The sequence below is a fragment of the Mucilaginibacter sp. RCC_168 genome (genome assembly GCF_041355315.1).
Lineage (GTDB): Bacteria > Bacteroidota > Bacteroidia > Sphingobacteriales > Sphingobacteriaceae > Mucilaginibacter.
Genome location: NZ_JBFUPN010000019.1, coordinates 1 through 167,169, shown reverse-complemented (window position 1 = coordinate 167,169; position 167,169 = coordinate 1). Strand labels below are relative to the sequence as shown.

Annotated in this window: 160 protein-coding genes, 1 tRNA gene and 1 riboswitch; of the genes, 54 read left to right on the top strand and 107 right to left on the bottom strand. The window is 43.5% G+C overall.

The genetic code is table 11. The features are described 5' to 3' along the window. The first annotated feature begins 481 nt into the window (after positions 1-481). Genes AB6735_RS19065 through AB6735_RS19055 form a run of 3 tightly spaced genes read left to right on the top strand, consistent with a single transcriptional unit; the run spans position 482 to position 6,460 of the window. Positions 482-3,928 (top strand): SusC/RagA family TonB-linked outer membrane protein, encoded by a 3,447-nt coding sequence (locus AB6735_RS19065; RefSeq protein ID WP_370997522.1) that lies wholly within the window; start codon positions 482-484, stop codon positions 3,926-3,928. A gap of 11 nt (positions 3,929-3,939) precedes the next feature. Continuing rightward, entirely contained in the window at positions 3,940-5,511 is a 1,572-nt protein-coding gene (locus tag AB6735_RS19060) for a SusD/RagB family nutrient-binding outer membrane lipoprotein (RefSeq protein ID WP_370997520.1), read from the top strand. Positions 5,512-5,563: 52 nt separating this feature from the next. Next, positions 5,564-6,460 (top strand): glycerophosphodiester phosphodiesterase family protein, encoded by an 897-nt coding sequence (locus AB6735_RS19055; RefSeq protein ID WP_370997519.1) that lies wholly within the window; start codon positions 5,564-5,566, stop codon positions 6,458-6,460. A gap of 69 nt (positions 6,461-6,529) precedes the next feature. Here AB6735_RS19055 and AB6735_RS19050 read toward each other — a convergent pair whose 3' ends face one another. The 5 genes from AB6735_RS19050 to AB6735_RS19030 all read right to left on the bottom strand — a co-directional run bounded on the left by AB6735_RS19050 (position 6,530) and on the right by AB6735_RS19030 (position 14,500). Further along, complete coding sequence (locus AB6735_RS19050; protein ID WP_370997517.1) at positions 6,530-8,398, bottom strand: RagB/SusD family nutrient uptake outer membrane protein; 1,869 nt, start codon at positions 8,396-8,398, stop codon at positions 6,530-6,532. Positions 8,399-8,416: 18 nt separating this feature from the next. After that, entirely contained in the window at positions 8,417-11,578 is a 3,162-nt protein-coding gene (locus AB6735_RS19045) for a SusC/RagA family TonB-linked outer membrane protein (protein WP_370997516.1), read from the bottom strand. Between the two features lie 870 nt (positions 11,579-12,448). Beyond that, positions 12,449-12,976 carry a DUF2062 domain-containing protein gene (locus AB6735_RS19040; RefSeq protein ID WP_370997515.1) on the bottom strand — a complete coding sequence of 176 codons (528 nt, stop codon included), beginning with the start codon at positions 12,974-12,976 and terminating at the stop codon, positions 12,449-12,451. A gap of 440 nt (positions 12,977-13,416) precedes the next feature. Next, positions 13,417-14,142, bottom strand: a complete 726-nt coding sequence (gene recO / locus AB6735_RS19035; protein ID WP_370997514.1) for a DNA repair protein RecO — start codon at positions 14,140-14,142, stop codon at positions 13,417-13,419. A 1-nt stretch (position 14,143) separates the two neighbouring features. Then, positions 14,144-14,500: a diacylglycerol kinase family protein gene (locus AB6735_RS19030; protein ID WP_370997513.1), complete on the bottom strand. Its 357-nt coding sequence runs from the start codon at positions 14,498-14,500 to the stop codon at positions 14,144-14,146. Positions 14,501-14,875: 375 nt separating this feature from the next. On the opposite strand from AB6735_RS19030, the gene AB6735_RS19025 reads away from it, so the two are divergent. From AB6735_RS19025 to AB6735_RS18965, 13 genes are all read left to right on the top strand, one after another. After that, on the top strand, positions 14,876-15,919 hold the full coding sequence (locus AB6735_RS19025; RefSeq protein WP_370997512.1) for an SDR family oxidoreductase: 1,044 nt from the start codon (positions 14,876-14,878) through the stop codon (positions 15,917-15,919). 124 nt (positions 15,920-16,043) lie between these two features. Continuing rightward, entirely contained in the window at positions 16,044-16,853 is an 810-nt protein-coding gene (locus AB6735_RS19020) for a helix-turn-helix domain-containing protein (RefSeq protein ID WP_370997511.1), read from the top strand. A gap of 7 nt (positions 16,854-16,860) precedes the next feature. After that, the gene (locus AB6735_RS19015) at positions 16,861-16,998 is read left to right on the top strand and encodes a hypothetical protein (protein ID WP_370997510.1); all 138 of its coding nucleotides are present in this window, start codon (positions 16,861-16,863) and stop codon (positions 16,996-16,998) included. A gap of 434 nt (positions 16,999-17,432) precedes the next feature. Further along, positions 17,433-18,437 (top strand): phosphotransferase, encoded by a 1,005-nt coding sequence (locus tag AB6735_RS19010; protein WP_370997509.1) that lies wholly within the window; start codon positions 17,433-17,435, stop codon positions 18,435-18,437. A gap of 355 nt (positions 18,438-18,792) precedes the next feature. Continuing rightward, on the top strand, positions 18,793-21,639 hold the full coding sequence (gene uvrA / locus AB6735_RS19005) for an excinuclease ABC subunit UvrA (protein WP_370997508.1): 2,847 nt from the start codon (positions 18,793-18,795) through the stop codon (positions 21,637-21,639). A 101-nt stretch (positions 21,640-21,740) separates the two neighbouring features. Further along, positions 21,741-21,992: a type II toxin-antitoxin system Phd/YefM family antitoxin gene (locus tag AB6735_RS19000; protein ID WP_370997507.1), complete on the top strand. Its 252-nt coding sequence runs from the start codon at positions 21,741-21,743 to the stop codon at positions 21,990-21,992. Further along, positions 21,992-22,246 carry a Txe/YoeB family addiction module toxin gene (locus AB6735_RS18995; protein WP_370997506.1) on the top strand — a complete coding sequence of 85 codons (255 nt, stop codon included), beginning with the start codon at positions 21,992-21,994 and terminating at the stop codon, positions 22,244-22,246. The genes AB6735_RS19000 and AB6735_RS18995 overlap by 1 nt, the downstream gene beginning before the upstream one ends. A gap of 97 nt (positions 22,247-22,343) precedes the next feature. Then, positions 22,344-24,125: a DUF885 family protein gene (locus AB6735_RS18990; protein WP_370997505.1), complete on the top strand. Its 1,782-nt coding sequence runs from the start codon at positions 22,344-22,346 to the stop codon at positions 24,123-24,125. 201 nt (positions 24,126-24,326) lie between these two features. Further along, complete coding sequence (locus tag AB6735_RS18985; RefSeq protein ID WP_370997504.1) at positions 24,327-24,722, top strand: hypothetical protein; 396 nt, start codon at positions 24,327-24,329, stop codon at positions 24,720-24,722. 168 nt (positions 24,723-24,890) lie between these two features. Then, complete coding sequence (locus AB6735_RS18980) at positions 24,891-26,282, top strand: TolC family protein (protein ID WP_370997503.1); 1,392 nt, start codon at positions 24,891-24,893, stop codon at positions 26,280-26,282. A gap of 7 nt (positions 26,283-26,289) precedes the next feature. After that, the gene (locus tag AB6735_RS18975; RefSeq protein WP_370997502.1) at positions 26,290-29,550 is read left to right on the top strand and encodes an efflux RND transporter permease subunit; all 3,261 of its coding nucleotides are present in this window, start codon (positions 26,290-26,292) and stop codon (positions 29,548-29,550) included. A gap of 4 nt (positions 29,551-29,554) precedes the next feature. Then, a complete protein-coding gene (locus AB6735_RS18970; protein ID WP_370997500.1) occupies positions 29,555-30,640 on the top strand; it encodes an efflux RND transporter periplasmic adaptor subunit in 1,086 nt (361 codons plus the stop codon). A gap of 480 nt (positions 30,641-31,120) precedes the next feature. After that, positions 31,121-31,540 carry a VOC family protein gene (locus AB6735_RS18965; RefSeq protein ID WP_370997498.1) on the top strand — a complete coding sequence of 140 codons (420 nt, stop codon included), beginning with the start codon at positions 31,121-31,123 and terminating at the stop codon, positions 31,538-31,540. 36 nt (positions 31,541-31,576) lie between these two features. On the opposite strand, the gene AB6735_RS18960 is transcribed toward AB6735_RS18965, so the two are convergent. The 4 genes from AB6735_RS18960 to AB6735_RS18945 all read right to left on the bottom strand — a co-directional run bounded on the left by AB6735_RS18960 (position 31,577) and on the right by AB6735_RS18945 (position 34,207). Next, positions 31,577-32,599, bottom strand: a complete 1,023-nt coding sequence (locus tag AB6735_RS18960) for an EamA family transporter (protein WP_370997497.1) — start codon at positions 32,597-32,599, stop codon at positions 31,577-31,579. Between the two features lies 1 nt (position 32,600). Continuing rightward, positions 32,601-33,029 (bottom strand): cupin domain-containing protein, encoded by a 429-nt coding sequence (locus AB6735_RS18955; protein WP_370997495.1) that lies wholly within the window; start codon positions 33,027-33,029, stop codon positions 32,601-32,603. A 19-nt stretch (positions 33,030-33,048) separates the two neighbouring features. Next, positions 33,049-33,549: a TQO small subunit DoxD gene (locus tag AB6735_RS18950; protein ID WP_370997494.1), complete on the bottom strand. Its 501-nt coding sequence runs from the start codon at positions 33,547-33,549 to the stop codon at positions 33,049-33,051. 91 nt (positions 33,550-33,640) lie between these two features. Continuing rightward, entirely contained in the window at positions 33,641-34,207 is a 567-nt protein-coding gene (locus AB6735_RS18945; protein ID WP_370997493.1) for a Crp/Fnr family transcriptional regulator, read from the bottom strand. A gap of 98 nt (positions 34,208-34,305) precedes the next feature. Between AB6735_RS18945 and AB6735_RS18940 the strand changes: the two genes are divergently transcribed. Further along, positions 34,306-35,790, top strand: a complete 1,485-nt coding sequence (locus AB6735_RS18940) for a PLP-dependent aminotransferase family protein (RefSeq protein ID WP_370997491.1) — start codon at positions 34,306-34,308, stop codon at positions 35,788-35,790. Here AB6735_RS18940 and AB6735_RS18935 read toward each other — a convergent pair. Beyond that, positions 35,787-36,689, bottom strand: a complete 903-nt coding sequence (locus tag AB6735_RS18935; protein WP_370997489.1) for a metallophosphoesterase — start codon at positions 36,687-36,689, stop codon at positions 35,787-35,789. The two genes, AB6735_RS18940 and AB6735_RS18935, sit on opposite strands and share 4 nt — an antisense overlap. Positions 36,690-36,830: 141 nt before the next feature. Here AB6735_RS18935 and AB6735_RS18930 point away from each other — a divergent pair, with 141 nt between their 5' ends. After that, positions 36,831-37,127 (top strand): Dabb family protein, encoded by a 297-nt coding sequence (locus AB6735_RS18930; protein WP_370997487.1) that lies wholly within the window; start codon positions 36,831-36,833, stop codon positions 37,125-37,127. A 132-nt stretch (positions 37,128-37,259) separates the two neighbouring features. Here AB6735_RS18930 and AB6735_RS18925 read toward each other — a convergent pair whose 3' ends face one another. Genes AB6735_RS18925 through AB6735_RS18915 form a run of 3 tightly spaced genes read right to left on the bottom strand, consistent with a single transcriptional unit; the run spans position 37,260 to position 38,885 of the window. Next, positions 37,260-37,844, bottom strand: coding sequence for a dihydrofolate reductase family protein (locus tag AB6735_RS18925; RefSeq protein ID WP_370997486.1), 585 nt, complete (start codon positions 37,842-37,844; stop codon positions 37,260-37,262). A gap of 22 nt (positions 37,845-37,866) precedes the next feature. Then, positions 37,867-38,424 carry a 5'(3')-deoxyribonucleotidase gene (locus AB6735_RS18920; protein ID WP_370997484.1) on the bottom strand — a complete coding sequence of 186 codons (558 nt, stop codon included), beginning with the start codon at positions 38,422-38,424 and terminating at the stop codon, positions 37,867-37,869. 11 nt (positions 38,425-38,435) lie between these two features. After that, positions 38,436-38,885, bottom strand: coding sequence for a DUF1569 domain-containing protein (locus AB6735_RS18915; RefSeq protein ID WP_370997482.1), 450 nt, complete (start codon positions 38,883-38,885; stop codon positions 38,436-38,438). 78 nt (positions 38,886-38,963) lie between these two features. Between AB6735_RS18915 and AB6735_RS18910 the strand changes: the two genes are divergently transcribed. Further along, on the top strand, positions 38,964-39,731 hold the full coding sequence (locus tag AB6735_RS18910; protein WP_370997480.1) for a DeoR/GlpR family DNA-binding transcription regulator: 768 nt from the start codon (positions 38,964-38,966) through the stop codon (positions 39,729-39,731). A gap of 430 nt (positions 39,732-40,161) precedes the next feature. Here AB6735_RS18910 and msrB read toward each other — a convergent pair whose 3' ends face one another. The 21 genes from msrB to AB6735_RS18805 all read right to left on the bottom strand — a co-directional run bounded on the left by msrB (position 40,162) and on the right by AB6735_RS18805 (position 63,692). Further along, on the bottom strand, positions 40,162-40,683 hold the full coding sequence (gene msrB / locus AB6735_RS18905; protein WP_370997477.1) for a peptide-methionine (R)-S-oxide reductase MsrB: 522 nt from the start codon (positions 40,681-40,683) through the stop codon (positions 40,162-40,164). Positions 40,684-40,762: 79 nt separating this feature from the next. Continuing rightward, positions 40,763-41,413, bottom strand: a complete 651-nt coding sequence (msrA, locus tag AB6735_RS18900; protein WP_370997475.1) for a peptide-methionine (S)-S-oxide reductase MsrA — start codon at positions 41,411-41,413, stop codon at positions 40,763-40,765. 307 nt (positions 41,414-41,720) lie between these two features. Next, the gene (locus AB6735_RS18895) at positions 41,721-42,485 is read right to left on the bottom strand and encodes an SDR family NAD(P)-dependent oxidoreductase (RefSeq protein WP_370997473.1); all 765 of its coding nucleotides are present in this window, start codon (positions 42,483-42,485) and stop codon (positions 41,721-41,723) included. 98 nt (positions 42,486-42,583) lie between these two features. After that, complete coding sequence (locus tag AB6735_RS18890) at positions 42,584-43,516, bottom strand: helix-turn-helix domain-containing protein (RefSeq protein ID WP_370997472.1); 933 nt, start codon at positions 43,514-43,516, stop codon at positions 42,584-42,586. A 104-nt stretch (positions 43,517-43,620) separates the two neighbouring features. Further along, positions 43,621-45,702, bottom strand: a complete 2,082-nt coding sequence (locus AB6735_RS18885) for a sulfatase-like hydrolase/transferase (protein WP_370997470.1) — start codon at positions 45,700-45,702, stop codon at positions 43,621-43,623. A 9-nt stretch (positions 45,703-45,711) separates the two neighbouring features. After that, positions 45,712-47,253: an arylsulfatase gene (locus AB6735_RS18880; protein ID WP_370997469.1), complete on the bottom strand. Its 1,542-nt coding sequence runs from the start codon at positions 47,251-47,253 to the stop codon at positions 45,712-45,714. A gap of 524 nt (positions 47,254-47,777) precedes the next feature. Further along, a complete protein-coding gene (locus AB6735_RS18875) occupies positions 47,778-47,942 on the bottom strand; it encodes a hypothetical protein (protein ID WP_370997468.1) in 165 nt (54 codons plus the stop codon). Next, entirely contained in the window at positions 47,939-48,259 is a 321-nt protein-coding gene (locus AB6735_RS18870; RefSeq protein ID WP_370997466.1) for a hypothetical protein, read from the bottom strand. The genes AB6735_RS18875 and AB6735_RS18870 overlap by 4 nt, the downstream gene beginning before the upstream one ends. A gap of 10 nt (positions 48,260-48,269) precedes the next feature. Next, positions 48,270-50,420 (bottom strand): hypothetical protein, encoded by a 2,151-nt coding sequence (locus AB6735_RS18865; protein ID WP_370997465.1) that lies wholly within the window; start codon positions 50,418-50,420, stop codon positions 48,270-48,272. Next, a complete protein-coding gene (locus AB6735_RS18860) occupies positions 50,421-53,171 on the bottom strand; it encodes an SGNH/GDSL hydrolase family protein (RefSeq protein WP_370997464.1) in 2,751 nt (916 codons plus the stop codon). A gap of 1 nt (position 53,172) precedes the next feature. Beyond that, positions 53,173-53,688, bottom strand: a complete 516-nt coding sequence (locus AB6735_RS18855; protein WP_370997463.1) for a hypothetical protein — start codon at positions 53,686-53,688, stop codon at positions 53,173-53,175. Next, entirely contained in the window at positions 53,685-57,935 is a 4,251-nt protein-coding gene (locus tag AB6735_RS18850; RefSeq protein ID WP_370997462.1) for a tape measure protein, read from the bottom strand. Before AB6735_RS18850 ends, AB6735_RS18855 begins: the two co-directional genes overlap by 4 nt. A gap of 5 nt (positions 57,936-57,940) precedes the next feature. Next, positions 57,941-58,135 (bottom strand): hypothetical protein, encoded by a 195-nt coding sequence (locus AB6735_RS18845; RefSeq protein WP_370997461.1) that lies wholly within the window; start codon positions 58,133-58,135, stop codon positions 57,941-57,943. 11 nt (positions 58,136-58,146) lie between these two features. Then, entirely contained in the window at positions 58,147-58,620 is a 474-nt protein-coding gene (locus tag AB6735_RS18840; protein WP_370997460.1) for a hypothetical protein, read from the bottom strand. A 1-nt stretch (position 58,621) separates the two neighbouring features. Continuing rightward, complete coding sequence (locus AB6735_RS18835) at positions 58,622-59,389, bottom strand: hypothetical protein (RefSeq protein ID WP_370997458.1); 768 nt, start codon at positions 59,387-59,389, stop codon at positions 58,622-58,624. A gap of 79 nt (positions 59,390-59,468) precedes the next feature. Then, a complete protein-coding gene (locus tag AB6735_RS18830; RefSeq protein ID WP_370997455.1) occupies positions 59,469-59,948 on the bottom strand; it encodes a hypothetical protein in 480 nt (159 codons plus the stop codon). 115 nt (positions 59,949-60,063) lie between these two features. Then, positions 60,064-60,546, bottom strand: coding sequence for a hypothetical protein (locus tag AB6735_RS18825; protein WP_370997454.1), 483 nt, complete (start codon positions 60,544-60,546; stop codon positions 60,064-60,066). Positions 60,547-60,595: 49 nt separating this feature from the next. Continuing rightward, positions 60,596-61,105 (bottom strand): lysozyme, encoded by a 510-nt coding sequence (locus AB6735_RS18820; protein WP_370997453.1) that lies wholly within the window; start codon positions 61,103-61,105, stop codon positions 60,596-60,598. Between the two features lie 3 nt (positions 61,106-61,108). Continuing rightward, on the bottom strand, positions 61,109-61,618 hold the full coding sequence (locus tag AB6735_RS18815) for a phage holin family protein (protein ID WP_370997451.1): 510 nt from the start codon (positions 61,616-61,618) through the stop codon (positions 61,109-61,111). Between the two features lie 77 nt (positions 61,619-61,695). Then, the gene (locus AB6735_RS18810) at positions 61,696-62,658 is read right to left on the bottom strand and encodes a hypothetical protein (RefSeq protein WP_370997450.1); all 963 of its coding nucleotides are present in this window, start codon (positions 62,656-62,658) and stop codon (positions 61,696-61,698) included. Between the two features lie 50 nt (positions 62,659-62,708). Then, positions 62,709-63,692 carry a hypothetical protein gene (locus tag AB6735_RS18805; RefSeq protein WP_370997448.1) on the bottom strand — a complete coding sequence of 328 codons (984 nt, stop codon included), beginning with the start codon at positions 63,690-63,692 and terminating at the stop codon, positions 62,709-62,711. Positions 63,693-63,828: 136 nt separating this feature from the next. Between AB6735_RS18805 and AB6735_RS18800 the strand changes: the two genes are divergently transcribed. The 8 genes from AB6735_RS18800 (at position 63,829) to AB6735_RS18765 (ending at position 70,475) form a co-directional block, all read left to right on the top strand. Then, complete coding sequence (locus AB6735_RS18800) at positions 63,829-64,266, top strand: hypothetical protein (protein WP_370997446.1); 438 nt, start codon at positions 63,829-63,831, stop codon at positions 64,264-64,266. Next, the gene (locus AB6735_RS18795) at positions 64,266-65,798 is read left to right on the top strand and encodes a hypothetical protein (protein WP_370997445.1); all 1,533 of its coding nucleotides are present in this window, start codon (positions 64,266-64,268) and stop codon (positions 65,796-65,798) included. Before AB6735_RS18800 ends, AB6735_RS18795 begins: the two co-directional genes overlap by 1 nt. Before the next feature lie 2 nt (positions 65,799-65,800). Beyond that, positions 65,801-66,259, top strand: coding sequence for a hypothetical protein (locus AB6735_RS18790; RefSeq protein WP_370997443.1), 459 nt, complete (start codon positions 65,801-65,803; stop codon positions 66,257-66,259). A 17-nt stretch (positions 66,260-66,276) separates the two neighbouring features. Beyond that, positions 66,277-67,569, top strand: a complete 1,293-nt coding sequence (locus AB6735_RS18785) for a DUF935 family protein (protein ID WP_370997441.1) — start codon at positions 66,277-66,279, stop codon at positions 67,567-67,569. A gap of 41 nt (positions 67,570-67,610) precedes the next feature. Then, the gene (locus tag AB6735_RS18780) at positions 67,611-68,906 is read left to right on the top strand and encodes a hypothetical protein (protein ID WP_370997440.1); all 1,296 of its coding nucleotides are present in this window, start codon (positions 67,611-67,613) and stop codon (positions 68,904-68,906) included. An 87-nt stretch (positions 68,907-68,993) separates the two neighbouring features. Next, entirely contained in the window at positions 68,994-69,518 is a 525-nt protein-coding gene (locus AB6735_RS18775; RefSeq protein ID WP_370997439.1) for a phage virion morphogenesis protein, read from the top strand. Between the two features lie 4 nt (positions 69,519-69,522). After that, positions 69,523-69,966: a hypothetical protein gene (locus tag AB6735_RS18770; RefSeq protein WP_370997438.1), complete on the top strand. Its 444-nt coding sequence runs from the start codon at positions 69,523-69,525 to the stop codon at positions 69,964-69,966. A gap of 47 nt (positions 69,967-70,013) precedes the next feature. Next, a complete protein-coding gene (locus AB6735_RS18765; RefSeq protein WP_370997437.1) occupies positions 70,014-70,475 on the top strand; it encodes a hypothetical protein in 462 nt (153 codons plus the stop codon). Between the two features lie 5 nt (positions 70,476-70,480). Here AB6735_RS18765 and AB6735_RS18760 read toward each other — a convergent pair whose 3' ends face one another. Both AB6735_RS18760 and AB6735_RS18755 read right to left on the bottom strand, forming a co-directional pair. Next, positions 70,481-70,672 (bottom strand): hypothetical protein, encoded by a 192-nt coding sequence (locus tag AB6735_RS18760; protein ID WP_370997436.1) that lies wholly within the window; start codon positions 70,670-70,672, stop codon positions 70,481-70,483. A 51-nt stretch (positions 70,673-70,723) separates the two neighbouring features. After that, positions 70,724-70,903 carry a hypothetical protein gene (locus AB6735_RS18755; RefSeq protein WP_370997434.1) on the bottom strand — a complete coding sequence of 60 codons (180 nt, stop codon included), beginning with the start codon at positions 70,901-70,903 and terminating at the stop codon, positions 70,724-70,726. 54 nt (positions 70,904-70,957) lie between these two features. Between AB6735_RS18755 and AB6735_RS18750 the strand changes: the two genes are divergently transcribed. Continuing rightward, positions 70,958-71,335: a hypothetical protein gene (locus AB6735_RS18750; protein WP_370997432.1), complete on the top strand. Its 378-nt coding sequence runs from the start codon at positions 70,958-70,960 to the stop codon at positions 71,333-71,335. Here the strand turns inward: AB6735_RS18750 and AB6735_RS18745 are convergent. The 23 genes from AB6735_RS18745 to AB6735_RS18635 all read right to left on the bottom strand — a co-directional run bounded on the left by AB6735_RS18745 (position 71,310) and on the right by AB6735_RS18635 (position 84,321). Beyond that, positions 71,310-71,525 carry a hypothetical protein gene (locus tag AB6735_RS18745; RefSeq protein ID WP_370997431.1) on the bottom strand — a complete coding sequence of 72 codons (216 nt, stop codon included), beginning with the start codon at positions 71,523-71,525 and terminating at the stop codon, positions 71,310-71,312. The genes AB6735_RS18750 and AB6735_RS18745 overlap by 26 nt on opposite strands. 588 nt (positions 71,526-72,113) lie before the next feature. Beyond that, entirely contained in the window at positions 72,114-72,491 is a 378-nt protein-coding gene (locus tag AB6735_RS18740) for a hypothetical protein (protein WP_370997429.1), read from the bottom strand. 4 nt (positions 72,492-72,495) lie between these two features. Further along, on the bottom strand, positions 72,496-72,837 hold the full coding sequence (locus AB6735_RS18735) for a hypothetical protein (RefSeq protein WP_370997427.1): 342 nt from the start codon (positions 72,835-72,837) through the stop codon (positions 72,496-72,498). A gap of 21 nt (positions 72,838-72,858) precedes the next feature. Next, a complete protein-coding gene (locus AB6735_RS18730) occupies positions 72,859-73,392 on the bottom strand; it encodes a hypothetical protein (RefSeq protein WP_370997425.1) in 534 nt (177 codons plus the stop codon). Positions 73,393-73,395: 3 nt separating this feature from the next. Continuing rightward, positions 73,396-73,992 carry a hypothetical protein gene (locus tag AB6735_RS18725; protein WP_370997424.1) on the bottom strand — a complete coding sequence of 199 codons (597 nt, stop codon included), beginning with the start codon at positions 73,990-73,992 and terminating at the stop codon, positions 73,396-73,398. Beyond that, a complete protein-coding gene (locus tag AB6735_RS18720; protein WP_370997422.1) occupies positions 73,989-74,150 on the bottom strand; it encodes a hypothetical protein in 162 nt (53 codons plus the stop codon). The genes AB6735_RS18725 and AB6735_RS18720 overlap by 4 nt, the downstream gene beginning before the upstream one ends. A gap of 5 nt (positions 74,151-74,155) precedes the next feature. After that, on the bottom strand, positions 74,156-74,314 hold the full coding sequence (locus AB6735_RS18715; RefSeq protein WP_370997421.1) for a hypothetical protein: 159 nt from the start codon (positions 74,312-74,314) through the stop codon (positions 74,156-74,158). Further along, on the bottom strand, positions 74,311-74,697 hold the full coding sequence (locus AB6735_RS18710; RefSeq protein ID WP_370997420.1) for a hypothetical protein: 387 nt from the start codon (positions 74,695-74,697) through the stop codon (positions 74,311-74,313). Before AB6735_RS18710 ends, AB6735_RS18715 begins: the two co-directional genes overlap by 4 nt. Positions 74,698-74,699: 2 nt before the next feature. Continuing rightward, positions 74,700-74,900, bottom strand: a complete 201-nt coding sequence (locus AB6735_RS18705) for a hypothetical protein (RefSeq protein ID WP_370997418.1) — start codon at positions 74,898-74,900, stop codon at positions 74,700-74,702. A gap of 3 nt (positions 74,901-74,903) precedes the next feature. Beyond that, complete coding sequence (locus AB6735_RS18700) at positions 74,904-75,308, bottom strand: hypothetical protein (protein WP_370997416.1); 405 nt, start codon at positions 75,306-75,308, stop codon at positions 74,904-74,906. A 4-nt stretch (positions 75,309-75,312) separates the two neighbouring features. Then, entirely contained in the window at positions 75,313-75,660 is a 348-nt protein-coding gene (locus AB6735_RS18695) for a DUF4406 domain-containing protein (protein WP_370997414.1), read from the bottom strand. Positions 75,661-75,665: 5 nt separating this feature from the next. Continuing rightward, positions 75,666-77,420: a DNA cytosine methyltransferase gene (locus AB6735_RS18690; RefSeq protein WP_370997413.1), complete on the bottom strand. Its 1,755-nt coding sequence runs from the start codon at positions 77,418-77,420 to the stop codon at positions 75,666-75,668. Beyond that, entirely contained in the window at positions 77,417-77,566 is a 150-nt protein-coding gene (locus tag AB6735_RS18685) for a hypothetical protein (protein ID WP_370997411.1), read from the bottom strand. Before AB6735_RS18685 ends, AB6735_RS18690 begins: the two co-directional genes overlap by 4 nt. 206 nt (positions 77,567-77,772) lie before the next feature. Next, the gene (locus tag AB6735_RS18680; protein ID WP_370997409.1) at positions 77,773-78,033 is read right to left on the bottom strand and encodes a hypothetical protein; all 261 of its coding nucleotides are present in this window, start codon (positions 78,031-78,033) and stop codon (positions 77,773-77,775) included. A gap of 522 nt (positions 78,034-78,555) precedes the next feature. Continuing rightward, positions 78,556-78,762, bottom strand: a complete 207-nt coding sequence (locus AB6735_RS18675; RefSeq protein ID WP_370997406.1) for a hypothetical protein — start codon at positions 78,760-78,762, stop codon at positions 78,556-78,558. Further along, positions 78,762-79,400: a DUF3164 family protein gene (locus tag AB6735_RS18670; protein ID WP_370997405.1), complete on the bottom strand. Its 639-nt coding sequence runs from the start codon at positions 79,398-79,400 to the stop codon at positions 78,762-78,764. Before AB6735_RS18670 ends, AB6735_RS18675 begins: the two co-directional genes overlap by 1 nt. Before the next feature lie 13 nt (positions 79,401-79,413). Next, the gene (locus tag AB6735_RS18665) at positions 79,414-79,683 is read right to left on the bottom strand and encodes a hypothetical protein (protein WP_370997404.1); all 270 of its coding nucleotides are present in this window, start codon (positions 79,681-79,683) and stop codon (positions 79,414-79,416) included. Beyond that, a complete protein-coding gene (locus tag AB6735_RS18660; protein WP_370997402.1) occupies positions 79,670-80,038 on the bottom strand; it encodes a hypothetical protein in 369 nt (122 codons plus the stop codon). Before AB6735_RS18660 ends, AB6735_RS18665 begins: the two co-directional genes overlap by 14 nt. Next, positions 80,035-80,328, bottom strand: a complete 294-nt coding sequence (locus AB6735_RS18655; protein ID WP_370997399.1) for a hypothetical protein — start codon at positions 80,326-80,328, stop codon at positions 80,035-80,037. Before AB6735_RS18655 ends, AB6735_RS18660 begins: the two co-directional genes overlap by 4 nt. Next, positions 80,328-80,720 carry a hypothetical protein gene (locus AB6735_RS18650; RefSeq protein WP_370997397.1) on the bottom strand — a complete coding sequence of 131 codons (393 nt, stop codon included), beginning with the start codon at positions 80,718-80,720 and terminating at the stop codon, positions 80,328-80,330. The genes AB6735_RS18655 and AB6735_RS18650 overlap by 1 nt, the downstream gene beginning before the upstream one ends. After that, entirely contained in the window at positions 80,720-81,349 is a 630-nt protein-coding gene (locus tag AB6735_RS18645) for a hypothetical protein (RefSeq protein WP_370997396.1), read from the bottom strand. The genes AB6735_RS18650 and AB6735_RS18645 overlap by 1 nt, the downstream gene beginning before the upstream one ends. Positions 81,350-81,354: 5 nt before the next feature. After that, positions 81,355-82,281: an AAA family ATPase gene (locus AB6735_RS18640; RefSeq protein WP_370997395.1), complete on the bottom strand. Its 927-nt coding sequence runs from the start codon at positions 82,279-82,281 to the stop codon at positions 81,355-81,357. A 12-nt stretch (positions 82,282-82,293) separates the two neighbouring features. Next, entirely contained in the window at positions 82,294-84,321 is a 2,028-nt protein-coding gene (locus tag AB6735_RS18635; protein ID WP_370997393.1) for a hypothetical protein, read from the bottom strand. 289 nt (positions 84,322-84,610) lie between these two features. On the opposite strand from AB6735_RS18635, the gene AB6735_RS18630 reads away from it, so the two are divergent. Further along, positions 84,611-85,288, top strand: a complete 678-nt coding sequence (locus tag AB6735_RS18630; protein WP_370997391.1) for a S24 family peptidase — start codon at positions 84,611-84,613, stop codon at positions 85,286-85,288. Positions 85,289-85,313: 25 nt separating this feature from the next. After that, positions 85,314-85,859: a hypothetical protein gene (locus tag AB6735_RS18625; RefSeq protein WP_370997390.1), complete on the top strand. Its 546-nt coding sequence runs from the start codon at positions 85,314-85,316 to the stop codon at positions 85,857-85,859. 379 nt (positions 85,860-86,238) lie between these two features. Here the strand turns inward: AB6735_RS18625 and AB6735_RS18620 are convergent, their stop codons facing one another. Then, complete coding sequence (locus tag AB6735_RS18620; protein ID WP_370997389.1) at positions 86,239-86,388, bottom strand: hypothetical protein; 150 nt, start codon at positions 86,386-86,388, stop codon at positions 86,239-86,241. 159 nt (positions 86,389-86,547) lie between these two features. After that, on the bottom strand, positions 86,548-90,528 hold the full coding sequence (locus tag AB6735_RS18615) for a Pls/PosA family non-ribosomal peptide synthetase (protein WP_370997388.1): 3,981 nt from the start codon (positions 90,526-90,528) through the stop codon (positions 86,548-86,550). A gap of 454 nt (positions 90,529-90,982) precedes the next feature. Between AB6735_RS18615 and AB6735_RS18610 the strand changes: the two genes are divergently transcribed. Further along, positions 90,983-91,645 carry an MgtC/SapB family protein gene (locus AB6735_RS18610; RefSeq protein WP_370997386.1) on the top strand — a complete coding sequence of 221 codons (663 nt, stop codon included), beginning with the start codon at positions 90,983-90,985 and terminating at the stop codon, positions 91,643-91,645. Between the two features lie 50 nt (positions 91,646-91,695). Then, positions 91,696-91,902 (top strand): DUF2252 family protein, encoded by a 207-nt coding sequence (locus AB6735_RS18605; RefSeq protein WP_370997385.1) that lies wholly within the window; start codon positions 91,696-91,698, stop codon positions 91,900-91,902. Between the two features lie 219 nt (positions 91,903-92,121). Here the strand turns inward: AB6735_RS18605 and AB6735_RS18600 are convergent, their stop codons facing one another. The 17 genes from AB6735_RS18600 to AB6735_RS18520 all read right to left on the bottom strand — a co-directional run bounded on the left by AB6735_RS18600 (position 92,122) and on the right by AB6735_RS18520 (position 111,305). Then, positions 92,122-92,580: an SRPBCC domain-containing protein gene (locus AB6735_RS18600; protein ID WP_370997383.1), complete on the bottom strand. Its 459-nt coding sequence runs from the start codon at positions 92,578-92,580 to the stop codon at positions 92,122-92,124. 22 nt (positions 92,581-92,602) lie between these two features. Further along, positions 92,603-93,088 (bottom strand): SRPBCC domain-containing protein, encoded by a 486-nt coding sequence (locus AB6735_RS18595; RefSeq protein ID WP_370997381.1) that lies wholly within the window; start codon positions 93,086-93,088, stop codon positions 92,603-92,605. 13 nt (positions 93,089-93,101) lie between these two features. Then, entirely contained in the window at positions 93,102-93,428 is a 327-nt protein-coding gene (locus AB6735_RS18590) for an ArsR/SmtB family transcription factor (protein WP_370997379.1), read from the bottom strand. Next, positions 93,409-93,861, bottom strand: coding sequence for an SRPBCC domain-containing protein (locus tag AB6735_RS18585; RefSeq protein ID WP_370997378.1), 453 nt, complete (start codon positions 93,859-93,861; stop codon positions 93,409-93,411). The genes AB6735_RS18590 and AB6735_RS18585 overlap by 20 nt, the downstream gene beginning before the upstream one ends. Positions 93,862-94,290: 429 nt before the next feature. After that, on the bottom strand, positions 94,291-95,085 hold the full coding sequence (locus AB6735_RS18580) for a hypothetical protein (protein WP_370997376.1): 795 nt from the start codon (positions 95,083-95,085) through the stop codon (positions 94,291-94,293). Between the two features lie 84 nt (positions 95,086-95,169). Next, the gene (locus AB6735_RS18575; protein ID WP_370997374.1) at positions 95,170-96,510 is read right to left on the bottom strand and encodes a hypothetical protein; all 1,341 of its coding nucleotides are present in this window, start codon (positions 96,508-96,510) and stop codon (positions 95,170-95,172) included. A gap of 412 nt (positions 96,511-96,922) precedes the next feature. Continuing rightward, positions 96,923-100,171 (bottom strand): TonB-dependent receptor domain-containing protein, encoded by a 3,249-nt coding sequence (locus AB6735_RS18570; RefSeq protein WP_370997372.1) that lies wholly within the window; start codon positions 100,169-100,171, stop codon positions 96,923-96,925. 140 nt (positions 100,172-100,311) lie between these two features. Further along, positions 100,312-101,340, bottom strand: a complete 1,029-nt coding sequence (locus AB6735_RS18565) for a FecR family protein (RefSeq protein ID WP_370997370.1) — start codon at positions 101,338-101,340, stop codon at positions 100,312-100,314. Between the two features lie 245 nt (positions 101,341-101,585). Beyond that, positions 101,586-102,191 carry an RNA polymerase sigma-70 factor gene (locus tag AB6735_RS18560; protein ID WP_370997369.1) on the bottom strand — a complete coding sequence of 202 codons (606 nt, stop codon included), beginning with the start codon at positions 102,189-102,191 and terminating at the stop codon, positions 101,586-101,588. Positions 102,192-102,267: 76 nt separating this feature from the next. Next, positions 102,268-103,617, bottom strand: a complete 1,350-nt coding sequence (locus tag AB6735_RS18555; protein ID WP_370997368.1) for a S41 family peptidase — start codon at positions 103,615-103,617, stop codon at positions 102,268-102,270. Between the two features lie 370 nt (positions 103,618-103,987). Continuing rightward, positions 103,988-104,569, bottom strand: coding sequence for a cupin domain-containing protein (locus AB6735_RS18550; RefSeq protein WP_370997366.1), 582 nt, complete (start codon positions 104,567-104,569; stop codon positions 103,988-103,990). A 20-nt stretch (positions 104,570-104,589) separates the two neighbouring features. Continuing rightward, positions 104,590-105,207: a DUF1579 family protein gene (locus AB6735_RS18545; RefSeq protein ID WP_370997365.1), complete on the bottom strand. Its 618-nt coding sequence runs from the start codon at positions 105,205-105,207 to the stop codon at positions 104,590-104,592. Between the two features lie 83 nt (positions 105,208-105,290). Next, the gene (locus tag AB6735_RS18540) at positions 105,291-106,565 is read right to left on the bottom strand and encodes a serine hydrolase domain-containing protein (protein WP_370997364.1); all 1,275 of its coding nucleotides are present in this window, start codon (positions 106,563-106,565) and stop codon (positions 105,291-105,293) included. A 261-nt stretch (positions 106,566-106,826) separates the two neighbouring features. After that, the gene (locus AB6735_RS18535) at positions 106,827-107,402 is read right to left on the bottom strand and encodes a hypothetical protein (RefSeq protein ID WP_370997362.1); all 576 of its coding nucleotides are present in this window, start codon (positions 107,400-107,402) and stop codon (positions 106,827-106,829) included. An 18-nt stretch (positions 107,403-107,420) separates the two neighbouring features. Next, the gene (locus AB6735_RS18530) at positions 107,421-107,645 is read right to left on the bottom strand and encodes a hypothetical protein (RefSeq protein WP_370997360.1); all 225 of its coding nucleotides are present in this window, start codon (positions 107,643-107,645) and stop codon (positions 107,421-107,423) included. Positions 107,646-107,689: 44 nt separating this feature from the next. Then, positions 107,690-108,190, bottom strand: coding sequence for a hypothetical protein (locus AB6735_RS18525; protein ID WP_370997358.1), 501 nt, complete (start codon positions 108,188-108,190; stop codon positions 107,690-107,692). Between the two features lie 202 nt (positions 108,191-108,392). After that, positions 108,393-111,305 carry an ATP-binding protein gene (locus tag AB6735_RS18520; protein WP_370997355.1) on the bottom strand — a complete coding sequence of 971 codons (2,913 nt, stop codon included), beginning with the start codon at positions 111,303-111,305 and terminating at the stop codon, positions 108,393-108,395. A gap of 303 nt (positions 111,306-111,608) precedes the next feature. On the opposite strand from AB6735_RS18520, the gene AB6735_RS18515 reads away from it, so the two are divergent. After that, on the top strand, positions 111,609-112,529 hold the full coding sequence (locus AB6735_RS18515) for a hypothetical protein (protein WP_370997353.1): 921 nt from the start codon (positions 111,609-111,611) through the stop codon (positions 112,527-112,529). Positions 112,530-112,925: 396 nt separating this feature from the next. Here AB6735_RS18515 and AB6735_RS18510 read toward each other — a convergent pair whose 3' ends face one another. Continuing rightward, positions 112,926-114,134, bottom strand: coding sequence for a hypothetical protein (locus tag AB6735_RS18510; protein WP_370997352.1), 1,209 nt, complete (start codon positions 114,132-114,134; stop codon positions 112,926-112,928). Positions 114,135-114,331: 197 nt separating this feature from the next. Between AB6735_RS18510 and AB6735_RS18505 the strand changes: the two genes are divergently transcribed. The 8 genes from AB6735_RS18505 to AB6735_RS18470 all read left to right on the top strand — a co-directional run bounded on the left by AB6735_RS18505 (position 114,332) and on the right by AB6735_RS18470 (position 122,909). Next, positions 114,332-115,900 (top strand): carboxylesterase/lipase family protein, encoded by a 1,569-nt coding sequence (locus tag AB6735_RS18505; RefSeq protein WP_370997350.1) that lies wholly within the window; start codon positions 114,332-114,334, stop codon positions 115,898-115,900. 13 nt (positions 115,901-115,913) lie between these two features. Beyond that, entirely contained in the window at positions 115,914-116,777 is an 864-nt protein-coding gene (locus tag AB6735_RS18500) for an alpha/beta hydrolase (protein ID WP_370997349.1), read from the top strand. Positions 116,778-116,780: 3 nt separating this feature from the next. Next, positions 116,781-118,076: a CitMHS family transporter gene (locus tag AB6735_RS18495; RefSeq protein WP_370997348.1), complete on the top strand. Its 1,296-nt coding sequence runs from the start codon at positions 116,781-116,783 to the stop codon at positions 118,074-118,076. Next, positions 118,077-119,411 carry an acyclic terpene utilization AtuA family protein gene (locus AB6735_RS18490; protein WP_370997347.1) on the top strand — a complete coding sequence of 445 codons (1,335 nt, stop codon included), beginning with the start codon at positions 118,077-118,079 and terminating at the stop codon, positions 119,409-119,411. It begins immediately after the preceding gene. Then, on the top strand, positions 119,401-119,724 hold the full coding sequence (locus tag AB6735_RS18485; protein ID WP_370997346.1) for a hypothetical protein: 324 nt from the start codon (positions 119,401-119,403) through the stop codon (positions 119,722-119,724). Before AB6735_RS18490 ends, AB6735_RS18485 begins: the two co-directional genes overlap by 11 nt. A gap of 797 nt (positions 119,725-120,521) precedes the next feature. Then, positions 120,522-120,749, top strand: a complete 228-nt coding sequence (locus AB6735_RS18480; protein ID WP_370997344.1) for a c-type cytochrome — start codon at positions 120,522-120,524, stop codon at positions 120,747-120,749. A 154-nt stretch (positions 120,750-120,903) separates the two neighbouring features. Further along, positions 120,904-121,797 carry a cation diffusion facilitator family transporter gene (locus tag AB6735_RS18475; RefSeq protein WP_370997342.1) on the top strand — a complete coding sequence of 298 codons (894 nt, stop codon included), beginning with the start codon at positions 120,904-120,906 and terminating at the stop codon, positions 121,795-121,797. Positions 121,798-121,808: 11 nt separating this feature from the next. Then, on the top strand, positions 121,809-122,909 hold the full coding sequence (locus AB6735_RS18470) for an AI-2E family transporter (protein ID WP_370997341.1): 1,101 nt from the start codon (positions 121,809-121,811) through the stop codon (positions 122,907-122,909). A 21-nt stretch (positions 122,910-122,930) separates the two neighbouring features. Here the strand turns inward: AB6735_RS18470 and AB6735_RS18465 are convergent, their stop codons facing one another. Next, positions 122,931-123,398, bottom strand: coding sequence for a DUF2147 domain-containing protein (locus AB6735_RS18465; RefSeq protein ID WP_370997339.1), 468 nt, complete (start codon positions 123,396-123,398; stop codon positions 122,931-122,933). Positions 123,399-123,883: 485 nt separating this feature from the next. Here AB6735_RS18465 and AB6735_RS18460 point away from each other — a divergent pair, with 485 nt between their 5' ends. Further along, a complete protein-coding gene (locus tag AB6735_RS18460; protein WP_370997338.1) occupies positions 123,884-124,129 on the top strand; it encodes a hypothetical protein in 246 nt (81 codons plus the stop codon). A gap of 440 nt (positions 124,130-124,569) precedes the next feature. Here AB6735_RS18460 and AB6735_RS18455 read toward each other — a convergent pair whose 3' ends face one another. The 3 genes from AB6735_RS18455 to AB6735_RS18445 all read right to left on the bottom strand — a co-directional run bounded on the left by AB6735_RS18455 (position 124,570) and on the right by AB6735_RS18445 (position 126,027). Beyond that, positions 124,570-125,046, bottom strand: coding sequence for an HAD domain-containing protein (locus tag AB6735_RS18455; protein ID WP_370997336.1), 477 nt, complete (start codon positions 125,044-125,046; stop codon positions 124,570-124,572). Positions 125,047-125,065: 19 nt separating this feature from the next. Continuing rightward, positions 125,066-125,455 (bottom strand): hypothetical protein, encoded by a 390-nt coding sequence (locus AB6735_RS18450; RefSeq protein WP_370997334.1) that lies wholly within the window; start codon positions 125,453-125,455, stop codon positions 125,066-125,068. A gap of 500 nt (positions 125,456-125,955) precedes the next feature. Then, a tRNA-Glu gene (locus AB6735_RS18445) sits at positions 125,956-126,027 on the bottom strand. A gap of 193 nt (positions 126,028-126,220) precedes the next feature. Between AB6735_RS18445 and AB6735_RS18440 the strand changes: the two genes are divergently transcribed. The 6 genes from AB6735_RS18440 to AB6735_RS18415 are packed head-to-tail and all read left to right on the top strand — an operon-like array spanning position 126,221 to position 132,593. Continuing rightward, positions 126,221-126,502 (top strand): DUF427 domain-containing protein, encoded by a 282-nt coding sequence (locus AB6735_RS18440; protein ID WP_370997333.1) that lies wholly within the window; start codon positions 126,221-126,223, stop codon positions 126,500-126,502. A 1-nt stretch (position 126,503) separates the two neighbouring features. Further along, positions 126,504-127,889, top strand: a complete 1,386-nt coding sequence (locus tag AB6735_RS18435; RefSeq protein ID WP_370997332.1) for a mercuric reductase — start codon at positions 126,504-126,506, stop codon at positions 127,887-127,889. Between the two features lie 10 nt (positions 127,890-127,899). Continuing rightward, a complete protein-coding gene (locus tag AB6735_RS18430; RefSeq protein WP_370997331.1) occupies positions 127,900-128,862 on the top strand; it encodes an ABC transporter ATP-binding protein in 963 nt (320 codons plus the stop codon). Further along, positions 128,855-130,429 (top strand): ABC transporter permease/substrate-binding protein, encoded by a 1,575-nt coding sequence (locus tag AB6735_RS18425; protein WP_370997330.1) that lies wholly within the window; start codon positions 128,855-128,857, stop codon positions 130,427-130,429. Before AB6735_RS18430 ends, AB6735_RS18425 begins: the two co-directional genes overlap by 8 nt. Positions 130,430-130,433: 4 nt before the next feature. Next, positions 130,434-131,582: an ergothioneine biosynthesis protein EgtB gene (egtB, locus tag AB6735_RS18420; protein ID WP_370997329.1), complete on the top strand. Its 1,149-nt coding sequence runs from the start codon at positions 130,434-130,436 to the stop codon at positions 131,580-131,582. 18 nt (positions 131,583-131,600) lie between these two features. Continuing rightward, entirely contained in the window at positions 131,601-132,593 is a 993-nt protein-coding gene (locus AB6735_RS18415) for an L-histidine N(alpha)-methyltransferase (RefSeq protein WP_370997328.1), read from the top strand. Positions 132,594-132,757: 164 nt separating this feature from the next. Here the strand turns inward: AB6735_RS18415 and AB6735_RS18410 are convergent, their stop codons facing one another. Continuing rightward, positions 132,758-133,579 carry a phytanoyl-CoA dioxygenase family protein gene (locus AB6735_RS18410; RefSeq protein ID WP_370997326.1) on the bottom strand — a complete coding sequence of 274 codons (822 nt, stop codon included), beginning with the start codon at positions 133,577-133,579 and terminating at the stop codon, positions 132,758-132,760. Positions 133,580-133,705: 126 nt separating this feature from the next. Between AB6735_RS18410 and AB6735_RS18405 the strand changes: the two genes are divergently transcribed. Continuing rightward, positions 133,706-134,602, top strand: coding sequence for an AraC family transcriptional regulator (locus tag AB6735_RS18405; protein WP_370997325.1), 897 nt, complete (start codon positions 133,706-133,708; stop codon positions 134,600-134,602). Between the two features lie 11 nt (positions 134,603-134,613). Here AB6735_RS18405 and AB6735_RS18400 read toward each other — a convergent pair whose 3' ends face one another. From AB6735_RS18400 to AB6735_RS18325, 16 genes are all read right to left on the bottom strand, one after another. After that, complete coding sequence (locus tag AB6735_RS18400; RefSeq protein ID WP_370997324.1) at positions 134,614-135,267, bottom strand: response regulator; 654 nt, start codon at positions 135,265-135,267, stop codon at positions 134,614-134,616. A gap of 199 nt (positions 135,268-135,466) precedes the next feature. Beyond that, entirely contained in the window at positions 135,467-136,249 is a 783-nt protein-coding gene (locus tag AB6735_RS18395) for a sensor histidine kinase (protein ID WP_370997323.1), read from the bottom strand. Beyond that, positions 136,225-136,857: a hypothetical protein gene (locus AB6735_RS18390; protein WP_370997322.1), complete on the bottom strand. Its 633-nt coding sequence runs from the start codon at positions 136,855-136,857 to the stop codon at positions 136,225-136,227. The genes AB6735_RS18395 and AB6735_RS18390 overlap by 25 nt, the downstream gene beginning before the upstream one ends. Positions 136,858-136,895: 38 nt before the next feature. After that, entirely contained in the window at positions 136,896-137,417 is a 522-nt protein-coding gene (locus tag AB6735_RS18385) for a hypothetical protein (RefSeq protein ID WP_370997321.1), read from the bottom strand. 409 nt (positions 137,418-137,826) lie between these two features. Then, the gene (metF, locus tag AB6735_RS18380) at positions 137,827-138,783 is read right to left on the bottom strand and encodes a methylenetetrahydrofolate reductase [NAD(P)H] (RefSeq protein WP_370997319.1); all 957 of its coding nucleotides are present in this window, start codon (positions 138,781-138,783) and stop codon (positions 137,827-137,829) included. 41 nt (positions 138,784-138,824) lie between these two features. After that, positions 138,825-139,202 (bottom strand): four helix bundle protein, encoded by a 378-nt coding sequence (locus AB6735_RS18375; protein WP_370997317.1) that lies wholly within the window; start codon positions 139,200-139,202, stop codon positions 138,825-138,827. A 30-nt stretch (positions 139,203-139,232) separates the two neighbouring features. Continuing rightward, positions 139,233-142,922, bottom strand: coding sequence for a methionine synthase (gene metH / locus AB6735_RS18370; protein ID WP_370997315.1), 3,690 nt, complete (start codon positions 142,920-142,922; stop codon positions 139,233-139,235). A gap of 195 nt (positions 142,923-143,117) precedes the next feature. Continuing rightward, a riboswitch (SAM riboswitch) is annotated at positions 143,118-143,229 on the bottom strand. Positions 143,230-143,642: 413 nt separating this feature from the next. Then, complete coding sequence (locus tag AB6735_RS18365) at positions 143,643-144,374, bottom strand: Bax inhibitor-1/YccA family protein (protein ID WP_370997314.1); 732 nt, start codon at positions 144,372-144,374, stop codon at positions 143,643-143,645. Positions 144,375-144,795: 421 nt separating this feature from the next. Continuing rightward, a complete protein-coding gene (locus AB6735_RS18360) occupies positions 144,796-145,785 on the bottom strand; it encodes a YihY/virulence factor BrkB family protein (protein WP_370997313.1) in 990 nt (329 codons plus the stop codon). A gap of 296 nt (positions 145,786-146,081) precedes the next feature. Further along, positions 146,082-146,762 carry a M15 family metallopeptidase gene (locus tag AB6735_RS18355; RefSeq protein ID WP_370997311.1) on the bottom strand — a complete coding sequence of 227 codons (681 nt, stop codon included), beginning with the start codon at positions 146,760-146,762 and terminating at the stop codon, positions 146,082-146,084. Between the two features lie 10 nt (positions 146,763-146,772). Further along, positions 146,773-147,699: a KilA-N domain-containing protein gene (locus AB6735_RS18350; protein WP_370997309.1), complete on the bottom strand. Its 927-nt coding sequence runs from the start codon at positions 147,697-147,699 to the stop codon at positions 146,773-146,775. A gap of 57 nt (positions 147,700-147,756) precedes the next feature. Further along, entirely contained in the window at positions 147,757-148,986 is a 1,230-nt protein-coding gene (locus tag AB6735_RS18345) for an alanine dehydrogenase (RefSeq protein ID WP_370997307.1), read from the bottom strand. Positions 148,987-149,140: 154 nt separating this feature from the next. Next, positions 149,141-149,557 (bottom strand): tRNA (adenosine(37)-N6)-threonylcarbamoyltransferase complex ATPase subunit type 1 TsaE, encoded by a 417-nt coding sequence (tsaE, locus tag AB6735_RS18340; RefSeq protein WP_370997305.1) that lies wholly within the window; start codon positions 149,555-149,557, stop codon positions 149,141-149,143. 125 nt (positions 149,558-149,682) lie between these two features. Next, positions 149,683-150,663, bottom strand: a complete 981-nt coding sequence (locus AB6735_RS18335; RefSeq protein WP_370997304.1) for an alpha/beta fold hydrolase — start codon at positions 150,661-150,663, stop codon at positions 149,683-149,685. 389 nt (positions 150,664-151,052) lie between these two features. Beyond that, on the bottom strand, positions 151,053-153,569 hold the full coding sequence (locus tag AB6735_RS18330) for a TonB-dependent receptor (RefSeq protein WP_370997302.1): 2,517 nt from the start codon (positions 153,567-153,569) through the stop codon (positions 151,053-151,055). Positions 153,570-153,638: 69 nt separating this feature from the next. Further along, positions 153,639-153,968: a hypothetical protein gene (locus tag AB6735_RS18325; RefSeq protein WP_370997300.1), complete on the bottom strand. Its 330-nt coding sequence runs from the start codon at positions 153,966-153,968 to the stop codon at positions 153,639-153,641. 212 nt (positions 153,969-154,180) lie between these two features. On the opposite strand from AB6735_RS18325, the gene AB6735_RS18320 reads away from it, so the two are divergent. The 3 genes from AB6735_RS18320 to AB6735_RS18310 all read left to right on the top strand — a co-directional run bounded on the left by AB6735_RS18320 (position 154,181) and on the right by AB6735_RS18310 (position 156,292). Next, positions 154,181-154,528 carry a hypothetical protein gene (locus AB6735_RS18320; RefSeq protein ID WP_166092174.1) on the top strand — a complete coding sequence of 116 codons (348 nt, stop codon included), beginning with the start codon at positions 154,181-154,183 and terminating at the stop codon, positions 154,526-154,528. A gap of 153 nt (positions 154,529-154,681) precedes the next feature. Then, positions 154,682-155,368: a peptidylprolyl isomerase gene (locus AB6735_RS18315; RefSeq protein ID WP_370997299.1), complete on the top strand. Its 687-nt coding sequence runs from the start codon at positions 154,682-154,684 to the stop codon at positions 155,366-155,368. A gap of 156 nt (positions 155,369-155,524) precedes the next feature. Continuing rightward, a complete protein-coding gene (locus tag AB6735_RS18310) occupies positions 155,525-156,292 on the top strand; it encodes an exodeoxyribonuclease III (protein WP_370997298.1) in 768 nt (255 codons plus the stop codon). 266 nt (positions 156,293-156,558) lie between these two features. On the opposite strand, the gene efp is transcribed toward AB6735_RS18310, so the two are convergent. The 6 genes from efp to AB6735_RS18280 all read right to left on the bottom strand — a co-directional run bounded on the left by efp (position 156,559) and on the right by AB6735_RS18280 (position 162,779). Next, positions 156,559-157,122: an elongation factor P gene (efp, locus tag AB6735_RS18305; protein ID WP_370997296.1), complete on the bottom strand. Its 564-nt coding sequence runs from the start codon at positions 157,120-157,122 to the stop codon at positions 156,559-156,561. Positions 157,123-157,258: 136 nt separating this feature from the next. Continuing rightward, positions 157,259-157,879 (bottom strand): ATP-binding cassette domain-containing protein, encoded by a 621-nt coding sequence (locus AB6735_RS18300; RefSeq protein WP_370997293.1) that lies wholly within the window; start codon positions 157,877-157,879, stop codon positions 157,259-157,261. A 116-nt stretch (positions 157,880-157,995) separates the two neighbouring features. Then, positions 157,996-158,781 carry an acyl-ACP--UDP-N-acetylglucosamine O-acyltransferase gene (lpxA, locus tag AB6735_RS18295; protein WP_076371333.1) on the bottom strand — a complete coding sequence of 262 codons (786 nt, stop codon included), beginning with the start codon at positions 158,779-158,781 and terminating at the stop codon, positions 157,996-157,998. Then, positions 158,778-160,187 carry a bifunctional UDP-3-O-[3-hydroxymyristoyl] N-acetylglucosamine deacetylase/3-hydroxyacyl-ACP dehydratase gene (locus AB6735_RS18290; protein ID WP_370997291.1) on the bottom strand — a complete coding sequence of 470 codons (1,410 nt, stop codon included), beginning with the start codon at positions 160,185-160,187 and terminating at the stop codon, positions 158,778-158,780. The genes lpxA and AB6735_RS18290 overlap by 4 nt, the downstream gene beginning before the upstream one ends. 137 nt (positions 160,188-160,324) lie before the next feature. Further along, positions 160,325-161,368, bottom strand: coding sequence for a UDP-3-O-(3-hydroxymyristoyl)glucosamine N-acyltransferase (lpxD, locus tag AB6735_RS18285; protein WP_370997290.1), 1,044 nt, complete (start codon positions 161,366-161,368; stop codon positions 160,325-160,327). A gap of 184 nt (positions 161,369-161,552) precedes the next feature. Beyond that, positions 161,553-162,779: an HD domain-containing protein gene (locus AB6735_RS18280; protein WP_370997289.1), complete on the bottom strand. Its 1,227-nt coding sequence runs from the start codon at positions 162,777-162,779 to the stop codon at positions 161,553-161,555. 263 nt (positions 162,780-163,042) lie between these two features. On the opposite strand from AB6735_RS18280, the gene AB6735_RS18275 reads away from it, so the two are divergent. Further along, positions 163,043-164,596 (top strand): PglZ domain-containing protein, encoded by a 1,554-nt coding sequence (locus AB6735_RS18275; protein ID WP_370997287.1) that lies wholly within the window; start codon positions 163,043-163,045, stop codon positions 164,594-164,596. Positions 164,597-164,876: 280 nt separating this feature from the next. Here the strand turns inward: AB6735_RS18275 and hisS are convergent, their stop codons facing one another. Continuing rightward, positions 164,877-166,250 (bottom strand): histidine--tRNA ligase, encoded by a 1,374-nt coding sequence (hisS, locus tag AB6735_RS18270; protein ID WP_370997284.1) that lies wholly within the window; start codon positions 166,248-166,250, stop codon positions 164,877-164,879. A gap of 241 nt (positions 166,251-166,491) precedes the next feature. On the opposite strand from hisS, the gene AB6735_RS18265 reads away from it, so the two are divergent. Next, complete coding sequence (locus AB6735_RS18265; protein ID WP_370997283.1) at positions 166,492-167,001, top strand: GNAT family N-acetyltransferase; 510 nt, start codon at positions 166,492-166,494, stop codon at positions 166,999-167,001. Positions 167,002-167,169: the final 168 nt, after the last annotated feature.

Sequence of the window (167,169 nt, the reverse complement as noted above, 5' to 3'; positions counted from 1 at the left end):
CTAAACTTACTCCTTCTTTATTAACATTTTGTTGATAACACCACGCATTTTTATCCTTTCTTATGCGTCAGCCCTGACATATTGGGCTTTTAACAACCTGCTCTTTAGAAGTACCGCCAACGGTTTCCAGGTAAAGCCTGTTTTTGAATTATCAGAAAACCTTAATACATCCTTAACCTATAGACAACGTACGGGCTATTATTTTAGCGACGGAAAAAAATCTACCGGGCTTTACACTATAAATTAACAAAAAGCGCTCATACCGCAACTGTTTCTCTTCCAAAAAGCGATCAACCGCCCTGATAAAAATAATTTTTCCAATTAGTTCAAAAATTTATTTATGAAAAACTTACCCAGGGAGGATACAATTTGAAGATATAAGCCGCATCCGATGCAAAAAGAGCGGGCTGTTCCACCAACCCACTCCATTTAAGCCATCAATAATTCATGATTATGCAAACCGACAAACTATTAAAAAGCTATGCACAATTCTACAAAAAGAAATGTATTAAAACTCCTATCAACGTTCTCTCATCTTATTTTTACAATCATTATCCTGCTGGGCTACAATACCCAAACCCTTTGGGCTAAGAGCCTCCTGGTACATCATTCTGGCTCTATAAAAGGTATCAATCATTTAATGGAAGATAATGGCCACCTGGACGGGAAGGTGTTGGATGAAAAGGACCTGCCGCTTATTGGAGTTACCATACAGGTACGGGAAAGCGGCTCCAATGAGCTAAAAAAAACAGGCACCACCAATATCGACGGATCTTTTAGTATCAAAAATCTGGTAGCTGGTAAATCCTATGATCTTACCTTTAGCTATATGGGCTTTGATAAGCAAACCATTACCGGTGTGCAAGCCAGCAGCGGTAATATGCTGCATGTAAAAATGCTCCCGTCGCCAACCAGTTTAAACGAGGTGGTGGTAACCGCCCTGGGGGTAAAAAAAGGTGCCAACAAAATTGGGTATGCCGTGCAGGAAGTAAAAGGTGATGAGCTGGTAAAAGCCCGTGACTCGAATCCTATTACGGGGCTTACCGGTAAAGTGGCCGGTTTATCGGTATCTATGAATGCCGAACTGTTAGGTACACCATCATTATTGCTGCGTGGTAATCAGATCACGCTGTTTGTGATAGATGGTATCCCGATCAATTCAGATACCTATAATCTTAATCCGGATGATATAGAATCATTTACCGTGCTTAAAGGTCCTGCCGGCGCTGCTTTATATGGTAGCCGTGCACAGTATGGCGCTATCCTTATCACTACAAAAAAGGCCGGAAAAGATAAAGGATTTACGGTAGAATTGAACTCCACCACCTCTATCGATAAAGGCTTTATTGCCGAACCTAAAACCCAGCACGATTATGGCGGCGGTATGTACGGCCAGTATGCTTATGCCGATGGTTTTGGCGGTGGCTTGCAGGATGCACAGTACCAGTTATGGGGACCAAAATTTCGCGGACAGCTTATTCCGCAGTATGATGGCGAATACACGCCTAATCAAACTTACACCACTAAGTTTGGCGATTTAACTTATACCGGGCACATCAAACCAGAGCCTTATTTAAACCGCGGCTATGTAGATGGTAAAAACAACCTCGATCGTTTTATCAGGGCTGGTTTCCAAACTACCAATAATGTGGCCTTATCTGCCAGTGGCGATAAATATGCCATGCGTTTTTCGGCATCAGAATCAAACCAGCAAGGTATAGTGCCTAATACGGGGCTTAACATTTTTAACTTTAATACCACCGCAAGTTACCAGATCTCTAAAAGATTAACCTTTAATGCCGATCTGAACTTCAACAAGACCTACTCAGATAATGTACCCGATGTTACGTACGGTCCGAACAGCTTAATTTATAACCTTTCTGTATGGACCGGCGGTGAATGGAATGTAGATTCACCGGATATCAGGAACGTATGGGCACCCGGTAAAGTAAACCAGGTAGCCATATTTCCAGAACACGTACACTATAATAACCCCTGGTTAATGGTGGAGGACTGGACACGCAGCCATAATAAAACAGACATTAACGGCTACATGTCATTAAACTTTAAGCTGGATGAGCACCTGAACATTACCGGCCGTTCGCAAATTACCACCTATTCATTGGTACGCGACGAAAAAATGCCATGGGGAGCCTTTACCTATGCCCGTACACTGGGCCAGGGCGATTTCCGCGAAGACAGAAGAAACCTGTTTGAAAATAATTCAGACGTGTTGCTGAACTATAACTACAATGTAGGTAACCTCATCAACCTGTCGGGTTTGGTAGGCAGTAGTCTGCGTAATTTTAATTACAACTCCAACTTTACCTCTACCGATTACCTGGTTACGCCAAATGTTTATAACTTCAATAATTCGCTGAATACGCTGATGACCAATAATTTCACCTCTAAAATGCGGGTGATCAGTGCCTACGCTTCATTAGATGCATCCTTTGGTAAGTATGCTACCCTATCTGCCACCGGAAGGATTGATAAGTCATCGGCATTGCCCGAAGGCCATAATTCTTATTTTTACCCAAGTGTATCAGGAACCACTGTGGTATCTGATTATATAAGACTGCCACAGGTAATATCTTTATTTAAACTAAGAGGCTCGTTTGCCACGGTACACGGCGATGCTACTTCCACAACTATTGGAGCAACACCATTTAACACTTATACTACACTAAATGGTTCAACAGCATATAGCCTTTTCTCCAACTTTTCACAATACGGTAATAACTATTTAAGCCCATATGGTGGTCCTGACTATTCTTTACAGGTTCCATACAACCTTAATAAACCTTATAATAATACCCCTGCAGCCAATTCATCAGGTAGTATTGTCGATCCGAATATCAAAACCTTTACCCGTACAAGTTATGAAGAAGGGTTTGATATAAAAGTACTGAAAAACAGATTGGGCTTAAGCACCACCTTTTTCCAATACATTGACGGGCCGCAGATTTTGGCTAACGCCATTTCGCCAACATCAGGTTATAACACTTATTACATCAATGCCTTAAAAACCCGTAAAACAGGTTTGGAACTTACACTTACTGCCACACCAATAAAGCTGCATGATTTTTCATGGGATGCAATGGCCAATTGGTCAACCTTTAAGGATGTTTACCTGGAACTGCCCCCGGGCCAAACCTATTACAACACCTTCTATAAAAAAGGCGACAGAACAGATGTGCTGTATGGATCGGCCTTTGTAAGGGCACCCGACGGGCAAATTGTATACGATGCAGGTGGTAAACCATTAAAAAACCCTATTAACCAAAACCTGGGTTTCATGAATCCCGATTTTATATGGTCTGTAAGTAACAGGTTCAGGTATAAAAACTTCTCCTTCAGTTTTCAATTTGATGGCAGCGTAGGCGGCAAAATTTCAGACCGCTTGTACTCCTTAACCATGCAGGGTGGGGCTAACATCGCTACAGTTGAAGGCGCCCTTGGCAAATCAAGGCTTGATGATGATACGAATGCAGGGGTGGCAGCTTACAAAGGTACTTATGTGGGCGATGGTGTACAGGTAACTAACGGCACGGCTATCAAGTATGATAACTTTGGCCATATCACCAACTATAACCAACTGCAGTTTACCAAAAATACTTCAACCAGTACGGTGCAAAGCTGGGCCACGCAGTATTATGGCCAGGTAGCTGAAGGATCGTTAGTAAGTAAAACCTATGCTAAGCTAAGGGAAGTGCAAATAGGGTACGATTTTCCGAAAGAGTGGTTGAGTGGCATGCTTATCAAAAAAGCATCCATATCACTGGTTGGTCGTAACCTGCTTTATTTCTACAAAGATAATAAGTACAAGGGTATTGATATAGAGCAGTTCAACACGGCCACGCCTACGTCAACACTGCAAACGCCAACAACCCGCCGCTATGGTGTAAACCTAAATGTTGTTTTTTAATATTCATAACCATGAAGATATATATTCAAAAAGTACTGCTGTTGTTGATAATGGCAGTTATACTATCCAGCTGTAAAAAAAGTTTTCAGGATTTATATCAAAATCCTAATAAACCTACCAGTGTACAAGCATCTTTATTGCTAAACGGCATATTGAACAATATGCTGGAGGCACCAGGCGGCCAGCTTGACCGTACCAATCAATACCAACTGCAAAACAACTCCTATTTTGGTAACAATCAATACAATTTTGGTCCGGGCAGTAACCTGTACCCCGTACTTACCGATGTTACCAATATGGAAAAACAAAGTATCACCACAACTGCGGGCACTTTGAACCCTTATACTGCTTTGGGCAAATTTTTCAGGGCATACTTTTTTACCAAAATGAGTTTGCAAATGGGCGATATACCTATGTCGCAGGCCTTACAGGGTGCGGCTCAGACAAGCCCGGTTTATGATGCGCAAAAAACGGTTTTCATGAACAGCCTGGACTTGCTGGAACAAGCCAATGCAGATATGACCACCCTGCTAAAAGGTACAGCCACCTTTACCGGCGATATTTATTTTAACAATAGCTTGCAAGCCTGGCAAAAGGTGGTAAACACTTACCGTTTACGTTTGCTGATACACCTGAGCAAGAAAACCGCCGATCCTGACCTGAAAGTAGCCCAGCAGTTTGCACAGATTATTGCCGATCCGGTAAAATATCCGCTGATGCGTAGTACCGGCGATGATTTAAAATATACCTGGTTAAATCCAACTAACCGTTATCCTTTAAATAAAGAAACATTTGCCAACGGCGCGTTGAATAATAGTGCCGATACCTATGTAGGTCTGCTTACTGCTGATAAAGATCCGCGGGTATTTATCACTACCGATCCTGCACCTGGTTTGGTAAGCTCAGGCTTAAGTCCCACCGATTTTGCCGCTTTTCAGGGTGGTAATATTGGTTTGGATATGGGTGTATTGGCCAGCCAGAATGGTGGTGGTAAAATAAGTTACATTAATAGGTATCGCTATTATTCGGGTTACACCGGCGAAACTACCGCCCTTGTTGGTTATACCGAAATGTGCTTTAACATTGCGGAAGCCATTAACCGTGGATGGATAAATGGCGGGCCTCTGGGCGATGCCGAGGCTTACTATAACGCGGGCATCAAAGCTTCAATGGCCTTTTATGGCGTGCCGGATAAAGGTGCGATGACTGTTTACTCGTTACCATTGGGTGTACCGGTTGCCGGTCCTTATGTAAGCAATATCGTTAACGTAGATTACAGCACTTATTACGCGCAGCCGGCAATTAAATACGCAGGCAATAATGAAACCGGCATCAGGCAGATCAATGAGCAAAAGTACATTGCTTTTTTCCTGAACAGCGGGCTCGAGCCTTATTTTAACTGGCGGCGTACCGGCTATCCGGTATTTAAAACGGGCGTGGGCACAGGCAACAATGGTAAAATTGCCTTGCGCTACAAATACCCTGCTGCCGAGCAATCAGCTAATACTGCCAATTATAATGCCGCTATTGCCCAGTATGGCAATGTTGATGACGTTAATGGAGTGATGTGGATACTGAAATAATTCCATGATCCTAAATATTGGGAACTATGAAAAAAGAACTAAATTGACAACAATGAAAAAAATAGGATTAACACTTACTACTATTATTTGTGGATTAAGCACTGTTTTTGCCCAGCAAAAGCTTGATGTGGAAGGTCATCGTGGTGGCATGGGGCTGATGCCTGAAAATACCATAGCTTCGATGCTCAATGGCGTTAAGCTGGGGGTAAGAACCTTAGAGCTTGATATGGTTATATCTGCCGATGGCAAGGTGGTAGTATCTCATGACCCATATATGTCTGCCCGTATCATGCGCAAACCCGATGGCTCTGATATTGATGTATCAGAAGAAAAAAGCCTGGCCATGTACAAAATGCCTTATGACAGTATCCGCAAATACGATGCCGGCAGCAAACCTAATCCACAGTTTCCGAATCAGCCTAAGTTTAAAACCTATAAGCCACTGCTGGCCGATCTGATTGACAGTGTAGAAACTTATGTAAAAAAGAACAAGCTAAAACCTGTTTATTACAACATCGAAACCAAAAGCACTCCAGCCGGCGATGGTATTTATAATCCAAAGCCAGATGTATTTGTAGAAACCGTAATGGCGGTGATCAACCAAAAAAAGATCGCCAAAAGGATAATTGTACAATCATTTGATATTCGGACCTTACAAGTACTGCACAAAACTTATCCAAGAATCAAACTTTCATTGCTGGTTGGTAAAATCAACGTAGATGAAGATCTGAAAACTTTAGGCTTTACACCTGATATTTACAGCCCTTACTACACCTTTGTCACCAAAGAAATTGTACAAAAAGCGCACGACAACAAAATGCTGATACTGCCATGGACAGTTGATCAGGAAAAAGACATGACCGCACTGGCCGATATGGGGGTTGACGGAATTATCAGCAACTACCCTGATAAATTGGTACAGCTATTTGGCAGCTATCAGTCAAAATAACTTACTGATAGTGTTTTAATAAAAAAGGGATAAAGCACTGCTTTATCCCTTTTTTATTAAAGGCAAATGTTACGGGATCTTGTCAAGTGCCGGAACATTGCTTGCCGAGCCGGCATACCCTTTATTTTGATTAATGTGTCCGTTAATATTTAACAGAATATCGCTATTGGGTATAGGCCACAACACATGATATGGTGATATGGTAAAAGTGTTACCGGAATTGGTTACTACACCTTTATTATAAAAATCATTCTTTTCAATGATGCGGTCAAAAAAGAAATTTGATTCGGAGAAATTATTCACATTATAGGTTTTGCCGGTGTAAGAAGGCTTGCCAGTCAATGCAAAAATGTAAGCAATACGGGTAAGTTCGGTTTTACGGGGTTCTTCCCAGTAAAGCTCCCGGGCGCGCTCATCAAGAACGGTACCTATATTAACTTTGCTGGCATCAGTTAAAGGCGCGGCCTGAGCTCTTGCTCTTACCACATTTATATCGGCCATCGCGCTGTTTAAGTCGCCTTTCCATACGTAGGCTTCGGCTCTTAACAAATAGGTTTCGGCTAAACGGAACACATACCAGTCGCTATCCGTACCGCGTGGAGGGCTCCAGAATTTATCAACAGCGATATTGGTGGAGCTGATAAATACCTTGTAATGTGGCCAGCCAAACCAGCAGCGGATGGTATCTCTCGGGCCATTTAAAAAACGGGTAGCTACATTGGCAGCGGTCCATTGCTCCAGGTGTTTTCCATACCAATCAGGATCAGATGTTTTTAAAGCCGGATTATTATACACCAGGTCGGTCATATTCATCCAATTTCCCGGAGCATGTCTTAAATCGGTACTGTCTGTCCAGATGTATTTGGTACTATATGGCGTTCCGCGATAACGGCCTATTCCCCTGCCATAATAAAGCGTAAGCGGAATCTCGGCAGTCACCGCATCAATAATACCGGCTTTGTTTTTACCGGGGGTAAGTATGGTATTAGCCTGTGAATAAAAAGGCGTAGTGTTACGCATTAATTGTGAACCGTTTGCCGTATTGCCTTCCAGGTTATCCCGGTCAATTACCAGGTATAAAGCCTCTGTATTTGAGGCAAGAGCTTTATTGTCGGGGCGGTGCAGATCCCAGATCACATTTTTGGTGGCATCAGCCCCGGTGCTTCCAAAGCGCGCGGTCATTAAATGATAAGGGCCGCCATTGATCACTGAGTTGGCTGCAGCAAGGGCGTCATCAAACTTACCAAGCGAAAGGTCTACCTTGGTTAGCAAATGACTGACCGCACCTTTAGTAACATCTCCCTTATTGCCGCCGTCAGTTACCCATTTTTGTGCAAATTCCAGGTCGGTTTTCATTTGCTGTAATATTACTTCGCGTTTAACCGTAGTGTAGGCAACATTCGTCACGCTTTCCTCCTTAAAAGGGCAAGGTACATCACCAAACTCATGTACAAGCCGGTAATAGCAATAAGCCCTGTGAAAATATGCCCTGCCTAAAATGTCGTTTCTTTGAGCGTCAGAAGTATATTTAACATTATCTATGCGCGTAATGATGGTATTGGCGTAGCGTACCCCTTGGTACCATTGTTTCCAATACCAGCCAATTTTGTTGTAGTCATCACTGTTTAAATTGGCAGTTGGAGTAATACGCACGTTCAGATCCTGTGCGGGTGTGGTTTTATCGGTAGTACCTTCAACCGCCACATCCGAAAATATAGATTCGGTAAGCATCGGTGCCGAATCTCCAAAAAATTCTGCTCTTAAATTTTTATTCAGGTAGTTAAGTGCAGCCTGCATAGCAGGTACCGAGGTTAGCGTAAGGTCTGGCGTAAAATCAGAAAGATCCTTAGGTTTAAGGAAATCCTTTTTACAGCTACCCGAAATCAGCACTGTAGCTAAAGTAATGGTTGCTATTATTTTTTTATTTATTGTTTTCATGTTGATCAGTTCAATTTTTTAAAATACTACGTTTACACCTACTGATATATATCTTGGAGTTGGGCCATCGTTTTGCGGATCCCAGAAATCCCAATTCGGAGCATATACGGCGGCATTGCTTACGTTAGCATATAGTTTCGCGCTTTGTATTTTTAAGGGAGTAAGCCATGATTTTGGGAAATTGTATCCCAACGAAACAGTATTTAGCCTGATGAATGAAGCCTTGCGCCATACGTTAACAGTTGTACCGCTGGAGCCTGAATTTAAGCGGGCATAATCGTTAATCGGGTTATTGGGTGTCCAGTAAGGTTGTACGTATGATGAAGTTCTGGAAATACTCACACCTCCCTGGTTATTAATAGCCTGGTTATATTTTCTAAGCTGCCCCCAGTTGGAGATGAGCAAAAATCCGAAATCAAAGTTTTTATAGATGTTAAAGTCGTTGCGTAATGACCAGGTAAATCTGGGCGATTCGTAACCAATAAATTGCTTATCATCGTCGGTATATTTATATTGATTGGGGCCGCTGTTTACCCGTTTCTGCAATTTAAAATCGCCGGGAACCGCACCGTATTTGGCAGCCTCATCTTTTTCATTGGTTTGCCAAACGCCTAATACTTTATAATCCCACACCACATCAATATCCTTACCTATAAACCAGCCGTTGGCCTTGTCGCTGTTTTCAACATGGCTTACTGTTCCATCGGCATTGATAACATCAGCAGCGCCATATAAATGCACAATCTTATTTCGATTTAAGAAAAAGTTGAATGAACTGTTCCAGTTAAAATTACTGCTAACTATGTTTTTACTGGTAAGATTAAATTCGAAACCTTTGTTGTTTACCTGGCCTATATTGGAGATTACGCTGGTAAAGCCCGAAACTTGTGGTAAGGTTCTTTGAACAAGCAAATTGGTGGTTTTCTTGCTGTAAACGTCAATGGAGCCGTTTAAGCGACTGTTGAACAATGCAAAATCAATACCTGCATTTAGAGATGTGGTACGTTCCCATCTCAGATCAGCGTTAGCCATTCTGCTGATGTAAAGAGCAGAGTTTGCTGTAGCTGTGCCACCAGGAGTAACAGTTGGATACTTTTCGGCTGTAATTACGGCAAGAGCCCTGTTGGGATCAACCGTACCATTACCATCCCTGATATCACGGTTGCCATTAACGCCGTATGATAAACGTAGTTTACCATAGCTCAACCATTTGTTTGATTTCATAAAATCTTCGTCGGTAAATATCCAGCCGCCGGCTACAGATGGAAAATTGTCGCTCGGGTGTTTTTGCCCAAATAAAGAATATCCGTCACGTCGAACAGATACGGTGAGTAAATAGCGTTGCATTAAGGTATAATTGATACGTCCAAGATAAGCGTTAGCAGTTGAGTAACGGTCGTCGCTGCTTACCGTGGGTTTGTTACCTGCACCAATGTTATGAAAACTCAGGTCGTCATTCGGGCTAAAGCCTTCGTTGTATTCATAAGTATACCACGATTGATATTTTTCGGTATTAGCCAGAAAGGTAACATCAATGTTATGGATGTTGTTAAAGGTGTGGTTCCATTTCAATAAGTTATCTATCTGGTAATTGTAACGGTTTTCCATGGAACGCTGCGCCTGCCCGCCGGGTACAGTTACATTGGGGTTGTGCGATGAGTTATGATAAAAAGTTCGGTATGAATCGTAACTCGGCGTAAAGTTGGTTTGAAAGGTAATACCCAGGGGTAAGGTTACCCTACCGTAAATATTTGCAAATAACGTGTTTTGAACGTTCATGCTTTCATCATACTGCATATTTAAAAATGGATTCCGGGCATTTAATCCGGCATCGTCTGTAGGTATCCTTCTTAAAGTGCCATCAGCGTTATAAAAGTCGCCGTAAGGGGAGTTATTGGTAATTTGATTCCAATCCGCTTCTAAGGTATGGGGCCTGTCTGTACTGCCATCGCTGTTTCTTGCCGGCAAATTACTTTCATCCCTTACAGCATATTGGGCATTAATACCAACGGTTAAAAAGCTGGTAGCTCGTCCTTCAAGGTTTAACCGGGCGCGTATGTTACTATAATCACCGCCGGCAATCAGGTTTTGATTTTTGGTATAGTTTAAAGACATATAATAGTTAACATCCTCGCGTTTGCCTGCCATGCTAATGGTGTGATCCTGCCGGAAACCATTGCGGAAAACCTTATCAAACCAGTCAACGGTTTTGCCTGCCATATAATTGGCTCTTTCATTAGCTACCAAACCCAGCCGGCTTAACCATTGGTCAACCGGATCGCCCGTGGCCTTTGTTAATGCCATCCATTGATCAACAGTTATGCCTGATGGCAGTTTTCTGGGGTCAGTATATTCATAATCAGGATTATTAACATTGATGCTTCGCATTACATCGGCGCGCCAATCTAAAAAACCTTGCGGGCCATACACTTTCTGCTCTTTTTCTAATTGAGCAATACCAAAGTTTGAATTAAGGGTGATAATAGGCGGACCTGTTTTCCCCTTTTTGGTGGTGATAGCAACTACACCAGCTGCCGACCGTGATCCATAAACGGCAAGGGCGCTCGCATCTTTTAATACGTCTACCGACTCCACATCGTTAGGGTTAATATCAGCGAGTTGCCCGTTATAAATCACACCATCTAACACAATTAGTGGTGAGGTGTTACCGGTTAGCGTAGATTTTCCGCGAAGTAACAAGTCTCCACCACCCTTGGCCGAAGTATTCATGCTAACGGTAAGTCCGGGAATGTTGCCTTTAAGCACGTCGCCAATACTCGTAGGATTTTCGTTTTCAAGCTGGGTAGCTTTTACGCTGGTTACGGCCCCCGTAACATCCTTTTTCTGACGGGTACCGTAACCTACCACCACGACCTCATTCAGCTGCTTATTATCTTCTGTAAGGGTAATATTGATTTGATTACGTCCGTTCACCGGTTGTTCCTGACTGGCATAACCGACTATGCTAAACACCAGCGTGGCAGTTGATGGCGCATTGAGGACATAATGGCCCTTTAAATCCGTGGCAACGCCTTTTCCTGTTCCTTTTACTTTAACAGTTACCCCAGGTACCGGGCCTCTATCATCCTTAACAGTACCCGTAACAGATAACTCCTGGGCCAGGGCAAGGGTGCTGCTGGCCAGCAAAAATAAAATAAGGAGAGTAATTTGTTTTCTCATAATTTTAATAGTATTAATTGGTTTAAGTGGTTTGCGTTAATTGTAGCGGAGCCGATACCTATCGCTATACAAAAAGGCACACAGATCTGTCCCATCAGATCTGTGTTGCCTGGCCAAAAAATTTATTGATGCAATACAGGAATAGTCAATCCCCGGATGTTGGATTACGCCTGTTTTATTATTGTTATAATGCAGATACTATCAGGCATGAATGCCCGTTAAATAGCAAAATGTGAGGATTTTTTCTTCATATTTGTATTGCTTAGTAAAAATTTCGGTTGAATTAGGCAAAAAAATCCCCGCAACATTCAATGTTGTTGTTTGGCTAAAAGGGATAGTATTGATTTCGGTAGTGCTGAACCCACTGCCGATTTCTTTTTGTCAGGTAAGGCCTGGTTTTATTTTTTCATGATCTAAGGTTTTTTAGGGTAATCAATACTGCATTTATTCCGCTTGTATGGTAATTCCAAACAGTATTCACGTTCACGCAGGGACAATGAAATTTGCGGATATAAAGCAGCTTTATGGTTAATAATTAAGCTGTTTATATAAGTAATTAAAGCGCTTCTTATTATTTGTAATTGGCAAAATACTAAACTGTATTTACCAAAAATATCCCGGGAGATCAGGTTTTCATAAACTTTAACTGTTTTTATTTACGATAACGTTTTCGTTAAAAACGATTACTCGTATGTTATTAAATAAGTGTGAAATGCACAGATAAAGAAATAGTTAGCCTATTTTTTTTATAAAAAGTTCTTTTTGAATCCTCTTTGTTAAAAGGTTTTACTATTTAAGATAGCTTTATGAGTATATTTTGCTAATGATATATAAGTAAATAGAATCATTAATCCACTCTCATATTATCGGCTAAGTAGCCATAGCGATTTTCCGGCCGACAAGTTTCAGCAAGGCAAAGGCTATCAAACCCGTTATTACGCCCGCTACTATGGCGAGTGAGATACTGCCGTAAAGATATTGTTCCAGGTGAAGGCTGATTGATTTTAAGGAAATGTTTCCGTTAAAGGGAATGTCGATATTTTTTTCGCCCATCCAGTAGCCACCGGCTTTGTAGCTTAAAAAAATTACTGCCGGTATCAGCGGGGCAAAACTGATGTGTGTGGCTAAAAGAACGAGCGCCTTATTCAACTTTAATAATATAGCCAGTGAAAACGCTATGATCAGTTGAAAGCCCCATATAGGTATTATGCCCATGAATACACCAAAACCAATGGAAAACGCTTTAATCTGTGTCGATTGATCAGGATTAAATAAATGGGTTTTTATAAACTGTTTGCCTCGTTCTTTACTGAAAAGAGATTTGAAAAAATAGCCAGGATTAACACACACCGCCCAAAGCTTTTGAATCCCTGCTTTCATTTTTTCTGAACTACTCATAGTTTTGATCCATATTTAGCAACCGTCCGGGTAAAGTTTTGAAATGGTCAGTATAAACCTTATTACAAATTTACCCTTAGCAACATTAACAAACTTTTAAGTTTTGAATAACTATCCACTTATATTACAAAACGGCAAAGGTAAATATCTTTACGATAAATAATAGCAGCGGTTTATTCGATGCTTATGTTGACAAGGTGCTTTATAAAATAAGCCAAATAGCTATAATGCACATTATAAGCCCAATGCATGTTAAATTTTTATTAAAAAATTAGTCTACTTATTCTATAGTGCATATATTTGTAATAATTGTTATTATCGATCTAACCAATTAGTTCTTTATGGTAAATAATGAGGTCAGTCAACAAAAAGAGGCAGCCTTTGGCTTTCTCTTTTTTTATTTCCGGCCCTTTAGCGTTATAGAATAACACCTCCCTATTTCAGGATAATACCTCCTCCAGCACATCCACAGAGCGTATATTGCCAAATCCTTCTATGTGCAGCGCGTAATATTCCAATAGTTTTTGAATCAGGTACCTGCGTTCGTCATTACTCCATTTTAATTGCTGCATATTTTCAAAACTGCACTGCAAAAGCAGATGAAAGTTTTGCGTGTGAGGCGGCGACAGGTACAGCAAGCTATCAGGTTTGTAGTTGCTGAAGGTACCGTTCTTCATATCGAAATAATCGGCCTGGCCAGCCTGGTACCTATCCGGGTAAAAACCCAGATAACGGGTTAGCTGAACCAAAAACAACAGATGAAAGTTAGCCACGTTCCCGGTTTGATGATCGAGCCATTCTATGGCGCTAAATACAAAATCAAACAAACGCTCATCGGCCGATTGTTGCCTTACGGCTTTGTACAACACTTCGTTCAGAAAGATAGCGATACAACTTTTGATCACATCATATGGGATGCTTTGCAGTACCGGCGAATTTTTAAGTTCGGCAATTCGCTGCACGCTGCCTGTATTTTTATGATAAACCACCAGATCGAGCAGATGCAAGGGCTGCAGCATATTGCGCCCTATTTTTGCTTTGGGCTTTTTTGCACCGTTGATGATGTATGATTGCAGACCGAACTTTTCGGTGAAAAGCTGCACAATAACACTGCTATCTCCATAATCGGTCGCTTTAAATACAATACCACGGGTTTTATGCAGCATATTATACCAGTGAAATAAGTTTAGGTATAAAAATGATACAGCCCATAACCAGGGCAAATACCGCGGCAATTACCACCGCACCGGCGCTAACATCCTTAACATGACCGGCTTTGATATTGTAGGTAGGCGAAACCAGGTCGGTCAGGGTTTCAATGGCGGTGTTGATGAGCTCGGTTACCAGTACCAGGGCAATGCTTATGGCTATCCATTGCCATTCGGCAGCGGAAAGATGCAGCACAATCCCCAGCCCAATGGCAATAATGGCGGTCACCAAGTGTATCCGGAAGTTGGGCTGGGTAGCGGTGGCATATTGCAGGCCTTTAAAGGCAAAACCAAAACTGCGGATCAGTCTTCTCATGTACAAAAATACATTGTTATTGGCACTTATGAATTTGATAGCTTAAAAACTTTTTAAATCTTAAATTTTAACACTTTTTTAGTCAAAAAGAGGGCGAAATTGTGTCAAAAACTGCCGAAAACGAATTCAAAAACATCGGTTTTAACACTTTTTAACAAATTTTAGATGGGTTTTGAAAAGTTTAAAAAGTATTCAATGGTTGATGGATTAAAAATGATCTTTTTACCTCTTTAACACAACAACCCGGTTTTTCTTTTTACAAACAGTTTGCAGGCGAAGATTTGCCTGGCCCTTTAAACAAAGCAACTTCGACCTTTTAAACAAACCGCTGCTTTATCATTAGATCGATCTTTGTTGTATCAAATTATTTATCAAATGACAACAAATTCAAATAATGAAAAAACAGTGCTTGTAACCGGTGGTTCGGGTTTTATTGCGGTACATTGTATATTACAATTGCTGAACGCGGGTTTCCGGGTAAGAGCAACCGTAAGATCGCTGACGCGCGAACCCGAGGTACGGGCCATGCTGAAAGAAGGCGGCGTAGAAGCCGGTAACCGCTTATCATTTATAACCGCAGAGTTAAGCTCCGATGTCAATTGGAACGAAGCTGTGAGCGGCTGCACCTATGTTATACACGTTGCATCCCCAACGCCTTTAAATGTTTATAAACATGAGGATGAAATGATCATCCCAGCGCGTGATGGTGTATTGCGCGTATTGCGGGCCGCGCGTGATGCCGGAGTAAAGCGGGTTGTGCTTACCTCTGCTATTGGTGCTGTGGTTTACGGGCACAAACCTCAAACCGCCCCGTTTACAGAAAAAGACTGGACAGTGATCTCCGATAACACACCTGCTTACCAAAAATCAAAAACACTGGCAGAGCGGGCTGCCTGGGATTTTATCGAAAGGGAAGGTGATCAGCTGGAACTTTCGGTGGTTAACCCTGTTGCTGTTTTAGGCCCTGTATTAGGCGCCGATTATTCCCACTCCATCCACTTTCTGCAGAATTTGATGGAGGGAAAAATGGCTGGCTGCCCAAAAGTCAATTCTTCCTATGTGGATGTGCGCGATGTAGCCAATCTGCATTTACGGGCGATGACCGATCCTGCAGCTAAAGGGCAACGATTTATCGCTACCGCAGGCGAAAGTATCTGGATGGTGGAAGTGGCCAGAATGCTCAAACAAAATATGGGCGCATTGGCAGAAAAGGTAAATGTTAAGGAATTACCGAATACCCTGGTGCGCATCGCGGCATTGAAAAACCCGGCAGCGAAGGCCATTATTCCGTTTTTGGGTTTGATAATGAATACTACCAATGAAAAGGCAGTAAATTTATTAGGTTGGTCGCCCCGCTCTACCGAAGAGGCTATAGTGGCTACTGCCGAAAGCCTCATCCGTTTAGGCATCGTGAAGTAGTACTGCCCCTTGAGGATGAAAAATTGATCGGCTGTGAAACAGTTAACCAACAATAATGATGAGAGACTAATGGCCGCATTGGCCATTAGTTATTATCAGGGTAACTTTCATTAATTTTATTTTTATGGAACCATTAACGCCCGCCAGTGTACCGGAAATATTTATATCATGCAAAAAGGAAGTTCATTATAGCCGCGAATTGGTGTTGCCGCAGCCCGCGCTTGTAAGGGTAATATCCGGTGAGGTAAGGATTGCCGCCGCCGATAGGCATTACAGTTTTTTTGCAGGTGATACGGTGCTGTTCCCGCGCAATCAACTGGGCCGGATGAGCAAATTACCCTTGAACGGTGAACCTTGTATTGCGGTATCTATTGTTTTCAGACACGAGATATTAAGTCAATATTATGCGGCTAATCCTATCGATCCGCAGCCACATCAAACCATCGGCTTAATACAACTGGCCGATCACCCTTTGCTTGAAAGTTTGTTTAATTCGCTCACGCCTTATTTTAAATTGGCGGATGCTTTACCGGCCGATCTGGCCGCTTTTAAAATAGAGGAAGCGATAAGGGTGTTGCGCACCATTGATAAAAACGTAGATCAGCTGCTGGGGCAGCTTGATAAACCTGGAAAGATAGATCTGATGGATTTTATGGAACGGAATTATATGTTTAACCTCACCGCTGCCAAATTCGGCTACCTCACAGGTAGAAGTCTTACCACATTTAAGCGCGATTTTAAAAAAATATTTAACAATACCCCTGAGAAATGGTTGACCAAAAAGCGCCTGGAATTGGCGCATTACCTGATATCCGAACAAAAAAGAAAACCATCTGATGTTTATTTCGACGTAGGTTTTGAAAACTTGTCGCACTTTTCCTTTGCGTTTAAAAAGCAATTCGGTTATAATCCCACAGCTGTTTTCGCTGCATAGTTAATATATGAGGCGTATTAAAACAGGCGTGGCGGGCGGTAGAAGCCCATGGCAATTGAGTAAAAATATTGTGTCATTGGCTAATATTGCCTTGCCTCAAAAAACAGAGCAGCCTAAAGATGGCAAGAATTATAGCATCAGCTAACGACTTACTATCCTGGCTTTACAAATAAAGAAAATTTGAATTCCAGGTCCTTATCATAGTAATAGCCCGTGAAAAAGGCAGTGTTGAAACCTACAAGCCGCAGAGCCGACTCACCTGGTCTACGCTTCGCTGGACCACCCTCTCTGCGGCTTTGCCGCAAAGAGGGTAAAGAAAAAAAGAATTAAAAATCCCCTCTATGCGCGAAGCGGAGAGAGGGGTGACGAGCGCAGCGATGTCGGGGTGAGTCGATCGATAGATGCCTAATTTTCGCTTTATGCCTTTTCATGCTATTACCCTTATCATGGGGCTCATATACAGGGTTAACGCAAATATTACTCAAAAAGTACGGCGCAAAAAATATACTTTCAAAAGCGGCTGAAAGTAAAAAGCCATAAATATATTTGACTCATCATCAGCACTTTAAAGCCTGTATTATGATTCCTGAAACCAAAAAGCCCGCTATTAATCATGCCCTGCAAGTAACTTTTGGCACCACCGATCTGGAAGAGACCCGTGAACTCACCGCCGGACTATCATCGGCTCTCGTTTTCCGGATCATCGTTCGCGGAAAGCCTTACCTGCTCCGGATTATCACCCGTACAGATGCCATGGCCGACCCTACCCTGGAGTATAATTGCATGAAAGCTGCCGCCGAAGCTGGGATAGCACCGAAAGTTTGGTATGCTAATGTGGAGGACAGGATAGCCATTATTGATTTTATAGATGCCAAACCTTTCCCGATGGAAGAGGCCAAAACAAAGCTGCCGTATCTGCTTAAACGATTGCACGCCTTACCACCTTTTCCTTTCCGGATCAACTACCTGGATAAAATTGCTGAGTTTATTGAAAAATTCCGGGCCGGCAACCTCATACCTGATGAGTTAACTGCCGGGCTGTTCAACTTTTATACCCGGGTTAAAAACATCTATCCCCGCAATGCCGAAGATCTGGTTGGATGCCATAATGACCTTAAACCCGAAAACACCTTGTTTGACGGAGAACGGGTTTGGCTGGTTGACTGGGAAGCCGCCTTTTTGAACGACCGCTACCTGGACCTGGCTATTATGGCGAATTTTTTAGTAAAGAACGAGGAAGATAAAAAGATTTATCTGGAAGCTTACTTTGGCCAGGAAGCTGCCGAATATCAACATGCCCGCTTTTTTTTGATGCGGCAGATCCTTCATCTGTTTTATTTTGTTGTTTTTACGATGGCAGGCAAAACACCAAATAAGCCTGTTGACTCTAATATGGCCATGCCCGGCTTCAGAGAATTTCATGACCTCATTTGGACCGGCAAGCTCAGTTTGGCTAATATGGACAACCGCCTGCAATATGCCCAGATTCACCGGGAACAGCTTCAGCATAATTTGGGTTTGAAAAGACTGGATGAAGCGTTGCTTATTGTGGCGAATTATCAATCACTTAGTCGCAACCGCTAACTGCGCTATCCGAAGTCTCTGACTTCGGATCACTATGCCTGTAGTTTGCAACTACAGCGCCGGTAGTCTGAAGACTACCTACATATAAGTCCGAAGTCAGAGACTTCGGACAGCGCAGGAAAAAGCAACAAAACTCGCGTCATTGCGAGGTACGAAGCAATGACGCGCTTATTATAAACACTAAGTAAGCCTGTAAATATTAACCTTATGCTGACACGCTTAGCATAAAATCCACACCAATTTTCTGTATCTTTGCTTAATTTTTTAGCAATTTCTTTTAAAGGTATTATCTTACATACACTTTTAAAGTAAACCCGTTTACCTGGGTTTAATAAATTTGGTACCAATAACATATATGAACGAAATAACCGTTGACCTGGGCGAACAAAGCGAAGTTGAAGTTTATGGCGCCAGGGTACATAATTTAAAAAATATTGATGTTTCTTTTCCGCGCAATAAGTTGGTGGTGATCACTGGTTTGAGCGGCAGCGGCAAATCATCCCTGGCTTTTGATACCATTTATGCCGAAGGGCAGCGCCGTTATATGGAAACATTTTCGGCCTACTCGCGCCAGTTCATGGGTGGTATGGAACGCCCAGATGTGGATAAGGTGTCTGGCTTGAGCCCGGTTATTGCCATTGAGCAAAAAACCACCAGTAAAAATCCGCGCTCCACCGTGGGTACCATTACCGAGATCTACGATTTTATGCGTTTGCTTTTTGCCCGTACCGGCGAGGCTTACTCATACACCACCGGCGAGAAGATGGAGCGCATGAGCGAAGACCAGATCCTGAAAACCATTACCGAAAAGTTTGATGGGCAGCCGGTAAACATTCTGGCCCCGGTGGTAAAGGCCCGTAAAGGTCATTACCGCGAGCTTTTTGAATCGATACGCAAACAGGGTTACCTGAAAGTATGGATAGACGGCGCCATGGCCGATGTGGAACCAAAAATGCAGGTGGATCGCTACAAGATCCATGATATTGATATTGTGGTTGACCGTTTGGTGGTATCCGAAAAAGACAGCAAGCGTTTATACACTTCGGTACAAACCGCCCTTAAAATTGCCAAGGGCATCATCCGCGTTGGCGATAAGGATAATAACGTTGCATACTACAGCAAGTATCTGATGGACCCGGTATCGGGCATCTCTTATGATGAACCTCAGCCCAATACTTTCTCCTTTAACTCGCCTTATGGCGCCTGCGAAAAATGTAATGGTTTGGGTTATATTTTTGAGGTTGATGAAGCTTCAGTTATCCCCAACCCCAAACTAAGCATCATGAATGGCGGATTGGCACCTATCGGCGAGTACCGTGAAACCTGGATCTTCCAGGTGTTAAAGTCGTTGGCCAAGAAATATGAGTTTTCACTCTCGACCCCGATCGAAAAGCTGACGCCCGAGCAAAAGGATATCATCTTGAACGGATCGCCGGATATGATCACCGTTGCCGTAGAGTACAACAAATGGAACGTACAAAGCTACCAGATCACCTTTGACGGTATTGTACGCATGCTGGAAGAGCAGCAGGAACGCCGAGGCGACGAAGGCATGGACGATATGGAAAACTATCGCGTGCTGAAAACCTGCCCGGTTTGTGAAGGCGCAAGATTGAAAAAAGAGTCGCTGCATTTTAAAGTCGACAATAAAAACATATTTGAACTGGCTTGTATGGATATCCGTACCCTGCAGGAATGGTTCACCAACCTGGAAGACCGGCTAACCGAGCGCCAGAATGTGATAGCCAAGGAGATCCTGAAAGAGATCCGGGCGCGTATCGTGTTTTTGCTGGATGTGGGTCTGAGCTATTTAACGCTCGACCGTACAGCCAAAACCTTATCAGGGGGCGAGGCACAGCGGATCCGTTTGGCTACCCAGATAGGGTCACAACTCATGAATGTGATGTACATTCTGGATGAACCCAGCATTGGCTTGCATCAGCGTGATAACGAACGCCTCATTAACGCGCTCAAAAACCTGCGCGACCTGGGTAACACCGTTTTGGTGGTAGAGCATGATAAGGATATGATACTGGAAGCCGACCACGTAATTGATATGGGACCGGCAGCGGGTGTACATGGCGGACAGGTAGTAGCCGAAGGCACACCGGCCGAGCTAATGGCCAAACATACCCTCACCACATCCTACATCAACGGCGAACGCTCCATTGCCATCCCAGCAAAACGCAGGGAGGGTAACGGCAAAACACTGAGCCTGAAAAAAGCCACCGGCCATAACCTGAAAAAGGTATCGGTTGATTTTCCGCTGGGTAAGCTTATTGGCATTACCGGGGTATCGGGCAGTGGTAAATCAAGCTTAATTACCGAAACTTTATATCCAATACTCAACCATCACTTTTTCAGGGCCAAGAAACAACCTTTGCCTTATGAAAAAATTGAGGGGCTTGAAAATATCGATAAGGTGATCGAGATCGATCAAACACCTATTGGTCGTACACCACGCTCTAATCCAGCTACCTATACCGGCGTATTTTCGGATATCCGCAACCTGTACGTGGCCCTGCCCGAATCAAGGATCAGGGGATACAAGCCCGGTCGTTTCTCGTTCAACGTAAAAGGCGGTCGTTGCGAAACCTGCCAGGGTGCCGGTATGAAGGTGATCGAAATGAACTTTTTACCCGATGTACAGGTGCCTTGTGAAGAATGCGGAGGCCGTCGTTATAACCGCGAAACACTGGAAGTACGCTATCGTGGTAAATCCATCAGCGATGTATTGGACATGAGCATTGAGGATGCTACACCGTTTTTTGAGCACATTCCATCTATCTACCGTAAGGTTAAAACTTTGTATGATGTTGGTTTGGGATACATTACGCTTGGCCAGGCGTCAACCACCTTATCAGGCGGTGAAGCACAGCGTGTTAAACTGGCTACCGAACTATCTAAGAAAGATACCGGCAATACTTTTTATATACTGGATGAGCCTACAACAGGTTTACATTTTGAGGATATCAATGTACTGTTGGGCGTACTGTACCAACTGGTAGATAAAGGCAATACCGTACTGGTGATCGAGCATAATCTGGATGTGATCAAAGTAGTCGACCATGTGATTGATCTTGGCCCCGAAGGTGGATCAGGCGGGGGTAATATCCTGTTCTCCGGCACGCCCGAAGGTTTGTGCAAGGTGAAAAACAGCTTTACCGGTCAGTTTTTGAAAAAGGAGATGGGGATAAAATAGAATTTGAATTTAATGTTCTTCAAAACAACATGTACAATATATTGTACATGTTGTTTTGTTTTTATATCTTTATATCAAGATACATTGATATAAAGATACAAATGGAAATTACCACATATACTGCCTTCAGACAGCAGCTAAAATCCTTTTTGGATAAGGTACGTAATGATCATAGACCATTGTTGGTAACCAGTACCACCGGCGATGATGTAGTTGTAATTTCAAAAGCCGATTATGAAAGCATGGAAGAAACTTTTTATCTGCTCAAAAGTCCCAACAATGCTACACGGCTTCTAAAAGGCATTGAAGAATATGAAAAGGGTTTAGGTCAGGAAAAAAAGCTTATTGATTAGTGAAGATCGTTTTTCTGAGCCCCGCATGGGATGATTATTTATATTGGCAAAGCACAGATAAATCTATTTTAAAAAAAATCAATACCTTAATTAAAGAAATAGAACGTATTCCTTATGATGGCAGTGGAAAACCAGAGCCACTAAAACATAATTTGTCTGGTTGGTGGTCCCGCAGAATTAATTTGGAACACCGCCTGGTGTATAAGGTAGAGTATGAATCTATTTTTATACTTCAGTGCCGTTATCATTATTAAACAACGTAGTTCAAATAAGTCTTTCTACAAAAGGTGATTCGCGCACAGTCTCCTTTATTTTCATTTTGTTAGCTTTACTCATTAACTACTAACTGAAATGAAAAAAACCATTCTATACATTTTCGCCGTAGCTCTATTAGCTGCCTGCAACCAATCTAAAACAACCAGCTTATCCAAAACCGACAATCCGGAGCTGGCCAAAGTATTTGATAATTACTTTGAAGAATCATTAAAGCTGTATCCGCTTAATGCCACCTATATTGGCGATAACCGCTATAATGATCAGTTGCCTAATGATGGTTCCGCAGCGTTTTTGGCCAAAGCGCAGGCCTTTTATACCAATTACCTGGCCCAGGTAAAACACTTTAACCGCGAAGACCTGAGTGAAGCCGATCGGCTTTCGTACGATATTTTTACCTATGAGGCGCAGCTTGCCCTTGATGGCTTTAAGCAGCATTTTGAATACATGCCCTTTAACCAGTTTTATGCCCTGCCGCTTACCATGGGTCAACTGGGTTCGGGCTCCGGTGCACAACCCTTTAAGACAGTTAAGGATTATAATGATTGGCTAAAACGTGTATCTGCGTTTTCCGTATGGGCTGATACCGCTATCGGCAATTTTAACAAGGGCATTAAAGCGGGTGTGGTTTTACCCCGGGCGCTGGTGGTAAAAGCTATCCCTGAACTACAGGATCTGGTAGTTGCCGACCCTACAAAAAGCCTATTTTATGGGCCGATCACTAATCTGCCTAAAAATTTTTCAGACGCGGATAAAAAACAACTCACCGAAGCTTATAAAAAAGCCATCACCACCGTTATTTCGCCTACTTATAAAAAACTGGCCGATTATTTAAAAACGGAATATCTGCCGCATGCCCGTGCAACATCGGGCTTTTCGGCATTGCCGGATGGTACGGCCAAATATGCTTACCTGGTAAAACAACAAACCACTACCGATAAAACACCAGAAGAAATTTACCAGACCGGCCTGAAAGAGGTAAGCCGGATCCGCGGTATTATGGATAGCATCAAAACCAGCGTGGGTTTTAAAGGCGACTTGCAAGCGTTTTTTGAATACATGAAAACCGACCCTAAGTTTACCCCTTACAAAACCCCAAAAGAGGTTTTGGCCGCGTTTGAAAACATCCACAAGCGGATGGAGCCCAACCTAAAAAAAATGTTTAACCATGTGCCTAAAACGCCTTTCGAGATCAGGCAAACGGAGGCTTTCCGGGCAGCATCGGCCAGCGCCGAATACAACCAGGGTTCGGCAGACGGCAGCAGACCAGGTATATTTTATGTGCCGATATTGGATGCTACCAAATTTAACATTACTTCGGGTATGGAATCCTTATTTCTGCATGAGGCTATTCCGGGTCATCATTACCAGATCTCCTTAACGCAAGAAAACACCTCACTACCCAAATTCCGCAGGTTTGATGGCGGCGAAAATGCTTATGTAGAAGGATGGGCACTATACTGCGAATCCTTAGGTAAGGAGTTGGGGCTGTATACCGATCCTTATCAATATATGGGCGCCCTTGGCGATGAGATACACCGCGCCATCCGCTTAGTGGTTGATGTGGCCATACATACCAAAAACATGAGCCGTGAGCAAGCCATCAAATACATGATGGATAATGAAGCTATCAGCGAACAAGGCGCTACCGCCGAAATTGAACGCTATATGGCCATTCCGGGTCAGGCATTGGGTTATAAAATAGGGGCGCTTAAAATACGCGAGCTTCGTAATAAATACGAAAAACAGATGGGCAGCAAATTTAACCTGGCCGAATTCCATAACCAGGTACTGAAAGACGGCGCCATGCCGCTTGCTGTATTTGAAGCCAAAATGGACGCCTGGGCTGCCAAACAATAATACACAAACTATTTCCCGTTGCCCATGTCCTCACGGGCAACTTTCATATTCACGCCGTTGCCCGTGTCCCCACGGGCAACTTTTATATCTGCCTATCGCAACTATTTTGCATTACGTTCATCTATACTTCATATTGCAACAATATTTTTGCATAAATACAATTTGATTTTTTTGACCTTTGTTGTATAAATGGTTACCTGCGTGAAACAAAGCCGTACAGATATCTTTAAAAAACTGCAAGTGCTATTTATAGCTGCCTGCTATATTTTTATTGCTGTATCGCACATCTTTTTTTTACCCCGTTTAACCGGGCCGGTGGCTGAGGCAGCTGTAAGCCACAATTCTATCTTTAAAAGGAAGACCGAAACCACAGTGGCCAGTCTTTCCCATACCAATTTTTTCCAGCGTACCGATAAGTTTATCATGAATGATAAAAAATCGGCTATTGATCTGTTAAATATGGTTGTTGGCAGCTTTATCCTGTTGTTGTTTGCACAACGCCTCTGGAAACTCAATCCACAGCGTTTGCTTACCATTAATTGGTCAGTTACCGATTCACAATACTCCTACTTGTCCTTCTGCACTTTTAAAATTTGAGTTGATGCGGCCTGCTCAGGCCTGGGGCTTATGCTCTATCACGTATTCAAATTAGTTTATCTATCATTTACCGGTATTTACTGTATACTTTGCCTTTAGGGTTATGCTTTAATGCGTCCTTATCTGCTGAAATTAAACAGCCGCCGGTATAAGTTCATTTAGAAACTCATGCAAAGTTTAAAAATAACCGTATTGATTGCTGCGGGCCTGCTCATAGCGGTAAATACCTATGCACAGCAAAACAATGATCCGGCGGTCAGCTTAAAAACGCTGCTCAACCGGGTTGATCAAAATGCACCTACACTGCTCACCGACTCCGCGGCTATTAAGATCCGTCGTACACAGGCTGCCGAAACACATAGCAACTGGCTGCCCAACCTGCGGCTTAACTACCAGGCCGATATAGGTACCAACAATAACGTGGCCGGCCCGTATTTTGGGTTTGGCATTATCCCGGCCGATTCCAAAGTACGCGCAGAAAGTAATAACTCTGCCGTATCGGCAACCGTGGGCGTAGCCGCGCTCGACTGGGAGATCTACAATTTTGGCTCCTATGGCGCCCAAAACAAAGTAGCCAATTCTGATATCCAGGTAGAGCAAAATCAATTTGCAAGTTCCCGCTACCAGTTACGGGCCTATACCATCAGCAATTATTTGCAACTGCTGCGCCTGCATGATCTGCTGGCTATACAGTCGCTCAATATACAGCGCAATACCGAGATTCTTCGTTCCATACAATCATTGGCTAAAAGTGGCGTACGGGCAGGGGTGGATACCAGTATTTCGGAAGCTGAGCTGTCAAAAGCCAGACTAAATTATATCGAGCTGGTGAACCAGCAAAAGCAGGTACAATTACAACTGTCGTCCGTTAGTGGTTTGCCGTATCAGTCCATCATCCCTGATACTACCGCCGAGATGACACTGATAGGCCAATTAGCAGTGGTACAATCCTTAAATCCCGATACGGTTAATCACCCCCTGATCAACTATTACAAATCGGTATATCAAAACAGTTTACAGCGCGAGACTATGGTGAAAAAAAGCTATAACCCCAAGATCATGCTGGAAGCCGCAGCCTGGGGGCGGGGATCGAGCATCGACGCTAACGACCATTTCAACAGCCTGTCGAGCGGCTTAGGTGTCGATCGCAGCAATTACCTGGTGGGTATTGGTGTATCCTATAATTTGTTTGACATCCGCCGGCGCCAGCTCAAGCTGCGTACCCAAAAAGCTACTACAGAGTACAGTTTGCAAAAGCTGTCTGAGCAAAAACAACGGCTATCCATTAGCGCCAACCAGGCCGATGTAGAGCTGGAAACAGCCAGGCAGCGCCTGCAGGAAATTCCGCGCCAGTTAAAGGCGGCCAACGATGGTTATCGACAGAAACTGTCGCTATATAAAAGCGGCTTAACCGATATTATTGAGCTCAACGCCGCGCTCAATATTCTTTACCGTGCCGAAACAGACCTGGCACAGGCCAAGTTCGCCTACTCCGGTGCGCTGTTCCAGAAAGCCGTTACCGAAAACCAGGTCAATACCGTTTTAAACCTTTTAAAATAATTTAGCTATGTCAATGGTCACCTCCGCGCTCAAAAGGCCCATCACTACAATAGTGATCACCATGAGCCTGCTGATATTTTCAGTGCTCAGCGCAGTAAAAATACCGATAGATATATTCCCGCAGCTCAACTTGCCCACCATATATGTAATCGAAGCCTACGGCGGTATGTCGCCGCAGCAAATGGAAGGCTTTTTCTCTACTAAGTTTCAGGATCAGTTCCTGTACATCAATGGTATCAAAAGCATCACCAGTAAAAACATACAGGGCCTAACCCTCATTAAATTGTCGTTTTATGAAAGCACCAACATGGCCGAAGCTTCGGCGCAGGTAGCGCTGCAGGTAAACCGGGCATCCAGCTTTTTTCCTCCCGGTGCATTACCGCCGCAGGTAGTTAGGTTTGATGCCTCATCGCTGCCCGTTGGCCAACTGGTGTTCTCGAGTCCTACACGTAGTTTAAAAGATATTTATGATATGGCGGCCACCAAGATCCGCCCCATGTTTGCTACCGTTCCGGGTTTGTCGCCATCGCCTCCGTTTGGGGCCAACGCGCGTTCCATCACGATAAATCTTGATCCGGATAAACTGCGCAGTTACAATTTAACACCCGATGAGGTGGTCGACGCGCTGGCTAAGTTCAATGTAACATCGCCCTCGGGTAACCTCCGGCTGGATAATACCATGTTCCTGACCACCATGAACACGCTCATTAAAAACCCGGATAACTTTGGCGATATCCCCGTAAAAACCCAGAATGGCGTACCCATTTTTGTAAAGGACGTAGCCCGCGTGGCCGATGCTGCCGATATCACGGTAGATTATGCGCTCATCAACGGCAAACGCTCGGTATACATTCCCGTAGTTAAAACCGCCGATGCCTCTACCTGGGCCGTGGTGCAAAACCTCAAAAGCAAACTACCCGAAATGCAGAACCTGCTGCCCGATGATGTTAAACTGAGTTACGAGTTTGACCAGTCGGTTTTTGTGGTAAACGCCGTGAAAAGTTTAATGACCGAAGGCGGATTGGGCGCCCTGTTGACCGGTTTAATGGTACTCTTGTTTCTGCGCGACTGGCGTAGCAGTCTCATCGTGGTGATCACCATCCCGGTATCTATCCTGATAGGGGTATTGCTGCTGAGCATGTTCGGGCAAACCATCAATATCATGACACTGAGCGGGCTGGCATTAGCCATAGGGATTCTCGTCGATCAGGCCACTGTAACCATCGAAAATATCCACCAGCACCTGGAAATGGGCAAATCCAAACGCCTGGCCATTTATGATGCCTGCGAAGAGATCTCGTTCCCGCTTTTGCTGATATTGCTTTGTATTCTGGCTGTATTTGCGCCATCGTTTATGATGAGCGGCGTGCCTAAGGCCATGTTTTTACCGCTTTCCTTATCCATCGGGCTAACCATGATCGTGTCATACATCCTGGCGCAAACCGTGGTACCCATCCTGAGTAACTGGCTTATTAAAGCCGAACGTTATCAGCATTATCATCATGAAGATATCCATGCTCACGCGGGCGAAGCGCTGAATGAACAGGAAGAAAAACAGGTGCAAAAACACCTGAATAATGAACAGCATCACCCTGAAAAGAACGATCTGTTTGAGCACATCAAACTATGGCTTATCCGGGTGCTTAACAGAAGCATGCCCCATAAAAAAGGTATTGTATTGGTGTATCTTTTTAGTGTGATCATCCTGGCTGGTTTTTGCTTTGTGTTTATTGGTAAGGACATGATGCCGAAGATCAATAATGGCCAGTTCCAGATCCGTATCAAAGAACCTGATGGTACCCGGTTAGAGCGTACCGAGGATGCCTTTAAACAGGTGTTGCAGATCATTAACCAAACGGTGAATAACCACGTGGAGATTACATCGGGCTACATCGGCCTGGTGCCTACCGCTTATGGAACCAGTAACCTGTATGTGTTTAACACCGGTACCCAGGAAGCCGTATTACAGGTAAACCTTGACGAAAAATATAAGGTGAACATGGATGAGCTGAAAGATGCCCTGCGCAAAAACATCCATTATAAACTGCCGGAGCTCCGGATAAGCTTTGAACCCATTGACATGACCGAGAAGATCATGAGCCAGGGTGCGTCATCACCCATTGAGGTACAGGTGGCCGGTAAGGATATGGCCCAGATTGAGGGCTATGCTAATAAAGTGGTAGATAAGCTCAAAGGCATCAGTTACCTGCGCGATGTGCAGATTGCCCAACCCTTGAAATTTCCGGTGATCAGGATTACGCTCGACAGGCTGAAGGCCGCGCAGCTTGGACTCAATATCAAGGATATTGCCCGCTCGGTTACGGCCAGTACGTCTTCAAGTCGCTTTACCGATAAAAACCTTTGGCTGGATGAAAAAGGGGCCTACACTTACCAGGTACAGGTACAAATTCCGGAGTATGTGATGAACACCATGGACCAGCTCAAAGAAATACCGCTGGTAAAAGGCCAAAGCAGCCCGGTGTTGAGCGATATCGCCACTTTTACTACCAGCTACGTGCCAGGTGAGTATGACCGCGCCGGGCCACGCCGCTTTGTCACCATCAGCGCCAATATTTATAAAAAGGATTTGGGTACCGCTACTAACGATGTGCAAAAGGCTATCAACTCCCTGGGTACAGCACCTAAAGGCCTGGTGGCATCCCAAAACGGCATGGCCAATCTGCTTACCGAAACACTGAGCAGTTTGCAAAATGGCTTAGGCTTGGCTATCCTGGTGATATTCCTGTTATTGGCGGCCAATTATCAGTCGTTCAAGGTATCCTTAACAGTATTATCCACCGTACCCGCGGTAATATTGGGCTCCTTATTGATGCTGCTGGCTACGGGCTCAACGCTTAACCTGCAGTCATACATGGGTATGATCATGTCGACCGGAGTATCCGTGGCCAACGCCATCCTGATCGTGACCAATGCCGAAAAGCTGCGGTTAGATTATCGCGATGCTACCAAAGCGGCCATCACCAGCGCATCCATCCGTTTGCGCCCCATCCTGATGACCAGCTTAGCTATGATTGCGGGTATGATTCCCATGGCTTCAGGCATGGGTGAGGCTGGCGAGCAGTCGGCACCATTGGGTAGGGCAGTAATAGGCGGTTTGTTTGCCTCAACGCTGGCCGCCCTGTTTATTTTACCGCAGGTATTTGCCTGGGTACAAAACAAAACCACCTACGATTCGCCATCATTAATGCCCGATGAACCTGCCGAACACGCAGCCGAAATAACAGAGATAGAAACCTTAACAGTATAAGATCATGAAATTTAAATCAATCATATTATTAACAGCTGCCGCCAGTGTGCTGGCAGCCTGCTCCAGTAACCAAACGCCGGTAAATATGGCCGCCGCCGCTACCAGCAAAAAATCGGCTTATGAAATAGGTATTATAACCGAAAAAGCACTCTCGAGCACAGCCCGCTTACCTGGACAGTTAAAGCCTTTTAACGAGGTAAACATTTTTCCGAAAGTGAACGGCTTTGTAAAACAACTATATGTTGACCGGGGTACCATCGTCAAAAAAGGACAGTTGTTGATGACGCTGGAGGCTCCGGAAATGGAATCGCAATTACAAGCGGCCAATTCGCGCTTTTTGCAGGCCCAGGAAAACGCCATCGCCAGTAAAGAAAAATATCAGCGATTGAAAGAGGCTGCCAAAGAACCCGGCTCAGTATCCCCGCTCGATCTGGATAATGCCTCAGCCAAAATGAAAGCCGATGACGCCATGGCCCGGTCAGAGCAATCCAACGTGGCTTCGGTACGCACCATACAAGATTATCTGAATATCCGCGCACCATTTGATGGCATGATCGTACAACGTAACGTATCGCCTGGAGCATTGGTATCGCCGGGAAAAGGCACCGATCAGCCGATGCTGATTCTGCAGGATATCAGCAAAATGCGTCTGGAGGTATTTATTCCGGAAGATTATGTAGATAAGGTCGATCTGCAGCAGCCCGTTACCTTTGTATTTAATGCCATGCCCGGTAGCGAGCAAACCGCCAAAATAAGTCGTTCGGCCAATTCATTGGGTAGTATGCGTTCAGAAGCGATTGAGATTGATGTGCAAAATAAAAACGGACAACTAAAGCCGGGTATGTATGCCGAAGTAAGGATCCCTATGCTTTCGGGCGCCAAATCATTACTGGTTCCTAACAATGCCATCGTACGGTCCACAGAGCGCGAATACGTGGTTACCGTTAAACAGGGCAAAGCCGTATTGGTTGATATCAAAGAAGGTTTAGCCCGGAATGATTCCACCGAAGTATTTGGCAATCTAAAAGCCGGCGACCAGGTCATTAACCATCCGGGCGATGAGCTGAAACAGGGAGCTGTTATTAATTAGAGTCAGGAGATAAGAGTCAAGAATTAAGAGAGCCCCCTCTAAACGGCGAAGCCTTCATGTAATAATCTCAGAAAAAGGAGAGACTTCAGAAAAAGCACTTTAAAGCCCTCTCCTTTGGAGAGTAATAGCCCAAAAAAGGCGGAGTTTAAACTTACAAGGTTAAAAACAAATCGCATAGCCGACCCGATCTACGCTTCGCTGGACCACCCTCTCTGCGGCTTTGCCGCAAAGAGGGTAAAGAAAAAAAGAATTAAAAATCCCCTCTATGCGCGAAGCGGAGAGAGGGGTGACGAGCGCAGCGACGTCGGGGTGAGTCGATAGCACGCGTTTGATTTAGAGGAGGCTCTCTTACCTCTTGATTCTCTCCTCACTTTGTCGTTATCTCCCCGCTCAATTGTCGTATTAGGCCCTCATTAAATTGCGTTGCAACACGCATTTTTGTATAGTCAAATAATCTGTACAAATTAAAGGCATATCGGCATGGCAAATATCAATTCATACCTCACTTTTAATGGTAATTGTCTGGAGGCAATGACCTTTTATAAAGAATGCCTGGGCGGTGAGCTTACTTTTCAAACCTTGGGTGAATTACCCTTGCCACACAATGAGCCTATGCCACCCTGCATGGAAAACTGTATTGTACATGCCCTGTTGGTTAATGACGCGTTGATACTTGCCGCATCAGATATGGTACCCGAAAATGGGTTGATCAAAGGTAATTCGGTATCCTTATTGTTAAATTGTAACAGCGAAGAAGAAGCGAGGGAGTATTACAACAGGCTATCCGACGGCGGCGAGGCTACCCATCCCCTGGAGAACACTTTCTGGGGCTCTATATTTGGTGACCTTACTGATAGGTTCGGCAATCAATGGCTCATTAGTTATGAGAGCATGTACTAAGTTGTACATGCCCTCAAAGCAAAGCATCAAACAAAATTAGTCAAGACAAACTTTAGTACGCTGGCCGGAGCTCAAATGCTCAGCTAATTGTTGATCACGTGTACCTGATCGGAACCAGGAATTCATAAAGGTGATCTTGCCATATTTAGCCATGTTCACCAGCAACACGCTGATCAGTATCACTATCAGGCCAAATATTTGCAAACCTGAAATGTTTTCGTGGGCAAACAAGGTGCCTAATAATACCGCTATAACCGGGTTTACATAGGAATGTGTACTTACTTCTGTTGCCGGGCGAACTTTTAACAACCATACGTAAGCGCTGAATGCGGCAATAGAACCAAAGAAGATCAGGTACACTATAGCCAGCCATGATTGTAATGGCACACTGGCCAAATGAAAGGCACTAAACTCATGGTTAAACAAACTTGCAGGTATAAATGCCAGGCCCGATATGATCATTTGCCATGAAGTGTTTACCCTCGCCGAAGCATCACTACCCCGTTTTTTGGAAACAAGCGAGCCTGCTGACCAGGCGATCGGGCCGGCCAGTAACAGGATCAGTCCGGTTAATTGTTCCTTGCTTATCGCGCCGGACAGCGACTTGCTGATGGCTTCGCCAAATAGCAGGATTACTCCGGCAAAGCCCAGCACAAGCCCGGCTATAGTGGTACGGCTTTTGAAATTCACCTTCCAGTTTACCTTGTCCAGGATCACAAACCAGATGGGGTTGGCTGATACCAGGATGGCAACCATAGCGCTTGGCAGAGTACGTTCAGCCCAGAACACGATACCGGTACCCACAAAAAGCATCAGCAAACCGCTGATGGCCGAGGTGATGATGTCTCTTTTAATCCAAAGCTTGTCGCCTTTCAACCGGCACCAGGCTAATAATAATACCCCGGCTGTAAAGAAGCGTACGGCCCCCATCAGCATGGGTGGAAAACCGTGTACCGCCATTTGTATAAAAAAGTAGGTGGAACCCCATACCACGTAAACAATGGCAAAGGCTATTACCACTAAAAGGGTTGATGGTTTATTTGATGTTGCAGTTTTCATGTTATTTAGTTTTTACAGGTACAGTAGTAGGTTTATTCTTTTCGGCGATAAAAAACACCAGCAGTTTGGCCGGTTTGCTCTTGCTGCTGTTGCGGGTTACCGCATGTAGTCCATTGGGTTTTTCATAAAATGAATCGCCGGGTTTGTAATGATAGGTTTTGCCCTCAAAGGTTGATTCCAGCTCACCTTCCAGCAAATAGCCAAAGGTTGGACAAGGATGTCTGTGCGCGGCAGATACACTTGCCGGCGGAAAGGTAACTACCAGCATCTGCACTTCCTTATTGCTGATGCCGGGCTGGTTAAGCAATGTTTTAATCAGGTAGGTTTCGGTAATGTTGCCCTGCATTTTTTGATGTGCATGTTTAGGTGCATTTAACTTGCCGAAACATGGTGGTAACAGAGCCAGTATGACAATAAATAATGCTTTCATTTTTATAAAATTGATAGGATCAAACGGTTTTCACGCCGTTTTTATCCTGGTAAATACTCAATTGTTTATTAATTTTTTGATGCGATAACACGCTATCTATACTCCAGGCATAGGATGGTAATGTAGCCAGCAAAATGCTCGCAGCACTCAGCGTAAACACCGAATAACCCAGCGGCGATTCGATACCAAATGAGATAGCCATAGCTATGGCAAAACAAAAGCCTAACACTCCCGAGCCAATTGCTGCCAGGCGGGTAAATAAACCTATCAGGATCAGGAAGCCAAAAACGGCTTCGCCTATAGTAGCAATGGTACCAAAAGCCGGGATCACCGATGCGGGTAAAAAACTCATTACCTGACGGGCATAGGCGATGAAATGCTGCCAGTCGCCCCAACCTACATGCGGCTTGCCGTTGGCACCCAACATACCCAAACGATCGGCAACTTCCCACAAATAAGCCGAACCAATGGCTAAGCGCAGGTACAGGGATGGAAGTTTGAAGTTTTGAATCAGCTGCATAATCTTTGTGTTTTTAAATAACACTTAAAGTTACGCCACTTGTGGACCATTTAGATAGTCCACTAAGAATAACAAAGGTAGTCCACTTTAATTAGCGGATGTTCTTTCTTATTCTACTCAGGGAGGTTGGGGTAACGCCGATGAACGAGGCGAGATATTTTTGAGGGATCTTTTGTAAAAATGCAGGCTTGGTCAGCAGATCAAGATAACGCTGTTCGGCCGAATCCCGTTGCAGGGCTGTAAAGCGTTCCAACAGGTTAAGGATCACATCCTCCCAAAAATTGCGCATCATTTCCTGCATTTCAGGGTATTGTTTATATAAATTGGTCAGCTCGCTTTTGGGCAGATACCATATTACGGTATCCTCAATAGCCTGTAAAAAATATTTGGAGGGCTTTTCGCTAATAAAACTATAGATCTCAATAGCCGATGAATGTTCAAAGGCAAACCATACCGATATTTCTACTTCATCCTGCAAATAATATAACCTCAGGCAGCCTTCCTGCACAAAAACAAGATCGGCGCATATCAGACCTTCCTCCAGTAGGAAATCATTTTTTTTGAGGCTGCGCTGCTTAAACTTTTGAGTAACAGCATCCAGTTTATCCTGATCAAGATCCGCGTATTGTTTTAAAAAAGCTTTAAGTTCTGCCGTCATTATACCGATTAATGTACAAATTTTGTTTTTATTGTGTTCAATTAAAAAAGCATTGGCCTATATTTATCATTCATAAACCACCAATCAACTGGTCCAGTATGCATTTAGCCGAAATTTTAATACATATTGACAAAACTGCGCAAACGCCGGTTTATCTCCAAATTGCCAACGGTATTATCACCCAGATACGTCAGGGTAAGTTAAAACCAGGCTCGGCATTGCCCGGCAGTCGGGCATTGGCACAAACACTGGCTATACACCGCCAAACAGTAGTGGCTGCCTATGATGAGCTGTATGCGCAAAGTTGGGTTGAAGTTTATCCGCGCAGGGGCATTTTTGTAGCTACAAACCTCCCGGATATTAAACCCCGGCAATTATCCGAATCTCCCGGACCAAGCTGTTACAGTACAAAAACACATTTTGAGGTAGATGATAACAGGATTCCTTTTCCGCAGTTATTTCAGCCCGTTAATAGTACCCATCTTGTATTCAATGATGGTTTTCCGGATACGCGTTTGGCGCCTATCGAGCTGTTGGTACGCGAATACCGGCGCTTTGGCAATTACCATTTTACTTCAAAATACTGGATGTATGGGTCGGAGTACGGCTCCGAAAACCTGCGAACAGAACTTACCCGCTTTTTGGGCGAAACCCGCGGGCTGCAGGTTAACCCCGAGCATATCATTATTACCAAGGGTTCGCAAATGGCTATATACCTTACCGCCCAGATATTACTCTCCAAAAACGACACCGTAATTGCTGCCGATCCGGGATATCCGGAAGCAAACCATACGTTTCAGCAAGCCGGTGCACAAATGGCTCTGGTACCGGTTGACGATCATGGAATAGATCTTAACGCCGTAGAAGCCCTCTGCAAAAAGAAAAAAGTAAAAATTGTATACGTCATTCCGCACCATCACCGCCCAACCACGGTTACGTTAAGCTCTGAACGCCGTATGCAGCTGCTGGAACTTGCCCATAAATACCGCTTCGCGATCATCGAGGACGATTATGATTATGATTTCCACTATTCAAGCGGCCCCATTTTACCGCTGGCCAGTGCCGACTATTATGGCAGCATCATTTATATCGGGTCGTTTTGTAAAACTATAGCGCCTGGTATCCGTATCGGCTTTATGGTGGCTCCTCCTAACTTAATTGTACAGGCGGCCCGCCTGCGCAAACTGATAGACCGACAAGGCGAGCTGCTGTTAGAAGAAGCTATGGCCAACCTGTTAAAGAACGGTGATATCAACAGGCACCTGAAAAAAGCCAACAAAACCTATCATGAGCGGCGCGATGTACTGTGCCGCCTGCTTAAAGAAAACCTTAATGGATATATCAGCTATAAGATACCGGATGGTGGTTTTGCTGTTTGGGTAAATTATCTCAATGGCATTAAAGCCCATGAAGTGTCCGAAAAAGCTTCGGCTATGGGGCTATCTGTAGGTAATGGTACGGGTTATTTTAATGATGCGGCTTATGCCCCTTCGTCGGTACGGTTAGGATTTGCCGCTTTAACCCCAAATGAGTTAGAAACCGCTACCGGTATATTAACAGCAGCGGTTAAAAAATTGCTTTAATAATTAATATAATCTTCGGTAAAACTACCATCGGCATACAGGTCTATAAGGCCATAGCCCGGGGCGGTTTCTCTTCTGTTACCTTCCCACCAGGCACCACTAACCGCGCCATTGCACAGGTAGGTAACATGGTTATACACCAGTTTTTCGCGCAGGTGGATGTGCCCGCTCAAGCATAGCTTAACATTGGGGTGCTGATAAAATAGCTTAATGATCTTAGCGTTATCGGTATGCATATCGCCGCCATACATTGTCCATCTGTTCACGGTGTTATCTTCGATCAGGTTAGTGGCAGTCAGGATAGGGATATGCGTCATGACCAGTACCGGCATAGCGGGATCGGTATTTTTCAATTCCTGCTCCAACCAGTTAAATTGCTCGTCGCCTAATTTGCCAATATACCAGGTATTGTCAATATCCAGGTGAACGCTGTCCAGGATAATGAATTTCCATCCGCTTTGTATAAAACTATAATAGGGCTTAACCAGGCCCAACTGATCCATAGAATATTTTTTGCCGTAAATTGCCTGTCCCTTATCGTTCTCGTTCCACCAGATGTCATGGTTACCCAGGCAATAACGTACAGGTACACTACAGTCAGCCTTCATGATCGATTTACTCAGCTGCCATTGATCGTTTATGGTGCTAAGGTTTTCCTTGTTCATGTCAAACACCACATCGCCACCGTTTAATATAAGGGCAACTTTGGGGCTCTGCTGCTGTACGTGGTGCAGGCATTTTGCAAACCGGGCCGGTGCATCAAATTTATTTTTGAGATGGATATCTGTTAAATGAGCCACTCTTAAAACAGGTTTCTTTTTTGCAGAATTGCTGCCAAACGTTAGGGAAGGGACCAAAAGTAGTCCTCCGATATTTTTCAGGGCCGATCTTCTTTGCATAGTTCTATATTCTGTAGATGCAAAGGTGCTTTATCTGTTTGGATTTTAGCTTAAGCCTGGGTTAAATAATCTGTTTCAAAAAACTATAAGATCCAATTCTGCAGAAACGCCTATTCAATTACCTTTGGAAAAATTTAAACAATGATAGTACACCACGTTTTATTCTGGCTAAAAGCCGACACTACCGCCGATCAAAAAATTGCCTTTCGTAAAAGCCTGGAAACATTAGAAGGCGTTGAAAGCGTTAAAACATTGCATATTGGCACACCTGCCCCTATTGAGCGTGCAGTGGTAGATACCACCTATACCTTCAGTTTAACCGTATTTTTTGATGATCTGGCCGGGCACGATGTTTACCAGACTCATCCATTACACTTAGCTTTTTTGGATGAGTTCCGCGTTTACTTCGAAAAAGTAGTGATATACGACGCCGAATAGGATTTTCTGCTGAAACCATAAAAAGAAAAAGGCTGTATCATCAATCATGATCAGCCTCTTTTTGATTTATTCAGCTACTTATACAATGTATAGTCCTGGGTTGGATTGACCCTAAAACAGGGCTTACATGGTTTAACTCAGGGACCTCTCATATTTTAATACGGTTACTCCGCAGGCAAACGGCCGCTCATTAACTAAATGCAGGTTTGTTCGCTTTTTAAATATGCTTGTTCCACTGCCCAAGGCGGTTGGATTAATAAATAGCTGGTATTCGTCAATAAGTCCGGCTTCTATCAATGCAGATACAAAAGTGGCCCCGCCATAAACCATCATATTTTTGCCTTCCTGTTTTTTCAGCTTCTTTACCTCTTTTTTAATATCGCCTTTCGCCAGCTCAGCATTATCCCATACCGACCGCTCCAGGGTTTTGGTAAAAATAACTTTATGCGCGGCAACAATATTCTTTGCAAATCCAGATTGCGGCAAGCTGCTATTTGCCGCCACACTTGCCCAATAATCAAAGTAACCTTCTACCGCCATTTTACGGCTAAGCAGGATGCAATCGGTAGATGCAGTGAGGTTAGTAAAATATTTTCTTAGCTCATCATCCCAGGTCCATTCACTGCCCCAGTTATAAACCATCCAATCGGTATTGCCATCCTTTTCAGACATATATCCATCTATAGATAGCTGTACCATTAAAATTAGCTTTCTCATAATTTCATAGGTTTTGGTTTGCTTATTCAATTTCAGGTATCAGATCCTTTTCCTTTTTTAATAAAGCCAATACTTCTGTCCACGACCTTACGCGTTGGTGATGATCAATATTGGCATTATGAGCAGCGTTAAACATAATGGTTGTTCCTTTAAATTTATCCAGATTTTTAGGATGATCATCAATCATGTAATCGGTATTGATCAAACTTTTATCGCCGCAAAAAACAATGTGGGTCCAGGGTATAAATGGAAAATGCTCCTGCAGCCATTCGTATTTTTCGGGCAGTGATAATGGAAATTCCATGGCTGCCGATACTATAAAAACTTCAAAATCTTCCATCAATTCCTTTATCGCTTCCACCGCACCGGGAACCACCGGCAGGGTACGGAAAAACCCGGGCGATAGTATAAACCTGCGGATAGCGCCTTCTTCCGGGAAACCTTCTCCTTCTGGTTTGCCCAGCATTTGCTCATAAGGGATCCGGACGCCGTAGGCATTATAATACCAGGTTAAATAATGCGCATCAGTATCGGCCAAAACGCCGTCCATGTCAACTGCAATTCTTTTTAGTTTTTTCATATTATTGTTGTTTAAGCTCCAAACTGTCGTAAATGATGGTCAAGGTGTTTATACATGCCAATACCCCAGGTAGCTGGTGTCAATTCCCCGAAAAAGGGATGCGGGTGTTCGGTTGCCCCATTTTCGCCAGCGGCCTGAAATTTCTTGATGTACGTTATTAGTCTTTGTTTTTCTGTCACGAAATTTCTGTTATCGGTAATTTTCAAATGCTTGTCTGATGGAACATTCTCTGCAAAAGGTTTTTCGTTGAAATATTCCTTTTTGGCCATCCGACCGAAGATCCAGCCTAAAAAAGTTCTTGGTAAAATCTTTTCGCCATTGGCCATTTGCAACACAGCCGAACAATGCGCCAGCATTTGCGCAACCTCCATTTTACCCCAAAGCCGCCTTGCAGTTTGTGGTAGATACTCAACACGATCGAGGATTTCCGACGCGTCAGTTTGGTTAAACAGGCTTTTCATATTGCAATATTATGCAATATAATTCAATTAATTGCAAATAAATGTTAATTTTATGCAACAATTTGCAATAAGTAATTTATGCTTATATTTGTTTTTATGCTGAAAGAAGAACGTCTTCAAAAAATAATTGAACAGATTGCACAGGACAATAAAGTAGTTTTGGACGATCTGAGCCGCTTGCTCAATGTGTCTACAGATACGGTTAGAAGAGATATTAAAGAATTATCAGACAAAGGCCTGCTGAAAGCCGTTCGGGGTGGCGCTATTATGGGCTCACCCGTACATCCGCATTTTAAGGAACGTCAGCATATTGATACCCATCATAAAAAAGTAATAGCTCAAAAAGCTTTAGAATTTATAAAACCCGGGCAGGTTATCATTCTTAACGGGGGCACCACCACTACCGCGGTTATTGCCGCTTTACCAAGGGATATCAACTTAACCGTTATAACCAACAGTTTTCCGGTGGTGTCTATCTTAGAAGATTATCCTCATGTTACCGTTTTTTTTATTGGCGGCGAGCTCAATAAACACGCCTTTTCAACTACCGGCCATGAAACTATCGAAGCTATCCGCAATTTTAGGGCTGATGTATGCCTGCTGGGCATTTGCAGTATCGATCTGAAATTGGGCATCACCGGCTTTACTTACCAGGAAAGCCTGGTAGACAGAGCCATGATCGAAACATCGAAATATGTGATCGCTTTATCCACTTATGATAAAATAGGCGCATCCGACCCTTATTATGTTTGCGCGGCGAATGCTATTGATGTTATTGTTACCGAAAAGGATCCATCCAACGCAGACCTGAGCGGGTTTAAAGAAGCAGGCATACTGATTAAGTAGCTTTTGAGAAGCAGGAAATAAGAGTCAGGAATCAAGAGCCCTCTAAACGGCGAAGCCCTTATGTAATAATCTTCCCCAAAGGGAAAGACTTTAAAAAGACTTTAAAGCGCTCACCATTGGAGAGTAATAGCCCATGAAGAGGCAGAGTTTAAACTTACAAGGCTAAAAACAAGTCGCATAGCCGACTCACCCGGTCTACGCTTCGCTGGACCACCCTCTCTGTGGCTTTGCCGCAAAGAGGGTAAAGAAAAAAGAATTAAAAAACCCCTCTATGCGCGAAGCGGAGAGAGGGGTGACGAGCGCAGCGACGTCGGGGTGAGTCGATAGGTGCCTAATTTTAGCCTTATGCCTCTTCATGGGCTATTACTCTTTGGAGAGGTAGAGTGAAGCTCTTGATTCTTGACTCTTATCTCTTGATTCTATTCCGACTCTATTTCCCGCTCAATGCATCAGGGGCAAAATCAAGTGAGATGGAGTTCATGCAATACCTTTTATAGGTTGGGGCCGGGCCATCATCAAATATGTGCCCCAGGTGCGAGCCACATCGTGCGCAAAGCACTTCCGTACGCTGCATGCCAACCGAGTTATCCTCCCGGTAGATCACACTGTTTTTCCTTACGGCCTGGTAAAAACTTGGCCAACCACAATTGCTGGCAAACTTAGCATCAGACCGGAATAGTTCGTTACCACATACGGCGCAATAGTAGGTTCCTTTGGCGTTTTTATCCCAATACTGGCCTGTGAACGGAGCTTCCGTGGCCTGCTCCCTTGCAGTGGCATATAAGGCAGGTGGTAATATCTTTTTCCACTCCGCATCGGTCACGTTCAATTTTTTGGTATCGGTATTGGAGTAATAGGGGTTCTTTTCGTGCCCTTTGTCGCTTTTCAGGTGCTGGGCATTGGCAGCTCCAAAAAAAAGCACCAGTATGCCTGCTAAAATTATTGCTCTCATCAGTATAATTAGTGAATTATTGATTTAGTGAATTAGTGACTTTTTTCTCTTGGGTCATTTAAACGTTCAAACTAATTTGTTATGACTTCAATTTATCTTTAAATACCTTTTTGAATTTTTCCAGTTCGGGCTGGATCACATATTTGCAATAAGGCTGACTGCCATTCTGGTTAAAATAGTTCTGATGGTAATCTTCGGCCTTGTAAAATACCTTATATGGCACCACCTGGGTTACGATATTGCTTTTGTAAGCTTTCTCTGCGTTGAGCTTGCCAATGTAGTAATCGGCTTTTTGTTTTTGAGCAGCATTGTGATAAAATATGGCCGAACGGTATTGCGTACCCACATCATTGCCCTGGCGGTTAAGCTGGGTAGGATCATGGGCCACAAAAAAGGCTTCCAGGAGCTCGTCAAAAGAGATCTGAGCCGGATCATAAATAATATTACAAGCTTCGGCATGCCCGGTAGTGCCGGTACAAACCTGTTCATAGGTAGGATGGGCCACATGGCCGCCGCTAAAACCCGAGATCACTTTTTTTACCCCCTTTAGCTGTTGAAACTTGGCTTCGGTACACCAGAAACAGCCTGTAGCGAAGGTAGCTGTATCCAGTCCTTTTGCGATGTGCGGGCTGCCGGTCGGCGGTTGGTCAATATGCGTATTGCCCGCCAGTGCAAAGGCGGCAGTGCAATTGGCGATGAACAATATTAAAAGAGCGATATTCTTTTTCATTGAAATTTAGATTTTACGTTTTATACTTGATCGGGTTCTATTACTACTAACGTAATAAGTTTGCCCCCGGTTAATTAAATATATTTTATTTAGCTGAATGTGATGATAGGCTGACAATCTGCTTCAGACAACCGATCACTGTTTTGAGGCTTAGTCGGTCAAAGCGGATAAACCTTACAGCAAGATTACGAGGTTTTGCGAGATATATTCAAGTTGTGATAAACGATTTCCCTGTAACGGCAAAACCCGCTTTATAAATAAAGCGGGTTTTGCCGTTGAAAAGTATAGTATTTTTTCAGATGAATGATCAGATGTGCATACCACCTGATACTTCGATACGCTGGGCATTTATCCAGCGGGCATCCTCGGTACATAAAAAGGCTACCACACCACCAATATCTTCTGGTTGGCCTACGCGACCTAATGCAGTTGCATTGCTTACCATCTGATTTAAGTTTGCATCGTCCCGAACCCGGCCGCCCGAAAAATCTGTAGCAATGGCGCCCGGGGCAACAATATTCGCCCTGATGCGGCGTGGCCCCAGTTCAACAGCCAGGTACCGGGTAAACACTTCAACCGCGCCTTTCATGGAGGCATAAGCCGAAGGGCCTGGCATACTAAAACGGGCCAGGCCTGATGATATATTGACGATGCCGCCGCCATCATTCAGCAGGTTGAGTGCTCCCTGTGTTAAAAAGTAAACCCCTTTAAAATGGATGTTCAACAGTTCGTCAAACATTTGTTCGGTAACCTGACCAAAAGGCGCGTGACCACCGACGCCGCCGTTGTTGATCAAAAAGTCGAAGTGGTCTGTATTAAATGTATTTTTCAGCATGCCGGTTAGCTCTTCAAAAAAGGTACTGAAGCTTTTTATATCTCCTACATTGAGTTGCAGAGCTGCCGCCTTACTGCCGGCTTGCTCAACCTGAGCTACTACGGCCAGGGCATCTTCTTTTCTGCTGTTGTATGTTATAATGACGTCCAAGCCTTTTTGAGCAAGTTTAAGCGCCATATCTTTCCCTAAACCGCGGCTGCCGCCGGTCACCAGGGCAATTTTATGCTTTGTTGACATTGTTGTTTTATCTTGATTTTGATAAAACAAAGTTCAGGTAAATGATGGCCCAGCCGTTTGTGAATATCAATCCATTTTTTGCAAAATTCAAATATCGCTTAAACACGAAATTTTAGCGGAGCGATTTTGGTTTGCTTTTTAAAAAAGGTAGAAAAATGTGCCACTTCCTCAAAACCCAGGCAATACGCGATCTCCGAAATGTTCCAGGCGGTTTGTTTCAGCAGGATCTTGGCTTCCTGTATAATCCGGTTGCTGATATGCTCGGTAGTGGTTTTACCCGTATTTTCTTTGAGCACCTTATTGAGGTGGTTAATATGGACGGACAGCCTGTCGGCATAATCTTTGGCAGTGCGTAAGCTGATCTTCTGGTGCGGCGAATCGATAGGGAACTGCCGTTCCAACAATTCAATAAACAGGGATGATACTCGCGCCGAGGCATTATGCCCCGCATACAGCGTGGTGAGCGGCTGCAGCTTTTGCCCGTAATGGATCAGCTCCAATACATAGTTGCGCAGCAGATCATACTTGTAAGCATAGTTCGAACCTATCTCTTCACTCATTTTTCTGAAAATGTAACGAATATCGGCCGCCTCTTGATCACTCAGCTGAAACACAGGGTAACCACCCGGCTTAAATATCGGTAGCTCATCCAGTACTACACCGCTTTTACTGGGCAACAGGAAATCGGCTGTAAAAATGCAAAAGAAACCTAATTGCTGATCGGTCTGTGGCACCCAGTTATAGGGTATTTTGGGAGTGGCGAAAAGCAGGGCATTCTTTTCGATCTCGATGGTTTTGTCGGCATACTCAGCCATACTATGACCACTAATCAGGCTTATTTTGTAGTAAGCCCGGCGGTTATAGGGCATCAATCCGGGCGATTTTTTGATACGGGTAAAAAGTTCAGCCACATCAAACACATTAAAATGGCCAATCTCTTTGTTGATACCTTCGGGCAATAACGAGTTCACACTTTCGCCACTTACAGAAGCAGCGTGTTCGTAAAAATCATTCAGCGTAGTAACATCCATGGCACAAAGAATTTATAAAATTCAAATATACTACGGTTAAGTCATAAGTCTTTAGCCGAAAGTCTCAAATTAATTTTTATGACTTATAACTTTAAACTCAAGACTCAACGACCGAACACTTTGTCCTTCCCGCCAATATCTATCCCATCTTGCCCTATACATTTAAGCGTTACCTGTGGTGTACCGCCTTCTGGCAACAGATAGTACAGGGTTATGGCATGAGCGCCGGCTTTTAAATTGACTTCCTGGGTAAGCACCGTACCCTGTTGATATCCAAAATCGGCATCGATCAAAGTGGCCTCATGCAAACGCAGATAGGCTTTTCCGGATGCCTGTAATGAGAAGGTATAATGACCATCCACAGGGATTTTTATAAAGCCCTGGTAACATACCATGCCTTGTTTACTGCCTGCTTCTGTACCGTTTACCATTTGGCTTGTTCCTTTGATAGTCGACACAAGCCCATCCATTTTAGCTACCCAGGGGAATTTTCCGGCATAATACTTCCAAGAAAGGCCCGGTAATAGTTTGGCTGCAACTTTATCTGCCGGTATAGGCTCGTTATCATAGGGACGTGGAGCTTCTGCATCCGGGTGCCGCAACTGCAATATCTTTGCTTTCATTGCTTCCTGAATTTTCGCGTAGCCAGGCCTGGTGGCCAGGTTGGTTATTTCTTTAAGATCACTTATGGCATTGTAAATTTCAAAGTCGTCATCCGCGGTTTTAATAGCATAGCGCACACCCACCAGGTCACCTAGGCGGATGGCTTGCATCTGGTCGCGCTTTCTTCCGCGTTTGCTGGCTTCAAATTCTTTGAAATCGGGTGTTTTACCGCCTTCAAAATACTCCACATATACCAAACCTTGTTTTTGCTTGCCTATGCCGGTTAAGGAGGGTAGCAAAGAAACACCATCTGTACGTGCCGGAGCCGGAATGTGCGCAACATCGGCAAAGGTGGGCATCCAGTCCGACAGCATGGAGGGTGTATTGACCACTTTCCCGGCCTTAATACGGCTTGGCCATGCAGCTATCGTTGGCATTCTTAGTCCGCCTTCCCAGCAATCCCTTTTGATACCATCAAACGGACCATAACTCCCAAAAAATGTAGGATGATTAGGCACAAAAGCGGCCGGTAAATAGGATTCAATAGATGGACCATTATCAGAGGTAAAGATCACCAGCGTATTATCGGCCATGTTCAGATCAGTGAGTAATTGCCTGATATCGCCTACCGCGTCATCTATCCTGCGCACTGCTGTGGCATATCTTTTATAAGTATCGGGCCAGAGCACTTCGGGCGTGGTTGGGTTATGATCATCGTCGTAAGTAGCGTTGGCATATTCGGGGTACATATAAGAGTCAATCGCTCCTGAAGCCGTATTGATCATGTGCCCCGCATCGCCTAACCATTGCAAGCCGCCTTTTAACCCTTTGCCAGCGGGATAAGCCTGCGTAGGCAATTCGATAACCGCATGAGGCGTATCATAAGCCAGGTACATAAAAAATGGTTTAGCTGCATCTTTTCCATTTTTGTGGTCGACGATCCATTTTTTGGCGGCCGCGGTCCATAAGTCGGCGGTATAGCATTTGCTTAGACCGGCTGATACTTCCTTGTAATTATCCCATACCTGTTTTTTGCCACGATATAAACCCTCAAACGGATAATGCTCATGACCATCAGCATGCCGCATATAGCCATAATAATTATCAAAACCACGTTTCAAAGGATGGCCGGGCCAGTTGGGGCCTTCCTCTTTAACACCCTGCAACCCCCATTTACCAATGGCGGTGGTGCTGTAGCCCGCTGTTTTTAGCATAGAAGCTACGGTGTAATTATTCTCCAGCATTTTATCAAACTGGTTATCCCTCACCGAGGCATTACCCTGGTTAAGCCCGGTGAGGAGCGAAGCCCTTGATGGCGCGCAAACCGGTGCATTGGCATATTGCTGGGTAAAACGTGCTCCGCTCAGTGCCATTTTATCCAGGTTGGGTGTCAATTCATAGGGTTTGCTATGGTCGCCGGATCCTTTCCGCTGATTTTGAAAAAACACGCCGATGTCGCCATAGCCCAGGTCATCGGTCAGTATAAAAATGATGTTTGGCTTTTGCTGTGCCTTTACAGTCAGCGTATTAAAACCGATAGCTAAAAAAACAACCGATACCCTTAACCAATATTTTGCGATCATAATTCCTGCTTACTTTTTCTCCGTGTTTTTGCTTACCTCATTCTTTAATAGCTGATCGAGCTCTTTTACTTTATCCGGATAGGTATCGGCCAGGTTCTTTTTTTCGCCGATATCATCCCTCAGGTTATACAGCTGCGGCGATGGCGAGTTGCCTGATTCTATACCTACATCTTTCATGTAGACCACACCGGAATGAGGTTGAATATACTTCCAGTCGCCTTTGATGATAGCCGTGGGATCGGCGCTGCCCTGTTCTATCAAGGTTGATCGTCCCTGTTTACTTTTACCTAAAAGTGCGTCCAGGAGGTCCTGACTATCTTCAGCATCCCCGTTGGGAATCTTTTGATTCAGCAAATGAGCCATTGATGCCAAAATATCCATTTGACTAAATAATGCGTCAGAAACACCCGGTTTTACCTGTGCCGGCCAGTTCACAATAAAAGGGACACGGGTACCGGCCTCCAGCGCGCTGTATTTACCGCCCCGCATCGGGCCCCATGGTGTATGCCCGCTCAATAGCGTAACGGCACCATCCTGGTAACCATCATCAAGCACGGGACCATTATCGCTCGAAAATATAATGAGCGTATTTTTGGCCATACCGTTCAGCTCCAATGTTTTCATCAATTGTCCGATCGTCCAGTCGAGCTGCAGGATATCATCCCCACGATAGCCCAGTCCGCTGGTACCTTTAAACCGGGTAGCCGGCATACGCGGTACATGGGGCTCGGTCAAAGCATAGTATAAAAAGAAAGGCTTCTGGCGATGATCACTTATAAATTGCTCCACCTTGAATAAGAAGGTAGATGACACCTCCTCATCAACCCAGCGGGCCTGGTAACCGCCGCTCATATAACCAATACGGCCAATACCGTTCACAATGGTATTATCATGTCCCTGCCCTGGCGATGATTTGAGTTTCAGCAGCTCCGGATGCTCTTTTCCCGTGGGATCATTACCTATTTTCTTACTGTAATCAACCACTATGGGGTCATTGGCATCACTGGCTACTACCCGGTGATTTTCCAGGAAAACGGTAGGCACTCTATCGGCCGTAGCCGGAAAAATGAACGAATAATCAAAGCCAACCTCATTAGGGCCCGGTTTTATTTCGCCGTTCCAGTTTTTGTTGACGCTATCACCCAGGCCCAAATGCCATTTACCCACAATAGCTGTAGCGTAGCCCGCCCGTTTAAATACCTGGGGCAGAGTAGTTTTATTGGTTGGGATAATAAGCGCGGCATTACCCGGCAATATACCCGTGCCGGTTTTGCGCCAGGGGTATTTCCCGGTCATAAGCGCGAACCGCGATGGCGTACAGGTAGCCGAAGTAGCATGCGCATTGGTAAAACGGATACCGCCTTTGGCCAGTTTATCCAGATTGGGTGTATGCAATTTGGTAGCGCCGTAGCAACTCAGATCGCCGTAGCCCAAGTCATCGGCGTAGATGTATATCACGTTAGGTCTTTGCTGTGCATAGCCCGCGGAGGCCACGCTCAACAATAGTAAAATAGTGTTTATAGTTTTCAGTAGGGTCCTGTTTTTCATCATACTGACGTAATTCAATAGGTGTATAGGTGATGTTTTTAGTCCAACAAGATAATTATAAAACCCGGGCACCTTAAAGCTTAAAATAACACAAACGTTTGCATTGGTTTGGAACCCGGACATCCGGCAGAGTTAGGAATAAAACTTTTTAAACCTTAAATTTTAACACTTTTTTAGTCAAAAACAGCATAAAAAGGCTCGATTATTCCCGTTTTAACTAAACTTTAACGCCATTTTAACACTTTTTAACAAATTTTGGGGTTGTTTTGAAAGCTTTAAAAAGTATTAAATAGCTGAATATCAAATAACTACTTACCAAACGGTTGATTTTTGGAGCCTTTTATCCCTTATGCAAACGGCCCGGTTCTCCTTTTATAATCGAAAAAACCAAAAATACATTTTCGCAAAACCAAAAATGATCGTTTTGCAAATTTTATATATAGTTAGTCCTTAATATTTCAACATACAAAGCCGCTTTAATCGTGTATCAAAGCGGCTTTGTGTGTTGTTTAAATAACCATTAAACGTTATTTAATTTCTTTATAACCTTTTGTGTACAGGCTATCAGTTACTCTTCCTTGTGCATTTAAATGCTTGACGCTATCCAACGCCTTACGCTCATATCGCTTATATGAGGATGCCTTGCAACCTATCAGGCACAAGGCTATAATGATGACACCAGCTACTTTCATAATGCAACTCCCTGTATCTTCTCACACAACGGCAATAAGTCTTGTGTCACTCCACGCGATTTGCTGAGATTGTAGACACTTTCACGCAGGTAATGAAGCTGAGTGCCGTCGAACGACATCTCTTTATCATCAGCTTTTAATGCGTTCCAGATCACGCGCCCATCGGGGGTTTGTTGTAGCTCCATCTCCTTTGCCTCAGCCTCACTAATGGCCACCAATTGACGGATACCGCGTTGCACCGAAGCCTCGGTCATGCTATCCTGATTTGCTTTGAATATTCCAGGTAGTAGCACCCTATCTTTTATGGATAAAATCATATGAATTTAATTATGAGCCAGTGCCCGTGCCGTGTTCGTAAATAATTCCGTTACAAACCTTGAAATAGTAATTATCGCCGTCAGAGCCTTTATAAACAAATACAATGGGTGTGCTCGTTGTGCCCTCGCCAGTCCTGCCGTTAGTCACAAACTTGCCCGATACCTGCACAATGTCGCCTGTAGCCTCTATTGCATGGTTATTAACCGTGGCACCCGAGGCCCTTACTACAAGTGCGCGGTTGCTGACATCGCCAACCTTATCATTCAGAAACTTGGCGAGCGCATATCCATCGCCCGCATCGCTTAATTGCAATCCTACATAAAACTGCGCAGTATGCCCATCACCAAACGTAGTTACCTGCTTAATATAAGCCTCTGAGCCGTCGACATTAGACAACCCCATACCGTCTATGGTAAAATTGCCAATCTTACCACTGGTAGCAGTTATTATACCACTTATATCAGCCTGAGTCATTACAACATGGCCGTTATCTAAAACCCGGAAAGGCGCATCTGCTTTGTCCTCATAAGGTGCGCCTGCCCAAAACCTCACCGAGTTTACACCGGCATCAATTACACCTGTAATACCGGCATTGTTAACCGGGCCTGAGCCAACCAGTAATGTTCCTGATGCTACTATGCCATGCTCTGAGTCAAGGGTTACTCCCCAAAAGTCCGTAATCTGCTTAACACCCTCAGCAGTCGATTTGGCTTGCAAAGCGTCATTATAGGCTCGGTTTGATGTTTTACCAATACGCTCCACATTCTTTTTCATACTTTCATCTGCAAGCCTGTCGCGCTGGATAGGGTTGATCGTAACGGTATCTGCAAGCTCCAATGTATATTGATACGGAAACTGAAAATCACGGGTAAGTGCCGTTATACGTATCGGCTGATTAAGTTTAAAATCATCGTCTTGAATGGTGACGAAATTACCAAGCGAGGGTGTTATGTTTTTACGCTCAAAGTCTATCTGATCGCATTCTACAGAATATTGCAGCACAGGGTTGCTGTATTGGCTTAAATATTCCAGCCCTCGCGCTAAAACCTCATTTTCAGCGGCCGTGATATAGGTATCAGGCATGGCAATATCAAGCAAAATATACTGATCGCCTACAGCCGGTTTTATATCATCAGACGGCAATACGAAATCCTTGTCATCCTGATTATACTTTAAGGTAAACTGCTTGGTAGTGTTATTAAAACCATTGATGTCAAAAGTGTAACCGGCGAGGTTTCCGGTTTGAAACTGAACTTTTGCCGATACGCCCAGCAATTGAGTATTAACATTAAAATCGATCTCACTGTCTGTAAAAGTGATCTTATCAGCAACCTCAGTAACCAATCCTAAACGGCGAGGGTATATATCCTCAAAAACCTGTGTCCCCTCTATAACGCCATATTTTTTTCCTTGTAAAGGATCATTATTAACATAGACGTTACTTTCCAGATATGGCGTGGTGCCTGGCAGTTTTAAGCGATTGGAGAACCCTTTGTAGTTAGCTGGTATATTCCTTTCTGAGCCGTAGCAAAACAACCGCGTTACCAGGCTCTTTTCTGTAGACGTGGTACGATTTAAGGAATAAAGGCCGTTTGATTGACCAACCTTTAAATTAATATCTTCTACAACTCCCTTTTTGGTCATGTGGATGGTTTGTCCATCAACCCACCACTCCGTTTTAAAAGCATCCGCTATGGTAGCCAATACCGACAAACAGTTATCATCCGGGTTAAAAGTGAGGTTCTGAAAATCAGCCTCGTCAATAACGCCTTTTACCCAGCCGCTTTGTTCGGCGTTAGCGTTGGTGATCAGCAGATCAATAAAGGTGTTAATGTCCCCCATCAGGCTTTGCCCGGTCAGGGTGTACTCATTATTGGCATCCGGAAACTTATAAAGCACCTCCTGTAAATCGTACATTGGCCCTTTCAGGTTCAATGTATAATCGAATTCAATAGATGAGCTTTTTTTAAGGTCACTCAGGCTTTTGAGCTTGTATTTATAGCCAAACGCCATGCAATAATCACCTTGTAAAAAGTCGATATTATATGGCAAGCTAAAGGTCATGGGTGCGATATCCTCGCCCATGACCTTTTTGCTTAGTTTGCCAGTTGGCGTTACCGTAGCAATAACATCCGTACCTCTTTTAATTTGGTATTGCATTTACACAACTCCTTTTATAAAATTGTACAAAATATTAGCGAGCCTTACACGCTCTGCCGGGGTTGGATGCGTACCATCCACGGTTCTTAATGAAATGTTAGCAGGGTTGTAATCTGCTAACTTCATCAAGTCGCAAATAGGTACACCATAAGCATTTGCCAATGCAAATAATGCTGTTCTTAAGGCGGTAAACCCAGACACATCTGTTCCGCTCGCGCTATATAAACAAGGAGGCGTAACAAACACAATGGAAATTAAGTTATTATCCGCCCTGGCTTTATCAATGATATAATTGAACGCACCGTAAAATGTAGCTCTATCCATACTTGTGGCGTTATAAGCGGTGCCTGTAACAGCCACTAACGCATTTGCTGCTAAAGTCAATGAGGTTGCTGATTCAATACTTAAAATCTTACCGATGTATTGAAAATATTGGTTATACAACTTATCACCCACCTTTAATTGCGTGGTAAAATTTGTGCCCACACCTGTGACAGTCGCCGAGGATGTGGTAGAAGTGATGGTACCGGGCCTTGAAGTAAATGGCAGTGTACCCAGGTTGCCGAGGGTAGCGCGGTCATTGTGTCCGTGGTCAAGAACTAACAACTGATTACCTTTACCGATGATTTTATTCTCATAACTGTACTGAGCGTATGCGGCACCAAAGGCAGCAGTTAGTTCAGCAGCCGTTGCAGAAAGTGATAAATTACTCGTTCCATTCCAAACTATATTGCTACTACCTACAGCTTGATTATCCATTTGCGCATCCAATCCCTGCCCAACCAATACAGGATAAGAAACACCTGATCCAGCCCCGCCACCGGATGAACTGTTACCGGCCGGTATAGAAGTACCCACCCATATTATTTTCTGCTGTTGCCAATACATTTCTGCCTTACGGCCTATGTTAGCCGGTATATTTCCATTAGCGTCAATAGCAACATTGCCTCCAACTATACCCTTAGCACCCAATGGTATATTATAGATATCAGCCTCAATTTTCCATATAGCCCCATTTGTCCAGGCAGGAACTGCGATTGAGTTGTCAAAGGCAGATAATGTAAGGTCTGTAGACGTAATATTTACGTAGCTGTATGGCGTAGTTCCTGAGTCACCGCCATGAAATGAGGGGGCTATATCTATACCTCGAAAAGCAATTAAATCGCCTGCGTTAACAAAAATTGATAGCCCGCGAAATACCTGCCATATTTCAGCCACATTGGCGGTAATCTCACCAACCTTTGCAACTAAATCAAACATGTTTGTAGTAGTATTAATATTAACAATCCACGCCTGAAGCTTACCGGTGCTGACCACAGTAGCGTTTGGTCCGATGCGCAATTCGGTTAATATGCCTGAATTAAGAAAACCCGGTGTAGCGGTTAATCTGCCAATGATGATTTTATTAGCCAAACCCACATTATATTGTCGACCAGAAGTATATGCAGGCTTGAAATTATAATTATCTACCGATCCAAATGTTTTTACAATAGCGTTTGAGCTTTGATCGGCTAAGTATTTTGTAGATTCTACAGCAACTGATGATGTAGCGGATATTTGAGAGGGTAATAGCTTTTGTGGTATGCGAGCGCTTTGAGGTATTTGCGGATCACCCTCCAACATTAGATAACCATTCGGCTTATTGCTCCAATGCCTTGATACCAATAAGTCACCTGTGTAAATGGTCATATCAACGGCAAACTTTGCGGCATTTGATTGATTGCCCGTAATGGCATAAGTTGAGCCTTGAACTAAGGCCGTAGAAAAATATACGGTTGTAGCTAAATTTCCACTGCCTGAAAACCAAGCCATACCATTAGCCGAACTTACAAATTGCACAAGGCAACAAACCACATCGTTTGCAAGGGCTTTTACTGACCCTAATGGTGGATTATATGTATTTATACCGGCTGCTTCAGCGGTAATTTGGCCACTGTCATATACCACTAAAAAATTATTGGTGGTAACTTCTCTCAGCAGATAAAATTTTACTTTCCGTCCTATTTCTGCATTGGTTAGTTTAACCCGGAACCGATAAACATAGCCCGTTGTTGATACCCTAACATTAGTAGGCGCGATTGCAAGCGCACCCGTAAAGTTTTGGTTGGTTGTGATTTGTGTTACATCGTTTACAATCTGTTGAGAAAAAACAGGTGGTGTTGCATAATCGGATATGGTTGATTTATTGGCCACTGCCGAAACAGTGCTGATATCCGTATCATACCCTGACAAACGCAATGTCCATTTAGATGAAGTACCGGGGATATCAGTTGATAAAGTAGCGGCATTGGCAGTCCAATCCTTACCCAGGTAATTAACCTGGTCGGCAACAGAATACACCTGAGCTACCCATGAAGGTATTTTATTAACGGCCGCAGGCAATGGCTTTTCTTGATAAAATGGTTGATAGAATGTACCATCAAAAACAGCAATAGCATCAAAAATACCATTCCCTGCCGCGGGGGCCGGGATAACAATAGGCGTGCCTGCTGCTTTCAACAAATTTGTGTATGTGCCGCTGGGGTTTGCCCCATTCGCACCAGTTCCTATCAAGTCATAGTGTTGATTGAGCAATGCTGGAGCTGGCGCAGGATCAGTGGTTTTAAAGGCCCCAATCCTATTATAAGTCAATAATGAGAGAGGGAACAAAACAACGTTGTCGTTTTCGTCAATCCCTAAAGTTTTACTGGCCGCGTTTATATGCGATGCTACCGGCTGGCCGGTTATTGGTTTGTCTTCGCTTGTTGCCATTTTATGATACTATTAATTTGTTACCTGTTTGTGTTACTAAATAATTCCCGTCCTTATCGGTCAGGAAAGCGAACTGCGTAAAAAAGCTCGGCGCGGGTTCAATAAATTTCAAGGTGTATTTACAGGCCACCCGGTTGCCCTCGTCTGTTTTTATGCGTGTTAAGCGACTAAAATCTGTACAGCTATCGTAATAGCAGTAAAATGATCGGCTCAGCTCGTTCACGTAAATGCGGCGTGTGCCAGGTTGCGATAGGTGATTGAAAAAGGCTTTATGCTTAGCCCAAAAATCAGCCTCATCATTCCCTATAATGGCAATAGGTATAGATATATCCTTTGCCTTAAAAAACACGTTCTGCGTATCGGTGTCTACTCCGTTCTGATCAGCCCAATCATGCTGCATAGGGGGTTTTCTATCCCAAAACTTTAAAAAGTCATCACTGCCGTTTTTACCCACAATAACCCCGTATGTTCCGTACCAGTCGTTGCCATCGCTGGCGTACATTCCTAATGCGCTCATATATTCCTCCCTATAGCGTTAAGGGCGTTAGCCGGGTTATTCATTTTGGTGTCGATGGATTTAAGCGTCTTATCCATGCTGTCGCCGGTGTCGGCCATACGCTTCGTATTAGCGGCTATCTGCATAGAGTAAAGCGTTTGCTGCTTAATCTGCGCATTCATATCGCCGATGGATTTACTGTTTGTTTGGGATAGTTGAACCAGCTGAATTACGCCTAACTGGATCCCGCGAGTTGTTCCCTCCAACACTCCGGCCTGATCTGCTGTGATACCCTCGATCGCCTTGCTTAATGATGATTGATTTGGTGTAAGTGCGCCGCTATCGCCGATGATCTTTTGAATATCATCGTAAGCAGATGAGGCACCGTTAACCAATTGGCCGTATAACTCTTTAAGTTTGGTGATCTCCGAAGAGTCCAAACCGCCGCCGCTCTCACTCAGCTGGGCAAACTGTTTGTAAAAATCAGCTGCCTTGTCTTTCAGGTAGGTATCCTCAAACGTGCTATTTAGGGCATCGCTTACCGCAGTTCCAAAATCATCCGCAAAATCACTGATCCCGCGTTTGCCTGATTTTAGGCCGTCTAAAATGGCTTTTGACAGGTTATCCGCAGTAGTGCCGGTGAATATCTGGTCAATCTGATCATTGATCTGCTGGGTAGTCGTGGTGATATCACCCATTTCATCATGCACCTTTTGCAGCTGCTCAAACCATGCTTTAGTTTGGTCGGTTAACTTGTTTTCGGTGTAAAGCTCTTCAAGCTGGTCATAATTAAACCCGCCGAGGCTCGACAAATCCTGTACGACCTTAGTTTTCCTGCCGACACCTAAAAAGCCTCCGTACTTTTCGGAGTGTTCGCCGGTGATCTGCTGGCCGCTGCTTATTATCTGCGACATTAGCCGGTCATAATCAAGCTGCGCCTGTTGTTGTTGAACAGCAAGCAGCGCCTTACGATCTTCCAGCTCCTTTGCGGTAGCGTTGGAAATATCAGCCTGTGTACGGGCACGATCACGCAGTAATTGATTGTAGGTTGTTTCACCAATGATCAAACTGTCCTGATAGGCTTTCAGCTCTTTCTCAGCCGCTATACGGCTCTTTTTACCACCAGTAAACAAACCAACCACCCCGGAGACTACGTTGCCTATGCCTTTTATAATGCCGGGTACATCACCGGTGGTAATGGCAGAACCCAAACCGGCGACATCTGATGCCGTTTTGGATATTTGGCCTAACGTACTTAAAGTATCAGCTAAGCCGGGATTAATATCCTGTAAGCTGCTTGCGATAGTATCAAAAGCCGTACTCGCATCACCCGCATAGCTTGCTATGTCGTTTAGTGTTTTAACTAAGCCAGTTTGTGTTTTAAGCTTTTCGTTTATATCAGCCAATTCTTTAGTTAGCTGAGTCCATTTTTCAGTATAAGGTGTGAGTACCTTTAACTGTTCAAGTAATTGGGCTTTTTGAGTTTTTAAATCATCGCTATATTTTTTACCTAAGCCGCCAATGCTATTTAACCCTTTTTGCAATTTGACAACCGCCGCATCAATGCCCGCAGTTTGATCTGGGGTGAGATTCGAACTACCCTTTATATCTTTTAATGCCTGAATTTGCGCAAGAGCTTGCTGTCTCGTCAACAGTAACACATTGGAATTATAATGCTGTAAGACCGCTATTTTATCAGCCTGCGCATCTTCCAGTTGTTCAAGCTCAGTTCTGTGCAGCCAATCCAATTCATCAACCGCACTGAAATCACCTTTTTTTACCAATGCCGCACGGTCACGCTGGTATTTATCATCGGCTACCGCAAGTTGCCCGTAATAATCCAGGGTATTCGATAACAGGTCGAGGTTTTTGCTTGCATTGTCCTTTGTTACCTCGAGGCTGTATTTCTCAAACAAGTTCTTACGATCCTCATAGGCCTGCGGGGTCAGATCGGATGATAAGAACGTGTTTTGAATGAGCTTTAAATAGCTTTCAAAATCCTTACCACCGGCCAGTAATTCGGCATACTGTTTATTGGCAGCATCCTCACCCAGCTTATCACGGTAATCGTAGTATTCCTGGTATAGCGCCTTTTGTTTGTCAAGGCCATCGGCAATAGCTTTGGTTTCGTTATTCTCAGCCTGGTTATCGGTGAACGACTGCTCATTGGCCTGTAAAGCACCTTTATTGATCTTCCGGGTGTTTTTCGGATTGGCGTTATACTTATCAATGTCCGCGCTTATCTTGGCAAAGTCGGCACGTATGGCCGCTAACTTTTGCTCATCATCAGTAAGGGCATTGTTATTATACTTTTCGTTAAGCTGGTAAATTTTCTGAATAATGTCTCCGTAACGCTGGGCGGCATCGAAAGCAGTGGTAGCCAATTTCTGATCATTACCCGGATCATACGTTGCTATAAGCTTTTTTACTTCAAGCAGCCGTTTTTTAAGGTCAGCCTTTTGCGAGTCGTTCGGCGCAAGAGCTTTAAGCTTATTGGATATACCATCACGCAGACTTTCGAGGTCGGTTTCGCTCCCGGCCTCTTTAAATATCATGTTAAAATCGTCCAGTATCTTTTTAACACCATCGGCAGAAAGCGCGGCTTTCAGATCGGTTTGAAACTTACTGGCAAATGACTTGGCAGTCTCATCACCGGTAAGCGTTTTTTTGATCTGTTCACCGAAATTCTTATCAATTACCTTATTAGCGGCTTCGTATTTTGCTATTAATGCATCAACTATCTCCTTGTCGTTCTGATCGGCGTCTACCAGGGCTTTCCAGCTACCGCCGCCAAACGAGTTTTTTAAGCTCAGACCGGTGTACTCAAATTTGGAAAGCGCATCAGTACCCTTAACCTTTAGCTCATTGATCTTTTTAAGGTTCTCGAGCTTTTGCGAATACGCAGCTTCGCCAACCAACTTGTTATCCAAATCGGCCAGATAATCTTTTATAGCTTTTGATGCGGCTTTGGTGTTAGCCGTCTCGAGCGTGATATTACCCAGGTATTCTGGCGAAATCTCGTTTAACTTTTTAAGTGCGCCTAAACGCTGATCCTGTGTATTGTTATGATCGTTGATGATCTTGGTAAGTTCATTGATCTTGTTTTTTTGCTGATCAACCTGCGCGTTGGCATCGGTAGTAATTTTGCCGCTTTCCTCCAATATTGAATTTTGCAGGGCGCTGGCATCGTGCCATGATTTAAGGGCGATAACAAGCGCGGCAATAACAGCGGTATAGGCGGCGGTTGATGCCACGGCCAATATCTGTTTTGCGTTCAACAGGTCGAGTCCATCACGCAGGATGCGGTAAGCCACCGTTTCCAAACCGATAGCTACAGCATTGGCAGCACTGGCGGCGGTAGACAGCAATAAGGCTGCACGGTAAGCTCCGTAAGTAATGATCAAACTTTCAACGATATCAATAACGTGCTGATAGTTTTCGATCAGTTTAGAAGCCATTTCAATACCGCCTACTAAAATACCCTCATTGCTTTCGCCGATGGTATTGAGCATCATTTGAAATTTATCCTGTAGGTTGCTCAGCTGTCCGGTTAAGGTGTGGCTTTGCTTTTCCATCAGGTTATAGAAGATACCGCCCGCGCCGGTTAAGCTGTTGAATGCTTTTTCAACCTCTGGGAAGCCAACACGGCCAGCCTCAACCAGTTTATTTATCTGATCTTCGCTAACCTTGAATTGCTTGGCCAATTCGGCAATAATCGGGATCCCGCGACCTGTAAACTGGCGTATATCCTGAGCATAGGCACGACCCTGTGTTTTAAGCGTACCATACAGATAAACGATATCGCCCAACGGCGCGGATACACCCGAGGCCACATTACCCAGCGTAGTTAGCGTACTGGTGATGTCTTTAGCCTGAAAGCCATACGCAAGCAGCTGCTTTGTGCCTTGCGCAACATCAGTAAAATTAAATGGAGTGGTAGCCGCAAAGTTGGCGGTTTCGGCAAACAGGGCATCACCTTTTTGTTTGCTCTTTAAAATGGTTTCGTAGGCTATTTGAAGCTGTTCAAATTCACCACGTACGTTAACCAGTTCGGCCACGAAGTTTTTAGCGGCACTAATGGAGAAATAAGAAGCCGCAGCCGTAGCCGCTTTTTTAGCCCATGCGTCCAGCTGGTCGCTATTGCTTTTGGCCTGCTTTTGGATACGGTTAAAAACCTGCGTGGTGTCACGCTCGCCCTGTAACAGGGAACGCAACAACGCCGGGTTGTTTATTAAAATCTCTATATCAATTGGGCCTAATCCGTCCATGTTGGTTATTCGTCAAGGAATGCCTTTAGCGTTTTCAGCGGGGCTTCCCGTGTTACTTCGTCCTTTGGTTTGCTTTTGTATCTTGGTGCATCGGCAAGCATCATTTGAATATTTATCCAGCTTACTTTCCATAGCATGTAATGCCAGGTCCAGCCGGTTTTCTCAATAATGCTGTAGTAGAGGCCCCAGGGGCTATTCATGCCGTAGCATTTTAACTCCCCTGATTTATCTGGCTCAGATTCGGCGCTGTCATCTGCATCGTCGCCGCCGATCTGATAGTATTCAAAAAACCCTCTTTTACCATTAGCATCAGGATCACCTTCATTGAAGTCACTATTTGCGGCATACTCATGTGCCAGTAAAGCCAGTGCCCTACGATGCGTGCGAGCAGCCAGCCAAAAAAGAAACTATTTAGCCAGGCGGTAGCTATAATTTTGCAAAGCGTTGGTGTAAACTGTTTATACAATGTGTGGGCTTCCATGTCTTCAAGATCAGGGAGCTGCTCGCGGGTCATGCCTGTTGATAAGAACAGATCATTACAGCGGTTTATCGTGCCGCCTGTTGCTGCCCTGATAACCAGGTTAATGTCCTGCCTGCCGAACAGGCGAAACAATAAAGGTGCGGTTACCCGCACCTTTATTCCTTTATCGAGCAGCGTTGCGGCCGCTTGGCTTTCGATATTCATGTTATGGCAGTGCTACGGTAACCATTACAGTTGCTTTCGACTCGAAATCGTTCTCGTCTTTCGCAGCCAATTGAAAACGGTACACACCGTTTACCAGGCCGGTAACGTTGGTGTTTAAAGCCGCTGGCGTGGCGATCGTCGGATCGGCTGCGGCTACTGGTTTGCTAATGCAAGACCACTGCTGACTAACAATCGTACCCACAAAGGCGGTAGCAGTACCGGCAAGGGCTGCATTGGCTACAGTAATGTTTTGGGCATTGCCAGCGCTTACAGTTGGGTTTTGGTACTGACGGGAACGCCTTGATTTTACACCAGCACCCGCTGGCGGCAATATCGTGCCGGTAACTTCTATCAAACCAACACCGTCCTCTTTAAATTCATCGCTTTCAACGGCGACAAATGAAACGCGGGGCATTTGAATGATATAATTACTTTGGGTGATCAGCTGTACTGATTTTTCAATAATTGGCGCGGTGTTCGGAGCTTCCCACCATCCGTTGACGATCTGGCCGCCCAGAAATATCAGCTTCGTTTCGTTGTCTTTAACAAACAAGCTGAATTTCAAAACGTATTTACCTTTTTTAGCGAACGAGGCCTCCGGATCGTCCAGCTCTTCACTCATTACATCGAAACTTGTGGGGGCGTCACCAATTAAAGAGACGGTTCCTTTGTAGGTGTGAAACAACTGGTTCAACACGGTTGCCATGGTACCATCGTCGGGGATGTCACCAATTTTCATTGATTTTAAGCGATATGCGAATGTGCTCATAAGAGTAATTTTAATAGGGGTATCTTAAATAACCCCGGCCGGATTGCCCGGCACGGGGCGTTGATTTATGTTTAGGTGTTTAAGCCTGTGTTTGATCGCCTTTGTCGTCAGCTGGTTCGTCAGATTTATCACCCTCTGGATCGGCCGCTTCGTCAGCTGGTTCGTCAGCCGGGGCGGCTGTTTTATCATCCGCTGGACCTGCTGGCTCGTCAACTACTTTAGCTTTTGGTTCGGCCTTGGGCTTTGGCTCTGCTTTGGACTTAGCCTTGGCAAGTGGGGTCTCCGGTTTAATTTTGGTAAGCGTGATTTCCTCTTTAGTTTCATCGCTCAAAAAATCGTCGTCCTCATCATCTTCAAAATCCGTTTCGTCAGCGGAGGGATACACGTCTTCGCGTTCAACCTTACGAACCGTAGCATCCTTTTGGGATTTCCCGTGGTTCTTTGCATCGCTTTCATTCAGGAAAGCCAGACCGTCACTCGTAAAGTACACGGTGTCTTTTCCGGCATAGGCTTCAAAAATCTCTTTTGCCCTGGCCTCGTTTTTTTCTTTATCCGTCATTTTTGTTAAATTTTAAGGTTAAAAGCAGCGGTGCTGTAGTCCATTTAATAGGGGTATTAGCGGCCGCATCATCGGCTCTTCCGGGTGTTGACTTGCCCGCTGCTTTAAATGCTGTTTAAACTGGTTTAAAAATGTTTTTAAAGTAATATTCAACTACCTGTACGGCTAAGCTCCAATTCACTTTTCCATCACTTACAATCATCAGGATGCGGGCAGCCAAGTTGTGGGCAAAGGCGTCCTGTTCTGGCTTATCGGCAGTTTTAACCGTACCGAGCACGGCGTTTAAAACCGTTTGTCCGTCCCAGTGATTTAGCAAGTCCTTACTGTATACCAGTGCGGCGGCTACCTTTGGCAGGTTGTCTATAAGTGCCTGCCTGATCTTATCGTCAATGGTACCAGGTATCAGGTTGGTGATGAGCGCAGCCAGCGGCGAAGCCATTGCGTTACGCACGTTGTTCACGATGATGATTGCATGATCAATGTCGGCCACGTCGATATCGAAAGGCAAAACAGTGTCCGGGTCAACCGGCTTTGCTTTTGGCTTAAGCCTTATAGCTGCGCATATAGCTGCCCAGGCCATTTTTAAAATGTTTTTCATTTTTATAACTTGTTTTTCAGTAGTAATGAAGCTATCTCCGATGGTTTCATTATGCTGGTTTGTTAAATAATGCTTGTTCAATGGCCCGGCGTTTGGTAAGCACCGGGTTAACTTTTAGTACTCCGTTATAGCGGCTCTTATTCCATACAGGGAACTGAGCGGCCGCACCGGCATAATCACCGGCGTTAAGTTTCTTTAGTAGGGTACTTACTGCCAGCGCACCGGTGTTGTACTGGAAGCTGAGCAGAGCAGCGCCCTGGTTGTCGTTAAGCGGAACTTTTACGAGGCTTTTGATTGCTGCAGCAAACTCGTGCATCTTGTAGCTAAGTAGTAAGTCGGCAGTTTGGCGGGTTATCGTATCGCCCAGCTTTACCTTTTTGCCATCGGCATAGTAGGTATTACCCCAGCCTATAGTGGGCACACCGGCGCTATCTAAATACGCTTTAAGGCGCAAGCCCTCAAAACCCTCGATCAGATTGGCGTCATTACCGTCAACAATCCATGCTTTTGCGGCATCGTTGCGTAACTGCTTTACTAAATCAATAGCTGCGCTGATCATGGCTTAATTAAAAAATGAGTTAAACTTGTCCGTGATTTTGGTTACTATGGCGTCTTTCTCCCTGCCGTTGATGCTGGCAATGTTTTCCAGTATGCTGATGGTGTTTTCAAATACTACCTGCGCAACCAGTAAGTTATGCAGCCAGTTAAATGACCATCCGGCCACGCCCTCATCATGACTTTTGAATGATTGATACAGGCAATAACTCACACCTATCATCACCAGGTAACAGGCAACCTTTAAACTGAACCTTGACAGCTTTACGCTGCTGATCTTTTCGCCACGTACCCTTGCGGCCCAAATGCCGGTGATCAGCTCGGTAACGAATATGGCCAGTAAGGCAATGAAAGCCGCCTGATCAAGCCCGAATATCTTATCAACCAAAACCCAACTAACGGTAACAAAAGCAACCTTAACGGTGATCCCGTAACGCAGGCTCGGCGCAAGACTTTCCTTAAGGTCTGTTAAGGCGTGGTAATCAAAAGTTTTCAAAAGCCGGGTTATGTGATTCATTGGTTCTCAATTTACCGCCCGGCATTTCGCCGGGCGGTGTGGGCATTCTATCGTTTGTCTGGTGTGGTTATCGGTGGTTATGGTACGTCAGGCGACACAATGGCGGCAATGTACCTGGCTCTCTTAGGCACTACGATAAAGTAGTGACGGTATGAAAGCGTGTTAGCCTGGTTTGCGGGATCAAGGTTTGATGGTAAGAAATACTGTTTTGTCAAACCTGTCTTCATGCCTACGTTCTGAACATGAAACGCAACGGATGCCTCGTACTGAGTGCCAGTAGGAAGGGCACCCCATGCAAGTTTGGTTGTACCGTTGTAATGCGGCATGATACCGTGGCTGTAGATATCAAAACCAAGTATTCTCGGCGCAACATCACCTTCGTTGTAATTCACCAGCTTATCGCCAAAGTTTTTACGGTCGAGCAATAAGTCGTTCCAGTGGTTTTCACAAAGCACTAACCGGCGACCTTGTTTAGGCCATCTAAAAGTAAGCTTGCCAATGGCTGCTTTAAAGTCTACCAAATCCTTGTAGGTCAAACGCAGACGGGTTCCGTCTTTTAAGATTTGCTCTTCGCCGTCAACGCCGAGAATGCCACTTCGGCCGGTTGCTTGTAATACCGGTGTATCAGCTGCATTAGATGCAGGAGCGAGTGAGTGAATTGCTTTCGCGTACTTATCCTCGGCCATACTGATCACCATGTTATTGGTTACAGCATCGATCTGATTGTATGCCGAGCCGATTGTCTGATCATCAGTAAGGGTAACCCTTTTGGTCTGGTATTTATCCAGCTGAATAGTGATCGTAGTGTCGGTGTACGATTGCAGCGGAATTGGATAGGTTGTATTGTTGATCAGGATATCAACCTCAAAATCAGTTGCAGGTATATGCACCTGGTTTTGTTCACTGTCGCCGGAGCCTGCATTTACCTCGTTAATTTGCGAGGCGATCTCAGGAATGCCGCTTAGCCATGGGGCTGTGTCGTTGGTTACGAGTCTGGTCTCGACCCTGTTTAACCATAATTCGGGATATATTCCAGGCATAATATTATGTCTTTTAAATGTTAATTGATAGGGGTATTAAATCGGGTTAATTAGCGTTTGGGAGCAAAAAGCAATTTGAAAGCATCGCCATGATTCAGCTTAAATGAAGCCTTTTCGTCAGCACTCAGCTTTTCAAACTCATCTATCGTTTTAGGGAGTTTTGCACCGTCAGGGTTTTCAGGTGTAACCACTGTATTACTCAGCGACTTTTTAACCGGCTTTGCGGCCAAAAGCTTTGAAGCCAAATCGAAATTTGTAACCGCAAGTTGTACATAGGTTTCACGATCATCCGCAACGATCCTTTCGTCAAGGATAGCAGCATCTACCATTTTCTCGGCCTGTAATTTCAGTTGTTTTTCTACCTCTGTTTTTAGAGTAGCATTGGTATCCTTTTGGGTTTTTAATTCAGCGTTAAGCTTAATTATAGCCTCATTGATCTCATTTTCGCTTTCCTGATTGGCAAGGCCGAAATTCACGAGTACCGCCATTGCGGGTGCGCTCAATTTAAATTCTTTCATTTCGTTTGTATTTGGGGTTAATTCTTGTACTGTAGTTGCTGATAGTTTTTGCAGGGATAACTTGATTTCAGCCTCGGTGATCTTCTTGCCGGTTGCTTTGTCGTACAGGCATAATGATCCTGCGTTGCTCGGTACGCCGCAAACGGAGCCCTCCATTACCTCAGCTTTGATCAAATCCCAGTTACCGTCCGGTTGACGCTGGAAACTATCTTCCCACTCATCAAAGCTGATAGATAAGCCGAGCGAGGCGCCCTTAACAAATTTGCGATCTACCTGACCGGCTAAGCGTTTGCCGCAATCCAATTCCGTATCAAAATCAGCGTCCATTTTTAAGAGAGTGCCGTCAATCCGCCTGTTATCCCATCGGCCAGCCACATACTCAGTTTCGTTATAATGACTATCCAGCATCACGGGGTTATCGTCGAAACGGTCGAAGATTAGCCCGGCATTACGGACTCTGAACCCGTAACTATTGATCACATTTTCATCATTCAGAATAAAGGTTGGCTTGGGCATCTCTTAACGTTTTTGCTGTTTGTTGAGACAAAAGTGGGCAAGGGCTGCCATCTATTTTAATAAGGGCGCAAGGGTTGCACAACTATTTATAAAACAGTGTTTTAAAGGTCATTTTTGCTACCATAAAACAAGTTTTATGGCATTAAGAAAGGCGCAGGAGCGTGAATACGCAAGGGTAATTTTCCTGTCTGAGAACATCAGTCAGCGGGATTTAGCGGAGCGTGTTGGCGTTACTGAAAAGACAATGGGCAACTGGATAGAGCAAGGCGGCTGGCGAAAGCTAAAGCGCTCCATGCTTACCACACGGCAAAATCAACTCAATCTATTGTACGATCAGCTCGACTGGCTCAACCTTGAAATATCCATACGTGATATCAAAGTAGCGTCAGTCAAGGAAGCCGATGTGATCATCAAGCTAACGTCAGCTATTCAAAAACTCGAAATAGAAACATCTCTCGGCGAGACTGTGGAGGTTGCCCGGTCATTTATTGAGTTTTTACGCGGTTTAGACCTCGAATTGGCTAAAAACATCACCGGGTATTTTGATACATACATTCAAACCAAGATGAGCTAATGACTTCGGCAGATAAACAATATTGGAAAGAGTGGGAAGAGTTCCGCGATAACATCAGGAAGTCGACGCCGGTTGACCTGAACGAAGACCCTACCGCCAAAAAGAAACGTATTAAAGACCTTGAAAAGAACCCGGAGAAATGGTTTAAGTACTATTTCCCCTCGTTCTACACGCATGAACCTGCGCCCTTTCATATCAAGGCAACCCTGCGGGTACTCAATAACCCCGAGTTTTACGAGGTACGTTCATGGAGCAGGGAGCTTTCCAAATCAGGCCGTACCATGATGGAAGTGCTTTACCTGATCCTGACCGGCAAAAAGTTCAATGTGCTTTTGGTGTCCAGTACTTACGATGCTGCCGTTAGGTTGCTATTGCCTTACAAAACTATTTTGGAGGCTAACAACCGCATCATTAATGATTACGGTGCTCAACAAAGTATTGGTACCTGGGAGGCCGGTGAGTTCAAGACTAAAAAGGGCGTTGCTTTCCGTGCGTTAGGTGCGGGCCAGTCACCACGTGGTACACGTAACGATGCTATCAGGCCAGACATTATCCTGATTGATGATATCGACACGGACGAAGAATGCCGCAATAAAAAACGGATCAAGCAAAAGCTGCAATGGATCGAAGAGGCGTTACTGCCTACCAGGTCTATCTCATCGCCGTTGCTCATCATCATGTGCGGTAACATCATCGCAAAATACTGCTGTGTAAAGGAACTTGGCAAAAAGGCCGACCATCACGATATCATCAATATCGTGGATAAACACGGTAACAGCACATGGCCGCAAAAGAACACGGCCGAAATGATCGCCCGTATCCGGAAGATGATCAGCTCGAGCGCGTTCCAAAAGGAGTACATGAACAACCCGATTATTGAGGGTACAACATTTAAGCAGATCATTTACGGACGCGCTCCCAAAATATCAAGGTGTGAGGCCGTGGTCACCTATGCCGATCCATCAACATCCAATAAGGATGCCAGCGCCGAAAGTGACGCGAGTGATAAGTGCGTTGTTGTTGTAGGCTTTAAGGACTTTAAATATTATATCTATTGGATACGCCTTGATCAGATCAATAACAGCGGTTTTGTTGACTGGCTGTTTGATGCCGAGGAGTTTTTGGATGCTAACGGTGTTGATCCCAAAAAGATATATATCGAAAACAACAGCCTGCAAGACCCATTTTTCCAGCAGGTACTAAGGCCACTCATTAAGAAACGGACTATTGAAAGGCGTAAAACATCCCGGCCGCCTATCACACCCGACACCCGCAAAAAACCGGGTAAGTTCTCCCGGATCGACGGCACCCTCGAGCCGCTTAACCGCGATGGTGATTTAATATTTGATAACGCCCTGCAAGGAAACCCGCACATGGACAGGATGGAAGAGCAGATGTTAGCCGTATCCGAAGAGTGTAAGAAGATGGACGGCCCGGACGGATTGGAGGGTGCCGTATGGAAAATACAGAAACGTACAGCGAAAGAGGACGCCGCTTATGCGTCAGAAACCACAACAGATAGACATTGGTAATTATGGCATTTTTAGAGAAATCAGATTTAAGAAGCAAGATCAGGGAGTATCAGTTGAACTCCATTACTGATAATGACGACACCATTGTCGAAATGGCTATTGAGGCTGGCATTGAAGAGGCCAGTAGCCTGCTAACCCGTAATGACAAAAAAGAATGGGATGACGGCAGGCCACACTATGATGTAGAGGCCATATTCAATGCATCGGGCACAGATCGTAACGGATTGATGCTGGCAAACACAAAGTCTATTGTCATGTGGCATTTGATTGACTTGTGCAATACCGGACTTGATTATGAGAAAGCGGAGAGCCGTTATGACCGCGCAGTAGAATACCTCGAAAAATTAGCAGCCGGTGACGGTGCTAACAGCCGCACCTTACCACGTATCACCGCAGAGCCCCCAATAGATGACCAGCCCTTTGCAATGGGCAGCCGCCGCAAATTTTGTCACGATAATTAATAAATACCCCTATTAAAATGAGCATCATTCAAACCGCATACAAAGCCGTCTCGGGCTATATTCAATTAGCCGCCGATAAATACTCGGGCGTTCAAAAACAAGGCACCTACCTGCCGCATGACCTTAAATCAGTAGCGCAAACGCGTGTTGATATCAAGGACTGGAAACGGGCCGAGGCGATCTATTATAACCAGTATCCCAAAACCTGGCCGCTGCAACTCATATTTAATAACACCATGAAAGACGCGTTATTGAGTTCGCAGGTCGAAAACAGGCTACAGCGCCTTTTGTCGCTTGATTTCCGGCTTTTAAAACCGGACGGCGAGGTTGATACAGAACAAACAAAAGCCTTAAAGGCTATGCCCTTAACCAGGTACCTGACACGCAAATCGTTCGAGAAAATTCTGTATGAGTATAGTGTAGTTGAATTGAGCATGGCCCAAACGGTTGACGGTCGCCGGTACATGGTTGCAGACGAGATACCGCGCACCAACATTGTCCCCATCACCGGCGAGTTTTACCCAGACTATACCAACGAGGCCAATAAGATTGATTACCGCGATATGCCGGAATTTGGCACCTGGGTACTGGAATTTTGGAATAAGGAAATGCCGCTGCTTAATAAGGTAGTGCCGGATGTATTGTTTATGCGCTTTGCACAAAGTTGCTGGTCGGAGCTATGCGAGATTTTCGGCATCCCGCCGCGTGTGCTCAAAACCAACACGCAGGATAAAAAGATGATGGAAAGGGCGCAAAAGATGATGAAAGACATGGGCGCTGCCAGCTGGTTCATTATTGACGAAGAGGAAAGCTTTGAGTTTGCCGAGGCAACTAACTCCAATGGTGACGTTTATAATGGCTTGATAAGCCTTTGCAGCAACCGTATTTGCATGGCCATCATGGGTGTGATACTGGGGCAGGACACCAAAAACGGTAACCGATCAAAAGAAGAGGTGGCGCAGGATATGGCAAAGCTGCTTACGCTTAGTGATATGGCTACCGTGGCCGAGGACTGGAATACGGTTATTTTGCCAGCTCTGGTAAAGCATGGTTTTGTTAAGGGCGATCTGACATTTGAGTTTGTGCCGACCGAGAACATTGCCCAGCTGCTCGAGTGGATAGTGAAACTTTTGGAGTATTACGAAATTGATCCGGAATGGATAGCCGAGAAAACGGGCATCAAGATCACCAAAGCACGGGAAACGCCCTTGCCGTCAAAATCCAACAACGCTCAAAATCAAAAACTCAAAGCCGACCTGTTAGGAGACGATGATTTTTTTGGACAGGCCCGGCGGCGATCAGCTGCGTAAACGGGCGTACCGGATTAAACTTTACTGAATTACAAAGCCGGTTGGGTAGCCTGTATGAAAGCTGCTGCGAACACAACACCCTTAACCTGAGCATTGATGACGCGCCCGAGGAGTACCAAAAGTACATCGACGGCCTGATCGACAAGATATTCAAGGCGCAGGCAGCTCCGGAGGCGGACCCGAACCTGATCAGGGCATACGGCACCAAGCTCGAGCAGGGTGTATTAAAGGGCTATGGTAAAAAACTGGCAGATGTAGATTGGGACACGCCCGATTATCACACCATCACTGCACTGCAAAGTAACATTTGGCATTTCAGCGCGGCCAAAACGTACACCCAGCTAAAGGACATGAGCGCCGCTCTGGTCGATGGTCAGGGTAACATCCGCAGTAAAAACGACTTTAAGATCGAGGCCGGGAAGATTGCGGGCCAGCATTTAACCTGGTTAGGCACCGAGTATGATACAGCCATAGCCAGCGGTCAAATGGCCGGTAAGTGGGTGAGCATTCAGGCACAAAAGGAAACGTTTCCGCTTTTGGAGTTTGACGCTGTTATTGATGATCACAGCTCAAATATTTGTCCGCCGTTAAATAAGATCATCCTGCCGGTCGATCACCCGTTTTGGAAAAAGTATTACCCGCCTAACCATTTCAATTGCCGCAGTACCGTGCGCCAGTTGCGCAGTGGTGAGGTTACGCCGGATAAAGATATCGTGTATCCGGAAAAGATAGGCGCCATGTTTGAGAACAACGTAGGCATAAGCGGACAGGTATTCCCGCCCGACCATCCTTATTATGTAGATGCGCCGCCACACGTCATCAGCAACGCCACGCTGTACATGCCGATTAAGGATCAGTACATCACGGCATACAAAGCCGGGGACGGCACAGAGCTGGCTATCAATCGCAAAACCGTTGAGGCTGATAAGGATGATTTACCTAACCTGATCAAGGTTGGTAAGGCACTTGCAGATAAAGGTATCAAGGTAGATATTTTGCCGGAGATCCACGCCGCTGAAACCGACCTCCGCAAAGCGCTGCTTCCGGACGTTAAGGCTGGTAAAAATCCGGACATGCTGTTGAATGAAACTGACTACACCGAACTGAAAACACCAGGTGAACCGGTTACTTACAAAAAGCTGTTAAGCAACATTGCCAATGCCAGTAAACAGGCCGACCGCATTATAGTGGAACTGACAGAAGAGTACGACACGGCATTACTGAGACAGGCTGCTATAGACAGGTTTAAGGCTTTCCCGGAGATCAATGATATAGGCTTTGTAACGGTTGATGCGGAGTATATAGAATATCTGAGGGATAAAATGAGTGAGGGCTAAACAATCGCTTGCTTAGCCCTCACTGCGGCGGGGTACTCGGCCCCGCCATTACAAATGTACAATTAATAAATTAATTATCAAACAACTATGAGCGCCGGGCAGATAACGAACATTTTCGCTACCATCAGGGCCAAACTAACCAGAACGCTCGACGAGCTGCCGTTGATAGTGGGCAATGCGGCTGTTAATTATAGTTTGGATGCCTTTGCAAAACAAGCATGGGAGGGCAAACAGTGGGATAAGCGCAAAAGCAAAAAGGATACAGGCCGCAGCCTGCTGGTAAAGTCGGGCCGGGGTAAAAGGAGTATACGTATCATCAGAACCGCGCCTGGCTTGGTAGTGGTTGGCTCTGATATACCGTACATGAAAGTACATAACGAGGGCGGCAAGATCAGCCGGGCTGCACGGTCGGAAACATTTGTACGTAACCGGTTTAGCCGGGGCGACAAAAAAGGCAAGTTTAAACGGGGTACTACCTCCGGGCAGGGCCTTAGTTTTAAAGCCTACAGCTTTAATATGCCGCAAAGAACGTTTTTAAAGGGCACGCCGCTTTTTATTGCAGCTATGAAAAGAGTGATACGTGCCGAATTACAAAAAGCATTAAAATATTAACGATATGAGAACAGCATTTTTAGCCACACAAAGCAGGCTTAACGAATTAACATCAATTCCTTACATCGATCAGGATTACGGTGACCTGGACTTCTCAGATCAGCCACCATTTCCGCAAGGCAGTATATTGATCAAAGTAGCGATATTGAAATCAGTTGATATTGACGAGGACGGCAGCAGGCAAATGTGTACCGCCAATGTTATTGTTCGTTATTGGATTGATAAACAGCGTTTAGATACATCCAACATAGCACCTGATGATATGCGCACGCGGAGCCTTGATTATTATGATATAACGGAAGCCATACACAATAAGCTGCAAGGCTTTTCTACAGAAGAGATTGACAGGTTTAGCCGCGAAAGCCAGGTATTGGAAGATAGAAGAGATAACAAAATGGTGATGCGCTATGTGTACCGTACTTCGTTTATTCAGGTAACAGGAAATTGATTATAACCGTCTAAACTCATACATTTATATAATCAATAAAAATGTTTATGACCACGAATGATATAGTAAAAATTGTAATTGGTGCTTTCTTGGGTGCCTTTTTAAAACCCCTTATAGATGCTTATATGCCCCCTAAGGATGATATAAAAAGATATGTTGGCTTAACTGTTGGCATAATTTTTTCCTATATTTTCCCTATAATAGTTCTGATAAGTTTATTCTTTCTCAACAGGCCAATTGACAAGGTTTTTGTATTTGAGGTCGTAATTTATACCGCTATATTACTCTCCAATATATTTTTAGAGGTGATTCGTTGGGAAAGGAAGCGAATGCATAAGGACCTTATTTTAGGGATATCAAAGACAGTGGAGTCTTTGTCAGATGCCCAGAATAGGCATATCAAATTAACAGGCAGGACCGTGGATATAAGCGGAGAATTTATTGAGCAATCAAGAAAAAAAATCAACGAACTTCAAACAAGGATAGAGAAATTGGAGAGAGGCCAATAAGCCAATTAGCTTGCAATGTCAAAAATGCTTAATTGGTTGGTATTGAGTTCAGACGGCTTTTTACCCTTGTAGTTCATCAGGGTTCGGTAACTGATCAGGATATTATGATCGCGCTTTAGTATAGTCAAAACGCGGGTATCGGGTATATCACGCTCCTTAATGGAGTTGTAAACCTCCAAAACGTGAGCTACCCGCATCTTATGATTATTACTATTGTACGCCATTGATACAAAAGTAAAGAGCCTTTTTTAATTTATTTTCAACAGGCTTATTGGCGCTTTTACCGCAAACACGGCGCAATAGGTATACAGGGGCTTACCCGCTTCGTGCAGCGATGTGCAACCCTCGCACGCATAAATTAAGGGGCTGATATTCTCGGGCAGTAGCTTGCCGCCACATTCAGGGCATTTTTGTAGTAGTGTTTTCATGTTGGCTAATTTAAAATACTATTTATACTTTTGCTAATCCTTTTAGTAAAAATTATGGCAGGCAATTACCGCAGGGAGAGGAAACACGATGATATAGAGGCCCAGCAGCGTGAGCAGGACTTAGCTTACCGGCGTAAGCACGAGGAAGATAAATATATACGCGAAAGTTACCTCCGGATAGCCGAGGAAGCCAGAGCGCAAGGCGTATGGCTTTATGATCCCGCCGACCGAAGCTGGTACAACCCTAACGAGTTTATAGCCACCTTTAAGTGGTACATAGCAGGCCACGAGAAAGTAATGGAGCGTATCCAGTTTAAAGACCCGAAGTTAACACTTGAAAAGGCACACAAGGCCCTGTGGGAGTTTGCCGAGCGCATCATCAACTATGAGCGCGAGGCAAGGGAAACTAAACAGCCCGTAAAAAAGGCATAAAGTCGCACGGTTCTGGTAGCATATCACTAATCAGGTTTGTCATAGCAGCCGTTTCCTCGGGCTTTAACGGGCAATTGGGGTTTTGGTTGCCCAGCATAAATAACAGTGTTTTTAGCGTGGTTAAGTAGTCCTCACGGTCACCATTCAAAGTAATGGTTATCTTTCTCTCGTCTTCAATAAAAGCAATCATTTCAGCCCCCTCAGTTTAATCAATTATATAAGTTCAATATGGTTTAATTAGGTTATAGCAGGTAATCTAAAAACCGGGGCATAAAAGAATGACGCGGCAAATATCTCACGCTCATCAAGGGAGACGAAGCCCTATACGCGCAATGAAATACAGCCACGCCATTACTGGCGTACTGATCAAATTGCGTTGCGCGTATCATTTTTTCGTCTTTTAGATGAGCAACGTTTTTTGTTAGTACAATATCTTTAGTGATGCAAACTTAGTAAGTTTTTTATCTCTTAATTAAAAATCCGTAAAAGCAATTCGAACTTTTACGGATTTTGTTGGGGATGGGTTACAACTCATTGGGGCAATGACTCTATCCAATGTTCAAGCTGTTCTGTAAAAACTGGCTTTACTTTACTCACGGCGTCAATATATAAAATACGTTCACGGCGGATTGGATCAAGGCTGACATAATAGTTATCTGATAAGGAATAAAACTCTCCAAATATGTTCAGCAACATATATCGCATTTTTTATCGGGTCTAACCGTGAATACATGCTCTCTCTGATCGGAACAGCCACAAATTGCTTTCTCATGATAAATTAAAATCTTCTTTTGCTTATAAGATCATAAAAAATACCGGACTCATCAGTAAGTGATTTAAAAGCCAACTCAATGTGTTTGAACATTATTATTCTTTCATCAATGTATGTGCGTACACAGTGCTGTGAAACATTAAACTGTTTGCTCAACTCCATAAGAATTGGTATTCCGCGGCCTTGTAGCTGTCTTATATCTTGAATAAATATTACGTTTTGAACTTTCATTGTTCCGTATAGGTAAATAAAATCATCAATAGGTATACTTGTTCCATTTGAGATATTTTCAAGTATCTCTATAATGCCAGGAACTTGCTCTTCATCAAAGCCGTATTTAATCAGCTTTCCAGCCAATTGAATATTATCTTGTTGATTTTCCATATCCTTAATGATTAGCCCGAACAGGCATTTTTATAAACAGATAGTTAACGCCTTTACTGTCGGTGAGGTCGAGCTGATGATCAGTAACCGAATTGATCTCGAAAGTATCTTTTATTTCGAGCGCCTCCACTTTCAGGTACCGGTGACCATTTGCCCGGTAATCGGTAAAGCGGGCACCATCGTTAAGTCCTTTGGTATTGGTTATAGTCCATTGCAGGTTTGCAGCTTCATTGCGCCATACGCCGTATAATTCGTTTTTAACGGGTTGTATATCGGGCGATTTATTGCAGGCAACGGCCAGCATCGCTACAAGTAACAGGGTCAATATTTTAAGGCTTGGTTTCATTGAATTAAGATTTAAAGGTAATTAATTGTTTTGACTTTTGATTGAGGCCCAATTCAAATCAATTATTTCATCAGGCTGTAAGGTGATTGGTTTGTTTTGTTCGTTTAGATAGGTGAAAGGCAATAGGATGCCGATTGATCGTAAGTAATCAATACATTTAACTGGATCGTAAATAGCATCTTCTTTTTCGCTATCTTCATCAACAAGGAACATGTGTCCATCAGGTTCAATTCCAAGTTCTCCAACCCAACATCTACAACCAATTTCAAGCCAAGTACCACCGTTTGGCCTTATATCACCTTCACCTATCCAAACCTCACTAATGCTATAATCTTCAATTGATGGATGATACATAGCTAAATACGCTAAGTTTACAGCCTCTTCATCAGTTAGCTGGCTAACCGATCTAAGAAGTAAAACTGCATCAGTAAACTTGTGACTATTGAAATGGTTAATTACACATATTCTCGACATCTTTATAAGATCAGAATATTCACATACCTTTTGCCCCAAATACTGAGCAAAGAATAATTCTTTCGCTTGTTCTAATTTCATGGTTTAATTATTTTGAGTTTGATTAGGTATCCAGTCAGTAACATTGCCAACCCGATCGCGTACGGGTGTCAGGCCGAGGCCACGCAGGTGCGCCCAGTATTCCCGTAAACCGGCTTCGTCTAAACCGACCTCATGGGTTTTGCTCCAATGGTTGGGGTGTTTGGATGATGAGCCTTGCGCTATCTCGGCACGCAGCTCGTTATAATAGCGCACCAGGTTACTGATGCTATGCTTGTTTTTAAATATAAAGTTGTCAGAAGTGAAATAAGCCGTCAGCATTGGCTCGTCAATCCTGATCAGTTTGATCTTGCCTGTATCGGCCGGGTGTACAATATATTTTACCTTTTTATAAAACTCATACAACCGGCAAAACAGGTCGATCTTTTTATTTGTGGGCAATGTTTCGGTGATATTCAAACCAAGCGTCAAAAGCTGCTGTATGTCGCTTTCTTTTTGAGTAACCGATGATACTATCGAATTGAATTGACGCTCGTTTAAAGGCTCTTTAACCGCTATTAAAATGCAGGTTAAAAGCCCCTCTTTATATTGTAATTCAATATGCCCGTTTAGGCGGTCGCTGGTTAAGGTGTAGTTGCTCATGATTTAAAATAATCTTTGCCAATTGATAATGAACTCATCCAAAATAACACTTCAAAAAACGCGGGTTGCCATTGCCCGGGATTCTTATTTGCCAAATCTGCAAAACCAAGCGCGAAGGCTACACTGATAGCCGTAAGCAATAGTTTAAACGTTTTCATCTTGCTTATTTCCTCCTTTTCTTCTTAGTATGCGGCTTGCGTCTTGATGTGGCAACCGAGTCGCCGCCATACATCTTTAAATCAAACCCTAATATTCCGGCATAAGCTTCCGGGTCTCTGTCGAATAGCTGCTCCACATCCTTATAGGTCATTCGTTTTCTCATTTGTTTAATCCTTTTAGGTAATCTTTATAAACTTTGGTTTCAAAAATGTAAAGCGAGCGGTTCAGCTCGTCGAGGGTAAGCTGCATGAGTGGCTTACCGTACTTTTGTTTCATGAGCCAATCATCAATAGCTTGGTTTCGCTCCCTGGCATCTTTACCCCATTTCATTTTTGTGGCTATGGCAAACATCTTTTGGCGTTGGCTATTGCCGGGCCGTACCCGGCCGGTCATTTCTTTTAACAGCATTTCCAGATCGCCAAATTCCTTATCGGTTAGCTGCCGGAGACTGCAATGCCTGCCTTTGGTAAACTCGTCTACCACGTCCTTATACTCTCTTCGGATGGTTTTGCAGGCTGCAAATACTTTACTGTAGTCTCGTTTCATAGCTAATCGCAATTTTCGACCTCGTATTTAACCTGGTTAATTAAATCTGCAAAGCGTTCGAGTGCTTTTATATTAACCGGGCTTTCCCAAATCACCATAAATTCATCAGGCGTTATTTTCAGTTCCTTTATACCAATAACTTCGAGTATATCAGCAAGCTCTTTTATGGCTTCCTGACCCGTTTTTATTTGATCGTCTGTCATAGCTTAGTATCTTAAATCTGTCCAATGAATAATTTTGCGCACCATCTTAAAACCGGGCTGTTTGGCAAGTATTGGATACCACCACTTTTTAAAGTCGATCATGGAGGCGAAACCATCTCGCACCGCAAGCAGCTCCTGCGTTGCCTCGTCAAGTTCCCGGTTTCCCACTGTCATCACCAGTACCGACAAGCCGCCGTCCAAGTCTTTCTCTATGGCCATCGTGATCTTTTGGGTAGATACGCAAGGCGTTTCGTTAAACTTCTGGTACTCCTTTGAGAACCGGCCGCCGGTATATTGATGCATCATTACGCCGGGTTTCCAACGGTCGTTTTTATCCTCTCTGAGGGTGTGAATTTTTGTACCCGCCAGTATCGGCGCTACAAATTGTTTGTGAAATCCTATTACCATCGCCTTATCCCTCTATGGTTGAAATCCCTAATACTAAAGCCAGCTCCCTTTCAACCTTAGCTCCTTTGCTCAAATGCCAGTCAGGGAGCAGGCAGATATATCGGGCGCAAACGAGTGCCACAATGGCTATACACATTTCCTTTCCCCAATTCATTTCGCCGGGCGGCGGTATCAGGTCGCAGGGGTTAAGCACAAAAAAGCCTTTGCGCTCCAACTCCTGTTGTTTCAATTTGAATTTGGCGTATACCTGGTTATAATCAAGGCCGGTTACTTGACCTGCGATATACACTATAGGTAGCTTTTGTTTATTCTGCACCAGTCGGGCACAGACGTTTATTAAATTCTTTATCATGTTGTTTAGTTTAAATTGCTTCTTAATTGTCTCCATGCCAGCACATAGGTTATGCTCATGGCTGTAACTATCTCCGGAGGTACGGCGTTACCAATGAATTTCTTTTGATCCGTTTTAGACCCGACCCGTTTGTATGTTTTGGGAAAGCTTTGAATTGCCAGTAGTTCGGGTATCTCAAACATGCGCATGGATATGTCCGAAAATCGCATCACGCTCATGAACTCTTTTAACTTTACCGTCCACTCGCAATCAGTATCGTAAACAGGGATGTTATAATCGCCTCCAACAGCAGTTAACAGATAAAGCGGGGCTTTGTCCTGCCGGGCAATTACTGTCGGGCTGGGCCGATCTATGGTCGTCACATGACCGCCGTGCGATGGGTTAAGGATGTAATGATGATGCCTATCGGCCGTAACCGTAAATGACGGCATTTCGATACCTCGGCCATTGTTGTTAAAACTCGTGCTGATCATTACCGGCTTGGCCGACATAAGATATTGCTTTGGATTTTGTAGCAATGCTCCGGATGGTTGATTTACTGATTTACCTATGCTGCCTGAATAGGCCTCGTCAATAAACTGACTTGTGGTCACTATCGAAAACCTATCATGAGTTGGCACGGCTCCGCTCGGCTCGTCTATGGTACGCACATTACCGGCACCGTAATAGTGCGACACAAAGGATTTGCCACCGCCCGCATAAAACTCCTTTTTATAAGCTTCGTATTGTTTGTGACCACCGGCAATAACCTTAATGCAGCCGTCATAATACCGTTTCATGGTTTTGGTACATAGTGGGTGCCTATCCTGTTTTCTTAAATTGGTGTTTAAATCGCGGTTAAATATGCTTTCACCAATGTTTGAAAGGTCAAGCACGTTTTTTACACCGTTCCACGGTAACAGGTCATCAAACAGCGTAGCCGTTGGATTTTTAGCGTGGGTTGGCTTAGGCCATACAACCGGCAGGCCCGGTTTAGAAAAGCAGCCAAACAGTCTATCTCTTGTTTGCGGGATGCCGTAGTCGGCAACCTGCAACTGCCGCCAATCATCATTATACCCGTATGATTTTACTTTTTCTTTCCAAGCCATCCAACTGGTACCATTTAGCTTTGAAATGGGCTGCCACCAGTAGCACTCCAATTTGGTTTTTTTATCAATACCCATCTTTAACTCGGTATGAGCATAGACGCCCTTTGATAAATCCTCTTTAACGTGTTTTTTGGCTTTAATCCGAACTGGCCCCCATGCCATGAACTCGACTACATTTTCGATCATGATGTAATCGGGGTTTACTGCTTCGATATACCTGAACAGGTGATTAGCCAGGGTACGACTATCAGGGTCGCGGGAAAGGCCGCCTTTTGCCTTAGAAAAGTTAGTACACTCTAAAGACGCCCATAGCTTAACTTTAGCATTTGGATAGATTCTGCGGAAGTGAGCAATTACAGCCCTCAATACATTCAGATTAAGCGTTCTGATATCCTCAATGGCATGAACAGCATTAGGGTGATTCAGGATGTGGTTTTTAATAGCTACCTTATCATGGTTTACTACAAACACAACCTTTACAACCTGTTTGCCGTCAATTATGGTGTTTTCATATCCGTGGGATGTGCCACCAAAGCCACTCATTAAATCAACTACGAATGCCTCGATATCTAAATCAACCTCCTGCGGTAGCCTGCTTAAAATCGAAAGTATATCGCCAGCATCAACCGTTGCAAATCCGCCGCCCTCTGTATGTAAAAAGTATTGCTTCATCCCGCTGTATCTATGCTTATAATTTCCGAATGGTTCTCAATTCTCTGCAACCGGGCCTGATCGCCATACATGCAGATGAGCAGGTATAACCAGGTGAATAAAAGGGCCATAAATACGATGAATAGCCAAAACTGTGTTTGCTTCATTTCTTGATCCCTCCTTTAGTTGAGTCAGAACATGCGTGAATAATGGCTGATATAATGAAAGTCAGCACTATCAGGCAGCCCCCGTGAAATACTACCGAGCAGGCTGATTTTAGCCCTATTGTTGCACACAATACACCGAAAAAGGCTAACCCTATCGCTATGTACTGGCAGGTGATTTTGGTTTGTTTGTTCATTGTTGGTTTGGATTAGGATTTTGCCTCTTCTAATAGTACCGTTCCGTTTTCGGCCATGTAAGTAGCTATTTTGATATGCTGTTCAGTTTGGGCCTCGTCGTCAAAACCCCGGTATTTGACACGGGCGGGGAAAACACTGGTTATCTTGCCGTCTTCAATATTCATTACCAATGCCCAGCCGAATACGTGCAGCAATTGGTTAGCAAGGAAAAACAAGCCGGTGGCTCTGAACTCATCCCACGTTTTCGGGGTTACCATGTTATCTTCATTCATAATTTTGATTTGTTTAATTGTAAGAACCCGGCCGGGGATGCGAACCCCGGCCATGCTCCAAGCCGGGTTACTTAAAGTGAATACATAAACCTGTGCCTGACCTCTTTAATTGGATATCGCAATCAAAGTCGACCACGAGAGAGGCGAGCTCGATTACCTCTCTGGTATTGATTTGATCTCGTGTAAGCTTAACAGCAATTATCTCACAGTTTTCAGTGATGATTTTTGGGGAGGAATCAGAGAATACTAATTCCAAATTCCTAACCAGTTGGTTTGCTTGTTCTTGTGTAAAAATCATTGTGTTGTTGTTTAATTGTGGCAGTATTACCATCGTACCCGCCCCGGTATCGACCCGGGGTGAATGCCAAACGGGTTATTGTTCGTCTTCCAATTCCTGCTCAATGCCTTCAATTCGCATTTCTATATCGCCTTTAAGCTCTTTTAGTAATTCGAGTTGGTCTTGTTTTTCAACCAGTCCTAACATGCCATCTATGTTAGAAATGATGCTGGCATACTCACCGCTCATCCCTCAATACCCCCTTCCAAATAGTGCTTTATGCTGCCGAAAAAACCGATGGTAGCTTTTTCGGCTCGTTTGCCTTTGTTGGTTCTGATCCGGCCGCTTTTGAGTTTATTGCTATAGTCCTCAACCATATCGCCGATAATCTCAATCAGTTCGTCTTTTGTCCGCAGGTCGACTACGACCCCGTTTACATCAATTGTTGCCATTATATTGCTGAGAAATTAAGTTGAATGTCTTGGTACTGATTGTTTTGGCCTTTAACCCACACCCGGAAATACTCTTTACTTTCGGGCCTGCGGATGGCTCTTTTGATCAAGGCCATAGCTTCGGTGTAGCGCGGATCATCAACCCGGCTTTCATATTTGGAAAGGCCCAAAACGCGCTTAGTATCCATCTTGCCACGGCTGGTTTCAAAAGCCCCCATGATCCACTCTTTAATAAAGTCCTTAGCGCCCTGTAAACCATCCTCGAGGATTTCGTCAAGCTTTTGTTTAGCCAGGTCTATGAGGTTATCGTCAAAGGTTATAGGCTGCCCTATGGATACCTCGAGCTTTATACTCCGGTCGAAGTTGTAAACCGTGTTACCGCCTTTTCCTTTGCCTTTAGGCTTCCCGTTATTTTCAATAATAAAGGCTTGGTATAATTCGGTAGCTTCTTTGTTAACCTTTGTCTTAAAATCGGCGAGTTGCTTGTTAATGGCCATAGCCTGTTTAGCTATGTTATATACTGCCCGTTCGCTTTGGCGCTCGTATGGGGTAATGCGCTTAATGTCTACCCTTTTACCCTCTTCGTCCAGCCAAAAAGGTTCTTTTACTGCTTGTGCTTTGATTGTTAGTGTGTTCATATATCGTTTCGTTTTATGCGTAAGTTTTGTTTAGTTGTAATAGGTGTTGCTCTATAAAAATTTGCTCGTAGTGCCAGTCTTTACCCAAATGCCTGTTTTGGAAATACAGGTAATAAGCTTTGGCCTCCGGGTCGGTTAGTGGCAAACTGTATCCTTTGCCTTTTATCCTCGCTTCGGTTTTGTTTCGGAGCTTCTTAAATACCGAAAACATGATATCCTTTAACAGGCTCTCGGCAACGTCCTCGGGCTGCGCCGGGTTGATCACTTTCTCAAACAGATGCATGAGCCTGTGTGCTTGTTCGTATGATAGTTTTAGGGTCATTGTTATGTATAAATTGAATTTTTAAGAGAATGAGGTTAAAGTCTCGTTTGAGCATTCGGTCAGCTTTGCACCATTGTTTCATGGCTTCCTTAGCCTGATAGGTGAACTTTTCGCCTCTGCCGAACATCTCGCCCAATTCTTTCACAGGGATATGCGGTTTAAAATGCTTTACGAGGCATACAGCCATGTTTCTGCCTATCACATAAGGTCTGGATGCCGCCCGGCCGATAACGCCTTTATAATGCAGGTTTCTGTGTGTACATACCGCAGCTATAATGCGTTCAATATCGAGGGGGATCGATGGTAAATTTTTCATATCGCTTGTTCCTCCAAATCGGCCATGCGCTCACCGCAGGCCATGTATATTTTTTTAATTAATTGATCGCTTTGTAATTTATCGTCGATGACAGGCAGGGCCTTACAGGGTGATGAGCGGTGCATATTCAACGATGCTGCTATAGCGCTCAGATCGTAGCCCTCTTCAATCATAAGCATCATAGCCACGTAGCGGGCATAGGTAGGGTATGTTTGTACCCTACGGCCCAACTCATCAACCTGCACGCCGGTTACATCCTTTACCAGTTCTATGATCTCCGCTATGGTCATTATATCAGCTCCCTCACTTGTTCAAATCGAAGCATAAAGGCATCGTCATTCAGCAGGATCATAAAGTCGTTGATGTGGTGATACTCGTGTGTCATGGCCCAGCGGTCAAATTTGATCTCATAGGCAAATGGCAAAAAGTCAAGCTCAACACGGGCAGCCCACTCGTTATTCCAAAAGCCACGGAAAACGGCCGAGTATTCGATCTGCCGGCACACCGCAGGCCATTCCTTAGCTAATTCCTGCACAAACAGTTGATACTCTAAAAATTGGTGTTCACAGTATTGCTCATGCGTCCAGCCGAGCAGCTCGCACACCTCGTTAAGCTGGTCGGCGTTTTCGTCCCGAACCTGCGCTATGTGCGTTTTGAATACTTTTAGCTCTTTGGTTTTCATTAGTTGTTTAATATTTGCTGACCGTATATCACGGCTGATTTTGTTTCGTCAATAAACAGGTTACAAGGCTCTGTCCGGCCGCCTACGTCTATCGTTAGCCCCTCCACGTAAAAAATGAGCTTCGATAATCTTTTTATCAGTTTGGCTGCCGCGGTGTATGGCTTGCCGTCCTCTTCGTGTGCTAAAAAGATGAAAAGCACCTCGGGGAAATCTTTGAGCAGTTGTTCAAACCGCCCGTTGTTTAATTCTCGTGAGTAAACCGTCACATTATCAATCACTACTATCTTTGGTGCCCTCCTTGATTTTAGCACGATGTATAATTCTTTGATACTGATGTATCGCTGCCATTGCAGGCGCTTATTTGTGGGGTCTATGCCTATCCGCTTTACCGTTTGTACAAAGGCTTTTCCGGTGCCCTCTTCGCCGCTTATGTAAAGCAGCTTGTCAAAATGGCTCAGCATATCGGCCATGAGCATGGCAAATGTTGTTTTGCCGTTCTTTTCGTTTCCCCAAATAAGCCACGCTCCGTAGCGCTCCGGGTTTCCCATGGCCTTGCGCCAGTCGCCCGCTAAATCAAAAACATCGTGTTCAATTGCGAAGAGGTTTGATGTACTTAAAGCCCTCTTCATAGGCGTTATGCTAATTGTAATCGTTGCTGTTGTTCCTGTAGCAGGATATAAAGGCTCTCGGCCCGCCTTAAGCCGCCAAGCTGGTTGCTGTCACCATTTGCGGTAAGGCATTTCCTTACAATGGCGTTCAACTCGGTTTTATCTTTCATATTGGCCTCCAATACCTGGGTTATCATCCGTTGATAAAAGGCCATCTTTTGATCACGACCTATTGGCACGGCCGACGAGTAATTTTCGCTGAACCGGCTGAACAGTTCGCGGTAACCAACCTTTTTGTTTTTAATACCTTTTTCGATGCTGTGACGCAGGCCATCGGCACCCATCAGGTACCAGCCGCAAGCGCCCTCTGTGGCGTTCCACAATTCTTTAAGTTCAAGTAAGGCGGTGTACTCCAAATCACCGGCCTCATCAACAATGATGATAGGGCGTGACATGATTTTGAGGTAGTATTTGATGTTTTCCTTAACCTCATTGTATTTATCGTGATGGTCAACACCGATGATCCGGGCTATCTCCCGTATAAAGGTTTGTTTGGTTTTGCACTGGCTGGCATCTACATAAAAACAATCTTTACGGGTACGTGAAAGGTATTTGGCAGTGAACGATTTGCCTATGCCGCACTCATCCACGTAGATGCGGGCCTTTGAATTTTCCTGACAGAAGATCACGTCCTCTTCAATGGTGTTAAAAACATCGGTGCGGGCAACATTCCATTTATGATCATTCATGGTAACCCCAAGGTGGCGGCCAAGCGTTATCCATGAGGCGTTACCAAGTTGCTGCTGTATCTTTCCCCTTTTAAGGGTGCTAAATACCGACTTGTTGATGCCGTGTATCTGTGCAAAGTTTCCATCATTGCCGGTATACTGGCTTCTGGCTTCAAGCAGGGCGTCAAGTACTTTTTTTCTAAATTCGTCTGTAATGTTTATCATGTTAATTAGGGTTTAAAAGCGGTCAAACATTGATTTTTTATGTGTTGGGATGGTGTTAAGGTTAACCAGGTAGTCATCTTGGTTAATATCAGGCAATACACTGCCATCGCCTTTAGTAGCCTGCTTTTTATTAGGCCTGCCGGGCATCTTAAAGGTTACCGGCTCCGGTGCTGTGTTTTTGATAATGGTAACAGCTTCTATCTGCTGTTTTTTCCTGCGGCCATAGCTGTTTATAGTGGCATCGTAGGCATTCATGATCGCTTTGGCTGTTTTGTCCTGTTCGGTCATTTCCAGATCGGCACGGGTGTACCGTGGTTTGGCAACCGCATCGCAGATATACTGTGTACCTATATACACCAATGCTTTCAATACGCTGCCATCATTTGCGTCAAGCCAATAGATGTCGATATCCTTGCCCTCCACTTGTTTCATCAGGTTAATAAGCTTGTCGCCAAGCGCAACCTTACCGCTTTCGCCTAAAAGGAACTCAGACGACCTGAAACGGATGATACCTACATTTACACTTGATTGCTCCTTACGGCCGATGTGTGGCAGAATAGCCTGATAGTTGGTAGGTTTCAGATCGGGATGCTGCATTTGGCAAAACACCTCCCAACGGGTTAAATGCGTGTGAATGCTGTGTTTGCGGCTATTCCATTGCTCAATGTCGTTGTAGCAACCCTCTATGATGTCTTCGTAAGGGATACGGGCCACCTTTTCGGTGTCAATCAAAGGTTGGTTGGCTTCTGATCTCGCGTGCGGCCTTGCTAACCATCCCTCCCGATCCTTTTCGTACTCATAACGCAGCTCTCTGAAATACCGCTCAATACGTTTACCACGGGGATTATTAGGCAACATGCTCACTTTTTGGAACATGGCACCCTCGCGTAAAAAGGTATTGGTAAAAGAGCTGTTTAAGCTCATTTCGCACTCTACCTGGTGTGGCAGGTGAAAGCCCCACTCCGCATAATTGCGTACCATTTGGCGGTAAAACTCGGTGATGATACCCTCTTTAGTATCGCCGTCAACTGCAACGGTAAAACACTCGCTGCCCAGGTCAATAGCATTGTAAAACCATGGCCGTTTACCGTCGAGGGCTTTAAAAGGCGGCTGCCTGTCATCTATAGAAATGATACTACCGGCAAACTTGGTTTTATTGTAGCTATGGTGAGGTTTAAACAGCGCCATTAAGTCTTTACGACTGGTAGACCGGTGCTGATAGGTACCAATCTTGTTAGCCCACTGTGCCATGTAGTTTTTTACAGTGGCATCGCTCAGTTTTTTGAAATCCTTACGGTCGTAAAGCTCAGCAGTATTGTTTACTACAACTTCGCAGTATCCATTTAAAAAGGCATCGTAACGGCGGTAAACCTCGGTAGCTGTAGGCTTGGTTTTGTCGGTAGCGAACATAGCATTGAGCAGATCGAGCGTTTTGTCGGTAACCTTGCGGGTATTTTGATTTTTGTGCTTACCGCTAATCAGCGTTAGGTAGCCGTCTTCACAGTATTCATGAAACTTGTTGATGAACGACCGCTCGGCCTCCGGTAGCGTATGCTGCACGCCGTGCTTTGCCTTTAATGTTGCTTGAAAGCTCATGGCATCGTTCCATAAGGTTTGGTTAACGCCATGCAGGGTGATCTTTTTAGTACGCCGTTCGAGTTCCCGGTCGTGCTTAAGCCTTTTAAGAGCTTCCATCACACTCGCGTTAACGGTGTACTGCTCTTGGTAGATGTCGTCCAGGTAAGTATTATCGGGGAAACGGAATGTGCTGTAATAGTTAACCGCGCCGCCGTCGATCTTATAATAAAGCTCGAGCACATGATCACACTTGCGAGGATCACCGAGAGCCGTTTGAATTTCCTTTGAAAGGCTGTCAAATATGATCAGCAGAGGCGTACCGTTATGCGCCCGGCAGGCACGTTTGATTCCATAGTCCTTGTTTTTGTAACGTTGGATGGAATTTTTTAGGGCCTGCTCGGTATACCAGGGCGCAAGCTCATCCTTTGTTACTACTAATATATTGTTCCAGAGTTCAGGCATGAAAGTATTTTTATTGAGTAATTAACTTTAGAAGTCTTGGAACTATGTTAGTTCCCTTGTAGTGGCCATTTACAGTATTACTTAAAACCACTCTGCTTATTTTTAACTTATCTGACAGGAACTGAATTGACTTGCCAGATTCAAGAACCATCCCTTTTAGGGGGAGATTTTGAGGATATTTCACTTCTTTGTTTGATTCTTCCATTTATTTATACTTTTGTAAATACTTACACAAGTATATTCACTATTTGTGAATTAAAAAAACAATTTGACAATAAAAATTCACACAATGATTGCAAATATAGATAAGTCACTGATTCTTAATAAGATAAAATATTTCTATAATTTAGCATCTGATAAGGATTTGGCTGAATTTTTAGACATAAGCCCGCCAGTTTTGGCTAATTGGAGGAAACGAAATACTATTGATTATGATATAATATTCACGAAATGTGAATCAATGGACTTTAATGACCTCGTCGGGCATGAATCTGAAAAATTTGCAGAGCCTAAGGCGGAGTATCTACTAAGGTCTGATAGGAGGTTGGACACTCAAAGGGTGCCTTTATATGATGCCAAAGCGGCGGCGGGCTTAACAAAGCTTTTTGCTGGAAAACCAAACGTTATAGACTATATTACTATACCAAACCTGCCAAAATGTGACGGTGCAATGTATATGACCGGAGACAGCATGTACCCACTTCTTAAATCAGGTGATATTATCGCATACAAGCAGGTAAAGGACATTGCTAATGGTATAATATGGGGCGAAATGTATGTATTATCATTTCTGATAGATGATGAGGACTTTACATTGGTAAAATATATTCAAAAATCAGATTTGGGCAGTGATTACATTAGGTTAGTAAGCCAAAATTCACATCACTCATCAAAGGACATTCCGCTCGAATCAATTACGGCAATGGCACTTATAAAGGCCAGTATCCGCTTTAACTCAATGAATTAATTGAACCTAAAAACCACTTATCACGATGAAAAAAATTACTTTACTTCTCATTTTGGGTATTTCCACCCATCTTAAAGCCCAAACATTAAAGCCTGATCCTACAACCACAAACCCATCGTATACCAGGCCATATAATTTGATAGATACTGTTATATCAAGTAAATTGACCAAACAACAGTTATTTAGCAATGCAGTAAACTTTTCAATTGGCAACCGCTGCTCTATTATTTATAGAACTGATGATTATACAGAACTCGATTTTAGGGGAAGTACGGCACGGTCATTTGTTGGAAAGGATAAAAATGACAATGGCGTACGTATAGAGTTGTTTTATGTAGCCAAGCTATTATTTAAGGATAATCGTTTTAAAATAGTTCTCTCTACGCTTGAATATCCTTATCCAAGATCACTAACTCCATTTGGCCCAGAACTACAAACAGGTGTTAAGTTTCCGGTGCAATTACCCGGTTCTACAGATATAGAAAAACATAATCCGGAAGCGATTAGCATGTGTATTTCATTGATCAAGGATATTTCCTCAAAGATCAATCAGAATTCAGGTGAGTTTTAATCATAATCTCTTTACAAGTGTCAGATAACTTCTCAATAATCATTTATTTGATTTAATAGCTGATTTACAGTATGTTACATGCGATTATAATATAAATAACATCTGCCATAAGGGGGTCTTAAAGTGCCAAAAATAGCCATTTTACCCCGTTTTTTTTGCCATAAGGGGTATTTATCGCGTCTCAAAAAGGACACCACTGAGTACCCAACTGAGTACCCAACTCGGTATCCTACTTCAAAAACATGGCATTTTTGCCAAAAACAAAGCCCTGCCAGTACCGCAAGCAATTGCAGTAAAAGCAGGGCTTTTAAGCGCATTAAACAGGCTTTAAAACCGTGTTTAATGGTATTTTAACGCCGTTTTTATTAAGTTTATGGTATTATGCTGCGGGTATGCTACCGGTAGGGGGCGTGTTAATGGTAGTAAGCTGGTAGTTTGTGGTACTTGTATTTTTCGTTTTTATTTTAGGCTCATTAAAATTTGCCTCAAAAACCGCACTCACACTATCAAAAACGCCGTTTTTTTTCATTTTGCCGTTTTCTTTCTATTGTAGTTTTGGTTATACCCCCTATACTTTTTACAGGAAAACCGGGCCGTTGTATGTATGTAAATATACGGATTTAAGTCAGGAGTCCGAAGTCTTAAGCCGAAAGTCATGAGTTAAAACTTAAGACTTTAAACTTCAGACTTATCCCAGCGCTTTGATCGGACTGCCTGTCCATTCGGTTTCGGAGGCCAGGGTTTCGCCTTTCATCACCAAGGATAAAGGTTCAAGTTTTACATCGTCGCCTATCTCGCTGTCGTACAAAACAATACTGCGGGCGCCTATGCTGCACCGGGCGCCTATTTTGATGCTGCCAACCTTCATCACCCGGTCCTCAAATAAGTGGGTCTGCGGGCCGCAGTCTTCATTTAAAGCGGTATCATCACCAATAGAAACCATATCGTATTCGGTAATATCGGTGGTGTTGAGCCATACCCGTTTACCAATCTTCACGCCAAACAAACGCAGGGCCCAGGGTAAAAACGGAGTCCCTTTTAAAAATTCCAACATAAAGGGAACAGCCAGGGCTTCATAGGTGGTGGTGATGGCTTCGCTTCTCCAAACGCGATGTGTCCACATGGGGTTCTGCTCTTTTTTAAACTTGCCTATCACCAGCCATTTTAAAGCCAGAGAGATGAAGAAGGCAGGGAGTCCCATATAGAAAAGGTAATAGAATGGCACTTTGGGTATTTGTTCCAGTATCTGTGAAACGGTCCGTTCCTTGATCAGATCATGACAGTAAGCGATAAACAGCACGCTGCAGCAAATGATCACGGTTTCGGGCAGCAGGATACGAATGGTTTCAATCAGGCCGCGGGCCAGTTTCCGAGACCAGGAAGGCGTAGTAGTAAGCGATGCCGGGTAAGTGCCGCTATCCTGCCGGCGGGGCAAAGCTATGGCGGGCGAACCAAACCAGTCGCCACGGGGGTTACCCTGCTGTTGCTCAATGGTTGGCGGCACCGATAGTACACCTATCAGCATATTATCGCCCAGTTCGTATCCCTGAGGAATCAAGGCGCTGTTACCCACAAAGCTGCTGTTGCCAATGGTGGTCTTTTTTAAGATGAGCCGTTGGGCACGAATATCCTCCTCGCCCAGGGTAACGGCATCCGCGATAAACGATTCGTTGCCTATCTCGAGCATAGTATGGGTAACGTTACTGGCAGTGGAGATCTCGGTATTTTTACCAATTTTTGACCCCAGCATCCTGAAGAAAAAGGAAACAAAAACCGTGGCGTATATGGGGTGCAATACAATCAATGCTACGGATATCAATTGGTCGGACAGCCATTTGCGCACATAGGTACGACTAAAAACGGGATAAGTGCCGGGTTTGATGCCCCATAAAAGCAGACGGGATAACAATACCGTTTCAAACGCGTACAGTAATATGTATACAAGCGTGAGTGCCGGTACATGGATAAAATAGCTAAAATCATAATCGCCGGTTTGCAGATCCAGGTAATTCAACAACCTGATGACAGGGAGCAAAGGCACCAACACAACCGCCGGGAAAATAATAAGCAGCAGCGTATACAGAAAACCGTAAGTCTTGATCTTGAGGAAAGGTGATTTAAGCGGTAACGGCAGTTCTTCGGGCTGCATTTGATGTACCTTTTCTGCAGGGCTGCCTTTCCATACCTCGTAAGCTTTGATGGTTTGACCGCTCTGCAAATGGCTCAGGTCCTGCAGCTCGCCCCAGTCTTCCACCACGGTATCGCCCGACAGCACCGCGCCGCTGCCAATATAAGCATGGGCGCCTATGCTGATCTTGCGGAATTTGATCAGTCCGTTTTCAACCGATACGTTATCCAGTACCACGCCCGAGCTCAGGCTAACATCGCTGCCAATTTCCAGCAGGTCATTGGCGCCAATAGTAACCGCGCTTATTTGCGCGTCTTTGGCTACACGGGTACCCAGCATGCGCAGGTATAAAGGGTAAAGTGGTGTACCATTCATGAATTGAGCAGGGGCCAGCTGTGTTAAGCGGTTTACCAGCCAGTAACGGAAATAGTAGGAGCCCCACAAAGGATGATCACCCTCTTTAACCTTGCCCAGCAATATCCATTTGGCGGCAATACCCAGTAAAGATAAAAATGGAGGTATCAGGCAGTACAACAACAAGGCTACTGCCAGACCGATACCTGAATTATCCTGTCCCGATTCGGTTTTGCTCACTATATAATAGTAACCCAGGTAGGGCACAAATATTTGAACGGCGAACAGTCCATATATAAATAGCAGGGAGATGCCCTGCGCCAAACCGCACAGCAAATAACGCAAAGAGGGAATTTTGTGAAAGATCTCCTTGTCTACCGTTTTCTTTTCCCGGGCTTTCTTTTCGGCAAGTTCCCAGGTATTGATGAGGTTTTTTACCGGGCGATTGGTGTAAATATCTTTTAACGACGCGTGCTGGATCCCGGCTTCTTTCCGTAACCATGACGAAAACGTAGCAGCTAATAAAGAATGCCCGCCCAGGTCGGTAAAAAAGTCCGATTCGGGGGTAATATCCCTGCCGGGGAACAGGTGATTCAATCCAGCCATTACTTTTACCGCCAGCGGATCATCAGCGCTGATATGAATTTCCTGCTGCTCGGGTACGTTTTGTAAAGCCTCGGGCACAGGGAGCGATTTACGGTCGATCTTGCCGCTTGGCAGCCGGGGAAACTTATCCATCTGGATAACTACCAGCGGCACCATATAAGGCGGTAAAACTTCTGAAAGGCGGCTGCGACTATGCTGTTGATCAAATGCCTGCCCTGGTTTCAGCGTAACATAACCCACCAGCTGATCCTGACCTGTTGAATCTTTTTTCAAGGCAACCGCCGCTGTGGCTACCTCTTCGAGCTGATTCAATCTCGATTCAATTTCGCCCAGTTCAATCCGGTAACCGCGAAGCTTCACCTGGTCGTCCAGCCGGCCATGAAAATCAATGCGGCCATCGGGCTGCATCACCACGGCATCCCCGCTCAGGTAAATACGGTCGCCGGCCATTCCCATCAGGGTTGCCGGCTTGGTCAGGAATTTTTCGCGGGTCAATTCCGGCCGGTTCACATAGCCTTCGCTCACACCCGGGCCCGAGATGATCAATTCGCCCTGTTGCCCTGTTGGCAGCAGGTTAAATTTATCGTCAATTACGGCCAGGTCATAGTTGGGCAATGGCCCGCCAATAGTAATGGCATCGCCGGGTGTCAGCGGCACCATGGTGGTGGTTACCGTTGTTTCGGTAGGGCCGTAGCTATTGTAAAATATGTTTTTGCCGGGTTTACTCCAGCGGTTTAACACTGCTGGCGTACAAGCTTCGCCACCCGCGTTAATGAGGCGCAGGGTTGGGATATCATCATCCATAACGGCCAACAAACTGGGTACGGCGTGCAGTATAGTAATTTGCTGCTGCCTTAATATGTCGCTGAGTTCATCGATTGATTTTGCCGTGGTGGCATCGGCTATCCATAAAGTGGCGCCGGCAAAAAGACTTATCCAGGTTTCTTCGCACCACATATCAAATGATACCGAAAAACCCTGGTATACTTTATCCTGTGGAGTGATCTCCAATACGCTTTGCTCCGAGCGGATGAGGTGGCAGATATGTTTATGGAGGATGGGAATGCCTTTGGGTTTACCAGTACTGCCCGAAGTGTACAGCACGTAGGCCCGGTCGTCCGCATCCGGACCAATAGGCAACACATAGTCTCCATATTCGTCCTTAAATTCCGGAACAGCAAACACAGGACAATCCAGCGAGGGTAAGGCATCACTGAAACAGGCTGCGGCACCAATCTCCTGCAATACGATCTGCAAGCGCTCTTCGGGCATTTCCCTGTCCAGCGGAACATAGGCCGCACCCGATTTTACAATTCCCAAAATAACTGCCTGCAGCCCGAGTCCGCGGGATTGCCATACCCCTATAGAATGGCCCTTGCCAATCCCTTTTGAAGCGATAAATGCTGCGATGTAATTACTCCAGGAATCAAGCTGGGCGTAATTCAGTTGTCTGTCGCCAAAAATGAGGGCGGTATTATGGGCATATATGGATGCCGACGCTCTGAAAATGTCGGCAATGGTTTCGTGTTTAATAAAGTCAGGTCGTTCAGTCCCTTTTAGTAAGCTCTTGGCTATCATCATTTTGGTTAGGCCTATAATAGTTTTGTCTGCAAATTGGTAATGCAAACTTTGCCGACCAAATGTATTAAAAATGCGGGGTTGAAGAATTTAATAACACATGATTTAACAATAGTATATTATTAATATTTAATCCCAGCTTCAACAGACGTGTATATGACTTTGTTTAGGTATAAACGTTTAAAACGGTTATTTTTTTTATCCTTCCGCGAGATTAGCACAGCGATCTTACCGGTTGAGAAAACAGATTTGTCATGCTGAACGAAGTGAAGCATCTGTTATGCGCCAGGCATGCTGAAGAAGATCCTTCGCTATCGCTCAGGATGACAAAAATAAAAGAGAGGGATGTCGAGTGCAGCGATGACAGGGTGAGTCGACATCAGGCTATCATTCATCGCTTTATTTTATTTATATTTACGAAACCTGCTATTCGAAAAATATAAATGTTAAACCTAAAATGTTATTTAGCTCAGTTATCAATACCTCTCATGCTATTAGCGGCGATGAGGTATTAAAAATAGTTTTATCAGTTATAGCCGGCAGTATCCTGGGGTTTGAACGGGAGATCAGGGGTAAATCGGCAGGCTTCCGTACACTGGCGCTCATTTGCTTTGGCTCAACGGTATTTACCATTTGCTCCTACCTTTTAGGTGTTGACTCTAACCGCGACCGCATAGCCGCCAACATCATCACCGGCGTGGGTTTTTTAGGGGCGGGCGTTATATTTCGTAACAATGTGAGCGTTTCGGGCATCACCACCGCCGCTTCTATCTGGATAGCCGCCGCCATAGGCATGTTAATAGGTATTGGCGAATATCTACTGGCGGGAGTATCATTGGTATTAGCTTTATTTATACTTTACGCGCTTGATTTTATCCAATTCCAGATCGATTTCCGCTTTCAACACCGCGATTATAAGATCACATTTAAGGACAAATATCCTTCGGGCGCTATTCAACAGCAGATCAAAACCTTAAACTTGCAGGTTACCAATTCCAAATTATTGCGCTCAGGCGAGCAAGTGATCCTGGAAGTGCTGGTATCCGGCAAAGGGAAACAACTGGAACTATTTAATGAATGGCTGCTTGACCAGGCCATTGTCCAATCCTTTGAGTGGTAATCTTCCTTAAAAAGCCTTTCATACTCCCCGCATTATTTTTTATATTTTAAATGCTGCACAACATGGATACTATTATTGAAAGAATTAAAAAATTTAATGCACCGCTACTGCCCGACAAAGTTCAACTAAAATATAAAGCGATGACCGAAAGCCCTTTTCGTTTTTTCAGGGGTACCTGCCATTTGTTTTATGAAGATTTCCAAGATCATTACTTTCTGAAAATAGTGTCGATCAAAAAGCATTTTTTTTGCATTTGACCAACAATCTTTATTTTTTTTCATTAAAAGCTTCCAACCGCAAACAAACGTTTGCGTGGTATAAAACAGGCAGCTTGAAATTATACTGGCAATTCTGAACAAAAGGGGCAATAGTATCGCAACTCACAAACAACCACACAGACCAAAAGCCTCCAGCGAAAACCGGGGGCTTTATAGCACCTTTTAAGGTAAGGATACTGTGTTATTTCTATGGTGATCTTAAGAATTCACTTCTTCTTTTTCGGTTGGTTGCCCCTTACCTGTAGTGATCAGGCTACTCAGGCTATTACTTATATAACCACACCAGGCATTTGAACAAGCACCATAGCATTCATATTGAGGTGTTAACCCCACGTGTGTAAAACGCAGTTCCGTTTTGTTGCCATATTCAGCAATCTCAAAAATAATTTGGGTACCTGTCCACTCACTTTTATCTTTTACAAAATTGAGGTTACTATCAGTTACAAACCAAACAACTTTTTTGCCGGGTATCAGCTCTATTAATTTTTGTTTGGAATAATGCACGTCCCCAAAACGGACTTCGAATTCATCATTTAGTTTTTGTGAACCGCCTTCCATGTTTTCTGTCCACCATCCACAAACGTTATTGATGGCGTCAAAAACTTCTTCCGGCGACTGGTCAACCGTAAAAACGATGGTATAATTTTGATCTCTCATTTTTTTGCCCTTTCTATTTATTTTATAACTCAGCCCTCATTTCCTGCGCTTTTTTAACCGACTCTTCTATCGGGTTGGGCTGGCCCTCGCCTTTGGTAATAAGGTCGTACAAACTTTTGGTGATGTATGTACCCCAGGCGTTAAAACAAATATCGTAACACTCATATGCCGGTACAAGGCCAACATGTGTAAAGTGGATCTCTGTTTTATCGCCCTTTGTGGTAATTTCAAAAACAACATCTGTATCCACCCATTCGCTCTGGTCTTTAATGAAATTAAAATGGTTTTGCAGTACATGCCAAACTACTTTTTTGCCAAGTATCAGTTCGGTGATCTGGAATGTGCAGGTATGTACATCCTGGTAATGGTAATAAAATACGGCACCCAATTTATCAGTATCACCTTTAGTTTCTTCCGACCACCATCCGCGTACATTATTGATGGCATCGAAAGCTTGGGTTGGAGTTTGATCTACCAGAATAGTAGCTGTGAAATTTTGATTTTCCATGATTTCTATCGATTTATTTTTTGTTGGTTCTTTCATTAAGGAGGGTCTCTAAATTTTTCAATTTGCTGCCCCAGAATTGGTCAAAATACTCCAACCACTTGTGCAATTCATTAAAGCCCTCCTGTTTCAGGATGCAATGCCGTTCCCTGCCGATATCCTGTATTGAAATAAAGCCAGCGTTGTACAGCACTTTAATGTGCTTGGACACGGCGGGGCGGCTCATTTCAAAATTGTCGGCCAGGGCATTAATGGTTAAGCTATCTTTCGAGAGCAGGTATAACATTTGTCTCCGGCTCGGGTCGGCAATTACCTGGAATGCGTCAAGCCTGTGTTGTTCCATTTGCTGTATTGTTGATTATTTTCAAAAGTTTTTGGATAAGTTCTAACCAGCCTTTTTCCATCGAGTTGAACATAGACAGGAAGTTGTTTGTTCCTTCGAAACCGCGATGTATTAGTAGCAGTTCGGTACCATTGTCTTTCTCTGTTAAAGTCCAGTTCACCACCGAGCGGGTAAACGTTCCATCGCCTGGTCCAAAATCCCAGGAATAGGAGAGCTTTTTGAAAGGAATGATCTCCAATACTTTGCAATAAAAAATCCCATCGAAATCCATATCGGGCATCGGGCTGGCATGGAAATTAAATTCATGCCCTATGGTGGGCTCAAAATCGTTCTTCATGAGCCATTGAGCAATTAGCTCAGGTTTTGTAAGATACTCCCAAACCAGCTCAGGTGGATTGGGATAAAAAAATTGGTGTTGAATGATCTTTGCCATAATGCGTAACCTTTAAGTTACCCAAATGTATATGTAACTTCTGAGTTACGCAAATTTATTTTTACTTTTTTTTAAAAATTTATTTTTATGATATTTCTGTGCTGCCAGGAGCTTTATGCCTTTACGCGGGCGTCTATTTAAATAATGCAGCAGGTGAAGAGGGGAATGCTGAACCAGGTTAGGAAGTGAATGTTCTTACTGTATGCAAACACTCCCCAACCATGCGATCAGCGAAAATATAATTAAACCACCGAGTGCAGCAAAGCTCCCGGTAATAAGTAGATAAGGATTACTATTGGACGAACACTGTTCAGAAAAATCCTCTAAAGAATGTTGTTGTTTGAGTTTGTCTTTCACGAACATGTCTACCTACTACTCTTTTATATAATTGGTAAGATCAGTTAAAAGTTGAATTGAAAAAATTGTTTATTATTTAAAAGTTGCCGAAAAATCAGCAATACTATAACCAGAACCAATTACTGTTCCACCGTCGCTGTCATAAGTGGAGATCGAAATTAATTTGCTTGCCCCTTTGTCGAACCTTATACCTTCGCTGTAATTGTTATCCGGATCATCCAGAAAAACATGGTCCATACTGGTGTAGGGTAACTCTTTTGTCCCGGCTTTATATACTTTTACCACATATTGCTTAAAAATGATATCAGTACTGATAAGCGGTTCTAATTCGACGAAATCTCCAAACACCCCGGTTACATTTTTCACTTCTTTTACGGAGGTATAAGTAATCTCATATGTTTCATAATTAGACGCATACTCAAAAATTTCAATATCCACCGGGCCTCCATAAAAATCTTTAAAGGGCGTACTGAACCTTAACCGTAAACCCATATTTTCTGGGTTTGTGACAGGAGTGAGCACTAAATTATTTGATAAGGTGGTGCCATCATAAAATATCTTTTTAACCTGGTTAAATGGACTTGCAGCTACTTCGATATTACCAACTGTTTTGCCATCCGCTTTTTTACGGACCTGAATCTTATCTCCTGGGGTAAAAAGAGCCCCGGTTTTACTTGTTGTGAATGCGTCATCAATCGCCTGCCCTAATATTCTATTATTAAACACAAACTCCAGTGTATCCGTCATCACATAACCCTTAATGGTAAGGTTAACCGGTTCACCTTGATTGGGATTGAGCAATTGCTCCTTTTTACACGCCAGTAAAAACAGCGCGAAAACTAAGATTAGGTATTTTAGTTTGATCATGAATTTTTTTTAATATGTACTATTCTTCAAAAAACCGGAGCATCAAATGATGCCCCGGTTGTAATAAAAAACTTATGCTAAGTTTTAGAAAGTAAATTTAGTCCAGGTAGCTAACCAGTTACCAGAAGCAGAAGTAATGGCACCACGAGTTTGTGCAGGGCCAAAATTAACTGCACCTGAATTATAGAACGGCTGAGTCATACCCCAGGTAGGAGCGGCAGCTGCAGTTGAAGTATTTAATACGCCTGAGGTGACAAATGCACCGGTACCCAATACTGAAGTTGCAGCAGTAAAGCCATGAGTGGAAACATTGTTTAATGCTACCAGTGAAGCATTTGCGTCAACATCAGCTACGATACCTGTAGGATAACCAGTAAATAAAGAATTGTTTACAGTAGCCTCAGCACCACGACGGTTACGGAAAGCCCATTTAAGGCCTGGAGCAGTAATAGCTGGTGATAAAGTTGCAGCAGAAGTACCTATTACACTGAAATTTGACAATGTAGGGTGAGTTTTAGGTAATTTGCTAAAAGTTGCATCTTCTGCAGGTGCATTATTATCAGACTCGATACCATTTGAATCGCTGGCACCGCTGCTGGCGCTATGAGTTGAGTAAGCATCAACTACACCGATAGCAAACTGGATAGTACCGGTAAAGCCGTTATCAAAATCAAACTGATCGTCGTCATTTGCAAATGAGATCAGGAATTTAGGGCTTACTTTACCACCAAAAAACTCAAATCCGTCATCAAGGCCATAAGAAGCCTGTACGTGATCGATAGTAGTACCGCTACCTACACCACCTAAAGTTAAAGAGTTCACTTCAACATTTGGAGCTAATACATAGCCAGCAAACTCAATACGAACAAACTTTATTGTACCGCTGTTATCAGCATCATTGGTACCACCATAGTGAAATTTAGGATCATCAGCCAAACCTTCAATTAATTTATCACCTACGTTAATTACAGCGTTACCTAAAAGGATAACACCACCAAAATCACCAGGTTTTCCAACAGTAGCGTTATTACCATCTAACAGGTAACGGCTGGTGAAAACGATAGGGCTGCTTGCAGTACCAACAGCATTAATTTTAGCGCCTTTGGCAATTACCAATACACCATTTTGAACACCTGCGGTATTTACAGTTGATTTGATGAAAGTACCTGCGTTGATAGTCAGGGTAGCGCCGCTCCTTACGGTAACAACACCGCTGATTTCCCAAACATGAGCCGCATCCCATGTAGTGTTGGTAGTAATATCGCCACTTACAGTAGTTACCGGTAATGATGTAACTGAAGATGGGTAATCGGTAGCAGCAGTGCTACGGTTATCAAACGAAGCACCATTATTGGCTTCTTTTTTACAAGATGTTACTAAAATTCCTGCAGCCAGGCATAGGGCTACTAAAGATACTTTTTTCATTTTGTTGTTTTTTTGTTTTTCAGGGAGGCAGTTAATTTTTAACCCCCGTTATTCGGTTTACTTGGAATTCTCTGAAGTTCTGAATAATAGCATCTCCTGTTGTTCAAGATCAAAAAGAGAAGCTGTTTTCAGACTTAATTTTTTATTATCTTTACGGCTGAACATAATTCACCTGTATCGATCTTCTGGTCTAAACCCTTGGCTTAGTAACAGGCATCCTTTCGGGTATTTTTATATTACTCTCAGGGTTCTTATCCTGGTTGTGCCGTTAGCGAGCAAGCTATTCGGTTTTTAAACGAAGGGTTTTGAGCACCCTTCGTTTTACTTTTTATAGCACAGCAGGATTTTATTTTTCCTTCATTTTTTAATTGTTTAACCATTATATATCTACATTCATGATGTATTCTCGTTGTTAAAAATTATAGATAAGTGATGTGCTGTAGGTACGGCCAAATTTCTGTTGAAACCTCACCTGGTCACCGTTTTCATATTTATTAGTAAAGCCAGGTTTTAAACGCATGCCTTTGCTTTTATCCGCGCCTCCATAATTGGGAATATTTTCATAACTGGCAGTGTTGCGATAAAACGTAGAAATATTATTAGTGAGATTACCCGCGTTGAACTTAATTTCTATTTTATTTTTCAGGAACCGGTAACTGATCTGAATATCCAGTTGCTCCCGTGGCTTTTCATACTCGATGGCGGTTGGGTCATCACTAACGATATAGGTTTTATAGCCCGATTTATTATATGCCGCGTTAAAACCTAAATGATTACCTATGTATTGTAAGCCCACATTATACAAGTAAGGCGACTGCCCGTACATGGCCCGCTTTTGCTCAACAGGAACCTGCAGCTGAGGTTTGCCAACTTCCGGATTATCAACCGCATAGGTAGCCTGTACCCTTGATTTTTGCAGCGTAAGATTACCATAAGCAGTTATATTTTTCAGGATTCCCTCATCGGCTATAAAACCGAAGTTTTTACGAAGCTCGAACTCCAATCCATACACTTTTGCCCAATCCGCGCTTTGCAGGTAATAATTATCTGTGCCATTATAAAAATATGATAGTTCGGCAGGTTTATCAAAACGCTTATAAAAACCACCTACCGAGATGATCTCACCTAGGCCAGGGAACCATTCGGTTTTAAGGTCATAGCTATTGATGCGGGTACTGTACAGGCCTCTGTTACCATACAAACCATCCAGGTAAGCGCTATATCTGAAAAACGGGTTATTATCCATCAGCTCCGGCCTCACCACACTGCTGGAAACCGCCGCCCTTACATTCAATGACTGGATCGGGCTGTACGTTAAATTAGCCGAAGGAAGCCATTGCCAGCGCTTATCTGGTTTTACACTGAATACGCCTTTATCGCCTTTGATATTTGCCCCGTACTTGATCTCCGTATATTTATAATACTCGCCCCGTAAGCCCCATACTAATCTGAGCTTATCAAATATCCGGTTATCCAACATCACATAACCGGCGTGTGTTTGGCTTTTACCCTTATAACTATCTAAAAAAAAGGGTTGAATACCATAACTATATTTATCATAAGACAGGTTTTCCGGTTTAGATGCTTCACTTATTGGCTTGTATTTTAAGCTATCGGGGCCATTATAAGCCAGTACAGCAATCTGCCAGTCAAACTCCGCTTTTTTCTGAATGCCAAAATAACCCGTTTTTATACTGCTGCGGATACCTGCAAAAGTAAAAGGCAGGGTACCCGACACGTCCCAGGAATAGTGATGTTCTTTATTACTGAGATGCTGACGTGAGGTTTGTGATATCGTGGGTTCTGTAAGTGAGCCCCCCCCATAAAAATACTGATAGCTATTGCCTATTAAAACCGGGCCACTCGAAGCAATAGACACATTTTTTTCCTGCCGGCTTACCGAGGTTCTGGCAGCATCCCATTCAATTTTTACTTTACCCAGCTGGTGCTGCCCGCTCAGCTTATTTTGCAGCAAGGTAGTATAGGTGGGATCATCTGCCTCCACAACCCGGTTTGGTGGTTCATTCGCCTTCACGGCACCAGGCCCATCCACGAGATTGTACCCGGCTATCCTTGTCAATGTATTATCATATACATGTGTATAGGTATTGCGCAAACTAAAGCGATTTTTACCCAGCTGCAAACCCACATTTAGCAAGGCGCCCAAAGTGGTGTTAAATACATAGGCGGCACCTGTATTCAAATCCGGACGCTGAATATTCCAGTCGCCTCTGGATTGATCATCTATAATATTAATATTTTGCGTATTACGATAGCTTATGGCGCCGGTAAAACCCAGCCTATTATTTCTGGTAGTGTCCAGCGTTAATAAACGGCCAATAGAAAACTGGTAGTTTTGTGAGGGGGCCGTTTTATATTTATACATAGTAAAATTATCATTCGTAAACCTTTTACTTTGATCAGTTACCTTTTTTTGATAATCGGCGTCAGAAAGTGCAGCGTTGGGCGCTGTATTTCTGTTAGTTTGTTCCAACCCGGTAGGCAAATCACGCCTGCCGTCGTCAAAACCGAAGTAATCATATTTCCCGCGTTTGTGGCTCAGGAAATCTTTACCGGTGCTTTGATCATTATATGCCGCACCGGCAGTAAAACTTATAAAATTTTCGTTCGGGATATCCTTAGTATTCACCTGGATAAGTCCACCGCCAAAACTGGCATTCATATCAGGCGTGACCGTTTTGCTCACCACCACGTTATCAACCAAACTTGAGGGGATCATATCAAAAGAAAAATTGCGGCTCTGCGCCTCGGTGCTTGGCAGTACAGTTCCGTCCATCATGGCGGTATTATAGCGTTCCCCAATACCCCTAACCAATACAAACTTATTATCAATGGTACTTACACCACTGATCCGCTTTAAGCTTTCACCAATATTTTTATCGGGTGTACGCGCAAGCTGTTCGGCACTGATGCCATTACTAATTTCTGAAGCGTTTTTTTGGCGGATAAGCAGCCCATCAACCGATGCCTTACGGTAGCTGGCCGTTACCACTACTTCTTTTAAAGCAGAGCTTGCCGGTTTTAATGAGATGTTTAAAGAGGTATTCTTGTCCTCCGTTACCACCACCCCGCTGATACGCATGGTTTGGTAGGATATATAAGTGATCTCCAGTGTATAAGTACCCGGAGCTACACTTAATATGTATTCGCCATCAACACTTGTTTGTGTACCGTTCCCGGTTTCAATTATTCTGACGGATGCACCGGGAAGAGTTTCCCCTTTTTCATCCAGTACTTTTCCGCTGATCTTACCTGGTTTTACCGGAGCAGGTAATTTATATAAGAGGACAGTATGCTCATCAGCAAATTTGAAACCGACACGGGTGCCGGTCAACATCTGTTTTAATACCTGGGTTAAAGCGACATCCTTTACATCAATATTAATACGACTGCCTTCATTAAAAATAGACTTGTTATAATTGATCACACAACCAGCCTTACTTTCCAATGCGGCGAGCCCATCTGGAATACTTACAGCTACTAATTTCAAACTGATGTTACCGGGAGCTCTTTCTTGTTTTAAAGCAGAACCAAATGTGTTGCCGGAAACATGGCAAAATAATAAGAACATGAACAGGATTGACCTGTAGTTTAATCTGGAAAAATGCTTATTTACTTTTTTGTAAAAGCTTATATTCATAAGTTTACGACGATTTTTAATTTTCACGAGTTAAAAACTATTTCTTTGAAACCGTTCTGTTGACGCAGGGCGGTTTCGTATTTTAATTACTATTTCTTTTGTATAAGCTTTCGCGTACGGATTTAGCCTTTGTTAAATTTTCATTCACAAGTCTCCCCCCACAAGACAATTTTTGTTTTATCGTCACTAATTTTATATTTGATATGACCGCTGCTCATAATTTTTAACTGTCGCATCACTTCGTTAATATTGATGTCAGAAAAAGTGGCGTTAAACCGGCATGCTTTTAACTTAGCGCTCTTCACTTCAAAATGAACATTGTAGTAGCGTTCAAGCTTAACCAGCATCGAGCCTAAATTTTCATCGTGAAATACAAAGCGGTTGTTTGTCCAGCTATCCGCTTCACTAACCTGCGCAACATTCACCCTGAACTTTCCGTTATCTGTATCATAAACGATCTTCATGCCTGCCGTTAAAAGCGAAAGCATTTTACGGGCTCGGGGGCTTTTTTCAGTTACACCTACTTTACCCGTCCTTACAGATACGGTAAATATTTTGTCTTCCGGATAAGCATAAATATTAAATGAAGTCCCCAAAACCTGTGTTTCCATTTTTCCCGACCGGATAATAAAAGGACTCGCAGCATCATGCTTCACCTCGAAAAAGGCTTCGCCCTCAAGGGAAACACTCCGGATTTTTCCTTTTTCAAAATGTTCGGGCCAGGAGATCTTACTCCGGCTACCCAGGTAAACAACAGAGCTATCAGGCAGCAGCATTTTTACTTTTTCGCCGCTTGCTGTTGTTTTAGTGATAACAGCAATTGATTTTGCAACATCAGGCTGCTTTTTTTGGCTGGCTTTGTATACAAACACAGCAGAGCAGATCATTACCAATGAAGCCGCGTATTTAAGTATCTGATATCGCTGAATGGTTTTTTGTTTTTTGTGATCAATTTTGGACCATAATTGTTCCAGGCCTTCATTAGCCTCCACCGAGTTATCCCTCACTGCAGGTTCCTGCTCCCATGTTTCGCTCATGAGATCAGACAGTTCCTGTTCTGCATTTTTGTTGTTGCTTAAATAGTGAAACAAAATGGTATTCTGACGGGCATTTGTTTTGCCCTCCAGGTACATTTTAAATAACCTTCTGATTTCTTCCTGATGTTTCACCTTTATGATTTCAATATTTTTTTACGACTTATATATGTATATAAGATCGGGAAGAACTTAACAGCTATATGGCCTGACGATATATTTTTCATCTCGGACTAAGTACCTTATAATCAATATAATAATTTTATACTTTTCATGAAAAGTCTCAACAGAGTTTTGCTATTGACGTTATAAAATAATAATTGCCCTTTCGGGCAAATAACATAAATAATAGATTGAAGAGAAGTAGATAAAAAGCCAGGCTAACACATTTCGGGAAAGGATGCCAGCATCAATAGTATAAAAGGAAGAACAGTATCCGGAGATAAATAACGCATCCTGGTACGAATATGGGTTAAGGACTTTTTAATATGGTTATTCACCGTATTTTTAGAAAGGCCCATTTGCCTGGAAATATCCTCGTGCGAGCAACCATCTTCCCTGCTTAACAGATAAGCCACCTTAACTTGCGGAGAAAGCGTTTCAATAGCATTCATGGCTATCTGGCGGCACTCGGTAAAATCCATATAACTTTCTGTTGAATTAAAAGACGGCTCTTGTGCGTTTGCCGTTCGGTAAACAGACATCCTGGCTTGCCTTTTTAAGGCATCTAAAAAGTTGCTTCGAACCATACTAAACAGGTAGGCCTCAAAATTTTTATCAGGATTAATTTTCATCCTGTTTTCCCATAAACGGACAAATACGTCCTGGGTTAGTTCATTGGCTTCTTCAGCACTACGCACAAAACGGTAGGCAAAACAATATACTTTCCTTCTGTATAATTTATAAACTTCACCAAAAGCACCGGTATTCCCGGTTTGGATAAGGCACAAAAGTTCCTTGATAGATAAGTTGTCCAAATGTTTCATACGGCAGGAGATTAAGCATTGCAAGTTAAGCGGGTAATTTGAAGTTAATGTTAACTATAAGAGAAGCTTTACCAGCTTACCGATGAGTAATCACGGTACTTGCAGAAGTAAGCATTACACGGGAATCGGCCAATATGTTTCCGGCAGCAAGGTTACACTTATTGGAGCTTTTTAGCCCTGCGATCCTGATAGTATTATTCCCGGAAATTCTATTGAGGGCAGCTTTAACCAAGGGATCTTCCCTGGCACCAAAAGGTTGCAAAGGAAGATCACTCAATTCTGTAACGCTAATATCGGGATCTATACCCGCGTTATAACTTCCATTTCCAGCTGCGTTAAATAGTTTGTAAACAATCGGGTGCATTTCCCATTCCACCTGTTTAGGGACCCTGGCATCAGAAATTTTAAATGAGGCTTCGTCTTTACCTCTCGTTTTTTCGCCGATCAGCACAACCTGCATATAAGGTTTTAGATTGTTGATCATCACCTCCGAAGCCGAAGCAGTTGCACCTGTTCCTAAAATAAATACTCTTTTTAAGTTGAGGTTTGCTTGTAAAAGTGTATTAAAATTTAAAGTATGATCGAAGCTGGCGGCATCACCCAAAGATTCGGATCTGGAACCTCCATTTTTATTCCCTTTATAAATGATAAAAGGAGTGGTATAATTTACCCCTGATGCAATCATGGCACAAAGCCCGGCGGCCTCAGCAACCTGTCCGCCGGAATTATACCGAAGGTCCAGAATAAGCTCTGTTACACCGGCATTCTTAAAACTCATAAAAGTATTGTAAAGCGAGGTAGCCAATCCGGGACTGAAATCGTATACATATAGGTAGGCAATTTTAGAGCCGCCAACGCCGGTAATGTTGCTCACCGCGGGTTGTTCAAAAGTAAATCCAGCTGTTAACTCAACAGAGTCAATATCTTTTAACTCATTCCCATTCAGCTCTGCCAGTGTGATGATAACCTTGCTGCCCGAAAGCAATTCCTGTTGTAAAGCCGCGGCATTTTCCAGGGTTATAGTTTTACCGTTAATTTTACTGATATAATCGCCTCGTTTTAACCCCCCTCTGGAGGCCGGAGAGTCGCTTAAAACAAGCTTAACCACTCCAAAAACCAAACCTGTATTTTTTTCTTTGATCGTAGTATAATCAAACCCGTACTGGCTCTTGTTGCTGGGGCTAATGGTGGAAGGATCACCGGGCAATAAAATATAAGAAAATCGGTCACTGGAATTTCGTATGGCGGAAAAAAAATCAAGCGGTGGCCGGTTAAGTGCAGGTTTGGAAGGCAGCCCATCGCTCCAGTAATAGTAGCGTTTTAGGCTATCCAGTATCCAGGTATTTATATTTTCATTACTTCCAACTGGATAATTGCGGGTAGAGTTATCTTTTTTGCAGGAATTTTGTAAAAACAGAACAGCCATCAGACAAATGAAAACATGGCGACCTTGTTTATAAAAGTTAAAAATTGGCTGCATAATACTATAAAAGTATACTTATGTGGTAACAAATATACTTTTCCATTATTAACAGATAATTAACTTTCAAGTAGCGTCATTGTTAATTACCGACTACAGAAGGTAACCCTACTTTCAATATATCAATCATTTAAGATTGATCAATTACTATCCATTGCTGTATATATTATTTTCAATATATCTTCATCAGTAGCACTGGTTTTAATGCTTTTGCTGGCTGCAGGTTTTAAAACCATACAACCAACATACCAACTATTATTAACTTAAAACTGCTAACTTTCCTAACCTGCTAATTACGAAGTGATGTGGTTTAAAATTAAAATGCTTTTAGTATATCAATTGGAGGGCCTACGCGTTCAAAGCCATGTTGTTTTCTAAACTCGTCCTGCTCGGCCTCGGGCTTCCCTTTCATTTGCCCTTCACTTATCGCTATAAAACATTCTTCCATTTTACCGGCCGGCTGAAAAGTAGTAAGCATTCGACCAACACCATCTCCTATCTTTGAAAATGCATGCGGTACACCACGTGGGCCAAAAACACTATCGCCGGGTTTAACGCGGTGCAGTTTATCGCCCACTTTGATCACAAACTCGCCTTCCAAAATGTACCACCACTCGTCCTGATTGGGATGGACGTGCAAATTTGGCCCACCTTTTTTTACGCGCGATGATTCATACACGTACATATCGCCATCGGTATCTTTGGCAGATACCTTAGTATAAAAGGTATCTCCGTCAAACAGGTTAATGGGTTTTTGAAAGCGATCTGCACCGGCATCCGTTTTAAAGCCAGCTTTTTCCCTAAACATTATATAAGTTTTAGCAATACTGCTGATTGGACTGGCAAAAACTGCAGCGCTTGTTAAGGAGAGTATTCGAAGGAAAATATTGCGTTTCATGATAGTGTTCTATTTAAAGTTTATTGCCGGGTAAAATTTAGTACGGTGTCGAAAAGTTCTTTTCCACCAATGCTTTCATGCCATTCAAGGGTGTAATGGCTATCATTTATAAATTTAAGAAGCACATGAAATTTGCGCATGATACCGGCAGGGACATCGCCTCTTGGAGGAGATAGCGTTTCGCCATCATAGGTAATGATCTTTGCGCTGGCATCGTAGCTGCCCTCCAACAGGATAATGCCTGTTTCAAATTCGTTATTGATATAAGCGCTTACAAACTTCCCTTTCACATTATCATACCCTTCGGTCGTCATTTCGTGCAGTGTAACCAATTCGCCATTAGACCACGGCATGGGGATGTCCTGGCCGGTAACCTCTGATGTAAAATACCGGTTGTTCCACAATGCCTTTCTTACCATCGTGCCGGCAAATTCAATGGGCTTATGCTTACTGCCGGCAAAAGTATGTTTGCCGGCAAAAGTCCAGGAGCCGGTAATACTGGCAAGCAACTGATGATTTTGGTTCGTTGCGGCCAACCGGGCGGTTTCATTTTTGTCCTGCGCAAAGCTGGCGGTGCATGTAACCATCATCAGCAACCATGCATACATGCCGTATGAAACTATTATTTTTTTGCTCATTTGAATGGTGTTGCTATTGTATAAAACTTGTAGAAAATTTAATGAACAGTGGAAACTTAAATCGAAGCTGTTACTTAGTTTTTTTATTTAGTGAACAAATCGTCAGTAGCCCAGGTTGGATTTTTGGCATAGGCCCTCCAGAATATCTGGTCCAAATCATAGTCAAACTTAGTTTTCCAGCTGCGGGTGTTGGTCAAAATCACAAAATTAAATCCATTATCCAAACGGGCCTGTTCGGTCTCCGTACCGGGCAGGCTTCCCGTATGAACATAGTTATTGCCTGTAATACCCCATCCGCACCCATAAGCTGCATTGGCTGTTGAGCCGGTATACATAATATTTAAGGTTGATGGTGTAAGGATATCCTTACGCACTGGAAATTTATCAACATAAACCAGGAACCTGGCCAGGTCGGCGGCTGTAGCGATCCATCCTCCATGCGAATCCATCCGGCTGATATTATAAGCATAAGGGTCCTCACCATACTGGCCGTAATATGTAACCTCCTTGGGTAGTTTTTGGGCAAGTGTGTTACCACCAATAGTCATGTCTGTGATGCCGATAGGTGTCAACACTAATGTTTTTATAGCTTCTTCATAAGGTTGTCCGGTAATTTTTTCTATCACCCGCCCCAATATACAGTAACCAAAATTTGAGTAAGCATAGCTGGTTCCCGGCGTATGGTCAAGCGGGCGGTTATCTAAAGTCCAGGTGATGAGTTGTGCAGCTGTCATGGTTGGATTGGTAAACATCGGGTCGTTGTCATCATTAGGCCAACCTCCGGATGTATGATGCAGCAGTTCGTTAACCGTAATATCGGTAATATGCGGGCCGTAGGTTTTAGTACCATAGGTTTTACCTAATATACCACCGTCGCCAAATACTTTGTCATCCAGCGTTATCTTGCCCTGATCAAGCAACCTCATGAGAGCAACGGAGGTAAACTGTTTTGAAAGGCTGGCTATACGGTATCTATCGCTGATAGCAGCTTTAACATTCCTGGATTGATCACTTGTACCATAGGCTTTCAGATAAACCAGTTTTTCGCCTTTGGTAATCGCCACTGATACTGCCGGAACGTTATAAGTAGTCATAAAGGCATTTACCTCGTCATCTAAAGCGGCAAGGGCAACTTTACTGGCAGCAAGCGTATCAATGACTGTACCCGTTCCTGTACCTGTTCCTGTACCTGTTCCTGTTCCTGTTCCCGTGCCTGTACCTGTATCCGTTTTAGTTATTGAAGGCGTGTCTTTACCGCAGCCCGCAAAAAGGAGCAAGCCGGCTACAGCCAATAATTTGGTAAATTTTAGTGCACTCGTTACGAAGCAGCAAATATTAGATTTATAAATCTTTTTCATAGGTATTAGGTGTTTGTTGTTTATTAATAATTGAACCCATTTAATTGGGAAAGCCTGTCAGGGAGCTCAAAGAGACATAAATAGCTTGAAAAATACTTTCGCGTTTGTTACAAATGCTTTTGAGTTTGTTGCATACTTAGGCAACTATGTGAATAGGCATTTAATTTTTCCCTGTTAGCACGAGTGCCGCATCATTATTTAAGACGGGGGGCAGTTGTTGCAGCCCTTCAGATTTGTCGCGCCTATGGACAAAAAACTAAATTAATCGGGTGCTAATTTTAACGGAATGGCAATATCTTTTCCAACGTCAAAAATGTGAAAAGTAAGCTCTTTAGCATTGGCTGGCACCTCAAAAGTTACGGTGCCAGCCAGTTCCGCATGGCGCTCAACCAGTTCGCTTAAATTTCCTGAAGGTGCAGTGAGGAATCCATCAATAGCCAACCTAAAACCTTCGTTCCAGAAGGTGGCCGGAGAATAATTGCTATTGTTTTTATATTTTATTTTAATTTTCAGCTCGTTGCTTTCTGGTGTTATGCCTTCAAGTGATGAGCCAAGAATTTTGTACTCGTGATCTTCAATTTTTATCGTGGTCATTGAAAATACAGGGCTAAATTTTTCGACCTGCTTTTGCGGTTCTGCTTGTTTACCAGGCAAACTATCCGTCTCTTTTTTAACCTCTTGTTTTGTTTCGGTGGATATCTTGTTTGTTGTTGCCGATCCGCTAAATAAACCAATACCGTTTAATGCCACAATTAAACCGGTAATAGCGGTAACTATAGCAGCCAGGCCAGTAATAATTCCCGGCGCGGTGATCCAAAAGTTTTTTCCATCGGGCATAATGCTGTTTGTTTAGGTTTATCGGTTTGAATTAAGGGAATTGTTATGTTCCCGGGTTTTCGTACTTATAAGCTTTTTCTTTTTTCTGCTGTCCATAATGAGGGTTACTATGGCAAATATGAATACGGCCAACATTGCAAGGATCTCTTTGGTGTCTTGTTTGACAATGCCGTCCACCACGCAAATTGGGCCCAGCACTGCCATGCAAATAAGGGTCGGTTTTCTCGGCAATAAAATGGCCATCGTAAATAATTTAAATGGTTAACAATTTTTAGGGGTGTAATAACTCATTGTACAACCAGGTCAGCTTCAATATTTAATTCATTGTCTGCTTTCACCTTGTCCCAAACATGCATTTTTACGTGATAGGTTTCGCCGGCTATCATTGGCCTTGCGATGGTGATGGCTCCGCGCAGCTCGGATGCTTCCGCCGGCAGATGACCCTGGTCACCGGCAAACAAGTCGTCGGCTTTAAGTATGGGAGTTCCTTTTTTATCGGTCACCAAAAGCATTGTCCCCGGAAAAACTTTACCGTCCTTAAGGCCATAATTGTTTAGTCTGATTGCTGCTATAGCTATACGGGTATTTAAGTTTACTTTATTATCGGGCATTCGTTTATTAGCCGGGTCTATCAATAAAACATCCTGCACGATAAAGCCGTTATAGCTGAACGATAAACCGGTGCGCAGGTCTTTTTTAACGCCTTTACTAAAATCGCATCCAATAAATATCAGGCAGCTTAATAGCGTGGTAAGCAGTATTGATAAGGTTGTTTTTAGGTTTTTCATAGGTAGATAAGCATATTTGTGAAATGATTTGAAACTGCGTTATACCATATCAAAACAAGCTATAATGCAGTCGTAATCATTTCACAAATAAACATACTCCATCCAAAATACATTTTCGCACATGTTGCAAATCCTTTCGATTTTGTTGCGTTTTTATGGGCAAGCAACCATTTTGCTTAAAAGCAATAAGGTAATGGTAAGATTAGGCTTCTATCACCTTACTTGGGGCAAAGCCAAAATGACGCGAGAAACTGGCCGAAAAACTGGCAGGGCTGCCAAAGCCAACCATATAAGCCACCTCGGATACTGTGGCGACGCGACGCTCCAACAGGTCATGGGCATATTGAAGACGAACAATGCGGATCAGCTCGCCGGGAGCCTGACCAATGAGGCCTTTGAGTTTGCGGTGCAACTGTGTGCGGCTAAGCCCTATGTCTACTGCAAGTTGATCGGCGCTGTAGCCTTCTTCGTTCAGGTGAGTTTCTACAGCAAGTCGTACCCGTGAGATAAAATCCTGCTCAATAGATGGCAGGGCAGTGATATCTTTCAGCCACAGGTCCCGGCTGCTGTAATGCAGGCGCAATTGTTCACGTTGAGTAATGAGGTTTTCAATAAGAGCAAGCAACTCCCGCTGATCAAACGGCTTGGCCAGGTAAGCGTCTGCCCCGGTCTCAATGCCTTGTATACGACTGTCCAGGTCGGCTTTCGCGGTTAGTATAATGACTGGGATATGGCTTGTTTTTTCGTCCTTTTTAAACGTCACGCTCACTTCATAACCACTTACCTTGGGCATCATCAGGTCGGTAATAATCAGATTGGGGATTTGTTTCAGCCCAAGAACTATACCCTCCTCACCATCTGCCGCGGTAATTAACCGGTATCTGCCTGCCAACGATTGCCTCATAAATTCCCTCAATTCGTAGTGGTCCTCAATTAACAGGATCAGCGGGCTGCTTTCATCGGCAACCAACGTTTCAACCATGTCGGGCATCATTGTAAATAGCTCCATACCTAATGCTTCTGCCTTTGGTTCGGGAAGCGCTTCCGCAGCCTGGTATGGCATATCAATCCGGGTCTGTGTATATAAGCCCTCAATGCTTTCTACCGCTATTTGTCCACCCAACAGTTCAACCAACTCTTTGGTAAGCGCCAATCCGATACCCGTACCCTCTGCCGAGCGTGTATCAGACGGATCGACCTGATAAAAGCGTGTAAAAATGTAAGGCAGCTTGCCCGTCGGGATTCCTTTTCCTGTATCTCTTACCGTGAAAATGAAGGCGCTGTAAGGTGTTTCTTCATTTTGGCACAGTGCAACTTCCACCTTTCCTTTGTCGGTAAATTTTAAAGCATTGGAGAGGATATTTAAGACCACCTTATCCATTTTATCACGATCGGTCAGTATCCAAAAAGCATCGCGGTCGGCAGTAAAATGCAGATTGATATCTTTTTGTAAGGCAAGCGATTCGTAGGAAAGGATGTGCAATTTAATAAGCGCAACCAAATCAACTGGTGCCCGGTTCACGTCCATCAGGCCGCTCTCAACCTTGCTTAAATCAAGCAGCTGGTTAATCAATTGCAGCAAACGTTCGGCATTGCTGATAATTAGTTTTAAGTTTTTATTGGTATCCCCAACAGGTGCATACAACAATTCCTTAGCCGGGTTCATGATCAGGGTAAGCGGTGTTTTAAACTCATGCGTAATGTTTGTAAAAAAGCGCGATTTAACCGCGTCCAATTCCAGTAGTTTATCAGCTTGTTCTTTCAGTTCGGCGGTACGCAGCTGTACAATTTGCTCCAGCCGGCGGGCCTCGGTGGCTATCAATTCTGTTTTCTCGGCTTCCTGGGCAAGGGCGCGGGCCGATAGATTTTCTACCTCCCTCAGTTTTGACGTAAGCTTTTGATTGGTACGGGCAAAATCAAGCGCCAGGTAAAGCGATAAGCAAAGCGGCAATATTAATGATCCCGCCCCCATGACAAACAAACGCATAGAATTCTGCCCATAATGCCAAACATGAAATGTATCATCCCAAGCGAAAAAATAAACCAATATGATGGTGCCGGCGCCAATGCCGATAAGCCATGCATCTTTTTGCCCGCTTTTTATGACCTGGGCTACCGACCACAAGCCATCCATCATAAAAACAATATAGGCAACGGAATAATAGTCATCCCATTTCTCCACCCTAAAAATCCAAAAAGTTAAAATATAACCAGTGAGGTAAAACAGCGTAACGCCGGTTAGCGCGGCCATGCGCCAACGCGGCAGCCGGTGGTAATGGAGCGCATAAAGCAACATGACCGCCGACCACATGATCAATGCCTTACAGGCAAAAGTTGTAAAATCAGCAATATATTGAACCGTGGGATAAGGCGTTAGGTAAAACTGATAAACTGCCATCCCATTGATGCCTATCAGCAATACGAACAATGCATAGTATGCATTAAGTTTTTGCCGGGGATAAAAAAGAAAGAACAGGAAATGCAGCAGGCCCAGTATCAGTTGTGCAGCGGCAAACATGGGCAAGTAATCAAGCAGTTTTTTGCTTGCCCTGGTTTTTTCGGCTCGTTTTATATAATCACCTATAGAAAGCTGGAAGCCCAAAAAGTTGGAGTAAACCCCAAAGAAATTTGAATACCGGATGGTAAGCAGATGAGGGCGGGTGTCGGCAAACCAAAGCGGAATTAGCTCCCTTGGTGCGCGGATGGCCTCCATTTGCCGCGCTGAATTGCCAACCTTACCATAACCGCCCATGGGTTTGCCATCCATGAAAATTTCTGAAGCACCATCGTGATTAATGCTGATAAAAAGTTTCCTGTTTACCAGCCCCGTATCGGCCTTTACCCATAAGCCAAACCAACCCATGCCAGCCCATTGCGGCGGTGCATCGGTCTTGCCAAAAACGGTGTGGTGCAGGGTATCCCAGCCGGTGGTGGTAGTTACAGCCAGTCTGTCGCCTGGCAAATCGCCAGGATGAAAAAACCAAACCGAATCATTGGTGAATATCTGGTTATTTTTACCAAAATCATTGCTACGGATTATGCTTGTCTGCTGCGCAACGGTCCGGTTTACCAGGCACAATAATACCAGACACCCCAGCAGCGTGCAACTCCTCACATACCTATATGAAAAAATATCCCTTGTATACATACAAAATATCCGCAATCCTTGTTCTCAAAAATAACACTTTCAAATGTGGAGACAATAGTAATAATAAAGTTATAACATAATATTAATCAGTCGTTTATTACTTAAATTTTCAGATGTTTCTATAACCTGCAATATTGAAAAATAACAGGGCAACTTCCATAAACGAAACAAATTCAAATGCTTTTGCAAAGTATGCGAATGTTTTTCCGGTATCCAATGCATTGCTTTGTATGCTATTACGTGATAACTCCTATACTATTTGAATTGACTATGAGCAATACAATAAAACAACAATCAGATGGACAGAAAACCATTGCTACGCTTAAATCTGATGAACACCACAAATTCAGCGGTATACAAAGGGCCGGTGTCGTTTACCTAATGTCGGTCCCATTCCTGACCATGCTGTTAGGTTTTGGCGTCGGTCATGTGGATCCACTATGGTATCTGTCGGGCTGGCTCATCAATACCCTGATGATGATTACCATACTATACCCGTTGGTAAAGTACCAGCCATCGGCTAACCAGTTTTGCACTCTTGCTGCCCTGCTGCTTATTGTACCCTGGGTCATTTTCCCTGTTTTTGGTGGAATGGGCCGACCGCCGCAGAACATCCGTCGATGGCTGGAACTTGCCGGCGAACAGCATGCACGGTATAACCTGCTCATATTAGGGAGTACACTGGCTTATCTTGGAACCGCGCTGCTTTACCATTGGTTACGGAATAAAGAAAAATTATTTACCACCCTGGGTATGGGTCTGATGACCTTATCCATACCCATGTTTGTCATAAACATGGCTTATTGGGGTAGTTTTCTTACCGAAGCATTCCGGCATTTTAAAACAGCGAACCGGCCTGACTGGTATCCCGCTTTTCAGGAACTGTTCCTGCTGATAAATACAGTGGAGATTTCGATGATTTATATAGCTACGTCGATGTTTGCATTGGCGTTGGGTAAAACAGGGTATTTCAAGCCGGCAGCTACACGCGCCTATGTCATTATCAGCTTATGTGCTGCACTGGTCAACCTATTTCCACCATCAGCGCCAGAACCTTTTGCTACCATGAGTTACTTGGTCTGTGTGCCTGCCATTCCATTTGTTATGTTTTACCTGATGGGTGTTAATCTGTTACGGATAGCTTCAACGCGCTATAAATCTTCTGTTGATGTGGCGGATTTAAAATACTAAATTTATTTACGTCCCGTCTGAGCTTTTCAATAACGTTAGTTTTCCTGCTGTGGTAGCCTTTGGTTCCAGAAAGGCGGGGTAAACAATTCTGTTATACTTTCATCTTAAACCGTTGATGGTAAAGATGCCTATCATCTCGAATTTACACAAATTCCAGCCCGTAGAGGAGATTCTTAGAACACTTATTTGAGTTTTTAGAGACTGTAGAGTCGATTTTGAAAGCTGAAAACAAGATTTCTCCTGCCTGAAATTTTAAAATGTAGATTACCTATTTTTTGTGGTTTGAGTCCAGCCTCAGGAAGCTTTTCAACCTGGCGGTAAGAAAAAGTTAACTGACTCGAGATTGCCTCGTTATTACAGATCAGCATCCAAGACATTGATAATTTGAATAATAACTCAATGCGTATTGGTAAAATGTTTAGGCAGCAATAAGGATGTATCACCGGGCCGAGAAAGCAAAATGCTTTTCTCATCGAGTGTTTGTTTCAATCTTTTGTCGCCAATCGTATCCAGCAGTTCATTTTTCAAATAAAAAAAGCGAATTGCATTGCCGGGTGATTGCCATTTAATTATTTTACAACTGCAAGCTGCGTTTTGCGGCGTATTTATAATCTCCTCTATCCGTCCCCTTTTACCTTGTTTGATGAAAAGCTCCCGTATGCCGATGATCCTGTTATTTTTTCCTTGGTCAAAGTTCCAGGAAGCAGATATGACATCCACATATGGCCTGCTTTCATCCAAACGCATCAATGATAGTTTAGGCGACTCGATGCTATCCCGGGCGTTAACGACGTGCGAGTGAATAGAAACCAGCCAGGGTGCTTCAAACTGCATAAAGCCCGCATGCTCGAAATTAGACCCGTAACGGATAAATTTGAAGTAACCATCCTGGTATTTCACATCCATGATATTAGAAACAATTTTATGGAACCGCCCGGCATCATACGTTCGCGCCTGCGGCGATCCGGTATAGCACAGCCAGATTCCCTGCAGGCTGTCGACTTCGGGGCTTGAGGGCCGGTAGGGCAAAATGCTTAAATCACTGAAGAGCTGTTTTTCCTTTGAATTTTCTTCAGCCAAAAAAATCCCTCCAGCTAATAAAAGACAACAAAGCAGGATTACAATTGCCCGATATGTTTTGATCTTTCTGAGTAGCGATAATCTACTGCCTTCAGTAGAAGACACATCAATATATGGCATTTCAACAGTTGCCGCGTCATTCACTAACCCTGCATCAACTGGTTTTTGTGCAAAACCCTTTCTGCCCTGTCCATACAAATAAATGTAACAGGCATCAACCAAAAACGGCCGTGGGTTCGACACGATCCCATTAATAGCATCTTTTAGCTGACCGCCGGTTATGTCATATTTGCGGAATGGGTAAACGGCAGACGCATTGTTTTCACCCGGCGGGTAATAATTGTGGAATAGTGTTTCGCTGGTATAGGGAAGGCGGTTACTGATCTCGCTTAACATGCGCGCGAGGTCTTCATAATTCTTTCTGTTCGTATTTCGTTTAATACCCTGGCCGGTTGTTGCCTCGTATTTCAGCACGACCTTTGTAAGCAGGTATACAATTTCGTCCTTTCCCGTTTTGAGCTTCATATGATTTTTAGCATTTCAGGTTTGCTCCCGGTTTCGGAAACGTTTCGGAAATCAAGCGATAAATTTATATACAATTCAGCAATATAAAAAAAGATGGAATTGAAGATGTAAATTTAGATTTGTCATTCCTGATAAAACCAATTATGATGAAAAGAAAAACAACATTACTGCTTATGTTGGCAATTTGCTTTTATAACATGTATGCATTTTGCCAAACGGAAGATCCAATAAAAAGCGGTGAAGGCATTGCTGTCACCGCTACTGATAACGGAAAAGTCAGGGGCTATATTCATAACGGAATTTTTACCTTTAAAGGAATCCCCTATGCGGAAGCTGACCGGTTTACGGCACCACGCAAACCCAAAGCCTGGAATGACGAGCGGAGCTCAATGGCCTACGGTCCGGTTTGCCCGACCGATCCGACTACGACAGTAAACGATACATTTGAATTTGCTTTTAACCATGATCTGGGATATGCCAATGAGCATTGCCAGACGTTGAATGTATGGACACAAAAATTAAACGATGGTAAAAAACGCCCGGTAATGGTGTGGCTGCATGGCGGCGGCTTTACGGCCGGCTCGTCTATTGAACTGCCATCCTATGACGGGGAGAACCTGGCAAAGAAAGGGGACGTTGTACTTGTTTCAATAAATCACCGGTTGAATGTCCTGGGTTTCCTGGACCTTTCTGCTTATGGTGATAAATATAAAAACGCTGGAAATGCCGGTCTGGCTGATATCGTTGCGGCCTTGCAATGGGTGAAAGACAACATCGCGCAATTTGGCGGCGACCCGGATAACGTCACGATATTCGGGCAGTCGGGCGGTGGCGGAAAGGTAACCTGTATGATGAATACGCCAAAGGCAAAAGGGCTATTTAACAAAGCCATCGTAGAAAGCGGCAGTTATATCACTTCTTTTACCGAAAAATCCATTTCGCAACGGGTTGCGGCAGCTTTACTGGAGGAATTACATTTACAGGCTTCCGAGGTCGACTCCCTGCAAAAAATACCCTATGATCAATTGAATGCCGCCGGTAACAGGGCGCTAAGAAAAGTAGGAACAGCGTTGAGAAAAGAAGGAAAACCGGCAAACGTTGGCTGGAACGCGGTACTGGATGGCGATATGTTCCCTAATCAGCCGACCGATCAGGCCGCCATGGACCGTTCAAAAAATATACCGCTACTGGTGGGTACCACTAAAAATGAGTTTGCGGCTTTCGCACCGAGCACGAAGGGTCAGACCATAGAAGATGTGAAAGTTATTTTACAGAAAAAATATGGCGACCAGACCGACGCTTATATGGCAGCAGTGAAGCAAGCTTACCCAAATACCAGCAAGCCGTTTGAATACAATGATATCGAATTCGGTTTTCGCTCATTAGCCATCAAGCAAGCCGATCAAAAATCAGGATTGAGCGGTGCGGCACCGGTTTACATGTACCTGTTTACCTGGCAGTCTCCGGTTAACGATGGCAGGTACAAAGCTATGCATTGTATGGATATCGCTTTTCAGTTTGATAATATACGCCGCTGCGAGGAAATGACCGGCGGTGGCAAGGATGCCTATGCACTTGCCTCAAAAATAAGCAGTGCCTGGATCAGTTTTGCCCGGAGTGGTAATCCCAATACGCCAGGTTTGCCAAAATGGCCCGCCTATACGTCTGCAAATGGCGCAACGATGATCCTTGATAATAAATGCGAAATGCGCAGTCACCCGGATGCTGAATTGCTGAAAATAGTAAACGCTTCAAAAAAACAATAAAAAATTATCAACGATGAGAAAACTCTGCTATGTTTTTGCGCTCACCATGCTTTGCAGCCCTTTATGCTATGCTTCAAAGGTGGATACCGTTGAAATACCGAGCGCGGCCATGAATAAAACTTACAAAGCGGCCGTTGCATTACCAGATAGCTATAACAAAAGCAAAAAGGACTTCCCCGTGCTTTACCTGTTGCATGGCGGATTCGGCCACTTTAATGACTGGCTGCTCAAAACACCTGATAAAATGCTGGTGCGTAACCTGGCCGACCAATACAATATGATTATTGTAATGCCGGAAGGAGAAATATTCAGTTATTATATCGATAGCCCGGTTGATCCCAACAGCAAATTTGAGACCTACATTATAAAAGAGCTCATCCCGTTTATAGATAGCAAGTACCACACTGTGAAAGATAAAAAAGGCCGGGTGATCACGGGCTTGTCGATGGGGGGCTATGGCTCGCTTTACCTTTCCACGCGCCATCCTGATTTGTTCGCGGCTGCCGGCAGCATGAGCGGGGCGCTCGACCCAAATATGACCACCTGGAACCTGACCCCGGAACGGTTTAATGGTCTTACAAAGTTTCTGGATAAAATACTGGGGCCGATGACGCCGGATAGTTACCTGCCTTACTCTGTGGTAAATATGGCCGATCAAATCAGGAAAAATGGATTGCCCATCGTAATGGATATCGGGGTAGAAGATTTTCTGCTTGAACCCAACCGCGAATTGCACCGGCGCCTGGTATATAACCATACCTTGCATGATTATACAGAACGGCCGGGCGGCCATACCTGGGAATTCTGGCAGGATGCCTTGCCTTATCAGGTTTTGTATTTTAGTAAACGTTTAAAGGCCAATGGCGTAATGCTCTAATCTATGCTATCCATCCTCGGCTTTTTAACCATTTGTGTCTTTTTAGGATTGATCCGGACCAGGCGCCTGTCGGTACTGCTTTCATTGATCCTGGTACCGGTTTTATTTGCATTGATCGGTGGTTTTGGGGCGAAGGAGATAGGCGAAATGGTACTGGGCGGAATCAAACAAGTAGCACCCACCGGCATCCTGTTGATCTTTGCCGTATTATACTTTAGCCTGATGATCGATACAGGGTTATTTGACCCGGTGATCAGGAGCATTATTAACCTTGCCAAAGGCGATCCGTTGAAAATTACCTTGGGAACCGCTATTTTGGCTATGTTGGTTCACCTTGATGGAGACGGTACAGCCACTTTTATGATCACCATCACTGCTTTATTCCCTATTTACAAAAAGTTGGGAATGAAGAAGCTGATACTCCCCTGCATCGTCGCGCTCAGTGCGGGCGTTATGCATTTGGTGCCGTGGTCGGGCACTGTAGCCAGGGCTTTAAATGTGATGAAAACTGACCCCGCACATTTGATCATTCCAATTCTTCCATCCATGATCGGCGGAATTCTTTGGGTGTTATTTGTGGCATTTTGGCTTGGCAAAAAAGAGCGTAAGCGTTTAGGCGTTGTTCACCTGGATTATGATCATCACCAGGAATTGTCTGAAGAACAAAAAGAAAGCCGCAGGCCCTCGTTATTCTGGTTCAATGCGGTTCTGACCATTATTTTGATCGGAGCGCTTATTTTGTCGCTGGCGTCCCCATCGGCTTTATTCATTATCGGTTTTGCCGTAGCGATACTGATTAACTATCCCTCGCAGGCCGAACAAAGAAAAAGGATACAGGCGCATGCAGCCAATGTGTTTTCGGTTTCCATCATCGTTTTTGCAGCCGGGGTATTTTCCGGTATCCTTACAGGAACTAAGATGATCGACGCTATGGCTTTATCGATGGTTTCCATCATTCCCAAAGCACATGCGGGTTATCTGCCGACATTGGTCGGCGTTACCAGTATGCCATTGAGTTTGGTTTTTACCCCCGATGCCTATTATTTTGGCGTGATTCCGGTTTTAAAAACGGCGGCTACCCATTATGGCATAAATTCTATAGAAATTGGCCGGGCTGCAATTTTAGGGCAGATGACCACTGGGTTCCCATTAAGCCCTTTAACCGCCTCAACGTTTGTGCTGGTGGGATTGTCAGAAGTGGAGTTGGCTGATCATCAAAAATTCACCTTTAAATGGGCGTTTGGTACAACATTGATAATGACACTCATGGCCATATTAACCGGAGCGATAAGCATATAAATGAAGCAAAAAGAAAAAATACGTATAGGCTGTGGGGCGGGCTTTTCGGGAGACCGACTGGAACCTGCTGTTATTCTTGCCGAAAAGGGCGATCTGGATTACCTGGTGCTGGAGTGCCTGGCCGAGCGTACCATCGCGTTAGCTCAAAAAAGAAAAGCGATAGACCCGGCACAAGGGTATGATCCGCTGCTTGAGCGACGAATAGCGTTGTTATTGCCCTTGCTTAAAAAAAATAAAATCCGACTCATCACCAACATGGGGGCTGCAAACCCTGTCGCAGCGGCGGGTAAAATTATTGAAATAGCAAAAAGACAAGGAATCTCCGTCAAGGTAGCGGTAGTTACCGGCGACGATGTTTTGAAATCTATCAGCGGCGATGAGATCGCTATAGAAACAGGCAATCCCATTTCCCGGTCGGGACAAGTCATTTCAGCCAATGCTTATTTAGGTGCGAATGCTATTTTACCGGCGCTGGAGACAGGCGCTGATATTATCATAACCGGGCGTGTAGCCGATCCGTCCTTATTTGTCGCGCCATTGGTACATGAGTTTGGCTGGTCTTTGGATGATGCCGATATCATTGCCAAAGGAACTGTAATTGGGCATCTGATGGAATGCGCAGGGCAGATTACAGGTGGCTATTTTGCCGATCCGGTTAAAAAGCCAATCGAAAATATGAGCACATTGGGCCATCCTTTTGCAGATGTTTGGCCGGACGGCAGTACAACTATAAGCAAAGTGGAGGAGACTGGAGGCAATATAACCTTAGCGACTGTTAAAGAACAACTGTTGTACGAAGTAACAAATCCTTATCAATACCTGACGCCCGACGTATCCGCAGATTTCACCACGGTATATTTGAAACAGGATGGAAAAAATCGCATCAAGGTAACCGGCGGCAGCGGCAATAAAAAGCCATCCACCTTGAAAGTCAGCATCGGGTATAAAGCAGGCTTTACCGGAGAAGGGGAGATCACTTATGCGGGCGCAGGCGCACGGGAAAGGGCGCAGTTAGCAGGTGAAATCATTCAGCAACGATTAAAAAGCCAATTCCCTGATTTAAGGACCGACTATATCGGCCATACATCGGTTCATCCTTCTTCGCTGGCAAATGTCTGTCAACCTTATGAAGTACGCTTGCGCGTGGCCGGAAAAGCTGCCACTGCTGATCAGGCAGCGATTATAGGTGAGGAAGTAGAAGCGCTTTATACCAATGGGCCGGCGGGTGGCGGGGGGGTGCGAAAATACGTAAATGAGGTAATTGGCATCGTGTCGATCCTGGTTGACAGGAATAAAGCAAAGTCATCGGTAATAGTGAAAAATTATGAGCATTAAACTTTATGAAATAGCGCACAGCCGAGCAGGTGATAAAGGCAATACCTTGATTTTATCACTGATACCCTACGATGAAAAAGATTATGAGCTGCTCTGTAATCTGGTGACTGCGGATAAAGTGAAGGAACATTTCAAAGAGGTCATACATGGCGAAATTGTCCGGTATGAGCTTCCTAATATTTGCGCGTTGCAGTTTGTATGCCTACAGGCTTTGGCCGGCGGGGTTACTACTTCGTTGGTGATGGATACCCACGGCAAAACATTAAGTTATGCACTGCTGGAGATGAATCTTGAATTGCCAGAAACTACCTGATATTAGCAATCAATAATTTCGTCCTTTAAAATTGTATTGTTTTCATTTGAGAGATGAAAATTCGCAGTAGGCGTGTCGAAGTCAATACGGCTAATGCATTACATACTAAATTTAAGTTCTTGTAAGCTATTTGATTAAATATTCCCAGGACACTTTTCTTTGACAGAAAAGAATTCAGCAAAAGTTTCCATTAAAACATCGAACACCGTTTTCGGGCTTAAAAGAAGTTATAGGTTTGTGGTAACCAAGATGTTAACTGCATAAAAAAAAGGAAACATACAATTATGTACGTTTCCTTACGTAGCGTTAACGGGAGTTACTTTGAACACATTGAGGCAATTTTAGCTTTAATTGAACCAATGATTAAGGATGAATTATAGCTAGCTAAAAACATATGGAACTATCAATCTGAACCAATAACGGTCAGTCCAATATCTGCCTTGTTTCTTAAGTATGAACTGGTAACTCCAAGTAAATTGAGTTGCTCCACAGACGGGTTTTTCGCAGAGAGCCCTGGTTGAATAATGAAAATTTCAAATTCTACCGGGTAGCGCTTTTGACTATTTGCCAAAGGAAAGTAAGGGTATCCTTCTCGCCATGTTCAATACGTGAACACGATTTATCCCCACGTTTTTTTATTTCACGTCTTAACAGGTGACCGAAAAATTCCGTTGGTTCCTTAAACTTCCAACTTTCGTTTTGAGTCTTTCTTGCTGGGAGAACGGTCGGGCTGGTCGCCGTCATTCAAGACGCGGCCGCTGACGAATACAGAGGTTCATTCCAAAGATAGTGTGATCATGGCGTGCGCTGTCTTGTTTTACAAAAAAGGCTGTCTCTGCTGTCATAAGATAGATACTACCGGCGGCCTTACCGGGCCGGACCTGTCCAAAGCTGACCTTCGACTATCCGATGAACAAATAAAGGTAAGGATCGTTAATGGCGGTGATAATATACCGGCGTATGGCGGTATGCTTACCGGTCAGCAGTTGCACTCCATACTCACATTTTTAAAGACACGGCGGTAATCCGAAATACTGAAAACATCATTTTTTATTATTGGTTAAATTAATAGAATTACCGGCGGCGTGTTTAGCTCAAGCCGGGAAGCGACAGAAATTTATAGAGATCACAAGACGGCGTCTTAACCGGGCCGCCGTTTTGCTTTTATCACCGTTCCATATGAGTCAATCCAGAACACCTGTGTATACTGCTTTGGCGGCAAATCTTGCGATCGCCGGGATTAAGTTATTGGCCGCATTCATGACCGGCAGTGCAGCGATGGCTGCCGAAGGTGTGCATTCATTTGTGGATAGCAGCAATGAGGCGTTGTTACTGCTGGGCCTGCGCAGGGGCCAAAAGCCAGCCGATGACCGGAGGCCATTCGGCTATGGCAGGGAACTTTATTTCTGGGCATTTATCGTTTCCCTTTTGTTTTTTGTATTGGGTGGCGCCTTTTCCATTATTGAGGGCATTGATCATCTGCTAAATCCGGAGCCCGTGAGGAATCCGCTTTGGAACTATGCGGTACTATCTATCGCCTTTTTATTGGATGGTTTTTCACTGATCACGGCTATTCGGCAATTCAACCGCGAGCGGGGCAAAACACCTTTTTGGCTGGCCCTACGGCAAAGTAAAAACCCGTCCACCTTTGTGGTGCTTTTTGAAGATGCCGCTGATGTGATCGGGATCACTTTTGCGGCAATGGGCTTAGTTCTTGGACAACTGCTGGGTAACCCGTATTTAGACGGAGCCGCCTCGCTGCTTATCGGCGTTTTGCTGACCCTGGTCGCTGTGTTTCTGGTCCGCGAGAGCCGCAGCCTGCTGATGGGCGAAAGCGTTGCGCCTGCTGAATTGCGGGAGATCGCAGCAATCGTGGAAAAGTCAGCCGGGATCAGCCAGGTTAGGGCTCAAAAGTCAATGTACCTGGCACCAGACGAGGTTGTCCTTTACCTGCAGGTAAACTTTCAGCCGGACCTGCCGAATCATCAAACCGTCTCACAAATCAAGGAGGTCCGCAAAAACGTACAGCATGCTTATGCCCATGTCCGGCATTTATTTATTGAACCCGTATAAATCCAAAAACTATGCACAACAAAAACATGCCTTTTGTGGCAAAATCCGCCCAGATCTTATTTATCCTGATGGCCCTGACGGCGATCCTTTATATTGGCCGGTCTGTTCTCATACCACTGGCATTTGCCTTTGTATTGGCAATGCTGTTACTCTCGCCGGTAAGGTGGCTGGAAAGAAAAGGCCTTAACCGCACATGGTCAGCACTGGCTGCAATCATCATGCTGATCGCCGCCTTTACTTTGATCTTTGGGCTTATCGGGTGGCAATTAAGTTCCATCCTTAAGGACGCCGGCCAGATCAAACAGCAACTGGCTAAGGTCGGTGCGGAAGCTACAGCATTTATTTCAGATCATACCGGCCTAACCCTCGGTCAGCAAAAGAAGGCATTGCAAAATGCAGATGTTTCCGCCCCGCTGACCTTTCTCTTTCAAGGCACCGGCAGTTTATTTGGCATATTGGTAGCTGTCGTACTGACGCTGGTGTATGTTTTTTTGCTGCTTATTTTCAGAAACCAGTTCATGAAATTTGTAAGTGAGGCGGTGCCATCCGAACAGAAGGAAAATGTCCAAAAATTGATCCGCGAAACAGGAAAAGTATCACAAGAGTATTTGACAGGACTTGCATTGATGATCATGTCCCTTTGGATCATGTATGGCATCGGTTTTTCTATTGTAGGTGTGCGTTATGCACTCTTTTTCGCCCTGCTTTGCGGGACGCTGGAAATGGTGCCGTTCGTAGGCAACATCACTGGAACAACCTTGACCGCACTGATGGGTATTATACAAGGCGGTGACGCAAGCCTTGTTCTGTACATTCTCCTTACTTACGGTATGGTTCAATTTATCCAGTCTTATATTTTACAGCCATTGGTTGTTGGACGCCAGGTTGACCTCAACCCGTTTTTTACCATCTTTTGCATCGTGGCCGGCGAAGCAGTATGGGGCGTAGCCGGGATGGTACTGGCTATTCCGCTTTTCGGTATGATCCGGATTGTTTGCGGTCATTTCGACACGTTAAAGCCTTATGGCTTCTTGTTGGGTGGATATTCAAAATCGAGAACAAAAGTTTCATGGTTTGATAAGCTTAAAAGCTTTTTTACAAAAAAAGGTTAATATTCTACTGTATAATAAAGGTCATGGAATGCGATGGAAGGTCATCGTCTTGCCGATCCATTTAAAATGCCAATATCCCCGCACATGCAATAAGCCTTTCTTTCCAATAAAAGCAGAGGCGTTCCAATACCGGCCGTGCCTTGAATCGTACACTATACCGTTTTCCCAGGAATTAGAGGACGGCTTATAGACCAAGCCGCTCAATATACTCATGCCTAACAGCTTCCGATGCCGCAATGCCGGATCGGGGTTGTGAACGTCCGTCCAGTAATCTATAGGTTTTCCCTCTGTGTCGCTAAACCAAATGATCTTAGCTTTAAACTGATTATTCTGTAGCAAAACCTGGATCCGGAGATTTTTTTGTGCAGACTCCCACTTGCCGCAGATACGCTCCTGAGGTGAAACAGATTGCCCGGCGGCTATGATAGTGGTGAAACAGATAACATGTAAAGTGCTTAAAGCGCTTTTTAAAATTGATTTTGAAAACATAAATGATAAACAGCAATCAAAGTGCCATAGCCGCAAGCCTTATCTTTTATTGTCTCTCTCTACTTGGCTTTGGTCGTAAAAAAGGGATGCAGGATTGGTCAGCGCGCCAATTTTTTGCTTCATTTCGTCCAGTGTCTTTTTATATCCCTATAACCGAACTTTACCAGTGAGTCCCTCGCAATTTCTGGCAGCGTTCATTTTCAAGTGCAGATCCGGTGAACGAAAACCCATTACTCAGTCCGGAAAACTATGATTGTTGCAATTGCCGAAGGGCCGGAGGAAGTAGATCGGACACGGACTGTCTGCTACCATTGTTGAGTACGGCCCAGGTGTGCACGCATTTTCGACATTACCGTTATTTATTGAACCTATTTAATCTATGCCTGTAACGAACACTTCCTATTTGACCCGTGCCTGCCAATTGCTTTTGTGCTGATGGGTGGTATTGTACTATTATAGTGTATATTTTTGAACTGCATACCGAATTGAAACTTAATTATCTTAAATCTGAATTAATCCAAAACGAATTTGTTGAAAAAACAGATGGAGATATAAATTTAATCAGAAAACCTATTTTTGCTGAGATAGATGTTAAAAACGGTGGTAAAATTCAGTGCTTGTCGATTCCTTCGCCAGGAAGCCCATACAGAAAATTAAATGATTTCGGAATAGCTAAAGCGATAAATTTGGATAACTATTTATTTGAGGTGTTTAAATGGTTTAAAGGTTAAGTCCAAATATCATTCAGTGGAATAATTTTCCTCAACACCTCACGAAATAGAAATTTATTAAGTACACGGCAAATATGGGTTTCATCCTTCAAAAGAAATAATCTAGATGACTTTGTTGAAAATGACTAATCTAATGATGAACATCTAATAATTAGGCTTTAGAGGTTCTCTTGATGGATTGTGTTTAATAACAGAACATAATTATGAGTTGCTTAATACAATAGAAATAAATGATACAATGAAATTAAAATATAAATACGGCGATAATCTCCGATAAATTTATTGATCATATTAAACTATCTCATGTAAGTTTTTGTAAAGCGAACCGAATTAAAAAGGCGAGCCATTAATAGTTTCACAGTGTTTGGAGGTTTTGATAACCGTATTCAAGAAATCACACAATTCTTAACTTGGATCAAGGATTTCCAACTAAATACTAACTATCGCGCAGATTGAAAAGACCTATTTTGTAAAATAGAAATAGCCTCGTCGGCTAGATCGTCGGTAAGCCCAACAGACGGACTGGTCAAAATGAGATTCCCTTTAAGATTTTCCGGCAAGCCATTTAACATCTTGTCATCATCGATAATGACAAATTCCTCGTTAGGCACATGCTTTTTTAGATACCATTCCAATATTTCATCCTTACGACTTACATACAAACTATTAGTTGACAACCTCTGGACCCTTTTCGGATTAATTCCTCTTGACTTTAATAAGTCTTTCCATTGTGAAACCTTATATTTCGTTTTATGTGATGTCGTTAATACAACAGAGGCATTTGTTTCTGAAATGATCCGCTGAAGTGCTTTGACAGAGTTTAAATTAAACATAGGAAACCCATCTTCCATAAACTCTGGTTTTTTCCAAGAGTTAGCAGGAACCATTACGCCATCTATGTCTAACAAAATCAACATAATACAAATTTACGACTAATTATTCATCCAGAAGTATTTGATTAACAAATTCTATTTCTAGTTTATTATACTTCGCATCTAATTTATTCAGATAGGCAATCTTTGCCTGAGTATCCCAATCTTCTTCATCGAATTCCACTAAATTCCAAGCAGTCTTTTTGGTTGCGGAAGTTGAATTACTCAGTACTTGACCAAGTTCAAAATCCATAATCAAAGCACTCAAATATCTGTGATGCCCATCAATTATTAAATTGTCGCACACTTTGATTTCATCAAATTTAATACCGTGTGACATTTTTTGACACATTCTTGATATGATGGGAACACATAGTTTAGGTTGTGTAGCAACAAAAGCGATATTATGGGAAATTATAAATGTTTTGATAAATTCAGTTGTAATCTTTTGCACTTTTTATAATTAAATTTATTATAAAAATAATCAGAATTTCCAGTATGACAATTGCACATGTAACAAAAACTCAATTATGAAAAAAAAGACCTGCAAAACGCAAAACTGTTAAGCCAAGCAAGCAGTTTGGAAAGAGCGAACTTGAATTTCTAAACTTAGTATCTCAAATAATTGTCGAAATAATACTCGATGACGAAAAGAGAAGTGATGGCGATCAAAAAGATGAAGCAAATGGAGACTTTTTCTCCGATTAAAATTCGTCAAATATTAAAGATCTACCAAAATATTTCAAATAACTGGCAATCAATTACTTGCTTTATTATATCGTCAAAAACACCCTTATGGGAATTGAACACATTTCAATATATAACCTATTGATTTTTAGCAATTTAATTGTTTTTTTTAATACTTTCAAACTAAATTTATTAGATCTTTACAAAAAGAAAAACCGCTAACAGTTTGATTGTTAGCGGTTTTTGTGTTCTAAGATTTCTCTTACGTAGCCCGTAGGGGAATCGAACCCCTGTTTGAAGAATGAAAATCTCCTGTCCTAACCCCTAGACGAACGGGCCATTTTTATTTGCCTTCCCCTGTTTTGGGATTGCAAAGATATAGCTTTATAGATAAATTAAAAATAAAATTTAAAAAAAATATTTTAGCTGTAAATACTGCACGTTTTAGAGGGATTTCAAACAAATCACGCCTTTAGCATTGTAAATCTTTGACCTGTTAAAGCTATCTTTATAAATAAATAAAACATACTTTATGAAAGCAATCTGGAACGATCAGATCATAGCTGAAAGCAATGATACCATCATGGTTGAAAACAATCACTATTTCCCTATAGAAAGCGTTAAGGCCGAATACCTTGAAAATACTGACACCCATACTACTTGTCCATGGAAAGGGTTGGCATCCTATTATACCTTGAATGTTGATGGTAAAAAAAATCAGGATGCCGCCTGGTATTATCCACAACCCAAGGAGGCGGCCAACCACATTACCAATTATGTGGCTTTCTGGAAAGGTGTTAAAATAATCGAATAACATGAAGAAATACGATGCCATTATCATTGGCGCCGGGCAAGCGGGTGCGCCATTAGCTAAAAAGCTGGCTAATGCGGGCAAAAAAACGGCTATTATTGAAAAACGTTTTTATGGTGGTACCTGTGTAAACGATGGTTGTACGCCTACAAAAACCATGGTGGCGTCAGCGAAAGCAGCTTATATGGCAGGCAAAAGTGCGGAACTTGGCGTACCCGTAAAAAAGTTCTCGGTTGATATGCCCCAAATTAAAAAACGCAAGGACGAAATCGTGCTTCATTCGCGCAATGGGGGGCTGCATGCTGCTGAAAAGACCCCAAATCTTGATGTATTGTTTGGCGAAGCCACTTTCATCGACCATAAAACCATTTCAATAGCGCTAAATAATGGCAAAAAAGAAATCTTAAAAGCCGATCTCATTTTTCTGAACCCGGGCGCAAAGCCCTTTGTCCCGAAGATAGAAGGTCTGAATGATATTGACTATCTGACATCAACGAGCATACTCGATTTGGATTACGTTCCTGAACATTTATTGATATTGGGAGGCAATTACATTGGGTTGGAATTTGGGCAGATGTTTCGCCGATTTGGCAGCAAGGTAACTATACTGGAAAAATCAGCCAGAATTGTATCACACGAGGATGAAGACGTCTCTGCCGAGATGCAAAAAATCCTGGAGGCAGAGTCTATCACTATTTATAATCAAACGCAAGCTATCGGATTCAAGCAGAATAAAAGCGACAAAATAACCGTCACCATATCGATAAATGGTGAAGAAAAGAAAGTCAAATGTACTCATGTATTAGTAGCCGTTGGCCGCACTCCGCAAACAGAAGCGCTTAACTTAATCAAAACAGGCGTAGCGACAGATGAAAAAGGAAATATAAAGGTGAACGACAAACTGGAAACCTCCACTCCTGGCATCTATGCCCTGGGTGATGCGAAAGGAGGTCCGGCGTTTACACACATCTCCTATAATGATTATACCATTGTTTACCGTAATCTGATCGAGAAACAAGATCTGAATATAAACGACCGACCGGTACCTTATTGTATGTTTACAGATCCGCAATTGGGCCGGATAGGGTTAGATGAAACTGAAGCTAAAAAACAAGGATTGAACTATAAAGTGGCCAAACTACCGATGGCCTATGTAGCCCGCGCTATAGAAACAGGAGATACACGTGGTTTTATGAAGGCTATTGTTGATCCAAAAACAAAAAAAATATTAGGCGCTACTGTTTTGGGCCCCGAAGGCGGTGAGATCATGACCGTGTTGCAAATGGCGATGGAGGGCGGTATTACTTACGACCGAATACGCTATTGCGTGTTCGCCCATCCGTTGTATTCAGAATCATTGAATAACCTATTTATGACCCTGGAAGATTAGTCCCCTGTTTATGATAAAGGTTGAAGGCATAAGTAAACACTTCGGTAAAATAAAGGCTGTTGATACCATTAGCTTTGAAGTTCAGGAACAAGAGAACCTTATTTTGTTAGGTACAAGTGGTTGCGGCAAAACCACTACGCTTAAAATGATCAACCGGCTTATTGAACCAACCTCTGGCAGTATTTTTATCAAAGGGGAAAATATAGCCGATGAACAGCCGGAAATATTAAGACGCGGCATTGGTTATGTTTTACAAAACAATGGTCTTTTTCCGCATTATACGGTGGCCGAAAATATAGCAGTGGTACCACAATTGTTAAAGTGGGATAAAAAGAAAATAGCCCATCGTACTGCCGAGCTGATGGAGAAGCTGCACCTCAGTCCCGATTACCTGCATGTTTACCCTCATGAATTAAGTGGTGGTCAGCAACAGCGTATTGGCCTGGCCCGGGCTCTGGTATCTGATCCGCCGGTTTTATTGATGGACGAACCTTTTGGCTCCCTGGATAACGTTACACGAGCCGCTATTCATAAAGAATTTAAGGCACTTGATGAGTTGAAAAGAAAAACCATTATCATGGTTACCCATGATGTGCAGGAAGCTTTTGAATTAGGCGACAGGATATGCCTTATGGACCATGGAAAGATTGTACAATCGGGCACACCTGCCGATTTACTGTTTACCCCAGCTAATAAATTTGTAAAAGACTTTTTGAAAGATCAACGTCTGCAACTGGAATTTAAGGCAATACAGTTGCTGGATATATGGGATCTATTGCCCAACCACCATAAGGAAATTCATACCTCGTCATTATCAACCGATACTGATTTGTGGACGGCGCTGGAACATTTTAAGTTTATTGATTCTGAGACTATCAACATCAGCAAGGATAAAAGCGAAATAAAAACCGTTGGGTTTGAGCAGCTCATGTCGGCTTTTAATCAATACAAAAACAAGCAAGGGCATGAATGAGCATCAGCAAACTTTACTGGAATTTATGCAGCAGCAAGCCGATAAGTTGGCGGTTCAAACCATGCAGCACATCGGGCTTACCTTTATTTCGCTCTTTTTTGCAGTGCTTGTGGGTTTGCCGCTGGGTATTATTATCGCCCGTAAAAGAAACCTTTCCGGTACTGTCTTGGGCTTTGCCGGAATATTACAAACCATACCGAGCATAGCTCTGCTGGGCTTTATGATCCCCCTATTAGGGATCGGACCTAAGCCAGCTATTGTTGCTTTGTTATTATACGCTTTGCTTCCCATTATCCGGAATACCTACACCGGCATTACCGGTATCGATGCTGCAGTGAAAGAGGCAGCCACGGCCATGGGCATGAGTAAATGGCAAATATTGATCAAAGTAGAACTTCCGCTGGCTATGCCTGTTATTTTGGCTGGTATCCGTACCGCTACGGTCATCAATGTGGGTGTGGCTACATTGGCATCCTTCATTGCTGCAGGTGGCTTAGGCGAGTTTATTTTCGGCGGCATATCGCTCAACAATACCAACATGATCCTTGCCGGGGCCATTCCGGCAGCATTATTGGCCATCATTTTCGATTTCCTGCTATCATTGGTACAAAAGCTCAACTTCAGGAAGCTAAAACGAAGCAGTTATGCATTGCCTGTTGTATTGCTATTGTTATCATCTTTCTATTTTATACCTACCGCGTATGGCAGCAAACTTACAGCGGGTTTTACACCCGAGTTTATGGGCCGGCAGGATGGCAACCTGGGTTTGGAGAGCAAATACGGACTAAAGATCCATACCATTGTGATCAGCGATGCGGTAATGTACAAGGCCGCCTATGAAAAAGAACTGGATGTAATCAGCGGGTACTCTACTGATGGGAGATTAAAAGCTTATGGTCTGGTAGTTTTGGATGATGACAAGGGCATATTTCCACCTTACTATGCCGCGCCAATTATAAGGGATGATGCGTTGAAAAAATTTCCGGACCTGGAAAAAACGTTGAATTTGCTATCGGGCAAAATAAATGATTCCGTGATGACTGATTTAAATTACCGTACTGACTATCTTCACCAAAGCCCGGAGCGGGTGGCCAGGGATTTCTTAGTGAGTCATAAACTATTTAAATCCGCCTGGAAAAGCAATGAAGAGAACACAGTACGCATCGGTTCCAAAATATTTGGCGAACAGTATATACTGGCCAATATGTACAGCATGCTTATAAAAGGATATACCAATTATGGCGTATCAACAAAAACAGGACTTGGTGGAACAAAAATTTGTTTCGACGCCCTAACTAATGACCAGATAGATTTTTACCCGGAATATACGGGAACTGGTTTACTGGCCATATTACAAGCCTCATCAAAAACAATAAGTGAGGTAACAAAAAATAAGGATAGCACTTACAATTATGTGCAGCGCGAATTTAAAAAACAGTACCAGATAAGCTGGCTAAAACCTATCGGATTCAACAATGCATATGCTTTAATGATGAGAGAACAACAGGCCAAAAGTTTAAATATTAAAACAATTTCTAACCTCAAACGATATTTGAATAGTAAATAGTTTCATGAATTTAGTTGATTGTTATAAAAAAGTACGCCAACGTACCGAATATATTTGCAGTCCTTTGCAAACAGAAGACTACGTGGTACAGCCAGTGGTAGATGTTAGTCCGCCTAAATGGCACATCGGGCACACTACCTGGTTTTTTGAAACTTTTATCCTGAAACCTTATTTTATGGGCTACCAGGAATTCAATCCTAATTACAACTATGTTTTCAACAGCTATTACGAAACTGTTGGCAATCGCGTAATCCGTACAGACAGGGGCAATTTAAGTCGCCCAACCGTTAATGATATTTACCAGTATCGTGCTTATGTGGACGAAGCTATGGAGAAGTTCCTTTGTGTAGAGCCAGCTGCCGATGTTAAAGAACTCCTGATATTGGGCTTCAATCACGAAGAACAACATCAGGAACTGCTATTAACTGATATTAAATATATTTTAGGTCATAATCCTTTGTTTCCGCCATATTCAAGCAGTTACCACTCGCCGAAGGTAGAAACCGTGGAAACTGATTTTATTAAATTAAGCGAGGGCATTTATGAGATAGGATTCACCGGAGAGGGATTTTGTTTTGACAATGAGCTAAACCGGCATAAGGTTTATTTAAACAGTTATGAAATAGGCCCAAACCTGGTAACCAATGCAGAATACCTTGAGTTTATTAATAGTGGTGGCTATCATGATTTTCGCCATTGGCATGCCGAGGGATGGGATTGGGTTAAAACCAACCAGATAGAATCGCCGCTTTACTGGCATTTAATTGACGAGGAATGGCATAATTACACCTTCCATGGCCTGGAACTGCTTAATCCGAACAATCCGGTATGCCACATCAGTTATTTTGAGGCGTATGCGTATGCCTCATGGAAAGGCTTCCGTTTACCAACAGAGTTTGAATGGGAGGCTGCGGCAACTCAATTTAACTGGGGCAAAAGCTGGGAATGGACAGAAAGCGCATACCTGCCTTACCCTGGCTTTGCCAAAGCCCCAGGCGCCATTGGTGAGTATAACGGCAAATTTATGGTGAACCAAAAAGTACTGCGTGGCGCTTCGGAAGCTACATCTCCGGGACATAGCCGCATTACTTATCGCAATTTTTTTCAAACAAATTTACGCTGGCAATTTACTGGCATCAGGCTTGCAAAGTAATTGCATAAATACCTCAATATGGACTCTACCTTAGCTCATACGGAATTGAACGACCCATCAAAAACAAAAACGAATTTGTTTTATAATGATGTGATAACCGGGTTAAAATCAACACCCAAGCGGTTAAATTCAAAATATTTTTATGACGCCAATGGCGATAAGCTTTTCCAGGAGCTCATGAACAGTCCGGAATATTATCCAACCGACTGTGAGCTGGAAATATTCGCTGAAAAAACTGCCGAGATCGCGGATGCCCTTATTGCCGACGGCGATGCTTTTGATCTTATCGAATTAGGTGCCGGTGATGCCACCAAATCAACTTATCTGCTTAAATATTTACTGGAGAAAAAAGCCGACTTCACATACCTGCCTATCGATATTTCAGAAAATGTAATAGCCTATCTGAACATGACTCTGCCCGTTACCTTACCGGGCCTGCAAATTACAGGGCTAAACGGCGAATATTTTCATATGCTCACCAAAGCAGCCTCTATTTCTTCCAGGCGCAAGGTGGTTTTGTTCCTGGGATCAAACATTGGCAACATGCCTATAAGCGATGCTATTGAATTTTGCAGGGAGTTGCGTAAACATCTATCACCCGGAGATATGGCCCTCATCGGGATGGATCTTAAAAAAGACCCCAAAGTGGTGCTGGCCGCATACAATGATAAAGAAGGCATTACCAAACGGTTCAACCTGAATCTGCTGGAACGAATTAACCGGGAGCTAAATTCCAATTTTGATGTTTCTAAATTTGAACATTACCCTACCTATGATCCGGAAACAGGGGCCTGTAAAAGCTATCTGATCAGTACCGTTGATCAGCAGGTAACTATCAATGACAAAGAAACCATCACATTTTTAAAGGACGAGTATATCTATATGGAAATCTCTCAGAAATTCACCATTATGCAGGCCGATCAAATAGCTATCAATACAGGCTTTGTACCGGTAGGGCAATTTTTCGATACCAAAAAATGGTTTATTGATGCCATTTGGGTGGCTGCATAATTTTTTGAACAAGCAGGCCATTTTGTTACGAAAGTGAGTTTACATGGTTTACACTTTTCATGGTTAGCATTTTCATATATAACTGATATCAATGCCATTTACACATAATGGCTTTAAAGAGCAAATCATCTTATAACCAGGAAAATCATGGTCAGATAAAAACATTATAATAGTTTCGGGTTCAGTTCCGAGTCTATCAGTCCGCCTATGGGTTTGCCCATGAGCCATTTTTCATGGTCATTTTTTTGCCATTCGTTTTTGTATGGAGTTATTCGGGCACCGTCGGCTACATAAATAATGGTCATTACCTCGCGCATCTGATCTGAGTTATTACCTGGCGCGTTGTGTATGGTAAAACCCCGGTGCCAGGTAGCATCGCCTGCCTTCATGGTATTAGCTCTACTGATTTCAAACCCTTTTTGCTTTACATAATCATCAAACAAGGTTTCCGATTCATCCGAAATTTCATGATTAAAAACAGCGCCGTTAACATATGACCCTGAAGCAAAAGTTAACATGCCCATATCCACATCAATATCAACCAGCGGCATCCACATGGTTACCGTATTATGGGTATCAATTGGCCAATAGTACTGATCCTGGTGCCATGGAGTGGGGCCACCACCCGGCTCTTTAAACAAGGCCTGATCATGATATATCCTCACGTTGTCAACCCCCATCAAATCGGCAGCTATTTTAGCCATTCGTTTGGCCGTAACAAACTTTTTACTGGCCTCATCAACCTGCCACAGATTCATGATCTGTAAAAATGCCTTTCCGTAGGTATCCCTTTCTTCCAGTTTACGTTTTTCCGTATTACATCTTTCCGCGGCGCCCACGATCACAGGTCGATAGGCATTTATTTCTTCTTCAGAAAGAATATTCTGAATTAATGTATGCCCTTTTTTTTGAAACTCTTGCTTGTTTTCATCCGACAATTTCTTAAAATCATCCAACTCAGGCAGATAGGTAAATGCACTAATCATAATTTTATTAGCTTTTTTTTCAAAGTAAGCTTATCTTTATATAAAAAAAAATGAAATGAATGGCAGGAAAGTGGCGCATATTATCCACTCGCCAATAAAATTCATTACTTTACGTTAATATTTGCAATGATCAAAGCCTCTTACGAAGTCCTTCAGCCCGCGAACAGTCAATCATTCCTTGTCAGAAAGTTTGATAAACTGGCATTTGACGCCCCTTACCATTTTCATGAAGAATACGAACTCACATGTGTTATAAGAGGCACAGGTAAACGCTACGTAGGCAGCCACATGGAAGATTTTGTTTCGGGCGACCTGGTATTGCTCGGCCCCAATTTGCCGCATTGCTGGAAACTGGAATCCGGAGAAATATCTATTGAGGACGCCAGCGCCATAGTGATACAGTTTAACGACGCTTTTTTGGGCGATGAGTTTTTTAATAAATTTGAACTACAACATATTAAGCAACTTTTTCAAAAAAGCGCCAGCGGCATTTTATTTCACTCTGATACCCAGAAAGAAGTAAAGGAGCTTTTGCTAAAACTGGCTGATGAAAAAAGCAACTTCAGGATATTGATATCCCTGCTTGAAATACTGCAGCGCATGGCCTCATCCGAGGAATATATTCTGCTTGATCAGCACCGGGTAATAGCTGAGCGTTCCCTGGCCGAGCGTGAGCGGATAAACCCGGTATTAGCCTATCTGGTTGAAAATTTCAGGAAACAGGTTTCATTAGATGCCGCCGCAGGTATAGCCAACATGACCACCAACGCGTTTTGCAAGTACTTTAAAAAGGTAACCCGTAAAACATTTATGGAAACCATTATTGAATACAGACTCAACTATGCCATACAACAGTTGGTACAAACAGACAAGCCCATATCAGAAATATCGTTTGAAAGCGGTTTTGGCGATGTATCGCACTTTTATAAAATGTTTAAGGCTAAAATGCACCTGAGTCCGCTTAATTACCGCAAAAGGTTTATGCGCAACCTGCTCAACGACGGCAAAAAATTATCAGCTTAACACCAGAGGCGCTATACACTGATTATACCACGCTTAATAGCATATATAACCAGGCCTACCAGGTTTTTTGAGCATGTTTTTTCAAACAATCGTGCCCGGTACCCTTCTACGGTTCGTACGCTCAGGAATATTTTATCGGCTATTTCCTGGTTGGAGTATTCCTGGCAAACCAGTTTCAACACCTCAATTTCTCGTTCGTTAAGGTCGGCTTTATTATTAGGGAGGTTATCGCCGTGCTCATTAGTAACCAGTTGTTTGATTAGCGTTATAGACAGGTGTTCATTAAAGTAAAAACCCTTGTGATATACCGTTGATATAGCTTCTATGATCTCCTCCGGCTCGGCATTTTTAAGGAGGTAGCCCGATGCCCCGGCTTTCATCATATCCACAATATATTTGTCTTCATTAAACATGGATAGCGCCAATATCTTGATGTGCTTATAATGCTGATGCACATAATCGGCGGTTTGAATGCCATCCATTTCGGGCATCTTGATATCCATCAATAACACATCCGGCGATTTATCGACTAATAAACCCACCAGTTCTTTGCCATTTGATGCTTCCAATATCAGGTCAAAATCTTCACAATCTTCTAACGTTGCTTTTAATCCGTTCCTGAAAATTTTATGATCATCAATAATGCCTAATTTTATCGTACTCATTGTGTAACAAATAGTTGGCTAATATAGCAAATAGTTAGTATCAAGTCGCTAGTATCAAGTATCACGATTATCCGCGGCTTTAAAACAAATATACCTTATAATCAACATATTAGTATCAAGCATTACGATTATTAGCGACTTTACATACAGCACCATACAAGAATGTCTTGATACTTGATACTAGCGACTTGATACCAAATTATGCTATTTTTAATTTTATAGTGGTAAACGTGCCAGCCGTGGGTTTGCTTATAATGTTAATTTCGCCGTTGATGAGCTGTACACGGCTTTCGAGGTTCTTGATACCAAACCCATGTTTTACTTCATTTAGCTTAAACCCAACACCATTATCCTTAAATTCCATGATCATAAAATCGCCTTCCTGCTTTACCGAAAGGTGGATAATGGTGGCATCCGCATGTTTAATGGCATTACCAAAAAGCTCCTGGGCTATACGGTATAACGCCAGCTCAACTTCATTTGGAAAGCGCTGATCGGCTATTTTTTTTTCGAACCTTACTTTGATACGGGTGGCTTGTTCTACCTTATTGCCCAGGGCTTCCAGGGCTATCAAAAAACCATAGTCGGTAAGCACGGGGGGCAAAACATTGTGGATAATGTTGCGTATTTCCTGGATACTTTCGTCAATAAGTCTCCGGGTATCGGCCAGCAGGGGCTGGGAACTTTCGCTGATGCAATTTTTATCCAACCGGTGCATATTAAGCTTAATGGCTGATAATACCTGCCCCACACTATCATGCAAATCTTCGGCAAGGCGCTTGCGTTCGCTCTCCTGTGTTTCAAAAACAGCGTTCATCAAATCGCCTTGCCGCTGATCATGCAGCTTTCGTAATTCTACCTGACTCTTTATCATTTTACGCTGATAAATGATCACGAAGAAAAACAGGCAAGTAATTAATATAACAACCACTAATGTCCCGATAATGAGTACCGGGATCAGGTTGTTTTCTGGGGCTTGCAAAGTAATCCTATTGAGTATAATAAATTAGCAATTATATTGGTTGAACTGTGAATAATAAAAATATTAGGCCTTAGATCTTTAGGGATTTGATTAAACAGCATAAATAAAAAGATATTTACCGCCGAATAAAACAATATACCAGCATTTATCCAAAACCACCCTTGTTTTTCGATATATACATATTCTTGTCGGTTTAAAAGCTGATAAAAATATACCAAAGATAATATGATGAGAAAAATACTTAAAGCAGTATTTGAAATAGTTGGATACGACAATAATTTTAAAGAATTATATAAAAAGGCAATCAACGTCACTACTGCCAGTATCAGGGTTATCTTTTTTAATATTGAATTTAAAATTAAATGGTAATATATAACACTATAAAATCCGAGACTGACAAATAAATACAAATGAACGAATGGCATATCGTTCAAACTATTATTTCCTGCATTTAATGCAATCCAAAAGCCCTGGTCAAACAAAAACGACACAAAAAAATAAGCGGCTGCTATTTTTAATATGCTATCCATCTGCCTATAATTAAATAGTGCGGCAAGTACTGGAATTGCGCCGGATATAACAGAAAGCATTGTAAATATAAATCCCATTTATGTGCTGTTATTTTATACTGGTCCTTCTACCTCGATCAATAACCACCAGTCAATGCATTTGAAGGACATCCGGCTGTTCCAGGGCATGGCGCTGATTGATCACCTACACTGTTACCATCTTGCTGAGCTGCCATCAATTTATATGTTTTTTCGTGCGTTGAAAAAGTTGTGGACATCACCGTTTCACCTTTCGTATCATGCGGCAGCATATCTTCCCCATCTTCAGTGACACCCGATATTACAAAGCGCATATCGCCATCGGCGTGAGCAATCGTTTTGATAAAGAAATTGCCTATGGCTACAAAAAAACGCTGAAAACCGGTTAACTGTTGCCTGTTGGCATAATAAATACGGAGAGCAAGGCAGCCCGGCTGTGCAAGGATCTTATTGACAATAACCTGCCCGAAAAGTTGAGAAATAGCAGACCCTTTGGGACTACGATGCCTGTGATTGGCAGTATATAATGCAGCCTCATCAAGGCTTATAACGGCGCCTTCGTTGCCGGTGATAACACCTCTTGCTTGTTGTGTTCCAGTTGCTGTAGTTGTTGTTTCCATGATTTTAATTAATAGGGTTTGGGATTAGACGATAAAACTAACATTAATTAGTAATTAATTCAACAAGTTGAGGTTGAGACCTAAAACTTATCCCCTTATTAACAATCACGTAACGAACTCATAAACAGTAAATAACGAATTTCAACCAGGCAAGAGACGCTCTAATATCACGTAATTTTACGTGTCAAAAACTGTAATATTACGCGGGGTATATTATATGCATATATCATGCAATATAAAGTATTTATGATAAACACTTATGCAATCGATGCAATAATTATTAACAATACTTAGGCAAACATTGTCCATATTGATTTTATTATTTAGGTTTATGCTAACTATTAACTGATCCTATAAAATAAGGGTGATGCTTTACGGCATTGCCCTTTTACATTTTATAAGTCTCATATTAAAATATCGCTTCGGCGATACGTTTAGTTGGGCCGGCGTTGCTCATGGTATAAAAATGCAGTACAGGTACGCCAAATTTCACCAGCTCTTTACACTGGTTAATCATCCACTCAATACCCATATCTTTTACGTCTTTTTCCGACTTACAGCCATGAATAGCATCACACAGATCCTCCGGCATATCAATATGGAAAGTTTTTGACAGGTTAACCAATTGTTTTGATGTGGTGATAGGTTTTAAACCCGGTATAATAGGCACATTAATGCCGTTGGCGCGGCAGTTGTTTACAAAATCAAAATATTTCTGATTATCAAAAAACATTTGGGTAACAATAAAATTGGCGCCCATATCTACCTTTTGTTTCAGGTATTTAAAATCGGTTTTCAGGTTGGGGGCTTCAAAATGTTTTTCGGGATAGCCCGCCACCCCAATACAGAAATTAGTTTTGGCGATGTTATCATAATCCTCATGCAAATAAATACCGTTGTTCATGTTCACTACCTGCTGCAGCAGATCGGTAGCATAAGCATGACCATTGGGAGTTGGTACAAAGGACGAATCGCTGTTACGGGCATCACCTCGTAATACCAGTACATTCTCTATACCCAAAAATTCCAGTTCGATGAGCGCGTTCTCCGTTTCATCGCGGGTGAAACCACCACAAAGCAAATGCGGAACGGTATCTACCTTATACCGGTTCATGATAGCCGCGCAAATAGCAATAGTGCCGGGGCGTTTACGATAGCTCAGTTTTTCCAACAAACCATTGGGATGCTGCTTATAAATATAATCCTCACGCAGCGAAGTCACATCAATAAACGGCGGTTTAAATTCCATTAAGGGGTCAATAGCATTGTAAATGCCTTGTATGCTTTGTCCTTTTAAAGGTGGTATCAGTTCAAAAGAAAAAAGTGTTTTACCGTTTGCGTTCTTGATGTGGTCTGTAATTTTCATCTATGGTTCGGGTTGCGAGGCTCGGGTTGCGTGAAGCCTCCCTATTTTGTTAAATTTGATTTATAATAATTAATAAGACCTGCTAATAATCTTCTTACTTTTTCGAGTTGAGTTAATAAAATATCCAAGGTCTCTTTATCTATAAAATTAAGATCAAAAGAAAGGTAAAATTGTGTTTCTAATTCGTAGGCAGAACCTCGGGCGATATAAAAAAACTGCAAAGAATCCTTACCATGGTTTCTTCCTGAACCTTCCGCGATATTAGATGGAATAGAAATTGCCGCACGTTTTATTTGCGATTGCAGAGCAAAAATTTCATCTTTTGGAAACTTGCTCATACTTGTATAAACAAGCTTAGCTAAAACTCTAGCTTCTTTCCAGGCATCCAGGTCGGTATAAATCATTCTGTCTTTTTCCACGAACCCCGCAACGCGAGCCTCGTACCTTATTTAATAGTTAATATTTGGACCAAGCCAACGTTCAATCGTTTCGAGATCCATGTTCTTACGAGTAGCATAATCTACTACCTGATCTTTGCTGATCTTACCCAGGCCAAAGTACCGGGCTTGCGGATGCGCGAAATAGAAACCGCTTACGGACGCCGCCGGCATCATGGCCAAACTTTCGGTGAGGTGCATGTGGGCATTGTCTTCGGCTTTTAACAGCTCAAACAAAGTGGTTTTCTCAGTATGATCCGGACAAGCGGGATATCCAGGTGCCGGACGAATACCTTGGTATTCTTCCTTAATCAGGTCTTCGTTACTTAACTGCTCGCCCTTTGAATAGCCCCAGTGCTCTTTGCGCACCAGTTCGTGCATCTTTTCGGCGAAGGCTTCTGCAAGTCGGTCAGCAAGGGCTTTGGCCATGATGCTGTTATAATCATCGTGGTCGCGCTCAAATTCGGCTACCAGTTCATCGCAACCTATACCTGTTGTAACGGCAAAGCCCCCCATATAATCGGGCACACCGCTTTCTTTTGGGGCGATAAAATCAGACAGGGCATAATATGGTTCGCCTTTCATTTTTTCGGTTTGCTGGCGCAGGGTATGTATGCGGGTTAACAATTGCGTACGACTTTCGTCGGTGTACAGTTCAATATCATCACCCACACTGTTGGCCGGCCAAAAACCGATTACACCGCTGGCTTTTAATAGTTTCTGATCCACTATTTTTTTCAGCAGTTCCTGCGCATCATCAAATAGTTTTTTAGCTTCATCGCCCACAAACTTATCGGCAAATATTTTCGGGTAGCTGCCTCGCAGTTCCCAGGTATGGAAAAACGGCGTCCAGTCGATGTAGGGGACCAGTTCTTCCAGTGGGTATGATTCAAATACTTTTGTGCCGGTGAATGTTGGTTTTATAGCCACGTCGCCATCCAGACTGATCTGAAATTTTGATTTACGGGCATCATCAATGGTTACAAAACGTTTGTCTGATTTTTTGTTTAGGTGCGCTTCCCGGGCTTTGGCATACTCCTCCTTAATACCCTGAATGTAGGCATCCCGGTTATCCTTACTCATTAAATTGCTGCACATGGTAACACTTCGCGAAGCGTCTATGCCATGTATCACCGGTCCGGAATAATTCGGATCAATCTTTACCGCCGCGTGTATCCGCGATGTTGTGGCGCCCCCTACAATCAGCGGAATAGTAAAACCGTTCCGCTCCATTTCCTTGGCAAAATGCACCATTTCATCCAGCGATGGAGTGATCAGTCCGCTCAAGCCAATAATGTCCACATTCTGAGCTTTGGCTTCCTCGATGATCTTCTGTGCGGGCACCATTACTCCCAAGTCAATGATTTCGAAGTTATTACAAGCCAAAACTACGCCTACTATATTTTTTCCGATGTCATGCACATCGCCTTTAACAGTAGCCATTAATATTTTACCGGCATTGGCCCGGTTGCCGCTTGAGTCTTCACCGGCATCAATAACCCGTTGTTTTTCGAGTTCGATGAAGGGCAGCAGGTAGGCTACAGCCTTTTTCATTACCCTGGCCGATTTTACTACCTGGGGCAAAAACATTTTACCGGCGCCAAACAGGTCGCCCACGATGTTCATGCCATCCATTAACGGCCCTTCTATTACTTCCAACGGTTTGCTGTAGGCCAGGCGGGCTTCTTCCACATCGTCATCCAGGTATTCGATGATACCCTTTACCAATGCGTGTGAAAGCCGCTCCTGAACGGTACCTTTGCGCCATTCTTCGTCGCGTACTACTTCTTTGCCTTTACTTTTAATGGTGTCGGCATATTCTACCAGGCGTTCGGTGGCATCATCGCGACGATTCAGCAATACATCCTCTACCAGCTCCAACAGGGTCTTATCAATTTCCTGGTAAACCTCCAGCATACCGGCATTCACAATCCCCATATCCATACCCGCCCTGATGGCGTGATACAGAAATGCCGAGTGCATAGCCTCGCGCACTACATTGTTCCCCCTAAAGGAGAACGAAATATTACTTACCCCACCGCTCACTTTGGCATGAGGCAGATTTTGTTTTATCCAGCGGGTAGCTTCAATAAAGTCTACAGCGTAGTTATTATGCTCTTCGAGACCGGTGGCTACGGTTAATATATTGGGGTCGAATATAATGTCCTGTGGCGGGAAACCCACCTCATTCACCAGGATATCATAGGAGCGTTTGCAGATCTCGATACGGCGCTGCAGGGAGTCGGCCTGACCGGTTTCGTCAAATGCCATTACAACTGTAGCGGCACCATAGCTTAATATTTTACGGGCATGCTCTTTAAATTTATCTTCACCCTCTTTCAGCGAGATGGAGTTTACGATACCTTTACCCTGGATACATTTTAAACCGGCTTCAATAACCGTCCATTTGGAGGAGTCGATCATGATGGGCAATTTGGCAATATCGGGCTCAGAAGCTACCAGGTTCAGGAATTTCACCATCACCGCTTCCGAATCGATCATACCCTCATCCATATTGATATCGATCACCTGGGCGCCGCCTTCTACCTGTTGCAGGGCCACGGCAAGGGCCGCTTCATAATCTTCGGCCAGGATCAGTTTGGAGAATTTGGGCGAACCGGTAATGTTGGTACGCTCACCCACATTCACAAAAATACTCTCGGGAGTTATGGTAACGGCCTCCAATCCGCTCAATCGCAGATGCGGTTCAACCGTTGGAACTATTCTTGGCGGGTATTTGGCCGCCTTTTCGGCAATACATTGAATGTGCTCTGGTGTAGTACCACAACAACCGCCTACAATATTTACCAGACCGGCTTTTATAAAATCGTCGACCTGATGGGCAGTTTCGTGTGCGGTTTCATCATACTGACCAAACTCATTGGGTAATCCAGCATTTGGATAAGCAGATATAAATACATCAGCTTTTTCGGAAAGCTCGGCCAGGTGAGGGCGCATTTCTTTGGCACCCAAAGCGCAATTTAAACCTACCGAAAGCAGGTTGGCATGCCGTACCGAATTCCAGAAAGCCTCAACCGTTTGGCCAGACAGCGTACGACCCGAAGCATCGGTTATAGTACCAGAGATCATGATAGGCAAATGCTTACCCGACTCATTTGCATAGCGATTGATGGCAAATAATGCAGCTTTAGCATTCAGCGTATCAAATATGGTTTCTACCAGCAGCAGGTCGCTTCCGCCATCAACCAAGCCACGCACCTGGTCATAATAGGCGTCGGCCAGGTCATCAAATGTTACGGCCCGATATCCCGGATCGTTTACATCGGGCGATAGCGAGGCGGTACGGTTGGTTGGCCCAATTGCACCGGCCACAAAACGGGGTTTAGCCGGATTTTTGGCTGTATACTCCTGAGCCACTTCACGGGCCAGGCGTGCGCCTTCATAGCTCAGCTCATAGGCCAGCTCTTCCAGCTTATAATCGGCCAGGGAAATTACTTGCGTGCTGAAGGTGTTCGTCTCAATAATATCAGCACCGGCATCCAGGTATTCGGCATGTATGGCCTTGATAATATCCGGGCGGGTGATGTTCAGAAGGTCATTATTTCCCTGCAGATCAGAGCTATGATCTTTAAAACGCTCGCCACGAAAATCCTGCTCGGATAATTGATACCGTTGTATCATGGTACCCATTGCCCCGTCAATTACCAGTATGCGTTTCTCTAATTCTTTTCTAATATCCATGTTTGAGATGTGAGATATGAGATTTGAGATTTGAGATCAGGACAAACCCTTGATCTTAAGCTCATTTCCCTATCTAATAAACAAGGTACTAAATGTGATAAACGCAAAAGCTGAAGCTGTCTCATATCTCACATCTAATATCTCAAATCTAAAAAATACAGCTTATCTCGAAAAGTCGGGTATGTGACTGACTTTCGCTTATCTTTCCCAACCTATTGTGTATTTGTTGAGTAGAATGTAGCACCTTGTATAGTACAGGTTGCTAAGACATCGCAGGGTCTAATCCCTCCGCCTTTCTCTATAAGCAATGCAAAGGTGCACAATAAAGCTTTAATATGCAATAGTTTTAGCCCGCCAATTGTGTACTTTATACGTGTTTACAATTGCATGAATATTCTGAGGTACGACATTAGGCATTATCTAATGGAAACAAGCCGGCGGACGGATGGAAAAACTTTTTAAACCTTAAATTTTAACACTTTTCGGACTAAACAGGGGCAAAACAAGCTCAAAAACTGTTTAAAACGCGCTCAAAACCATCGATTTTAACACTTTTTAACAAATTTTTGATGGGTTTTGAAAAGTTTAAAAAGTTTTAATTTATTGCCTGTCAAATAACAAAATACCAAACGATTGATTTTAGGACCCGGCTTTACTTTAACTAAACAGCCCGGCTCTCTTTTCAGAGAGCCGGGCTGTTGTATACTTTTTTGTTAGCTATTATCTTCTTCTGCCGAATAAACGCAGAATCATCAGAAAAAGGTTGATGAAATCAAGATATAAGGTTAAGCCGCCCATCAATGCCATTTTTGAGGCCGATGCATCACCGTATTCTAAACCTGCGCCAATACGTTTTAATTTCTGTACGTCATAAGCGGTTAAGCCTACAAATACAGCTACACCTACATAGCTAATGACATAATCTAAGCCACTGCTGTGCATAAACATATTAAGTAAAGATGCTACGATAATACCAATCAGTCCCATCATCAGGATTGGGCCATATTTGGTCAAATCGGTATTAGTAGTATAACCGGCGATAGCCATTACACCAAATACTACCGATGTGGTAATAAATACGCCTAAAACCGAGCCTGCAGTAAAAACCAACAATATATAGCTTAGGCTAACACCCATTATTGCCGAAAACGCAATAAACAGGAACGCTAACACTCCGTAAGATAGTCGGTTAAAACCAAAAGAGATGATCAATACGAATGCAAGCGGTGCAAACATTGTAATAGTGCCTAAACCGGTATTACGGCCTGTGGCCGGATCAATAAGCATATTAAGCAGGGCCTGGTTCTGTGAAAACAGAAATGCACAAACAGCAGAAAGCCCCAGGGCAACAAACATCCATAAAAACACATTGGCTATGAATTTACGCGATGCGTCTGTTTCGTTTAATTGTATTACGTTTTTATAAACGTATTCAGGATCTTTAGTTTCCATTTTATATTAAAATAAATTAATACTCAAATTTACGAATAAAATGTGAATATCTGGTGAAGGAGTAGGGGGCGGTAGAATCAAGAGCCAGGGAAAAAAACCTTGGCGTATACCCGCTCTTGGCCGTAGGAGGGCCAGTCACTTTTGTCGCCACAAAAGTAACCAAAAAGCTTTCAGCAGAAATGCTTCTTTGCCGCACTATGCTTTTACCCTGCAAATCAGCCAGAACCGTGGGCTGCTAAACCTTACCCCTACTTCGTTCGCTCATTATCCCCACTTCAGGTAAGGTTCGCTATGCCCCTGCAGCCGCACTAACCCAGTATCGTTCTGCCCGTTTTCGTCCGAAGCTTATCTGCTGACTCGGAAAAAAACACTATGGGCTTGTTTTTGCCTTTTCTCCTTGCTCCCAAAATCCATGCTCCACCTATCCTTGCTCCTTGCTCTCCAGATCCTTGCTCTTTTTCACCAGCTCCGGGTTTTGAGCAGGCAGGTTTTTTACATGCCGTTCTACTTCCGTTTGTTGTACGTGCACGGCGTACTCCGCAGGTTCAATATGGCTGCCGATAGCTTCGGCATAAACCTGGGTAAACTCCGCGCCGATGTATAATATTGCCGATGTATAATAGATCCACACCAGGATAACAATGAGCGAGCCTGCGGCGCCATATACCGATCCTTGCGCGGTATACTGGATATACAGCCCTATCAGATATTGCCCAAGCATAAACAACAACGCGGTAAAGAACGCGCCGGTACGCACATCCCGCCACTTTATTTTCACATCTGGCAAAAATTTAAATATGATACCGAATAAAACCGAGATCACAATCAGCGTTACACCCAGGTTAACACCCTGCACCAGTAATTTAGTGAACTTTAATACAGGCAAAAACTCCTCTATTTTACTTCCTGCGGCATCAATAATAAAGTTAATCAGCAACGATGCCAGCAGTAAAAACCCTAAACTAATGATGAGCGAAAACGATACAAAACGGTTCCGGAGTAATTTGATCCAGCCGCTTTTGGGTTTGGCCTTAACGCGCCATATGATGTTTAATGAATCCTGTATCTCCACAAATATACTGCTGGCGCCAACCAGCAAGGTTACAATACCTATTGCAAAACCAAACCCGCTTTTGCCATTCAATTTAAGGCTTGCTACCGCACTATGGATCTGATTGGCCGCATTAGTACCTATATAAGTGCCTATTTGCTGATATAGGGTATCTGTTTTGGCTATAGGGATTAAACCAACTACCGCGATGACCAGAAAGAGCAGCGGCGCTATAGAAAAAATGGTATAATAAGCTAATGACGCGCTCAGTTTTAAGCCGTTATCGCCTATAAAACCGCTAAAGGTAGCTACCAGTATTTTCCATAATCGGTTTAAATGTTCTTTTCTGAAAAATTTCATTAGCGCTTATTTAATTGACCTGTTAGGGAGTAAGGATTTTGCGAGCAAGGACCAAGGACCATCTAAGTCTTTATTTCTTGCTCCAAATGCTTATTCCTTGCTCAAAAACTTTATTCGTGTCTGCTTAATTTTGATGTATCGAATTAATATAAGCAATTTTAATGCCTCTCCTTGGGATCAAAGATTTTTGGAACAAAGAATAAGGACTGAAAAAAATATTTATTCCTGTCCTTGCTCCATAAATCCTTGCTCTTTGTTCCTAAAATCCTTGCTCCATAAATCCTTGTCCCAAAATCCTATAGTCCCGAAAACGGAACATCAAGCAATTCGTAATTAGCCCAGCCATTAAAATCATAGTGCCACCACTCGGTATTCAGCACTTTAAAGCCATGGATCTGCATTATTGTTTTTAATAATTCGCGATTATCTAACTGTTTTTTGCTGAGGGCAGGATAATTGGCCGCGGCTTTTCTACTAAAGCTGTCAAAGCTGGTAGGCATATCCAGTTCTTTTCCTGTTTTCAGATCGATCAGACTCAAATCGACCGCGCAACCCCGGTTATGTTTAGAGCCCTTGCGCGGGTCGGCTACAAAATTGGTATCGCTCGTCATCTCATAAAATTTAACGGTAACCGAGTAAGGGCGGTAAGCATCATAAATTTTAAGTCCCAGGCCACGGCTTTGCAGATCGGCCTCTACCTGCTGTAAAGCCTTTACAACGGGCAGGCGGGCATAAGCATTTGCCTGCTGGTACATGCGTCTGTGCATAAAGTTATTGGCGGTGGCGTACCTGATATCCAGCGCAATTTGCGGGATGTAACGCTTTATCTCCACCAACTGCTTATCGGGATTAGCTTTTACCTGTTTTTTATACCGGGCCGGGCCGCTTATTTTGGTGCTATCAATATACTTGTAATGTTGCGCGCTGGCGTTTATACCGGCTAAAACCAAAAACAGTACGATGATATAACGATACATAGGATAGGGTTTAATCCTCTTCTTTTTTAGGTGGGGGTATGCGTAATACTCCTTTTAGCGTTTGATCAAAATCATGCTTAGGGATTTTTGCTTTTTTATTTTCCGATAAATAAGGACTTTTAATTTTTTCTTCTGTATATATAGATTTTCTCAAAGAAGTAAGTTGTTGTACACTTGCTTTTCTTAATTCTATTAATCTTTGATATTTCTCCAGTCCCTTTTGTATAAGAATTGCGTTATATCCTTCGAGATTTGACAAAACCAATAATTGATGCGCATCTGCTACATCTCTCATATTAAGCCCTTGTAAATGTAATTTGGCATTAGCTTCTCTCCATTGTTTAGCGGTGTACCCGAAAACCGCTACACTTAATAAATCAGCTTCATTAGCATATATAATCCACTCTTTGTCTTTTTCAATATTTAAAGGAGGTATTACATGATTTTTAACGGCGTCTGTATGTATACTATAATTTGCTTTACTTAAGAATCTCCTATAGTCCCATTCAGAATTTAGTCTTCTGTTCTCTTCTTCCTTTAGTCTTTGAAACTCTTTAACAAGCAACAATTGAAATCTAGGGCTCATCCACATTCCAAATTGAAATGCTATGTCTTTATGCGCATATGTGCCTCCATAACGCCCTGCGGTCGCCCTTATACCAATAGCCCCTGTTTTCTCTATCCATTCCTTAACTGATAAGACATAATTATTTCCTCCTGCCGTATTTTTAATTGTACCGAAATCGGTATAATTAAAAATAGGATTATACATGGCTTCCCATTCTCCTAAATATTCAATCGTATTTTTCAGGCTTAACCATTTGGTTATGATAATATTTTCATGTTGACTTTTTGCCATATCTGTAAGAGATATGTAGTCATTATCATTTTGACTTAAAATCGTTATTTCAATTCCTTCTACCTTTATTTTACTCATTTTTCAACTCTTTGTAAGCTATAAGTATCCTGTCGATCATCTATCTTATGATCAATGTTACCGGTGCGATACGATAAGCAGGTCCAGGTCTTTACATGGGATGGTGAAACGTTCGCCGATATGCTTATTGGTCAGATGTCCATGATAAATGTATACCGCATTACGCACACCCGACTTTTGCCATATCACATTTTTAATGCCGCCCTGGTCGCCGATATCCAGCAGTATGGGGGCAAATATATTGGTAAGCGCGTAAGTAGCCGTACGGGCCACCCGCGAGGCTATATTGGGTACGCAATAGTGGATAACATCGTGCTTGCGGAACACCGGGTGGGTATGATTGGTAACCTCTGATGTTTCAAAACAGCCGCCTTGATCAATGCTGACATCGATGATCACCGAATCGCGCTTCATACGGCTTACGGTGGCTTCGGTAATAATACACGGGCTTCGCCCGTCTTCGGCCCTCATGGCTCCAATGGCTACGTCGCAGGTAGTAATGGCTTTTTCGAGCACAATAGGCTGCACTACCGAGGTAAAAACCCGGCTGCCAATGTTATTTTGCAACCGACGCAGTTTGTATATAGACGGATCAAAAACCTTCACTTCGGCGCCCAGGGATATGGCAGTACGGGCCGCGTATTCGCCAACCGTGCCCGCTCCCAGGATCACAATCTCGGTAGGGGGTACGCCGGTGATGCCGCCCAGCATCAGGCCTTTACCATCAAACACATTGCTTAAATATTCGGCTGCTATTAATATGGATGTAGCGCCAACAATTTCGCTCATGGCCCGCACCACGCTCAGGGTATTACCCTCATCGCGTAAATGTTCAAAGCTAAGCGCGGTAATTTTTTTGGCCATCAAGGCATGCAGGCATTCTGCCTTGAGCGTAGCCAGCTGCAAAGCCGATATCAGTATTTGCCCGGCCTTCATCAGCTCAATTTCGGCCATTATGGGAGGCGCTATTTTGATGATGATATCGGCATCATGATAAACCGATTTGGTATCGTACACAATCCGGGCCCCTTGTTCGCTGTAATCTTTATCCGAAAAATTGGCCGCCTGCCCCGCGTTACTTTCTAAAATAACATCGTGCCCGTTATTAACCAATAAAGCAACCGAAAGCGGGGTCAAGGGAATACGGTTCTCCTGGAAAGATACCTCTTTTGGAATGCCGATGTATAATTTGTTCTTTTTATTTTTAACCTCCAGCATCGACTCCTGAGGCTGCATCATTGCCTGCTTGGCAACGTCAGAAAACCCACTGTATATCCCTGAACTCATGATGTTTTAATTGTGGCTGATGAAGATAAAAATAATTATTGATTTATTGAATTGGCGAATTAGTGAATTCGATTAATTATTGAATTACTGATTTAGTGAATTAGTGATTTTTTTAAAGTCCAGAACCCATCTCCACATTCATTTCCACCTTTTACTAAAAATTCTCAATAGTAACCTCTCGTGAGCCATTATTCAAAGCCTTGATACTGATGCGGGTATAATGAGATGGCAGCAGATCGGGTATTTTTTCGGGCCACTCAATAAAGCAGTAAGCGCCGGCATAAAAATATTCTTCGTAACCCATATCCAGCGCTTCTGTTTGGTCTTTAAGCCGGTAAAAATCAAAGTGATAAATTTTATCCTTGGGCCCCTGGTACTCATTCACAATGGCAAAGGTAGGACTGGTAACCGCGTCGGCAGTGCCTAAAAAACTGCACAGGCTTTTAATCAAGGTGGTTTTACCGGCACCCATATCGCCATAAAAAAGAAAGATCCTGTTATTGGCCGCATGGGTTATGATCGTTTCGGCGGCGGCAGGCAGATCTGCCGGTGATTGAACAGTTAAGAGCATTTAATTTTATTATTTACTGATCTGTCATCCTGAGCTTGTCGAAGGATCGCGTGTAGAAGCCCTCTGCACCATGGTTCGACAGGCTCACCATGACACCCTTCTTTTATTTTATCCTTCAAAAATAATTAAATATTATCATCCAGCGCTTTTAAAAACTTTTCGGGCACTTCAATATGTGGTATATGCCCACAATTATCAAACTCTATGAGTTTGCAGCCCGGTATTTTTTTTGCGGTTTCGGGGCCTAATATTTTGTATTGTCCGTGTTTTGTTTTTTCTGCATCGCTTAACAGACCCTTGCCTACAATGGTCTTATCTTCTTTACCTGTAAACAATACGACAGGTACTTTGATGAGACCAAACTCATAGCAAACCGGCTGCTCGTATATCATTTCAAAAGTAAGCGCGGCTACTTTAGCATAACGCGGAAAATCGGCGCTTTTACTTACGCCCGATCCTATTTTAACCAGGTAATCATACTCCGGTTTCCAACTGGTAAAATATGATGTCTGGTAATATTTTTTTACCGATTCAAAGGTGGTTTTCAACTCTGTTTTATAATCATCTTCGGCACTTTGATAGGGAACAAAAGTGCGGTAATCTTCCAGGCCAATGGGATCTTCCAGCAATAGTTTTTCCACCCGCTGGGGATACATTAAGGTAAAACGGGTTGCCAGCATACCCCCCATGGAGTGGCCCAGGATGGTTACTTTCTGCACCCCTAAAGTATCGAGCAGGTTTTTATTAAAGCGGGCCAGCTGGTGGAAGCTGTAATGAATAATGGCCTTTGACGATTTTCCGAAGCCGATCTGGTCGGGCACGATGACGCGGTAACCTTTAGCGGTAAGCGCCTTGATCACGTTTGTCCAGTAGTACCCGCCAAAGTTTTTACCATGAAATAAGATCACGGTTTTGCCATTGGCATTAGCCGGTTTTACATCCATATAAGCCATGCGGATATCCTGACCTTCTACCTTAATGGGCATAAAGCTTACCGGGTAGGGGTATTTTACATTTTCGAGGGTGATGGAAAGCGTATCCGGCTGCGCATGTACAACAGCTGATATAGTGAGTATGGTGAATAGTAGGATGATTTTTAAGCGCATGAGATTAATACGATTGAGGTGTGTAATTGTTTAAGGGATTGGGTCAGGAAAAAGTCATTATGATTTCATGGGAACGCGGATAAACTTATCGTAGAACGCTCAATTGCCACTAAGGACTGTTACGCTGACGGGATGAAAATATTAAATCATGTCATTGCGAGGAGGAACGACGAAGCAATCTCGTAGCTATTCTTATCCACGAGAATGCGAAGAGATTGCCACGCTCCGCACGCAATGACATGGTTTTTATTTCCTTTTTATACCCCTTTTTCCGGCTTCGCCGGAGAGAGGGGTGCCGAGCGAAGCATCGGCGAGGTGAGTCGATTCTCCACAAAAAAAGCTCCACCCTTAATGGGCAGAGCTTTCCTGTTTTTCATATATAAAATAGCTTATGATGATTTTTTACCTGTGTTAAAGCCAAATGGCACAACCACCTTAAAGCTGATATTGCGGCCCATATTAAAGATACCGTGATTAATACCATCGGGGGCAGTAGGATTGCCGAAATATTTAAGCCTGCTCATGTTTGATTGGTAATTTATATTAGCCAGGTTGGTGCCTTCAATAAACAGTTTCAAAACCGGCTGACCAGATTTGTTAACAATGTTACCACCAAAGCCTGCACTTAGCAAATTGTAACCCGCGGTAGCAGTCTCTGTGCCGTAAGCGGAAAAGAAACGATTTTGGGCGCTGTAGTGGTCAAAACCAACAAAAACATACAGGTTTTTAAAGTCGCCAAAGCCACCGTTAAACGCTCCGCGCAGCTCTGAGTGGGTATGCAGTGGCGGGATGAAGGGTAAATATTTTAAGCTATCAGCCACCGGGCCACCATTACCTTTGTTTTCGCCATATGTTAAGCTCAATGAGTTTTCAAAGTGTAACCATGGCAGTGGGTGCAGGTCGACATTAACTTCACCACCATAAATCCTGGCTTTGCTTTGTACATAAGTGAAAGTATTATAACCTTGGGTAATCACCGGGCTGCCGTCAGGATTCAATTCCTGCTGTTGGAATATATAGTTCGAAATTTCATTATTAAACAACTCTACACTGGCCGAGATATTTGGCAATGTTAAAAATGCGCCGATATCCTGTTGAAAACTGAACTCCGGCTTAAAGTTCTTATCACCTACGTGGTAGATCTGTGAACCAGGATCGGGACCATTGGCAGATAACTCGGCAATACTTGGCGCCCTGAAACCACGGGCAAGATTAGCCTTCACCAAAAACTGGTCGGACACATTGTAGGTTGCACCAAAGCTGCCCGAAAAACCTGTGAAAGTTTTGCTCAAGGCATCAAATTGTGATGTAACATTGGGGGTAGTAGTAGGGTTAGGGCCTTTATATAATTGCGGAAAGCCATGCGGACCACCAATAGTATCTACATAAGCGGCATCACCCGTGAAAGAACGTGAATCAAAACGGGCACCGGCAGAAAGATCTAACTTACCAAAGCTTTTCTTGATCACAAAGAACGGACCGATATCAAACTGGTGATAGGCCGGAATAGGGAAATCGGTGGCGCCGTCGATGGTGTTTTTGCCATACTGACCATTTACACCAAATGTGGTTTCATAATCATCGCCGATGTTAAAATTGTATTTAACATCATAAGTATAGGTATGCAGATGCAGGTTTAAGCCGGGAACATCGCCATATTCAGGGTGGGTATACTCGCGTCTGTGACTGAGTTGATAGCCCAGGTTAACCAACAGGTTACCACCACCTAAAATAAAGTTACTGTTGTTATAGATACGGTAAAGCTGAACGCGTTGATGTAGGGTCGGGATACGGTAGGAGTTTAGTTCAGATTCCGGAACGATAGCAGTGGCGCCGTCTTCGGTTATTTGCTTGGTGAATTTACGGGTAAGCGAGTCGCGGCTGCCATCCGGGATATCCTGCTTATCGTCAAAAACCGAAGCATGTAAATAAGAGTAGCCCCATGATTTATTCAAACCTACCATTACCCGTGCATCTTTTTCCTGATAACCGGTAGCATATACCCGGCCATCTTGCTGGTTCTGGTAATTTTTAGCTTCCTTGGCAGATACTACCGTTCCCCAAACCAATCCGTTCTGGTTGCCCTGCAGCCTGAATGATCCGTTGAGCAGGCCCTGATTGGTACCATAAATACCTTGTACCGAACCTAATATTTTACCTTCAGGAACGGGTGCAGGGGTAATCAGGTTAACCACACCGCCAATAGCGTCGGAACCATAGGTTAAGCTGGCGGGTCCTTTGATGATCTCTACACGATCTATTGAGTTTTGATCAACTTCAATACCGTGCTCATCGCCCCATTGCTGGCCTTCCTGCCGGATACCATCCTGTAAAGTAATTACCCGGTTATAACCCAGGCCATGGATGAACGGCTTGGATACGTTTGGCCCGGTAGTAACCGCGCTTACACCTGGCAGGGTAGCAATCTGATCAATAATATTGCCCGAAGCCGCGCGTTGTTCCAGGTAGGCTTTGCCTACAGCTATCATAGGCACAGGACTGCGTTTTATCTCGGTAGCTTTACTTACACCGGTCACCACTACTTCACCTGCCTCTAATGATGAGGCTTGCAGTTTCACATCAAACACAGATGTTTTTGAAAGATCAACCTTTTGGTTAAAGGTGGCATAACCCAGATAGCTTACCTGTAACAGGTAAACGCCGCGGGGCACATGGTTTAAAACATATTTACCATTTGCATCGGTAATGGCACCGGTATGCAGATCGGGGATACTTACGGTAGCGCCAATAACGGGTTTGCCATCGGCCTTATCGGTAACGGTACCGGTTAATGTACCTGCAGCCTCTTCAACGGCTGCGTTTTTTGTTGTAATTGTATGGGCATTGGCAAAAGCAGAAAAACCTATAACAAGCAATAATAAGCTACTAATTAGCTTTAATTTCATAATAAAAAAATTTGGAGATCAATAAATACCACACCAATGGTGGCGCTATTTTGCAGGAAAAAACTAATATTATGAAAGCACGGGAGGGGCACGACCAGCAGCCAGTACAAGCGCAAGGCTTACAAAGTCATAGTCGCTGGCTTTAAAAAAGTGCAGGTTAGCTATCGGGGGCACTAAATAAAATGCCTGATCAATAACAGCCGCCTGGTGATGCATGGCATCGCACAGGTAACATTTCTCTTTAACGGCTTGTTGTTGCTGATGATGATCATGAGCGGCGTAAACCGTTCCGGTTGTTTTGGCAAGCAGGTGCTGGTGAGTATAAACAACATATTGCCCGGCTATAAAGCAAATAAGCAATAGCCAGGAGTATAGGATATGTAATTTGTTTTTCTTCACCTTAAATATCTTTTCTCAAAGATCATGCAAAAGTAGTTAATAAAATGTTAAAAATAATGCAACATTGTAACAATATCGTTCATTGGTTCATTAGTTCAATCGTTCGTTAGTGTCACATTTGATATTAACAGAAATACAATACGCAGACAAGACCAATTAACTAATGAACGATTGAACTAATGAACCTATGAACTATTCTTATCTTTGCCCATATGACACCTGCCGAAATTAATGTGAAATGGGATGCGCTGCAGCAACGTATTGCCCAGGATTTTGATAACGAAAAGCCCGATCTGAAAGTAATGCTGTTTTTAATTGGTGTGCAGGAATTGGGCCAGGGACCACGCAAATTTAGCAAGCGCCAAAAGGAAGAGCTGATGCATATTGCCAACTGCCGCCTTTTTAGTATGCTGGGCTTTTATGAGCTGGAAGGCCTTGACCAGGACGGTTGGCCGCATTGGAAAAGAGTTAAAGTGATACCCAACTATACCCTGCTTGAACAGGAGATGATCCTCAAATCATTGATGATCAATTATTTTGAGGAGTTGGAGGGGAATTAGATGCTTTTTGCGGCTTCACTGCAAAAAGCGTAAAAACGTAAAAAATAACGTCATTGCGAGCGTAGCGTGGCAATCCCTAATATACAGAGCGGCTCTACAAATCGGGGATTGCCACGCTACGCTCGCATGACGTACTAACCGATCTAACGATATATGAAAAAACTCTTTACTATAACTTTGCTTCTGCTAAGCGTTGCCGCTTTTGCCGGGCCACCCAAAAGCCAGTATGTGCGTATTAAAACCAGCTATGGCGATTGCATTATCCGCCTGTATAATGAAACACCCCTGCACCGGGATAATTTTATAAAACTGGCTAAAAAGGGTTTTTATAATGGCACTTTATTTCATAGGGTGATACAAAATTTCATGATCCAGGGCGGCGATCCCGATTCAAAAAAGGCGATACCCGAATTGGAACTGGGCGATGGTGATGTGGGTTATACGGTACCTGCCGAGTTCAGGGACAGCTTGTTCCACAAACGTGGGGTATTGGCTGCCGCGCGCGATGAAAACCCCAAAAAAGCATCAAGCGGATGCCAGTTCTATATCACCGAAGGTAAACGTTTTACTGATGGCAAGCTGGATACGCTGGAGAAAACCCGTTTAAAAGGCCGCAAGATACCGGCATGGCAAAGGGAGTGGTACAAATCTGTAGGCGGAGTGCCACATCTGGATCAAAATTATACTGTTTTTGGCGAAGTGATTTCGGGACTTGACATGGTAGACCGTATTGCAGCCGTAAAAAAAGACGAGTGCGACCGTCCACTTACCGATGTAACGATGACAGTGGAAGTGCTCAGTAAAAAGGAATGCAGGCAATTGGATAAAATTCTGCGCTGATATCGGATTAGGGATTTTTAATTTACTGAGGGGTCGACAAATTCTAAATTACGTGCTTAATCAGTTAAAATCCGAAATCGAACATCCCAATTCCGAAATCAAAAATATCGTACTTTAGCAAGTCAAAAAATCCCAAATCGAACATCCTAAATCAAAATGAAAATAATCACCTATAACGTTAATGGTATCCGCTCGGCTATCAACAAAAACTGGTTGGCCTGGCTGCAGGCTACAGATGCCGATGTGGTTTGTTTGCAGGAAATTAAAGCAACCCCTGATGTACTCACTGACCTTGGACTGGTAGATCAGCTGGGCTACAAACACTATTGGTTCCCTGCCGAAAAAAAGGGCTACAGCGGTACCGCTATTTTTAGTAAGCTAACACCCAAACATATTGAATATGGCTGCGGCATCCCTGATTTCGATCGTGAGGGTCGTTGTATCCGTCTTGATTTTGATGAAGTATCTGTCATGAGCGTTTATTTTCCATCAGGTTCAAGCGGCGATGAACGCCAGGTGTTTAAATATCGTTTTTTAGATGAGTTTGGCAGATACCTTACCCTGCTAAAAAGCCAATACCCCAAACTGGTGGTATGCGGCGATTATAATATTTGTCACCGCCCCATTGATATCCATAACCCCAAATCAAACGCCAACTCTTCCGGCTTTTTGCCCGAGGAACGCGAGTGGATGGAGAAATTTATTGAAGGCGGATTTATCGATACCTTCCGTCATCTGAACAAAGAACCGCATAACTATACCTGGTGGAGTTTCAGAGCGGGTGCAAGAGGCAAAAACTTAGGCTGGCGTATTGATTATGCTATGGCCAGTACCGAACTGGAAGCCAACATTAAACGCGCCGCCATTTTACCAGAAGCCAAACACTCCGACCATTGCCCGGTGCTGCTGGAGCTGGAGTTTTAGCCCCCCGGCACCCTGAAGGGGGAGCTCTTTGATGTGCAGATTTCAGATGTGCAGATGTGCAGATAACCCCGGCACCGCTACCGTCATTAGGTACGAAGCAATCGCTGATAAGCAGAGCGATTCTGTATAGCATAGAGATTGCTTCGTGCCTCGCAATGACATGGTGGGACAAGTATAAAAAAAAGAGGCCCGATTCGGGCCTCTTTTTTTTATACTGAAAATGTAATATGGAAATCAAAAAGCTCCCCCTTCAGGGGGTTATGGGGTTATGCTTTCACACGCTCTACATAAGTGCCTGTAGCGGTATCTACCTTTACTTTATCACCAATGTTGATGAACAATGGTACACGGATCTCGGCACCGGTTTCAACCGTAGCATTTTTTAGGGCGCCGCTTGAGGTATCACCTTTAACAGCCGGTTCGGTGTAAGTGATTTCCAGCTCGGCAGATCCTGGTACAGAACCCATGATCGGTTCATCACTTTCAAAAGCCACAATCACATTCATGCCTTCTTTTAAAAATTTAACTGCAGGGCCAAATAGTTTTTTAGGTATGCTATGCTGATCATAAGTAGTATTATCCATTACTACCAATGAGTCACCCTCGTCATATAAATATTGATAATCGCTTGTTTCAACACGGGCAATATCTACCTCTTCGTCGGTACGGAAACGGTATTCAACCAGCTTTCCTGATTTTACGTTACGCATACGTGCCTGGTAAAATGCACGTAAGTTACCTGGTGTACGGTGTAAAAATTCTTCAACCTGCACTAATTCGCCGTTAAAGCGAAGCACATTTCCATTTTTAACATCTGATGCTTTAGCCATAAAATAATATTGAGCCCGCAAAATTATGGATTAGATTTGAGATGTTAGATATGAGATTTGAGATTTTTTAGAAAGCCAGATGAATAAACATTTGATAATCACATGTCTCAAATCTCATATCTAACATCTCAAATCTCTATTGCTTATAATCCGAAATACTCAGTCGTTCATTACAAAAGCCATACTCGTGTTCCTGGTTAGAGCAAACGATAGTAAGACGGCCCGAGGCGAACTGCTCCACAAGGCCCAGGTACCAGTCTACACCCTGTGTATCCAGGTTGGATGTAGGTTCATCGAGCATGAGGATAGGCGTATCAGCGCAAAAGGCCAGTATCAGTTTCAACCGCTGTTTCATACCTGATGAAAAATACCGGATCAGCTTGTTTTCGCTTTTGGCTAAACTTAACAGACCTATCAACTCCTTTTTATCAATACCTGATTTGTATGATTTAAACTTGAAGTGAAAATCAACCATCTCGGTAAGCGTAAACTCTTCAATCAGTTCCAGGTATGGCGCGGCAAGACTCAGGTGGGTAAACACTTCTGTTGGGTGAACCGGTTTATTCTGAAAAGTATAGCTGATGGTACCCGCAGATGGCGTCAGGCTGGCATTTAAAACCTGCAGCAGGGTCGATTTGCCAGAGCCATTAGGTCCCAATATCGCATAAGCCTGACCACTGTTAAAAGTATAACCAACTCCTCTGAAAATCCAGTCGCGGTTAAATCTACGGCCGATGTTTTGAAGGGTGATGTTCATTTTAGCTTATAGATAATGGTTCATAGATCATGGAAAGGCCCATGGTTGATAGTTCATGGATCATGACTTATAGTTATTCTTTTACTATGAACTATTAACTATGATCCATGAACTATTTAAGTATTCCCGAAGCCTTTCATGATACCTCTTTGCGAGTTTTGCAAAAAGTTAATGATCTCGTCGCGTTCAATGCTTGGAGTAAACTCGGCCTCAATAATATCAAGAGCCTTGCTCACATTATATTTTTTCAGGAATATGATCCTGTAGATCTCCTGGATCTCGTTAATGGTGGCTGCCGAAAAGCCTCTGCGGCGTAAACCAACAGAGTTGATACCCACGTATGATAAGGGTTCGCGACCAGCTTTAGTAAACGGAGGAACATCCTTACGCACAAGCGACCCGCCGGATATCATGCTGTGCGCGCCGATCTCTACAAACTGGTGCACCGCAGATGAACCACCTACAAAAGCGTAATCATAAATATTGATGTGCCCGGCCAGTTGTACCGAGTTGGCTATGATCACATTATCGCCGATAACACAATCATGTGCTACGTGCACATAAGCCATCAACAGGCAATTGCTACCAATTGTAGTAGTGTTTTTATCCAAAGCGGTACCACGGTTAAGGGTAACGCACTCGCGTATGGTGGTGTTATCACCTATAGATACGGTGCTTTGCTCGCCTTTGTATTTCAAGTCCTGTGGCGGGGCAGATACTACCGCGCCGGGAAATATACGGCAGTTTTTACCGATGCGGGCACCATCCATAATTACGGAGTTGGAGCCGATCCAGGTACCTTCGCCAATTTCCACATCCTTGTGGATGGTCACAAAAGGCTCTATCACCACGTTATCGGCTATTTTGGCCTGCGGGTGTATGTATGCTAAGGGTTGGATCATTCTTCGTTAGATTTATTAACTTTTACAATTTGCGCCATCAGTTCGGCTTCTACCACAATACGCGAGCCAACCATGCCAATACCTTTCATTTGGGCAATGCCCCGTCTGATAGGAGCTACCAGGTTACAATGGAATATGATGGTATCACCAGGCACAACCTTGTCCTTAAAACGGGCGTTCTCTATTTTCAGAAAAAGGGTAATATAATTTTCAGGATCGGGTACGGTATTTAACACCAGGATGCCCCCGGTTTGTGCCATGGCCTCTATCTGCAAAACACCCGGGAAAAGCGGCGAACCGGGGAAGTGCCCCATAAATAGGTCCTCGTTCATGGTTACGTTCTTTAATCCAACCACATGACTTTTTGATAACTCCAATATCTTATCAACCATGAGCATAGGCTGCCTGTGAGGCAATATTTTCATGATTTGCACGGTATCATACACCGGAGTCATATTAGGATCATACACTTTTACGTGTTTGCGGCTCTTCTCTTTTTTAATAAGCGCCTTTATCTTTTTTGCAAAAGCTACGTTAGCCGCATGACCGGGCCTTGCAGCCATGATATGCCCTTTCAGCGGAACACCAACCAGGGCAAGGTCGCCTATCATATCCAGCAGTTTATGTCTTGCCGGCTCATTCTGATGGCGGAGTTCGATGTTATTTAAAATACCCTGCGGCGCAACTTTAATGTCTTTACGGTTAAATAGTTTGGCCAGGTGTGCCAATTCATCTTCATCAACCTCTTTATCCACCACTACAATGGCGTTATTCAGATCTCCGCCCTTGATCAGGTCGTGCTTTAACAGCATTTCCAGTTCATGCAAGAAGCAAAAGGTGCGGCAGGAGGCTATTTCTTTTTTAAATTCGGCAATGGTTGATATACTGGCATGCTGGCTGCCCAATACCTGCGAATTATAGTCGACCATGCAGGTAAAGCGGTAATCATCAAGCGGCATAGCCACCATTTCTACCTTGCGGTCGGCTTCAGAGTAATGTATATTGTAGGGTATATGATAGTATTCGCGGTCGGCTTCTTGTTCAACCAGGCCGGTTTCCATAATCACGTCAACAAATTGTATGGAGCTGCCATCCATAATAGGTGTTTCCGGACCATCCATATCTATCAGCACATTGTCTATCTCCATACCTACCAGCGCCGCCAGCACGTGTTCCACTGTATTTACCGTAGCTCCGTTTTGTGAAATGGTGGTACCACGCGAAGTATCGGTCACATTATCCACATCGGCATCAATGATTGGCGCACCAGGCATATCAATCCTTCTGAATTTATAGCCATGGTTTTCTGCCGCCGGGTTAAAAGTCATGGTTACACGCTGACCAGTGTGTAAGCCTGTACCTGAAACCGATACCGGCGCTTTAATAGTTCTTTGTTTTACATTCATTTTATAATGTTCATTGGTTCATTAGTTTAGTTGTTCATTGGTTCACTGGCTCATTAGTTCATTGGGGTTTTTCTATTAGCTAAATATTTTTTACTAATAAACCAATGAACAATTGAACCAATGAACCATATATTGAACTAATGACCTTCTTTTCTCAGTTCTTCAATTAATTTTTCAAGTTCGTAAACCTTTTTATCAATCTCGGGCAGCCTCCTTAATTTAGAATGCGCCTTCAGATAATCCTTAAATGGCATATAGGGAGTGCCGCCCCAAACCTTACCTTCTTCTGTAATGGAGCTATTGATGCCTGTTTGTGCCGATACCTGTGTGCCACCGGCAATATTTAAATGTCCGGAAATACCTACCTGGCCGCCAATAACAGCATTTTTGCCAATTTTGGTACTGCCGGATATGCCTGCCTGACCTGCAATAACCACATGCGCAGCAATCTCAACATTGTGCGCTATTTGTACCAGGTTATCGATCTTTACACCTTTGCCTATAAGGGTTGAACCCATGGTAGCCCGGTCAATAGCCGTATTGGCCCCAATTTCAACATCATCCCCGATAACTACATTGCCAATCTGGGCAATCTTAGTGTACGTACCATCGGGATTGGGTGCAAAGCCAAAACCATCGCTGCCAATCACGGCCCCCGAATGTATGGTAACATTATTACCTAACACACAATCAAAATAAATGGTAGCACCAGAAAACAAGGTAACATTATTGCCGATAGTAACATTATCGCCAATGTTAACATTAGGATATATTTTACAATTATCGCCAATTTTTGTATTGGTACCGATATAAGCGAACGCGCCTATATAGGGGTCGGTGCCAATTTGAGCCGTTGGGTGTATAAAGCAGGGCTCTTCAATGCCTTTTTTGTTTAGTTTTAGGGTATTATATTGTTCTAAAAGAACCGTAAACGCGCTGTAAGCATTTTCAACACGTATCAGGGTAGCCTTTACCGGCCCCGTAAGTTGCTGATCCTGATTGATGATAACCACAGAAGCATTGGTGGTATATAAAAACTGCTCATACTTGGGATTGGCTAAAAATGTAAGGCTTCCGGCATCGCCGTCTTCTATCTTAGCCAGCTTATCAACCTTCACAAAAGCATCACCCTCAACAGTCCCGTTGAGCAATAAACTTATTTCCTGAGCCGTAAATTGCATCGACAAATTTAAATGTTAAAATTAAAGCAGCAAATTATTAATTAGTTGTGAGCGCTGAGTTATTGGTTTTAAGTATATCTCTTAATAAATTCTTCATTTTCAACCTATTTTATTTATAAAACTCATTACTCAAAACCGGCAACCCATTACTCGACCCCTATGACACTTTACCGGTTATTTACCCCTACAGCAAATCCTTATTATAACAGGTAATATATTTTTTTACCGTTTTGATCAGCGCTTCCAGGTTAGAATTATCGCTGGCCTTGGTTATATCGCTTACCTGCCCGTTTTTCATCAGTATTCCTATATTACCATCGCCGGCTGTGTAAGCATTATTACGTATAGACGTGGTAAAAACAAAATAGGAGGCATCCTGCTCGCTGATGCCATATTTTTCCATCGCTTTTTTGGTTAGCTGGGCTACAAATTCGGCATCCGGTTCTTCATTGGTGATATCTACATGGTAAAGATTTCGCTGCACCAGGTTTTTGGCCAGGGTCGACAACAAAAAATCCGGGTGACCAGCCCAAACTTTCACTGCCGACATAATATCAGCATCATCCAAACTGGCGAAAATATCCAGGTGATGATCCTCCTTCATGAAAACATCCCTGCTCATCTTGCTTTGGATGAAATGTTTCAGAGCCGGTGTGGCAAATAAATCCTCACCTTGTAATATCAATTCCCTGCCTCGCTTAAACACTTTCACAAGCAACTCTTCGCCGGCAATAACCGTTTTATGCAGGTAAACCTGCCAGTACATGAGCCTGCGGGCTATCAAAAACTTTTCGATTGAGTAAATACCTTTTTCTTCCACCACCACATGATCGTTCTTCACGTTCAGCATCTTGATGATGCGGTCTGAGCTGATGACACCTTCGGATACCCCGGTAAAAAAACTATCGCGGTTCAGGTAATCCAGTCTGTCCATATCCAGCTGGCTCGATACCAGTTGATGTAAAAAACGGCGTGGATAAGTATCGTTAAATATATCAATAGCCATAGTTAAATCACCGCCAAACTGCTCGTTTAGTTTATTCATCAACATGGCCGATATGTCTTCATGCGCTACACCTGCTATAATGGTACGCTCCAGCGCGTGCGAGAACGGCCCGTGACCAATATCGTGCAGCAATATGGCTATGGTTAAGGCTTCTTCCTCGTCATGACTGATCTGGTGCCCTTTGTTACGCAGGGTTTCAATGGCCATGGCCATCAGGTGCATAGCGCCCAGGGCATGATGAAAACGAGTATGCAGTGCCCCCGGGTATACCAGGTGAGTCATGCCCAATTGTTTGATATATCTTAACCGCTGGAAATAGGGGTGTTCGATGAGGTCAAATACCAGCTCGGTAGGGATGCTGATAAAGCCATAAACAGGATCGTTTATAATTTTCTTTTTATTCAACTTGGTTCTTTACGATGCAAAAATGTAAAACAAAGGTAAAATAAGCGCATGATGTTTGTTAATTTTTGTTAATACCTTTACTTATCAACAACAAATCACTCCCTTTGAGGTTTAATGTCTGAATTTAAACGTCTGAGCCAAATTTTTTGGAATTAGGTGAATTTATAGAATCCTATTATATAGTATCCCTTTATTAAAGTAAATTCGGGTAATTTTTTAATTCTAAAAATTCTGGTTCAGAATACTTTTAATCTACATATACTATGCAAGACACCACCATTTTATGGGCCGATGACGAAATTGACCTTTTAAAGCCACATATACTTTTCCTGAACGAAAAAGGATACAAAGTAACTACCGTAACTAACGGCAACGACGCCGTTGATGCTTTTAAACAGCACTATTTCGATCTGGTTTTTCTGGATGAAAATATGCCGGGCTTAACCGGACTGGAAACCCTGCAGCAGATCAAGAACCTTAATAATGATGTGCCCATTGTACTGATCACCAAGAACGAGGAAGAATACCTGATGGAAGATGCCATCGGCTCCAAGATTGATGATTACCTGATTAAACCGGTACACCCCAAGCAGATTCTGCTCACTATAAAAAAGTTGACCGAAAATAAACGCCTGGTTACCGAAAAAACAACCATGGCTTACCAGATGGATTTCCGGACGCTGGGCATGACGCTTAATGACAACCTGAGCCATCAGGAATGGGTTGATGTGTACAAAAAGCTCATTTACTGGGAACTGGAGCTGGAAAAACTGGAAGACGCCGGCATGCACGAGATATTGACCCTGCAAAAAGCCGAAGCCAATGTACAATTCTGCAAGTTTGTGGAGCGTAATTATTTAAACTGGATAAAAAACCCGGAATTCGCGCCAACAAGTTCGCCGCAGTTGTTTAAAAAGAAAGTATTCCCCAAACTGGATGGTAACGGACCCCTATTTTTTATCCTGATAGATAATTTGAGGTATGATCAGTTTAAAGTGATCAACCCTATAATATCCGAATATTTCAGGATGGAAGAGGAGGATACGTATTACAGTATTTTACCAACCGCTACACAGTACGCCCGTAACTCCATATTCTCGGGCCTGATGCCCTTGGAAATGGAAAAACGCTATCCTACCATGTGGCAAAACGACGAGGATGAAGGCGGTAAGAACTTATATGAATCGGAATTTATTGCCGACCACCTGAAACGTGTACTGCGCAAGGATTGTAAGTATTCATACCATAAAATATTGAACATTGACGAAGGCCGCGCTTTGAACGAATCAGTGAGCAACCTCATGAACAATGAGCTGAACGTGGTGGTGTACAACTTTGTGGATATGCTTTCACATGCCCGTACCGACATGCAGATGATCCGCGAGCTGGCGAGCGACGATGCCGCTTATCGTTCACTCACATTATCATGGTTTGAGCACTCACCCCTGTTTGATCTGCTGAAATTTTTGGCCCAAAAACAAGTACGCGTGATCATTACTACCGACCACGGTACCATCCGCGTTAAAAACCCAAGCAAAATTGTAGGCGACCGCAACACCAATACCAACCTGCGTTACAAACAAGGCAAAAACCTGAATTATAACGCCAAGGAAGTATTCCACATCCGCAACCCGCATGATGCCATGCTGCCTAAGCTGCACCTCAGCTCGAGCTTTGTATTTGCCAAGGAAGACAGCTATTTTGTATATCCGAACAACTACAATCACTTTGTGAATTTTTATAATGAAACTTTCCAGCACGGTGGTATCTCATTGGAAGAGATGATCATCCCGATAGTTACTTACGGGCCTAAGTAACCCCCTAACCCCCTGAAGGGGGAACTTTTGACAAACAAAAACGGGCATCACTTGAAAATGATGCCCGTTTTTGTTTGATTATAATCATGTCATTTCGAGGAGGAACGACGTGGCAATCTTCTCGCGTGAATCTACTTGTAATAAGATTATTAATGTTATTAATTGTTTTTTACGGTATTAATGAGCTCCCTCCGGTCGGTTATCCACGCTATCGCTCGTAATGACATATTGGATATATATATCTTTATTCTGAAAATTCTTAAATTCTATAAATTCTGATTCAGACAACCATTCGCTTCACAATATCATCAACACTCAGCTTCTCCTGCTCACCGGTGGTCATATTTTTAAAAGCCAGCAAACCGCTTTGTATCTCTTCACTGCCGATCACTACGGTGTAAGGGATATTTTTATTGTTGGCATACTCCATCTGCTTTTTGATTTTGGCGCCCGCTGGGTAAAGCTCGGCATTGATATTTTGGCGGCGTAGTTGTTGTAATAGGGGCAAGCCATATAGTTCGCCTTCTTTGTCGAAATTACAGATCAATACCTGGGTACTTTGGTTGGCTGCGGCCGGGAACAGGTTCAATTCTTCAAGCACATCATAAATACGGTCGGCACCAAAGGATATCCCCACACCGGTTAATCCTTTAAGACCGAACATACCGGTAAGGTCATCATAACGACCACCGCCACCGATACTGCCCATAACCACCTCATTGGTTTTCACTTCGAATATGGCGCCGGTATAATAGTTTATTCCACGGGCAAGAGTAATGTCCAATTCCAGTTTAGCAGTTTGCAGGGGGCATTTTTCGATATAGCCGAAAACCATTTCAATTTCATCACATCCCTTCAAGCCAACTTCCGATGAAGCCAATGCCTGGCGCAAGCTTTGCAGTTTTTGGGTATTGGAGCCTTCCAGTAAAATAATCGGTTTTATCTTGTCTATATCAGCCTCGGTAAAGCCGCGTTCCAGCAATTCTTTGATCACGCCATCAAGGCCGATCTTATCTAATTTATCTATGGCTACAGTCAGATCAATGATGTTATCAGCTTTATCTATAATTTGCGCGATCCCGGATAGAATTTTTCTATTATTAATTTTAATGCTGAAATCTTTTAGACCAAGCTTGCTCAAAGCCTCGTCATAGATCATCACAAACTCGGCTTCGTTCAATAAAGAATCGGAACCCACCACATCGGCATCACACTGATAAAACTCCCGGTAGCGGCCACGCTGAGGCCTGTCGGCACGCCAAACCGGTTGCACCTGAAACCGTTTAAACGGGAAGGTGATCTCATTCTGGTGCTGTACTACATAGCGAGCGAAAGGTACGGTAAGATCATAGCGCAAGGCTTTCTCGGAAATATCTGAAGCTACCGCGTTAGAATTAAGCGTTGTTAGCTTCTCAGGGTTTACCTTAGCCAGATAATCTCCGCTATTCAGAATCTTGAATATGAGTTTATCACCCTCTTCTCCATACTTACCCAACAAAGTTGATGAATTTTCCATTGTCGGCGTTTCTATCTGCTGATAGCCGTATTTACGGAACACGCTTTTAATGGTATCAAAAATATAATTGCGTTTCACCATTTCGGTAGGTGAAAAATCACGGGTGCCTTTAGGTACGGATGGTTTGATGGATGCCATGCGGCAAATGTACAAAAAAGCAAATTATGCTGTTGTGTTTTGCCATGGTGAGGATTTCCCTCGCCGCGTCATTGCGAACGTAGTGTGGCAATCCCCTACCTACAGAGCGACTCTGCCCTATCGGGGATTGCCACGTTCCACGCAATGACGCGCGGGTAAGTAGCGCTCCTTTATTTATGACTCCACTTAAATGACACTCTTTTTACCTAAGCGCTTGCAGAAAAATATATTTTTGAGAACCATGAACATTATTGCCCAAACGCCGCGCTTGCTGATACGTGAGTTTACACCCGAAGACGAAAGCCTTTTACTTGACCTGGATGCCGACGCGCGTTTAACCCGCTACGTAAAAAAACGTACTGCCCAGGAAAGCAAAAAGGTTTTTAAGGATACACTGAAGGATTATCAAAAGAAAACAGGTATGGGCCGCTGGGGCATCTTTAACCTTGCAGATAATGATTTTATAGGCGTTTGCATACTCGACTATAGCGAATTTGACAGCAGCAGCATCGAACTGGGCTACCGCCTGCACCTCAAATACTGGGGATCGGGCATTGCTACGGAACTTGCCCAGGCTTTGGTATCATACGGTTTGAATGAGATCGGGCTTAAAGAAATCTGCGCGGTTACTCACCCCGAAAACAGGGCATCGCAAAAGGTTTTATTTAAAGCTGGTTTTCAGCCGCACGGTCGTGCTTTTTGGCATGGAGATGATCTTCCTTTTTTTAAGGTGAGTAGAAATACTTTTTAACATGACATTCTCACCATCACGTCATTGCGAGGTACGAAGTAATCTCTACACAGGAAGATTAAGATGATACGTCACTTCACCCTGTAAAGCATAGAGATTGCTTCGTACCTCGATTTCTATGATCTAAGCAACTAATTTGAGATAATTTTTTTCATATTTTCTATTCTG

What these genes read in the sequence shown, in the direction of transcription:
- AB6735_RS18620 (WP_370997389.1), bottom strand. Translation starts at nt 86,388, where the DNA reads ATGAAAAAAAACGGCGTTTTTGATAGTGTGAGTGCGGTTTTTGAGGCA.
- AB6735_RS18640 (WP_370997395.1), bottom strand. Translation starts at nt 82,281, where the DNA reads ATGATAAACATTACAGACGAATTTAGAAAAAAAGTACTTGACGCCCTG.
- AB6735_RS18465 (WP_370997339.1), bottom strand. Translation starts at nt 123,398, where the DNA reads ATGTTTTCAAAATCAATTTTAAAAAGCGCTTTAAGCACTTTACATGTT.
- AB6735_RS18405 (WP_370997325.1), top strand. Translation starts at nt 133,706, where the DNA reads ATGATCAAAGCCTCTTACGAAGTCCTTCAGCCCGCGAACAGTCAATCA.
- AB6735_RS18345 (WP_370997307.1), bottom strand. Translation starts at nt 148,986, where the DNA reads ATGAGTTCAGGGATATACAGTGGGTTTTCTGACGTTGCCAAGCAGGCA.
- AB6735_RS19025 (WP_370997512.1), top strand. Translation starts at nt 14,876, where the DNA reads ATGACAACAAATTCAAATAATGAAAAAACAGTGCTTGTAACCGGTGGT.
- AB6735_RS18435 (WP_370997332.1), top strand. Translation starts at nt 126,504, where the DNA reads ATGAAGAAATACGATGCCATTATCATTGGCGCCGGGCAAGCGGGTGCG.
- AB6735_RS18585 (WP_370997378.1), bottom strand. Translation starts at nt 93,861, where the DNA reads ATGGCAAAGATCATTCAACACCAATTTTTTTATCCCAATCCACCTGAG.
- AB6735_RS18715 (WP_370997421.1), bottom strand. Translation starts at nt 74,314, where the DNA reads ATGAGAAAACGAATGACCTATAAGGATGTGGAGCAGCTATTCGACAGA.
- AB6735_RS18680 (WP_370997409.1), bottom strand. Translation starts at nt 78,033, where the DNA reads ATGAATGAAGATAACATGGTAACCCCGAAAACGTGGGATGAGTTCAGA.
- AB6735_RS19065 (WP_370997522.1), top strand. Translation starts at nt 482, where the DNA reads ATGCACAATTCTACAAAAAGAAATGTATTAAAACTCCTATCAACGTTC.
- AB6735_RS18605 (WP_370997385.1), top strand. Translation starts at nt 91,696, where the DNA reads ATGCTGCACAACATGGATACTATTATTGAAAGAATTAAAAAATTTAAT.
- AB6735_RS18330 (WP_370997302.1), bottom strand. Translation starts at nt 153,569, where the DNA reads ATGAAATTAAAGCTAATTAGTAGCTTATTATTGCTTGTTATAGGTTTT.
- AB6735_RS18975 (WP_370997502.1), top strand. Translation starts at nt 26,290, where the DNA reads ATGTCAATGGTCACCTCCGCGCTCAAAAGGCCCATCACTACAATAGTG.
- metH (WP_370997315.1), bottom strand. Translation starts at nt 142,922, where the DNA reads ATGGATATTAGAAAAGAATTAGAGAAACGCATACTGGTAATTGACGGG.
- AB6735_RS18745 (WP_370997431.1), bottom strand. Translation starts at nt 71,525, where the DNA reads ATGATTGCTTTTATTGAAGACGAGAGAAAGATAACCATTACTTTGAAT.
- recO (WP_370997514.1), bottom strand. Translation starts at nt 14,142, where the DNA reads ATGCTGCATAAAACCCGTGGTATTGTATTTAAAGCGACCGATTATGGA.
- AB6735_RS18655 (WP_370997399.1), bottom strand. Translation starts at nt 80,328, where the DNA reads ATGACCATAGCGGAGATCATAGAACTGGTAAAGGATGTAACCGGCGTG.
- AB6735_RS18815 (WP_370997451.1), bottom strand. Translation starts at nt 61,618, where the DNA reads ATGAATCACATAACCCGGCTTTTGAAAACTTTTGATTACCACGCCTTA.
- AB6735_RS18710 (WP_370997420.1), bottom strand. Translation starts at nt 74,697, where the DNA reads ATGAAACGAGACTACAGTAAAGTATTTGCAGCCTGCAAAACCATCCGA.
- AB6735_RS18275 (WP_370997287.1), top strand. Translation starts at nt 163,043, where the DNA reads ATGCAAGACACCACCATTTTATGGGCCGATGACGAAATTGACCTTTTA.
- AB6735_RS18530 (WP_370997360.1), bottom strand. Translation starts at nt 107,645, where the DNA reads ATGGCCATTTTATTGCCGAGAAAACCGACCCTTATTTGCATGGCAGTG.
- AB6735_RS18785 (WP_370997441.1), top strand. Translation starts at nt 66,277, where the DNA reads ATGAGCATCATTCAAACCGCATACAAAGCCGTCTCGGGCTATATTCAA.
- AB6735_RS18795 (WP_370997445.1), top strand. Translation starts at nt 64,266, where the DNA reads ATGACTTCGGCAGATAAACAATATTGGAAAGAGTGGGAAGAGTTCCGC.
- AB6735_RS18475 (WP_370997342.1), top strand. Translation starts at nt 120,904, where the DNA reads ATGAGTCAATCCAGAACACCTGTGTATACTGCTTTGGCGGCAAATCTT.
- AB6735_RS18755 (WP_370997434.1), bottom strand. Translation starts at nt 70,903, where the DNA reads ATGAAAACACTACTACAAAAATGCCCTGAATGTGGCGGCAAGCTACTG.
- AB6735_RS19030 (WP_370997513.1), bottom strand. Translation starts at nt 14,500, where the DNA reads ATGAGAAGACTGATCCGCAGTTTTGGTTTTGCCTTTAAAGGCCTGCAA.
- AB6735_RS18500 (WP_370997349.1), top strand. Translation starts at nt 115,914, where the DNA reads ATGAGAAAACTCTGCTATGTTTTTGCGCTCACCATGCTTTGCAGCCCT.
- AB6735_RS18690 (WP_370997413.1), bottom strand. Translation starts at nt 77,420, where the DNA reads ATGAAGCAATACTTTTTACATACAGAGGGCGGCGGATTTGCAACGGTT.
- AB6735_RS18955 (WP_370997495.1), bottom strand. Translation starts at nt 33,029, where the DNA reads ATGAAAGCATTATTTATTGTCATACTGGCTCTGTTACCACCATGTTTC.
- efp (WP_370997296.1), bottom strand. Translation starts at nt 157,122, where the DNA reads ATGGCTAAAGCATCAGATGTTAAAAATGGAAATGTGCTTCGCTTTAAC.
- AB6735_RS18725 (WP_370997424.1), bottom strand. Translation starts at nt 73,992, where the DNA reads ATGAGCAACTACACCTTAACCAGCGACCGCCTAAACGGGCATATTGAA.
- AB6735_RS18335 (WP_370997304.1), bottom strand. Translation starts at nt 150,663, where the DNA reads ATGCGCTTAAAAATCATCCTACTATTCACCATACTCACTATATCAGCT.
- AB6735_RS18695 (WP_370997414.1), bottom strand. Translation starts at nt 75,660, where the DNA reads ATGATAAAGAATTTAATAAACGTCTGTGCCCGACTGGTGCAGAATAAA.
- AB6735_RS18320 (WP_166092174.1), top strand. Translation starts at nt 154,181, where the DNA reads ATGACACCTGCCGAAATTAATGTGAAATGGGATGCGCTGCAGCAACGT.
- AB6735_RS18825 (WP_370997454.1), bottom strand. Translation starts at nt 60,546, where the DNA reads ATGAAAAACATTTTAAAAATGGCCTGGGCAGCTATATGCGCAGCTATA.
- AB6735_RS18525 (WP_370997358.1), bottom strand. Translation starts at nt 108,190, where the DNA reads ATGAAAAACCTAAAAACAACCTTATCAATACTGCTTACCACGCTATTA.
- AB6735_RS18730 (WP_370997425.1), bottom strand. Translation starts at nt 73,392, where the DNA reads ATGAAATTAGAACAAGCGAAAGAATTATTCTTTGCTCAGTATTTGGGG.
- AB6735_RS18850 (WP_370997462.1), bottom strand. Translation starts at nt 57,935, where the DNA reads ATGGACGGATTAGGCCCAATTGATATAGAGATTTTAATAAACAACCCG.
- AB6735_RS18360 (WP_370997313.1), bottom strand. Translation starts at nt 145,785, where the DNA reads ATGAAATTTTTCAGAAAAGAACATTTAAACCGATTATGGAAAATACTG.
- AB6735_RS18495 (WP_370997348.1), top strand. Translation starts at nt 116,781, where the DNA reads ATGCTATCCATCCTCGGCTTTTTAACCATTTGTGTCTTTTTAGGATTG.
- AB6735_RS18965 (WP_370997498.1), top strand. Translation starts at nt 31,121, where the DNA reads ATGGCAAATATCAATTCATACCTCACTTTTAATGGTAATTGTCTGGAG.
- lpxA (WP_076371333.1), bottom strand. Translation starts at nt 158,781, where the DNA reads ATGATCCAACCCTTAGCATACATACACCCGCAGGCCAAAATAGCCGAT.
- AB6735_RS18705 (WP_370997418.1), bottom strand. Translation starts at nt 74,900, where the DNA reads ATGACAGACGATCAAATAAAAACGGGTCAGGAAGCCATAAAAGAGCTT.
- AB6735_RS18390 (WP_370997322.1), bottom strand. Translation starts at nt 136,857, where the DNA reads ATGGGATTTATATTTACAATGCTTTCTGTTATATCCGGCGCAATTCCA.
- AB6735_RS18600 (WP_370997383.1), bottom strand. Translation starts at nt 92,580, where the DNA reads ATGAGAGATCAAAATTATACCATCGTTTTTACGGTTGACCAGTCGCCG.
- egtB (WP_370997329.1), top strand. Translation starts at nt 130,434, where the DNA reads ATGAATTTAGTTGATTGTTATAAAAAAGTACGCCAACGTACCGAATAT.
- AB6735_RS18300 (WP_370997293.1), bottom strand. Translation starts at nt 157,879, where the DNA reads ATGAACATCACCCTTCAAAACATCGGCCGTAGATTTAACCGCGACTGG.
- AB6735_RS18700 (WP_370997416.1), bottom strand. Translation starts at nt 75,308, where the DNA reads ATGGTAATAGGATTTCACAAACAATTTGTAGCGCCGATACTGGCGGGT.
- AB6735_RS18265 (WP_370997283.1), top strand. Translation starts at nt 166,492, where the DNA reads ATGAACATTATTGCCCAAACGCCGCGCTTGCTGATACGTGAGTTTACA.
- AB6735_RS18835 (WP_370997458.1), bottom strand. Translation starts at nt 59,389, where the DNA reads ATGAGCACATTCGCATATCGCTTAAAATCAATGAAAATTGGTGACATC.
- AB6735_RS18575 (WP_370997374.1), bottom strand. Translation starts at nt 96,510, where the DNA reads ATGAAAAAAGTATCTTTAGTAGCCCTATGCCTGGCTGCAGGAATTTTA.
- AB6735_RS18870 (WP_370997466.1), bottom strand. Translation starts at nt 48,259, where the DNA reads ATGATTTTATCCATAAAAGATAGGGTGCTACTACCTGGAATATTCAAA.
- AB6735_RS18350 (WP_370997309.1), bottom strand. Translation starts at nt 147,699, where the DNA reads ATGAGTAAAATAAAGGTAGAAGGAATTGAAATAACGATTTTAAGTCAA.
- AB6735_RS18820 (WP_370997453.1), bottom strand. Translation starts at nt 61,105, where the DNA reads ATGATCAGCGCAGCTATTGATTTAGTAAAGCAGTTACGCAACGATGCC.
- AB6735_RS19010 (WP_370997509.1), top strand. Translation starts at nt 17,433, where the DNA reads ATGATTCCTGAAACCAAAAAGCCCGCTATTAATCATGCCCTGCAAGTA.
- AB6735_RS19060 (WP_370997520.1), top strand. Translation starts at nt 3,940, where the DNA reads ATGAAGATATATATTCAAAAAGTACTGCTGTTGTTGATAATGGCAGTT.
- AB6735_RS18890 (WP_370997472.1), bottom strand. Translation starts at nt 43,516, where the DNA reads ATGGATGTTACTACGCTGAATGATTTTTACGAACACGCTGCTTCTGTA.
- AB6735_RS18915 (WP_370997482.1), bottom strand. Translation starts at nt 38,885, where the DNA reads ATGAAAAGCCTGTTTAACCAAACTGACGCGTCGGAAATCCTCGATCGT.
- AB6735_RS18515 (WP_370997353.1), top strand. Translation starts at nt 111,609, where the DNA reads ATGAGCAATACAATAAAACAACAATCAGATGGACAGAAAACCATTGCT.
- AB6735_RS18875 (WP_370997468.1), bottom strand. Translation starts at nt 47,942, where the DNA reads ATGAAAGTAGCTGGTGTCATCATTATAGCCTTGTGCCTGATAGGTTGC.
- AB6735_RS18480 (WP_370997344.1), top strand. Translation starts at nt 120,522, where the DNA reads ATGGCGTGCGCTGTCTTGTTTTACAAAAAAGGCTGTCTCTGCTGTCAT.
- AB6735_RS18960 (WP_370997497.1), bottom strand. Translation starts at nt 32,599, where the DNA reads ATGAAAACTGCAACATCAAATAAACCATCAACCCTTTTAGTGGTAATA.
- AB6735_RS18535 (WP_370997362.1), bottom strand. Translation starts at nt 107,402, where the DNA reads ATGCCCGATGGAAAAAACTTTTGGATCACCGCGCCGGGAATTATTACT.
- AB6735_RS18490 (WP_370997347.1), top strand. Translation starts at nt 118,077, where the DNA reads ATGAAGCAAAAAGAAAAAATACGTATAGGCTGTGGGGCGGGCTTTTCG.
- AB6735_RS18400 (WP_370997324.1), bottom strand. Translation starts at nt 135,267, where the DNA reads ATGAGTACGATAAAATTAGGCATTATTGATGATCATAAAATTTTCAGG.
- AB6735_RS18860 (WP_370997464.1), bottom strand. Translation starts at nt 53,171, where the DNA reads ATGGCAACAAGCGAAGACAAACCAATAACCGGCCAGCCGGTAGCATCG.
- AB6735_RS18830 (WP_370997455.1), bottom strand. Translation starts at nt 59,948, where the DNA reads ATGACGGATAAAGAAAAAAACGAGGCCAGGGCAAAAGAGATTTTTGAA.
- AB6735_RS18555 (WP_370997368.1), bottom strand. Translation starts at nt 103,617, where the DNA reads ATGGCTGTTCTGTTTTTACAAAATTCCTGCAAAAAAGATAACTCTACC.
- AB6735_RS18970 (WP_370997500.1), top strand. Translation starts at nt 29,555, where the DNA reads ATGAAATTTAAATCAATCATATTATTAACAGCTGCCGCCAGTGTGCTG.
- AB6735_RS18865 (WP_370997465.1), bottom strand. Translation starts at nt 50,420, where the DNA reads ATGCAATACCAAATTAAAAGAGGTACGGATGTTATTGCTACGGTAACG.
- AB6735_RS19055 (WP_370997519.1), top strand. Translation starts at nt 5,564, where the DNA reads ATGAAAAAAATAGGATTAACACTTACTACTATTATTTGTGGATTAAGC.
- AB6735_RS18510 (WP_370997352.1), bottom strand. Translation starts at nt 114,134, where the DNA reads ATGAAGCTCAAAACGGGAAAGGACGAAATTGTATACCTGCTTACAAAG.
- AB6735_RS18750 (WP_370997432.1), top strand. Translation starts at nt 70,958, where the DNA reads ATGGCAGGCAATTACCGCAGGGAGAGGAAACACGATGATATAGAGGCC.
- AB6735_RS18765 (WP_370997437.1), top strand. Translation starts at nt 70,014, where the DNA reads ATGACCACGAATGATATAGTAAAAATTGTAATTGGTGCTTTCTTGGGT.
- AB6735_RS18310 (WP_370997298.1), top strand. Translation starts at nt 155,525, where the DNA reads ATGAAAATAATCACCTATAACGTTAATGGTATCCGCTCGGCTATCAAC.
- AB6735_RS18855 (WP_370997463.1), bottom strand. Translation starts at nt 53,688, where the DNA reads ATGAGCGCATTAGGAATGTACGCCAGCGATGGCAACGACTGGTACGGA.
- AB6735_RS19000 (WP_370997507.1), top strand. Translation starts at nt 21,741, where the DNA reads ATGGAAATTACCACATATACTGCCTTCAGACAGCAGCTAAAATCCTTT.
- AB6735_RS18675 (WP_370997406.1), bottom strand. Translation starts at nt 78,762, where the DNA reads ATGGCAACAATTGATGTAAACGGGGTCGTAGTCGACCTGCGGACAAAA.
- uvrA (WP_370997508.1), top strand. Translation starts at nt 18,793, where the DNA reads ATGAACGAAATAACCGTTGACCTGGGCGAACAAAGCGAAGTTGAAGTT.
- AB6735_RS18425 (WP_370997330.1), top strand. Translation starts at nt 128,855, where the DNA reads ATGAATGAGCATCAGCAAACTTTACTGGAATTTATGCAGCAGCAAGCC.
- AB6735_RS18630 (WP_370997391.1), top strand. Translation starts at nt 84,611, where the DNA reads ATGATTGCAAATATAGATAAGTCACTGATTCTTAATAAGATAAAATAT.
- AB6735_RS18645 (WP_370997396.1), bottom strand. Translation starts at nt 81,349, where the DNA reads ATGAAGAGGGCTTTAAGTACATCAAACCTCTTCGCAATTGAACACGAT.
- AB6735_RS18980 (WP_370997503.1), top strand. Translation starts at nt 24,891, where the DNA reads ATGCAAAGTTTAAAAATAACCGTATTGATTGCTGCGGGCCTGCTCATA.
- AB6735_RS18940 (WP_370997491.1), top strand. Translation starts at nt 34,306, where the DNA reads ATGCATTTAGCCGAAATTTTAATACATATTGACAAAACTGCGCAAACG.
- AB6735_RS18570 (WP_370997372.1), bottom strand. Translation starts at nt 100,171, where the DNA reads ATGAATATAAGCTTTTACAAAAAAGTAAATAAGCATTTTTCCAGATTA.
- AB6735_RS18735 (WP_370997427.1), bottom strand. Translation starts at nt 72,837, where the DNA reads ATGAAACCAAGCCTTAAAATATTGACCCTGTTACTTGTAGCGATGCTG.
- AB6735_RS18635 (WP_370997393.1), bottom strand. Translation starts at nt 84,321, where the DNA reads ATGCCTGAACTCTGGAACAATATATTAGTAGTAACAAAGGATGAGCTT.
- msrB (WP_370997477.1), bottom strand. Translation starts at nt 40,683, where the DNA reads ATGAGAGCAATAATTTTAGCAGGCATACTGGTGCTTTTTTTTGGAGCT.
- lpxD (WP_370997290.1), bottom strand. Translation starts at nt 161,368, where the DNA reads ATGCAATTTACGGCTCAGGAAATAAGTTTATTGCTCAACGGGACTGTT.
- AB6735_RS18805 (WP_370997448.1), bottom strand. Translation starts at nt 63,692, where the DNA reads ATGCCCAAGCCAACCTTTATTCTGAATGATGAAAATGTGATCAATAGT.
- AB6735_RS18790 (WP_370997443.1), top strand. Translation starts at nt 65,801, where the DNA reads ATGGCATTTTTAGAGAAATCAGATTTAAGAAGCAAGATCAGGGAGTAT.
- AB6735_RS18880 (WP_370997469.1), bottom strand. Translation starts at nt 47,253, where the DNA reads ATGATGAAAAACAGGACCCTACTGAAAACTATAAACACTATTTTACTA.
- AB6735_RS18355 (WP_370997311.1), bottom strand. Translation starts at nt 146,762, where the DNA reads ATGTATCGTTATATCATCGTACTGTTTTTGGTTTTAGCCGGTATAAAC.
- AB6735_RS18800 (WP_370997446.1), top strand. Translation starts at nt 63,829, where the DNA reads ATGGCATTAAGAAAGGCGCAGGAGCGTGAATACGCAAGGGTAATTTTC.
- AB6735_RS18315 (WP_370997299.1), top strand. Translation starts at nt 154,682, where the DNA reads ATGAAAAAACTCTTTACTATAACTTTGCTTCTGCTAAGCGTTGCCGCT.
- AB6735_RS18945 (WP_370997493.1), bottom strand. Translation starts at nt 34,207, where the DNA reads ATGACGGCAGAACTTAAAGCTTTTTTAAAACAATACGCGGATCTTGAT.
- hisS (WP_370997284.1), bottom strand. Translation starts at nt 166,250, where the DNA reads ATGGCATCCATCAAACCATCCGTACCTAAAGGCACCCGTGATTTTTCA.
- AB6735_RS18770 (WP_370997438.1), top strand. Translation starts at nt 69,523, where the DNA reads ATGAGAACAGCATTTTTAGCCACACAAAGCAGGCTTAACGAATTAACA.
- AB6735_RS18920 (WP_370997484.1), bottom strand. Translation starts at nt 38,424, where the DNA reads ATGAAAAAACTAAAAAGAATTGCAGTTGACATGGACGGCGTTTTGGCC.
- AB6735_RS18775 (WP_370997439.1), top strand. Translation starts at nt 68,994, where the DNA reads ATGAGCGCCGGGCAGATAACGAACATTTTCGCTACCATCAGGGCCAAA.
- AB6735_RS18845 (WP_370997461.1), bottom strand. Translation starts at nt 58,135, where the DNA reads ATGAATAGCCCCTGGGGCCTCTACTACAGCATTATTGAGAAAACCGGC.
- AB6735_RS18485 (WP_370997346.1), top strand. Translation starts at nt 119,401, where the DNA reads ATGAGCATTAAACTTTATGAAATAGCGCACAGCCGAGCAGGTGATAAA.
- AB6735_RS18910 (WP_370997480.1), top strand. Translation starts at nt 38,964, where the DNA reads ATGCTTATATTTGTTTTTATGCTGAAAGAAGAACGTCTTCAAAAAATA.
- AB6735_RS19040 (WP_370997515.1), bottom strand. Translation starts at nt 12,976, where the DNA reads ATGAGTAGTTCAGAAAAAATGAAAGCAGGGATTCAAAAGCTTTGGGCG.
- AB6735_RS18810 (WP_370997450.1), bottom strand. Translation starts at nt 62,658, where the DNA reads ATGCCTGGAATATATCCCGAATTATGGTTAAACAGGGTCGAGACCAGA.
- AB6735_RS18840 (WP_370997460.1), bottom strand. Translation starts at nt 58,620, where the DNA reads ATGAATATCGAAAGCCAAGCGGCCGCAACGCTGCTCGATAAAGGAATA.
- AB6735_RS18590 (WP_370997379.1), bottom strand. Translation starts at nt 93,428, where the DNA reads ATGGAACAACACAGGCTTGACGCATTCCAGGTAATTGCCGACCCGAGC.
- AB6735_RS18560 (WP_370997369.1), bottom strand. Translation starts at nt 102,191, where the DNA reads ATGAAACATTTGGACAACTTATCTATCAAGGAACTTTTGTGCCTTATC.
- AB6735_RS18685 (WP_370997411.1), bottom strand. Translation starts at nt 77,566, where the DNA reads ATGAAGCAAACACAGTTTTGGCTATTCATCGTATTTATGGCCCTTTTA.
- tsaE (WP_370997305.1), bottom strand. Translation starts at nt 149,557, where the DNA reads ATGCTCTTAACTGTTCAATCACCGGCAGATCTGCCTGCCGCCGCCGAA.
- AB6735_RS18545 (WP_370997365.1), bottom strand. Translation starts at nt 105,207, where the DNA reads ATGAGCAAAAAAATAATAGTTTCATACGGCATGTATGCATGGTTGCTG.
- AB6735_RS18455 (WP_370997336.1), bottom strand. Translation starts at nt 125,046, where the DNA reads ATGTTGATTTTGTTAGACATAGATGGCGTAATGGTTCCTGCTAACTCT.
- AB6735_RS18610 (WP_370997386.1), top strand. Translation starts at nt 90,983, where the DNA reads ATGTTATTTAGCTCAGTTATCAATACCTCTCATGCTATTAGCGGCGAT.
- AB6735_RS18670 (WP_370997405.1), bottom strand. Translation starts at nt 79,400, where the DNA reads ATGAACACACTAACAATCAAAGCACAAGCAGTAAAAGAACCTTTTTGG.
- AB6735_RS18625 (WP_370997390.1), top strand. Translation starts at nt 85,314, where the DNA reads ATGAAAAAAATTACTTTACTTCTCATTTTGGGTATTTCCACCCATCTT.
- AB6735_RS18935 (WP_370997489.1), bottom strand. Translation starts at nt 36,689, where the DNA reads ATGCAAAGAAGATCGGCCCTGAAAAATATCGGAGGACTACTTTTGGTC.
- AB6735_RS18665 (WP_370997404.1), bottom strand. Translation starts at nt 79,683, where the DNA reads ATGCATCTGTTTGAGAAAGTGATCAACCCGGCGCAGCCCGAGGACGTT.
- AB6735_RS18385 (WP_370997321.1), bottom strand. Translation starts at nt 137,417, where the DNA reads ATGGAAACAACAACTACAGCAACTGGAACACAACAAGCAAGAGGTGTT.
- AB6735_RS18720 (WP_370997422.1), bottom strand. Translation starts at nt 74,150, where the DNA reads ATGAAAACGTTTAAACTATTGCTTACGGCTATCAGTGTAGCCTTCGCG.
- AB6735_RS18290 (WP_370997291.1), bottom strand. Translation starts at nt 160,187, where the DNA reads ATGAATGTAAAACAAAGAACTATTAAAGCGCCGGTATCGGTTTCAGGT.
- AB6735_RS18990 (WP_370997505.1), top strand. Translation starts at nt 22,344, where the DNA reads ATGAAAAAAACCATTCTATACATTTTCGCCGTAGCTCTATTAGCTGCC.
- metF (WP_370997319.1), bottom strand. Translation starts at nt 138,783, where the DNA reads ATGAAAATTACAGACCACATCAAGAACGCAAACGGTAAAACACTTTTT.
- AB6735_RS18415 (WP_370997328.1), top strand. Translation starts at nt 131,601, where the DNA reads ATGGACTCTACCTTAGCTCATACGGAATTGAACGACCCATCAAAAACA.
- AB6735_RS19020 (WP_370997511.1), top strand. Translation starts at nt 16,044, where the DNA reads ATGGAACCATTAACGCCCGCCAGTGTACCGGAAATATTTATATCATGC.
- AB6735_RS18615 (WP_370997388.1), bottom strand. Translation starts at nt 90,528, where the DNA reads ATGATGATAGCCAAGAGCTTACTAAAAGGGACTGAACGACCTGACTTT.
- AB6735_RS18595 (WP_370997381.1), bottom strand. Translation starts at nt 93,088, where the DNA reads ATGGAAAATCAAAATTTCACAGCTACTATTCTGGTAGATCAAACTCCA.
- AB6735_RS18885 (WP_370997470.1), bottom strand. Translation starts at nt 45,702, where the DNA reads ATGATCGCAAAATATTGGTTAAGGGTATCGGTTGTTTTTTTAGCTATC.
- AB6735_RS18410 (WP_370997326.1), bottom strand. Translation starts at nt 133,579, where the DNA reads ATGATTAGTGCATTTACCTATCTGCCTGAGTTGGATGATTTTAAGAAA.
- AB6735_RS19045 (WP_370997516.1), bottom strand. Translation starts at nt 11,578, where the DNA reads ATGAGAAAACAAATTACTCTCCTTATTTTATTTTTGCTGGCCAGCAGC.
- AB6735_RS18660 (WP_370997402.1), bottom strand. Translation starts at nt 80,038, where the DNA reads ATGAAAAATTTACCATCGATCCCCCTCGATATTGAACGCATTATAGCT.
- AB6735_RS18580 (WP_370997376.1), bottom strand. Translation starts at nt 95,085, where the DNA reads ATGATCAAACTAAAATACCTAATCTTAGTTTTCGCGCTGTTTTTACTG.
- AB6735_RS19015 (WP_370997510.1), top strand. Translation starts at nt 16,861, where the DNA reads ATGAGGCGTATTAAAACAGGCGTGGCGGGCGGTAGAAGCCCATGGCAA.
- AB6735_RS18440 (WP_370997333.1), top strand. Translation starts at nt 126,221, where the DNA reads ATGAAAGCAATCTGGAACGATCAGATCATAGCTGAAAGCAATGATACC.
- AB6735_RS18930 (WP_370997487.1), top strand. Translation starts at nt 36,831, where the DNA reads ATGATAGTACACCACGTTTTATTCTGGCTAAAAGCCGACACTACCGCC.
- AB6735_RS18760 (WP_370997436.1), bottom strand. Translation starts at nt 70,672, where the DNA reads ATGCGGGTAGCTCACGTTTTGGAGGTTTACAACTCCATTAAGGAGCGT.
- AB6735_RS18925 (WP_370997486.1), bottom strand. Translation starts at nt 37,844, where the DNA reads ATGAGAAAGCTAATTTTAATGGTACAGCTATCTATAGATGGATATATG.
- AB6735_RS18540 (WP_370997364.1), bottom strand. Translation starts at nt 106,565, where the DNA reads ATGAAAAAGATTTATAAATCTAATATTTGCTGCTTCGTAACGAGTGCA.
- AB6735_RS18430 (WP_370997331.1), top strand. Translation starts at nt 127,900, where the DNA reads ATGATAAAGGTTGAAGGCATAAGTAAACACTTCGGTAAAATAAAGGCT.
- AB6735_RS19050 (WP_370997517.1), bottom strand. Translation starts at nt 8,398, where the DNA reads ATGAAAACAATAAATAAAAAAATAATAGCAACCATTACTTTAGCTACA.
- AB6735_RS18740 (WP_370997429.1), bottom strand. Translation starts at nt 72,491, where the DNA reads ATGGAAAATCAACAAGATAATATTCAATTGGCTGGAAAGCTGATTAAA.
- AB6735_RS18950 (WP_370997494.1), bottom strand. Translation starts at nt 33,549, where the DNA reads ATGCAGCTGATTCAAAACTTCAAACTTCCATCCCTGTACCTGCGCTTA.
- AB6735_RS18650 (WP_370997397.1), bottom strand. Translation starts at nt 80,720, where the DNA reads ATGAAAACCAAAGAGCTAAAAGTATTCAAAACGCACATAGCGCAGGTT.
- AB6735_RS18470 (WP_370997341.1), top strand. Translation starts at nt 121,809, where the DNA reads ATGCACAACAAAAACATGCCTTTTGTGGCAAAATCCGCCCAGATCTTA.
- AB6735_RS18365 (WP_370997314.1), bottom strand. Translation starts at nt 144,374, where the DNA reads ATGGAAACTAAAGATCCTGAATACGTTTATAAAAACGTAATACAATTA.
- AB6735_RS18505 (WP_370997350.1), top strand. Translation starts at nt 114,332, where the DNA reads ATGTATGCATTTTGCCAAACGGAAGATCCAATAAAAAGCGGTGAAGGC.
- AB6735_RS18895 (WP_370997473.1), bottom strand. Translation starts at nt 42,485, where the DNA reads ATGTCAACAAAGCATAAAATTGCCCTGGTGACCGGCGGCAGCCGCGGT.
- AB6735_RS18550 (WP_370997366.1), bottom strand. Translation starts at nt 104,569, where the DNA reads ATGAAACGCAATATTTTCCTTCGAATACTCTCCTTAACAAGCGCTGCA.
- msrA (WP_370997475.1), bottom strand. Translation starts at nt 41,413, where the DNA reads ATGAAAAAGAATATCGCTCTTTTAATATTGTTCATCGCCAATTGCACT.